The sequence below is a fragment of the Candidatus Poriferisocius sp. genome (genome assembly GCF_965204145.1).
Lineage (GTDB): Bacteria > Actinomycetota > Acidimicrobiia > Acidimicrobiales > Bin134 > Poriferisocius.
Map to the genome: position 1 here is coordinate 1,483,385 of NZ_OZ241977.1, position 227,649 is coordinate 1,711,033.

The window sequence follows — 227,649 nt, forward strand, 5'->3', positions numbered from 1 at the left end:
AACCGGCATCATTCCCACCCGAAGGGCCGCGGTGGCGATCTCCGATGTCCGAGACATGGCCTCGCTCCTCGTGGCGCTGCTCGAACCGGGCCATGGGCCCCGCCGAATCATGTGCGGCGGTCATTTGGTTGACATGAACGACTTTGCCCGCATCCACCGCGACATCACGGGTCGAAGATTCCCCATGATGCCGCTTCCTCCGTCGGCGCTCCGAGGGATTGGCCGAATGGCTGATTCGATCCGGCGTGTCGTGCCGATCAATGCGGCCATGAATCGATTCAGCATGAGCGTGCTCACCCAATGGGAAGGATCAGAAGACAGCGATCTCACCGTGTACGGGGTTGAGTTCCGTAATATTGAAGAGACGTTCGCCGACAGCCTGGCTGCTTGGCACAAAGCCGGCCTCCTCTCCAACCGCCAGATCGGCAAAGCACTCCCCTCTCCTGACCCCAGCAAAGCGCCGACACCGCCCAAGGGGTTCCGGATGCCGCCCCGCGTGGTGCTGTCGCGGCCCTTCAGGACCCTCGGCCCCCTCGTCGTCCCGCGGGTCCACCGTGCGATCAACCGGCTCACCCGAGGCCGCACTCTGCTCGATTCCGCCGCTCAGCCGATGCTCATGCTCTTCTCAACTGGCGCCAAATCTGGCCTGACCAGGGAGACGCCGCTCGGCGCGGTTCCCCTAGAGGAAGGTCGCTTCTTGGTGGTAGGCAGCAACTTCGCCCGCGGAGATCATCCCGCGTGGACGGCAAACTTGTTGGCCAACCCCGATGCCCAGATCCTGTTCCGCGGCCAGCGGATACCCGTGAGGGCTCGGCTCCTCACCGGCGCCGAGCGTGACTCGAGATGGGAAACCGCGGTGGCCTGGTATCCGCTTTGGACCGAGTACGACGCCGTGACCGAACGCGAGTTGCGCCTGTTCGAGCTTGAACCCGTCACCGACAACGGGGGCTGAAGGGCTCATCGAACCTTCTGGAACCGTCACCGGTGTAGTTCTCTAGCGACCGGTCGGGGTGAAGGTAAGCGGCATGGTCTTGGGTGCCCGGGTGAACACGCCTTGGGGCTTGGGCGGCATTCCGTCGAATGCAACGTCTTCCATGGCATCGAGCAGTTGATTGGTGGCGATGTCCACCTCAGTCTTGGCCAGCATCGCTCCGATGCAGAAGTGCCGGCCCAGGCAGAATCCGGTGTGGTTGGCCGCCCCGGAGAATGCCTTGGACACGTCTAGGTCTTCGCGGAAAATATCGAAGGTGTCGGGATCGGCGTAATGGCGGGGATCGCGGTTGGCCCCGGCGATGAGACACGTCACCGTGGAGCCGGCCGGGATGGTCACCCCGTGCATCTCTACGTCTACCTCGGGCTGGCGCATGATCATCTGCACCGGCGGCGAGTGCCGCAGCGTCTCGGCGAAGGCGTTGTCGATGAGGCTGCGATCTTCACGAACGGCCTGGAGCTGATCCGGGTTGGCGATCAGGTTCATCATCATGTTGGCCATGGCCTTGTCGGTGGTCTCTCCCCCGGCCACCAACAGCAGCGACACGAACGCCTTGATCTCCAGGTCGGTCATCTGCTCGCCGTCGATGATGGCAGTACACAGGGTGCTGAGCAGGTCGTCGCCGGGGTTGGCCCGACGCTCGGCGATGATCGGCATCATGTAGGCCTCGAGCTCATCTTTGGTCTGGAGCCCCTGGGCCATGACCTCCTCGTCCCCGGTGAGGTTGCTCAGGAACATCATGATCGAGTGGTACCACTTCTGGAAGCGCTCGTGATCCGACTTGTCGAGGCCAAGCATGTCGACGATCACGTTGATCGGGAAGCGGATGGAGAACTGGTCGACGAGGTCGACCTTGCCGTCGTGGCGGAAGCCGTCGATGAGTTCGCGGGCGTTGGCCTCGATGACCGGGACGAACTTGGCCGTCAACTCGCTGCCCCGGAACGCGGGCGCGATCAGATTCCGGTGCGCTGAGTGATCGCGGCCCTCCATCTGGAGGATTGTCCGGCCGTGAACGGGCTCCAGTTGCCACTCATAGTTTTTGGAGGTGAACGCCTTGTCCTTGAAGGCCCGTTCGACGTCGTCATAGCGCGAGATCAGCCAGGCTTCAGTCGCCTCGTGGTACACCACCGGGTATTCCTCCCGCATGACCTCCAGCACCACATTGGGGTCCTCAAAAAACGTCGGCGACAAGATGTCGGGTTCGATGGCAGCCACAGGTCCTCCTTCAACGCCGGTACCTGTTGGATGCGCCCGAAGGGTAGTGGCTTGGCCCAACTGCCTCAATCGGCGCCCGAGGTGAGACTGGATCGTTGTCCATGTGGAATCATCACGGTCGGCGAGTGGGTGGGCCGGGCTCGTTGCTGGAGGGGCCCGCCGGTCAGGAGGCCAGATGAACGACGAGGTGTTCGCCGGAGTCAAGGTCGTGGAATTGGCCCAGTGGGTGTTCGTGCCAGTGGCGGGAGCGATTCTGGCCGACTGGGGCGCCGATGTGGTGCGGGTCGAGCGGCTTGAGGGCGATGCCTATCGGGGCCTGGCCACACAGGGAATCGGAACCGAGCGAGCCGGAGTAAACCTGTCGATGGCACTGGCCAACCGGGGGAAGCGCTCCGTTGCCATCGATTTACAACGAACAGAAGGCATGGCCGTCTTTCTCGAGCTTCTTGAATACGCCGACGTCTTCATCACCAACCTCCGGCCCGGGGCGCTGGAACGTCTCGGGCTTGATGCCGGTACCGTGAGGGAGCGGTTTCCCCACCTGGTTTACGCCCGCGGCCACGGCTTCGGCGTAAGGGGTCCCGACGCCGATCAGCCCGGCTACGACTCTTCCGCCTACTTTGCCCGAGGCGGACTCGCCCACGTCTTGTCGCCACCCGATCTGGACTATCCAGTCACCCAGCGAGGCGCAATGGGCGACCGCAGCGGCGCTATGGCGCTCGCCTTCGGCATCGCTGGCGCTCTGCTGCGCCGCCACCGCACCGGAGAAGGATCGGTGGTCGACGTGAGCCTTCTTGCCACTGCAATGTGGACGCTGTCGTCGGATTTGTTGGCGGCCCTGAACGGCGGTGAGATATCTCGAGGGGCCAGCCGCGGCACCTTCTTCAACCCGCTGACCGAAACCTACCGAACCAAAGACAACCGCCACGTGTCGCTGGTGTTCCTTCAGCCCGACCGCTATTGGGCCGATCTATGCCATGCCCTCGACCGCCTCGACCTTGCCGAGGATCCCCGTTTCGCCGACATAACCGTCCGGGCCGAGAATCGCGAAGCGTGCCTGGCCGAACTCGACGCCGAGTTCGGCAAGCGGAGCTTCGAGGAGTGCAAAGCGCTCCTCAGCCGCATTAATGCGCCCTGGGCCCCGGTCCAGTCAGTGGAGGAGTTGGTCGACGATCCACAGGTCTTGGCCAACGACTACATCGGCGAGGTCCAGGTTGACAGCGGTGAGTTTTACGTGCTGCCCTCCGTACCGGTGCAGTTCGACGAGCAGCCCCCACCTTTGCGGCGGGCGCCAGAACATGGGGAGCACACCGAAGCCGTCTTGTTGGAGTTGGGCCGCAGCTGGGACGACATCCAGACACTGAAGACCGCGGGAGTCATCCCCTGAATTCCGATCGTGGGCTGCGCCTATTCCTGCTGGAACCCGTCACAGACGGAGGCGGCCAAGTAACTCTAAAGGGCAGTCGATCAGGCCGGATTGTTCAGCACCAGGCGCCGGATGCCGTCTTGCCATTTCACCATGCGGTCGGGGCGCAGGGCCTCGATGCGGCTCGTGTCCATGACGGTGCTGGGGATGGCGTTTTCCGACTCGACAATTTGGGGCGGATCGCAGCCGTCGATCTCGGCCATGAACTCGCACCATTCGGCAACCGACACTAAGCCGGGGCTGGCCCAGTTGAGCGTGGTGGCCGGCACCGAGGCCTGATCCAGCAGCACGGGGATGTCGGCGGCGATGTCCTCGTCGTGGTTGAGGTTGTAGCGGGCCCCGTCGGTATGAACTTCGATGGCCATGCCAGCTCGCATCATCAGCAGATGGAACAGCGGCCAGCCATTGGTGTCGCCGTAAGGCACATTCAGCCGGGCGATCACCGTGGGCAGATTGAACTCTCTGGCTGCGAACCGGGCCACCGACTCCGAGGCGATCTTGGAGATCGAATAGGTCGGCATCATGTGGGCGTGATGGTTGCCATGGGGACTGTCCTCGGTGAACGGCTCACCGCCACTGGGCTGATAAACCGCCCCCGAAGAGCAGTGCAGGAACGCCTGTGCGTCACGGAAGTGGCTCATCAGGTGGCCGGTGGCCTCCGAGCACACTGCCAAGTCGGTCTTCCAGTCGCCGGTCTTGATGACCGCCAGGTTCACCACCGCATCCACCTCGCGGGGAACCGCCGAGAAGTCTGCGTTCACAAAGTCGACCGCGATGCACTCCACTCCCCCGGCCTCTAGATCAGCCCGGGCATCAGGGTCTGAGAACCGGGCCAACGCGATCACCCGATTGTCGGCGGCCAGGGTCTTGCACAGCGGCGGCCCCACCATCCCCGTCGGCCCCGTCACCACAATGGTTTTGTTCCGCAACTCCACAATGGGCTCCTTTACAGCTTGATGCGCTCAAACTAATCCCCGACCCTTCGAGGCGACACTCTTAGAAGCAAAGCACCCCAAGCAGCTAAGGAATCTGACCTTTCGCGGTCCGTACGGATCAGGGTCAGCGTCGGGCGTCGATGATTTCTATGTCGTAGGAACCCAGAGACTGGTCGGCAGTCACGAGTGCCAGCGCTTCGAGTTGGGCCTGGGCAATGAGCATCCGGTCGAAGGGATCTTGGTGGTGGGTGGGAAGCGCCGGGGCATGTTCGGCGTGGTCAGTTGAGATGGCTAGGGGAACGAACCCCCCTGACTGGAGCGCAGCGACCAGACCATCGGGCATGGTCAGCTTGCCCAACGCTCGCTTGATCCCAAGCTCCCACGGAGTGACTGCCGAGAAGTAGACCTCATCGGCGTTTTCGATCAATTGGCGGCACTGCGAGCCCAGGGATTCGCTGCCTTCGAGCCACCACAGGGCAACGTGGCTATCCACCAAGATCCTCACGACATATCTGCCTCAACCGACTTATCGAACATGGCCACGATCTCAGCATCGGAGCCGACCACATCGCCGCGGTAGCCAACCCGCCCAGCCCATGCTCCAGCAACCCGTGCCGGACGATCGGGGCGCCATGCAACGATCTTGGCAACCGGATTCCCATTGCGGGCCACGATCACCTCGACACCCGCCTCGGCCTCACGGATCAACTCCGATAGCCGCGACTTCGCCTCATGAGTGTTAACCACCCGAGTAGTCATAGTCTTAGCTTAGCTAAGAGCATCACCTACTTCAACCATGGTTGTGCTGGCGTACTGCTCTGCTCTAAGTCAATCGATCCCCAGGACGGTCAATCTCCATGTCAACAGGCATGTATCGGCAAGGTTGGCCCACACGCTAGATTTTGGGGCTATGGCCACGATGAACGTGCCACTGCCCGACGGTCACCGTGGCCGACTTCGACAGGCACTCCTTGAAGGCGCCCACTCCCCCATTGCGGCAAAAACCGACACTGCATACTTTGAATCGCTCCGAGACCAAGCCCAGGCAACACCTGAGCTGTGCTTGCCGGCCCACGCTGCCACCGCGGCAGTCGGCGGGTGGTCGCTGGTCGACCATCACAGGCTGAGAGCGTTTCGCAGGATCTCGTCTATCGCTCGCAGGTACATGGGATCGAGCCGACCTAGCCGTTCCACGAAACGATGAGTCGATACCGCCCGAACCTGTTCGACCTGGAACGCAGTGGCGGCAACAAGGCCGGTGCCTACATCAGGTTCAACCACGACATGAAGCGGCACCGAGCGAATGGTGGACGTGCCCGGTACCACGATCACCATCTTCAGATTCGGATGGTGTAAGCGGTCGTCGGAGACAATCAGCGCCGGACGACGAAAAGCCTGCTCGGGATGCTCGTGGTCGGCACCAAAATCCACCGACCACACATCACCCCGAGCGAACCGCCCCTCAGTGTTCATCCAAACCGTCTACTGCGGCAGCATCCAACCGCCTGCTCTCCATCTGGTAGGCGTCAACCTCCGACGGGGCCAGATCATCGAGCGCATCCCGCACCGACGACCACCACTCGTCACGGCCGAGCTGATGTACCGCGTCGGCCACAACGTCAACCATGGACGTTCCTCGCTGTTCAGCGATCCACGCGATTTCGTCCCGCAACTCGCTCGGGACCCGCAAAGTTGTCGTCTTCGAAGGCGCTATAAAAGTAGACTACCACGGCTACCCCACAATGCACAGTGGTTTCGATCAGCGTCAGCGTCAAAAGAGGGCATGGGCACAACTGATTGGTGCTATGTCATGCGGCGCCACGAAGGGCCCGAGCTTTCGGTGTCGGAGGGGGGACTTGAACCCCCACGCCCGTATTGGGCACTAGCCCCTCAAGCTAGCGCGTCTGCCAATTCCGCCACTCCGACGTGGACGCCGGGAAACCGGCGCAGAGGGCACCCTATCGCGGCGGGTGCCCGGGACTCTATGAGATTGCCAACGGGCCTATACGGCTGCCGGCCAGCGGGAGAGGGGGGATCCCGCTGGCCGGCTGGCCGTGGCTGGGCTCAGGTCAGGTCGAACCGATCCAGGTTCATGACCTTGGCCCAGGCTGAGGCGAAATCACTGGCGAACTTCTCCTCGCCGTCGTCGCAGCCGTACACCTCGGCTATGGCCCTGAGCTGCGAGTTGGAGCCAAACACCAGGTCGGCCGCGGTGGCCGTCCAGCGGAGCTCGCCGGCTGCGGAGTCCCGGCCCTCGTAGACGCCGGGCTGGTCGACTGAGGCCTGCCACTCGGTGTCCATGGTGAGGAGACGGGGGAGCTTTCCACGTCGGTCTGCTCGGCGACATCCCCGTCGCGTCGGACGCTCGGACCGCAGCAGGCGAACCCGACGCCGATCACCCGAAGCCAAGGTATGAAGGCACCGGAGCTACGACATCGGCAGTCTCCGCGACCACCATCCACGGTCCGAAGAACCCCACGAACGCGGCGGTTGGGGCGTACCCGATCGCCGCGAACAAGCGAGCCGGCTGCTGCAGGCCCGCGGGCAGCCGGGCTGCCCCGCGCTCGATGAACGACCGGCCTGCCCCGTTCACCTCCTCAGAGTGCAGGACCAAGGTGTAGAAACTCGCGTAGGTCGCGACGAACACCATCTCGAATAACGGGAATTGGTACTGGCTGCCGGCATTGAGCGTCAGCACCTCCCAGCTGCGCGGATAGGAGTAGATCTCGAGCCCGATGAACGACCACTCCACAACGAGGTCAATGAGACACAAGACGGCGAAGGTCGGAGCCATCGCCCGAGCGAACGACCATGAGGGATTCCGGCGCCGCAGCCATCGAATACCGGCGAGCTGTAACGATCCGAGACCGATGCCGAGGTACAGGTATTGCGACGGCGCCCAGAACAGGCCCTCTGCAAATCGGGTCGGCCCGTTGTGGCCGGGAACGTATTCGGCCCACGCCCCGAGGTTGATGGCGTGGTGGCTCCACGCAAACGCGTACTCCGAGTAGTTGATCATGGTGTCGATCGGGTACGCCAGCAACCCGCCGACCACCAACATGCCGGACAGGGTCAGTCGACCCGCTTCTCGCCACGGCAGATACAAGTAGCGATAGAACGTCCAGACGATCAGGACGACGCTGACGAACTCGATTAGCCGGAGCGCCGCCACCTTGTAGGGGCTGATCTCGTCGGGTCCCGCGATCGGCATCGGCGAAAACGCTTCACTGTCAGCGACCCACCGTCCGAGCACATATACGACGAGCGCCATCCAGACCAGGCCGAGCATCGACCAGGCCAGCGACCCCGAGCTGGCAGATTCCGTCTGGCCCCTGCCGGTTGGGCCGCGCTCACTCGTGGCCGTCGCGGGCGTCATGGCGTCATCTCCGTGCAGCCAGGCTCAGTCCGGGGGTCTTTCACCCACGCGAGACTAGCCGAGTCGCGTTCCGCAATCTAGCGACGTTTGGTTCGGGACGAGCTGATGTCCATGGCACCCGCCGGCACTGCGGCAACTCTGGCGAAGAGTAATCGATCAGTGTTAGTTTGACGCTGTCGCTGAATGCCGAGGAGGTCGCCATGGACATCAACTCGTTCCCTCAGCCACCCGTGGGCATGGAGATGGACACCACCTGGCAGGCGGTATTCACCATCGGTCAGGCGATTCCGGCCACGATCATGATCATCATCGCGGTGCGGATGCTGCGCCGGTACAGCACTCCGATCCCGCTGCTGTGCCTGGTGGGCGGCGCCGTGGCGATCCTCATCGAACCCATCGTCGATGTGCTCGGCCTGGTGTGGTTTCCCCGCGAGGGTCAGTGGGTGCTCCTCGAGGTCTTCGGACGACCCCTCCCGGTCTTCCTGATCGTCTACGTGTGGTTCGTCGGCGGACAGACGTTCCTGGTCTGGCACCGGATGGAACGAGGCGTCTCGACGCGAGAGATATGGCTGATGTACCTCGCCTTCACCATCATCAATATCCCGACCGAGACACCAGGTCTCTACATGGACCTCTACACCTACTACGGAGCGCAACCGTTCACTCCCTTCCGCCTACCCCTGATGTGGCCCATCGTGAATGCGCTGATGCCGCTCGCCGCCGCGACCGCCATCTACCGGTTGCGGCCGTACCTACACGGCTGGCGGGTCGTGGGCGTGGTCGCACTCGTGCCGATGGCCGACGGCACCGTCAACTTGGCGACAGCGTTCCCGCTGTACATCACGCTGAACACGAACCTCGGCTTCAAGGCGACCTACCCCGCCTTCTTCGTCATGCTCGCGCTCGCATTGTTTGTGGTGAAGATCATCACCATCGCCGCAGCGACCGACACCGAGCAACCAGAGCGCTCCTCAGTCACCCACGACCGCCAGGCCGCGGTAGGCGCCGGATAGGCGCCGCCGGACCCTCAGCCATCGCGCTCACGGTCCACCCACGAAAGGGGATCGTGGACTCGTGGGACTGCCTCATTGATCGCGATCAGTGCTGCGTTGACGATGCTTCCCGCGACAATTCCGACCAGTTCGTACAGGTCTGCGATCGTTCCCGACTCACCGAATCGATCCACCCCAAGGGCGAGTTGGGGGCTTCCGAGGGCCGACCCGATCCAGGCGAGGCTGTGGCTGGCCGCGTCGTGGACGCTCACGATCGGCCGCAAACGCTCGCCGGAGGGCACGAGCCGATGCAGATGGCTCGGTTCGCGAACCGTTGAGACGTCACGGACCATACCGGCATAGGTCCCCCGCCAGCTTCGGTACACGCGATCTGGACTCGTCAGGTGGACGACCGTGGCGGTGACGCCCTCCTCATCGAGTTCGGCCGCGGCCGCGATCGTTTCTGTCACTACGGCGCCGGTGCTGACCAAGGTGACCGCGGGCCGGTCGTCTGGCTCCGGGTCGATGAGTCGGTAGCCCCCCGCGAGGACGCTCCGGCGCAGCTGCTCCTCGCCAATGCGGTCCAGGGCGGCAGCGAAGGGTCCCTGGTCGATGGGACGGGTGGAGAGGCGGAGGTAGGTGCTCGACCCGTCTGCTCTCCAAAGCTGGTCGAGCGCGTCACACAACAGCCAATCGACCTCGGTTGCAAACGCAGGCTCAGCGTAGTGGAGCCCGGGCAACTCCGCGCCGACCGACGCAGTGATAGTGGACTGGTGGGCTCCCCCTTCGGGGGCCAGCGTGACGCCCGACGGAGTACCAGTGACGATGAAGCGAGCATCGTTGTAAATCCCGTAGATGAGGGCGTCGAGCCCTCGTAGCACGAATGGGTCATACACGGTCCCGATCGGAAAGAGCCGTTCTCCGTGGTGCTCATGACTCAGGCCGAGTTGGCCCAACAGCATGAAGAGGTTCATCTCGCTGATGCCCAACTCGATGTGGCGACCGCCGGGCGTCGGCGCCCACTTCAACAGGCGGTCACCGCCGCCGTGGTCGTCGCGGACGGTGGGTGCATAAACGCCGGTCTTGTTGATCCATCCGCCGAGGTTCGTCGAAATCGACACATCGGGCGAGGTCGTCACGATCCTGGGACCCAGCTCCTCGACCTCGGCAAGCGACGCAAGGACACGACCGAAGGCCTCTTGGGTCGATACCTCACCATTCGTAACCACAGGACGACTTTTTTGGGGCACGTCGTACTTGCACCGGCGACGGTCTCGCGAGTTCCTGAGCGCTCGTCCGATGCGGTCACACAGTTCGGCCGGGCCCGATCCATGTGGGAATGGATCCCACTCGTTTGTCGGCTCGAGACCTACTGTGGCCCTGAGGGCGTCGATTTGATCTGCGGTGAGCAGGCTCGCGTGATTCAGCGGGTCGCCCGCGATGGGCAAGCCCCACCCCTTGATGGTGTAGGCGAACAGCACTGCAGGCTTGTCGCGGACACCGTCACACTCGCGCAGCTTTCGCGAGAGCAGTTCGAGGTCGTGACCACCGAGGTCGGTGACCAACGTCGCCAGCTCCTCATCGCTGTGTCGGTCGGCAAGTCTGAACACCGCCGTGTCTGCCTCACTGCACAGCTTTGCCCGGACCTCAGCCGGGCGCAGCGTGAAGAGTGCTTGGTATGCCTCGTTCGACATGGCATCGATGTGGGCGCGGAGAGCGTCTCCGTCGGGTTCCGCGAACGCCGCGGTCAGCCGAGAGCCGTACTTTGCTTCGGCGACATACCACCCGGCATCGGCGAAGAACCGCTTCAGCCGCTGCGCGGCGATGTCGGGTACGACCCGATCCAAGCTCTGCCGGTTGAGGTCGACGATCATGGTGAAATCGGCCAGGCCCTCGGTGGCAGGATCGGCGATCGCCTCCCACACGTTGCCCTCGTCGAGCTCGGCATCGCCGACGAGCGCGAAGAACCGCGACCGTTCGCGCTCACCGAAGTGTGAGTTGACGTAGCGCCGCGTGAGTGCCGAGAACAACGGGGCAACGGCGCCGAGCCCCACCGAGCCGGTCGAGTAGTCGGTGACATCGGGATCCTTGGTCCTCGACGGGTAGGCCTGGAGGCCGCCGCGCTGTCGCAGGGTCGGCAGGTAGGACCGATCGAGCTCCCCGATCAGGTACTGGATGGCGTGGAACACCGGCGACGCATGCGGTTTGACGGCGACCTTGTCGGCGCTGTGGAGGTGGTCGAACCACAGCGCCGTCATGATCGAGACCATCGATGCGCACGAAGCTTGGTGACCTCCGACCTTGATTTGCCCGCCGCCGCGTCGGTTCGCCACATCAACGATTCGGGTGGCGAGCCAGAGCACGCGCTGCTCGATCTGCCGCAGTGTTTCGAGTCGTGCGACCGCCTCGTTCGGCTGCGCTGCGCCGGGCTCAACGGTCATGTTGCGGATCGAAGCCACGGCGCCTCGTTCAGGGTCTTCAACGACACTTGGCCAGAACGACTGACCATGACGCGTGCGAGCGCGGTGTAGTCCGCCGCGACCGCGCTTGCCACCTGCGGGGCGCCCACCAGATGGGCGATGGCATGCATGACCACGCCGCCGTGACAGACCGCAGCGACTCGTTGCCCGGGGTGGTTGGCCACGAGTGCATCGGTGCACTCGACGACCTGGCTGATGAACCCTGGGTCCTCCAGCTTCGACTGGACGTGGTCTCGGTACTCCGCTGTCATGCGGCCGCGATCTGGCGGCATATAGGACGGGTCGTCACGGTCGAACTCTGCCAGCCGATCATCGGTCTTCGGGGCGACACCGATGGTGGCCGAGAGCGCTTCGGCGGTCTGCCAAGCTCTCTTCATCGGGCTGGACCACAGCGCATCGATCTGTTCGCGGGCGAGGTAGTCCGCCATGGCTGCAGCCTGGGCCCGACCTAGTTCACTCAGGTCAGGGTCTGCTCCCGTCGGATCGAACTCGATCGGGGAGGCTTCCCCATGACGGATGAGTATCAGCTCCACTACTCGCCCTCCGCGGCGTCGGACTCTGTGTCGGACAGGTAGCCGGCGCGGTGACCCGATAGGAAGTCGCCTCGGCGTTCTGCGGCCTCGCCGAGCAGATTGAGCTCGTAGGTGTAGCTGAGTTCGGCGCGGTACCGAGTTAGGATCTCGGCCAACCCGGCTGATCCGTTCAGCGCCCGCTTGAGGTGCCGCACCACAATGGGCGATTTGTTCGCGATCGTCTGGGCCAGGCCCATCGCCTCCTCGCGCAGCGACGACTCCTCGACCAGCCGGTAGACGCTCCCGTATGCCTGAAGCTCCTCGGCGCTGAAGGGTTCAGCAGTCAGCATTGCGGCGCGCAATCGCTTCTCCGGCAACAAGGCCGCTGCCTGAACCCCGCCGCTGGTGGCGCCGTTGTCCACCTCGGCCAGGACGAAGCGTGTGCCGTAGGCGGCAACGATGATGTCGCACATCGCAACGATCAAGACACCGACGCCGATGCAGTACCCATGGACCGCGGCGATGACCGGGACGGCGCATTCGGCTGCCGCGAAGCTAGCTTCTTGTGACCCGCTGGCTTGGCCAAGGATGCCGTCGTGGCCCGACAACGCCTGTACTTCCTTTACATCGCCGCCACCGCAGAACCCCTTCCCCTCTGCACGCAGCAGCACGGCGCAGACATCGGGTCGGCGTTCGACCTCAGCGAGCCGATCGGCGAGATCGTGCAGATCGGCGATGCAGAGTGCGTTGACGGGTGGGTGCTCGATCACGAGCTCGAGTACGCCGTCGGGATGGTGGTGTGCTGTGATCGTCATGGGTACCTCGCAGCGGAACCGAACAGTGGCGGGCACGGTTGGGAGTCGTTTGCCAAAGGCAACACACGGCTCCCGCTGGTGACTCTGGCAAGAGACTAGTCAGCTCGACATTGCAAAACCAAACATCGTTTGTTAAATTGTCGCCAGACCGGTTCGACACGCGGCCGGCGAGACGTTCGGGAGCCGGACATGAAGCTCAGCCTGATGACCCTCGGTGATCGTCTGCCAGACCCAGTCACCGGCACGACGATGACGCCGAAAGAGCGCTACGACATGTTGCTCGACTCGGCTGTCCTCGCCGATGCACTCGGCTTTCACAGCATCAACCTCGGAGAGCACCATGGCCTGGGCTACGAACTCTCGGCCCCACCTGTCGTGCTCGGCGCGATTGCAACCCAGACCACCCAGCTCCGCCTGTCGACGGCCGTCGCGCTGCTCGCCAACCTCGATGCCTTTCGCTTGGCCGAGGACTATGCCACCGTTGACGTGATCTCGAACGGCCGGGTCGACATCGTCGTCGGGCGTGGCAACTTCTTCGCTTCCACATATGAGCTCTTCGGCCAGAGCGTCGACGAGTCTCGGGCTCGCTTCGACGAGAACCTCGACCTGCTCTGCCGACTGTGGAGCGGCGAGGAGACCCACTGGCAGGGCGAGTTCCGGCCGCCGATCAACGGCGAGCCGCTGATGCCCAAGCCGCTTCAGCAGGGCACCCCACCGATCTGGGTCGGAGGCGGCAGCTCGGAGGATACGGCCCGCATCACCGGCCAGCTCGGCCTCAAAATCATGCTGCCCAGCGCGTTCGGGCCCCCAGAGAAGTTCCGCGGGGCCGTCGACGTCTACCTCGAGGCCTTCTCCGACGCTGGTCACCACCACGAGCCCGAGATCGGCGCGAGCTGGCATCTCAACGTCGCCAAGACGAGCCAGGAAGCGCGTGCGCGCTGGGAGCCGCGCTATCGCGGCTACCACGCGTGGACTCAAGACCTCCTGAAGAAGGTGAACCCCAACGTTCCGGAGTTCCTGTTGAAGGGGTTCGACTACGAGTGGCTCTGTGCCAGCGGCCCTGCCGTGGTCGGAAGCCCCGCAGAGGTCGCTGAGAGGCTCCACAAGCTCGGCGACATGCTTGGCGCATCGCTCCACCTCTGCTATGTCGACATGGGTGGGCTGCCCGCTGGCGAATACCTCGAGATGGTGCAGCTGCTGGGCGACGAGGTCCTGCCAGCTCTCGCTGACAAGTAACGGGCAAGTCAAACGGGCCAGAGGGGGCCACATGGGGGCAATCGACAACTGGGAGACGCTGGATCCCGGCGGGCTTCACTGGGAACGCGAGGACGTGCACTGGCCCGGCAGGCTCTCGCGGTGGTGCAGCCGCATCATGGTGCACGACTACGCGCGAGGTATCGAAGAGCTCGCTCGAGACCGGGGCTGGCTCATCCAAGGCGTCGGGATACGTGAGATCGACGGGTGCGTGTACTTCGGTGTCATCCCGATCGGCGGGCGAAACCTGCCCCAGCCGCCGCGATGGCTCGCGCGGATCGTAATGCCGCTTGCGCTCAAGGTCATTCCCGAATTCCGCCGGCGGGTGAAGGCCCTCGATTGGGACTACGACACGAACTACTGGGCAGGCGTCATCGACGACTGGATCACCGAAGGAGAGTCGGCCCTGCTCGCGGAAGCAGACCGACTGCTCTCCGCGGACCTCCCCGGCCTCAGCGATGCCGACCTCGCAAGCCTCGCCGTCGAAGCGATGGACCACGCAGGCGCTTGCATGAAGGTGCACTTCCACCTGCATGGCGCGGGCATCCACGCCATCTCCATCCTTGGGCGAGAGCTCACGGCGGACCACGGGTTCAGTACGGCGGAGTTCGCCGGGCTCTTCGTCGGCTTGAGTGATGCGACGACGGGCCCCGCCGCTGCACAGCAGAACATCGTGGATCACGTACGTGCTGCGGCCGCAGAGGACCTGCTCCGCCACGCGACGACGCTCGACGATGTGCGAGACATCGACCCCGCCGTGGGCGATGCCCTCGAGGAGTACCTCTCCTTCTGGGGCCGGCGAGCGATCCGCTACCAGGTCGCCTTCCCGACCGTCGGCGAGCGACCGGACTGGATCCTGTCGGCGCTGCAAACCCAGCTCGACAGCCCGTCCGGCACGCCGGATCACCGGAAGCAACAGACACGACAGCGAGAGGCGGCCGAGACCCGTGTCCTCGATGCCCTCGGCGACACGGCTTCCACACGGGCACGAATCGCTCTCGCACAGAAGGCGGCCCCAATCCGTGAGGGCAACGAAACCGCGACAGTCGCGCTTCCCGCGGCCGCCGCTCGCTTCATTGGCCTCGAGTTGGGCAGCCGTCTGGTCGCCCGAGGACATCTCGAAACAGCTGAACACGCCTTCGACCTCGAGGTCGAAGAAGTCGCCGCCTTGTTGACCGCCGGCCCAGAGAGCCCCGCCGTCCCGGACAACCCTCGTGAGCTGGCTGCGACCCGCTATGAGCACCGCACCTCGGACACACCCGAGCCGCCGCGCGAGTTCGGCAAACCCGCTAAGCCGCCTGACGTTGCACTCTTCCCGCCGAGGGTGGCAGAAACGATGGGCGCTCTGCTTTGGTTGGTCGAGAAGGGCGGTGCCGGCGCGGACGCGTCAGACGACGGCGATGCCGCAGCCGCCGCAGCGACCGCGGCGGTGGAGACCGAGCCGGGCGCGCTCCGGTTCGATGGCGTCGCTGCGTCCACCGGCGTCTACGAGGGTCCGGCCCGGATCATCGGCGGCGAGCATGACTTCAACAAGCTGGAGGACGGCGACGTGATGGTGTGCCCGATCACCTCGCCGATCTGGTCGATGCTATTCCCCAAGATCGGGGCATTGGTGTGTGATGCGGGCGGCCCTATGAGCCACCCCGCGATCATCGCTCGGGAGTTCGGAATTCCTGCCGTGCTGAACGTACAGAAGGCCACCGAGACCATCAAGGACGGACAGGTTCTGCGAGTGGATGGCGACCGTGGCATCGTGCTCGCGGTCGCCTGAAGCCGGCCGCGTGTTACTTCGGGTCGGTGGGTTCACCGACCGATGTTGCATCCGCAACGGCCCGAGGGCGTCGATGAGCTCAGCTCGGCGAGTCTCGTGCACGTGCACGTGCTCACGCCGATGCTTCCCGAGTCCGGAAGCCGCGATCACTCATCCACGAGCCGATCTCGCCAAGGGCTTCTGCGAGGTGGGCGCGTCCGTCGGGGCCGGCGAAGTAGTGGTCGGCGTGAGCCACTGTGTAACTCGAGAAGTCCGAGGAGGCGATGGCGGCTTCGATCTGCGCTGTGTGTTCCACTGGGCACGCATCGTCGGCACCGGCGGTGATGAGCAACGTCGGGATGTGGATCCGTGGCCCCGCGTCCACGATGTCTACCTGCGCGTCGTCATAGCTCCACTGGCTGAGCCAACTCCGGAGCGACGTGAAACGCCCCAGCCCGGCCGGTGAGTTGTTGACCACGCCAGGTTCGCCCATATAGGTCATGTTGGGCTTGCGGTCATTCGGATCCACGGTGACATCGAGCCAACGAGGGTCCGCCATGGTGCCATGGACCACGAAGCTTCGCTCCTCAGCGAAGCGCTCTTCGGCGACCAACGCAGCGAGTTGCTCCTTGACCCAGAACGTGATCCGACGGTTCCTTTCCAGCTGCGCTTCGCGATACTCGCTCAAAAACCCATCGCTGTATGGCGGTTGAGCCGCGTTGTCCGGATCGTAGAGATCGAACTCTGGTCGACGTCCCACATCGGGACGCTGCTCATCTGTGATCGAGGCGTCGAGCTGGCCGGTGAGGAGATGGTGGCGGCTTCGATGCGTGGCCATGAGTAGAAGACCGTCTACCGGCAGGAGCTCGGCGTCGACCAACGGGGTCCGCTCGCCGGAGGCGGTTGTGGTGATAACCCGTTGCGTGCTCTCTGCGACGTACCCCGCCATCACCGCGCCACCACCGCTCCAGCCGGCAAGGACGACCTTCTCGTACCCGAGGCGCTCCCGCGTATCGCGCACACAGGCCCCGAGATCGGCCAACACACTCTCCATCTGCAGAGAAGCGTCACCGGTCGAAAACCGTGTCGCGCATGCGACCACGTCGAAGCCCGAGCGACCCAGCTGCGAAAACATCGGCAGGTAGCCCGGAGCTCCGATCGGATGCATGCCGATGATGGCCGTGTCGGCCTGGGTCTCCCCTCGAAGGTGCTGCGCCTGCAGGACCACGTTGCTCCCGATCGCGCCGTAGACGTCCTTTCGTTGCGATTGCTCGGTGTGGACGATCAGATAAGGCTCCCGTTTGTAGTGCGACACGATGCCCTTTTCCTGTCTCGACACTTTCAAGAACTTACCATACACTGTTAGATTAATGGGAGTACACGACGGGCTACGCAAGATCGGAAAGGTGCTGTCGCGCGGGGGCAAGCCCACACCGATTCATCACCCGTTCGCTGAGCCGCCTGAAGTCGACCGACAGGAACGCCACGCGCTCCTCGGAGGGAAGGGTGCCAGTCTCGCGGAAATGACCCAGCGCGGCCTTCCGGTACCGCCGGGCTTCACCCTAACCACCGAGGCATGCCGTGCCTACCGTGCCTCAGGTTGGTCCGGTGCACTTGAGGACGCGGTGAGCGCCGGGCTCCGCGACCTCGAGGATCGGTCCTCGCGGAGACTCGGCTCCATCGATCGACCGTTGCTCGTGAGCGTTCGCTCCGGGGCAGCGGTTTCCATGCCAGGAATGATGGACACCGTGCTCAACGTCGGCATGAACGACGAGGTCGAGGCCGCCCTGGCCGCCGAGACGGGCGATCGCGAGTTCGCCGCCGATGCCCATCGGCGTTTCGTGCTGGCCTACGCAGAAATCGTCGAAGGTGTGCCGGACGGAACTCTTGGACCGGCAGCCGGCTCCGAGCCCGCCCCAACCGCTCAGGAGCTCCGCGACGCACTCACCAATGCCGACTACGTGGTCCCGACGGACCCCGCCCGCCAACTCATCGAGGCCGTCAAGGCAGTCTTCGGTTCCTGGACCGCACCGAGAGCCGTCGCCTACCGCCAGCACGAAGGCATTGCCGAGGATCTCGGTACGGCCTGCTCGATCCAACGGATGGTCTTTGGCAACCTCGGCCCCGACTCCGGCACCGGAGTCGCCTTCACTCGCCACCCGTCCACCGGCGAATCCGGCATCACCGGAGACTTCCTCGTCGGTGCCCAAGGCGAGGACGTCGTCTCGGGCACCTACCGGACCGAGGCTCTCGACGCGATGGCAATGATCTGGCCCCATGCCTACGAGCAACTCGTCGAGCTCGCCAGCGAGCTCGAGTATGAGTATCGCGACATGGTGGACCTGGAGTTCACTGTGGAGGAGGGCAAGCTCTGGCTCCTTCAAGCTCGGGTCGGCAAGCGCAGCCCAGCTGCAGTCTTCAGAACCGCATTGGACATGGCGGAGGATCCGAGCTTCCCGCTCGAGCGGCACGAAGCCGTGGAGCGGTGTCGCCCTCTGTTCGACAACCCGCCAATGCGCGCATCGATGCCCACCGCGGCTGGTTGGGCACCCGAGGTGCTCGCGACCGGACTCCCCGCGTCGCCCGGCCGTGTTACCGGGGTACTCCACACCGACATCGATCGGGCAATCCGCGAGGCCGAGGGAGGCACAGCCGTCATCCTCGCTCGACCGGAAACCTCTCCGCGAGACGTCCACGGCATGGCAATCGCCACCGGCCTGTTGACCTCACTCGGAGGCATGGTCAGCCACGCGGCCGTCGTCGCCCGCGCCTGGGGACTGCCAGCCGTCGTCGGGGCCGACGACGTCGACGTCACCGCCACCGGCATCATCTGTGCCGGTCGACACGTCGAGATCGGCACGACGGTGACCATCGACGGGTCCTCCGGCGAGCTCCTGCTCGGAGCACACGCTGGCGACCTCTCTCCCCTCCCAGAGGTCGCGATCATCAAGCGATGGGCCCAGGAGGGCGCAACCCCAGGCGCCGACGAGGCCGAGCTGATCGACGGTGAACAACCCGAGCTCGAGTCGCTCCTTCGCCTCCTCTCGATCAAGGGCGCGGCAACGGCCGCGGTCCTCGCCGACGCCCTCGCCGCCACCGAGGCCGCGACGGCGGCCGTCTTGGGTCAGGCCGAAGCGAACGGTCTGGTAACCGAAGGTGCAGGAGTGTGGAAGCCGACCGAGCACGCCGCCAGCGCCACCGCGTCGATGGCCGGATCGCCCAGCCCCGCCGAACGAGCAGCACTCGGAGCCATCGTCGACCGGTTCCATGTTCCCAACCTCGAATTCAAAGAACTCGTGACCCGCTGGCAGATGCGCACGATCGGGGGCGAAACCGTGGTCAACGACCACGCAGACACCGCCTATGACCAGTCGTTGATCCGCACGCTTCGTGACGATGTCCACCCGGCCGTGAGCGCCATCGTCGAGGAAACCGCTGCGCTCGCCGAGCACATGGCGGACTACACGAGACGGTTCACCCGCGCCCTCTCGCGGCTCGAGGGAGGCGACCGCAACTACATGGCACACCCGCTTCTCGACTCCTATCACACCGTCTGGTTCGAGTTCCATGAAGAGCTCATCCGTCTGGCCGGGCGAACCCGCCGCGACGAAGTCGAAGCCGGTCGTGCCTGAGGAGTCCAACACGACGGGCGGAGCGCTCCCCGGGCTGCGCATCCTCGAGGTTGGCCACATCATCGCCGGTTCGTTCTGTGGCAACCTGTTCGCCGACCATGGCCCGGAGGCAGAACTGGAGGCAGCGGTTTGACCTCAGACACGATCGCCCATGACTGGGTCGACCATCACGCGAGTCGCACTCCTGACAACGTCGCCCTCGTCGACGCCGACAGCGGAGAGAAGTGGACTTGGGAGCGACTGAACGACCGCGTCGGACGCCTCGCCACCGCGCTGGGACAGGCTGGAGTGCAACGTGGAGAACGCGTCGCCGTGCTTGCCGAGACCCACCCCAGCATCTTCGAGATCCAGTTCGCCTGCTTCCGTCTCGGCGCGATCTTCGTGCCGCTCAACTGGAGGCTCCAAGTCGACGAACTCGTCACCATCTGCGCGGACGCCGCGCCGGTGGCGATGATCCATGACCAGGTCTGGGCGGCGCGCACCCACCAGATCCTCACCCGCTCCCCCGCAGACCTCGTCTTCGACACCACTGGACTGGACGAGCTTCTCGCGGCCCACCAGCCGATGCCGCCTGGGACGGACAACACCATGGCAACCCCGTGCCAGCTGCTGTACACCTCGGGAACGACAGGCCTCCCGAAGGGTGTGATCTGCACTTTCGGCACGCTGACGTGGAACATGGCGAACGGTGTCCAACCCAAGGGGCTGACAGCCGCTGGAGTCAACGTCTACAACCCGCTCCCGCTCTTCCATGCTGGCGGGCTCAACTCCACGGCGAACCCCGCACTGATGAACGGCGCCCGGGTCACGACGGCCGCTCGCTTCGACCCCGCAGCGGCGCTAGCCGCCATGACCGATCCCGCCAACCCCGCCACCCACATCGCCGCCGTGCCGGTCATGTACCAAGAGATCGCCGCCTTGCCGGAGTTCCGCGATGCCGACCTCTCCGCGGTCCGCATCGCGGTCGTCGGTGGCGGGGCGGCGTCGGCCGACCTCGTCAAGACCTTCCTCGCCAAGGGCATCAAGCTCGAAGCCCACTACGGCAGCACCGAGCTCGGCCCCGCAACCTTGGCGATATCACCCCCTGACCCCGAACTAATGCTCGCGGGCTCGGTCGGCCGTCCCGTACTGCACCAGGCCGTCCGCCTCGTCGACGACTGCGGGAACGACGTGGAGAACGGTGCCATCGGCGAGATCTGGGTGAAGGGGCCCAGCGTCACACCCGGCTACTGGGGTCTCGACAACGCCGAGTTCTTCTCTGACGGCTGGTTCAAGACCGGCGACATGGCATGGAAAGACGAAGCGGGCAACTACTTCCTTGCCGACCGCGCCAAGGACATGTACAAATCGGGCGGCGAGAACATCTACCCCTCGGAGGTCGAGCGACTCGTTCTCGACTCCCCAGCGGTGGCAGAAGTCGCCATCATCGGGATCCCCGACGAGAAATGGGGTGAGGTCGGTCTTGCCATCGTGGTCGCGGCACCCGGCGCGGCACCCACACTGGAAGACATCCACGAGGCCATCGGCGACCGAGTCGCTCGATACAAACTGCCGCACGCGCTCGAGATCGTCGATGAGCTGCCTCGCAACGTCACCGGCAAGGTGGCCAAGGTCGAGCTTCGGGAGCGCTATGGGAGCGCTGATCGGTAGGGCTATGCGCCGGCCGGCGTCGGTTCTCCGTTCGTCGCGTCGATGAGCGCCGCAAAGCCCGCGATGATCGATCGCGCCACGAGGTCGAACGTCTCGTCGTGGTCCATGCTCGCCTGACGGGCGAGCGCGAAGAGATGCGGGTAGTCCTCTTGCCAGTCGGGGGCATCGTCGGTGTCTTCGGCAGCATCGATTGGGCTGGCATACATGACGGTGCCAATCGCCAACGCCTCGAGGCTTTCGAGCAACGGGAGAACAAGCTCGCGGGTGACACCTTGGACCGCGAGGAGCGCGGCTGTCGCGTTGTGTTCACGGAGGCCGATACGCATCGCGTGGCGTCGTACGAGCAACGGCATCAGATTCGGGTGCGCCAACAAGGCACGACGGAACTCGAGTAGGTTCTGCAGCAGCCACTCCTGCCAATCGGCAGCGGGATCTGTGGGCGTGCGCACTCCCTCGAGGGCGAGCGTCGCGACGCCGACAAGAATCTCGTCCTTGTTCCGGAAGTGGTGGTAGAGCGAGGCACCGTTGATGCCCAACTCCTCCGCCAAGCGGCGGATCGTCAGCGCTTCCAACCCTTCGCGGTCTGCGATCGCCAGTGCGACATCCAGCGTCTTTCGCTGCGAGACCAGCGAAACTTTCGGTCGGGCCACAGGCTGCTCCTCGTCGTGGTACGTTTGGTTACGAGGGTTCACGGTACCACGCAGATCACCCAAGATGCCTGCATTAGCCCACATCCAGATTATCCATCGTTGTTTGATACGGTAGGGCGCGTGGTGAGGCCCCGCTTCGTCTGAGTCAGCTGCTGGCGCGGGCAGCGTCTTTCACCGCGGAACGGGTCACGATGCCCTCGTAGTCGGGCTCGGTTGCCGGGGAGTCGTCCCCGAGGAGACGCTCAGCCTCGCTGCGATCATCGGGGCCGAGCACTCGTGTCGGCAACGCCCACTCGACCAGCGAACCGTCGGGATCACGGGTGTAGATACTGACGATGAAGTCGTGGTCGACCTCGACGACATGGTGGCCATGATCGAGCCAGCGTTGCTTCTTGGCATCGAGCTCGGCTCGGCTGTCGACCTGAAACGCAACGTGGTTCACCCACCAGGGCAGGCCCGCGCCTGTGGAGATGCCTCCGGACCAATCGTCTGCCTCCAGCTGCTCCCCCTCGAGCCCACGGAGATCCCAGATGGCAAAGAGTGTGCCGTCGCCGATGTTATAGAAGATGTGCTTCGTCCAGCCCCCGCCTAGGGCTTCGCGCTTCACGACCTTCACCAACTCGAAGCCCATCGCCTCGGTGTAGAATCGGTGCACGTCCTCGAGGTTCTTTGCGGCGACGGCCAAGTGGTGTACGGGCATCCTCCAACCTCCAAAGACAGAATCTAACAATGCTTGGTTACGCTGCGCCAACCCACCTCAAGACAGCGTCAGAAATCAAAGGTCACGACGGAGCGAGCATGGGTCCCCGCGCGTAGGCGCTCGTATCCCGCGTTGACGTCATCCAATGCGATGTGCTCCTCGATCAATGCGTCGAGCTCGAGGCGACCCTGCAGGTACAAGCGGGCCAACATCGGGATGTCGTCGGTGAACCGACTCGACCCCATGATCAACCCTCTGATCGCCTTCTGGCGGAAGACCATCGGGCCGCCGGGTATCTCAATCGTAGCATCGGCCGCGGGAACACCGATGATGTATGCGGTACGCCCGGGCGCGGCAATGTCGACCGCCTGGGCGATCGTCGCCGGCAAACCGACCACCTCGAATGCATGGTCGACACCGCCTCCCGACGCCTCGAGAACCGCCTCGGCGCCAGGTCCGGCGCTGGCATCGACGACGTCGGTCGCACCGAACCGACGAGCCAGCTCGAGCTTGGCCGGCTCGGTGTCGACAGCGAAGATGCGCTCCGCACCAGCGAGCCGCGCCCCTTGGACCACGTTCAAGCCCACACCGCCGCACCCGATGACGGCAACCGTCTCACCCACACGAACACGCGCACCGTTGATCACCGATCCCACGCCGGTGAGTACGGCGCAGCCCAACAACGCAGCGCGATCGAGCGGCACCTCCTTCGGGACAGCAACGACAGCGTTGCGGTGAACCAACATCTGCTCGGCGAGGCCGCCGAGGGAACCAAGCGGGTAGAGCGGTTGGTCCGACCAGCTCAGGGGCGGGTCACCCGCGCCGCGCCCGATGGCTCGGCGGCGAGCACACAACCAAGTCTCGCCATCGCGGCAGCGAGGACACGATCCACAGAACTGGGAGGTACATGTGACCACGTGATCGCCGACCCCGACGTTGGTGACCTCACTACCCACGGCTTCCACGATCCCGGCGCACTCGTGGCCGATCACGGCCGGCAACGCCGCTGGCAGGTGGCCGTCGAGCACGTGGACATCGCTGTGACAGAGCCCACACGCCGCCACGCGGACGAGCACCTCGTCTGGGCGCGGCGCGGCGATCTCGACATCCTCGATCCGCAATTCGCCCGGGGTCTGGGTGAGTACCGCTGCTCTAATGGATCCTCGCTCACTCATTGGTCTCTCCTCATCTGGCCCGGCATGTCGCCGCTCAACTCGGGCGCAGGAGTTCGCCACCGTCGATGACGACGACTTCGCCTGTCATGTAGGAAGCGCGATCGCTCACGAGGTAGACCACCAGGTCGGCGATCTCGTCTGGTTGAGCGATCCGGCCGAGCGGGTTGAGCGCCAGGTCGTTCCGCTCGATGTACGAAACGATCGGTTCGACCAAGACGGTGTCGACCTTTCCAGGAGCCACCCCGACCACGCGGATCCCGTAGCTAGCCCACTCCAACGCCAACGTCCGTGTCAACATCGTAAGCCCCGCCTTCGAAGCGTTGTAGGCAGCGAAGCCGACCGACGGATACATCGAGGCGGTGCTGGTCATGTTCACGATGACACCGCCCCCACCGGTTCGCATCACCTCGCTGCAACGACAGGCCAGGTACCAGGGTGCGGTCACATTCAGGTCGAACGTACGGCGCCACACATCGAGATCGATCTGCTCGGCGCGCGAGGGTGGCGGCAGGACTCCGGCGTTGTTGACGAGCACGCCAACGGCCCCGTAGGCATCCATCGCCACATCCACGAGCCGGTCGAGCGCACGATGGTCCGTCGCATCGGTGGGGACCGCGAGCGCCTCGCCGCCGGCATCGGCGATGTCGGCAGCTAACTCTTGGAGCGCCTCGCCGCTTCGCGCCGCCAGGACCACGGGTTGGTGTTGGGCGACCGCGAGGGCGCGAGCGACTGCGGCACCGATCCCGCGGCTCGCTCCGGTGACGATTGCGGCGCTCACGTAGCCATACCGCCGTCGACGGGCAGGACCGCACCGGTGATATAGGCGGCCTCGTCGGAAGCGAGGAAGCCGACCGCCGGAGCGATCTCGGCTGGGTCAGCGAACCGTCCCAACGGGATGTCTGCGGCCAGCCTGGCTCGTGCGTCTTCGGGCACCGCTTCCACCATCGGCGTCAATGCGTTCGGCGAAACCGCGTTCGCGGTTATGCCGAATCTTGCGACTTCGCGGGCTACCGTCTTGGTGAAACCGACGATTCCCGCCTTCGCTGCCGCATAGTTGGCTTGGCCGATGTTGCCCCGCAACCCAGTGTAGCTGGTGACGTTGATCACTCGGCCGCTGCCGCGTCGCCGCATCGATGGGATAACCGCGCGTGTGACGTTGAACGTGCCGGTGAGGTGCACGTCGAGCACCGACGACCATTGCTCATCCTCCATTCGCCAAACCACCGCATCCCGCGTGATCCCAGCGTTGTTGATCGCGACGGAGACCTCTCCGGCCCAGTCGATGGTCGCATCGATGGCCGCGGCAGTGGCTGCTGCATCGGTGATGTCCACCTGGAACACTTTCACGCATTCGTTGCTCGACCAGGCCTCTTCCAGCATCGAGGCGTTCCGGTCGATCGCAGCCACAGAGGCATTGGCGTCGACGAACAGCTCGGTGATCGCGGCACCGATCCCCTGCGCTGCTCCGGTCACGACGACGACGTGGCCGGTGAAATCGAAGGCGGTCGTCATTGCGCTGCTCCCGTGGTCTCAACCGGGACCGCGACCGGTCCGCGGACATGGCCGGGCGTCCACTCGACCTCCTCAGGGTTCGGCACGTGGAACGTAGGGAACGCCCCGATGAACTCCTCGAGCGCGACCCGCAACTCCAGGCGGGCGAGGTGGGAGCCCAGGCAACGGTGGATCCCCAGGCCAAACGTTGCGTGGCGGTTGGCCGCACGGTCGATGACGAATTCATCCGCCCGGTCGAACGCTGATGGATCCCGGTTGGCGGAGACAAAGGGCAACAGGAGGCGTTCGCCGGCCCGAATCGGACAGCCGGCGAAGTCGACATCGTTGGCGGCGATCCGTCCGACGGCGACAGGGGCGTAGAACCGCAGCACCTCCTCGACCGCACCGGGGATCAGCTCTGGCTCAGCGACCAGCCGAGCGAGATCTGCCGGGTGGCTGCCGAGATGCCAGAGCGCGGTGCCCAAGGCGCTCCACGTCGTGTCGATACCGGCCACGACGAGGAGGTACGCCATACCGACCGCCATCTCGTCGGACAGCGGCTCGCCGTCGATCTGCTCGCTTGCGACGATCGTCAAGACATCTGTGCCGTCGCCTCCTCGGCGGTTTTCGAGCAGGGGGCGGAGGTACTGCTGCAGCGCAGCAATGGCATCGTGTCGTGCCCCTGGATCGGCATGTCCCTGTACCATGATCGCCCGTACCCATCCGCGGAACGTCGCGGCATCGGCGGAGGGCAAGTCGAGCAACATCGCCACCGCTTGAGTCGGAATGTGCTGGGCGAAGCGCCCGGCTGCGTCGAAACGGCCGTTCGCCGGCAAAGCTGCGATCAGACTCTTGCAATATCGGCGAAGCTCGTCCTCGAGTCCTGCGATATAGCGTGGCGCGAAGCTCGGCAACAGGACACGCCGATGCTCACCGTGGTCGGGCGGATCGCTGGTGATTGGAGGTGATTTCTTGGTATTCGTACCTGGCGGGCGGACGCCGGTCTCGCGCGAGCTGAAGGCCTCGTGATCCCGTACCACTGCGCTGATCAGTTCGTGGGTCGTAACCAACCAGGCCCCTCCGTAGCGCTCGGTGCGCGCCACCGGACAGGTGTCGCGCAGCGTGGCCGTGATTGAGAACGGGTCCCGCGCCCAAGCCGGATCGGCGTGGTCCCAATCGGTCAACCAGTCCTGCACTGGATCCGTCATTCAGCGGCCTCCTCCAACCGAGTGCAACTGCAAATCTATCACTGTTTGATTAGTGAGGCCAGGCGGTGACGTAGGCGCGTGCGAGCGACGGAAGTCCGGTCACGATGCGTCCGCAACGACGCCAGCGTCGATCCAGGCCTTGATCTCCTCGCTCGACGCGCCGAGCTCTGCGAGCACCTGGGCGGCGTTGACTCCACGAGGCTCGATAGACGAGGTGGTGTCGACGTGTGCGGAGAGCCTTGGGGCCGGTCCACTATGAAGCCGATCGCCGTGCCGGTGCACGGTCCGTCGCTCGACCAGATGCTCGTTGTCGTCTAGTTCGTCGATACCGAGAACCGGAGCAACGCAGGCGTCGACCCCCGCAAACGCGGCGTCCCACTCGGGTCGAGTCCGGTTGAGAAACTCAACAGCGAACCGCCTGCGCAACGCTGGCCAGCGAGTGGTGTCCCACTGTGCGGTGGGGTCCTCGCCTGGAGCGACTACGTGGATCAACGCCGCGTAGAACTGCGGCTCGATCGCACCGACGGAGTACCAGTTGCCGTCACCGCATTCGTAGACACCGTAGAACGGGACAGTCCCCGACAACAGGTGGGTGCCGCGGCGTCCGTCCCACATGCCACTCGCCCGCTCGCCGAACGCGGCTGATAACAGCAACGTCGCGCCGTCGACGATCGATGCATCGACGACTTGGCCCTCGCCTGTCTGTTGCCGCTCGAACAGAGCCAGGATCGTCCCGATCACGGCCATGAACGAACCCGAAGCAAGGTCGCCGAGAAAGGCGAGTGGCACGACAGGCTCGTCGGTTCCGATCGCCCCGAGCAGGCCGGAAGTCGCCAGATAGTTGATATCGTGTCCCGCACGCTGGGCGTAGGGACCCTGCTGGCCCCAGCCCGTGAGGCGGGTGTAGACCAGCCCGGGATTGCGGGCGAGCAACACGTCCGGGCCCAGCCCACGTCGCTCCATCGCGCCCGGCCGATTCCCCTCGAGCAGCACGTCGCATTCGTCAGCAAGGCGGCGGATCACGTGGGGCCCGTCGGGCGCGCGAATGTCGACCACCAACTCGGACTTCCCCCGGCGGAGAAACGCCGCAGGATCGGGCCCGGACGCGTCCGGCCGAAGCACGTGGATCACTTCGGCGCCGTAGTCGGCGAGCATCATTGTCGCGAACGGACCCGGACCGAGTGCGCTCATGTCGAGTACCCGGATACCATCCAGCGGCCCAGCGTTGAACTCACCCATCACCGGTCACCGTATTCCGTTCGATTCACCACGATCCCTCATTGTTGGGATACTCGAGGAGATCGGAGGCGGGCCACAGCGGGCCTTCACCGGGCCAGGCGGCCGGCGGCAAGCTCGCCTGAGGTGACTGCGGCGTTGACGCTCGAGCGGGCAAAGTAGTCGCCGGCAAGTTGGATCGACGAGCGCTCGCCCGTCGCCTCCCGAAGGTGCACCAAATCCCGATAGGTCCCCACCCGAGAGGCGACGAGCGCGGGATCCCATCGCGTCACGACCGCCGTTTGCAGCGAGTCGAGGGGCCAGGCGGGGAAGCGGAGCCGCAGGGTGTCGACGAAACCGTCGACCAATCTGTTGTCTTCGTCGGCCCAATGCTCGTTGCTCCAGTCGGTCATGAAGAACGCCGTCAGGATTCCCCCACCCGGGGGCGTGCGACCGTCGGCCATGTTGTGAGTCAGGCCGACCACCGGGAGGGATGGATCGATCTCGCGGGGGATCAGCACCATCGAGGACGTCTCGTCAGGGGCGGTTGCCAGCCCGAGACTGACGACGATCGTCCTGGAGTGCGACAACGCATACAAGTACTGACGCGCCGCGGGTGTGAGGCATTCGACGAGGTCGGGCACCCGAGACGCAGGCGTGGCCACCACGACCCCGTCGACCGTCTCCGATCGCGGGAGGCTGCCGGAGGTCCACTCCACTTTCGCTCCCCCACCTGCGGGTGACACCCGGTTGACCTCGGCACAGACCTCCACGTCGAGTCGCTGCGCGATTCGATCAAGAAAGAAGCCGACGCCATCGGAGTGCGTGAGCAGACGACCGGCCAGCAGCACCGACTTCATGGCTCCGAACAGGTCCACGATCGACGTTTCGGCAGGCTCGACCAGGAACAGGGCCCGGCACAGGGGGCGGATGAACATGGTCACCACCTGCTCGTCAACGCCTCGCCGGCGGCACCAGTGGTCGACGGATTCGACGTCGAATGGCGCCGCACTCGCGAGGTCGGAGTCGTTCACCGATCGATAGATCCGAAGGAACGGACCGAGCAGCGTCGTGATCCGCAGCTTCGCCCCCGCACTGAGGTGACCCGCCGACAGAAACGTCCACGGACGCGCGCGGTCGATACGGTGAACGGCCCCATCGTGCAGCGTGCCTATGACTGGCGGCAAGCGGTCCACCTGGGCGCCGACGCTCGCGTCGGCCAGTAGGCGCTCCACAGCGTCGTAGGTGTCCGGCAGCGCCCCGGCGCCCACATCGAATCGATAGCCATCCGCCTCAATCGTGCGACAGCGTCCACCAACGCGCTCAGAGGCCTCGAGCACCCGGACCGACCAACCAGCCTGATGAAGACGGAACGCTGCCGAGATGCCCGCGGCACCGGCGCCGACGACTATCGCTCGAGGCACTCGATTTCCCGGAATTTATCCATCACTGATTGGATTATGTCAGACTATCTCGACACTGTCAGCCGGACGGATGAGGAGAGCGCAGATCGATGACCGACGCGCCGCACGCGATCATCATCGGAGCGGGGATCACCGGGCTCAGCGCGGGGTTCCGGCTGCATGAAGCCGGATGGCGGGTCACGGTCCTGGAGGCGGGTGACCACGTCGGCGGTCGCATGAGCAGTGTGGAAGTCGACGGGTTCATCTGCAACCGGGCCGCGAACATCTTGCCCGGCTCGTACGACGCCATCCGGCAGCTCGCCGCCGATGTCGGCATCGGCGACCAGCTCGGCGTGACGGACGGCATCATCGCGACGCTGCGCGACGGACACGTCCATCGACTGCGGTCAGACAAGCTCGTTCGTGACGTCCTCCGGACGCGGCTGGTGCCGTGGCGGACGAAAGTCCGAGCAATCCCGATCCTGATCGACGCCTTACGCATGCGCGGCAGCCTGAGCTACGAGAACCTCGGCTCGGCCGCCGACTTCGACGTTGAAACTGTCGCCGAATACTGTGCCCGGCGGCTCACCCCCGAGCTTCGCGAGTACGTCGTCGAGCCAGTGGTCCGGGCCCTCTTCGTCTCGGAGGCGGAGCGGCTGTCGGTGGTCGACTTCTTCTTCGCAGCAGTGAACTTCATCGGCTCCGGGTTCATGCAGTACCCGGGTGGCATCGGGTTCTTGGCCGAAGCGCTCGCCGCGACGCTGAATGTTCGCCTTGAATGTCGCGTCGAGAACGTGAGCCGCACCGGCGAGGGCGCGCAGGTGACCTGGGAACACAACGGCACGCAGGAGGTCGCGGTAGCCGATGCTGCCGTCATCGCCACCGTCGGAGCCGTCGTCCCCGAGTTGTACCCCGACTTGGACCCACGAGCGTCGGAGATACTGCGCAGGGACCTCGAGTATGCGTCGGTGTTCAACGCCCACTTCGGACTCGACGGACGACCCGAGGAGCCAGCATCGATCATCCAGGTGCCCCGGGCCGAGGACGAGGCGCTCTGCGTGGTGACCCTCGACCACAACGCCAGCCCGTCGATCGTTCCCCCGGGCAAGGGGAAGCTCGCGACCTACTGGCACCACCACTGGTGTTCAAGCCGCATGGATCGCGAAGACGGGGATCTTCTCGCCGAGATGCTTCCGTCCGTTCGGAAGGTAGTGCCCGATGTCGAGGCGTTGACCGTCACCTCGCGTATCGATCGCTGGCCGCGCGGCGTCGTCCGAAGTCGCCCGGGCACGTATGCGCTCATGCGAGAACTCGGCTCTCGCATCGACGCCCGGTCGCCGATCCAACTGGCTGGCGACTACTTCTCAGCTTCCTCGACCAACGGGTGCGCTGTGTCGGGGAAACTCGCTGCCGAGCGACTCCTCGGGATCCGATCCGACTTGCAGCCCGCATGAGTTTACCATACAATGTTTGATTACCGGTAGTGAGAGGATTCTGTGAATGGGCATGTTCCGAGACGCCGAGGAGCTGTACGCCGTCCAAGGCGGCTTCTTCGACCTCATCACCGTCGATTCAAGTCTCGGTCCCAAGTTCGCGGCCTCCGACACCTCGTTTCTCGTGAAGTACACCGACCCCGAGGCCTTCATCCTCGTGGACTGCACGGGTGACGAGAACCGGGTCATTTACCCGGCCAGCCCCGACACGGATGCGGAGATCACCCTCACCATGGAGGCCGATGCGGGGCACCGGTTCTGGCTCGGCGACCTCAACCTCACCGGAGCGATCGCTCGGCGAAAAGTCACGATCCATGGCTCGATGAAGGACGCGCTCCGTCTGCTTCCTGCCATGAAGCCTGCCTTCCCGAAGTACCGCACCTACTGCATTGAGAGCGGGCACGCAGACAAGACCTGAGGAGACCAATGACCGAGCTCGCGAAGACGGCGAATCCGCAGACCGACGACACCGTCGATCGACTACTCGATGACTTCGATCACCAATCCGCGGACTTCGCCCTCCACTGGGCCGAGGTGTACGGCAAGGCCCGGGCCAACCAATGCCCGGTGATCCACTCCGACGAGCATGGAGGGTTCGACGCCATCCTCGGCTATGACGATGTGGTCGCGGCGTTTCGCGACTGGAAGACCTTCGCCTCCGAGCGGCTGCTCGACGAAAATGGGATCGAGATGGAGGGCGGGGTGGGCATTCCCGCCCATGTGTTCCGGATCGGGTTCCTCGAGATGGACCCGCCCCAGTCACTCAATCTGCGCCGGCTCTGCAATCCCTGGTTCAACCGGAACACCATCGATGCAGCTCGGCCCCGCCTGAGCGAGATCATGCACTGGGCCTTCGACAACGTGGCGGAGAAGGGCCAGTGTGATGTCGTCACCGATCTCGTGACCCCGTTCCAGTGCGTCTCGATCATGGACCTCCTGGGGATTCCTCTGGAGAAGTGGCCGCGCTACAAGGAAGTGGTCGACCAGGAGGTCGCCCAGGAAGAGTCGAGCCTCGAAGGGATGCAGTGGCTTCTCGCCGACATCTTCGATGAGATCGAGCGGCAGACTACCGAAGGGGGCCACGGGCTGCTGGCCGTCCTCGCGTCGAGTGAGCTCGAAGGTGAACGATTGGACCCCGAGCTCGTGACCGAGCTGATTCTCATGTTTTTGCTCGGAGGGATGGACACCACCATCGCGACGGTCGGGCTCGCGGTTCGGCATCTCCACGACACACCAGAGGATCGAGCGCGCCTGCAGGAGAGTCCCGACCTCATCGAGTCGTTCGTCGAAGAGGTGCTGCGCTTCTACACGCCGGCGACCGGAATGGGTCGTACCATACGTACGCCGACCACGTTCGCGGACCAATGCTACGAGCGTGGCGACCGCGTCTACCTCGCGATCGCCTCCGCGAATCGCGACGAGCGGGCCTTCGACCGGGCCGACGAGTTCGTGATCGACCGCTCGCCCAACCCACACATGAGCTTCGGCACCGGCACCCATCACTGCATCGGCTCCGAGTTCGCACGAAGCAACACCCAACTCTTCCTCACGACGTTGCTCAGCAGGATGCCCGACTTCGAGGTGGACGTTGCCGCCGCCCACATGGTGACCAGCATCCCGCACGCCCGCTCGTACCTCACGCTCCCGATCAGCTACGGTCCCGGCCGATCATTCGGCTCCGGCGACCACGCATGGCCCGAGTTCAAGACCGACCCCATCCGGCCTGTCTAGACAGACGGCGAGCTTCGCGGCTATCGCGTCGGCGCTGTCACGCATGCACGCCGAGCAGCTGATAGACGTACAACCCGACCATCATGGCGGTGGCGAACGCCGCATGTGGCAGGGCCACCCCGATCAACAGGATCGCCGTCCGAGTGCGTGGTGGGTGTTTGCGATCATCGTCGGCGACGTCAAGGTCGTCCCAGCCGAGCTGATCGAGAATGTGTCGAGCTTGCGAGATCATGAACAGGGTGACCACGAGCATCAGGCCCGTCGTCACGAAGTGCAGCCACGGGATGTTGAAGAAGAGCCACTTGTCATCGAGCCCGTAGACGTTAGCCTCGGTCAGCTCGATCATCACACCCTCGACGATGACGTTGGCGACGTAGACCCCGACCATGGCGACGCCATAGCGCCATACGCCGAGACGATCCCGAAGCGGCTCCTCGAGGTACTTGAGCCAGACCAGGGTCAAGATGCCGAAGAAGGCACCATAGGAGAGCGGTGCCCAGAGCGCTTCGCCGCGGCCGCCCCATGTCGCAATCCATACGGAGTCCGGCTGGAACTCCATATTCCACATCTCCGACCCGGCGTAGACCCAGTCGTGTTGCCAGCTCAGGAAAGCGCCGAAGTAGACGCCGAGTATGAGCCCGCGCCTGGTCTGGGTCCAGACGAGCCAGAGCCCCGCCAGGAAGGCCAGAAGAAACCCAGCCTCCACCACCCTCACACCTACCGTAGCGATCATCACGCGTCTCCCCTAAGCAGCCGGACGCACAATGGCCTAACAGTGTTTAATCACCCGGTCAAGCAATCGACCCTGACCATCCGCCGTCCACCTCCGTCGTGTCAACGTCGCCTGCGATCGCCTGCCACCACCTCCAGCTCGATTGACACGGATAACCTAACGCCGTACGGTTTCACCGAGTCGACGGCAAGCCGACGACCGCCCGAACAAGGCAGGATTTGAATGGAAGTTCACGGAGGGGGCACGGCGCCCGAGCTCGGGCCCGAGGACGAAGGGCACCACCCAATCGGGGACGACGAGACCTGGCAGGAGAGCGTGGTTCTCGTCTGGTGGGACCTCGCTGCCGAGGTCGGGGGAATGCACCGCATCGGCTACGAGCCGAACTGGCGCGACGGCGGGCAAGTCTCACTGTGGAACAACATCTTCTCTGCCGATGCAGTCTTCAAGCGTTCGGCGACGATCCCCCTCACGGACGTCAACCCGACCGGCACGGTCTTTTCTTCGGGCGATGGCACCTGCCAGTTCGAATACACCGACCACGCGATCTGGACGATCTCAGAGAAGGAGGTCCAGGCCGAGCTGCACGTGACCGATGCGCACACGCCGGTCGACATCTATCCCAAGCAGTCCACCCTCGGCCGGGACTTCGCGCCGAATCACATGGAGGTCGGCGGAACGGTACGGGGAACGTGCACCATCGATGGGCACCGCTGCGACATCGATGGACTGGCCTTTCGCGACCATGGCTGGGGGACGCGTCAGTGGGATACGATGCTGAGCCATCGCTGGGTCGCTGGCGCATTGGCGCCCGACTTCAGCTTCTTCGCGGTGTCGTTCCACACCACCGATGATGAAATCGTCGGTTTCGGCTGCGTGATACGGGAGGGCGTCCTTTTCTACGCCCAGGTCGACATCGTGGCGTACCTCGAAGTCGACGGTCTCACCCACCGAGGTGGTCGAGTGACGATGTCCCTGACGACAGGCGAGACGCTCGTGCTCGAGTGCGACGCCCTGCAGAAGGGAACCGTTTCCTGGATTCATGGCATCGCCTGCGTCGACACGATGTGCAGGGTGACGCTCGGCGACCGCGTCGGAATGTGTGACTTCGAGATGACCAACAACGCACTTCGAGGGTCCCATCAACCGCGGAGGGCAATCGGCGGCTACATCGAGAACGGACTGCACCGAATCCGATGAGAAACGGAGGAGACGAGATGGACCTCGACAGTAGCCCCGTACACACCCGATCGCACCCAACCACAAGATGGTCGCGGGCGAACTTCGCCGAAGCGGTCCAAGGAGTCCAGACTCCCCTGGGCTGGACATTTTGGGATCACGTCGCCGAGACCTCGGTGCGCCAGTGCTTTGCCGATATCGGGGGTATCGCGGCCAAGGACGCCCCGCCGCCGGCCGACCCGAACCTCAAGTTCAATGCGTCGTTCTTCGGTCTCCCGGCCGGCAACGTCACCTTCTTCCACTCGATCGGCGAGTCACTCCCGGGAACCTCGGGCGACGTCGTCATCAAGCAGATGTTCGGGGAGGAGCCCGGGGTCGTCACCCCCAGCGCCCGCGGGAGCCTGCTCCGACCGGTCATAGCGGGACTTAAGATGCCGGCAGCTGCGATCCGCTCGACTCGGCGGGTCGTCACCGTCCACGACCAAGTCGCAGACTGGTGGCGTCGAAGGGTGCTCGAGCAACCGCCGGACGACTTGGCCGGAGCCCAGCGGCTGTTGGCCGAGGCGGCCGAGTGGTTCATCCGCGTTGGACGGCATCACGCGACGGTGTCGCTGATCGGTCAAGCCCTCGTCGAACAAGTCGAGCTCGTCGTCGAGCAAGCGTTCGGTGACCGAACTCGAACCTCCGATGTCCTCACCGGCCTCGGGGGCATGGAGGAGACAAGACTCATGACCGCTATCTGGGAGGCAGCGCAGGGGCAAAGCGACATCGCCTCGATCATCGCCGCCTTCGGCTTCCACGGACCCGACGAGGGAAACGTGACGAGCGTCTCGTGGCGAGAGGACGACGGCCCGGTTCGCGACCTCGTCGCCAACTATGAGGATGCAGAGGTCCGAGACCCACGGGAGCGGGAACGCGAGCGGACCACCAAGCGCGAGGTCGTCGAGCGGGAGCTGCTCGATGCGCTCGACCCTTTCAGACGCCAGCGCGCCAAGATCGTGCTCCGCCTCGCGCGCACGCTCGTCCCCCGCCGTGAAGTCGGCAAGGCCGGCTTCCTGATGGCGATCGATGGCGCACGCTGCGCCACACGGTGCGCCGGTAGTGAGATGGCGCGGGCCCGAACGCTCGACGAACCCGACGACATCTTCTTCGTTACCTTCGACGAACTGGCGAGCGGGGGTCAGATCGACCCCGCAACGATCGAGTCCCGCAAACGACACCATCGCCACTTCGAAGGGCTGACCGTTGCCCAGGCATGGACTGGGAACCCGGACCCGATCGAAGACCCTGACGCGGGCGAGGCCGGCGCGCCGCGAACCAAGCCGCCGGGGAACGGCGTCCAAGGGATCGGCGTCGTGGGTGGGACAGTCCGGGGGCGCGCTCGAGTCTTGGATGACCCGACCTCGGGCCCACTGGCGCCAGGCGAGATACTCGTTTGCCGGACGACCGATCCGAGCTGGACTCCGCTCTTCCTGATCGCTGACGCTCTGGTGATCGACACTGGAGGATCGATGAGCCACGGTGCGATCGTGGCGCGGGAACTCGGCGTGACGTGCGTGATCAACACGATCGATGGCACGGCCGCGATTCCCGACGGCGCCATGATCGAAGTCAACGGCAACGACGGCACCGCCGTCATCGTCGACGGCTGAAAGAAGCGCCAGCGACCGCTTGGGATCCGGCCACGCGGCATGGCGTCACCCCGCGATGCCGATGTCGGCACCGCCTCCATCGCGCCGTTCTTCGAGGCGCTGCTTGATACGCGCCGGCAAGCTCGTGAGGCCGTCGGGCATGAGGGTGAGGGTCAACAACACCAGGAGGCCGCTTGCCAGATCGATGACATCGGGGGAAGCGCCGAGTTCACTGGCGAGATACATGAGCAGTCCACCGGAGACCAGCAACCCAGCGACGACCCCGCCCCCAGCGGCGCCAACACCACCGATCACGACCACGACGAGCAGGAACACCGACTGGAGCGAGACGAAGGAGGCGGCCGACACTCGGCCTGATCGATAGCCCAGCAGAGTGCCGCCGGCGGCCGCCATCGACGCTGAGATCGAGAAGGCAAGCAATTTTACTCGAGGGACCGAGATGCCGACGCCCTCGGCCCCTCGCTCGTTGATCCGTACCGCGAGGAACGACTGGCCGGCCGGCCTGCTCCGGATCAACTGAACGACGAGGCAGGCCAACGCGAGTGCGATCACCACCACCACGCCGAATCGCCGTGGATGCTCGAAGCTGTCGAGGCTCCAACCGGCGAGGCTCGGTCGCGGAAACTCGATCCCTTCGGGGAAACGATCACGGTCGCTGAAGAACATCTCGTCGAACATCACGGCAACACCGAGCGTCACGATGGCGAGGTTCACTCCGCGGACCCGAATCGACGGTGCGCCTAGGACGAGACCGATCGGGAACACGAGCACGACCGCAACGAGGACCGGGAGCGGAAAAGGGAGGTTAAGACTGATCGCCGCCCATGACCCGAATGCCGCGCCCAGCCCGGCGAAGGTCATCTGGGCGAGCGAGAGCTGCCCCACGAAACCCACGACGAGCACGAGCGACACGGCGACGATCGCGAGAATGGCGCTTCGAGTCAGCGGATCGATGATTGCGGACGGGCCCAGAACCATGGCCGCACCCCCCACCGCCGCGACGGCCGCCGGCAACCAGGTCGGTTTCTTGACCGGTGGTGCGGCCGGGAGACCGCTCTCGAAAGAGACCCCACGAGTCGGAACCGCGGTACCCGTGGCGACAATGACGATGATCAGGACGATGAAGGGTACGGCTTCGGGCCACCCGGGCAAGCCGGTGAACTCGGAGATGTCGGTGATCCGGCCGCTGACCACCGACTGGACTGCTGCGACGGCGAGGCTCGCAAAGAGGGCCGCAACAACCGATCGGAAGCCGGCGATCGCCGCGGTGGCGAGCGCCACGACAACGAGCAGGGTCAGGCCCAAGACCGAAACGGTCGTGATGCTCGAGAGCAGGACCCCGGCGAATCCCGACAGCGCTCCACCGAGCATCCAGTTCGACGTCGAGGCTACGTCGGGGCTGCGACCGCTCAGCGAGACCCCCGCCTCGCCGTCTGCCATGGCGCGACTCGCAAGGCCGAAGGGCGTGTAGCGATAGACCGCGGCGACGACGAGCACGACGACCGTCGCCGTCACCAGAATGAAGAGACGGTCTCTCGTGAGGACATAGTCCCCGGGGAGTGTGAACGTCCCACGCTCGAAGAGCCGAACCTGGGGGGTGCTACCGTCGACGAGGAACAGGTTCACGACGGCTCGCACGACGACGAGCAACCCGAGCGTTGCCGTCACTCGGACGAACATGGCCGCTGACCGCAGCCGACGCATGACGAGCCAGCCGAAGAGACCGGCAGCGAGCGCTGCGGCAACTGTGCCAACGATCGCCGCCGGCACGGCGCCGAGGCGATCCCCGTCCTCGTGAACCCACGCCGCGACATAGGCGCCGAGCGCAGCTAGCGCCCCAGTCCCCAGATTGAGTGTCTTCGATCCTCGGTGGATGACGATGAGGGCGAGAGCCAACAGCCCGTAGGCCGCACCAGCACCCACGCTCGCCAACGCGATCTGAAGATCGAACCTCATGAGGACCCTCCGAGGTAGCTGGCTTCCAAGGCGGCACGGTTGGCCAACAGCGACTGCGCCGTCTCCTCCATGGTGACCCTTCCCAGCGAGAGCACGTAGGCCCGGTTGGCGGTGTGGAGCGCTTGCCGGACATGTTGTTCGACGAGCACGACGGCGAGGTCGCGATCTGCTGCTGCTTCCCGAAGCCGCTCAAGCAATCGATCGACGACCCGCGGCGCCAACCCGAGCGAGAGCTCGTCGACGAAGAGCAGGCGAGGGCGCGTCGCCAGGGCTCTCGCCAGCGCCACCATCTGTTGCTCGCCACCCGACAAGAGTCCGGCCCGTCGGTTGAGCTTGTCGTGGAGTTCGGGGAACAGGTCGACGATCGAGCGGTCGCCTCGACGAACGAGCCGCAGGTTGTCCGCGACGGCCAACCCCGACACGATGCCCCGTCCCTCGGGCACTAGGGCCATCCCTGCCCTGATCCGCCGATGCGGCGGAGTGTCACGGAGGTCATGGCCATCGAAGCGGACCGAGCCCACCATCGGGCGTATGAAGCCCATGATGGTCGAGAGCAACGTCGTCTTTCCTGCGCCGTTCGGCCCGAGGATCGCCACGATCTCTCCGGCCTCGACATCGATGTCGACCTCGTGGACCGCGGCGTTGTTCCCGTAGCCCGCCACGAGACCGGTTACTTCGAGCAGGCTCATGCGTCCGATCCCAAGTACGCCTCGACGACCCGGGGATCGGCCACAACCTCTGTGGGATTTCCCGAGGCGATGAGCTCGCCGAAGTCGAGAACGAACAGATCGTCGCAGACCTCGAGGACGAGGGACATGTCGTGATCGATCAGCAAGATCCCTACCCCTGTCGAGGCGATCGTTCGCAGCACCTCACTCAGGGCTGCCGTCTCATCGTGATCGAGACCCGCCGCGGGCTCGTCGACCAAAAGACACGAGGGCTGGCACATCAGAGCCCGAGCGAGGGCCACTCGCCGGAGATCACCAGCTGACAGGTCAGCAGCGGGCGTGTCCGCGAGGTGCGAGACCCCCAGGAGGTTCAACACCGTAGTAGGCTCGAACGAGCCATCGCGCCGAGACCCCGCACCCGCGACCGTTAGGTTCTCGCCAACCGTCAGATCATCGAACAGCTCGAGGTTCTGGAATGTCCGGACGAGGCCTGCTCGCACTCGCCGGCTCGGCTTCATCGCACCCAGCGACTCTTCACCGAGCAAGACTTCGCCCGCGCGCACCGGAGTGAAGCCCGTGACCGCGTCGATGAGGGTGGTCTTGCCCGCTCCGTTGGCACCGACCAGCCCCACGACTCGGCCCGGTTCTACGACAAGGGTCACATCGTGGACCACGAGTGTCGACCCATAGGCGACATCCAGGTTCCGGATGGTGAGCGCGCGGCGGCGGTCAAGCTCCAGTACCTCCCAGATGCCGCTCATCTCCCCCCTGTCTCACCGCCTCGACCTTCGCCGGCGGGGTCGGCTTATCCTAACGCCAGTTGATTTCGGACGCCAGACCTCGCCAAGAGACGCGACCGCAGGCGAGCAAACCTTCCCAGTGGCTGCCGTGCTGCGTGTTCTAAAAGCTACTTGATAATCTAGCGGTGTTAGGTAACTATGGTCTCATCGTCGGAGGTGAGAGTCGCCTTGACGAGCATCTAGGGAGAAGACCATGTTCCAGTGGAAGGCCATGTTCAAGTGGACGAGACTCGCTATCGCCGTCATGATGCTGTTAGCACTTGTCGCCGCGTCGTGCGGTTCCGACGATGACGACGCCGTGGTGTCGGATGGCGACACCGCAGATGGTCCTGCGATCGAAGAACAAGAGGCAACGGAAGCCGAAGAAGCGGACCCAGCCGAAGAAGACTCAGCCGAAGAAGCGGACCCAGCCGAAGAAGAGCCAGCCGAAGAAGAGCCAGCCGAAGAAGAGCCAGCCGAAGAAGAGCCAGCCGAAGAAGAGCCTGAAGCACCTGTACCTTCCGGCGAGCCGATTCGGGTTGCCAACATCTTCTCCCAGACAGGCCCGCTCGATCTTCACTTCACACCGGCAGGATTCGACGCCTGGGTCGCGGACGTCAACAGTCGAGGCGGCATCCACGGGCGCCCGGTCGAAGTCATGAGCTGCAACGACGAACTCGATCCCGCGTTGAACGAGGAGTGCGCCCGTTCGATCGTCGGCGACGACACGATCATCGCCGTAGCAGGCGGACTCGCACCGCTCGAAACCTGGATCCCGATCCTCACCGAAGGCGGGGTCGGCGCAATCACGAGCATTCCCACCACGCTTGGCGAGTTCAGCGCTCCGAACTTCCTCGCAATCGGAGGTGGTGCAATCGGCGGCTACGCAAACCTCCTGGCCGACGCGGTCGCGAGCGGCAACCAACGAATCGCCTTCATCCGAACGGATCTCGCGACCGGCGACCAAGCCGCCGGCATCTTCACCATCTTCCAAGCCCAGATCCCCGGGTGGGAGTTCATCGACGTTCCGGTCAACGAACAGGCCGCCGACTTCCTGCCGGCCGTGCAGAACGCACTGTCGCAGGACCCCGACTACATCGCCACAGGCCTCCAAGGCGCTGCCGCGGCGAGGGTCGCTCTCGATGCGCAGTCACTCGGCTTCGACGGGACCGTCTCACTCATCGGAGGCGGGTTCGACCCAGCGCTGCTCGAGGTCGACGGCTTCGTCCTGACCGCTGACTTCCCCGATCCCAGTGGCAGCTCCGCGGTCATCGAGGCTTATCGCGCCAACCTGGCCAATCCCGACGACATCGGCGACGCATCGCTCGGTGGGTACTTCGCCGGACTGACCCTCGAAGAGATCCTCGTCGCACTCGGCCCTGACAATCTGACCCGCGAGGCTGTCCTCGCCCGCATCCAAGATCCGACACCCCTCACGGTGCCTGAACTCGGTGACCTCGAGACTGGGTTCTTCCCGCTGGCCCCGCGTCTCGCACGGTCGGATTCGTGGATCGTGACGGTCCAGGACGGCGCGCTCGTCTACGGCAGTCACGTCGACGCCCTCAACGCCGCTGGCTGAGTTCAGCTTGGAACTGCTCCGTGTGCTTGAGCTCGGCGGTGCCGTGACGTACATCACGGCACTCGCCGTGGCTCTGCGCACTCGGAAGCCCTACTTCGTAGGGATTTTCGTTGCCTGCAACCTGATGGTCTTCTGGGACTGGGTGTTCAACTCCGCCTGGTTCTTCAACGTGTCCTACGACGAACGGTTGCTGGCCCTATGGCGGGTCGGTGATGTCGAACAACCCTTGTTCGCTGTACTGGCGTACGTGGGGTTCTATTCGTTCGTGTTCTACGCGCTCGCCCACTTCGCGCCCAAACTCGATGACCGCTTCGGGGCCCGCCAATGGCCGATTCTCTACGTCGTTGCCGCCGTCTACGTGTTGATCTTCGAGTCGATCTTCGTGTCACAGGGTGTCTGGGAATACCACCAGCGGGACGCGTTCAAGCTCAACGGGGTCGCATGGTCGAACGCCTGGTACAACGCCCATCTCATCCTGCTGAGCTACGCGATGATGCGACTCCTCCGCCGGTGGGCGATCCCGAGTTTGGCGAGTCGTCTTGACGTCGGCACAGAACGGTTCTGGAGAGACACAACGATCGCGATCGCCGCGATCTCGACTGGCTTCTTCCTCGCCTTCTGCGGGCAGCTGATCTGGTACGTCCTTGCCGAGCCGTGGGTAGTCGACAGCCCTCGGCCGTTCTAGTCGACCGGGAATCTGCCCACGCAGGGGGCGCCCTATCGCGCCCGATGCCCGGGGCTCTATGAGATTGCCAGCGAGCCTACGGAGCTGCCGGCCAGCGGGAGAGGGGGATCCCGCTGGCCGGCTGGCCGTGGCTGGGCTTAGGTCAGGTCGAACCGATCCAGGTTCATGACCTTGGCCCAGGTTGAGGCGAAATCGTTGACGAACTTCTCCTCGCCGTCGTCGCAGCCGTACACCTCGGCGATGGCCCGGAGTTGCGAGTTGGAGCCGAACACCAGGTCGGCCGCGGTGGCCGTCCAGCGGAGCTCGCCGGTGGCGCTGTCCCGGCCCTCGTAAACGCCGGGCTGGTCGATTGAGGCCTGCCACTCGGTGTCCATGGTGAGGAGGTTGGTGAAGAAGTCGTTGGTGAGGGTGCCCGACCGGTCGGTGAGCACACCGTGCTGGGATTGGCCGGCGTTGGCGTCGAGCGCCCGCATCCCACCCACCAGCACCGTCATTTCCGGTGCGGTGAGGTTGAGCAAGAACGCCTTGTCCACCAGCAGCTCCTCGGCGGGTCGCTTGTGGAAGTCGGCCAGGTAGTTGCGGAAGCCGTCGGCGGTGGGCTCGAGCACGGCGAAGCTCTCCACGTCGGTCTGCTCGGCGGTGGCGTCGGTGCGCCCCGGCGAGAACGGAACCGTTATGTCGTGGCCGGCATCACCGGCCGCCTTCTCCACTGCGGCACAACCGCCCAGCACGATCACATCGGCCAGCGATGCCTGCTTGCCGCCTTGCGCGTTGAAGTCGGCCTGCACCTGCTCTAGCGCGGCTACCACCTCGGCCGTGCCGGACTGGACGTTGACGTCCCAGCCGCTTTGCGGTGCGAGCCGAATGCGAGCCCCGTTGGCCCCGCCACGCATGTCGGTGCCTCGGAACGTTGAGGCCGAGGCCCAAGCGGTGGACACCAGTTGGGACACCGACAGCCCCGAGCCCAGGACCCGGGCCTTGAGGTCGGCGATCTCGTCGGCGCCTATGGGCTCGCCCTGAGAGGCAGGCACTGGGTCTTGCCAGATCAGCTCCTCGTCGGGAACCTCGGGCCCGAGGTAGCGGGACACCGGGCCCATGTCGCGGTGGGTCAGCTTGAACCAGGCCCGGGCGAAGGCATCGGCCAACTCGTCGGGGTTCTCATGGAACCGCCGCGAGATCGGCTCGTAGATGGGGTCGAACCGCAGCGCCAAATCCGTCGTCAGCATCATCGGTGCCACCCGCTTGGCCGGATCATGGGCGTCGGGCACGGTGTTATCAGCGGCCCGATCGGTTGGGCGCCACTGGTGCGCGCCCGCAGGGCTCTGCGTTAGCTCCCACTCATAGCCGAACAGATTGTCGAAAAAGCCGTTGTCCCAGGTGGCGGGGTCGTTGGTCCATGCCCCCTCCAGGCCGCTGGTGATGGCGTCACCGCCCACGCCAGTGCCGAAGGTGTTCTTCCACCCCAGGCCCTGCTCTTCAAGACTGGCACCCTCGGGATCAGCCCCGACGTAGGTGTCGGGGGCCGCGCCGTGAGCCTTGCCGAAAGTGTGGCCGCCCGCAATCAGCGCCACGGTCTCCTCGTCGTCCATGGCCATGCGGCCGAACGTTTCCCGGATGTCGATGCCGGCCGCGATCGGGTCGGGATTGGCGTTGGGACCCTCGGGATTGACGTAGATGAGGCCCATCTGCACTGCCCCAAGCGGGGTCTCCAGCTCGCGCTCGCCGGTGTAGCGCTCGTCGCCAAGCCACTCATTCTCCGAGCCCCAGTAGATGTCTTCTTCGGGGGCCCAGATGTCGGGACGGCCGCCGCCGAAGCCGAATGTTTTGAAGCCCATCGACTCCAGGGCCACGTTGCCGGCCAGAATCAACAGATCGGCCCACGACAGCTTGCGGCCGTACTTCTGCTTGACGGGCCACAGCAGACGGCGGGCCTTGTCCAGACTGGCGTTGTCGGGCCAGCTGTTCAGCGGGGCGAACCGCTGCGCCCCGGTGCCTCCCCCGCCGCGGCCGTCGCCAATCCGGTAGGTGCCGGCGGCGTGCCAGGTAAGGCGGATCATCAGCGGGCCGTAGTGGCCGTAGTCGGCAGGCCACCAGTCTTTGGAGTCGACCAGCACATCGGCGATGTCCTGTTTGACCGCGACCAGGTCAAGCGACTCGAACTCGGCGGCGTAGTCGAAGCTCTCCCCCATCGGGTCGGCATCCGGTGAGTGCTGATGCAGGATCTTGAGGTTCAGCTGCTCGGGCCACCACTGCTCGGTGGCCGAGGTTCCTTTGGCGGTATTGGCCCCAGAAAACGGGCACTGGCTCGCGCTCTCGGTCATTGGAATCTCCTTTGAGTTGTGTGGATTGTTGGTTGGTTCATTGGGCCACTGGCTCCTTGTCAGCGGCAAGGCACTCGGGGCAGCGGCCCCAGTAGATGACTTCGGCCTCGTCGATCTCGTACCCGGAGTCGTCGGCCGCGGTCAGACAGGGGGTGTAGCCCACCGCGCAGTCAACATCGACCATCTGATTGCAGCTGCGACAGATCAGGTGGTGGTGGTTGTCGCCGACCCGGTCCTCGTAGCGGGCTGGCGATCCAGCGGGCTGGATCCGGCGGATCAGTCCCTTCTCGGCGAGCATCCCCAACGAGTCGTAAACCGCCTGGCGAGAGATAGCGCCAATCTCATTGTGGACCGCCTCGGCCACATCCTCAACGGTACCGTGAGGCCAGGCCGAAACGGCACGGATGACGGCAATTCGCTGAGCCGTTACCTGCAAGCCGTGCTGCCGCAACAGATCGGCGGGGGCCGGAGTCTCGCTTGACGCCATGGAGCCACCGTAACATGACTCTGGACTTATTCCAAAATTGTGTTAATCAAAATCTAAGAATTCATATGTTTAAACAGCACAGTTCGTTTTGCGGCTAAGGGGTCCGATGTATGCGGGACTATAAGAATTTCTCGCCAGCCAGCTCGGCCTTCATCTCCTCATAGCTGATCTCTCCGCGGAGCATGCGGCGAGCGGGCTCGTTTAGGGAACTCCTTGGCCACCGTTCTTCGCCCACCAGGTGTGCTTCGCTTGTGATCGAGCCGTCTTCGGAGAATTCGTAGGTGCGGTATCCGGGCGGGAGCGTGGTGTACTCCTTCATGTTCAAGTTGACCGAGAGAGACGGGCACTGGTGGATGGGGCGTCCCGCACATTCCAGAATCGTGTTGGTGTGGGTGTGGCCAGCTCCTACCCCGCGGATGGTGGGGGCCTTGTCGATCAGATGAGCGAATTCGGCATCTTGAGCTTCGCTCTTGAAGAAGCCGGCAACCCCTGGTGGGTGATGGGTCCAAACGAAAGCGTGGTCGGCATCACTCCGACCGACGGTCTCTGCCATCCACACAACCTCGGGGTCTCCGAAGAGACCGTGCTGCATGGTCCGATCCTCGGTGTCTACCAGAGAGCCATCTGGGCGACGCTCTCGCCCAGCTGCATTGGAGTCGGCGAAAAGGAACAGCCAGTTCTCGACCCTCCAAGTGCGCCCGTTGCTCAGCCCCGGCCGGGGCAAAATGGCGTCGAAGGGTACCTGCCGGTCGTGATTTCCCGGACACACCACGGCGGGAACCGGGATGCGGTCGAACTTTTCAGCAATCTTCATGTACTCGGCTTCAGTGCCATCGTTTGCGATGTCGCCGGTGATCACCACCAGATCAGGAAGCGGCCGAGCCTCATCGAATGCGTCGGCAAACACGGCATCCCAGGTGTCGTCGGTATTGCGCGATTCCCCCTCTGGGTTGGTGCTGAAGTGCGTATCTGAAAACTGGGTGACGCGAAACACATCCTGAGTATTCCAGAACTGCGCCCCACAGGTCGTGGATCAGCAGCCTTCAGCCGACTAACGCGTCGGTCTGAGAAAAGTCGTCGCCCACAAACACCAGGGGTTGGCCCAGGCGGCGGGCGAGGGCGTAGGAGAAGACATCTCCGTAGTTGAGGGCCGCGGGATGCCGTCCCTTGCCGAAGCGCCGCCAGCAGGCCAGCGCCTCTTCGGCCAGACCGGCATCCACCGGTTCAATCTGGATCTCGATGCGCGACAAGAGCTCTTCGAGGAGCAATACGCCAGCCGCCCCAGTCTTGGCCTCCACCACGATTCCAAGCTCAACTTGAGTGGCGGCCGACATCACGCACGGAGCACCCATCAGCTTGCGCTCGATGTCTTCGCTGCCCGGCTCACCGAAAAGCACCGCAACAATCGCTGAGGTGTCGACCACGTTCATGCGGGAAGACCGTGTTCGCCATAGCCGATGATCTCGTCGGGCGAACGCTCGTCGAGAACGGGCAATTCACGAAACCTCTCAACAATGTCCCCCAGTGCCGGTCGACGCCGACGCCGACGCTCCAGTTCCAACTGGGCTTCCAGCGACGCAGTAACTGCATCGGTGATTGATGTTCCCGTCAACTCGGCCAAATCGCGGGCCAGTTGATCGGCTCTCTCACTCTTGATACTCAGCACCATAGGTACCAATATATCAAATTAGGTAGAAAGATACTACCGCTCAAGACCCCCGGGTGAAGAACAGCTGGAGTTCGATGATGCCGTGGTCTTCGGCTGACAACACGATGGGGACCTGGGGCACGGTCACGTCGTAGTCGGCAAAGACCACCTCGGCGGTGCCGACTACGACAACGGTGTCATCGACTAGTTGGGCCTCCAATGCAATCTCGACGGTGCGGGTGATGTCCTTTACGGTGAGCTCGCCGACTGCGGTGGTATTGACGGGGCCGCCGGAGCCGGGATCGGTGCCCAAGTCGATGGGCTCGGTGAGCGTGAAGAGCGCCGTGGGGAAGCTGCCGGTGCTGAGCGCCGATTGGATAGCGCGATCACGGCGGCTGTCGTCGGTGATGATGCCGGTCATGTCAGCCTCAACCGTGACCGAAGTCACGGTTTCGCCGTCAATGGTCAATGAGCCGCTAACGAGGGGCGTGCGTCCCACCGCTGTTGTCGACCCGATGCTGGCCAGCTCTTCCTCGACTCGAAATCCGACAAATGTGCCTGCGGACTCGTCGTAGTCGAACTCGGCGATGGACGTGTCGACAATCCATTGGCCATCGACTCCCCCGCTGACCATTTCCTCATTGGGCTGGGCCTCAGGCTCGGCGGGAGTTGACGCCGCTGCGGAGGGCGTCGTGGTGGGATCCGGCACCGCGGCTGGTTCTGCGCCAGCCTCTGGAGTGGTTGGCATTGCCGTGGGAGCCGCAGCGGGTGTGGCGGTTGATTCGACTACGTCATCTTCCAGCGTGGAAACAGCCGTTCCAAGGTCGACTCTGGCTGGAGCGTCGTCCCTCAACCACCACCACAGGCCGATGGCCAGCAATACCACCAGCACGAGAGCGATAGCCACCACCGACCATAGGACCGGACGCCGCTTGATCCGCTGGAGCATACGGCAATTATGTGCTCCGGCCTTGTGCCCTCGTACAGTCGTAAACGAGTGGGCCACCTCTTATGACTCAGTATTACGACGAGTACACGCCTTCCTATCCAGATCGGGCGTCGTGGAGCTCTCCCCGGGTGCTTCGGGACCGCGCCGCTCGGCATCCGCACCGCACTTATCTCGACGTGCCGTGGTCCGGCGAGTCTTACACGTTCGCCGAAACCCTCGATCTGGCCGAGCGTGTCGGCTCGGGAATGCTGGCTGCTGGGGCCCAGCCGGGTGACCGGGTCCTGATCATGATCCCGAACTGCTCCGCGTACATTCTCGCTTGGCTGGGGTCGTCGGTCGCCGGCCTCGTGGAGGTACCGATCAATACGGCCTATCGAGGATCGTTCTTGGCCCATCAGGTCCGCACTACAGAGCCAGTGCTGGCCGTTATCGCGCCCGAGTTCGTGGAGCGCATCGTTGATGTTCCCGACGCGGTGACGTCCATCCGCCACTACTTCGTCGTCGGAGACGATGCTGCGGTTGCCGCCGCAATCTCCCAGCTGGCGGCCGCCGGCTACGAGGCCAGCCTGTGGAACTCGCTTCTCACCGCCGCACGAGCCGAGTTGCCCGATGTTGAGGCTCGCGACCTTGCGTCGGTCTTCTTCACGTCGGGCACGACCGGGCTGTCGAAGGGCGTCATGATGCCGCACGCCCACATGTACTTGTTCGCAGACGAGTGCGTGTCGTTGACCCGGTTGACGGAAGCCGACACCTACATGTCGGTGGGCCCGCTGTTCCATGGGAACTCCCAGTTCCTGGCGGCCTACCCGGCGCTGATCGCCGGTGCCCGCTACGTGTTGCACGAGCGCTTCAGCGCTTCGGAGTGGATCGACCAGATCCGAGCAGCAAACGCGACGGTCACTAACTTCGTCGGCGTGATGATGGACTTCGTCTGGCAGCAGGAGCCTCGGCCTGACGATGCCGACAACCATTTGCGCTGCATCTTCGCGGCGCCCACGGCCAGTTCCATCCTCGATCAGTTCAAGGAGCGTTTCGGCGTCGAGGCCTTCGTGGAGGTATTCGGACTCACTGAGACCTGTATGCCGATTCTCACGCCCTATGGCGTCGACCGCCCACCGGGCGCCGCCGGGCTTCTCAACGCCGACTGGTTCGATATCCGATTGGTGGACTCCGACACCGACGAAGAGGTGCCGGTCGGCGAGGTGGGAGAGCTCGTCGTCCGAGGCCGCTATCCGTGGACCACCTGCCAGGGGTATTTCGGCATGCCCGACAAAACCACCGAAGCCTTCAGAAACCTGTGGTTCCACACCGGCGACGGACTCCGCCGCGACGCCGACGGCTGGTACTACTTCGTGGATCGCCTGAAGGACGCAATCCGGCGGCGGGGCGAGAACATCTCGTCGTACGAGGTTGAACAGGGTCTGGTTTCCCATCCAGCCCTTGCCGAGGTAGCCGCCATCGGCGTCCCCGCCGACCAGGAGGCCGGAGAAGACGAGGTAATGGTCTTTTTGGTACCCGAACCGGGCGCCGAGATCAGCGCCGAAGAGGTCTGGGCATACGCCGACAAGCAGCTACCGGCATTCGCGGTGCCCCGCTATCTCCGCGTGGTCGATGAACTGCCGAAGACGCCGTCGGAAAAGGTCCGCAAGATGGTGCTGCGCGAGCAAGGAGTGGACGCCGAAACCCACGACCGCGGCCCCCCGCGCCGTCGTAGAAGGAGCACAACGAGCTAATGCCGAATTCCAGTCGGTAGTGAGGAATTCAGCGGGGCTCTCGGGGCAGGCCTAGGACGCGCTCGCCGAGGATGTTGCGCATAACGTTGGAGGTGCCGCCGGCGATGGTGTACGAGGGGGCGTAGCAGATCGCCTTACTCCAGGGGTCGTCGAGCAAGGCCGCAGGCCCGAGGGAAGCGGCGGCGAACTGGGCCACTCGCTGCTCGTGCTCGGTGCAGAATGCCTTGGTGGCCGCGCTGAAACCGGCGGGGGCCTGGCCCAAGGCCTCTCGGTACACCAGCAGGCGGCCCACCCGGTACTCGCTCTCCAGTTGGGCGATCTCCTGGCGAACCCGGGGGTCGTCGCGGTCGGCCTTTGACTGAGCGTGGAGGAACAGCGCTCGGTTGGACACCAAGCGGTCGATCCCGCCCCGCTCGTGGGCCAACTGCGCCATGGTCTGCTTGAAGGCGTCGCCCTCGGCACCCACCAGGTTCTCGGCCGGCACCCGCACGTCGGTGAAATAGATCTCGCAGAAGTGCCGGTTGGCGATCATGTCGGTGATGGGGCGCACCTCGATACCGGGGGTGTCCATCGCCACAATGATCTCACTGACCCCCCGGTGGGGCGGACCATCGTCGCTGGTGCGGCAAATCAGATAGCAGAAGTCGGCCAAATTGCCGAAGCTGGTCCAGATCTTCTGGCCGTCGATCACGAAGTGGTCGCCGTCGCGGACCGCCCGAGTGCCAATAGAGGCTAGATCGGAGCCCGCGTCGGGCTCGCTCATCCCGATGCACCAGGTGCTCTCCCCCGCCAGCATCTGAGGCAGGAACTCGGCTTTCTGCTGCTCGGTGCCGTAGGCGATAAGTGTCGGCCCCATTTGGCGGTCGGCGAACCACATCGCCGCCACCGGAGCACCGGCGCTGATCATCTCCTCGGCCACGATCAACCGCTCGATGTGCGGTCGGGCCCGCCCTCCGTACTCTTTCGGCCACCCCATGCCGATCCAACCCTCGTCGGCCATAACCCGGGCGAACTCCTTGGAGTAGCCGTTGATCCACGAGTCGTTGTGCCGCCCGAATTGGGCCACCCCCTCTGCGGCCACGATCCGCGCCCGGTCGCGAAGTTCCAGCAACTCGGGGCTGAGCGCGAAGTCCAACCTACGGAAAGAGGTCAGCTGCTAGCTGGAATCCAGCAGCAGGGCCAGCGCCAGAGTGGAGAAGGAGAAGATCAAAGCAGCCACAATGGTGAGCCGGTCGAGGTTCTTCTCGATGACGGTCGACCCGGCGGCCTGAGTGCCGAGGCCACCGCCGAACATGTCGGAGAGACCGCCGCCTCGGCCGCTGTGCAGTAGCACTAGGAACAGCAGCGCCAACGCGGAAAACACGTCGATCACCACAAGCGCAATAGTCACAGCGGCTCATTCTACCCTCTGACTTCCCCCGCTGACCCACCCGACACCCGGATGATGGCGGGGTCCGCAAAACCTGCTTCTCTACCCATTACCCTGCTGAAACACCGGCTGGTTTGCATGAACGTGCTGGGTCAGGAGATTCCGGCACCAGGAGAGATCACTTGTCCGCAGCTTTGATTGCCGCACGGAAACGGGCATGAAGCCGCTTCGGAGTGCAGCAGCGGCCGTCCGCTGGTGTGGAAGAACGTCCGCCCGGAGCCTGAAGAGCCTCGGACGCGGAGTCAGAGCGGCCATAGGCTGGTTGGGGAAATGGGCTGGCAAGATCCTAAGCAGCCTCAAGTCAGGCCGAGTCCTGCTTTCGATTGCTGCCTTGGCGGTGGCCTTCGTGATCGGAATCGTGGTTGCCCAGGTATGGTCATCGGACGGTTCTGACGACAGCCCGGCGTCATCGGCCGGCCCTTCCGAGGCTGACTCCGAGCCGGCTTCCTCTGCCTCAGGGACCGGTGACGAGCCATCATCCACCGATCCGGCGACGACACCGGAAGCAACTCCTGCTTCAAACCCGGACGACGGTTCATCGCTCGGCAACCCGCCTGACAATGCCGATGCCGACCCCGTGCCCACCCCCACCCCGGTTTTCCTGGTGCTTGACCAAGAGCCGCAGACGTACCAAGAAGCGCTAGAAGACGCCGCCCGCTTGTCGCTTGACATTGTCTGGCCCAGCGGCTGCATGTCGCCCCTTCCCTACCCCGACCTGATGCCCAACGCACCCCGGGCCTACCGTTCGGGAATACACCAGGGCGTTGACTTCCAGTGCTTTGCCCGGGGACACCCCGCCGTAGCCGCGCTGGACGGGCGGGCAGTGCTGGTGGTTGGCAACTACGAGGACCCGGATTCCGACAAACGGGATCTCTTGTTGGATGTCGCCGCCCAGCTCGACGCCACGCCCCCCTACACCCTGTTAACGCTGTACGGGAACTATGTGGTCATCGACCACGGCGTCGTCCCCGATGTCGGCCATGTGATCACCGTCTACGCCCACCTGGAAAGTGTCGACCCCGACATCCGGGTCGGCGAAGCAGTTCAAGCCGGACAGAGGGTGGGAGAAATCGGCAATCGAGGAACCCACGCGGCCGCTAACGGCGACTTCTACACCGACCCCCATCTGCATTGGGAGTTGCACATCGACAACCAGTATTTGGGTGCTGGCCTATCAGCGGAAGAAACGCGCTACGTCTACACCACCCTGTTCGCCGAGACTTCCTAGCGATCCGCAGGCAATCCCGGCTAGAACGTCGCCATGAGTTCGATCGACTACAACCCGTTCGACTACGACATCGATATTCGAGCCCATGATGTTTGGCGGCGGATGCGCGACGAGGCCCCTCTCTATCACAACGACGTGCACAACTTCTGGGCGTTGACCCGGTACGACGACGTACTTGCCGGGCTGCTCGACACCGAGACCTACTCTTCTCGTTACGCCACATCGCTCGACCTCATGGGCGATGAGGAGTGGACCGGACCGTTGTTCATCTTCCGAGATCCACCGGAGCAGACGCTGTTGCGCAAACTGGTGAGCCGGGCCTTCACCCCCAAGGCCATCAACGGCTTGGAGAGCCGGATCGAATCCATCTGCGACAACTTGCTGGATCCTCTAGAGGGTCTGACTGTTTTCGACTTCGTCGACCGCTTCTCCGCGCTCATGCCTCCCACCGTGATCTTGGCCCTGCTGGGATTTCCCGAAGGGCTCGAACAGGACTTGCGCCAATCGATGGACAAAGGGCTGCACATCGAAGAATCGGCCACCGCGGGCAGCAGTCGAGACCTGGTCGACCAGACCGGCAACCTCTCCCACGAGGTGTATGCCCTGGTTCCCGAGTTGTGCGAGCAGAAGCGGAAGGAGCCGGCCGACGACCTGCTGACCATCCTGGCCACTCACGAGCGAGAGCTGCTGGACGGATCCACTCGCCCCCTCACCCTGGACGAGATCACCTCCTACGTCGCCTTGATCGGCGGAGCCGGGGCCGAGACAGTGGCCCGCTTCCTGGCCTGGGCGGTGGTGCTGCTGGCTGAGCATCCCGATCAGCACGCCGAGCTTCGCGATGACCTCTCGCTGGTGCCCGATGCCCTAGAGGAGATACTTCGCTACGAGGCCCCCTCCCCAGTGCAGGGACGGCGGGTCATGCAAGACGTGGAGTTGCACGGCCAAGTGGTGCCCACCGGGGCCAACATTCTGCTGATCAACGGCAGCGGCAACCGCGACGAGCGCCACTTCCCCGATGCCGACCGATTCGACATCCACCGCAACATCGACCGCCATCTGTCGTTCGGCTACGGCGCCCACTTCTGCATCGGCGCCGCGCTGGCCCGCCTGGAAGGCCGCATCGGCCTCGAGCAGATGCTCCGGCGCTACCGCGACTGGGAGGTCGACGACAACCACCTGGAGTGGATCCACACCTCCACCGTTCGGGGCTACAAGTCAGTACCCCTCACCGTCGATCCGGCTGCCTGAGTCAGGCAGGCTCGTTTCGGCGAGGTGCCGCCAGGACTCAGCACTACCCCGCCGATTCTGAGAACCTTTAGGACGTGACTGTGGAATCTTCCCCTGAGACGACCGCGGAGCCGGTGGGCCCAGAATTCATCCGCCGCGCCGTGGAGTTGGCCGATTTGGACGCCGTGCGGGTGGCGCTGTTCCACCACACCGACGATCCGGAGATCGAGGCACTGCCGCGGATGCTGGAGCTCGACGACGACCAACGCGAGCTGCTGGTGTCCAAGACGGTGGCGTGGCTTCTAGAAAACGCTGCTCCGGGGATGCCCGAGGAACCGCCCCAGCCCCGACTGCGCCAGCTGATGAATTTCGCCACCAAAGAGGAGATGGGCGACCTGGAGTTTGAGTCGCGGCGCGAGCTGATGGCCTTCAAGCCATTCCCCTGGACAGTGGACTGGACCGACGGCAAGCCCGAGCTGCCCGAAGGGTTCCAAGTGGCGATCATCGGCAGCGGGTTCAGCGGACTGGCCGCGGGCATCCAGATGGAGCTGCTGGGGATCCCCTATGTGATCTTGGAGCGTCGATCCGAGCCCGGCGGCACGTGGAGCCGGCACCGCTACCCGGATATCCGGGTGGACACCATCTCGATCACTTACGAGTTCGCCTTCGAGAAGAACTACCCGTGGCCCGAGTACTTCGGGAAGGGCCAGTTGGTTCGGGAGTACTTGCTCCACATCTCGCGCAAGTACGGCATGTACGACAACACCCGATTCGACCACGATCTGAAGCGGGCCACCTACGACGAGGGCCGTGATGTCTGGGTGCTCGAGGCCGGCACTCCCGACGGCATCGAGACCATCGAGGCCAACGTGGTGATCAACGCGGTCGGCGCCTTCGCCAATCAGAGAACCCCCAATTTCGAGGGCTTCGAGGACTTCCCCGGTCGGACCATCCACCCGTCGCAATGGCCCGAGGACTACGACTACCGCGGCGAGCGGATCGCCGTGGTCGGCAACGGCTCGACCGGGGTGCAGCTGCTCTCCCCCATCGCCGAAGAGGCCGAGCAGGTGTACGTCTTCCAGCGCTCCAAGCAGTGGATCAGCCCTCGGCCCAAGTACGGCCAGCCCATCGAGCCGGAAGTGCGCTGGCTGCTCGACAACTTCCCGGGCTATTGGAACTGGTGGCGATACATGGCCATCGCCGCGCTGTTCAAGACCCACGACCAGCTGATTCCCGACGAGGAATGGCAGGCCCAAGGGGGCTATTGGAACGAGGTGAACGACCAGCTTCGCTCCTTCCTCACCAACTACATCCACGAGCAGACCGACAACGACCCTGACCTCGTCGACCGGCTGATACCCGACTACGCGCCCTTCTCCCGGCGCCCTGTGGTGGACAACGGCTGGTATCGGGCCCTCACCCGCGACAACGTGGAGCTGATCACCGACCCGATCGTCCGGTTCACCCCCGAGGGCATCGAGACCGAGGATGGAACCGTTTACGAGGTGGACACCGCCATTACCGCCATCGGCTTCGAGATCGTCCAATTCCTGTACCCGGCCGACTACATCGGCCGAGACGGCCTCAACGTGCACGACTTCTGGGCCAAGGACGGCCCCCGGGCCTACATCAGCATGATGGTGCCTAACTTCCCCAACATGTTCATGCTCTACGGCCCCAATTCCCAGCCGCTTTCGGGCGGCACGGGCCTTCCCATCTGGTATCAGGTGTGGTCGGGCTACGCGGGCCAGTTGATCGTGCGGATGCTGGAGGAGGGCAAGTCCAGCGTCGAGGTGACCATGGACGCCTACGAGCGCTACAACGAGGCCCTGGACAAGGAGGCCTCCAAGCTCCTGCTCATGCACGAGATGGGGTCACCGGGCAACAACTACTACGTCAACTCAACCCACAACCGGCTTCAGATGAGCGCCCCCTGGTACGGCCCCGAATACCACCGCCTCTGCACCGAAGTCGAGTGGGACGACCTAGAGATCACCTGACCACCCTCAAAGGCTTGGCCCGCCGGGCCTAGCCTCGACTGGCGAGGGTCCCGCTTCTGCCTATTGGAGTCGGAAACGGACGATGCGGGAGAAGCTCTCGGCTTCTAGGGAGGCGCCGCCGACGAGGGCACCGTCGATGTCGGGCTGGGCCATGAGCTCGGCGACGTTGATGGGTTTGACCGAGCCGCCGTATTGGACTCGGACGCTTGCGGCGGCGTCGGCGCCAAAGTTGGCCCGGACTCGGTCGCGGATGAGGGAGCAGCCCGCCTGGGCGTCAGCGGGAGTAGCGGTGTGGCCGGTGCCGATGGCCCACACCGGCTCGTAGGCGATCACCATGGCCCCTACTTGGTCCCGCTTGAGCCCGGCCAAGCCAGCTTCTACTTGGGTGGTGATGCGGGCCTCGGTCTGGTCGGCTTCCCGTTCCTCCAGGGTCTCTCCGCAGCACATGATCGGGGTCATCCCAGCCGCCAGAATCGCTTTAAGCCGGCGGTTCACGTTCTCGTCGGTCTCGCCGAAGAGCTGCCGGCGCTCGGAGTGGCCGGCGATCACATAGCTCACCGCCAGCTTGGCCAACATGGCGGGCGACACTTCTCCGGTGAACGCCCCGCTCTCCTCCCAGTGGCAGTGCTGGGCCCCCAGGGCGATAGGGATGTTGTCGGCGTCGAGCACCGTCTGGGCCGACCGCAGGTTGGTGAACGGGGGGTGGATGGACACGTCGGCCGACCCGTAATCGGCATGGTCAAGTGCATATGAGAGTTTCTGGATGAGCTGAATGGCCTCCAGATGGTTCATGTGCATCTTCCAGTTGCCGCTGATCAGCGGCTTGCGCTCAGCCATCGTGTCCCTCCTCGGGAGTCCCAACTGATTCTCTCAGTGCCATTAGCCCGGGCAGGTCGCCCTGCTCGATCAACTCCAACGACGCCCCGCCGCCGGTGGACACGTGGTCCATCTCTCGATCCAAGCCGAATTGGCGGACCGCGGCGGCGCTGTCGCCCCCACCCACCACGGTGAAGGCGCGGCTGTCGGCCAGCGCCTGGGCCACGACTTTCGTGCCCGCTGCGAATCTCGGGTCTTCGAAGAGCCCCATGGGGCCGTTCCACAGCACGGTGCCGGCCTCGGCGATGAGGTCGCTGAACTCGGCCGCGGTGCCCGGGCCGATGTCCAGTCCCTTCCAGTCGGGGTGCAGATCCACCCCCGCCTGCACTACCCGCTCCCCCGGGGCCAGCGCGGTGATGTCGGATGGGAGCCGAATGGGCGCGCCTGAACTCAACAAACGGCCGCACGCTTCTATCTGGTCGGGCTGGAGCAACGAGTCACCCACGCTGTGGCCTTGGGCGGCCAGGAACGTAAAGCACATGCCGCCCCCGATCACCACCTCGTCGGCGGTCTCCAGCAGGGCGTCGATCACCCCCAGCTTGTCGCTCACCTTGGCCCCGCCCAACATGGCGACAAACGGCCGCTTGGGCTTGGCCCGCAGCCCCAACAGCACCTCGGCTTCTTGGGCCAGCAGGCGACCCGCCGCGCTGGGCACATAGCGGGGAGGTCCCACAATGGAGGCATGGGCTCGATGAGACGCTCCGAAGGCGTCGTTCACGTAGCCGTGACAGCCTTCCACCAACCGCTGCACGAAATCATCGTCATCGCCGGTCTCGCCCGGGTCGAAGCGCAGGTTCTCCAGCAGTTCGACTCCGGGGGCCAGTTCCCCCAGCCGGACCTGCACCGGAGCCAGCGAATACTGGGGGTCGGGCCTGCCGTCGGGTCGTCCCAAGTGGCTGCACGCCACAACCGCGGCCCCCTGGCCGGTGAGCCAGCGGATGGTGGGCAGCGCGGCCTTTATGCGGAAGTCGTCGGCAATCTGGCCGTCAGCGTCAAGCGGAACGTTGAAATCGGCCCGCAGCAGGATCCTGCGGCCGTCCAGGCCGCCGAGAGCCTCGCCTAGCGTTTCGAGTGTGGGAAGCACCCCGGTGCTCAGCCGCCCGCCGCGCCCACGATCGAGACCAGATCCACCAGCCGGTTGGAGTAGCCCCACTCGTTGTCGTACCAACCGGACACCTTGACCAGATTTCCCAGGGCCATTGTCAATCCGGAGTCGAGCGTGCAGGAAGCGGGCGAGCCGCAGATGTCAGCCGACACCAGCGGGGCTTCGCTGTAGTCAAGTACTCCCGACAGCGGCCCATCAGCAGCCGCAGCGGCAAAGGCGGCGTTGACGTCGTCGGTCGAAGGCTCACCCTGCACCACGGCGGTGAAATCGGTGAGGGAGCCGTTGGGAATCGGCACCCGCAGAGCAATGCCGTCGAGCAGGCCGTTCATGGCCTGAAGCACCAGACCAGTGGCTCGGGCGGCCCCGGTGGATGTGGGCACGATGTTCACCGCGGCAGCTCGGGCCCGACGCAGGTCGGAATGGGGCCCGTCCACTAGCGCCTGGTCGCCGGTGTAGGCGTGGACGGTGGTCATGAGGCCCCGCTCCACCCCGAAGGCATCGTCGAGCACCTTCACCATCGGCACGAAGCAGTTGGTAGTACACGAGGCGTTGGACACCACCAGATGGTTGTCGGGGTCGAAGTCGCCGTCGTTCACCCCCACCACGAAGGTGGCGTCGGCCCCCGACGCCGGCGCGGACACGATGACCCTCGGAGCCCCAGCTTCAAGGTGGGCCGCCGCCTTGTCCCGAGCAGTGAAGAACCCGGTGGACTCCACCACCACGTCCACACCCAAGTCTCCCCAGGGAAGGTCGGCCGGGTTGCGCTCCGACAGCACTTGCAGAGTGCTGCCCCCGATCTCGAGTGCCCCGTCCACCACGGCAACCGGGTCGGCGAACCGGCCCATCACCGAGTCGTACTGCAACAAATGGGCCATGGTTTCCAAGCTGCCCAAGTCGTTTACGGCCACAAATTCCAGGTCGGCGCCAGCCTGCCGGGCCGCTCTGAAGAAGTTCCGCCCGATGCGGCCGAACCCATTGATTCCCACGCGAATGCTCATGCGGCTGAGACTAACTTAGGCCCGTTGTGGCTATGCGCACCTAGCCCCAAAACTCCTGAGCAAAGGGGAGCTCAATCCGATGGACTTCAATCGCTTTGACTGGCTGGCCCAACGGGTCGAGGAGGCTATCGATCCCCATAGGGAGATCGTGGATCCCCATCACCACTTCTACGACGGGGGGTTTCTCACCTATCTCGCCGCCGATCACCTGGACAACATCACGGGCTCGCACAACATCACAAAAACGGTGTTTGTTGAGACGGCGGCGTGCTACGACATGGCGCTTCCCGAGCACATGCAGCCGGTCGGCGAGACCGCCTTCGCCGTGTCGCAGGCCGACGCCATCGATGCGGCCGACGGACCGCCCCTAGCCGGCATTGTCGCCTTCGCCGACTTGACGCTTGGCGACGCCCTCGAAGAGGTGCTCGACGCCCACGATGCGACCAGCAGCGGTCGCTTGCGCGGCATCCGCCACACAACGGGTATAGATCCCAGCCCCGAAGTCCCCCAAGGCCACGGCAACCCCTCCCACCAGATGATGGGAACAAACCAGTTCCGGGCCGGGCTGCGCACGCTCGTCGAGCGGGATTTGTCCTTCGACGCCTGGCTCTACCATCCGCAGTTGCTTGAGGTGGCCGAATTGGCGGCAGCCATGCCAGAGCTGAGGGTGGTGGTCGGCCACCTCGGCGCTCCCCTAGGTGTGGGACCCTACCGCGACATTCGCGATCAGGTGTGGGCCGACTGGCGGTCATCGATGCAGGCTGTGGCCGCCCAACCGAATGCCGTGGTCAAAGTGGGCGGGATCGGAATGGACTTCATGTTTGGGATGGGGTGGGCCGACCTGCTCGTGCCCCCCGGCTCCGAGGAAGTGGCCGCCTATTGGTCCGACGCGGTGCGCTTCTGCATCGACGCCTTCGGTCCGGACCGATGCATGTTCGAGTCGAACTACCCAGTCGACCGCGAGACACTCACCTATCCGGTCTTGTGGAACGCATTCCAGATCATGGCCGACGCCTACTCCAACGCCGAGCAGGACGATCTGTTCTCAGGCACTGCAACCCGCGTCTACCGCCTGGACTAGCGCACGTTCCCCTGGCCTCCATCGACGGGGATGAGCTGGCCGGTGATGAATCGCGACGCATCCGAGGCCAGAAACACCATCACCGGCCCCAGGTCCCGATCCGGGTCGCCGTAGTCCTGGCCCAGCGCGATGCTGTGGATGTTCCGCCAGAACTTCTCGGTGCGCTCCTCATCGGTAGCCCGATCCCAGGATGCTTGGAACATAGGAGTTCTGATGGCCGGTAGAACAGCGTTGACCCGAACGCCGTCGGCCCCCCAAGCCCCGGCCGCAGTGCGCGTCCAGGCATGTACCGCTCCTTTGGACGCCGAATAGGCCGCCGCTCCCGGCTCAGCCCGCTGGCCGGAAATCGACCCGAAATTGATGATGGCACCTCCCCCGCCAGCCTTGAGCCGCTGGTACGCGGCCTGATTGGTCAGCACCGTGCCCCGCACATTCACTGCGAACATCCGGTCCCACTCACCTATGGTCACGTCTTCCGCTGCGGACGGTGCGTGAATAGCCGCTGGGTGCGCCAGCGCATCTAGCCCGCCCAAAGCGTTGTCTGCCTCCGCAAACGCCGCATCCACTTGCTCTTCTTCAGCAACATCAACCGACACGTACATGACTTCGTCAGGCCCATCTGCCCCCGCCTCAGCGTAAACCGCCCGCCCCGCGTCATCGGCAATGTCCATCCCCACTACCCGAGCCCCAGCCTTCACATAAGCCCGCACCGTCGCCGCCCCCATCCCACTCGCACACCCTGTGACGATGATCCTCTTGCCGTTCAACTCCACAGTGTCCTCCCTATGGCTCGCAGCGCAGTTTACACATTGCTGTGTATGATGGTGTTGTGAGTCGGACCAACATCGATATCGACGATGAACTCATCGAGCGCGCCATGCAGACATTCGGGCTTCGCACCAAGCGCCAGGCGGTGAATCTTGCCTTGGAGCGCCTTCTGGGTGGCGGGCCGATGACCATTGAAGAGCAACTGGAAATGGAAGGGGTCGGCTGGGACGGCGACCTCGACACCATGCGCGCCAGCCGGTTCGCCGATTGGGGCAGCAGTGCTGATAGCTGATACTTCCGCCTGGGTCGACTTCTTGTCTGCGACTGGCTCGCCTCAGGCCCAGAGAATGCGCCGGGCGATATCCGATCAAGAAGTGGTCACCCTCGACCCGATCCTGCTGGAGGTCATGGCCGGTGCCCGCCAAGATGCCGTTGCCCGAACCCAACGGTTGCTGGAGGCCCAGCAACACGAGGCGCTCTCCCCCAAGCTCGACTGGCTCGACGCTGCAACGATCTATCGGGAACTCAGGTGGCGGGGAATCACCGTTCGCTCGCAGACCGATGCCCTCATTGCAGCCGTCGCCATCCGCCTCAACGTGCCCGTGCTCCACCACGACCGCGACTACGGCCACATCGCCGAGCACACCCCCCTACAACTGGTGGAAGTCTGACCCATACCCTCTTGCCTTCTGACGAACTTGGCTTGATGGATACAGGCCGCATAGGTGTCGCACGGCGTGCTACGGTGAGACTGTGAGCCGTGAGATCAGCCAGCGGGAGCTGCGGAACAACAGCGGGAAAATCATGCTCGAACTCGACGAGGGCAGGACGTTCACGGTGACTCGCAATGGCGTGCCGGTAGGCGAGCTGGGTCCGCTGCGCCGCCACCGCTTCATTTCCGCTGAAGCTGCGGTGGAGCTCTTCCGGACTGCCCCCAGTGTTGACTATTGGGATCTTCGGGCCGACCTTGACGCCGTTGCCGACCAAGATCCATCTCCTCGTGCCTGAGACGCCAAGACCGCCCCGTGGGCTGCTGGATACTTCGGTGATCATCGATCTTGAACACATCGAGGCATCGGCCCTCCCGTACGAGGTCGCCATCAGCGCCATGACTTTGGCTGAGCTGGCAGCTGGCCCGCATGCCGCAAACGACGGAGTGGAGCGAGGCCGGAGGCAAGATCGTCTCCAGCGGACAGAGGCTGCATTCGATCCATTGCCATTCGATGTCGATGCCGCCCGGGCCTATGGACGAGTCTTCTCCGCGGTCCTCAGCGCCGAGCGGAAACCCCGCGGGGCAAGGGCAGTCGATCTGATGATCGCTGCGACCGCCCTCGCCGCCAACTTGCCCCTCTACACTCGCAACCCCAACGACTTTGCAGGCTTGAATGAGATTGTCGACATCGTGCCCGTCTGATGGCAACCTGAATCTCGCATAATGCGGATCGTTGACTTGTTGGAGCGGGATGCGGCGCTCTACCCCGAGCGGACTGCGGTAGCGGTTGCCGGAGGACCATCTGCTTCCTTTGGGGAGCTGCACGACCGAGTTCTCCGGCTGGCCAGCGGACTGGAGGATGCGGGGGTGGGGACTGGCGACCGGGTGGCGCTCATGGCCGACAACGGGCTGGTCTTTTTCGACGTCTACCTGGCGGTGGCCTACCTGGGCGCGGCGGCAGTGCCCCTGAACACCCAGCTCACCGATCCCGAATTGTCCTTCATCCTCTCCAATGCCGAGCCTGCCCTTACCGTGGCAACCCCTCCCTACGCCGAACGACTGAAGGCCATCGGAGCTACCGGCCCAGTGATCGATGCCGACGGCGATTTTTACGCAAGCTTGCTGGCGTCGGAGCCCTTCGCCGATTTGGACCGCTCTACCGAACACGACACCGCGTTGATCATCTACACCAGCGGGACCACTGGACAGCCGAAAGGGGTGTGCCTCACGCAGAGGGGCTTGGCCTTCAACGGGCTGACCATGGCCCTGGTGCAGCGGTTCCGGCCCGACGATGTGTTCTTGTCCACCACGCCGCTGTACCACGCGGCCACCGGCACCCGGGTGTGCTCCATGCTGGCCGACGGCCAGACCCACGTGGTGCTGCGCTCCTTCTCGCCGGAGTCGTTCTTCGCCGCGGTGGCCGAGCACCGGGTGACCATCTCGATACTGGTTCCCGCGCAGCTGCGCCGCATTCTCGACCATCCCGGCTTTGCGGAGGCCGATCTGTCCAGCCTGCGGCTCATCGTCTACGGCGCAGCCCCCACTGCCGGGCCCCTCATCAAACAGGCCTATGAGCGCTTCGGGTGCGGGCTGTACCAGGGCTACGGCATCTCCGAGTGCGTCACCAACCTCACCGGGCTGCTGCCCGAAGACCACGACCTCGCCATGGCCGGACGCCCCGAACTGCTCGATTCGTGCGGGCGCGTCGTTCCCGGGGTCCGGATCGAACTCCACGACGACAATGGCGTCTTGGCCGCTCCCGGAGAGGTGGGCGAGATCTGGGTGAAGAGCGAGAAGGTGATGGCCGGCTACTGGCGCAACCCCGACCAGACGGCTGAAGCTCTGGTCGACGGGTGGCTGCGAACCGGGGATCTGGGCCGCATGGACGCCCATGGCTACCTCTACATCGTCGGCCGGTCCAAAGACATGCTCATCAGCGGCGGCGTCAACATCTACCCCAGCGAGATAGAAGCAGTGCTTTACGACCACCCGGCCGTCGCCGAAGCAGCGGTGGTCGCGCGCCCCGACCCCGAATGGGGCGAGCGCCCGGTGGCCTTCGTCGAGCTCCGACCCGAAGAGTCGCTCGACGGACTAGCGGATTGGTGCCGCCAGCGCCTGGCCAAGATCAAGGTCCCCGACGAATTCATCGCCGTCGACAGCTTTCCCCGCACCGTCACGGGCAAAATCCGCAAGGTAGAACTCCGAGAACACCTAGCCGCCGGCTGACGGGACAAGTCCAGCGGCCGGGGCTTCTAGCCGAGCCGGGGTTTGATCTCCTCGTCGGCGTCGATGTCGATTTCTAGGATTAGGGATTGATAGGACTTGCCGTGGGGGTCGGTTCGGAGGCTCATGGATACTCCTCCGCCGAGGGCTTCGGTCATCACGAAGTTCAGGCCCTTGGTGCCGGGTAGCTCGTAGCGTGTGATCTCGCCCTTGACGAGGCTGCCGAATTTGTCCCGCACTTTCTCCACGGTGAGCTCGCGCCGCAGCACATCCCAGTTGTCGTCGTCGTACACGAACACGCACAGGTTCACGATGTCGCCCTTGTCGCCGGAGCGGCTGTAGGCGAACTCCCGCAGCTTCATGCCTCGATGACCTCGGTGATCAGCTTCACATCCTCGCGGGGCAACAGTGCCGGGGTGACCCCGATGGCCGGCGCCATCTGTGTGGTGACCCCACCACCCCCGGCCGGTCCCATCCACAGGAATTGCCCCTCGAAAGCCACCGCGTCGGCGGTCTCCCGATCGTCGCAGCGAGCCGCGATGCGAAGCCGCACCTCAGCTGGGTCGCCGCCGGGAAGCTGGCCGTCGAACAGTGCGCTCATACCGTGAAGGTCGTAGCGGATCTCGTCGATGCCCGACTGGTACGGCTCCAGGCGCTTGGCCACCACCTCCGCGGCCAGATGGGCCCGTTCCACGCAGCCCGCGCCGCCGTAGGAGATCTCGGTCACCACCTTCCACCCCTGATCCACCCCCACCAGCACCTTGAGGGAGTCAGGACGGGGGCGGCCCGAGGCACCACCGACCCGCACCCGGTTTGGGCCCGCTTCCTCCACCCACACATGGGAGAAGTCCGCGGTGCTGTCGGGGGTGAGATAGGCCGCCGGGTCGTGGATCTCGTAAGCCAGTTGCGTCTTCATGGTGCCGATGTCCACCGCCCCGCCGGTGCCCTCCAGCTTCGTGATGATCAGCTCGTCCTCGCTCACGTGGGCCAGGGGAAAGCCGAGGTGGACGATGTCGTCCAGCACCCGGTAGGGCGGATCGACGTAGTTGCCCCCGGTGGCGTGGGTGCCGCACTCCAGAAGATGGGCCACCAGGGTTGCGATGCCCATCTTCTCCCAGTCGTCCAGCGCCCAGCCCATCTCATACGCGATCGGCCCCACATAGAGAGAAGGGTCGGCGATGCGGCCGCCGAGGATGAACTGCGCCCCCTCGTCTAGGAGCTCCACAATGGGATCTGCGCCGATGTAGGCGTTGGCCGATACCACTTGGTCGGCGATGGCCTGGGCGGTCACCCCCATTTCGGGAAGCTCCAGATCCTGGTCGAGCACATGGTCGAGCACGTCGTCGCCGTGGATCACCCCGACCCTCACCCCGGCGACGCCGTTGAGCTTCATCCCCCGCAGCACGTCGTCGGCCGCGGCGGCCGGATTGGCGGCGCCGAAATTGCCCACCATCTTTCCGCCGCGGCGCAGAAAGCCGGCGAAACGGCGCATGAGCTCGGGGATGCGCTGATCGTGGCCCGCGGTCTCGTCATCGAGGCGGCGCACTTGGGCCAGCGCCATGGTTCGCTCGGCCAGGCAGTCGAAGCCCATGTAATCCACCAGGCCGCTGTCGGCCAGCTCCTGGGCCCAGTCCAGCCGATCGGTGGAATACGCCGACCCGCTGCCGATGGAAATGCTCTTGGGGGTCATCGGGCCAAGTAGCCGCCGTCAACCGGGAGTGCGACACCGGTCACGAAACTGCTGGCATCGCTGGCCAAGAACAGCGCGACTTCGGCGATCTCCTCGGGCTGCGATGGGCGCTGCAAAGGCACCGAAGTCTCCAGAAAGTCCTTCATCAGGGGTTTGACGTCGGTGCCGGGCTCCCGTCCGAAGAACAGTGGAAGCATGGGTGTGTCCACTGGGCCGGGGCAGATGACGTTGGCCCGTACCTTGGGGGCTAGGGCCAGAGCCAGCGACTTGCCGAACGTCACGATTGCTCCCTTGGTCATCGAGTACAGCGGCGAGAACGGCGAGCCCACCACCCCAGATGTGGAAGCGGTGAGGATGATTGACGCGTTGCCCGACGCCTCCAACAAGGGCACCGCCCGGGCAACGGTGAAGAAGGCCGATTTCATGTTGATGGCCGCGGTCTCGTCGTAGTCGGCCTCGCTCATGTCGAGTCCGGCCGGACCGGGTATGCCGGCGTGGGCGTAGAGCACGTCGATTTTGCCGTGAGTGGAACCAACCTCGGCCATCAACCCTTCGATCTGGGCCACATCGCTGACATCAACGGTGAAGGCGCTGGCCGCGCCCCCGGCTGCGGCGATCAAATCCACGGTCTCAGCGGCGGCATCGGCGCGAAGATCGGCCACCACCACATGAGCGCCCTCGGAGGCCATGCGCCTGGCCGCGGCCCGACCCATTCCTGAACCGGAAGCGGTTATGACCGCTACTCTTCCATCGAGCACTCCCATTGAAACCCCCGTGAGCAAGAACTCTTACATTTGCGATGACCGATTTAGCCGTCGCAGCAAAGAAAGAACGCCATGAACGCACATGACCCGCTTGACGGCCTGAAGATTATCGACTGCGATTCCCACTTCACCGAGCCGCCCGAGCTGTGGACGGCCCGGGTCCCCGCCGCCATGCACAACCGAGTGCCCGTGCAGAAGACGGTCGACGGCATCACCGCGTGGTATCTGGACGGCGAGTTGTGGTCCAGCACCGGCGGGAACACCATCCAAACCGGGCACGAGAAGATTCTGGGCAGCCACGTGGTCCAGCCCTTCGATGTCATCGACACCAGCGCCTGGGCTGTGAAGGAACGTCTCGAGTTGTGCGACGAGATCGGGGTCCACGCCCAGATCCTCTACCCCAATGGCGTCGGCTTCTCCTCCAACCACGTCTTCGCCATCGAGGATCTGGCCCAGCGGCGGATGGTGCTGGAGATCTACAACGACTTCTTCGTAGACGTGCAGCACGAGTCCAACGGCCGGCTGTTCCCCCAGGCCATGCTCCCGATCTGGGATATGGAGTTCACCGTGGCCGAGATGAACCGGCTGCTGGACAAGGGCATAACCGGGTTCACCCTCTCCGACAAGCCCGAGATGGTGGGCCTACCCGAGCTCTGGGAGCCCTACTTCGCCCCCATGTGGGATCTGTTCAACCAGTCGGGAGCGGTGGCCAACTTCCACATCGGCGCCGGCATGAGCCGCGCCGAGATGGAGAGCATCCGAGGCGCCCGCTTCCAGCAGGCCCGGGTGGGCGGCGAGGCCGGCCCCGACGACCTGCCCCGGCCCATTCCCGTGTCCCCCAGCACCTGGTGGGGGCAGTTCGACCACCAGCGTCGCCTCGCCATCCACGCCACCCAGATGTACATGAGCAACGTGCGCATCATCGTCAACCTGTGCATGAGCAACCTGTTCGACCGCTACCCCAACCTCAAGATCGTCTCGGCCGAAAGCGGCATCGGCTGGGTCCCCTTCATCCTCGAAGCCCTCGAGTACCAATACGACGAGATGGTCACCGAAGCCCACGAGCTGGCCCTCAACTCCCGCCGCCCCCGGGAGTATTTCAGCGACCACATATGGGTCATGTTCTGGTTCGAGAAGTCGGCCCCGGCCAAGCTCATCGAAGACGTCGGGGTCAACAACGTGCTGGTGGAGACCGATGTCCCCCATCCGACATGCCTGTTCCCGGGCGCCCGAGAGCACTTCGCCCGGGTACTGGCCGGCGTCGATCCCCACATCCGCCGCCGAGTGCTCCAGGACAACGCCGCCGAGCTCTACGGCATCAACGTCTAAGGGCGCCCATGCAGTTCGGCATGATCATCAGCGACGTGCCGCGGGACGTGGACCCCATCGAGCAGTTCGACGGCATCCTGCGCCAAGTAGAGGCTGGACAGCGCAACGGCCTAAGCCATTTCGTCATCGGCCAGCACTTCTTGTACGGCGACCTGCGCTGGCTCCAGCCGGTACCCCTGCTCGCCCGCCTGGCCGCCGAGATCGACGACCACGTGCGGCTGGCCACCACCGTGCTGCTGGCCCCCAAGTACCACCCGGTGATCCTGGCCGAGGAGCTTGCCACCCTCGACATCGTCACCCGGGGCCGCCTCGACGTCGGTCTCGGGCTCGGATATCGGAGCGAAGAGTTCGACCTGATGAATATCCCGATCGACAAGCGGGTCAGCCTGTTCGACGAGTGCCTCGACATCATGAAGCTGTGCTGGGCCATGGAGGACTTCGACTACCACGGCCAGCACTGGCAGATTCGCGGAGCCACCCCCCACATCCGATGCGTGCAGCAGCCCCATCCCCCCATCTGGTTGGGAGCGCACTCCCGCAAGGGTGCACGACGGGCGGGCCGAGTGGGCGACCGGTTCATCATCCCGCCGGAGTACGACATCCATGAGATGCGGGTCCGCTTGGGCATCATGGCCGCCGGATTTGCCGAGCGGGGCAAGCCGATGGGCCACCAGCCTCTGCGGCGCAACGCCTTCGTCGGCGCCACCAACGAGGAGGCACGAGCCAGATTCGTCGATGTCAGCAAGGAGCGCTACCTCGCGTATGCCCGAAAAGAGCTCGACGTATTGGACGAGGAGGCGCTCATGGGCAACTTCTTCGAGGAGGTTAAGGACTCGGTGGCGGTGGGCACGGCCCAGCAGGTGATCGACCACTTCACCGAAGTGGCCCGCGAGCTCCCGATAGACCCGTTCGTGGTGAAGCCCCAATGGCCCGAGATGCACATCGACGAGGTGATCGACTACCTCGACACAATGGGGCGAGAGGTCATCCCCGCGCTGGCCGAAGTCCCACCCATGCCCGTCGAGGACATCCCCGCCTCATTGGCCCCCGTGGCCGACGAGGTGGCCGAAGCACTGGAGGCCATGTGACCGCAGCATCATTCGACGAGGCCATCGCCCACACGCCGTTGGGCGACGGGCGCTATCGAGCCTCCACTCCCCCGTCGTGGATGGCCTCGGGCCGCGTTCCCGCCGGGCTGGTGGAGGCACAGTTGATGGCCGGACTAGCCGCCACGGTCACCGACCCCCAGTACCGACCGCTGTCGTTCACCGCTCATCTGCTGCGAGCGCCGGGCGAAGGCGACTACGAGGTGCAGACCGATGTGCTCCGCACGGGCCGAACGCTGGTGAGCACTGCGGCCCGAGTTGTGCAAGACGACAAGCTGATCGCCACCGCGCTGGCCAGCTTCGCCACCGACCGGCCCAGCCCTGAGTTCGACGAACTGCCCATGCCCGAGGTGGCCCCGCCCACTCCGGGACGGGAGAACGACGGCTATGTGCCCGAGTTCGCATTCCCCTACGGCGACAACGTGGTCATGCAAGACCGCCTCGGACCGAAACCGTTCACCGCGCCGGATGGCCCTATGGAGCGGGTGGGATGGGCCGGCTTCGCCCAGGCCCGCCCCATCGACGCCCCCGGTCTGCTGATGATCGGCGATATCGGGATGATGGGGTGGTGGGTGCGCCTCGACCGCATGTACACCACCGCCACCCTGGACCACACCACCTATTTCCGAGCCGACCTGTCCCAGGCAAAGGCCGACGACATGGTGCTGCTGCGGTCCCGCACCGGGCTGGTCCGCGGCGGCTACCTGGATTGGGACCTCGACATCTGGGCCCCAGACGGCGCTCTGTTGTGCCAGTCCCGCCAGATACTGGCCATTCTGGGGTGACCGGACAATGACCCAGCCGGCGCCAATCCGCATCGTGGACTTCTCCACCCACATGTCGGGGCCGCTGGCCTCGCACCTGCTGGTGGAAATGGGCGCCGACGTCATCAAGGTCGAACATCCCACCCAGGGCGACGGCAACCGGGGCAACGAGCCCAAAATCGCCGGGATCAGCGACCTGCACCTGGCCCTCAACCCCGGCACCCGCAGCATCGCGGTCAGCACCCGCTCGCCCCACTGGGCCGACGTAGTGGCCGGGGTCACCGCCTGGGCCGACGCCGTGATCGTTGGCGCCCGCCCCAAAGACGCCGTTCGCCGAGGCCTCGACTTCCACACCCTCCTCGAGGCCAACCCGCAGCTGGTGTACTGCGTGATCTCGGGCTACGGGCTGGCCGGACCGTGGGCCGAGTACAAGGCCCACGGTCAGAACATGGACGCGCTGGCCGGCCGGGTCGAGGTGGAGTGGAACGACGGCCAGCCCCAGACCAGAGTCGGGTGGCGCTCGGCCGGGGTGCTGCTGGCCGGGGTCTTCGGCGCCATGGGAGTGCTGGCCGCCATCGTCAAGCGAGACCGAGGCGGCGGACCCCAGTTCGTACACACCTCCATTTGGAACACCGCACTGTGGTGGAACTGGCGCGATGTGAATACCTGGGTGAACAACGACGAGCCCTGGCACGAGTACCGCTCGTTGGGATCCCGCTATGCCATGTACGCCACCTCCGACCACCGCGCCCTGCTCATCTGCCCTCTGGAGAAGGTGGCCTGGGAGCGGTTCTGCGACCTCACCAACCTGCACCAGCTCAGGGCGCGGGGAGAGTGGACCCACAGCATGGACTTCGGATACGACGACGAGTTCCCGCTGATCGCCGAGGCCATCAGCCGGCGCACCTTCGACGATTGGAACCGCCTCCTCGACGAAGCCGAGATACCGTTCGCCCCCATACTCACCCTCGACGAGGCGGTCAGCAGCGACCACGCCGCCGTCAACCGGGTGCTCCGGGGTACCGAGCTTCCCGGAGGGCGAGTTCAAATGGCCGCTTCGCCGGTGCATCTCTCATCGAGCCCGGATGAGGCGGCCCAGCCCGACCTGTCCGACTTGCCGTCGCCTCCCGACCTGGGCGCCGACACCGCCGAGATCCTCGCCGAAATCGGATTGGACAAGCTGATCGGAGAAGACCTGTCGGGAGGCCGGGCATGACCAAGCCCCTCGATGGAATCCGCGTGCTCGACTTCACCCGCCACATGGCCGGTCCCTACGGCACCATGATTCTGGGCGACTACGGGGCCGACATCATCAAGGTGGAGAGCCTCCCCTATGGCGACGGCGCCCGCGGCGTGGGCACCGCGTTTATCGACGGCGAGAGCGCCCTGTTCCTCATCTGGAATCGAGGCAAGCGCAGCCTCGCATTGGACATGCGCAAACCCGAGGGGCTCGAGGTGGTCCATCGCCTGGCCGCCACGGTCGACGTGGTGGTCACCAGCTACCGGCCCGGCGTGGCCGACGAGATCGGCATCGGCTACGACGCCCTGTCGGCCATCAACGACCAGATCGTGTACATCTCCCTCACTGCCTTCGGACCGGACGGTCCGCTGGCCCCCTATCCGGGAACCGACCCGGTGGTCCAAGCGGTCTCGGGGGTCATGTCGGTGACCGGAGAGCCTGATCGGGGCCCCAACCTGGTGGGGGTCCCGATGGCCGATTTCACCGGCGCCTTGGTCACCGCCCAGGCCGCCATGCTCGGCCTGTTCGCCCGACAGCAAACCGGCAAGGGCCAGCTCATCGACGTCTCGATGCTCTTCGCCCTGATGTCGTCGCTCACCACCCGGCTGGCCTCGCACTGGGTAGACGGTGAGGATCCCGAGCGCCATGGCAGCGCCCACAGCGTGGTGGTGCCCTATGAGGCGTTCCAGACCGCCGACGGACACGTGGTGACTGGCGTGTGGGGCGGCGCCGACGGGTGGGAGCGGTTCTGCCGGGCCATCGGAGAGCCGGAGTTGGCCACCGACAAGCGCTATCTGACCAATCAGCAGCGGGTGGATGCCCGTGCCGAGCTCACCGAATATCTGCAAGGCATTTTCATCACCCGGACCAGCGCGGAGTGGGAGGAGTCGTTCAACCAGCACCGGGCGCTGTTCGGACCGGTCCACACCTTCTCGCAGATCCTCAACCACCCCCAGGTGAAGCAGGCCGGATTGGTGCAGTCGGTGGAGCACGCCACTTTGGGCGAGATCCCCCAGATGGGTCCGGTGATCGGGCTGCACGACACCCCCGGCGGGATTGCCGGACCTCCCCCGGTGCTGGGCCAGCACAGCGAGGAGATCCTGGCCGAAGCGGGCTACAGCCCCGAGGAGATCGCCGCCATGATCAAGGCCGGGGTGGCGGGCACGGCCTGAGAGCCCCTATAGAGCTGAATGGCAGTGCTGGCCCAGGGCCAGGGCCGCCTCTAGGGTCTCGCCAGGGTCATAGGAGCCGACGACCACGTTGACGACATCGGCCCCTGCCTCCCCCAGAGCCGTCAGCGTGCTCCGCGTGGTATCGCCATCGGTGAGGTCGAGCACTCCTGGAGGGCCGGCGCCCACTGCGGCCGGGCAGGTGGTGGCCACGGTGAAGGGTTGATCAGCCCGCGGCGACCGCTTTCGCTCCTCTTGTAGAAAGGCCACGTATTGCTGCAGGTTGTCCGGAGTCATCCGGGAGGCCGACCAACCGTCGCCCACCGCGGCGGCCCGGCGGAGCGCAGGGCGAGAGTGACCACCCACAAAGATGGGCACCGGCGACTGGACCGGTTTGGGCCGCATGTTCAGGGGCAAGAACGAATGGGTCTCCCCCCCATAGGAGGGCTGGTCTTGCTCCCACAGGGCACGCAGGATCTCGATGCCGTCCTCAAGGAGTTCCCTTCGGCGGCCGAAGTCGGCACCGAGGGCGTCGAACTCCTCGCGAAGCCATCCGAGGGTCACCCCGAAGATCACCCTTCCCCCCGACAGGTAGTCGAGCGTGGCCACGGCTTTGCCCACAACCACCGGATTTCGCTGGGGAAGCACGCAGGCGTTGACAGCCAGCCTGATGGTGGACGTCGCCCCGGCCACAAAGGCCAAGGTAGTCAGGGCCTCGAGGCGGGGGTTGTCGGTGGGATAGGGGTACTTCCCGTCAGCCATCGTCGGGTTCTGCGAGGTGAACTCCACCGGAAAGGCGATGTGGTCGCCCACCCACACCGAGTCCAAACCGGCCGACTCGGCCGCTTGAGCCACATCCACGATGTCCTGAGCAGTGGCCGAGCCCTCGTAGGGCAAGCAGAGACCGATCTTTGGGCCGCGGTAGGGCATGTTGTCCGATCCCATAGATCCTGCCTTCGGTGGTAGAGGCTCTCGGTGTCAGCCGGACAATAGCGGGATCACCTCGGAACCGAACCGCTCGAGCTGCGCGAGGGCGTGGGCATGGTCGTATCCGGGCCACTGCGGCTTGTAGACGAAGTGGGAATGCTCCACCTGAGCCATGAGCTGGGTGAGCCCCTCCGCAACATCGGACGGGGTGCCGAGCACGAAACGGTTGTCCAGCCAATCGCTGCGCCCGAGGCCGTCGTCGATGTCGAGACCCCACGAGCGATACGTGCCATAGCGCGACGACGCTCCCGCGGCAACAGCTGCTTCGGCCTCGGCGGGGCTGTCGGCGATGTATACCTCCCGGCGGACCGGGATGGCAGCCCGCGCTCGGTTGCCGTGGGCCGCACGCTCCTCCAGATAGGCCTGGTAGAGGTCGATGAGCTCTCGGTGGGTGGGGAACGGCGCGGCATACCAGGCCTCGCCCACTCGGGCGGCCCGCCGCACCGATGCCTCCACCTGGGCCCCGACCCAGATCGGGGGATGAGGCCGCTGGACGGGCAGCGTGGACACCTCCACGCTGTCGAGCTGGAAGAACCGGCCCTGGTGGGTTACAGGCTGGCCGGTCCACAGTGCTCGGATGATCTCCACCGCCTCCTCGAACCGCTCGGTCCGGGTGGTGCGGTCGATGCCGAAGGCGTCGAACTCGTCTTGGCTATAGCCGATGCCCACGCCCATAATCGCCCGCCCACCGGTCACCGCGTCCATGGTGGCCATCTCCTCGGCGATGGTCAGGGGATGGTGCAGGGGCAGCAGCAGGATGCCGGTGGCGACGCTGACCGAGGGGAAGCGCATGGCGATCGAGGTCAGATACGGGATGGGCTGGAGGTAGCGCAGGGTCGGGGCCGCGAAGTGCTGGCCCGCCACCACCAGGTCTAACCCGTGATCCACGGCCACGGAGATCAGCTCGTGGTGCTCGGCGATCTGCTGGTGGGCGGGCACCGACCGGCCGTGAACCGAGGTCAGGAGCAGGCCGAATCTCACCGGTCCATCATGGTTCAACGGGGTGGCTGAGTGCCGGACCCATGTTGCCGTCGAGCCGAGGCCGTCACTAGACATTCGCCATGCGACGGCTTGCCATTCGAGTGCTCGGTGCCTTTCGACGGATATCCCTTCTGATCCGGAAGATGCGAGGCAAGACGCTCGATGATGTGGCCGAACAGCGGGTGGTGAGTGGCAAGGCGTGGGAGGAGTTCTGCGATTCCTTGAAAGCGGCCGGAGCGGCGATGAACTTCCCCGGCGCGCCGCGCGATCCCTTTAACCAAGCCGAGGGCTACCGGCACCTGAGCCGCCTCGCCCGGGCCGGTCTGATGGCATTCATCGAACACGCCGACCCCAAGGCGCCGGTGATGCACCGGGTGGCCAACGAGACCACCAAGCTGGGTGCCGACAACCCCGACAACTACTACTACACCGCGGCGCTGGACGGCAGCTACGACTACAAGATCGCCGGGCGGCGCAACAACATCGCCTACCTGAGCATCGGCACCCAATCGGGCAACTACGGCCAGGGCGGCGGCCTGCCCCCCACGGGGCACATCGAAGCCGATCAGATCGAGATGGACGCTGACGGGTGCTTCGAGCTGATCCTGAGCAGCACGCCCCAAGAGGGCAACTGGCTGCCGATGACCCCCGAGACCGGCACGCTGGTGGTGCGTCAGACCTTTGCCGACCGCAGTACGGAGATCCCCGCCGAGCTGAGCATCGAACGCATCAACTGCGCCCCCGAAGAGCGCCAGCCCTCACACCTGACGCCAAAGGCCTTGGATGACGGGTTGAAAAACGTGGGAGCGCTGGTGATGGGCGCGCCGTTGCTGTTCACCAAGTGGGCCCGCGATTTCTCCAAGCACAGCAACGAGCTTCCCCAGTTCGACCCAGACGTGTCTCTGAACGCGGGCGGCGATCCCAACATCACCTACTACCACAGCCACTGGGCGCTCGGACCCGACGAGGCGCTGGTGATCGAAGCCACACCCCCGGAATGCGAGTACTGGAACTTCCAGCTCAGCAACTACTGGATGGAATCGCTGGACTACCGCCACTTCACCATCCACACCAACAGCCATCTGGCCCACTACGAAGCCAATGGGTCGGTGCGCCTGATCGTGGCCCATGAGAATCCCGGCCTGCCCAACTGGATCGAAACCGCAGGCCACTCGCTCGGCACTATGTCGTTTCGCTGGGTGCGAGCCTCCGAACACCCTCAGCCCCAGTGTCGTGTCGTGCCGTTGAGCAGCCTGCGGGGTTAGCGGTTTGACGTCCACGGACTACGAGAATCCCCATCGGCCGATCCCGATCCGGGCCTTCAATCGGCTCGGTCGCGCTGGCCAGCGCCTCGGACTCCCAGGCCACCTAGAGGTCAACAGACTTGTCAAGTACGCGAAGCGCAAGACCGGGCTCTCCGATTTCGGTGACAACGGGCACTTGGAGGCCTTGCAAGTGCTCGTGGATTCGATCAACGACGAGGCTCAACTGACTCCCACCGGCCTGCTGGTTCAGAAGTCCAGGCTGGCCGGCGCGCTGGTTCAGCGACTTCGGATCCAAGACCTGCTCAAGCGGCATCCTGAGATCGACGACATCGACCTCGGCGCCGTCGTCATGATCACTGGCTTGCAGCGCACCGGGACGACGCTGCTGCACCGCCTGCTGTATTCCCACCCGGAGATCCGGGGCGTCTCCGGCAACGAAGCGCTGTTGCCAGTGACAGCGGCCGAAACAGCCGAACGCGCCGAGCGATCTCGCAAACGGCGGGCGGTGCTGGCCGAGCGGACCATCTCCTACCTGGCTCCCGACTTCATGGCGGTCCATCCCATCGACCGAGAGCAGCCCGAAGAAGACGTACTGCTCCTCGATCTCAATTTCATGAGCCAGTCAGCCGAGGCCATCTTGCACGTGCCCAGCTATTCCCGCTGGCTAATGGAGCAGGACCATACAGCCACCTACGAGTACTTCCGCCGGGTCCTGAAAGTACTGACCTGGCAGCGGCCAGCACACGCCTGGGTGCTCAAGACCCCGCACCACCTGGAGTACCTCGACGTGTTCCTCCAGGTGTTCGCTGGGGCAACGGTGGTGCAGACCCATCGCGATCCCCGGGTAGCCGTGCCCTCCTTTTGCAGCATGGTCGCCCACGGCCGGGGCATGTTCAGCGATCACGTGGACCCGACCGAAATCGGCCAGCACTGGCACTACAAGACGCACCGGATGGTTGAGTGGGCCATGAAGACCCGATCCGAAGCGCCGGAGGGTCGATTCGTCGACGTCTCGTACTACGACCTGATCAGCAACCCGATCGGCCAGCTTCGGCGAATCTACGACATGGCAGGAATCCACTTCGACGACGAAGCCACCGCGCTGGCCGAGCAGTACTTGGCCGCAAACCCCCAGAACCGGTTCGGAAGGCACCACTATCGACTCGAGCACTTCGGGCTGAGCGAACAGGTCATGGACGAGACCTTCGCGGCGTATAGGGATACCTATGCCATTCCATTCGAATAGGCCCCCTCGAATAGGCCCAACAGGGCTCACCGAGCGCCAATTCATCCACGATCAACGAGGTACCTTTTGCCATGACACAAGCACCGAAGAAGCGCACCGTGGTCAATTCGATCGCTGGGGCTGTTCGGGACTTCCGCAACTTGAAGACCCCCGATGTCGAACCGGTTCCCGATGATGTGAGGATCGACGGCAAGACGTGCCTGGTGTCCGGGGCCAACAGCGGATTGGGCCGAGCAGCTGCCATCGAACTGGCTCGGCGGGGAGGCAACATGATCCTGGCCTGCCGACCCGGCCACGACCAGACCCGCGATGAGATCAAGGAGGCGTCTGGATCCGAGACCGTTGAGATGGTCGAGGTGGACCTGGCCGATGTCCGCTCGGTGCATAGCTGCTGCGACGAGCTCCGGCGAAGAGGCGTCAGGATCGACATTGCGCTCATGAACGCCGGCCTGATGACCCCCACCGCGAGGGAGACCCCTCAGGGGTACGACACCATGTTCGCGGTCCACTTCTTGTCCAAACGGGTGATGATCGACCGATGGCTGAAAGATGGCGTCATCCGCCCCGCGGGGCCTGGCGAAGAGCCACCGAGGATCGTGTTCGTGTCATCGGAATCGCACCGGTCGGCCGACACCATCGAGTTCGATCGCCTCGGCGAATACACCGAATTCGGGATCAAGGAGAGCATGCGGCACTACGGCCACAGCAAGCTGGTGTTGAGTACCTATGCCACCGAGTTGTCGCGCCGCGTGAACCCGAGTGAAACGACCGCCGTAGCCGTACACGGGTTGTGTCCTGGAGGCGTGTCCACGAGAATCGCCCGAGATGCGCCGGCGCTGCTGAAGCCGATCGTCAACCCGGCCCTGCGGCTGTTCTTCCGGTCCCCTGAGAAGGCAATCGCACCGATCATCTATCTCTGCTGTGCTCCTGAGGCAGGAACGTCCACCGGGATGTACCTCCACTTGATGAATCGCAAGGCGGTGTCGGACAGCGCCGCCGACCCCGAAAACGGGGCCAGGCTGTGGGAGGCCAGCGAAGCAATGGTGGCGAAACATGGGAACGGGGACGCCACCTGAACCCGGTGCTGCTGCCTCTCCGGGCTATTTGTCGATGTCTCGGTGGACGACGAGGGGGCGGACGCCGAGATCTGCGTTCTCGATGAGTCGGCGGTTGATGTCTTCGGCCACGAATACTGAGCGGTGGTGGCCCCCGGTGCAGCCGAAAGCGATAGTGAGATACGACTTGCCCTCCCGCACATAGGCCGGTACCAACATTGTCAACAGGTCCTCGGTCTTTTGCAGGAAGGTCTCAGCCATGGGCTGGCCGTTGAGCAGGAAGTCCCTCACCGCCTCGTCTTGACCGGTGAGCGGGCGCAGCTCCTCCACCCAGTGGGGATTGGGCAGGAAACGGCAATCCAACACCAAGTCGGCGTCGAGCGGGATGCCGTGCTTGAAGCCGAAAGACATAATCCGGGTGGTCATCGATTCCGGTCCGGCGTCCAGTTCGAACACCTCGTCGATGAAGTGGTTGAGCTGGTAGATGCTGTATTCGGAGGTGTCCACCACCACGTCGGCCTGGCTGCGCAAGTTGACCAGAGCCTCCCGCTCGGCCTCGATGGCGTCGGACACTCCCATCGGCGGGACGCTGGAGAACGGATGCCGACGCTTGGTGCTCTCGAATCTTTTCACCAGCTCCGGAGTTGAAGCGTCGAGGAAGAGTATGCGCACCGATCCTTGAGCTGATTCCTTGAGCTCGACCAGTGCGGGGGCAACATCCTCGTAGTAGAGGTTCAACCCCAGCACGAGGCCCACTCGGGAGATGCCGCTGTCGGGGGCATCGGCAAACTCCTGGACCTTGGGCACCAGGGCGGGGGGCAGGTTGTCCACCACATACCAGCCCAAGTCTTCAAAGTGGTTGGCGGCCTGCGACCGGCCCGCTCCCGACATCCCGGTGATCACCACGAACTCGGCCACGACCTCAGGCTACCGATCCGCTCGTGGGCCGTGGAGCTTCTCGTAGATCGAATGAGCCACCGCATCAGGGAGCCAGCTCAGGGCCAGCAGGTCGTCGAGCGAGGCCCGCTCCACCGCCCGCACCCCTCCCATCTCCTTCACCAGTCGGGCTCGGCGGGTGGGGCCGAGGCCGGCAATACCGTCTAGCGATGATTTCGTCATCCGCTTGCCCCTGAGCTGGCGGTGGTAGTCGTTGGCGAAGCGGTGGCTCTCGTCGCGGATGCGCTGGAGCAGGTACAGGCTCTCCGAAGGCCTCGGGATCTCCACCGGAGCGGCCCGGCCGGGCACATAGACCTGCTCGAACTCCTTGGCCAGCCCCGCGGGGAAGATCTCCCCGTCGAGGCCCAACTCGGCGAGCACCCGCTCGGCCACGCCGAGCTGCCCCTTGCCGCCGTCCACCACCAGGAGTTGCGGCGGGTAGGCGAACTTGCCCTTCTCCTCCACCGGGCGGTCCCGCTCGTCCAGGTAGTTGGTGAGCCGCCGGGTGAGCACCTCTTCCATGGCGGCGTAGTCGTCGTTGCCCCCCACGGTTCGCACCTTGAACCGGCGGTACTCCGACTTGCGGGGCAAGCCGTCCTCCATCACCACCATCGAGCCCACGTAATCGGACCCCTGAAGGTGGCTCATGTCGTAGCACTCGATCCGCAGAGGGGCCTCGGGCAGGCCCAGGCATTCCTGGAGATCGTTGAGGGCCCGGGCCCGGCTGTTGTGGTCAGTGCTCCGCTTGAGCCGGTGGCGGGCAAAGGCGTCAGCCGCATTGCGGGCCACCGTCTCCTGAAGCTTGCGCTTGGTCCCTCGCTGGGGCACGGCGATGGCCACCCTGGACCCCCGCTGCTCCCGCAGCCACTCCTCGTACAGCTCCTGATTATGGGGCAGATCGGGAACTAGCACCTGTTTGGGGCTGCCCAGCGGGTTCTCCTCGAAATACAGCCGCTCCAGCACCCGGCTCACCAACTCGTCGCGGTCCAGGTCACCGGCTTTGTCCACGATGAAGCCCCGGCGGCCCATCACCCGGCCCTTGCGGACGTAGAACACCTGGCAGGCCGCCTCCAGCTCGTCGTCCACCAGGCCGACCACGTCGTAGTCCTCTGAGCGGCCCCCCACCATTTCTTGGCCCTCAATCGCCTTGCGCACGGTGGCCAGCCGGTCCCGGCAGCGGGCGGCCTGCTCGAACTCCAAAGCGGCCGAGGCCTGGGCCATGTCGTCTTCCAGCCGCTTCACCACTTCGTCGGTGTCACCGCCCAAGAACGAGAGCAGGTCGTCCACCATCTCGTCGTAGCGCCCTCGCTCCACCTCGCCCACGCACGGCCCGGCGCACTTCTCAATGTGGTACAGCAGGCACGGCCGGCCGAGACGGGCGTGGTGATTGAATTTGTTGTCGCTGCATGTGCGGATGGGGAAGGTGCGCAGCAGCTGGTCGAGGGTCTCCCGAATGGCGTAGGCGTGGCCGTAGGGGCCGAAATAGCGGTTGCCCTTGCGCTTACGACCCCGGATGACCATGGCCCGGGGCCACTCGTCCACCATGGTCACGCACAGGAACGGATAGCTCTTGTCGTCGCGGTAGCGGACGTTGTACCGGGGCTGATGCTGCTGGATGAGGCTGTACTCCAGCATCAGCGCCTCTACTTCGGTGTCCACCTGAATCCACTCCACCGATTCGGCCTCGGCCACCATCTGAGCGGTGCGAGGCGGCAGGTAGGCCGGGTTCTGGAAGTAGCTGCCCAGCCGGGACCGCAGGCTCTTGGCCTTGCCCACGTAAATGAGCCGTCCGTGGCGGTCTTTGAACTGGTACGACCCCGCGGCGTCGGGAATGGTGCCAGGAGGCGGGCGGTTCAACATGCCCTTCCCATCCTACGAGTCGGACAGCGGCCGGATTGCCTCCCTTCAAGACACTCAATCCACCTCTTTTCATTGCCCGATCAAGGCGGTTATGATTTCAATTCACGCTGGCCGGGTATCCAGCGACATATCGAACTCCAAGGCCGACATCCCCGTGGCGAGGCGACCCGGCTGTCCCCACCGGCTGCTAATTGGAGTTCCCGTACCTCACGGAGGTTCCCAAAACATGTTGCGCGTTCAGCGACCGCTCCCCGAGCGGTACACAACGGCATCGCCCCCGCAGTTGGCGGAATGGATTGGCGACGCCAAGAGAACCCTGGGCGACCGGCTGTTCATTCTCGGGCATCACTACCAACGCGACGAGGTGATGGCGTGGGCCGATGCCCGGGGCGACTCCTTCCGGCTGTCGGTGCTGGCCCAGCAGCGCCCCGAGGCCGAGTACATCGTGTTCTGCGGCGTTCACTTCATGGCCGAGTCGGCCGACATCTTGACCGGCGACCACCAGCAGGTGGTGCTGCCCGACCTGAACGCGGGCTGCTCAATGGCCGACATGGCCGACATCGACCAGGTAGAAGAGGCCTGGGACGAGCTGGCCCGGGTGACCGACATCGACCGGGTGGTGCCCATCACCTATATGAACTCGGCCGCAAACCTGAAGGCGTTCGTGGCCCGCCACGGCGGGGCGGTTTGCACTTCGTCTAATGCCCGGGCGGTTTTGACGTGGGCGCTGGAGCGGGGCGATCAGGTGCTGTTCTTCCCCGATCAGCACTTGGGGCGCAACACCGGGTTTGACATGGGCTACGACGAGAGTCACATGGCGGTGTGGAATCCCCGCTTCGAGCTGGGCGGGCTGACCGAGGCCGAGTGCAAGGAATCGGTGCTGTTGCTGTGGCGGGGGCACTGCTCGGTACACCAGCGGTTCCAACCCGACCACGTTTCTGCGTTTCGGGCGGAGCACCCCGACGGGATCGTAGTGGTCCACCCCGAGTGCAGCCGAGAGGTGTGCGCGGTGGCCGATCAGGTGGGCTCCACCGACTACATCATCAAAGCGGTGACCGCCGCCCCGGCCGGCTCGGTGATCGGGGTGGGCACTGAGATCCATCTAGTTAACCGGCTGAACGACGAGACCCCGGACAAGACGGTGGTGTCGCTCGACCCGCTGATCTGTCCGTGCTCGACCATGTTCCGCATCGACGCCGCCCATCTGGCCTGGACGCTTGAGAGTCTGGTTGAGGGCAAGGTCCGCAACCGCATCACTGTGGAGCCGGACATTGCGGCTGACGCCCGTATCGCCCTTGACCGAATGCTGAGCATTACCTAGCTGGTTGTTGGGCAGCGGGGGTTAGCTACCCGGCACGCTTAGCCCTCTCGGTCCACGCTCAGTTCGGCGTAGCGCTCCACCGCGTGGTGGTAGTGCTGCAAGCTGGGCTCGTTGCGCCCGAACAGCACCTCGGCGGTGGCCCCGCTCTTGAGGGCGTTCTGGATCTGGAAACCCACCCAGTAGTCCTCGTCTCGCACTGCTTGAAGCACTAGGGCGCTGAACTGCTCGGCTGTTTCGCGCTCCTCATCGGTGGACGGTTCGTGGCGGCACAGCACCGTCTGGATGGTGAGGCTGGTATCGACGGTTGAGCCGGGGAAGAGCTGGCTCACCAGGCAGTAGTCGCCCAGTATCCCGGAGATCGACAGGTTGGGGAAGATCGAGTGGATTAGGCGTATGTGCTCGTCGAGATCCCACTCATCCTCGGGCTGGTTCACCAGCTTGGGCAGCGACTTGCGGCCAAACACGATGCGCTGGTGGGGCCCCCAGGTGTCGTGGGCCATGAGGTTGCCGATGGTGTTCAGCCCCACAGTCTTGGGATGGAGCCGCTCCTGGTGGTAGCCCTCCAAATAGCCGTCCCATGCCACCTTCCAGCCGGGTCCGTCGAGGGTGCGCTGCTCGAAGATGTGCCACTGGTCGAGGTCGAGGGCGGCGACGTAGGGGGTGAAGTCGCCCAGAAAGGCGTCGATGTCGAAGGTGATGCCGGGGGTGAGGCTGGCGAACACGAAACCGGCCTTCTCGGCGCAGACCAGCGGGGTGAGCGAGAGGTGGTCTCGGTCGACGTCGCCGAAGGTGTGGGCGCCGAACATGCCCACCAGGTCGCCGGCGGTGTCGTACGACCAGGCGTGGTAGGGGCAGCTCAGCCGTTGTGCCGACCCCGCCGATCCGGCCTCGCACAGCGGCGACCCCCGGTGGCGGCAGACATTGAGGAACGCTCGGGCCGCGCCGTCGGCCCCCCGGGTGAGCAGCACCGGCACCCCCATGACGTCCATGGCCTTATAGGTGTCGGGGGCAGGAAGCTCGGAGCTGAGGGCTAGTGCCAGGGGCAGGTGCTTGAAGATCCGCTCCACCTCGTACTCGAAGCGCTCCTGGTCGAGGTAGGCGTCAACCGACTGGCGCATCACGTCGGGGGCCAAGTCGGTGGTGTTGTCCTGCCACAGCTCGAAGACCCGGCGGGTCAAGTCCCGGATCGCGTCGTCGGTGTAGGCCATCTGCCTACTCTAACTTTCGGGGTAATTCCGGCTGGAACTGGGAGTGTTGCGGTGGGAGGGGCCGGGCAGCTACTGCTGGCGGGCCAGGTATTCCTCGCGCAGGGGCTTCTTGTAGAGCTTGCCGGTGGGCAGCCGGGGGAACTCGGCCCGGAAGTCCACTACTCGGGGCACCTTGAAGCCGGCCAAGTTCTGGCGGGCGAAGGCCCGCAACTCCTCGGCCAGCTCGTCGGAAGGCTCGATCCCCTCTTCCAACTGCACCACCGCGTGTACGTACTCCCCCATCTCGTGGTCAGGAAGGCCGAACACCGCCACATCGGCCACCTGGGGGTGCAGGGCGAAGCAGGCCTCGATCTCCTGGGGGTAGATGTTGACCCCGCCGCTGATGATCATGAACGTCGCCCGGTCGGTGAGGTAGAGGTAGCCGTCGGCGTCTAGGTAGCCCACGTCGCCCACCGTGGACCAGTTGTCGTGCTGGGGGTGACGGGATTCCCTTGTCTTCTCAGGGTCGTCGTGATATTCGAAAGTTGGGGTTTCCTGCTCGAAATAGACCACCCCCGGCTCCCCGGTGCCGAGCTCGCGGCCTTCGTCGTCGCAGATGTGGGGGACTCCCATCATCGCCTTGCCCACCGACCCCTTGTGCTCAAGCCAGTCTTCGGCACCGATGAAGCACAGCCCGTTGCCCTCGGTGGCGGCGTAGTACTCCTGAATGATCGGACCCCACCACTCGATCATCTGCTCCTTGACTGGCACCGGGCAGGGCGCGGCAGCGTGGACCGCCATCTTCAACGATGAGAGGTCGTAGCGGTTGCGGACCTCCTCGGGCAGCTTGAGCAGGCGGATGAACATGGTGGGCACCATCTGGGTGTCGGTCACCGAGTACTGCTCGACATAGGCCAAGAAGCGCTCGGCATCGAACCGGTCCATGATCACGAGCGTGCCGCCCAGTTCGTGAACTCCGGCGCTGTACATCAGCGGGGCGGAGTGATAGAGCGGCGCCGGGCTCAGGTACACCGAGTTCTCGTCCATGCCAAGCAGGTGGTGCTCAAGCATGCCGATGCCCGACAGGCTGGCATCATGTACCTCCACGCCGGTCAGGGGGCGCTTGATTCCCTTGGGCCTGCCGGTGGTGCCCGACGAGTACAGCATCACCTCGCCTTTGGGCAGCCGGGACAGCGGCTCAGACGACATGGGGGCAACGGCATCTTCATACGACTCAAAGCCGTCCACGGCACCGTCCATCATCAGCTTGTGCCGGCAGTCGGGAATGAGGTCGAGCATCTGCGATGCAGTATTGGCCATCGCCTGCGTGGTTATCAGCGCGGTCGACCCGCTGTCGTTCACCACATAAGCCGCCTCCTCGGGCGACAGATAGCGGTTGATGGTGGTGAAGTACAGCCCCGACGTCATCGCCGCCCAGAACACCTCGTAGTAGCGGCGGTGGTTCTCCGCCAAGATGCAGATGTGGTCGCCCTCCCGCAACCCCCCGTCATACAGCAGCAGCGCCAGCCGGTTGGCCGCCTCATCCAGCTCCCGATAAGTAGTGACCTCCCCCGTACCAGCCATAATCTGCGCCGCCTTGTCCGGCGTGGTGCGAGCGTGCTGTCCCGGATACATGCGTGGCTTGCTCCTCGGCAGTTCAATCTGACTGAGTGAGATTACGCCCAGATCAATAGCCAATCTGGAATGGAGGGGCACCCTTAGCCGTTTTGTCCCCGTTTTCCCCGCCGCTGCTCACGTACCCAGGCGGCAGGATCATCGTCCCATTCATGCCCAATGTCGGAGATCGACCCCAATGACGCCTCGATCTCATCCCAACGCTATTCAAATTCAAGCCGTTGCTCCGACCGCATGTGCCTAAATCTACCCACTTGCCAGTTCTGAGCTTCCTCCATTTGCCGCATCAGGTCGCCAATCCAAGTCCTCACAGTTCATTGCAACCTCGGAAGCCCGGGTCGGGGCCGGAGCGCCGGGGCGGAGCGAAGAAGTCGTTCTCGTCGTCGTCGAGCCGGTTGCACTTGCGCAGCATCGCCCGCCGCTCCGCCTCCAAGAACAGGTAGCGGGCCACGTCATCCGGAGTGTCGTCGCTAGCGAACAAATCAGACGCCACCGGATCGCGCATGAGCTCATGCCGAATGTCGTCTTTGGTGACCGCCGTCCCATCAGGCCCAACAACCCGCACTTTCTTCAGCTTCCGCCGGTACCACTTGTTCCTCAGAACCGGGAAATACAACCCCAGGTTGAGCATCATCAACCCAAAAGAACTGACCACCACCGCCGTCAAGACCGCACCCATAACGAATCTTCCTTGTTGTGCGATTTGCCTGGGCGCCCTGTTGACCGGGTGCGATAGTCTTTGATATATAGTGATATTACAGGTAACTTTGTATAAGTCAATAGCGCAGCCGGGAGAACGGAATGCTTGATGAGCAGATTGAGTCCGTGAATTGTCTCACGGGTGATACAGTATGGCCTATGGCATACGTCACGATTCGGGAACTGCGCAATCAAGGAGGCGGCGTCATCGATCGCGTACAGAAGGGCGAGCGCATCATAGTGACCAGATCTGGGCGACCAGTGGCGGAACTTCAGCCTCTGCGTCGCAAGGGCCCAGACCCGGCAACTCTGCTTGACCGCTGGCGCCATCTGCCCCCGGTAGACCCCGACAGAATGCGCCGGGACATCGACGAGATCATCGACCCCTCACTATGACCGCTGAACTAGAGGGCCGAGGCATCCTTGACACGAATGTCGTGCTGTTGCTTCCGCAGCTGACCGATCCTGACCTGTTACCCCAAGACTCTTCGATCACCGCGGTTACGCTGGCTGAGCTGTCCGTTGGGCCGCTTGTGGCATCCACCGACACTGAGCGAGCCCGCCGCCAAGCCCACCTACAGCAAGCTGAAGCGGACTTCGATGTTGTGCCCTTTGACGCCACCGCAGCCCGCGTATTCGGCAGAGTCGCCTCTGACCTCCGAAGCGCTGGCCGCAAACCCGCCGCACGGGCTTACGATGCCCTCATCGCCGCCACCGCCATCGCCAAACAACTCCCCCTTTACACCGCCAACCCCGACGACTACACGGCCATCTCCGGTCTAGAACTGGTGCCAATACCCCACCCCGGAAGTCCTTGAGCTGCTCAGGGGATTGATCATGACCAGGAGGCTCTCCTCAGTCCTTTGCCCTGAGTTTTCTTGGCAAGAGGCCATGCTACGGCGAATCAAGTCAAGGGAAGTGTTGCCTGAACCGAGATCTGTTTGGACTTGTGTCTGGTGCGGCATCCGTGTTTTGGCGGGTGGCGAGAGGGTAGAGGATCTGTAATCCTGAGATCATGTCGACGCTCCCACGAAGACACCGGGGCCGAAGCCTCACAGTGTCCCGCTCCTGCCTCAGCGCGTCATGTAGAGAGATGCCGAGGCGAGAACTCCCTTCAGGAAGACGTACCTGCGAGAAGGCGATTGAGACTGGCGTTGGCCTCAACAATGAATGAAACCCTGACGCAGGAGAGCATTGCTGTAGAGGCATTAGAGAGCCACTACAGGAGGGTCGAAGATGGCATTGCTTTTGACGCGGCGGAGGACTACGCGAAACTTGTAACTCCCAACTCGAACTCGTCTGAGCCATTCCACCGGTGGTTTCACATGAAGGAGGCTTACTCCGCGGGGCTCCTCCAACAGGTTGTGAAGGACTGCGGGCTCGATGATGTACACCGAGGCTTGAGAATCCTCGATCCCTTCGCAGGGTCCGGCACCACTGCGGTCTCTGCGGCAAAACTTGAGCCCACTCCCGCAGTGTGGGGTGTGGAATGCAATCCGTTCTTGCATCTACTTGCGTCGGTCAAGCACGAAGCCATGCAGGTGCGGCCCAGCGGGCTGGTTTCATTGGCAGAGGAGGTCACGATACGTGCTGACTCGCGTACCACGACACCCGAGCGGTTCTCGCGACCAGCTCTGTCTACCTTCAAGAACAAGAAGTACTTTCCCCAAGACGAGCTCCGCAGACTGCTTGCGCTGGTGGATGAGCTGGATTCGCTTGCGAAGATCGGCGACGATCTGAAGGTTGATCTCCTGCGGCTCGCCGCGGCAGCTTCGGTGGAGCCGGTAAGCAATCTCCGGCGAGACGGACGAGCGCTCCGCTATTGGCCGAGAAAAGATCGCGCACACGCGTATAGGGAGTTCCTTCGACGAGCACAGGAAATGGCTGACGACATTGACTTATGCAGCGCTGCAGCGAACGGACGCCAACTTCTCGGTGATGGGCGGCGGATGTCATGCATCCCCGAGGACTTGTCCTTTGACCTAGCGATTTTCTCGCCGCCTTACCCGAACAACATCGACTACACCGAGGTTTACAAACTAGAGGCCTGGCTGCTGGGGATGATCTCCAACCGTGATGAGTTCCGGTTACAGAGATTGCGCACGGTCCACAGCCATCCGAGCATCCGCCGACCGGTTCCTACCGACAGTTGCATCGCAATTGACGGGATCGTTGCACCCATTCTTGCTTGTATCGAACCTGGCCGTTACGCGGCTGGGCTGGCTGACATGATTCAGGGATACGTGTTGGATCTAGTTGAGCTCTTCGAATCATTGGCATGCAGACTGCGTGATGGGGGCTACATTGCGTGCGCCGTCGGCAATTCTGTACACGGGGCCCCTGGGACTGGCGTTGTTGTCGCTGCCGACGTTCTAGTACTGGCAGCCGCCCGTATTGCTGGGTTCGAGCCCCAGAGGATTGCTGTGGCTCGCAATCTGACACGCAGAAAGCACGGTTCGGCTTATCTGCGAGAGAGTGTCTGCTTCATCACGCGAGAAGGGCGCTAGGGCATGGGGGCGCGTGGGATTAGTCTACCTAGACCGGTATGGGCGCGTATTCGCAGCTTCTCTCTCTACGATCATGCCCAGGAGATCAGAGCTGACTTCGGTACCGGTGTATTTTGCCTCGCGGGTGCGAATGGCCTTGGAAAGTCCACGTTCCTAGCTGCTGTCGGCTTTGCAGTGACTGGAGTGGTGGCCGAGCCCGGACGTGCGTTCAACTCGGCCGATGAGTACCTCAAGAATTGTCGCTCGTACTCCGCCTCAGCATTCGAGGGGCGCATATCCGAGGAGGACCGCGAGACCGCAGAAGTCGAACTGCTGATGCTCGCCGGAGGTGCCGAATACCGGATCGTTAGGAACATGTTTGAGCCAATGGCGCTACGCGCCTTGGAGGTCAAACGTGGCGACCCTGAGACAGTGACTGCCTTCGACAAGGGAAGTGACGAAGAGCGGCACGAACAGTACGAGGAGATGATCCTGCAAGATGTGGGTGTCTCAAGCTTCTCACAGCTCGTGATGCTTCATCATCTCGTCCAGACCTTTGACGAGCGGCGACACTTGCTGTTCTGGGATGACAAGGTGTCGCAAGCTGCTCTGTTCCTTGCTTTCGGGTTGGATCCAGACGACTCGAAAAAGGCAGACAACCTCCGCCGACAAGCCGAACGCGCTGATTCGCGGGCTCGCAATCATCAGTTTGCCGCCACTACAGCAGAAAAAAACCTAGCGGACCTGACCGAACGATTGGAGAGCCTCGCGGATGGTGAGACCGACGCAAACGAGAAGCTCTTGGCACTACAGGAACAAGAGGACGAAGCAAGTAAGAGAGTCAAGGCTGCATCAGCACGGCACCAAGATGCAGAACTGCACCGTGCCGAGGTAGCTGCGGAGTTAAGGTCAATACGCGCTGCGTATGAGCAGGCCTATGACAGAGCCATGTTCGGTCGACGAGACCCTAAGGTTCATCCTGTAGTGCAATCGATCCTTGATGCTTCCCAGTGCCCTGTGTGTGGATGCGCTGAAGAAGATGTTGCTGCCCATGTCGTGGCCAGTCTTCAGGGGGGAATATGTCCAGTTTGCATCAAGCCGATCGCTGCCGCAGACGGCTCCTCTGAGGCATTGTCCCAACTGGATGCTTCAATGCAAGCTCTTGCTCAGGAGCTTGAGCACGCTGACCAAAAAGTTCAGCGCCTCCTAGCAGAACTTGAAGCTGAGCAGGACTCGCTCAATGCAATTAGAGACGGCCTGCGGGAGAATGAGGACGATGTAGCTGCGGCGATGGCGCTGGAGAGCGAACCCGGCGAGTCGCTGGAGCAAGTGATCCAGAGCTACCAGCGCGACATCGAAGATCGGATGCGCCGTAAGAAGGACGAGCGACGGAAGCGTGACGCCTACCGGAGTGATCTGCGCACCCTTCAGAACTCCCTCGCAGTGAGCTACCAGGAGGCAGAGTCTGAGTTCGTGCCGAAATTCACTGATCTCGCACGGGAGTTTCTGGGCCTGGACCTAGCCCTCAACTTCGAAATCAGTGTGGATGTCTCTCGGCTGGTGCTCTCGGTTGATGGAGCGCCGCGTCGAGGGTCCATTAATCTGTCGGAAAGTCAGCGGTTCTTCGTGGACATTGCTCTTCGCATGGCTCTGACGCGTCAACTCTCGGCAGACGACTCCTTGCCTGTCTTGTATGTCGACACTCCAGAAGGCTCACTCGACATCGCCTACGAGCGACGGGCCGGGTCGATGTTTGGGCAGTTCGTTGAGGAGGGAGGACAACTTCTCATGACTGCCAATATCAACACGTCGGAGCTCTTGCTTAACTTGGCGCGTACATGCACCTCTTCGCACATGCGGCTACAACGCATGACGGAGTGGGCAACACTGAGCGACGTTCAAGTCAATGAGAGGGATGCGTTCGATCAGGCGTTCCACCAGATAGAGGAACGACTGAACGAGCCGCGATGAGCCTGGTCACCACGTCCACATTTGATGTGCTACATCTCACCTGGCGGATTGCTAATTCATCAATGCACGCGAAGACCGAAGAAGTACACGCTTTGGCGTATCTCGCGTGCATCCTTAGCGTCTTCTGCGAGCAACCGGCTGAAATGTGGGGCTACAGGTTTGCCGTGACGGGATCCGGCGCGCCTTACGCCGAGAGCATCGATACGGCCATCGAACGTCTTGCCGCATCAGGAATGATCGAGTCCGCTGCCGGCACCCATCGCTTGTCGACGGTCGGAAAGACCATGCGAGACAGCACAGCTACTCATAGCGACCCGTCATCGAGGCTGCCATACCTCGACGCGGCCGCCAACACGACACTTGCGCTTGCTCTGCCGGTGGCTACCGCAGCGGTCATGAAAGAGCCACAACTTCGGACAGCGGTTGAACTCGCGCAGCGCCGGACGCTGCTTGATGCAGCGGGGCTGGCAGTTCTCGAGCCGCATTTCGATGGTCTGCGCTCACTAGCCGTTGAACAGCACGGAGAAGCCGGAGATACCAGTCTCTTCGCAACCGCCGTTTTGTGGCTCAGGTATCTACGAGCGGAGACGCTTCAAGAGTAGTCTCGTGCGCGCCTTTAACTTTGAGTTGATGCAACAACTCGCCGACTCCGATTTCGTACCTCGTCTAGTTGTCCGTTACGGCGATGAGAAGGTGCAAATTCTTCTCGCGTCTATACGAGAAGTCTTCACATACCTAGCGCCTGAGACTCTGACCACCGGCATTACGATCTTTCTCCCCCTCACCGATGCAGCACCCCCACTAGGACAAGGAAGGACAATCCCGAAGAGCGAGCTCGCTTCCCTTGACCCTCCACCTCAAGCTATAGCCACGACCAATGCATCATCTGTGACCTGCTGGTTCGATTCAGTAGATGCAGAAGAACTCGCCAGCTCTGCCATTGTGTACAGATTTGATGGGTCTGACCACTTCGTGACGCCAGATGGTGTGATCGACCTCCCAGCCTCGCCAGCATTCGGGTCCATATTCGCCACACCTACATTCGTTGACCTTCAAACTGCGCTCGAACACTACAAGGTTCATCTTGCGTTGCGCTCGCGATGCCAGATTCTCCGTTCATGTTGGGACGACGACAAACGCCTGGTACTGCGCAACCGACCTGAGTCTACTATGCGGGCCTCTTTGGAGAATTTCCTCGTAGGCACGCTCCGCGGTCGAGACGAAATAGAAGTCCGAACCGAGCAGGCAGTCGATCACAGTCATCCAGTCGATCTCAAGATCACATGGTCCTTCACGAACCGGATCGCATACATCGAGCTTAAGTGGCTAGGCGATTCTCTTAACCGTACCGGGACGCGTCTAACTTCGTACCGAGACCAGCGGGCGCGAGACGGAGCGGAACAACTCGCGGAGTATCTTGACCTCGACAAGCCAAGTTCGCCTTCACATGTGGTCATGGGATATCTCGTAGTGCTTGACGCACGCCGACTCGGCCTCAATGCAAACCGCAGAAGCATCACAAGGGACCAGGCACTCCACTTCCGCAACCAAGACATCAAATTCAGGGTGCGATACGAGCAAATACGGTCAGACTTCGCCAAACCAATACGTATGTTCCTCGAACCTGCTCTATAGTCAAACATGGGGGATTAGCCATAGCGGGTGTAGTGGCCGATCCGCAGTAAAAGACTTGGCCTATCGTCCAATGCTGGAGTCGACCTCGAAAAGCCAGTTGCGCATCTCGTCGGGAATCTCGGATGGGCGCAGTTGGCGAGCGAGGTGCTTGGTCGACACGGTCGCGCCCCCGGCTTGCTGGAGGGACTTGTTCAGTGCGTTCAGAATTACTTTGGCCGGATATCTGTGGAGGCGCCACACGGGGTCCATAGCTTGTGGCCTTAATTCCTCGTTGGTCTCTTTGAAAGTGCGAGCGAAGTCCCTCTCGCTAGACGGGCCATAGAAATGACGCTCCTTTGCGAACTGCCCCAGGATGTCCTCAGTCATGTCGTCCGTGATCGACTCCAGTAGAGACGAGATGTCATTAGCCGATGAGTTTGACACGCGGGCCAGTGCATTCGGGTTGAGCAAATAGCTCTCGAGTTCCTTCCGCTGCCAGATGTGAGCGCGGACATCGATTGCCTCAAGAGTCGAGCGCACCTCGCGAACATCCGCATCGGCTCGATAGTCGCGATCCAACAGCACAAATACATCAACGGCACCATCGAGGAAGTCTGAGAGGAACCACTTGAACGGCTCGACCCTGACCCAGTTGCTGAAGCCCTTGATCTCAATCACTGCACAATTGCGCTCGCCAGCCAGGTGATCGGCACCGATGGTCTTCGCCAGCTCCCGGATGATGGACATATCGTCCCCTTCCACAAAGACCACGGTTCGGGCACGGAGCGCTGCTGCGAGCCGCAAGTTGAAGTTTGAGCCGATCTGAGTCGACAGGTCTTCGAGCGTTGCCGGCTTGGGCCGGCGAACGGCTCTTCGGCGGGACTTATCCACCCACACCACCGAATCGGAAGGAGCCTCCGCGAGCATCTCCGACGAGTGGGTTGCAGTGATCGTCTGCGCCGTTGTTGAGTCGAGCAATCTCACTAGACGCCGCTGGAGGTCAGCATGCAAATAGAGATCAGGTTCGTCAAGGATCACTACATCTGCCTCCCTAAGTCGCCAGAGATGGGCGAGGATCTGCACGAAGATCTGCATTCCGTCGCCGACCCAAAAGAGTTCCTTCTCCGTGCTGTCACCACGCTCTCGCACATGCACGTCGAGTTCCCATTCGCCCATATCTCTGCCTGGACGTTTCGTGACCGAGAGTTCCTCAATTTCCGGGAGCCAGTGGGTCACAAAGTCATGGAACTCCCCAAACTCCCCACTTCCCTGAATCAAGTGCAGCTGGTTTCGGGCATGCTGGCTGGACCTCCTGCTCTGGAAGTTGGACCTTAGATATGACTCCCCTAGGACCGTTTCGGAGTGGTTCATCGGGTAGAGGCCTGGGATGATCCCAATCTGGCCGGTCAGTTCTCTAACCTTGCTTGGCTGCGAGACCGATCGTTCGTCGGAGCGGCGCAGGTAGAAAAACGGCTCCGGGTTGTCGTCCTCGTCAGTGGGCCAAACCCCAGTGAGAATCAGATCGGTGTCCGTGCGAACCGATACCGCCGACTCTAGGGAGCGAAACTGATGACGAAGATTCTCAGTCACCAAACCATACTGATCAGCGCGGAGCGAATGCGTTCGCGGTCGCCGTTTGCCGTGTGCCCGATGTCCGGTCGCCTGCCTTCTGGTTGCGTGTTCCAACATTCCTGCAGCTGCTCTTGCGGCTGCAACGAGGGTTGACTTCCCGGCATTGTTTGGTCCTACCAAGAAGGCCTTGCTCCCAAGAGTCATCGTAAACCTCTCGAAGGCCTTGAAGTTCCATAGGTCGAGTTGTCTGATGTGCATGGTCTCCGCCGACTGCCGCTCTCCGTAGTTGTCTTGGCCCGCCCGATACCGGTTCGGCCAATATTGACCGCAGCCGTTCCGCAGTGGAGTTATCCACAGGCCATTTAGGAGACGCAGACTAGCCACCGGGTGCGACAACATCCCTTCCTATTCCACGCTCGAACACATCCGACCAAGCCGCTGGCCGGTCTCTTGAAGGATCGGGGGCTGTGCCGGTCGAAGGCTATCCAGGAGTGGGCTTCTTGTCAGACAGAGCCGAAGAGTCTCAAACCGTCGCCTGACAGTTCCTAGGCTGAGCTAGTGCGACTACATCCACCCGAGTTTGAGGCTGACCCCGAGGACCCGTTCGCAAACGACCGACTGAGCCGACAGCAGCAAGTCGAAGGCTTCTGCCGAATGCTCTTGGGAATCGAAGGGCACGCGGGAGTGCTGCTCGACGGACCTTGGGGTTCCGGCAAGACAGCATTTGTCAAGATGAGCGCGGCGCACTTGCGCGCCCAAGAGGTTCGTGTAGTCGATTTCAACGCCTGGCGGCAGGGCCATACCGGCGTCCCGCTAGTTGACTTGGTATCGGCCATTTCCAGCGAACTCGGCAACAACACCAAAAAGGAGTTGATCAAGGCAGCAGGTAAGATAATGGCGCACGTGGCTGTCCAGACGGTCAGAGCAGGCACCAGCGGACTAGTTGACCTGGAAAAAGTTGGGAGTGATGAGAATCGCGACCTAACTGCTTCCTGGGAAGAGTCCGAGCGAGAGACAGGGCGCTTCAAAGCTCAGCTAGCAAAGGTTGCAGCTGAGCAGGAAGAGCCGTTGGTGGTCGTCATCGATGAGCTGGATCGATGTCAGCCGACCTATGCCCTGGAAGTCCTCGCGACCGTGAGGCACTTGTTCGATGTGGACGGTGTCATCGTCGTTCTGGCCATCAACCGCGGCGAACTCATTCATAGCATCCATTCAATTTTCGGACCTGAGTTCAGTGCAGACCGGTATCTGCACCGGTTCGCCGACCTACACACGCAACTTCTTTCGCCTAGTGAGCCGGATCTCACCAACTTCCTCAGCGAGCTTCTGCAATCGACCGGAGTTTGGATTCAGGCCAGGGGGTCAGTCAGGAAGATGTTGTGGTTGGTATCCGCGGCTCCAGGCTGCGGATTGCGTGATATCCAGCAGGTAGCTCACCACACTGCTGCCATTGCCGCCTCGCTCAGTTCTGAGCGCAACCTGGTTATCCGGGAGAGCTACTTGGAGGTTTTTGTGGCCCTGATCGTGCTCAGAACCCTTGATCGGTCCGCCTACCGCAACATAGCGGCAGGCCGAATTGATGGATTTGAGGCCATCGCTGCGGCGCGCAAAGCGCTCACACCAGAAGGGTCAGGCCGTGCAGCAGTCAACAGTAAAGACCTAATCATGCTGGAGGTGGTACTACTTACCGTTGCCTCGGCGGTTCAATTGCGTACGGGATCTTGGGAAGGCCCAACGACTGACGTAGAAGTATTCACTAGCGAGTACCAGAAAGTCGTATATGACGAGATCAGCGACCCCCCTGAAGTATTTCGGTTGTTCCACCAATGGAACGGGCTCTCATGGCTAACCGACGAGACCGTGCAATGGATAACTGACCTCATTGACATGATTGACCCGCGCTAGCTCCATCTCACTGAACATCCACCTCGAAGGGTTTACCGCTACCTGAAAGGCTCTCTGCGAGGGCTTGGATTTCGGTTAGGGCGGATTGGAGGTCTTCGGCGATCTCGGCGGCTAGGACGGCGGGGGCGGGGAGGTTGTCGATGTCTTCCAGCGATTCGTCGCGGAGCCAAAAGAGGTCGAGGCTGACTTTGTCTCGGGCAACGAGCTCATCGTAGGTGTAGCGCTTGAAGCGCTCGGACTCTTGGCGCTGGTGACGGTCGCCGGGGTTGTAGCAGGAAACGAAATCGTCGAGGTCGGTTCTGGTCAGGGGGTTCTGCTTGAGGGTGAAGTGCTTGTTGGTGCGGAGGTCGTAGACCCACAGTTCCTTCGTCCAGGCTTGCTCGGCACCTTCTCGGCGGCGGAAGAAGAGAACGTTGGCCTTGACGCCCTGGGCATAGAAGATGCCGGTGGGGAGTCGGAGTAAGGTGTGAACGTCGCAGTCGTGCAGCAGCCGGCGGCGGATGGTCTCACCAGCACCGGCTTCAAACAACACGTTATCGGGGACGACCACCGCGGCGGAGCCGCCAATCTTGAGCAGGCTGACTACGTGCTGTACGAAGTTGAGCTGCTTGTTCTTGGTGGTGGCCCAGAAGTCCTCTCGCTCGTAGCTGTCGGATGACGACCGGCCAAACGGCGGGTTCGTGAGCACCATGTCGAAGCGCTCGCCGGGGTCGTCGCGAAGGGCGTCATCCACGTTGATGGGTGAATCGGACTCGGGGCTCTCGATACCGTGGAGCAGCAGGTTCATGGCGCACAGGCGGGCGGGCAGGTCAGCGATCTCCCAGCCGGTGAATGCCCCAGACCGCAGGTGTGCGGCCTGGTCGGGACTCAAGTTCGGGAAACGCTCGACAATCGACTGATATGCACCCAGGAAGAACCCGCCGGTGCCGCAGGCGGGGTCGCAGATGCGGTTGCCGGTCTCGGGGAGCATCGCATCGACAATTGCGGAGATGAGTGCCCGAGGAGTGAAGTACTGCCCCGCTCCCTTGGCTCCTTCTTGGGCAGTCTTCTCAATCAAGCCTTCGTAGGCGTCACCCTTCAGGTCGGCGTCGTAGCTCATCCACTCGTGCTGATCGATGAATTCCTTGATGAGCTGTTCCAGCTTGGCTGGGTTTTGAATCCGGTTGCGGGCCTTGCGGAATACCACGCCGAGCATGTCGTCGGCTGATCCGAGTTCGGCAAGGGTCTTGTTGTACTGGGCCTCCAGCTGCTCTCCCGATCGATTCAACAACGTCGGCCAATCCAAGCCGATTGGTACGACCCGCGCCCCCAACAGTTCGTGCTGTTCATCGGCCATCTTGAGGAACAGCAGATAGGTGAGCTGTTCCAGGTAGTCGCCGTACGACAAGCCGTCGTCTCGGAGCACATCGCAGAAGTCCCACAGCTTCTGCACCATGGCCTTGGGATCAGCGCTCATCAGCCCCTCACCATCTCAGAGCAAAGAGATTGTTTCCAACCACACGAAAGGTGTGTCGCAAGTCGACGATTGTCTAGGCCAACGCGGCCATTTGCATCGCCGAAGCTCACTCGCCCAGGCGTTGCAGCGCGTCGGCATGGCGCTGCTTGACATGTTCGGTGGCCGCCGCGACTCGGTCGCGATGTTCGGCCTTGGCGATGTACTCACGTACTGCCTGCCGCGCTGCCTCTTGCATCGACATGCCGTCGAGCACCGCTCGCTCACGCAGGGCGTCCTGCTCCTCCTTCGTCAACCGCAGCGTCATAGCCATCGATTCATGGTATTGCCCAGATGCCATAGCGGTCAGCTAGCAATAGCCCCCCCCCCCCGGAGTGGACGGCGCTCTCAAGCCGACCTTCACTCACCCACCCGAGGCGAAAGCATGGGGACCAACTCTCCGAAACTGTCACACCGCCATGGAAGACTTGGCCCGTGACCGATTTCGAACTGTTTCGCGCCAAGCTCAATTCCGGCTTCCGTGAGCCCCTCGCGCACGGCCGATTTGTCGGGCGGGAACGAGAGCTAGACAAACTCGAAGAGATTCTCACTGAGCGGGATTCCGCGACCGTTCTCTTGGCCGGGTTTCGTGGTGCCGGCAAGACAGCTTTGATGAACGAGGCGATTCGACGGGCCGAGGCGGGCTCGAAGCAACTCGTGGTGCGCATCGCTCCTCCGCACCTGGATGAAGGAACAGATCCCCCCAAGATCCGATCGCAAGTGCTCCGTTCGCTGGCGCGAGGACTCTACTTCAAGGCTCTGGAGGCCAAGGGACTCTCCAAGGGTGCGCTCTCCCTCCTCAGTGCGACATATGAGAAGACCTACTTGACCGAGCTTGAGAAGCACAGCGTGGTAGAGAGCGTCGCTTCGTCGGCGGTGGCTGAACGGCAAAGCACGATTGTCCGCACATTGATCGATGTTTCGGCGTCTGTTCGGTTGCTAATGGGTGGACTGGTAATGGGCCTCGTCGGAACCCTGGGCGTCGGAGCGGCAGTGCTGGCTGGCGATCGTCTCGGGAACGGCTGGGACATCGCCGCCGCGGCACTTGTCGTGGCGATGGCGGTGGCTGGCTGCTTTGCGTTCGAGCGGACAAGAAAGGACGAAACAGACATCTCCACGGAACTTGTGAAGAAGGACGGGAGGACGGAGCTCGGAAAGTTCGACCTGTCAGACGAGACTCTTGAGTTCGAGCTACGGCGTTCGCTGGCCGAGTTGGCGGACGATGGTCGCCGGGTCATTTTCGTGCTAGATGAGTTGGACAAACTTAACTTGGATGGCGATGAGCCTTCTCACATCGAGAACTCGCCAGTCTTTGCAATTCTGACGTCTCTGAAGAATTTCTTCATGCTCGGCAACGCCGTTTATGTCTTCATCACCGACGACGAGTTCTTCGAACGAGCATCGCTTGAACAGCGGGGCGGAAGCTATCCGCTATCACACACCATCTTCAGCGATCGCATATACCTCGGACCGCTCCACTATTCCGAGCTCGAAGAATTGATCGATCAGTCGATCCAGGAGAGACCGGATGTGGAGGACTACGACCGGTTCCAGAACTTCGTGTGCTGGGAGTCGAAAAACCATGCATTCGACGCCATTCAGGTTTTGGGCGCGTTCGTAGAGAACCACAACGGAGTAGCAGTGCTCGCTCCTACACGGAGCGGCGAAGTTGACGGCGTGTGGAAGGAAGGAAACCTCCCAACCGACTGGCTCACAAAAGCAGCCCTCCAAAAGCATGTCGGTGTCGCGTACGACGAAGCACGACGCTCCGGGCAAGGAGAAGCCCTCTACAACAGAGCTCTGTGGGAGTCCCTTCACGCTGTGGCAGTCGCCCTGCTGGAGGGCCACGAGGTCGTCGTAACTGAGGACGGCGTGTACGACTTGCCCGGACGCTTCGTCAAGTCGTTGTCAGATGAGGATGAAGCCGGTGTTGGAGACGCCGTCCAGCGAATGCTGCTCCGAATGGAACGTCATCGTGCTGTTCAGGAGGAAGCCGGGGAAGTTGAGATCGAATCCGAAGAGGCTGGGGACGACGCTGGTACAGCGGTCTCCGAGTCCGTGCCAGCGCAGTTCTACTTGTTGTCACAAGACGTGGCCTATCCGCCGTCGACGATCGCAAGCGAGTCGGTGCTCCTTCCCGTCGAGGAGACGTTGGTCGAATCGGTGAACCGCCTAGAGGCCGCCGTAGAGCGATCCCGTGGCATCGCACCCCTGTCGGAAGGACAGATGCAGATACTGAACCGGCTTCAGGCGGTATCGAAGGGTGTTGAACAAACCGGTCCAAGGAGGACACAGAAACGGTTTGTCGTCGTAGAAGCAATTGCCGATGCCGGCAACCTTGCTGAAACTGTCGTTCGTAACGCAATTTCCGGAGCCGTTGAGGGATGGGCGACCTCGTTGAGCGGTGTCTTCGGCGTGGGACTTCAGTCGGCCTTCCCGCGTTCGGGTCAGTCCTGGCTTGAGGTTCTCGCCCAGGATTTCTCGCCGTTCATCACGGCACTCGAAGAGCTGAATATCGAGCCGCTTCTCGTGTGTGGCGACGCCAACGAGAATGGACTTGTGGTGCTACCGCTAGTCGATGATGAACACGCCGTCGTGCTCCAGAAGGCCTACGGCCAGTGCCTTGCATCTGATCAAAACACGCGCGCCGAGCGTAAGCAGCGCTTGCCGGTGGTCCATGTGGGCATCGATACGGGAGGAGGTGCCCGGCTTCCTACCGAGATGATCGAAGTCATCTCGGAAGTCCAGCCGACTGGATGGTGGGCACGATTCCTATTTGGGTCGTCTTCAATAGAGAACCGGCAATCGGCGGAGCTTGCAGGGTGGTCACACTTCGATCTCCATGGGACTCTCGACAACATCGACGAACTTCCAAGACTGCTCGGTAGTGTCTCGTACATAAGATCCCAATAGTGCTCTCGACGAAGACCGGCCAACCGACCGCAGTTCGTGGCAACACGGGCGAAGGGTTCGGAAATGTAGCTGCAGTCCCCAGCGGTGGAAAAGGGTGAATCGGCCTGCCGCCGCAACTTGGAACCGACACCGCCAGGTTCCTGAAACGTAGCAGCAAGCGAGCTACTTGGCGGCTGGCGCTCTAGGCCGAAACGTTTTTGCACATTCTCGACCTCTGCCAATTGGGCGGATTGTCAAGGGGACGAGATGCGCTCCAGCAGGGCTAAAGCTGGTTCGGACTCTATATCTTGAGGTACGAGACGGCCTGAGAAGGCTTCGGCAAGAACGGCCTTTCGGAGCGCAACGCATCGCTCTTGGGCACGCTGCACTTCCGCTCGCGCATGATCTACCGCTCCCCCAGCACGCCCAAGCTCCCTGACCAGTCGAGTTTGCTCCTTGAGCGGGGGAAGTGGAATTGCGAGTTCTTGCACCCGAGCTTTGTTCAGAGCCAGCTGATTATTTCCAGACCCAACACTTCGATTTGCGTCATATTGGGCGCGAAATACATGGAAAAGCCATTCTGGGATGAGCTTTGATCGATCGACCCTAATCGCAGCAGAATTCTGATTATGAGCAGCAGCAATGTCAAGGATCGCCGCCTGGCCTCTCGTTCTTCCCTCTCCGATCATTCCCAGGAGCACAGTGCCTGGTGGATGGATTCGATCAGCCTTAACTGCGCCAACTGAGATGGACTCTCTTGTTTCTCTGATGCGGCAAAACTGCACTTCACCGCTGGAAACCCAGGGAACTGGACCCTTCCACAATTCGGACCTGCTCCGACTTGGTGTCGAACCGACGAAGACCTCCGCTACCCTTCCAAGCTCCTCAGACGCCCAACCTCGAGTAGCTGCATTGGCCAGTATTGAAGGCAAAGCGCGGAGCTTGCCCTCCGCAGCAAGCAGAGACCGATTTGCAGCATCGAGGCGGGAGAAGTGTTCTTCGATGGCTTCCACAATCCGCTCCTGCTCTCTAACAGGAGCGATATCGATTCGAGTCTCTTCCAAATCCGGTCTACGTAGACTCGGAATTGTGGTCGAGGAATCCTTCTGTACGAGATCTCTGCTACCAAGCTGAAGAGCAAGGAACCTGTGTGACAGCCCATCCGGAGGCCGAAGAAAAAAGGTCGTATCGATAGGCCAAGATGGACCGTCGCTCAGCCAGACACTGCCGGCATTCCCTTTTCTCCCGACAATGATCACCGGCTCCTCTACGAGCGCACAATCGTGACGGCCGACCCTCCCGGCAGATCCATAGACATAAACCGATCCGGCCTCAACACGCTGCTTCTTTGAGAGCCCCTTTCCGTACTCCACTCTGCAGATATCTCCTAGCCTCACGGATTCCCATCCTGAAGGCAGTTCCCTCGTCATGCTGCCAAGACCTCAACCAGTTCACTCAGCAGGGAGTCCAGGTCGGTCCCGAACAATTGGCGGGCCTTGCCAAGGCCGCCGTGGGCGCTGAAGGGCGGGTGTTGGAGATCGGCAGGGGTGATACTGAGGCTGGAAGCGATGCGGCCCTTGACGAGATCGAGAAAGGCGATCTGATCATCGGTGAACTCGGTGCCAGCCGTTTGCTGCTGGTTCAACCAAATCTCGAAGCGTTCGTTTACTAGGTCGGGGTAGGCCACAAGCTCATTGGTCTCGCCAAGTGCGTAACGGACCAGGCTTACGAGGTCGGTACTTACGCGGTGGCCGGAACCCCGGACTTTGGACTTGTCGAGGGTTTCGTAGGCTTGCCAGAGGATGTCGGGGGTCCAGCGGTGTGGTGGGCGGTTGATGGCGCTGACGAGCTCTTTGACATCGTCGTAGGTGAGGCCGCCGCCGTAGGGCTGGCTGTACAGCACCTCCAATGCAGTGACCTCGTCCCGGTGGTCCTCAATGAACTGCTTCCATGACTCCACTTGGGTGTGGGCCCGGGCAGTGGCATCAACAGAGAACTCGCCGGAGATCACCTGGTCGGCAGAGGCAGTGTCGATCACTTGCTCGTAGCTGCGGCGGATGTCTACCAGCTTCTCCCGAAGTTCGGGGTTGCCGGCTAGGGGCTGTACTGCCTCGGCGATTAGCCGTTGGGTGGCCGCCGTCAGTTGCTCGGGGGTTGGGTCATCGGTGCCGGTCTCGGCTGTGGCTGCTTCGTGTTGGCGGTCGGGGTCTAGGGCATCGGTGATTTGGCGGACAAGTTCGTTCAGCTCGATCCCGGCTACGGACTCCACCTCGGTGCGGTGTTCTGAGGTGATTCGGCGGTTGAGGCGGGCTAGGCGGGATGCCACTGATGACACTACGTCGGGGTCTCTTGAGCCGAGGCCGATCTGATTGAGCAGCTTGTCGAAGCTCACGTGGCGCTGGCGCTCTAGCGGGACGGTGTCGTGCAGGTCGGCCTCGGTCACCCCTACGGCGTCCACAATCACAAATCGGTCTTTGGCCTGGGCATCGGGGGTGACAGTGCGCAGCTGGTCGCTGTCGATCACACGCACTCCCCGGCCCTTCATCTGCTCGAAGAAGTTGCGGCTTCTCACCATGCGCATGAACACCACGCACTCGATGGGCTTCACGTCGGTGCCGGTGGCGATCATGTCCACGGTCACTGCGATGCGAGTGGGATAGTCGGTGCGGAACTTCTGGAGCAGTTGCTCGGCGCTCTCGCCCGACTGGCCGGAGCGGTAGGTGATCTTCACCGCTCCCTGGTTGCCGAGGCCGAACTCCTCTCGCACGATCTGGACGATGTCGTCGGCGTGGCTGTCGTCTTTGGCAAAGATCAGGGTTTTGGGGATGTTGACCAAGAGGCCGTCGTCGTCTCGTTCCCGGTCTTCGAACATCGCGGGCAGGGAATCGCGAAAAGTGCGAACGATCGTGCGGATCTGATCGGGGGCCACTACCCGGCGGTCGAGTTCGGCCGAGTCGTAGGGGATGTCGGTTTCGGCCTGTTCGAGACGAGTGCTGCGGGTCTCCCGGTCGCGGAACTCGGTGACGAAGCCGGCGGGGACGGTTCCGCCAGTCTCGGTGATCTCGGTGCGGATGCGAAAGATGTCGAAGTCCACGTTCACTCGGTCGGCCACTGCTTGGGTGTGGCCGTACTCCATCACCAGATTCTGGTCAAAGAAGCCGAACGTCTGGAGGCCGGGCGTGGCGGTGAGGCCGACCAGGAAGGCGTCGAAGTACTCCAGCACCTGGCGCCACACGCCGTAGATCGAGCGGTGGCACTCGTCGATGATGATCAGGTCGTACGACTCAATCGGCACTTTCGGGTTGTAGGCCACCTCAACCGGCTGTTCGAGAGGGATTTCGAAGACTGAATGCTCATCAAGGTCGTCGTCGAGCTCCTCGCCCCGCAGGACGGAGTAGAGGCGCTGGATGGTGCTTACGTGGACTTTGGCGGCGGCCTCATTAGCCATATCCAGCTGGGAAGAGGTGAGGCGGCGGACGTTGTACAACTCGGTGAACTTGCGTCGGTCGCCGGGTACCTCGAAGCCCTCGAACTCCCGGACTGCTTGACGGCCCAGGTTGGCCCGATCAACCAGGAACAAGATGCGGTTGGCTCGGGCGTGGCGCAGCAGGCGATAGCTGGCGTTGACGGCAGTGAACGTCTTGCCGGACCCGGTGGCCATCTGAATCAGCGCCTTGGTGCGGTTCGCCTTGAACGACGCCTCCAGGTTGCGGATGGCCTCGGCCTGGGCCGGCCATAGCCCGGCCGGATCGATGCCCAAATCGGGCAGCTCGTTGAAGCCGGAGCGCAGAGTGGCGTTGCCGTCGAATTCGTTGTAGTCGTCCCGCCAGCGGGCCAGCGTCTCGGGGCGGTGGAAGGCGAACACGGGACGAGAAGTCGGAGTCGGGTCGAGTCCGCAGGTGAAGCGGGTAACCGTGCCGGTTGCCTCATAGCCGAACGGCAGCGAGCCATCCACGAGGAAGGCAGGCAGTTGCTCGGGATAGGCGGCCTGGTACTTGCGGGTCTGAGGCTCAACCCCGGTAAGCGTGATGTCTTCCTTCTTGGCCTCGATTACCCCCACCGCCTGCGAATCGACATACAGCACATAGTCGGCCGGGCCCGCCTCGGTGGGAACTTCCCGCACTGCCACTCCCCTGGTGGCGGCTACTGCGGCGTGCTGATAGTCCTGAACCACCCAACCACACTCCACCAGTTGCTCATCGATGGCCATACGAGCGCGGGCCTCAGGATTGAGGTAGTCGGACTGTGCGTTCACTGCGTAAAGGAATAGCAGCCAGAGACGCTGCGAGCAGATTGCAAGCCAGTGCGCCGTAGGCTTCACGATGGACTGGACGAAGGAGGACAACCATGTTGATGGCGGGGATTGACCCTGTCGCGACGGGTCGGGGCTGGTTACTCGGCGGGGCGCCTTCTTCGGATCGCCACTAGGGCGCCGGCTGCTACGGCTGCGGCGGCTACGCCTATGCCTACGAAGACTCCGGTGTTTCCGCCTCCGCCGCCATTGCCACCGGTGCTAGCTGCGGCGGCGATGGTTTCGGTTGGTGCGGGGGTGGCTGCCCTGGTTGGTGCGGCCGTGGGGGCCGGGGTTGGTGCCGGGGTGGGCGCTGCTGTGGGGGCCGGGGTGGGCGCGGGAGTCGGAGCGGCTGTCGGGGTTGGGGTTGTAACGACGGTTGGAGCTGCGGTGGGGGTTGGCTCGGGCTCATCGGGCACGATGCCGCGGAAGGGTCCGGTTACCTCGTAGGTGATGCCGGTGAAGTTCCCGGTGATCTCAGATTCGGGGAGGACGTCTTCGGCATTGTTGGGGGCTTGGCCGCGCTGGCTGGAGAAGTAGAGGCGATCGCGCCGGGGATTGAAGACCGGCCCGGTTATCTCCGACCCGTCCTGGTTCAGAACGCGCAAGAACGGGGCGACCTCGCCCTCGGGCGTGATGATGACGATCTCCATGTTGCCGCCGTCTTCAGCCACATACACGTCGCCGGTGCCCGCGTCCACGGTGAGGTTGTCGACCCCCGAGAGGATCGCGGTTCCCTCCGACACCATGGCGGGGTCGGCCTCGTAGATCCGGCTGTAGGTCTGGTCGGCGGTATTGATCGCATGGATGATGTTGTCGTACTTGGTCGACCAGAACACGACGTCGTTGTGATACCAGATGCCCTCGCCGCCCAAGAAGGCCGTCGCCTCTCCGGGCAACTGCTGGCGGGTAAGCGTCTCGGCGGCCGACGGGTCGGGAACTTCTACCCAGGTGACGCTCCCGTCGTCCTCGACGCGGGCGGCCTCGAGCAAGCCCTCGCTCAAATCCGGGTAGTTGGTGGGGGTGAACCGGTAGAACAGCCCGTCGAACTGGTCCTCGGTCATGTACACCTGCTGGCGGTCGGGATCGACCGCGGCTGCCTCGTGGGTGAAGATCCCCATCGCGGGATGGGACACCGACGGCTTGGCGCCGGTCGGGTCGCACTCCCAGATCACTCCGTAGCCGGTGAAGTCCTCCTCGCCGGACAAGAAGGTGCCCCACGGGGTTGGACCGCCGCCGCAATTGGCGTTGCTGTCGCCTAGCAGCCGGTAGGCATCGAGGATCTCGCCGTCGGGGCCGTAGTGAATGGCCGAGACTCCCGCGAAGCCGGGTCGGAACACCTCGCTGTTGACCGTGTGGTACCAGCCGCCCTCGCCGTCGTCGAACACGGCGGCCCCGTCGGGGTAGACAAGCCACCGGTAGTCGGAATTCCCCACCGGCTCACCAGCCATCGCCACTATTCGAGACGTGAACCCGGGCGGCAAGAGGATGCCGTTCTCATCAGGCTCTATGCCGTCGAGAGCCCCGTAGGGCCCGGAGCCGGGTTGGGCACCCACTGCATTGCCGACCAGGGGAACGGTGACGGCGCCCCCGGTGGCGACAACAGCGGCCCGCAAAAAGTCACGCCTATCCATGGGCGGAGCCTAATGACTCGGCTAGCAAGCCGCTCGTGGGCTAGGTGAAACAGGGGGCGGTGGGGCAATCAGACGCCCAGCACCGGGCGGAGGAATTTGCCGGTGTAGCTGTGGTCGGAGCGGGCTACCAGCTCGGGAGGTCCCTCGGCCACGACGGTGCCGCCGTTGTCGCCGCCTTCGGGGCCGAGGTCCACGATCCAGTCGGCGGTCTTGACCACGTCGAGGTTGTGCTCGATCACCAGCACGGTGTTGCCCTGGTCCACCAGGCGGCTGAGCACCGCCAGCAGCTTGCGGACGTCGTCGAAATGGAGGCCGGTGGTGGGCTCGTCGAGAATGTAGATGGTGTGGCCGGTGGGGCGCTTGGCCAGTTCGGAGGCCAGCTTCACCCGCTGGGCCTCACCGCCCGACAGGGTGGGGGCGGGCTGGCCGAGGCGGATGTATCCCAGGCCCACGTCCACCAGGGTCTGCATGTGGCGAGTGATGGCTGGCTGGTTGCCGAAGAACTCCAGGGCGTCGGCGCACGACATGTCGAGCACCTCGGAGATGGTCTTGCCCTTGAACTCGATGTCGAGGGTGTCTCGGTTGTAGCGGGCCCCCTTGCACACCTCGCACGGCACGTACACGTCGGGCAGAAAGTGCATCTCGATCTTGATGGTGCCGTCGCCCGAGCAAGCCTCGCAGCGGCCGCCCTTCACGTTGAAAGAGAACCGGCCCGGCATGTAGCCCCGCACCCGGGACTCGGGGGTCTGGGCGAACAGCTTGCGGATGTGGTCGAACACACTGGTGTAGGTGGCCGGGTTCGACCGGGGGGTGCGGCCGATGGGCTGCTGGTCGATGTTGATCACCTTGTCGAGAGCCTCGGTGCCGTCGATGCCCTTGTGCAGGCCGGGCGGGATCTTGGACTTGTAGATGCGCTGCATCAGAGACCGGTACAAGATGTCGTTGACCAGGGTGGACTTGCCCGAGCCCGACACCCCGGTCACGGTCACGAAGCAGCCCAGCGGGATGTCGATATCGATGTCGGCCAGGTTGTGCTCCCGGGCGCCCCGGATGGTGAGCCAGTCGTCTCCCGGATTCCGCCGCTGCTCGGGAATCGGGATCGACTTCTTCCCTGACAAATACTGGCCGGTGAGCGACCCCTTGTTCTTCATCAGGCCGGCCACCGTCCCGGAGTGGACCACGGTGCCGCCGTGCTCACCGGCGCCGGGGCCGATATCCACCACGTGATCGGCCACCCGTACCGTCTCCTCGTCGTGCTCCACCACCAGCACGGTGTTGCCCAGATCCCGCATCCGCTCCAGGGTGTCGATGAGGCGGCGGTTGTCCCGCTGGTGCAGGCCGATGGAGGGCTCGTCCAGCACGTAAAGCACGCCCACGAGGCCGCTGCCGATCTGCGACGCCAGCCGGATGCGCTGGGCCTCTCCCCCACTCAGAGTTCCCGCCGAGCGGCCCAGAGTCAGATACTCCAGCCCCACGTCGAGCAGGAACTTGAGTCGGGCGTTGATCTCCTTGAGCACCTGTCCGGCGATGGCCTGGTCGCGCTCAGACAACTCCAGCGTGGCCAAGGCGGCCGCCGAGTCCCGTATCGACAACCCGCACACCTCATCGATGGTGCGGCCGTCCACGGTCACCGCCAGCGCCAGCGGATTTAGCCGGGCACCCTGGCATGTCGAGCAGGCCACCTCCCGCATGTACCCCTCGATCTGGGTCCGCACCGCGTCGGAGTCCGACTCGCTGTGGCGGCGCTGGAGATAGGGGATCACGCCTTCGTAACGGGCGTTGTAGCGACGGACCCGCCCATAGCGGTTGCGGAAACGCACCTCAGTGCGCTGGCCGGAGATGCCCTTGCCGTACAGCAGCAGATCGTGGTGCTGGCGATCCAGGCTTCCCCACGGCTGGTCCATGGGGATGTCCCGATCTTCGGCCACCGATTCCACCAGGCGCTTGAAGTACTGGTTGTGGCCCTTGGCCCACGGGGCGATGGCGCCGTCTTCCAGGCTCAAGTCGGGGTCGGGAATCACCAGCTGGGGATCCACTTCGAACACCGACCCCAGTCCGTCGCACGACGTGCACGCCCCGTAGGGCGAGTTGAAGGAGAAGTTGCGGGGGGCCAGCTCCTCGAACGACTTGCCGTCGGAAGGTCGGGACAGGTGCTGGGAAAACGTGATCGTCTGGGGCTCCTCGTCGGAGTCGGCATCCTTGGGCATGACCATCAGCTCGGCCACACCCTCAGCCAGGCCCAGGGCGGTCTCCATCGACTCGGTGAGCCGGCGCTCGATGCCCTCCCGCATCACCAGCCGGTCGACCACCACCGAGATGCTGTGCATCTCATAACGGGCCAGATCTAGGTCGTCGATGCCGTTGTCCAGCTCGATCAGATCACCGTCGACGATGGCCCGGGCGAACCCATCGGAGGCCAACTCGGCCAACAGCGTGTCGTAGGTGCCCTTGCGCCCCCTTACCACCGGGGCCAGCACCTGGAATCGGACGCCCTCGTCCATCTCCATCACCCGATCCACGATCTGCTGGGGGGTCTGGCGCACCAGGCGTTCGCCGGTCTCGGGATCGTGGGGGATGCCGATGCGGGCGAACAGCAGCCGCAGGTAGTCGTACACCTCGGTGATGGTCCCCACCGTGGAGCGAGGGTTGCGGGAGGCGCTCTTCTGATCGATAGAGATGGCCGGCGACAGGCCGTCGATGAAGTCCACATCGGGCTTGTCCATCTGGCCCAGGAACTGCCGGGCGTAGGCCGACAGCGACTCCACGTAGCGGCGCTGCCCCTCGGCGTAGATGGTGTCGAAGGCCAACGACGACTTGCCCGACCCGGATATGCCGGTGAATACGATGAGCTTGTCGCGGGGTATCGTCAGATGGACGTCGCGCAGGTTGTGCTCACGCGCACCATGGATGACGATCTCGTCGGCCACGCAGTGAACTTATCGGCCCGCGCTGACAATTGAGACAGGAGAGATGGAAAGAGTCGGAGAAAAGGGACCCGAATAGCCCCATGCCCTACCCCAACGTGTTCCAGCCGCTCGACATCGGCGGCTGCACGCTGCCCAACCGAATCGTCCGGGCCGCCCACAGCACCGGCGCGGTCGGCGAGGACCTGATCGCCTACCACGAGGCCCGGGCCCAAGGTGGCGCGGCGCTCACCATTCTCCAGATCGCCGGGGTCCATCCCTCATCGCCCACCGACATCCCTGTGTTCACCGACAAAGTGCTCCCGTTCTACGAGGAGATGGCCACCCGCCTGCACGCCGCCGGCTGCAAGGTTTTCCAGCAGCTTTGGCACGGGGGTGCGGCCATCGAGCAGCGGTCGCTACAGAACTTCCAGCAGCCCTTGGCCCCCAGCGCCATACCCAGCCCGATGGTGGGGGTAGTCCCCCAGGAGCTGACCCAGGCCATGATCGACGAGTTGGTGGAGGCGTTCGCCACCGCGGCCCGTCGGTGCGAACAGGGCGGACTCGACGGGGTAGAGCTCCATGGCGCCCACGGCTACCTGATCGGCCAATTCCTGTCCCCTGCCACCAACCTGCGAGACGACGACTACGGGGGCAACTCGGAGAACCGCACCCGATTCCTGCGGGAGATTTTGGCCGCTATCCGCAACGAGACCAGCCCAGGCTTCCCCATCGGAATCCGCATCTCGGCTGACGACCAGATCGAGGGCGGGGTCGAGCCGGAAGAAGCCGCCGCCATCGCCAAGCTGGTGGAACCCGACCTCGACTTCCTGGATGTGTCGCTGTCGTCGTACTGGCGGTTCCACCGGCTGCTGTCCACGCTGGACGAGGGTCTGGGCTATGAGGTTCCTACCAGCGAGGTGGTGACCAAGGCAGTGGATGTGCCCACCATCGTCACCGGCCGTATCACCACCCTCGACCACGCCGAGCACCTGATCAAGAGCGGTGTGGCCGATTTGGTGTCGATCGTGCGGGGGATGATCGCCGACCCCGACCTGGTGGCCAAGGCCCGCGACGGCCGGGAGAGCGAGATCCGCCCCTGCATCGGCACGTCGGTGGGCTGCGTGGCCCGCTTCATGGTGGCCGGAAAGATGCGCTGCGTGGTCAATACTGCCGCCGGCCAGGAGACCAAGGTGCCGTTCGACCCGCTCGACCGGGTGGCCGAGCCCAAGCGAGTGCTGGTGGCCGGGGGCGGCCCAGCCGGCCTCGAGGCGGCCCGCACCGCGGCCCTGCGAGGCCACGATGTGATCCTCTACGAGATGACCGGCGAACTGGGCGGCCAAGTGCGCATGGCGGCCTCGGCCCCTCCCCGGTCCGACCTAGGGGCGATCACCGCCTTCTTGGCCGACGAGCTCGACCGCCTCGGCGTGACCGTGAAGCTCCGCTCCCCCGTCGATCCCGACGTCGTAGCTGAAGAGAAACCCGACGAGCTGATCATCGCCACCGGCACCACCCCCCGCCTGGGCTTCCAGATCTCCGCGCCGTCCAAACCGGTCCCCGGTGCCGACCTTCCCCACGTGTTCACCAGCTGGGATGTGCTGGGCTTCGGTGGCCGGGCCACTATCGGCCAAAAGGCAGTCGTGTTCGACGACACCGGCACGTTCGAGGCCATTTCGGTGTGCGATGCGCTAGTGGCCGCAGGTGCGGAGGTGATCTTTCTCAGCCGCCACGAACAGCTGGGGGCGACGATCCTGTACCCGGCCGCCACCGTTGAGGCCAGCCGGGAGCGGCTGTTCAGCGGGCCGTTCTCCTTCACCCCCGCGGTGGCGCTCCGAGAGATCACACCCGAGGCCGTTGTGGCCCGCGACCTGGGCACCTACACCGAGAGGAGCTTCGAGGCCGACACCGTGGTGATCGTGAGCTACCACGACTGCAACCGCGACCTGGCCGACTACTTGCGCGCTGAAATGGACGAGCGATCCGGCACACCCCGCTTCAACATGCACTTGGTGGGCGACGTCAACGGCACCAACAGCATCATGGCCGCCATCCACGCCGGCGCCCGAGTAGGCCGGGAAATCTAAGCAAAATCCCCTTCAGGCCATTTCCCTCCATAAAAGCCCTGAGCGAGTCAGGAGTTGGAGGCTGGATGAATCTCCAGGTCGGTGTGACGGGCAAGTGCCGCAAAATCCCGGTCGCAGCACAGCAGGGGAAGGTCCGCCTTGATCGCCAGTGCGGCGATCAGGCAATCGGTGATTTTGCGAACGGTCTCGCCGCGACGTCGGCATGTTCGATAAAGCAGGGCAGCATGGTCGTAGTCGGCGGGTTCTGTCGGGACCACGGAGGCCCGGGCGAGCATGCCGCGCAACATCGCCAGATGGCGTTCGTCGCGGGCGCCGGCCAGCACCTCCATGCTGATTGCGTCACAGATGGCAGCGTCAGTTTCCAGCGCGGCGGCAACGGTATCGGCAGGTTCGCCGGGGGTATCCCGCAAGAACTCGACCCATGCAGACGTATCGATCAGGATCATGGAATCCGGCTGGCGCGCATCTCCTCCAGATCGCCGTCCCACCCGCTGCCGCGCAACGAAAGCGCCTCATCGAGATCAAGAGGCTCAGCGGCCAGTCGACGAAGAGCCAGGTTGACGGCCTCTCGCTTGGTTTTCAGCCCGTAGCGAGCCATGACGGCGGTACAGGCCTTGGCGTCGATCTCTATGTTGGTGCGTACCATACACCAAGCATACACCTCTTGGACTGCACCGATGACGCCGACACAGCAACAGACGCGGTGGTGGGATCGGTAGCATCGATTCGGTGAGCAGTTCGGGGGACGCAGCCTTTCGGATGGTGTCGTCGTTCGAGCCTGCGGGGGATCAGCCCAAGGCCATCGCTGCGCTTTCAGAGGGGTTGGAGCGGGGCGACCGGTTCCAGACGCTGTTGGGCATCACGGGATCGGGCAAGAGCGCCACGGTGGCGTGGACCATCGAGCAGGTGCAGCGGCCGACTCTGGTGCTAGCCCCCAATAAATCGCTGGCCGCGCAGCTTGCCAACGAGATGCGGGAGTTCTTCCCCGACAACCGGGTGGAGTACTTCGTGTCGTACTACGACTACTACCAGCCCGAGGCCTACATGCCGGCCTCCGACACCTACATCGAGAAGGACTCGTCGGTGAACGACGAGATCGACCGGCTGCGCCACTCCACCACCGAGGCGCTTTTGACTCGGCGAGACGTGATCGTGGTGGCGTCAGTGTCGTGCATCTACGGGCTGGGCGGCCCCGACGAGTACAAGAACCTGCTGTGCATTGCCAAGACAGGCCAGAGCTACGACCAGCGAGACCTGCTGCGCCGGCTGGTGGACATGCAGTACGAGCGCAACGACACCAATCTGGTGCGGGGCCGGTTCCGGGTACGGGGCGATGTCATCGAAGTCCACCCGGCCTACGAGGAATACATCGTTCGCATCCAGCTGTTCGGCGACGAGGTTGAGCAGATCACCACCATCGACCCGGTAACCGGGGAGCGGCTCCACACCCTGAGCGAGGTGGTGGTGTTCCCGGCCACCCACTATGTGGCGGGGGACGAGCGGATGCGCCAGGCCATCGAGGGCATCGAAGCCGAACTCCAGGAGCGGCTGGCCTATTTCGAGAAAGAAGGGCAGCTGCTGGAGGCCCAGCGGCTGCGGATGCGCACCACCTACGACCTGGAGATGATGCAGGAGATCGGCTTCTGCAACGGCATCGAGAACTACTCCCGCCACATCGACGGGCGGGCTCCAGGCGAGCGGCCCTACACGCTGCTGGACTACTTCCCCGACGACTTCGTCACCGTGATCGACGAATCCCACGTGGCTGTGCCTCAGCTCCACGGGCAATTCGAGGGCGACCGCAGTCGCAAAAATACCCTGGTGGACCACGGCTTCCGGCTGCCCTCCGCGGTGGACAACCGCCCGCTGAGGTTCGAGGAGGTCATGGAGCGAGTGGGGCAAGTTGTGTTTCTGTCGGCCACCCCCAGCGACTACGAGATCAACGTGTCCGATCAAGTGGTGGAGCAGATCGTGCGTCCTACTGGGCTGGTGGACCCCGAGGTGCAGGTACGCCCCACCAAGGGCCAGATTGACGACTTGATGAAGCTGATCGAGGACCGCACTGAGGCGAGCCAGCGGGTGCTGGTTACCACCTTGACCAAGAAGATGGCCGAGGATCTCACCGAGTACCTGTTGGAGCTTGGGGTGCGGGTTCGCTACCTGCACAGCGAGGTGGACACCATCGAGCGGATCGAGATTCTGCGCGACCTGCGGCTCGGCGAGTTCGACGTGCTGGTAGGCATCAACCTTTTGCGGGAGGGCTTGGACCTGCCCGAGGTGTCGCTGGTGGCCATACTCGACGCCGACAAGGAGGGGTTCCTGCGCAGCGAGACCTCGCTGATCCAGACCATCGGCAGGGCAGCGCGCAACGTGGACGGCCAGGTGGTCATGTATGCCGACATGGTGACCGATTCCATGAGACGGGCGATCTCAGAAACCCACCGGCGGCGGGGACTGCAGCAGGCGTTCAACGAGCAGCACGGCATCAACCCCCAGACCATCCGCAAGGCAGTCAGCGACATCCTGGCCGAGCTGCGACCGGCCGAAGACGGCGTGCCCATTCCCGGTGGGGCCCAGCGCTCCCGCTCAATGGATCAGTCTCGGCGCCGACCGGAGGTGATCGACTTGGATACCGGCGGCATCGAGCGCCTCATCCACACTCTCACTGAGGAGATGAACGACGCCGCCGCCGAGTTGAAGTTCGAGTACGCCGCCCGCCTGCGAGACGAGATCAAAGACTTGCAGCGCGACCTGCGGGCAATGGTCTGAGATCAGCCCGCATCGACGGCGGGCACTGACGTCGGTACCCACAGCTCGGCGAACTCACGCGCGGTCAGGGATTCCAGATCCTGGAGAAGAGCCGCGCCCTCCGCCCAGCTGCGCTCACTGAGCACTTCGCCAGACTCAATCATGAGCACCTGGAACTTGTGGCTTGACGGGTGCCAGCCCGTGTCCCCCTGCGCCAACAGTCCGAGTACGAGAGACCAGAACACCCGCAAGGCGTTGCGAAAGCCAGGAAGTCGAACCTTCTTGATCTCGAAGACCGAGCTCGCGGGGGCGTAAGAGCTGAAAGTCACAGCCTCACCCTATTCCGCCTGCAACCCAGCCTTTGGGCCCTTAACCAAATGCTCATAATTCCGTGGGAGCATGGGCGGCTGTGACGGGCTCAGAGGATCCAGTGGTCGTGTTGGTGGAGGACGATCCCAATATCGCCAGCTTGGTGGATATGTACCTGCGGCAAGAGGGCTACCGGGTGTACCAAGCGGCCGATGGCAAAACCGGACTGGACCGCCTCAAGCAGCACCGGCCCAAGGCGGTGATCCTCGACATCGGACTGGCCGGCGATCTCGACGGCATCCAGATTTGCCGGGAGTTGCGGGCCACCTCCGACATCCCGATCATCATGCTCACCGCCCGCGACAGCGAGGTCGACCGGGTCCTCGGGCTGGAACTCGGCGCCGACGACTATGTGACCAAGCCCTTCTCCCCCCGGGAGCTCGTCGCCAGAATCCGAGCCGTGCTGCGGCGCACCGACGGCGCGCCCCAAGCCGCGCTGCCCGCAGTGTTGGAGGTGGGAGACGTCGAGGTGGATATCGCCCGCCGCGAAGTACGGCTGGGCGGCAACCCGGTGCCGATCACTGCTCGGGAGTTCGACCTGCTCCAGTACCTGGCCGAGAACCTCGGACTGGCTCTCAGCCGCCGCCAGCTATTGGACGGCGTATGGGGATACGACTGGGTGGGCGACGAGCGCACCGTGGACGTCCACGTGCTCCAGCTCCGCAAGAAGCTGGGCGACGCCCTGAATATCACCACGGTGCGCGGCGTGGGCTACCGGCTGGACTGAGGGGAGCAGACGTGCAGCGGCGCCTGACCTTTGCCGTCGTGGGGACCGTGGCGGTGGCCCTGCTGCTGGCCAGCATCGTCACCCTTGTGCTGGTGCGGCGGGCCGATCACCAAGCCACCCGACAGGTGCTGGAACAAGAGGCCGATGTGCTGGCCAGCTTGATGGCCACGGTCCACTTCGACGAGGACGGCGACCGCTCGCATCTCAACTCCCACCTGGTCCAAGCAGCCGAAAACCTCGACCGAAAAGACGTTGTCGTCCTACTCCTCGACAACGGAGTATTCACGGGCAGGCTGCCGGAGCACGTACAAACCGAAGACCTCCTGCCTTTGGCCTCGGGCACAGAAGAGTCGATCAGCGGAATCCGGGGATCCACCGCGTGGGCGGCTGCCGCCGAGCAAACTGGTTCGCTGACCATCGCCGTCGTGCTAACCGACACCGCCGATCAGCTCTTGGGTGCTGTTCTGCGCTGGCTCGGGGTGTCGGCGGCGATATCACTTGCTCTGGGAGCAGGGGTGGCGGTAGTGCTGAGCCGTCGACTGGCCGGGCCTCTCAGCCAGGCCCGCGACGCCACCCAACAAATCGCCGGCGGTGATCTCAGCACCCGGGTTCCGGTGGACGAGAGCCGCCAAGACGAGATCAAAGACCTGTCGACCTCCATCAACGAGATGGCCGCATCGCTGGAGCGCTCCCAGAACCTGGAGCGCCAGTTCCTGATGTCCATATCCCATGACCTGCGAACTCCGCTCACCTCCATCAGGGGCTACGGAGAAGCCATCTCCGACGGCACTGCCGACAATCAGGTGCAGGCTGCCGAAGTCATCGTCTCTGAGGCCATCCGCCTCGAGCGGTTGGTAGGCGATCTGCTGGACCTGGCCCGACTGGATGCAAAGGAGTTCCCGCTGGAATACCGCCAGACCGACGTGGGTGTCGTGGGACAAGAGGTCTGCGCGGGATTCGCCCAGAGCGCGGCCGACCGTGACATCAACTTGCAGGTGATCAACGACGAGCCGGTCGCAGCCTGGTGCGACCCCGGACGGGTAGCCCAAGTGATTGCCAATCTGGTTCAGAATGCGCTCAAGTTTGCTGACTCTCACGTGAAAGTTGAATCCCGGCTGGAGAACCGGGGCGACGAGTCCTGGGCCGTCATCACGGTGGAAGACGATGGACCGGGCATCAGCGAGGAAGACCGCCCCCACGTGTTCGAACGCCTGTACGTGGCCCGGCACACTCCCCAGCCCAAAGAGGCGGGCTCAGGATTGGGCTTGGCCATCGTGGCCGAGCTGACCGAGGCCATGGGAGGCGAGGTGGGCGTGGCCGCCCGTCAGCCTTCGGGCACTCGATTCACCGTGGAGATTCCTGTCTTGCCATAGCGCGACGCTGACCGGGGCCTAACCGTCTGCTCACACTCGTTCGAGATTCTGGCAGCGCTCAGATATCGACAACCCCCGGAAAGGCGGAACAAATGAGCGCTGAACAGAAACGGAACCACCCGGAAGACGCGGGTCAGATCAGCACCAGACCGGAGCCCAGCGGCCCGCGCAAGTGGCTTGCGATCATTGCCGCTACCGGAGTTATGGCTGCGGTGTCGCTGGCCGTAGCCCTTCTCCTGCCGGTCGGCCTGGCCAGTGGACAAGATGCCGGGACTCCGGCAACTCCGACGCCAGACCCTGAGACAGAAGCGCATGACGACCATGCCGACAGCGAGGAAGGTCCAGAGCACGAAGCTGACTGTGAGGAAAACCACCGCACCGAAGACTCAGACCACGCCGACTGCGGCACCAGCCACGCGGCCGAAGGCCCAGAGCACGAAGCACATGCCAACAGCGCAGCAGGCCCTGAACACGACGCTGATTGCGCAGAAAACCACAGCACCGAAAGCTCAGACCACGCCAGCTGCGGCATCAGCCACGCCGACCACGCCGATCACGAAGACGACAACCACGTCGACGATCACCCCTTCAACCACGACGACCACACTCACTGATCAAAGCCCCGAACAGTGCCAGCCATCGCTGTGGTCGTTTGTCTCGTGTTCTTCGCAGCGTGCGGGATCAATATTGACGATCCGGCATCAACTCGGATGACACGCGAAGACGCGGTGGGGGCTCCTCCGCCGAAGGCCTTGCCCACCGCGGTGACGGCACCATTTCCCCCCGAAGAAGAGGAGGCACCGCCGGCGGGCGCCCATAGCGGCGTTCCGTCGGCGGTGCTCACCGCGTTGGGAATCCCGGTGGCAGTCCTAAGACAGACTGATGCCGGTTACGTGGTGCGGACCCCGTGCGGCAGGACCGCTGAAATTTCTACGGGCGTGCCAATCGAGAGGCCGCGGGTAGTCATCGACCCCGGCCATGGCGGGAAGTGGGACACCGGTGCCGTCGCTCCCAACGGCCTGATTGAGCGCGACCTGAACCTGACGCTCAGCCGCGCCGTGCTTGAAGAGCTCTCCCAACGCGGGATCCCAGCCGCAACCACGCGGGCGGGCGACTACGGCATCTTGCTCTCGGTCCGGGCTGCATTCGCCGATGCCCTTCGAACCGAAGCGCTGATATCGATCCACCACAACGCCCCCACCTGGAGCCGCAGCAATGTTCCCGGCACAGAGGTGTTCGTGCAGTCAGCTACGACCCAGCAGACCCGCCCCGACTCCGCTCGCCTCGGCGGTCTGCTCTATGAGGAGATCACCACCGCGCTATCAGCCTTCGACAACGTCTCTTGGAGCCGCCTGCCCGACGCCGGCGTGCTGCGAGTACTGCTCCCCAGCGGCGAAGACACCTACGGGATGTTGCGCCACCCCGCTGTCCCCGCTGCCCTCGTCGAATACGGGTATCTCTCCAATCCTTCAGAGGCCGCACTGTTCGCCACCGACGAGTACATCCGCATCGCGGCCCAAGCCACCGCCGATGCCATCAGCGCCTACCTGCAAACCGATCGCTCCGGCTCCGGGTTCATCCAAAAGCCGCGCACGTTCAACCCGCACTCAGGCTCAATCCCCTGCGTCGATCCCCCCCTGGAATAGAGCCGCTCTGGGCTCACTCCTCGCAGAACGCCAGGTCGAGTAGCTCTAGATCGCTGCCTTTGAGGTCGGCTGACTCCCAGGCGGCGGGTAGGCAGCCGGTGAGCTGGTTGCCGCTGATGAACAGATTTACAAGCTTGCCAAGAGCGCCCAGCTGGGCGGGAACCTGCCCGGTGAGCTGGTTGTCGCCAATGTACACATGCGTCAAGTTGCTGAGATTGCCCAACTCGGCGGGGATCCCACCCATCAGCTGATTGTCGCCGATATACAAGTACGCCAGCTCGCTGAGATTGCCCAGCTCGCCGGGAATCCCGCCCGTCAACTGATTGCCGTTCAGCCACAGGCGCGTGAGGCTGCTGAGATTGCCCAGCTCGCCGGGAATCTTCCCGGTCAACTCATTGCCGTCGAGGAACAGCCGCCTCAAGTTGATCAAGTTGCCCAATTCAGCGGGAATCTCTCCCGTCAACTGATTGCCGTTCAGCCACAGCTCCCGCAGCTTGACGAGGTTGCCGAGTTCGGCGGGAATCTCTCCCGAAAGCTCGTTGTCGTCGAGGTCCAGTCTTGTGAGGTTGGCGATCTGGCCCAACTCGGCGGGAATCTCCCCCGAGAGCTGATTGGCCCACAGGTTGAGCCGCTCCAGATCGGCCAACTGGCCGAATTCAGCGGGGATCTCCCCCTCCAACTGGTTGCGGCGGATCATCAGGTGCTTCAGATTCGACAGCTCGCCCAACTCAGGGGGCAGCTCGCCAGTGAGCCGGTTGTAGCTCAGATACAGCGCCTGGAGGTCGGCAAGCTGCCCCAGTTCAGCGGGGATCTCCCCCGACAAGAAGTTGATGCTCAGATCGAGCCACTGGAGTTTCTCAAGTCCTCCGAGGGAAGGGGGAATCTCCCCCGACAGCTGGTTGTCCCGAAGCAGCAGGTGGGTCAGCGACCAGAGATGGGCGAAGCCTTCCGGCACATTGCCGGAAAGCCGGTTGCTCCGCAGGTCCAGGTACTCCAAGCGATTCAGCCCTCCCAAATCTTCCGGAATCTCCCCGGTGAGCCGGTTGTTGGACAGATCCAACACGGTGAGCCGGGTCCAGCCGCCGATCCTCGCCGGAATATCCCCCGACAATCGATTATTGGAGAGATCCAACACCTCCAACCGGCCCAAACCGCCGATGTCCGAAGGAATCTCCCCCGACAACACGTTGTCGTGCAGCAACAGGCTTTCCAGCCCGGTCATCGTGGCGATGCCCTCAGGAATCGGGCCCGACAACCAGTTGTTGCTGAGGTCGACATCCTCCAAGGCCACCAGGTTGCCCAGTTCGGCAGGAATGCCCCCCGACAGCTGATTGCCATGCAGATCCAGCTGCCTCAGCTTTGTCAGGTTGCCTAATTCAGCAGGAATGCCCCCCGACAGCTGATTGCCTTGCAGATCCAGCTGCCTCAACCCGACCAGATTGCCCAATCGAGCGGGAATCTCCCCTGACAGGTCGTTGTCCTCCAGCCACAGCTGGCGAAGGCCTCCCAATCTGCCCAGTTCGGGTGGGATCCGGCCCGTGAGATTGTTGTGGCCGAGCCGCAGCTCTTGAAGGTTCTCGAGCCGGCCCAGCCGGTAGGAAATCCCCCCTGACAATTGGTTGGCCGACAACGACAGGTGCCTCAGCTCGGTGAGGCGACTGAGCGCAGCCGGAATCGCCCCCGACAACCCGTTGGCCGTCAAGCTCAGATGCCGTAGTCGGGAGAGGTCGGCAAGCTCACCCGGGATCGACCCCGACAGCTTGTTGTTGCTGAGATCCAGCCACTCCAGCCGACCCAAGTCGCCCAACTCCCCGGGAATCTCCCCCGACAACCGGTTGTTGCTGAGATCCAGCCACTCCAGCCGACCCAAGTCGCCCAACTCCCCGGGAATCTCCCCCGACAGTCCGTTGAACCGCATCATCAGGTGGGTGAGCTCGGAGAGATCGCCGAACTCGGCGGGGATCTCGCCCGACAACACGTTGCCCCGCAAGTCCAGGATGCGAAGCTCGCTCAATTGACCGAGTTCTGCCGGGAGCGGCCCCCAAAGTCCGTTGTACTTGAGGTCGAGCACCGTGAGCTGGGAAAGCTCGCCCAACTCAGCGGGAATGTTGCGCTCTAGACGGTTGTTCTGAAGATCCAGTTCGACGAGGTTGGAAAGGCCACCGAGCTCGGAAGGCAGCTCGCCTACCAGTTCGTTGTTCCCCAAGTCGAGTGATTCAAGGTACTCGAGGCTGCCGAGCCCAGCCGGAAGCTCCCCCACCAATCCATTGGACGCCAACGACAGGCCGGTGACCCGATCGTCTTCGTCGACGGTGACGCCGTACCAGCCGCCCAGCGGCCCGTCGTCGAGCCAGCCGCTCGAGTCGCTCCAGTCGTCTCCGCCGGTGGCCTCGTAGAGGGCGACCAGCGCCTCGCGGTCGTTCGCGGAGTCCGCCTCGTTCTCATGTTCCTCGGCGCTGGCCTGCAATGCGCAGAGTGAGGCAACCAGCGTGGCGGCAGCGAGCAGGGCAACGGCGAAACGACCGATTTGCGGCATTCGTTCAGGCTAGGCAACAGCCCCACAGACTTTGGGGATGCTGCGGCGTGGATGCTGGCGCCCAAAACCCCCTGGACAGGGGATGCCCTTCGACGCCTGAAACTAGACCGGGTCTTCTACCGGTTCTCCTACCAGTTCTTCTACCGGCCCTTCGAGAACCTCTGAGCCTGCTTCGGCGGTCTCGTACTCGACGGGAGATGCTTCGACGCCCTCACCCTCGGCGGGAGCGGCTTCTAGGCCTTCGCCAGTCTCGGAGTAGTACTGGGCCCAGGCCTCGTCTTGGTCGGCGGCCACATCCTCGTTGACGGCGCCGATGTAGTTGCCCTCGGCGTCGTAGGCGTGCTCGCCGAAGTGCTCCTGGAACTCAGCGGCCACCACACCGCCCTCGGCAGCCTGCTTGATCGACAGGCTGATGCGGCGGCGGTTGATGTCGAGGTCGATGATCTTCACCCACAGCTCCTCGCCGGGGGTAACCACCTGCTCGGGCAAGTCGATGTGGTGGGAGGAGATCTCCGAGATGTGCACCAAGCCCTCGATGCTCTCGCCCACCTGCACGAAGGCCCCGAACGGCACCAGCTTGGTAACCCGGCCGTACACCAGCTCGCCCACTTGGTGGCTGGTGGCGAACTCCTGCCAGGGATCCTGCTGGGTGGCCTTAAGCGAGAGGCTGATGCGCTCCCGGTCGAGGTCCACTTCCAGCACCTGCACCTCGATCTCGTCGCCCACCTGCACCACCGCGCTGGGATGATCGACGTGCTTCCACGACAGCTCGGACACGTGCACCAGGCCGTCCATGCCGCCCAAATCCACGAATGCGCCGAAGTTCACCACCGACGACACCACGCCGCTGCGGCGCTCGCCTGGCTTGAGGTTGTCCAGGAAGGCCTCGCGCTGTTCCTTCTCGGTCTCCTCCAGCCACGCCCGGCGGGACAGCACCACGTTGTTGCGGTTCTTGTCGAGCTCGATGATCTTGGCCTCCAGGGTCTGTCCGATATAGGGCTGGAGGTCGCGCACCCGGCGCAGCTCCACCAGCGAGGCAGGCAGAAAGCCCCGCAGACCGATGTCCACGATCAGGCCGCCCTTGACCACTTCGATAACGGGGCCCGAGACGGTTCCTTCCTTCTCCTTGACCTCTTCGATGTTGCCCCATGCCCGCTCATACTGGGCCCGCTTCTTCGACAGGATCAGATGGCCGTCCTTGTCCTCCTTCTGGAGCACCAGGGCCTCGATCTCCTCGCCGAGGGTGACGATCTCGCCGGGGTCCACCACGTTGCGGATGGACAGCTCCCGAGTGGGGATGATCCCCTCAGACTTGTAGCCGATGTCCAGCAGCACCTCGTCGCGGTCAACCTTCACCACCTTGCCGGAGACGATCTGGCCGTCTTCCACCTGGACCATGGTGGCGGTGTATGCGTCGTCCAAGAACTGGTCTTCGATGTCCTGGTCGGTGATCTGACGGGGGATGTAGTTGCCCTCAGCGTCAAAGGTTCCCACACCGTCGGGGGCGTCGATCACAGCCGTGGCGGCTGGCGGTGCGGGTTGGGTGGATGGGGCGGTATCGAGGTCGGACACGTTGAGTTGAGCCTCACAGGAGGAAATGGATAGGACAATGGGCGCGGCGCAGCAGCCTGAACCGGCCCGTTGATGCTAACAGCACGCCTTGTACTGGGCTACTTGGCGTCGGCCCAAGTGTGCCCCGAGGAGAGGTGCACTTCGAGGGGAACCCTCAAGTTGTAGGCCTCGGCCATGGTTGCCACGGTGAGCTCGGCCACGCCGTCGTGCTCGCCCTCTGGAACTTCCAGAATCACCTCGTCGTGTACTTGGAGGATGATGCGGCTGGCGAACCCCCGGTCTTGGAGCGCGTGGTCGATCCTCACCAGGGCCACCTTGAAGATGTCGGCGGCCAAGCCCTGGATGCCGGCGTTCATGGCCTGACGCTCGGCTGCTTGGCGAAGCCGGAAATTGGAGGAGTTGATCTCGGGAATCCGAAGCCGCCGCCCGAACAGGGTCTCGGTGTAGCCCCGGGTCCGGGCCTCGGCCACCGCTCGATCCATGTACTCCCGCAGCGTGGGGAAGGCCCCGAAGTAGGCGTCGAGGATCACCGCGGCCTCTCCGGTGGGGATGTTCAGCCGCGATCCCAAGCCGTAGGCCTCCATGCCGTAGGCCAGACCGTAGGACACCATCTTGGCGGTGGACCGCTCCTCGATCCCCACCGCGCCGGGTTCGATGCCGAACACCTGGGAGGCCACAGAGGTGTGTACGTCCTGGCCCGACTCGAACGCGTGGATCAACCCGGGATCCTCGGCCAGGTGGGCAATGCAGCGCAGCTCGATCTGGTTGTAGTCGGCCACCAGCAGCTCGCAGCCCTCGGCGGCCACAAACACCTCCCTGAACACCCGCCCGGTCTCGGTGCGCACCGGGATGTTGTGCAGGTTGGGGGCGTCGGAGCTGAGCCTCCCGGTGCGGGCCACCGTCTGGTTGAACGTGGCCCGGATGCGGTTGTCGGGCTCGAGCCCCACGGCGGCCACCAAGCCCTCCCCGTAGGTGGAGCGCAGCTTCTCCACCTCCCGGTAGTCCAGCAGCGCATCCACCACCGGATGCTCGCCCCGCAGCTTCTCCAGGGTGCCGGCGTCGGTGGAGTAGGCCCCAGTCTTGGTCTTCTTCTGAGGGGGAAGGCCCAGCTTGTCGAACAGCAACTCGCCCACCTGCTTGGAGGAGTTCACGTTGAAGCTCCCCTCGCCCGCGGCATCGATCACCAGCGCCCGAAGCCGCTCGGCGTCGGCCACCAGCCGGTCGCGCAAGCCGGTCAATCCCTCCACGTCCACCCCGATGCCCACGTGCTCCATGCGGGCCAGCACCCGAACCAGGGGCACCTCCATATCATCGTTGAGGCCTCTCAGGCCTTGGGCGTCCAAGGCGTCCAGGAGTGGAGCAGCCAGATGGGACACGGCCAGGGCCTGAAGGCCGGCCTGCATAGCCGGCTCCACCGATTCGCCGGATTCGTCGTCGAACAGCCGGCCCTCGTCGGGCTGGTCGATCCCCGGCAACTCCATCGACGTGTGCGTCCGCATCAGATCGTCGAGCCCGAATCGCCCGCTGGCCGGGTCCAGGAGATAGGCGGCGATCTGGGCGTCCAGGGTCAGCCCAGCGGCATCGATGCCCTGCGACACAAGCCACAAGACAAACGGCTTGATGTCGTGGCCCATGAACGGGGTCCCGGCGCTGAAGAATGCGGCCAGGGCGTCGTGGCCCGAGGATTCCAACAGCTCGGAGGGCAGCCACACCGTTTGGCCGGCGTCGCAGTCGGCAACCAGGGCCAGGCCCAGCAGGCGGCGCCGATGGGGCTGGCTCTGGTCGAACGGGTCGCCCCAGCCTGCGGCCAGGGCCACCGGCTCGCCGCTGTCGGCCAGCCGATTCAGCGCTTCGGTGGCGGCATCTGCGGTTGCGATGGTCTCGACCTCGGCCTCCAACACCCCACCAACGTCGCCGTCATCGCCCAGATCCACATCCAGCACTTCGGTCACGAAGTCGCGGAGGCTCCTGAACTCCAAAAAGTCGAACAGCTCCTCGATCTCGGCGGTCTTCGGCGGGGCCAAGCCCAGATCCTCCACCCCCAGGTCGAGCGGGACGTTTCGCACCAGCTCCATCAGCTCCAAATTGAGCTTCACCCGTTCTTGAGCCTCGTCCAGGTTCTGCTGGAGCTTCGGGGTCTGATCGCCCACGTGCTGATACAGCTCGTTGATGGAGCCATAGGCGTTGATGAGCTTGGCCGCGGTCTTCTCCCCCACCCCGGTCACACCGGGCAGGTTGTCGGAGGGGTCGCCTCGCAGGGCGGCGTAGGCCACGTAGTCCGACGGCTTCACCCCGGTGCGCTCCTCAATGCCGGCCTCGTCGTAGAGGGCGTAGTCGGAAACCCCCCGCTTGTTGTAGAGCACCCGAACGTGGGGGTCCTCCACCAATTGATAGGCATCCCGGTCGCCGGTCACCACGATCACGTTCTCGCCCCGGTCGCGGGCTTGGGTGGCCAGCGTGGCGATCACATCGTCAGCCTCCACCCCGACGTGGTCCACCGCGGCAATCCCCAGCGTGTCCACTAGCTGGCGGACAATGCCCATCTGCTGGCGCAGCGCTTCGGGAGTCTCCTCGCGGTTGGCCTTATAGCTGGGCTCCCGCTCGTGGCGGAAGGTCGGCTCGCGCCGGTCGAAGGCCACCCCTACCCGGTCGGGACCGTGGTCGCGCAGCAGGGTCAACAGCATCCTGGTGAAGCCGTACACCGCGTTGGTCACCTGCCCGCTGGCGGTGGTCATGTCCTCGGGTACGGCGAAAAACGCCCGATAGACCAGGGAGTTCCCGTCCACCAGCATGACGGTTCCCGGCTCCTGGCCCGCGGCACCCCCCTCAGCCATCGGCGCGAACTCCGCTCAATGCTCTCAGCTCGTCGTCACCCATCTCGACGATCTCGGCAGCCACCTCGGCCATGGGACGGCGCTCGCTCATGGCCTGGTGCTGAATGTGGCTGTAGGCGTCGGACTCCGACATGGCGACCACGTCCATGAGCCGCCCCTTGGCCCGGTCGATGGCCTTGCGGGCCTCCAACCGGGCTTCAGCCCGTTCCACCTGGTGGTTGAGCGCCACCAGCTCTCGGAACCGCACCAGGGCCACCTCCACCGCGGGCACCAGCTCAGCCCGCTCGAAGGGCTTCACCAGATAGGCCAGCGCCCCGGCGTCGGCGGCCCGGGCAATCAGGTCCCGCTGGCTGAAAGCGGTCAGCAGCAGCACCGCGCACAGCCGCTCGTCGCGGATCTGACCGGCGGCGGTGATCCCGTCGGTCCCCGGCATCTTCACGTCCAAGATGGCCACATCGGGGCGTTTCTCCCGCACCAGGTCGAGCACCTGATCGCCCCGGCTGGTCTCCCCCACCACCACGTAGCCCTCCTCCTCCAGGGTCTCCCGCAAGTCGAGGCGGATGATGGCCTCGTCCTCGGCCAACACGATCCGCACCGGATCGGTCGATGGGGTGGGGGCAGCCTGGGCCGACGGATCGGCCGCCGAGGTGGAGTCGGTCTGGGCCGACGGGTCAGACATCGGAATAGAACCTGTCCAGCAGATCGTCTTGCTGCTCCTCCAAGCTGCCGATCTCCTCCCGGAGCCGGGCCCGATGCCGAGCCATGGTCTCGGCCTGGCGGGCGGCGTCGCGGTGTTGGCGTTCAGCGGCGGGGGTCTCCGATACCAGGGCCCGCAGCCGGGCATCTTCGGCCAGATCCTCAAAGTGGAGGCATTGCTCCTCGGCCACTTCCAAGTCGCCTCGCAGCCGCTTCAACCGGTCGGCCAACTCGGCCAATCTCCGCTCGGCCCTGCTCTGGGTCACGAGCCGATGCTATCCACCAATCGCGGCGACACACTGCTTCAGCTACAGGCCAAATCTAGGAGCGCCACTAGCCTTTTGGCGCACAGCGAGGGCAGGAGGAGAACACCGATGAGCGATGAGATCCAGGAGAACGCAGTCAACGGAAAGGTCTGGGCCGACTTCTGCGACAACTTGAAGGAGGCCGGCCAGATCATCCTCGACAACAGCACCGACGACCTCGACCGGCTGGAGGGCTTCCGCTATCTGAGCCGTCTGACCCGAGGTGGCCTCGGGCGCCTTGAGAACCACGGGCCCGGCTATGCCCAGATCCTGCCGATAGCCCACAACCTGAAGATCGGCTGCGACAACCCCGATGCCCTCTACCAGAGCGTCGGCATCAAAGGCGCCTTCGACTACCGCATCCATGGACCGCGAGGCACCGTCAACTACCTGAGCCTGAACTCTTTCTCCGGCGGCTTCTGGCAAGGGGCGCCACCCCCCGGCCGACAGGGCGCCCTTGCGTTCAACCATCCCCAGCCGAACGAGTACGTGGACGTGATCGCCAGCATCAACGAGCCCGAACTGGAGCCCGGTCAGCGGTGGCTGCCGACAGGGCCGGAGACCAACCAGATCGCCATTCGCAACTTCTATCTCGATCGGACCACCGAACGGCCCTCCGAGCTTCAAATCGAGTGCCTCAACGGCCCCAGCGATCCTGTGCCCCCGTTGTCGGCGCAGAAGCTGACCATGGGCCTGGCCCGGGCCGCGTTGGAGGTTCACGGCATCGCCAGGCGGTTCGTCGAGTGGCTGGACATGTTCCAGGAGCGGCCCAACACGCTTGAGTTCCTACCCACTCACGACAAGCCGGGCGGTTGGGGCGACCCCACCCAGTTGTTCCGCCACGGCTACTGGACGCTCGAACCGGGCCAGGCCATGGTGATAGACGTCCCGCCCATCGAGGCGTACTACTGGAACTTCCAGCTCAACAACATTTGGGAGGAGTCGCTTGACTACGAGTGGCTCCAAGTGACCGTCAACAAGCACAGCGCGGTGTACGAGCCCGACGGCACCGCCCGCATCATCGTGGCCGACGAGGACCCCGGCTTCGCCAACTGGATCGACACCGCCCACCATCGCCACGGCACCATGGGCCTGCGCTACAACCAAGTGGTCGAAGACATCCCCCCTACCCTCCGAGTGATGAACGTCGCCGACCTGGAGAGCTTGCGCTAGACGAATTCGGTCTCAGGCTATTTCTCAGCGACCAAATCGATAATTCCGATCGACGGGCGGACGCCAAAACGCACCTGGGGGGCGTTGCCCCGCTCTCGTCCTACTCCGGTGGACACATAGGTCGGGGTGCCGTGGAGTTCGTGTAAACCCCCGGCCGCGATATGTCTGGGCACGCTGGACGCGGTGATAGGAGGGCCGAAGAATGGAATCGCAACCTGCCCGCCGTGAGTATGGCCCGAGACGAGCAGGTCCACGGTGCTTCCCTCCAGCAACTTGATTACGTCTGGTTCGTGGGCCAGCAGGATCCGCACGCCGGGTAGGTCGTCATTGGAAAGCCGGTCAACAGCCAGTTGAGCGGCAGGTTCATAATCGCGGCCGAGTAGCGACACTCCCGCGATATGGACGACATTCCCTTTCAACTCCAACGTGGCAATCTCGTTGTCGAGCACTTGGGCCCCTGTCCCATGGGTGATCTGGTGAAGTTCAGCAACGGTGTCGGAGTGCCCGTTGACCAAGTAGACAACAGGCACTGCGTCGACGAGCCGTTGAACGAGCTGCGTGAATTGCGGCGCTCGCTCTTCGAACTGGCCCGCTTCGATCTGATGCAAGTCTCCGGGGAACATCACAATGTCGGGCGCAAAGGAGATCAACCGGTCGATTGCCTCATTCTCGTAGTTGCCGATTGAGGTGGTCTGAAGATCTGCAATCACACCGATGCGGATATCCTCGCTGATGCCTTCAACGGCCAGCGTCGCTGCATCCACTCGCAGCCAGAACGGTTCGATATGGGTGGCGTAGACGCCAACCGGAATCGCCGTGAACGAGACGAGGCAGAGGGTGGTGATGACCAGGGGGCAGGGGCGGCCAAACGCCAACACAATCGCCCCGGCCAACGGGAGGCCGACAACGCATACCAGATATACGACATGGACGACCATGAAGTGATCTAGACCGGTGAAGAGCAAAGCCACCGCGGCAAAAGCCATGGTGCCGCCAACCCCGACGCTCGCCGCACCGAGGACTATCCATCCGGTGCCGACTCCCCGGTGTATCCAATAGACCGAAGCGGCTCCCGTCGCCGTTCCCACCACAACGGCGGCGGCTATCACGTAGTAATTCAAGGTTTGCGATCCTCCGAAGACTCTTGATGCCCCCGACGGACCCACCCGCGACCGGGATATTACGACCCGGTCTCTTGAATTACTGGTCGGGTCCACCGCTGCGGCTCGAATCCGACCAATTGACCCTATTGTCGGAAAATAGTGCCGGAACTACCCTCAGGACATGAGTCCAGAACCTGAGCACGATGTTCTGGGAATCGCCGGAGCGGATGCCCCAAGGCCTGAGCCGCGCCCGAGGATCAAGAAGAAGGACTACGAGCAGGAGCTGTCTCGACTCCAAGAGGAGTTGGTGCGGTTGCAGCGCTGGATCCGCCACAAGGGGCTCAAGGTGGTGGTGATCTTCGAGGGGCGCGACGCCGCTGGCAAGGGCGGGGTGATCAAGCGCATCGCCGAGCGGACGAATCCCAGGGTGGTTCGGGTGGTGGCACTGGGCACCCCCAGCGACCGGGAGAAGACCCAGTGGTGGTTCCAGCGCTATGTGGCCGAGCTGCCCGCCGCCGGGGAGATGATCCTTTTCGACCGCAGTTGGTACAACCGGGGGGTGGTGGAGCCGGTGATGGGGTTCTGCACCGAGGAGGAATACCGGGAGTTTCTGCGGTCGTGTCCGGAGTTCGAGCGGATGCTGGTGCGTTCGGGGATCATCTTGATCAAGTACTGGTTCTCGGTGAGCGACGAAGAACAGGAGCGCCGGTTCCACAACCGGATCAACGATCCGATGCGGCGCTGGAAGCTCTCCCCGATCGACATCGAGGGCCGAACCCGGTGGGTGGAGTTCTCCAAGGCCAAAGACACCCTGTTTGCCCACACCGACATCAAGCAGGCCCCCTGGTATGTGGTCAACGCCGACTCCAAGAAGGCGGCCCGGCTGAACTGCATCTCGCACCTTTTGTCGATGATCCCCTACGAGGAAGTGCCCTGGGAGGAGGTCGAGCTCCCCGAGCGCCAAGACAGAACCGGCTACGTGCGCCCTCCCATGTCCGACCAGACCTTCGTGCCCGAGGTCTACTGAGAGTCCCCCCGGCCGGTTGGCCGCCACATGGACCTCTCCTTTTGGAGCGGGTCGGAAGCCAGAGTTGGAGTGGCGTCGAGGATCATGGCCGTGCGCTGGTCGAGGTCGTAGCCGGGCCAGGGGCCGAGCTCGGCGGTTGACGGGTCGCCGGTGCGGGCAAATGCCGCCCATGCCGTGCGGATGCCCCGGCCCAGCGCCTCGGCGGCATGGTCGGCGCCGATGAACTCGCGCCAGCCGTCGACGTGGAAGCTGTCGAGCACGAAGGGCAAGTCGATGGCGTGGAATGCCCCTTTGTCCGGGTCGGCCTGCGAGCACCACCGGAAGTCGTAGAGGTAGGTGCTCGCTCCGGCGGCGGCCCGCAAGTCGGCGATGCGCTGGATGGGCTCCCTCATAGAGACATCGGTGTTGATGGCGGTCAGGATGTCGGAGTCGGAGGTCCAGGCAGTGCCCCCGGCAGCCCGGCGGTACTCCCCCACCACTGCTGCCACTTCACCGGCCAAGGGCTCGGCGCCGGTTCTGTCGGCGATGTGGCCGCTCACCGTGTGATGCAGGATCTGCCCGGAGCTCTCTTCAGGGAGTTCCTGGTGGAACAGGCGCAGCTCATGGGCAGTCGCGCCGATCAGCACACCGACGTCGGTCGCTATTCCCGATTGGAGCAGCTCCGACGGCTTTGCCGGGATGAGCGATTCGTCGACCACGGGGTGGAACGGCATGGCCCCCGCGGTGGCAAACATGTCCATGATTGTCGGAAGCTGGGCCTCGACTACTGCTTCTGGCTCCAGTTCTCGGAGTCCGGCGACGTCGCCCACCCCGGCATGCTTCATGAAGGTTTGCGTCACTGTGTCAGCCACGTCGGGCGACTGGGTCATATCGACCCCGGGGCTCTGCATGATGGCCCGCCGCAGCACCCCTGAGATGCCCGGACTGCCGAGAAGATGCAGGATCGACCCTGCTCCCGCGGACTCACCGAAAGCGGTCAGCGTCGCCGGGTCGCCGCCGAAGCGGGGCGCATTGGCCGCCACCCATTCGAGGCCGAGCCGGATGTCGTGCAGGCCGCAGTTCGCGGTGGTTCCCTCACCGCCCGGCACCTGGCGAAGGTCCATGAACCCCAGCGCCCCCACCCGGTAGTTCACCGAGGCCACCACCGCCTGCTGCTCGGCCGCCAACCTGGCCCCGTTGTAGAGCGGGAACGAGCTCCCTCCCGTCAGAAACGCCCCACCATAGATCCACACCAACACCGGCAAGTCAGCCGTTTCCCCCACCGGAACCCACACATTGAGCGTCAAGCAATCCTCCGACACCGAGGTTGCATCGGCTCCCGGAATCACCCCGGTGTACGGGCCATCGACTGCCTGGACGGGGTCAGGCCCGAATGAGCTGGCATCCAGCACCCCACCCCACCGCTCTGCTGGCTCCGGAGCGCAAAACCTCCCGTCTCCCACCGGAGGCCTGCCGTAGAGAATCCCCAAGAACTGCCGCACCGCCCCGTATGGCGTGTCAACAACCGCGCCCCGAACCGGTCCATGTGTCGTCTCAACGACAGATCCCAATTCCCTGCGGCTATTCATCCGATGCGCCACCGGCCGGGGGGTTGACGTGGACGGTGACGATCTCGAGTTCGTGGTACTGCTGGTGGAGCACAGAGGTCGCGTAGTGCTGGAGTAGGCGCAGCGAGACATCGCGCTCAACGGGCCGATCTGCCGTCGGCTCGTCGAGCACGGCCAGCCGGTCCTCGATGTTCTCCCCCCGGGCCGCAGCCACGAACTCGAGCACGGCCCGCCCGTCCTGCTTGCTGGCGGTGACGCGCAGCGTTCGGTCCTCTGGAGCGTCTCCGGCCTGCTCGGCGTCGAGCAGCGTGACCATTGTCTCCTCAGCCACCGCGTCCAGCCTCTGCGACATCGATGCCGCCCAGCCGTGGCGCTTTGCGAAGGCGCTCAGGAATTCCTGTATGCGAGGGAGCTCCGGCATTGCCAGATTGGTGCGCAGCCGATGGCGGCGGGATTGGGTGGCCTCGGTGAACAGCGTCAGAACGATGGCCACGAGGCCGCCCGAGGTCATGCCATTCTCCAGGAAGCCACCGGCGAAGCCCTCCAGGTATTCCGGGAAGATCAGGCTGTTCTGGAATCCGACGCCGAGCCAGAAGGCGATGCCCGCGATCAGGCCCTTTCGGTAGTCCGCAGCCTCCTCGGAGACGATCCTCATACCCACCACGAACAGCAGCGAGATCAGAACGGTGACATACGCCGCAACCACCGCATCGGGGATAGCGAGCACCAACGCCAAGAACTTGGGCAAGAATGCGAACACTATGAATACGACGCCGATGGCGACACCCACGCGGCGAGCGGCCACGCCGGTCAACTCGGTAATGGAGACGCTTGATGAGTAGGTGGTATTAGGCACTGTGCCGGCCAGCCCCGACAGCAGATTGCCGGTGCCATCAGCGGCCACTGCTCCCTGCACCACGCGGTAGTCCACCGCTCGCGGCTTTCGCCACGACACGCGCTGGATGGCCACTGAGTCGCCGATGGTCTCGACCGCGCCAATGATCGTGACGATCACGAAAGCGGGCAGAAGGCTCCAGAACGCCGAGTCGAATGAGAAATCGAAACCGGGCCAACCGCTGTCGGGAACACCGACCCAGGCGGCGTCGGACACCTGATCGAAGTCGTACAGTCCGGAGGCGGCGGCCACAATCGAGCCAGCCACCACGCCGATCACTGGCGCCCACAGCCGCAGGCTCCCGGAAGACTTCAGCGCGATGCCAATCACCACGAGAATGGTGACCAGGGCACTCGTCGGCGCGCTCCAGTCGGATTCGCCTTCCGGTGACGCTGTCACCATGTCGAATATGAGCGGCATCACGGTCACAGCAATGAGCATCAGCACGGTGCCGGCCACCACGGGCGTGATCAGTCTCCTGAACAACGAGAGCCTCGAGGCGAGCAAGAACTGGAACAGCGAAGACGCCACCACCAACACGGCCAGCAAGCCGGGGCCTCCCTGCACCAAGGCCGCCACGCACACGGCGATGAACGCCCCCGACGTCCCCATGAGCAGCACGTACCCGGCGCCGATGCGCCCGAACTTGACCGCCTGGAGGATGGTGCTGATGCCGCTGACCACTGCCGCCGCGAACACCGCCCAAGTGAGATACGAGTCGCTTCCACCCGCGGCTCGGATGACGATCGCCGGCGTGAGCACAATGCCCGCGATCGACAGAATCGCAAACTGAAGCCCCATCCCCGCCGTCAGCGCGGTCGGCGGCTTGTCATCAGGCTCAAACCGAATCCGACGCTGATCAGCTAAATCGCCCTGTTCCATGACCCCATGCTTACGAGACCAGACAGCAGATTCAAACCGCTGAAGTCCCTGCACTTCCGTGTTAGGGCTCCAGTCAAGGGCTGGGGAGGTGGCGGCGGGGGAGGGTGGAGTTGATGGTGTCGATGGCGTCGATGACGTGGTGGGCCACCCACACTTGGGATCTGTCGGCGCGGTGTGCGCTGGGTTGGAGCACATCGGCTTCGGCGAGCTGGTGGAGTATTTGCGATGCCCGGCCCGGAGTCACGCCGTAGGTGTCTTGTATGTGGCGGGCAGTGATGGCTGGCGTGTGGATGAGCGAGTCCAGGATGTGCTCGACCGCGGATCCGGCCCGGGTGCGGACCCGGGCTCGGTGGTCTTGGCGCAGGTCGTCGACGCGCCCGACGAGGCGGATGGCGGCGGTTGCGCCGTCGGCCACCGCGGCCGCGAACACGGCCACCCATGCGTCGACGTCTCCGGCCCGGTAGGCACTGAGGCCGTCCACGTAGCCCACCGGGTCGTGCAAAAGGCCGTGGGCCACTGGAACCGGTGCCGGGCCGGCGTCAAGGAGGGGGTGGATCAAGAGGCGGCCGACACGGCCGTTACCGTCGACGTAGGGGTGGATCGTCTCGAACTGGGCGTGAGCTATCGCGGCGTGGACCACGGGGTGCAGGTCCTGTCGGGCGGCGAAGCTGACGAGGTCGTCCATCAGCGCCGCCACCTGGTCATGGGGCGGGCCCTCGAAATCCGCGGTCTGGCGGTTCTCGCCAATCCACACCGCGCAGTCCCTCCACGCTCCCAGGTGCCGCGGCAGTATCTCGGAATCTGCGGCCAGCAAGCTGCGGTGTCGCCGGTGGAACCACTCGGCGTCGATGGGCTCGTCGGACCGAAAGGCGTGAAGCGCGGTGGCCACGTTCGCAGCCACCAGCTCAGTGCCCCGGGGGACCGGGTCGGCCTCCTCTTCCCCCAGATCGGCCAGTGCGACCGCCAACGCCTCGCTCGAGGTGGTGATCTGCTCGATCTGCGACGACGCCACCGCGTCGGCGCGGATCAACACCGCGCTCAGGTGCCCCAGCACCCCAGACCCAAACTCCGACTGTGCCCGCAAGCGGCCGATCTCATCCCTAGCCGCCTCAACCGACTGGGCCGCATCTCGCCCCGGCGGCGGCACCGGCTGGCCCGCAATCCTTGTGGGCACCGTCTGCACGACTGTGATGCGCGGCTCGCTATCGTCAATCCAGGGGCGGTACAGCTCATTGTCGACGACCACCGCCCGGCGATCCGCAGCCGGCCAACCCTCCACTGACACCTCAACACCCCTTCCAGAAGTTTAGGCAACTATACTATTACCTAAACTCTCTGCGTTTGCGTTTAGGCGCAGACCCACACCGCTCCAGCACACTGGTGCCCGGGGAGGGACTCGAACCCTCACTCCCTTGCGGGAACCGGATTTTGAGTCCGGCGCGTCTACCAATTCCACCACCCGGGCGGGGGGCCAGCATGCTGGCTGGGGGAAGGGCAGTTTACCCAGTGCAATAGCAGGGAAGCTTGCTGGATACCTTGGACAGAGGGGCTTGTCTCGTAGAGTGTTGAAACCCCACTGTCGTCTGAGAGGTCTGACACCTGATGATTTGCTTCACCTATCCCGGCCAGGGATCCCAAAAGGCCGGCATGGGTTCGGCCTGGGTCGACCACCCCTCGTGGGAGCTGGTGGCCGAGGCCTCTGAAGCAGCGGGGCGCGATGTGGGCCAGCTCCTGCTCGACGCAGGGGACGACGAGCTGCGCCACACCCGCAACTCCCAACTCGCCACGTTCATGGTGTCGATGATCGCGCTGGACGCGGTAACCCGGGTGGGCATCGAGACTGCCGGGCACGCCGGCCACAGCCTGGGCGAATACTCCGCGCTGGTGGCCGCCGGGGTGGTGGACTTCTACGACGGCGTTCGCCTCGTGTCGGAGCGGGGCGAGGCCATGCAGGTGGCCGCCGAAGAACAAGACGGCACCATGGCCGCGGTCATGGGCCTCGATGACGACTTGGTGGAGCAGGCCTGCGAGCAGGCCGACGGCGGCGTGTGGGTGGCCAACTACAACGCCCCCGGCCAGGTGGTGATTGCCGGCGCCCCCCCGATGGTGGACGCAGCCGGCGCCATCGCCAAAGACCTGGGGGCCAAAAGGGTCATGGCCCTGCCCGTGGGCGGCGCCTTCCACACCCCGTTCATGGCGTCGGCCAAAGACCGGCTCCAAAAGGCGATCGGCAAGACCGAGTTCCGGGTTCCCGACCATCCGGTGTACGCCAACGTGGACGCCGCCGCCCACACCGGCGCCGACGTCTGGGCCGACCTTCTCAACGATCAGCTCACCAGCCCGGTGCGCTGGCGCCAGTCGGTCCACAACATGTGCGACGACGGCTTCACCACCTTCGTAGAGCTGGGGCCGGGCGCGGTGCTCACCGGGACGGTGAAGCGAACCGCCAAGGACTGCCAATCGCTCAAAGTGAACGCCCCCGCCGACATCGACGCGGTGCTGGAGGCTCTGGCCGGGCCCCCAGTAGCCGCTGCCGGCCCCCTGGAGGGCGAGGCCCTGTTCGCCACTGAGCGGCTGGTGGTGAGCCCCGCAGCCGGCGTCTTCCAGCCCACCGACGACAACTTGCTGGGCAACGGAGTGCCCGCCGGACAGCTCCTGGGGCATGTGGGCGACACCGAGGTCCGCACTCCCTGGGCCGGTGTGATCATGGGATTCCTGGCTGTGGAGGGCGAGCGGGTCACCGCCAGCCAGCCCATCGCCTGGCTGAGGACCAACTGAGGAACACAGGCTGATGACGAGAGCGGCTATCACCGGTCTGGGCACCGCGACAGGCCACCGAGTGGTCACCAACCACGACTTGGCCCAAACCCTCGACACCAGCGATGAGTGGATCGTGGAGCGCACCGGCATCCACGAGCGCCGTGTGGGGGGCAGCTGCCTGGAACTGGGCGGTCAAGCGGCCAAAATCGCCCTCAAGCAGGCGGAGATCGACGCCACCGACCTCGACCTGATCATCTGCTCCACCTGCACCCCCGACCAGGTGTTCCCCGCGGTGTCGAATCGCATCCAAAACGAGCTGGGGGCAATGTGCGGGGCGTTCGACCTGAATGCGGCCTGCTCGGGCTTCACCTACGGCGTGTCGCTGGCCCAAGCCCAGATCGCCGCGGGAATGGAGCGGGTGCTGGTGATCGGGGTGGACACCCTCAGCCGGTTCACCGACTGGGACGACCGCTCCACCGCCATCTTGTTCGGCGACGGGGCCGGGGCGGTGGTGCTGGAGCCGGCCATCCGCGACGACCGGGGCGTGCTCAGCACCTACATGGGCTCCGAGGGCCGCTTCGCCGACCTGTTGATCTGCGACTTCGGCGACTACATCAAAATGGACGGCAAAGAGGTGTTCCGCCAAGCGGTGCGGGTCATGGTCTCAGCCAGCCAGAGAGTGCTGGCCGACGCCGGGCTGGAGGCATCGGATGTGGCCGCAGTGATCCCCCACCAGGCCAACTTCCGGATCATCGAAAGCGCCATGAAACGCCTGGACATCCCCTTGGAGAAGGCGGCCACCGTGCTCAAGACCACCGGCAACACCTCATCGGCCTCCATCCCGCTGGCCATGGACGAGGCGGTGTCGAAGGGGGCCATAAACGACGGTGATGTGGTGCTTTTGGTGGGCTTCGGCGCAGGTATGAGCGTCGCCGCCGCGCTGCTACGCTGGGGCCAGTGAGCACATCCAGGGTTGTCCTGGTGACCGGCGGGAACCGGGGCATCGGGCTGGCGACAGCCACTGAGTTCGCCCAAAGCGGCCATCAGGTGGCGGTGACCTACCGCAGCGAGCCCCCGCAAACCAACGGGCAAGTCGATCTGTTGGGAGTGCGCTGCGATGTGACCGACGAGAACCAGATCGAAGCCGCCTTCGCCGAGATCGAAGAGCGGCTCGGCCCGGTCGAAGTGCTGGTGTCCAACGCGGGGATCAACCGCGACAAGCTGCTGATGCGCATGAGCGAGGCCGACTTCACCGACGTGATCGACGCCAACCTGACCGCCGGCTACCGGGTGGCCAAGCGGGCCACCAAGTCGATGATGCGCAACCGCTGGGGCCGCATCGTGTTCGTGTCTTCGGTGGTGGGCGCCGTGGGCCAGGCCGGGCAGGCCAACTACGCCGCTTCCAAGGCCGGCCTGGTGGGGCTGAGCCGATCGCTGGCCAAGGAACTGGCCAGCCGCAACATCACCGTCAACGTGGTGGCACCCGGCCCAGTGGGCACCGACATGTTGAACGAGCTCGACGAGGACCGCCGCTCGGCCATCATCGACGCGGTTCCCCTCGGACGATTGGGCGAACCCTCCGAAATTGCTGCCACCATTTCCTTCTTGGCCTCCGACGCCGCCGGCTACGTCACCGGAGCGGTAATTCCGGTAGACGGTGGCTTGGGCATGGGAGGATGAATGCCCGGATACGCATTGGAAAACCCATCCAAGGACCACCCGTCCACGAATAGGAGAGAACAAGCGTGAGCGACGACAACTTCACTCGCTTCCAGAACTGCACCGTAGAGGTGCTGTCGGTGGAGGCCGACCAGGTCACTTCCGAAGCCACCTTTGCCGACGACTTGGACTCCGACAGCCTCGACTTGGTCGAGCTGGTGATGGCCCTCGAAGAGGAGTTCGACATCACCATCGACGAGGAAGAGCTGGAGGGCATCGAGACCGTGGGCCAAGCCTTCGACTTGGTGACCGTCAAACTGGGATGACCTGGCAGCCCGCTGACGAGACGAAAATCGAGCCCCGGCCGCGGAGCACCAGAACATGACCGCTCCGCGCCGAGTGGCGGTCACCGGCATCGGGGTCTTGGGCTGGCCCGGCCTCGGCCGGGACGCCTTCTGGCAAGGGCTGCTGGAAGCGCCCGCCGAGGGCCGGCGGGTGATGGACCACTTCGACCCCCTCCCCCATTTCGACTCCCCCAAAGACGCCCGCCGCACCGACCGATTCGCCCAAATGGCGCTGGCCGCAGCGGCCGAGGCGCTGGAGCAGTCGGGCGAGCTCAGCGCCGACCCCGACCGCATCGGCGTGTGGGTGGGAACCGGCGTCGGCGGCCTGCGAACCCTGGAAGACCAGATCCAGGTCCGCATCGAGAAAGGCGAGCGCCGGGTGTCGCCGTTCCTGGTGCCGATGCTGATGGCCAACGCGGCCTCGGCGGCCATCTCCATGCGCTACGGCTTCTCCGGGCCGTGTGAGAACACGGTCACCGCCTGCGCGGCGGGCACCCAGTCGATTGCCAACGCGGCCATGCTGATCCGCTCCGGCCGCTGTGATGCGGTCATCACCGGCGGCAGCGAGGCGTCCAACTCCATCACCGGCGAGGCCACCTTCTGGAACATGACCGCCGTCTCCCGATCCCATATCAGCCGCCCCTTCGACCTGGAGCGAGACGGATTCATCCAGGCCGAGGGCGCAGGCGTGCTCGTGCTGGAGGACTTGGAGTCGGCCCAGAACCGGGGAGCGACGGTGCTGGGCGAGATCCTGGGCGGGGCCAGCAACGCCGACGCCTACCACATCACCGCCCCATCGCCGGGGGGAGCAGGGGCCGTGCGGTGCATGGAGCTGGCCCTGGCCGACGCCGGGCTGCAACCCGACGACATCGTCCACATCAACGCCCACGGCACGTCTACCCCGCTGAACGACGCCGCCGAGGCCGAGGCCATCCAGAAGGTGTTCGGCACCCCGGGGCCGCAGGTTACCTCCACCAAGGGGGTGACCGGACACGCCCTGGGCGCGGCCGGGGCCATCGAAGCGGTGGCCGTGCTGCTGGCAATGGAGCACGGGCTGATTCCCCCCACCTACGGGTATGCGACCCCCGACCCCGACATGGCCCCCATCCGCATCGTGGCCCCCGAACCCGCCCCGTGGACCCCGGGACCGTCGCTGTCCAACTCCTTCGGCTTCGGCGGGCACAACGGGGCCATCGTGATCGGTCCCCCTCCGCCCGAATAATCGGGTACTGCCGGCCCGGCGCTGCTAACCGGCGTCGACCACCACGAACAGCAGCTCGCACGAGCAGGCCAGCTCGCCGTCCACCGACGCCCGTCCCGCGCCCCGACCGGCCCGGGCCGACAGGCGGGTCATCTCCACCTCGAGGTCCAAGCGCTCGCCGGGGTTCACCTGGCGGCGGAAGCGGGCGCTGTCGAGGCCGCCGAACAAGGGCAGCTTTCCCGCGAACCGCTCGTCGTGGAGCACGATGTAGGCCCCGAGCTGGGCGATGGCCTCGGCCATCAGCACGCCGGGCAGCGTGGGACGGCCGGGGAAGTGGCCGGCTAAGAACGGCTCATCGCCGGTGAGCTGCCAGTAGCCCTCCGCCCGCTCCCCGGCCACCATGGACGTGACCTCGTCGAGGAACAGGAATGGGGGGCGGTGAGGAAGGACCTCGGCTGGAGGCCTCATGGGAAACGCTATTGCTCCGCTATCCCTCGGGCAGTGCCGCAGCCAGATTGACCGCGGTGTTCTTGGGGCTGATCTTGTACCAGGCGTGCTCTAGGCGACCGCTCTCATCTACCAGAAAGGCCGAGCGGACGATGCCCAAATAGGTGTTGCCGTACATCTTCTTCTCCCGCCAGACCCCGAAAGCCTCGGCAGCCTCATGGTCGGGGTCGGACAGCAGGGAATAGCCCAAGTCGCACTTCTCATCGAACCGCTTCTGGCGGTCGGGCTTGTCTCCGCTGATTCCCACCGCGGCGATACCCCGTTCTGCGGCGATGTCACGAACGCCGATTGCCTGATTGGTTCAACCGGGGGTGAGTGCCTTGGGAAAGAAGAAAATCGCCAGCTTCCGCCCGGCGAAGTCGCCCAGCGACACCTGGTTGCCGTTTTGATCCGCCAGCGTGAAATCCGGCGCCGGATCGCCGGGAGACAGCAGCCAATCAGCCATGCGGTGGACCCTAGCCGATCAGGTCCCCTTGACGGCCGCCTTCAGCCGGGCGCCGGCGCTGACCTTGCAGCCCTTGGCGGCGGCAATCTGGATGGTCTCGCCGGTACGGGGGTTGCGGCCCGTGCGAGCCCCTCGCGAGGTCTGCTCGAAGGACACGAAGCCGGTGATCGACACCTTGTCACCCAAGATGACCTGCTCAGTGACCACCGTCTCCAAACTGTTGATCACGGCCTCGACAGAGCTCTTGCTCTCGCCGGTGCGCTCGCTGATGGTGCTGACCAACTCTGACTTGTTCATGGAATCCTCCTGAATAGTGAATTACGAGAGTGTAATTCAGATGGGATTAGACACAAAGTCACCTGAGTCAAGCAGCCCGCACGGGAAATGCAAAGTTCAAGTAGGGAAAGCTCGAACTCAATCCAGCGCTCGGCGGAACCGCCCGATCAGATCTCCCACCGCGGCCGGGCCGCCGTCCAGCATCCGGCGCACCACCGCGGAGCCCACTACCGCGCCGTCGGCCACTCGGCAGACCTCCTCAGCCTGCTCGGGAGTGCCCACCCCCACCCCGACCAGAACGGGCATGTCGGTCATCTCCTTGAGCCTCCCGGCCATCACCGCCGCCGACGACGCCAGCTCGTCTCGCACGCCGGTCACCCCCAAGAGCCCCACGCCGTAGACGAATCCCCGAGTTCGAGCGCAGATGCGGCCCAGCCGCTCATCAGACGCGGTGGGGGCGGCCAGCAGCACGGTCTCCACTCCGGCGGCGTCGGCCGCCTCGGTCCACGGGCCCGCTTCTTCCAGGGGCAGATCGGGAAGGATGGCGGCGGCCACTCCCCGCTCGGCGAGAACGGAGGCGAACCGCTCCAGCCCGAACCGGAAGGCGATGTTGTAGTAGGTCATCACCGCCAGCGGGACGCCCACGTCGAGGCGTCCGAGGGCGTCGAGAACGGCCAACGGCGTGATCCCGTCGGCCAGCGCCCGGTCGTTGGCCTCCTGGATGACCGGGCCGTCTATCACCGGGTCGGAGAACGGGATGCCCACCTCGATGGCATCGGCCCCCGCGTCGGCGGCCGCGGCCAGCCCAGCCTGCCAGTCGCCCAGCCCCCCGGTCAGGTAGGGAACCAGTGCCTTGCCGCCTTGGGAGCGCCGGGCCCGCAAGGCGGCTTCCAAAGCTCCCGGTTCAGCGCTCACCCAAGACGCCCGTCATCGCCGTTGGAGCTGGCGTCCACCACCAGTCGGCCCATCATCTGGTCGACGTCCTTGTCGCCCCGCCCGCTCAAGTTCAACAGCACCGCCTGGCCGGCCAGCTCCTCGCGGACCCGCGATACCCAGGCCAGGGCATGGGCCGGCTCCAGCGCGGGGATGATCCCCTCGGTGCGCGACAGCAGCTCGAAGGCGGCCACCACCTCATCGTCGGTCACCGACTCATAGCGGGCTCGGCCGATGGCCGCCAGATGGGAGTGCTCGGGACCGATACCGGGATAGTCGAGGCCGGCGGAGATCGACTCGGCCTCCAGCACCTGGCCGTGCTCGTCTTGCATCAGAAACGACTTGGACCCGTGGACAACGCCGGGCACGCCCCGGCCGATAGCCGCGCCGCCGGCCGGCTCGACGCCCACCAGCGCGGCGTCGCCGTCCACGAATCCGCTGAAGATGCCGATGGCGTTGCTGCCGCCGCCCACGCAGGCGGTGACCACATCGGGATCGGTGCCCAGAAGCTGCCGGCACTGCTCGCGGGCCTCGTCGCCGATCACCCGGTGCAGCTCGCGCACCATCCACGGGTAGGGGTGGGGGCCCATCACCGAGCCCAGGCAGTAGTGGGAGCTCTCCACGGTGGCCACCCAGTCGCGCATGGCCTCGTTGATGGCGTCCTTCAGCGTGCGGCTGCCCGAGACCGCCGATCGCACCTCGGCGCCCAGCAGTTTCATCCGGAAGACGTTGAGGGCCTGGCGCTCCATGTCCACCTCGCCCATGTACACCACGCACTCCAGGCCCAACAGGGCTGCCGCCGTGGCGGTGGCCACGCCGTGCTGCCCGGCGCCGGTCTCAGCCACCAGCCGGGTCTTGCCCATGCGGACGGCCAGCAGGGCCTGTCCCAGCACATTGTTGATCTTGTGGGAGCCGGTGTGGTTGAGGTCTTCCCGCTTGAGCAGCAGGCGCAATCCCAGCTCCTCAGACAGGCGGTGGCACTCGGTGAGCGGCGACGGCCGTCCGGCATAGTCGGCCAGCAGCTTGTTCAGTTCGCCTCGGAAGCCGTCGTCGGTCCAGGCGGAGCGGAACGCCGCCTCCAGCTCCTCGCAGGCCGGCACCAGGGGCTCGGGAACGTAGCGCCCGCCGAACTCGCCGAACCGCCCGCCCACGGGCTCGGCCATGGTCACTGGAGCCCCTCCCCCCGCCAGTCGTAGGGGCCATCCTCGTCGGCCCCTGGTTCATCTCGTTCAGGGCGGGCCGGCTGGGCCTCCCGAGCGGCATTGATGAAGGCCCGCATTCTCGCCGGATCCTTTCGACCGGGAGAGAGCTCCACCCCGGTGGCCACGTCCACCCCCCAGGGGCGGACTTTGGCGATGGCCATGGCCACATTCTCGGGAGTCAGCCCCCCGGCCATGAGCAGGCGGATCCCGCCGGGCGCCCCTTCGGCCAGCGACCAGTCGAACACCCGGCCCGATCCAGGGGTGTCGGAGTCCACCATCACTATGTCGGCGCCATACCGGTCGGCGACCGACAAGGCAGGGCTGCCGCCAGGGAAGGCCTTGATCACCGTCGGCACACTCCCTCGAATCAAACGGGTGTCTTCCATGCTCTCCCGACCAGAAAGCTGAGCGGCTTTGAGGCCGCAGCGGTTGACGATCTCGATCACCCTGCTGGGGGCCTCGTCTTTGAACACGCCCACGGTGAGCACGTCGGCGGGAAGCCGCCGGGCGATCTCCTCTACTCGAGGCGGGGCGACCTGCCGGGGTGACGGGGCCATGATGAAGCCCACCGCGTCGGCGCCCAATGCAGTGGCCAACAGGGCGTCATCGGCGTTGGTGATGCCGCAGATCTTGATGAACACTGCTTCCAAAACTACCGGCTGATTCCTTCGGGATTGGGATTGTCAGCGGGGAACAGCGGCGGCATGGGCGGAGCAGCCGGCCACCCGCACCTCGGCGGGCATCTCCACAGCCCGTTTGATGTAGCCCAGGGCCACCGTGGCACCGGCGATAGCGTCCCAGGCTGCGCTGGTGACGGTGCCGATGTCGGCGCCGTCGGCGCCGGTGATCGGCTCGCCGGAGGCCAGGCCAACCCGGCCCTCCATGCTCAGCAGCCGCAGGTACCGGGGGGCCGTGCCTCCCCGGGAGTCCATGCGGGCCACCAGCTCCTGGCCGGTGAAGCACCCCTTGGTGAAGCTCACCGTGAAGGCGACCACCTCGGCCTCGGCGGGGATGGTGCGGTCGTCGATGTCCACCCCCATACGGGGGAATCCGCACCTGATGCGGTGAGCTTCCAGGGTTTCTGAGTCGACTGTGGGCACGTCCTTTGACACCGCAGGGGCCGGGCCGAGCACATCGACCCCGCCGGTGGGAACCGGGCCGATGACCTCTCCAGCAACGGCAGCCTCTGCCGCGCCCGGGCCGCGCAGGGCGATGCACTGCCAATTGAGGGGCTCCAGGGTCACATCGGTGCGGAGCATGAACCGCTGGAGCCGGGCGATGACCTGCTCCAGCGAGCCGTCGGTGTCGAGGACGAACCGGTCGTCCCGTTGGCGGGTGACCCGCACGAAGGCGTCGATGCGCCCTTGGGGCTGCAAGATGAGCGACCAGGCCGACTGGCCGGGGATCAGCGCGGCGACGTCCTGGCTGAGCTGGCCCTGCAAGAACTCCTCGGCGTCGGGACCGGTCACCGCCAGCACGCCACGGTCGGTCGAACCGGCCCCGACGGTGGTCGACAAGTCCACTGAGTCCATCATGATGCGCCGCTCATGATCGACGGCTCCGGTTCATTCGCCGGGCGGCGGGCACGGCCAGCAGCAGGGCCCGGGCCTTGTTGCGGCACTCCAGGTCTTCCTGGTCGGGGACGCTGTCGGCCACGATGCCGGCCCCGGCCTGCACGGAGGCCCGACCTCCCTGGATCACCATTGTGCGGATGGCAATGGCGGTGTCGATGTTCCCCGAGAAATCCAGGTAGCCGACCACGCCGGCATAGGGGCCTCGCTTCACCGGCTCCAATTCGTCGATGATCTCCATAGCCCGCACCTTGGGCGCACCCGACACGGTGCCCGCGGGCAGGGTGGCCCGCAGCACGTCCACCGAGGTGCGCCCCGGTGCCAGATCCCCCGACACCTGCGATGTCAGGTGCATGACGTGGCTGTAGCGCTCCAAGGTCATCATCTCGTCCACCGTCTCGGTGCCGAAGGACACCACCCGGCCCACGTCGTTGCGGGCCAGGTCCAGCAGCATGATGTGCTCGGCGATCTCCTTGGGGTGCTCGGACAGCTCGGCGGCCATCCGACGCTCCTCGGCCTCGGTGCGGCCCCGGCGACGGGTGCCGGCAATGGGGCGGGAGATGACCCTGCCGTCGAGAAGCTGCACCATCGGCTCGGGCGAGCACCCCACCAGCGACACCTCGGGCAGGCGCACGAAGTACATGTAGGGGCTGGGATTCACTTGGCGCAGCGAGCGATACACGTCGAAGGGCTCGGCCTCCAGGTCGAAGTCGTACCGCTGGGCCAGCACCACCTGGAAGATGTCGCCGGCGAGGATGTACTCCTTGGCCGCCTCCACTGCGTCGCAGAAGCTCTGCGAGCCCATGGAGGACACCACCTCGGGCAGCTCCTCGTCTTCTGTGGGGGGCTCCAGCAGCGGCTCGGCCACCGGTCGGGCCCCATCGGCGGCCAGCTGCTCGAGGGCGGCGGTGGCGCGGTCATAGGCGGCGTCTACCTCGGCCGACGACGCACCGGCGGGGATGATCACGTTGTGGATCAAAACGACCCGCTGGCGCCAGTGGTCGAACACGGCCAGCTCCCCGATCACCGACATCACCGCATCGGGCAGTTCCTGGTCGTCGACCGGGATGTCGGGCAGATGCTCCACCTCCCGGACCACGTCGTAGCCCAGATAGCCCACCAGACCGCCGTGCAGCGGGGGCAGCTCGTCGATGGCCGGGGATCGCCACTGCGACAAGATGTGCTCTATCGCGGCCAGAATTCCCTGGTCGAGCGGGGTTCCCTCGGGGAACTCCCCGGTGGTGGACACTTGGCCGCCGCGGGCCACCAGGGTGCCCAGCGGGCGACGCCCGATGAAGGAGAACCGGCTCCAGCGCTCGCCGTGCTCCACCGACTCCAGCAGGAAACCGGGCTCGTCGCCCACGGTGCGGACGAACGCCGCCACCGGGGTGGTGAGGTCGGCCACCAGCTCCCGCCACACCGGCACCACCGTCCACTCGGCCGCCAGCCGGTGGAACTCGCCGCGGTCGGGGCTGATTGCGGTCATGCGGGCCGAATCACTCGGAAGGCGGCAACGGCTCGTCGAACGAGCGGAAGAAACACGAGTACTTCCCGAGGTGGCAGGCACCGCGGCCTTCCTGTTCCACGATAAACAGCAGGGTGTCGCCGTCGCAGTCGTAGAACGCCTCCCGCACGTACTGGCGATCGCCGGAGGTCTCTCCCTTGCACCAGTACTCCTGGCGAGATCGGCTCCAAAACCAGGTGCGCCCGGTTTCCAGAGTGCGCTCCAGTGATTCCCGGTTCATCCACGCCATCATCAGCACCCGGCCCCCGTCATGGTCCTGCACGATGGCCGGAACCAGCCCGTCGCTGTTGTACGTCACCTGGTCCAGCGTTCCCGGGGCAGCTTCTATGGGCGTGATTGCTGGCATAGCCCCATCGTAGGAGCAGACTCCGGCCCGGTTAGAGCCATTTGCGAGCCGGGATCAGAGATGTTGGTTGATCAGAGGTATAGGCCGGTGCTTCCCTCGTCGAGGCGGGGGGCGGCCACCGCATGGATGTCCCGCTCCCGCAGAATGAGGTAGTCGGCGCCCCGCACTTCCACCTCGTAGCGGTCTTCGGGGTTGAACAGCACCTGGTCGCCCGACTCCACCGTGCGGACGTTGGGACCCACCGCGATGGCCTCGGCCCAGGCGAGGCGCTTGCCCACCTGGGCGGTGGCCGGGATGAGGATGCCGCCGGTGGAGCGCCGCTCTCCTTCGGGAATGTCGAGCTGCACCAAGATACGGTCGTTGAGCATCTTGATGGGGAGTTTGTCCTCGGGCGCGACCTTGCTTGCGGAGTTTGCTGCCTTGGCCATGGGGTGCCAACGCTACCGTGACGGGAATATGACCGACGACTTCGGAGCGACCGCCACCACATTGACCACCGCTGACGGCCTCAGCCTCGAGGCCCAGTGGGCGCTGCCCGCTGGACCCCGGAACCGGATAGTGATCGCCCACCCCCATCCCCAGTACGGGGGCAACATGCACTCGCTGGTGGTCTCCACCCTGTTCACCCACCTGGTGGGCTCGGGATGTGCGGTACTGAGGTTCAACTTCCGAGGGGTGGGGGGCTCCGAGGGCGAGCACGACTTCGGCGAGGGCGAACAGCTCGATGTGTGGGCCGCGGTGGAGGCCATGGCCGCGGCCGGCAGCGAGCAGTGCCCACTGGTGCTGGCCGGTTGGTCATTCGGCGCCGACATGGCCCTGACCTGCGATGCCCCGGAGCTGGCGGGCTGGTTCCTGGTGGCCCCGCCGCTGCGGGTGGTCAACGCCGACCGCTTCAAGGCCGCAGCCGATCCCCGGCCCAAGTGGCTGGCCGTGCCCGAGCGGGATCAGTTCAACCCTCCCGATCAGGCCCAGGCCACCACCGCCGACTGGGCCAACGCCGAGATCCATCCTGTCGGCGGTGCCGACCACTTTCTCGTCGGCCGCACCGACCGGCTCAACACCCTGATCGACGGGTTTCTGGCCGATCTCTAGGAGCGGCTCCGCACCCGGTCAGGCGTCGGCGGGGCGGATGGGGATGCCGGCGGCGGCCATGTGCGCTTTGGCCTCGGCCACGGTGTGCTCTCCGAAGTGGAAGATGGAGGCGGCCAACACGGCGTCGGCCTTGCCCTCGATCACGCCTTCTACCAGGTGGTCGAGGGTGCCCACTCCCCCGCTGGCGATCACCGGCACGTTGGTCACCTCCACCACCGCACGGGTCAGCTCGATGTCGAAGCCGTCGCGGGTGCCGTCGCGGTCCATGGAGGTGAGGAGGATCTCCCCCGCGCCGAGCTCGGTCACCTTGATGGCGTACTCGATGGCGTCGATCCCGGTGGGAGTGCGACCGCCGTGGGTGAATATCTCGAAGGGGAAAGAGCCGCCGTTGGTGCGGCGGGCATCAATGGACGCCACCGCGCACTGGCTGCCGAACTCGTCGGCGATCTCGGCCACCAGTTTGGGGCGGTTCACCGCCGCGGTATTCACCGACACCTTGTCGGCCCCGGCCCTTAGCAGGAGGCGGGCGTCGTCGACGGTGCGGATTCCCCCGCCGATGGTGAACGGGATGAACACTTCCTCGGCGGTGCGGTGTACAAGCTCCACGGTGGTCTCCCGCCGGTCCGACGAAGCGGTGATGTCGAGAAACACCACCTCGTCGGCCCCCTGCTGGTCGTAGCGGGCGGCCAGTTCCACCGGGTCGCCGGCGTCGGTGAGGTCCACGAAGTTGACCCCCTTGACCACCCGGCCAGCGTCCACATCCAGGCAGGGGATGATCCGGGCGTTGCTGGGCACGGTCGCCGACGCGCTCATGAGGTCAGCGTCTCCAAAGCCTGCTCCACGGTGAAGCGCCCTTCGTACAGCGCCCGGCCCACGATCACCCCAGCCAAGCGCCGGTGGCCGTCGCAAACCCCTTCCAGTGCCACCAGGTCGTTCAGCGTCGCCACTCCGCCGGAGGCGATGACCGCCAATTGGGTGGCGGCCAACACCGCGGCTAGGCCGTCGGTGTCGGGGCCGCTCATGGTTCCGTCACGGCTGATCTCGGTGACCACCACCGCATCGGCCCCCGAGGACTCGAAGCGGGCGGCCAGCTCCAGCAAGTCTCCCCCGCCGCCTCGCTCCCATCCGTGGGTGGCCACATCTCGCCCCCGGGCGTCCAATCCCACTGCCACTGGCTGACGGGCGGCGATCTGCTCCACCAGGCCGGGGTTCTCCACCGCGGCGGTGCCGACCACCACCCGGGCTACCCCGGCGTCGCCCAGCGCGGCGGCCGCGTCCAGGGTGCGAACCCCGCCGCCGGTCTGCACCGGCACGCCCACGGCTTCGGCGATGGCGGCAATCACCGACAGGTTGACCGCTTCCCCGGTGCGGGCCGCGTCCAGATCCACCACGTGCAGCCACGAGGCCCCCGCGTCGGCGAACTGCCGGGCCTGGTCAACAGGGTCGTCGCTGTAGGCGGTCTCGGCGTCGTACGACCCCTGGTAGAGCCGCACGCAGCGCCCGTCCCGCAGATCGATGGCCGGGTAGAGCTGCATCTCACGCTCCCACGGTCGCGACTCGGGCCTGGTTCACGAAGTTCTTCAAAAGCCGGAGGCCGGGGCGGGCCGATTTTTCGGGGTGGAACTGGGTCGCTGCCACGTTGCCGTCGGCCACCACCGCCGCCACCGGACCGCCGTATTCGCAGGTGGCGACCACGTTGTCGTCCATCGGCGCGGCATAGGAGTGGACGAAGTACACCCAGGCGTCGTCCAGTCCCTCCAGCAGGGGGCCGGGGGTTCGCACCTCCAAGCGGTTCCACTGCATCTGGGGTCGCTTCACGTTGCCAGGCAGCAGGCGTACCGTGCCGGGCAGAATGCCCAGCCCGGCCACGCCCGGCGCTTCCTCGGAGCCCTCGTAGAGAAGCTGCAAGCCGATGCAGATGCCCAGAAACGGCCGGCCATCGGCCGCCGCCGCCTGGGCCTGCTCGTCGAGTCCGGTGTCGCGCAGCGCGGCCATGCAGGGTCCGAACGCCCCCACGCCGGGCAGCACTACCCCGGCCGCGTCAGCGATCAGCCCGGTATCCGCGGTCAGCCGGGCGTCGGCTCCCATGCGCTCCAGGCTCTTCTGGGCCGAGCGGAGGTTGCCGATGCCGTAGTCCAATACCGCGATGAGCGGCCTGGTCACCGAACTCCTCTGCTCACAGAACCCCTTTGGTGGAAGGGATGCCAGTGCCCTCCACCCGCACGGCGTCGCGCAGCGCCCGAGCCACCGCCTTGAAGCTGGCCTCGATGATGTGGTGGGTGTTTTTCCCCCGCACCATGGTGATGTGCAGGGTCAGAGCGGCGGAAGTGGCGAACGCCCGCCAGAACTCCTCGCAGAGCTGGGGGTCGAACGGCGGATCGCCCAGGATCTTCTGGCCCGGAGGGCTCACGTCGTAGTGCAGGAACGGGCGGCCCGACAGGTCGACCACGGCCTCCACCAAAGCCTCGTCCAGCGGCACCGCGATCGACGCGAACCGGCGAACCCCGGCCTTGTCGCCCAGCGCCTCGGCAAAGCACGAGCCCAGCAGAATGCCCACGTCTTCCACGGTGTGGTGGGCGTCGATCTCCAAGTCGCCGGAGGCGTCCACCCGCAACTCGAAGCCGCCGTGGCGGCCGAGCTGGCTCAGCATGTGGTCGAAGAACGGCAATCCGGTGGTTGCGGTGCCCTGGCCACTGCCGTCGATGGCGATGGCGATGTCGATGCTTGTCTCGGCGGTGCTCCGAGAGGCAGAGGCGGTTCGAGATGAGATTGTCATGTCAGCACCTCACGGAGAGCAGACAGGAAGGCATCGTTTTCGGCCGGGGTTCCCACGGTAACCCGCAGACAGCCCGACAGCCGGGGCCAAGAAGAACAGTTTCTCACGAGCACCGACTGATCCACGAGACCCTGCCAAACGGCGTCGCCGTCTCCGGAATCAGGGCGGAGCAATATGAAGTTGGCCCCCGATTCCCAGTGACGAACCGGGAGTTGGTCGAGTCCGGCGGCGATCCGCTCCCGCTCGGTCACCAGCATGCCCACCCGCTCATTCATCTCGTCCTCGTAGTCGAGGGCCAGGCGTCCGGCGATCTGCTTCATGGTGTCGAGGTGATAGGGCAACGCCGATTTCTCCAGTTCGGCCACCACCCAGGATGGGGCCACCAGATAGCCAAGCCGGGCTGCGGCCATCGACCATGTCTTGGAATAGGTGCGGGCCACCGCCAGCGGGCGGCTCTCGTCCACCAGGTCCACCGCGGTGTGGGGATCGAACTGGCCGTAGGCCTCGTCCATCAACAACAGCCCGGGCAGCGCCGACACGTCGGCCAGCAGCCTCTCCACCAGCTCAGGGGGCTCGACCATACCGGTGGGATTGTTGGGCGAGCACAAAAAGGTCACGGCCGGTCGGTGCTCGGCCACCATGGCCGAGGCGTAGTCGGCGTCCAGCGAGAAATCCTCCTCCCGCTCGCCGGTGACCACCTCGGTGGCCGCCAGTCGGGAGATGTGGGAGTGAAGCGCATAGGTGGGCTCGAACGTGAGCGCGGCCCGGCCCGGCCCTCCGAACGCCAGCATCAGGCACTGGAGCACCTCATTGGAGCCGTTGGCGGCGAACACTTGCTCGGGAGCGACCCCCTCGTGCTTGGCCAAAGCGGCGCGGAGCTCGTGGGCCCCCCTGTCCGGATAGCGGTGCCAATCGATGTCGGTCTGGGCAGCCCGCAGTGCCTCGGCCCACCCTTCGGGAGGCGGCACCGGCGACTCATTGGTGTTGAGCCGCACGGCCACGTCGAGCTGCGGCGAGTGGTAGCCCGACATCATGGCCAGGTTCTCTCTCACCGCCAGGCGGTCGGGGCTACTCATCATCAGATCCTTCCTGAACCTTGTCGCCGATGCCGCGAAGGCGGACCGACTGGGCATGGGCATCCAGCCCCTCAGCCTCGGCAATTGCCGCCACATGGGGACCGACCGCGGCCAATCCTTCGGAGTCCACCGTTATCTCGTGCATGGGCTTGGTGAAGTCCCGCACGCTGAGCGCGCCAGCAAAGCGGGCGGTGCCGTTGGTGGGCAGCACATGGGAAGGTCCAGCCACATAGTCGCCAATGGACGCAGGGGCCAGCGGGCCGCGGAAGATAGCCCCGGCGTTGCGGACCCGGCTGATCACTGCCCCGGGTGCCTGGGTCATGACTTGCAGGTGCTCGGGAGCGATGAAGTCCACCACCTCGGCCGCGGCCTGAGGTCCGTCGACCAGAACGATGTGCCCGCTGCGGTCGAACGTTGCCGCGATGTCATCCCGGCGTGCGGCATCTGACAGCAATTCGGCCACGGCCTTCTCCACAGAATCGGCGGCGTCGGGATCCCAGGTGATCAGCCAAGCCAGGCCATCAGGGCCGTGCTCAGCCTGCACGATGAGGTCGATGGCGGCGTATTCCACCGGAACGGTGCCGTCGGCCACTACTACCACCTCCGACGGTCCGGCAAACGCGGCCGGCACGCCGACAACCCCGGCCACAAGCTGTTTGGCGATGGCCACGTACACGTTGCCCGGCCCCACGATCACGTCCACCGCGCCAATCGACTCAGTGCCATAAGCCATGGCGGCAACGGCCTGGGCGCCACCCACCGCGTACACCTCGTCCACTCCAGCGATGGCAGCGGCGGCCAGAGTGACGTCGGCCACCCGGCCATCCGAATCCGGGGGCATGCATAGCACCACCTCGTCCACTCCAGCGGCTCGGGCGGGCAGCGCGGTCATCAGCACAGTGGACGGGTAGACCGCTCGCCCGCCGGGCACATAGCAGCCCGCCCGGCCCACCGGCTGGTCCCAGCTGCGAATGGTGATGCCCTGGCGATTGTGGACCTGCTCCTGTGACACATGGCCTTGGTGGAACTCGGCGATCGAATCAGCAGCCGTCTCAAGGGCGGAGCGCAGATCAGAGTCGATTCGACCACGAGCAGCGGCCACCTCGGTCGAAGGCACCTGCCAAGCAGCAGGAATGACCCCGTCGAACTGCTCGGTATAGCGGGCCAGTGCGGCATCGCCTTCAGACCGCACCGCATCGATGATCTCGCGGACCGCGACCACCGAGCCCTCAGAAACGGGCTCAGGCCGGGGCAGGCGGCCAGAGATGTCGGCCACACCCCGCAGATCCACTCGGCTTAGCACGACCCCCAAAACTACAGGCCGATATGTCCGAACTACGAAGGGTTTGCCCGGTCCTCAAAGAAACCCACCGCCTGATTATGCGGTAGAACCTCTTTGTGGACGACAGGTCTTTGGCGGCGGATGGGGCGGAGCTCAGTTCGCTGAGCAGTGTGATGCGGGATCTCGGGGAGCGGGTGGCGGAGGTGGCCCGGCGCTATGAGGGCACCGACCGGGAGGACGTGGCCTTTGAGCTGTACGAGGTGGAGCGGGGTCTGCGGGGGGCGACCCGCCGTCTCGACCGCCTGACCCGAAGTCTGTAAATCTACCTGTACCCATCGAGCCCACCGGGAGAAGAAATGTTCAATCTGCGCTTTGATCTGCGGACCCCTCCGTTCACCGAGGTCACCCACGCCGACCAGTACCGCGCCATGCTGGAGATGGTGAAGTGGGCCGACACCCGGGGGTTCGCCGGGGCCATCACCAGCGAGCACCACGGCACCGAGGACGGCTTCATGTCGGCGCCGCTGGCCATCTCGGCCGCCATCCTGGGGGCAACCGACAACCTGATGTGTACGCTGTCGGCTCTTCTGGTGCCCTATCACGATCCGCTGCGACTGGCCGAGGACATCGCCACCATCGATCTGATGGCGCCGGGCCGGCTCATCACCATCGCCGGGCTGGGCTACCGGGAGTCGGAGTTCGAGATGTTCGGCAGAGACCGCACCCGGCGGGGCCGCGACACCGAGGAAGCCCTGAAGGTCATGCAGCAGGCCTGGACCGGGGAGCCGTTCGAGTACCAGGGCCGCACCGTGTGGGTGACCCCCAAGCCGGTGACCCAGCCCCACCCCATTGTGATGGTGGGTGGCTCGGTGCCGGCGTCGGCCAAGCGGGCCGCCCGGCTGCGGCTGCCCTACATGCCGCCCATCGGCGATCAAGAACTGGTGGACCTCTACTACGCCGAAGCCGCCGAGATCGGCTTCGAGGGGGCGTTCGCCATGGCCCCCGACGGCCCCGGCTTAGTGCTGGTGACCGAGGACCCCGATGCGCTGTGGGCCCAGATCGGCCCCAACATGCTGTACGACGCGGCGGCCTACGCCAGCTGGCAGTACCCCGACCAGCGCTCCGGCTGGCATGTGGAGGCCGAGGACATCGCCGGACTCAAAGCCTCCGGCCAATTCGAGGTGCTCACCCCCGACGAGTGCGTGGAGCTGGTGCGCACCAAGGGCGCGGCCACCCTCCACCCCCTGTGCGGCGGCATCGACCCCGCCATCGGCTGGGAGACGCTGGAGCTGGTGGTGAACAAGGTCATGCCCGCCCTCGCCGAGGGGGCATAATCCCGCAATCAGAACGGCGCTAACCGGCCAGGTTGTTGATCACGGCCCGGCCGACGTACTTGCCCGACTGGAGCTCCTCGAAGATGTCGTCGAGCTCCGACAGGGCGCCGGTGCGCCCGACGTGGGTTTTGACCTGCCCGGCGGCGGCCATGTCCACCAGCTCGCGCATGTCCTGCACGGTGCCCACCGCGGAGTAGATGAGGGTGGCATCCCTCATGAAGAACTCGAACGGGTTCAACTCGATATTGCCCTCGCTGGTGGGGGGCAGCCCCACGGCCACGAACAGCCCCTTGGGGCGCAGCAGCCGGAATCCGAGGGTGAAGCCGGCCATCGCCGCGGAGAACACGATGCTGGCATCCACCCCGCCGCGTCCGATCTCCCTTGGCACTGCCTCCAAGGCGTCGTCGGCGCTCACCACCACGTCGGCCCCGAGCGACTCGACGAACCCCAGCCGGTCGGCGCCGACGTCGACGCCCACCACCTTGTAGCCCAGCGCTTTGGCGATCTGCACCGCGTAGTGGCCCAGCCCGCCGGCCGCGCCGATGATGGCCACCCAGCGGCCGGGGGGCACCTGGTTGCGGAACAGCTTCTTCACCGCCCCATAGGCGGTGAGCCCGCCGCAGGCCAGGGCGGCCTCCTCGTCGCCCACTGAGTCGGGCAGCAACACCAGCGACTTGGCCCACACGCAGAACTGCTCGGCGAAGGTGCCCATGATCCCTTGGGTCTGCGCGCAGTGCCGGGGCTCGCCCTGCAAGCAGAACTCGCAGGCACCGCACCAGTAGCCGCCGCCGGTGCCCCCTAGCCCGAGGATCACCCGGTCGCCCACCTGGCTGTAGCGCTCCGCCCCCGGCCCCAGCGCCTCGACCACGCCAATGGCCTCATGGCCCAGCACCTCGATGCCGGAGACCCCCATCCAGTCGCCTCGGGCCAAGTGCAGGTCGGAGTGGCACACCCCCGATGAGCTGATGCGGATCAGTGCCTCCTCAAACCCCGGTTCAGGTGCCGGTACGTCCAAAATCTGAAGAGTTCCTTCTACCAATCGTGCCGCTTGCATGCTGACATCTCCTGTCCTTCAATTCTGGGTGCGAAACCAAACTCTAATGGTCGGACCTGGGCGGCTGCCCCTCAGTCCCCGGCCGAGGGGCAGAACGAGGCCAGCACGCACTCGTGGCAGCGAGGGCGGCGGGCGATGCACACCCGGCGGCCGTGAAGGATGAGCCGCAGGGAGAACTCGCCCCGCTCGGCGGCGGGCACCATGGGGTTCAGCTCCAACTCGATCTTCACAGGATCCTTGTGCTCAGTGATGCCCAGCAGGCCGGTGATGCGGGCCACATGGGTGTCCACCGGCAGGCCGGGCAAGCCGAGAGCCACGCTGCGAATCACGTTGGCGGTCTTGCGGCCCACGCCGGGAAGGCTCACCAGATCGGACATCTTGCCCGGCACCTGGCTGTCGAAGTGGTTCACCAGGTCTTGGGCCATGCCCACGATGTTGCGAGCCTTGGTGGCATAGAAACCGGTGGACCGAACTAGCTCTTCCACATGGGCCAAGGGCGCTTCGGCCAGGTCTTCAGGGGTGGGATAGGCGGCAAAGAGGTCGGGGGTCACCATGTTCACCCGCTTGTCGGTGCACTGGGCCGACAAGATGGTGGCCACCAGAAGCTGGAACGGGTTCTCGTGGTCCAACTCGCACACCGCCTCGGGGTATTCCTCGGCCAGCAGCTCGTGGGTGCGCCTGGCCCGGCCCTTGGGTGTGCGCGGCTTCGCCATCGACGGGATGGTAGCGACCCCGGCGTGGGAAGTTGGGGCCGCTACCGTGGTTCCCGTGACGCTCACGGTTGTCCGCCCCGACCAGGGAGAGTTTGCTTGGTCGATCACCGCAGGCCCCGACCAGCCCCGAAACGACGACACAGCCAGCCAGATCAAGGCAGTCCTCGGCCAAGCCGAGGCCGGGAAATCGGTGCAACTGTGGATTGAGCAGGCCAGCGATACCGACGATCAATTCGCCGCTGATCTCGGCTTTGCCCCCTATCGGGATCTCTGGCGAATGCAGCGCCCTCTGCCCACCGACCGCTCCTCCATCGCCACTCGGGCCTTCGCCCCCGGCACCGACGACCAGGATTTTCTGCGGGTGAACAATCGAGCCTTCCACTGGCACCCCGAACAAGGGGGTTTGACTCCCGACGACTTGGCCCAGCGCATGGCGGAGGAGTGGTTCGAGGCCGAGGGGTTCCGGCTCCACGAGCGCGATGGCCGTCTGGCCGGCTTCTGCTGGACCAAAGTCCACCCCCACGAAACCCCGCCAGGGGGCGAGATCTACGCCATCGCGGTAGACCCCGACTTCCACGGTCAAGGACTGGGCAAACCCATGACCCTGGCCGGACTCGATCACTTGGCCGACCAGGGCCTCACCGTGGGGTTCCTCTACGTGGAGTCGGACAACGACCCCGCGGTGGCCACATATCGCAGCCTGGGATTCAACCACCACTCCACCAACCGGGCCTACCGGCTCACCGCCCCATGAGCACTGATCCCTCGCTCCCCCAGGGTCAAGACAAAGTAGCGGCGGTGCGTTCGATGTTCGATGCCATCGCCCCCCGCTACGACTTGCTCAATCGCCTGCTGACCTTCGGCATGGACTGTCGATGGCGGCGGCGGTCGGTGCGAGAGCTGCGTCTGCCGCCGGGATCGCTGGTGTTCGACCTGGCTTGCGGAACCGGGGACCTGTGCCGAGACCTAGAAGCCGCCGAATTCAATCCGGTGGGCTTCGACCTGTCGGCCGGAATGCTCCAAGTCGCCCACAAATACCGGGCTTCGGCCAAGCTGCACGCCCCGCTGGTGCTGGGCGACGCCCTCTGCCTCCCGGTTCCGGCCCAGAGCGCCGACGGGATCACCTGCGGATTCGCCCTGCGCAACGTGGTGGACCTAGACGGGCTGTTCGCCGAGCTGGCCCGGGTAGTGCGCCCGGGCGGGCGGATCTCTCTGTTGGAGGTGTCCGAGCCGTCCAACCCGATCATGCGGGCCGGGCACTGGCTGTATTTCGGCAAGGTCATTCCCCTAATCGGCGGCCTGTTGTCGAATCGGTCCGCCTACGAGTACCTCCCCAAATCGGTGGCCTACCTGCCCCCCGTACCCGAGGTGCTCGAGCTGTTGGCCGGCCACGGGTTCGACGCCGTGAACCACACGGCGCTCTCCGGCGGCATCGCCCAGTTGATAACCGCAACTCGAAGGCCCTAGAACCGACACCCCATGTCCCTGCTGGCCCAGCACATACCCGCTGACGACCCCGACCAGATGGCGCTCACCGATCAGCAGACCACTTTGGGCTGGGCCGAGCTCGACTTGGTGATGAACCGGGCCGCCAACCTGCTGCACTCGCTCGAACTGGGCCCGGAGCGGCGGCTGGCGGTGTTCGCCGAGAACTCCACCGAAACGGTGATCGTCTACGTGGCCGCTGCTTTGGCCGGAGTTTCCGCCGTGCCGGTGAACTTCCACCTCACCCCCGACGAGCTGGCCTACATCGTGGAGGACTCCGCCTCAGCCCTGCTGCTGGTGGGCCCCGAGACCGCCCAGCGGGGCCTGCTGGCCACCGAGGCGACGTCGAATACCACCGGCAGGCCGCCCATTGCAGTGATGGGATGGCGCTGCTCCGACCACCCCAAGGTGTCCTCCTGGGAAAAGGGCCTAGCCCTAGCCTCCGCTGAGCCCCCGCCCACCGACACCCCGCCGGCCCCCCACCTGTTCTACACCTCGGGCACCACCGGTCGGCCCAAAGGGGTGGACGCGCCCCCCGCTCTGTTCCGGGGCGGGGAAACGGTGGCCGAGTATTTCGCCACCTGCGCCACCCCCAACGCGGCCATCGGCACCCATCTGGTTGTGGGACCGATGTACCACGCCGGGCCATTCTCGGCCACCCGCAACCTCATGGGGGGCGCCCCGGTGGTGGTGATGGGCCGCTTCGATGCCGAGGCCACCCTGGCGGCCATCGAGCGCTACCAGGTGAACGGGGTATTCATGGTGCCCACCCACTTCAGCCGACTGCTGGCACTGCCCGCCGAGGTTCGGGAGCGCTACTCCACCGACAGCCTGGTGTCGATAACCCATAGCGGCGCGCCGTGCCCGGTATCGGTGAAGCGGGCCATGATCAACTGGCTCGGTCCCATCATCTCCGAGGGATACGGCTCCACCGAGGTGGGCGGTTCGTGCCACATCAACTCCGAAGACTGGCTGGCCCACCCCGGCTCGGTGGGGCAGCCGGTGCCTCCGTTTGAAGTGCTCATCGTGGACGACCACGGCAACGAGCTGCCGCCAGGACAAGAGGGGCGGGTGTATTTCATCGACACCAGCGGACGGGGCATCAGCTACCGCAACGCCCCGGAGAAGACGGCGGCCGCCCACCTGCGACCGGGGGTGTTCACACTGGGCGAGATCGGCTATGTGGACGACGAGGGGTTCCTGTACCTGACCGACCGGTTCTCCGACATGGTGGTGTCGGGCGGGGTGAACATCTACCCCGCCGAAACCGAGCAGGTACTGGTGGAGCACCCCGCCGTGGCCGACACAGCCTGCATCGGCGTGCCCGACGAGGAAATGGGCGAACAGCTCAAAGCCCTGGTGGTGCCTGTTGACCCCGGGAAGCCACCCACCGAGGCGGAGTTAATCGCCTTCTGCCGCGACCGCATCGCCCACTACAAGTGCCCCCGCACAGTGGACTTCATCAGCGAGGAGCTTCTAGGCCGCTCCGCTATGGGCAAGGTCAACAAGCAGGCCCTGCGCGCCCCCTTCTGGAAGGCCTAGGCCGAGACAGCCAGAGCCACCGTCAACAACGTCCCGAACAGCAGATGCAGCCGGGCAGTGTGGTTGAGCAGGGGGGCTTTGGGTCCCGCGGACAGCGCAAGCCCTACGGCGGGAACAGCCAGTGGCAGCGAAGCCAGCGTCAGAGGCGACCACGGAACAGCCACCGACATGGTGAGGCCCACCGCCAGGGCCGCCGCCACCAGGGCAACGTAGAGCCAGGCGGCCCGCCGGTCTCCCAGGCGCACGGCCAGGGTCGCCTTGCCCGATTCCCGGTCCTGGGGGATGTCTCGAAGGTTGTTGGCCACCAACAGCGCCGAGGCCATGAGCCCGACCGGCACCGCGGCAACGACAGCCAGCGCGGTGAGTTCCTCGGTCTGCACGAAGGCCGTGCCCGCGGTGGCCACCAATCCGAAGAACACGAACACGAAAACCTCGCCGAAGCCGGCGTAGCCGTAGGGCCGTCGCCCGCCGGTGTAGTACCAACCCGCAGCGATGCAGGCCAGCCCCACCGCCACCAACCACAGAGCCACCGCCACTGCCAAGGCCAAACCGGCCCCCGCCGCCACCGCGAAGGCCCCGAACGCGGCCCGCTTCACCAGTGCGGGCGCCACCACGCCGCCGCCCACCAATCGGGCCGGGCCCACCCGGTTGGCGTCGGTGCCCCGAATCCCGTCAGAGTAGTCGTTGGCGTAGTTCACCCCCACTTGGAGGGCCACCGCCACCACCAGCGCCACCGCGGCCCGCCACCACACCACATCGGGCGCCACCGCCGCAGTGCCCACCGCCACCGGCACCACCGCGGCAGGAAGCGTCCGAGGCCGCGCCCCCTGGACCCAGAGCTTCATCGAAGCATCACTCCACAAGTCTTGCCCATCGCCGGAGTTCGTTAGTGTCGGAGGCATGAACCGACTGGGCGCTGAGACCAGCCCCTATCTGCGCCAGCACGCCGACAACCCGGTGGACTGGTACCCGTGGGGCACCGAGGCGTTTGCCGCGGCTCGGGACGACGACAAGCCCATCTTGTTGTCGGTGGGCTACTCGGCCTGCCACTGGTGCCACGTCATGGCCCACGAGTCGTTCGAGGACCCCGAGACGGCCAAGGTCATGAACGAGCTGTTCGTGAACGTCAAGGTGGACCGGGAAGAGCGCCCCGATGTGGACACCATCTACATGGAGGCCGTCCAGGCCCTCACCGGGCGGGGGGGATGGCCCATGACCGTGTTCATGACCCCCGACGGCCGCCCGTTCCACGGCGGCACCTATTATCCCAAGGTCAGCCGGGGCCAGATGCCGTCGTTCACCGACATCATGCACCGCATCCAAGACGTGTGGGTCAACCGCCGCGACGACGTACACAACCAGGCCGACCAGCTCACCCAGTCGCTGAACCGCACCGCGCTGATCCAGCCCGACCCCGGCCGAGCTCCCGACGGCGACGGCTCCGAGGCTCTGAGCCAGGCGACCGCCGCCCTGCGCCAGCAGTACGACGCCGCCTGGGGCGGCTTCGGCGGGGCCCCCAAGTTCCCCCAGACCATGAGCCAAGAGGTGCTGCTGCGCTCGTACCTCCACAGCGGCGACCAGGACGTTCTCAACATGGTGATCAACTCGTTGGACGCCATGGCCTCGGGGGGCATCTACGACCACCTCGGCGGCGGCTTCAGCCGCTACTCGGTGGACGCCCAGTGGATCGTGCCCCACTTCGAGAAGATGCTGTACGACAACGCCCTGTTCGCCCGCTTGTACCTGCACGCCTGGCAAGTGACCGGCCGGCCCCGCTTCCGGCAGGTGCTCAACGAGACCATCGGCTTCGTGCTGCGAGACCTGCGCCACGACAGCGGCGGCTTCTACTCGGCGCTCGACGCCGACTCCGAGGGCGAGGAGGGCAGGTTCTACGTGTGGACCCCCGATCAGATCACCTCGGTGCTGGGCGACGACGCCGCGGAGTTCATGGCATGGTTCGGGGTGACCGAGGGCGGCAACTTCGAGGGCCACAACATCCTGTGGCGACCGGTGCGGGGCGACCTGCTGCGCCCGGCCAATGTGGAGCTGAGCCGGGAGCGGCTCCTGTCGGCCCGCGACATGCGCATCCCGCCGGGGTTGGACGACAAGGTGCTGCTGGAGTGGAACGGCCTCATGCTGGCGGCCCTGGCCGAGGCCGCGGCGGCCACCGGCAACCAGCAGTGGATGGAGGCGGCCGTCAAGAACGGGGGGTTCCTGCTCGACCGGCTGCGCCGGCCCGACGGCCGCTGGCTGCGCTCTTGGCAGGCCGGCGACGGCGACCGCCCCGCCCAGGCCCGCCACCTGGCCTATGCCGCCGACTACGCCGCGGTGGCCGACGCCTTCACCCGCCTGGGCGAGGCCTCCGGCCAGGCCCGCTGGATCGACGAGGCCACCCAGGCGGCCGACGGGCTGCTGGAGCTGTTCTGGGATCACGAGCGGGGCGGGGTGTTCACCACCGGGTCGGATGCCGAGGAGCTCATCTGCCGGCCCAAGGAGATCACCGACAACGCCGTCCCCTCGGCCAACAGCGCCGCGGCGGTGGCGCTGTTGCGGCTGGGCGCCCTCACCGGGCAGAACCACTACCTCGACCGGGCCGAGGACATCTTGGCGCTGTTGGGCGAGGTGGCCGCCAACCACCCCAGCGGCTTCGGCCATCTGCTCGAAGCGGTGGACATGCACGCCACCGGGCTCACCGAAGTGGTGATCGGCGGCGACCGCCCCGATCTGGTGGACGCCGTGCGGGAGGACTACCGGCCCAACACCGTGCTGGCCTGGGGAGAGCCCTACGATTCCCCCCTCTGGGAGGGCCGCACCGAGGGTCTGGCCTACATCTGTCATAACTACACTTGCGAGGCCCCTGCTGCCACCAAAGAAGAGCTTCTGTCTCGTCTGTAGTGAAAATGGGCTGGTTAGGGCTTGGGGTTCACCAGATGCCTCCCAGCCTGGGATAAACTTCGGGGCCGCGTATTGATTGGCGCGCCGAATGTGAAATTGGAGGGCAGCATGTCCAACGGCACGAGCAAACCCAGGCGGGCAATGCAGTTGGGCGGAGCACTTGTTGCGGTTGTCGCGCTCATGGCCAGCATCACCGCGTTCGCGTCAGCTCAAACCGGCAACCTGGAGCAGAGCACACCCCGTGCCATCACCGAAGAGTTCTGCTTGAGCCTCAGCCTCGGCGGCCCGGTTACCTACCCGTTCGACTCCACTGGCGACGGCGTGGCCAACATCTGCTCGCTCAACACAACCCGCCGCGCCACCGCGGCCCGTCAGAACGCGCTGGAACAGCTCGGCAGCGAATTCCCCCTGTATTTCGGCCAGTTGTGGGCTGATGAGTGCCTCCGGGTCAATGAGTCATACGGGGAGCCCGATCATGAGCCGAGAGACGAATGCGCACAGCCGCGGGCGGCTCGGGCCAGCGACCGAGCAATCCCGCCGGTGCCCCGTCCCAGTTTCGTGGTGGAGACGACCAATCCCTTCTTCTTCTCCGGTCCGGTCATCACCGGCCCCTCGTTCTGTTTGAACCTGAGTTTCGGGGGCCCGGTCACCTACCCGTTCGACACCAACAACGATGGTGTGGCCGATATCTGCTCGCTGCCCACCACCCGCCGAGCCACGGTGGCCCGGCAGAAGGCCTTTGAGCGCCTGGCTGTGGAGCAAGACGGCCTCTACGAGGTGTTCTTCTCCATCGAGTGCCGCAGAGTGCCCGCGAGCTTCGGCAACCCCGATGCGGAAAAAGAAGACGAATGTGCCCCGCACCGCGACGGCACAGGCATCCCCGGCGGAACCGGTGGAACGGGCGGTACTGGTGGCACCGGCGGCACTGGGGGTACCGGCGGCACAGGCGGAACTGGTGGCAGACCCTTCGTTGCGCCGACGGTGCCGACGGCCTCGAGTCCGGCCACCTACCATGCGGGCGCCCCGCAGAATGTTCTCCTGGAGACCGGGAACAAGCAGATCACCGTGAAGTGGAGCCGGCCGCTGGCCGACCGAACCAACGTGTTCCGGTACCACGTGGAGTGGAGCACCAGCGCTTCGAGCTTCCCCTCCACCCAGAGGATCATCGTGACGGCAGGCTCGCCCACTGCGCCGTGCGCCACCTCGGCTGACACGGACGCCGACTTCGAGTGCGTGATTACCGGCCTGACCAACTTCGACACCTACTACGTCCGTGTTCAGGCGGTGCGGGGTACCAACAACCGCTACTCCCCCTCCGGCAACTCCAGAACGACCCCGTCGATCACCCCCGGTCTCGCCGGGCCGCCCATCTGGGCATCAGACGACCCCCGGGTCGCCGACGATGTCGCCGCGCTGGCGAGCACGGAGTTCGGCACGATCAGAGCCACATGGAACGCGCCGCTCGGCAGCTCGTTGACCCCCGCCTACTACCACCTGCAATGGAGCACCAGCGCCAGCAGTTGGTCGAACAGCCAGCAACTGCGGGTTGACGCTTCCAGTCTGCCCGAAGGCTGTGCCGCAAGCACGGCAACCGGCGATGACTTCTACTGCGACATCACCGGCCTGGCCAACAACCGCACCTACTACATGAGGATCCAAGGAGTGCCGCCCGGATCAGGACCCGGCACCTGGTCGCTCACTGAGTCCCTGCGCGTGGCCAGCGATCTTCAGAACCCGGGAGTGCCCACCAATGTGAAGTTGGTCGCCGCGGGAGCAACCGGCAAGGAAATCACCGTGAACTGGGACGCGCCGGCCGTCGTTCCCGGCAGAGATCCGGTCCCCACCCACTACCTCGTGCAATGGCGCTCGTGCGGCTCAACCGGCAGAAACTGCGAGGGCTGGTCGGCCATCAGCCGCCAGCAGCGGGTGCCGACTACCGGTGCCGGCAGCCCCCCGGCGACAACGGCAACCATTACCGGCCTCAAATACGAGGTCTACGAAGTGCAGGTCCAAGCGGTGAACAGCACCGTGGGAAGCGGATGGTCGCGCTTGGCTCGAATCACGCTCGGCCGGTCGCAACCACCGACCAACATCAACTGGGACACGGACCCGGGGGTCACCCAAATCGATCTGACCTGGACCGCTCCCACCATCGTGCCGGGAGTGAGGCACTACTTCATCCAGGTGAGCACCACCAGCAGCTTCCCCTCTCCCGACAGCACCACCAGCACGACGGCCACTCACAGCATTACCGACTACTTCGGCAGCCCGCTGGTCATCGACGACACGTACTACGTGCGAATCCGGACGGTGAACACCAACGACGATCCCAGCTCTTGGTCGCCGACCGTCTCGATGATCCCCGGTGCTATCGACGCCCCCGGTGACCTCGCCGCTGCAGAGGTCACCGGACACCCGAGGAACCTCGCCCTCACGTGGAGCGTGACTGATGCTTCAAAGGCCAACAGGCCGGTTCAGAGCGGCTTCAGAGTGCGGTGGCGCCCCACTGAGACCACCAATGCAAGCTGGAGTTCTCGCACCCTGACGCTGACCCAAGCGGGCGGCGGCGACGACTCCTGCACCGACTACTGCTACACGCTGACCGGACTGACCGGCGGCACCGAGTACGAAGTGCAGGTCTCGGCCAGGAACGCCTACGGCTACGGCCCATGGTCGGCAACCACCGCCACCAGCACGGCAACACCGGGTGATGGCTTCAAACCCACCGGCGTGAGCGCAGCCGAGAGCACCGCCAACCCGAGGGCGCTGACCGTGGAGTGGACCCGGGACACCTGGGGCGTCGACGCAGATAGCGTTGCCCTGCCGGTGACCGGCTTCGTTGTTCAATCCAGGGTCAGCGGCGCCACCAATTGGGGCTCGTCCCGCACCCTGTCGCTCTCCTCGTCTGGGCTCGACACCACCAGTCCTCCGAGCTACACCTACCTGCTCACCGGACTGACCGCCGGGACCGCCTACGAGGTCCGGGTGCGAGCCAGCAACAGGAATGGCCAGGGCGCATGGTCTGACGCGTCTACGGCGGCAACCCCTGGTACGAGCTTCACTCCCACCGGCGTCGCTGCCGCAAACACCGACGAGGATCCGCGAGTCCTAGACATCACCTGGACAAATTCGGGAATCACCCCGACCGGGTTCACGATCCAGTGGCGGGCGACCGAGACAACCAGATGGAGTTCACGGGGCGTGAGTCTGGCGCAAGCCACGGTCGATAGTTGCGCCTATTGCTACAGACTGACCGGGCTGACCGCTGGCACCTCCTACGAAGTGCGAGTGCAGGCCAGGAACGCCGGCGGCACCGGGCCATGGTCGGAAGCCTCTACCGCGGCTACCCCCGGTGCATCGTTGACACCAACGGGACTTGACCCGACGACCATCACCGGCTCCAGCACCGCAACGGCGAGCTGGAGCGGCGTTTCGCCTGGAACTGGCTTGACGCTGACCAGCTACACGGTGCAGTGGCGCTCGTGCGGCCCCGAAGGCATCACCTGTGAAAGCTGGTCATCGAGCCGCCAGCACACCACGGCAAGGAACACTGTGGACAACCCCACCCCGACCTCGTACGAGATAACGAGGCTGCTCGACTACTACACCTATAAGTGGCGGGTGCGGGCGAACTTCAACAAGGGCAGCAGCCCCTGGGCTGACAGCAACCCGTAAAACTGTGGGGATCCCCGCTACCCGCGGGGATCCTCAATGGTTACTGCGCTGACCTCGGTGAGCCGGGTGCTCACCATGTCGAGGGCGATCTGCTCGAGGAACTCTTTGGGCATGACGCACTCGCGGCACTCGGCCCCCTCCAAGATGAGCCGCAAGGCCACGGTGCCCTCGAGGGCTGATACGAATTCCACGTCGCCGCCGTCGAGGGCCACCAGGGCCCGCAACTCACCGACAGCCTCGTCCAACAGGGCTTGGTCCATGGCGACGGATTCTAACCGGCGTCTTGTCCGAGGTTCGGGGGCCGAGTCCGCGACAAGAACGCGCCAGCATCGGCCAGGATGAGCTGGCCGGTGGTGCAGCGGGCCAGGTCGGAGGCCAAATACACCGAGAGGCGGCCCAATTCCTCGGGCAGGGTTTCCCGGCGCAGCGGCGTGGCGGCCACGATGGCCTCGTAGTGGTCGGGAGGGAACGCTTCCCTCACCAATTCGGTGGGGGTGGTGCCGGGGGCGATGGCGTTGACCCGGATGTTGTGGGGGCCGAGCTCCACCGCCATCGACCACGTCAGGTGGTTGATGGCCGCCTTGGCCGCGGCATAGCTCGACATCATGGGCGACGGCCGGGTGGTCTCCCCCGAGCTGACGTTGATGATCACCCCGCCGCCCTGTTCCATCATCACCAGCGCCTCAGCCCGCCCGCACAACGCGGTCAGCACCAGATTCTGATCGACAAGATCCCGCCAGAACTCTCCGTCCATGTCCACAAACCGAGTTGGGGACCGCCCCGCCATCATGCCGACGTTGTTGACGGCAATGTCCAAGCTCCCGCCCCAAGCGACCACATCAGCCACTAGTTGATCCACCGCCGCGTCATCGCGCAGATCAGCCGCGAACGCCAGGGCCGTGCCCCCTTCATCGGCAATGAGGGCCACGGTCTCGTCGGCCTGTTCGGCCCGGACATCGTTCACCGCCACCGAGGCACCAGCACGGGCCATCCACCGGGCGATCTCCCGGCCGATGCCCGCTCCCGACCCGGTGACCAGCGCCACCTTGCCAGAGTGGTCGATCTCGACGCTCATCCTCGCGTGGCGCTAGCTGTGCCGGAGCCCGACTCGCACCGCGTCGTGATCGGCGGTGCGCTGGAGCAGGGCCATGGCCTCGTCGATCTGGTCGAGTCCGAACACCTCGCCCAGCAGCGGCCCGGTGGGGAACTCCCCGCTGTTCAAGATGGCCACTGCTTCTTTCATCGAGTTCGGAGTGGAACCGCTGCCCCCCAGGACCGTTAGACCCTTGAGCACGATCAGGTCGGTGATCATCTCCACTGGCGCCAAGTTCTTCAATCCGGCCAGTTGCACCTTGCCCCCTTGGCGAACCAGGCTCAGACATAGGGGCACAGTGGCGGTGGTATCAGCCAGGTCTACGGCCATGTCGGCCATGGCCCCACCGGTGATCTCAGCCACAAATGCCACCAAGTCAGTAGCGGTGACGTCGACGGTCACATCGGCGCCCACCTCACGGGCCACCTCCAGGCGCAGGGCGTCGGCATCGGTGCCGGTGACGATCACCGTCTCCGCGCCCCGGCGCTTGGCCTCCGCGGCGTACACCAGCCCCATGTGGCCCGGCCCCTGCACCACCACGGTTTCACCCTCGCCCACGGGCATCCGACTGAGCCAGTTGCACACGTTGGCCAGCGGCTCGAACAGGGTCAACTCGGCGGCATCAACATCGTCGGTCAGCTTCACCAGATGGGTGTTGGGCAACACGCCCATGTATTCCCCGTAGCCGCCCCACAGCCCGTGGCCGTCTTCTAGGCCCATCGTGTATCCGTACACCTCGCCCAGGCCAAACGGGTTGTTCTCCGAAACCGGGGCCCGCACAACCAGATCGACCGCCACCCGGTCGCCCACCGCCACGCCCAGGTTGGCGTCGTCGGCCAGGGCATGAACCCGGCCGACGATCTCATGGCCGGGCACCAGCGGCGCCTTCTCTCCGGGGACGTGCTTGTGGCCGTGGAGCTGGGCCACGTCGCTGCCGCACATGCCCACGGCCTCCACCTTGAGCACGCCGCCACCGGGCGGCGGCTCGGGCACCGGGAAGTCGTCCCGCATCTGGAAGGTGCCGTCGCCGTTGAAGACCACGCCCCGACAAGTGCTGCTCATGGTCGCCGCCTCTCTCTCGGGGGCTTCGGGTTGCTAGATCCCGCTCTTCTCCAAAATGTGGACGCCGCAGCTCGAGCCGAGGCCGATCACGTGGGCCAACCCCACGTTGGCCCCCTCGATCTGGCGGTCGCCGGCCTCGCCCCGCAAATGGGTGGCCACCTCGTAGACGTTGGCCACGCCGGTGGCCCCGATGGGATGGCCCTTGGAGATGAGGCCGCCCGACACGTTCACCGGGGTGTCGCCGTCGCGCCACGGGGCGCCCCGGTCGATGAAGTCGCCCGCGCCCCCCGGCTCGCACAGCCCTAAGTTGTCGTAGTGGATGAGCTCGGCGGTGGCGAAGCAGTCGTGCAGCTCCACCAGGCTGAGGTCTTCGGGGCCCACCCCGGCCTGCTCGTAGGCGGCTTGGGCGGCGTTGCGGGTGAGGGTGTTCACATCGGGCTGCATGGCGCCGGATTCCACGTAGGGATCGGTGGTGAGCACCGAGGCGGAGATCTTCACCGCCCGGGACTGCTGCTCGCGGCTGAGCGTGGCGAAGCGCTCCTCGCCCACCAGCACGCAGGCCGCGGCCCCGTCGCCGGTGGGGCAGCACATCAGCAAGGTGTTGGGGTACGACTGCATCGGCGAGCCCATGACCTCTTCGAGGCTGAACTCCTTCTGGTACTGAGCCAGGGGGTTGAGCGTGGAGTGGGCGTGGTTCTTCTGGGCCACCTTGGCGAACTGCTCGAAGCCCACCCCGTCGTTGTCGTTGGCGTACTCCATGCCGGCCTGGGCGAACACGCCGGGCATGGTGTCGGTGCCCAAGATGCCGTCGATGGGCATGACCGCGCCGTAGCGGCCCGACGGCTCGTACACGTTCTTCTCTTTGCGGGCGCCGCCGGCCAACAGGCCCATCTTGCCCATCTGCTCCACGCCGATGGCCAGGCCCATGTCGGCCTCGCCCGCCCGGATGGCCATGATCACCGTGCGCAGGGCGGTGGCCCCGGTGGCACAGGCGTTGGACACGTTGTACACCGGGATGCCGGTCTGGCCGATCTGCTTCTGCACCTGCTGGCCCATGCCGGCGTTCGCCTGGAACAGGGTCCCGCAGGCCAAGAGATCCATATCGGAGATGGCCACGCCGCCGTCGTCGAGCGCGCCCAAGGCGGCGGTGGAGGCCAGATCCACCGCATCCTGGTCGGGGTAGCGGCCGAACGCCGTCATGTGCGTTCCCAGAACCCAGATATCTTGCGCCATTTTCGGCCTCCTGTTGATTGGGTTTGATCAGCTTGTCATGCCGGGGCGTAGCCGAAGGCGACCGCCTCTTGGCCGTCGTCGTCGGTGCCCACCACATAGGTGTCGAGCTTTACCTTCATGCCGAGCGAGATCTTGGTGGGATCGGGCTCGATGTTGATGAGATTGGAGCGGACCGAGGTGCCGTCGTCGGTAAGCACGATGGCCGAGACGTAGGGCGTGGGGATGGTGGGGGCAGCCCGGTAGACGATGCTGAAGGTGCGCAGCGTGCCGGTGTCGCTCACCCGCACCGGTTTGAACTCCCGGTGGCCGCAATGGGAGCAGGCGTTGCGCCGGCCGAAGAAGCGGGCACCGCAATTGGTGCACTCGTTGGCTTGCAGATGGGGCTCATCGCCCAAGACGAGATAGTCCACCAGTGGGATTTGCACGACGGGCAGATTACCTCAGCGGCTGTTGCCGCGGCCCAACTGCGCTGGCCGGGCGAGGCGATAAACGGCTACTGGGGAATGTCGAAGCCGTCAGGAAACCCGCCCTCCATGTAGCCCCCGATTTCCACCTTCTTGACGATGCGGAAGCCGTCGGGGGTCCGGGAGACAGTGTCGTGGTACCAGCCGCCCACGAAGAACAAGTGCAACTGCGATCCGCTGGGATCGAACTTCTTGTCGTCGTCGACGGGCATTCCCATGGGGTTGTGGAAGAGCGTCGTACATTGGGCGGTGTCGCCGTCCCAGGAGCGGATGTAGGTCTTGCCCACCATGTGCTGGGTCATGGGAAAGATGGACAGGGCGGCCTGGAGCCACCGCTTGACCGTGGGGTAGTCGGCGTTGGCGTCGTCCACGCCGGGGGCCGACGAGGAGTAGTCCAGATGGGCGTCGGGGGTGAAGACCGTGTCGAGGAGGTCCCAGTCCTTCTCATCGATGGCAATCGTGTAGCGGACGATGACGTCTTCAATGGCCAGGCGGTCGACGGGATCAGGCATGTTCATAGCGGGTCACCGTAGTAGACAACCTCGTCCAGAGGCCTACGGGGGCGGGCGGCGGAGGAACTGGGGCGACCGGCTGCGGGGTAGCCCAGGGCCACGATGCCGACAACTCGCCGGTCGCTGGGAATGCCGAGGCCCTTGACCACGGCGGCTTCGTGCTCGAAGGCGCCGAAAAAACACGATCCCAAACCGGCCGCGCTGGCCCCCAACAGCAGACTGTGTACCGCCATGCCGGCATCGACCCACCAGTAGGGAACAGGCCAGGAGTCGGGGCCATCGCCGAGGCCGGTGTGGGCCTTGTCGGGCTCGGCGTAGCGCTGGACGTAGCGCTCGGGATCGGTAAGCACCACCAAAAGGACGGGAGCAACCAGCAGACCGGGCCAAGGGAACTCGGCTCGGCGTTCAGGGGTGAGGGTCAGCCGCCAGTAATCCTCGGGGTGGGTGACGACGCAGAACTCAACAGCCTGGGCGTTGCCCGCCGACGGGGCCCGGCGAGCCTGGTCGAGCAATTCGGGTACCAGCCCGTCGGGAAGCGGATCGGGGAGAAAGTTGCGGCACATCGGCCGCCGAATGGGCGGTGTGTCGCTCAGGCGTACTTGAGCAGGTCTTCGGCCATGATCCAGCCGAAGGCGATCATGGTGTCGCCGCCGGCGCGGTCCACCTTGTCGAACAGGGCCTCCACATCGGGGTCGATGCTCTCGGGCTTGGTGGTCTCGTAGTCCAGCAGGCAGGCCTGACCGTCGTCTCCCACCACCCGGAAGTCCCGGTCGAGATATCGGGAGGCGCTGATGCTGAACCGCTTCGCCAATCGGCGGCCCCACGCCCGCTCCTCCCCGGAGGCCTTGTGTCCGGGACGGGGAACGATTTCGACCAGGGGCTTGAAGGCATCGAACCCGCCGGCGTTGTCGAACTGGGTGCCCATGAGCACGTCCTCATCGGGGAAGGCCATGAGCGCCCGATGGAGCTGCGCCTCGGTGAGCTGGCGGAGAACGGTGCTGCGCTTTGAGGTGCGAGCCACCGAGGCCAGGCCCACCAGCACGCTCGGCGTGCCGCCGATGCGCTCCAGGGTGGAGAAGGAGAACCCCCGGAGCTTCCCGTTTTCCCGAGCGGTGGAGATGAGCACCCACTCCTCGGTCTGCTTGGAGAGCAGCCCCACCGAAAACGGGTTGGGGCCGTCAGCACACATGTCGGCCATTTCGGCCAGTTCAGCGTCGGTGACCGCTGTGCAGTCCTTGGTTTCGACGTCGATTGCCATGCGCCGCTCGCCCTCCTTGCTCACTGATCCCCCACAGATATCCGCCCGTGGGCACCCCTATAGTCCATCAATCGCCCCGGTAGGCGCGCAAACCCGCAGGAACACAAGGGTTTTTGGGGATTGAATTCCCCCGGCAAAACGCCAGCTAGTCGGGCTACACCGCTACCGCGTGCTCTCCCAGCATTTCTCGCAACTCGCCGATTAGCCCACTCCCCGCGTCCACTCCATAGGCCGAGGAGAGCTTGATCCCCTTGCCTTCTCCGAGCATCAAGATCACCTCGGACTTGCCTGGATGGCAGGCAAAAATCGACTTCAGAGAGTCGATTCGCTCAGGAGACAGGCCGTTGGATCCAAGATTCAGTTTCAGAGCAGCTTGCCCGTTTGCTGAGGCCGGATCGATCGGCTCCACTGCAAAGCAGATCAGGCCGGGCTCGTCGTCGCGCCGGTCCAGGCGCCCTTCGAGCACCACCACCAGATCGTCGACCAGCTTGTGGCCGTGCTCTTCCATGGCTCGGGGGAACAGGGTCACCTCCATGCTCCCGTACATGTCCTCGAGATCACACGACGCCATCTGGTCGCCTTTGCGGGTCCATCGCTTGCGCATATTGCTGACCACCCCGCCCACTTTGACCGATGTTCCTTCCTCCACTTCGGCCAACTGGTCGATCCGATGGGTGGTCTTTCGGGCCAGCACCCCCTCCATGCCCATGATGGGATGGTCGGACACATAGAGCCCGAGCATCTCCTTCTCGGCGGCCAGCCTGCGGACTTTGTCGAACTCGACGTCGGGGACATCGATGCGCTCCTCGAAGCTCTCCTCGCTGTCCCCGCCGAACAAGCTCATGATGCCCTGGCTGCGCTCCCGCTGCTGTTGGATACTGCGGCGGACGATGTCTTCCGACACGTTGAGCAGCCCTTGTCGGGGATGGCCGAACGAGTCGAAGCAGCCTGCCTTGATGAGGGCTTCCACGACGCCCTTGTTGAGCACTATCGGATCGACCCGCGAGCAGAAGTCGTGGAAGTCGCCGAACGGTCCGTTCTCCCTCCTCTCGTCGAGGACCATCTGGGCGGTGCCCGTGCCCATGTGGCGGATGGCCGACAGCCCGAAGGAGATGGCCTTCTCCCCGTCTGGGGCACCGATGGCGGCGAAGTCCGACTCGGAGAGGTTCACGTCGGGCAGCGCCACCGTGATCCCCATCTGGCGGCACTCGGCCAAGTACACGGCGGCCTTCTCCAGCTTGTTCTTGACGCTGGTCAACAGGGCGGCCATGTACTCCACCGAGTAGTTGGCCTTGAGGTAGGCGCACTGATAGGCGATGAGCCCGTAGCCATAGGAGTGGCTCTTGTTGAAGGCATAGTCGGCAAACTGCTCGATGATGTCGAAGAGCTGGGTGCCCAAGTCCGAGCCGTACCCGCTCTTCTCGCAACCGGCCACGAAGGAGTCGCGCTCTTTGGCCATGAGCACCCGGTCCTTCTTGCCGCAGGCCTTGCGGAGGTTGTCGGCATCGGCCAGGGAATAGCCGGCGAATCGCTGGGCCACCCGCATCACACTCTCCTGGTAGATCATCAGCCCGTAGGTATCGCCCAGGATGTCGGCGGCGTCCTCGTGGAACACCTGTACCGGTTTGCGGTCGTTCTTGCGGTCGGCGTAGTCGTTGTGCATGTTGGCCGCCATCGGGCCGGGCCGGTAGAGAGCCACCAGGGCGGCCACGTCGTCGAAGCAGGTGGGCTTCAGCGATCGGATCAACGAGCGCATCGGACCGCTCTCCAGCTGGAACACCCCGATGGTGTCTCCGCGGGCCAGCAGCTCATAGGTGGCCGCATCGTCCAGCGGCACGTTGTCGATATCGAAGTCCACGCCGTGGGACTGCTTGATAAGTCCGGCGGTGTCCTCGATCACGTCGAGGTTCCGCAGGCCCAAGAAGTCCATCTTGAGCAGCCCCAGGTCCTCCACCGCGTGCATCTCGTACTGGGTGACGATGGGGGCCTCTTCGAGGGTTTGCCCCGGCGAGGCCTTGCGCTGGATGGGGAGGTGCTCGGTGAGTGGGTCCTTGGTGATCACCACGGCGGCGGCGTGAATGCTGTCCTGGCGGCGCAGACCCTCCAAGCCCCGGGCCACATCGACCACCTTGCGGGCGTCCTCGTCGCTGTCGCACATCGCCCGCAGCTCGGCGGCCGCGGTGTAGCCGTCGGCGTACTCATCGGTCTTCTCCAGGCAGGCCCACAGCGGGGTGTCGCGGCCCAGCACCAGGGGGGGCATGGCCTTGGCCAGCTTGTCGCCCAGCGCGTAGGGGTAGTTCAGCACCCGGGCGCTGTCGCGCACCGCGGCCCGGGCCTTGATCGTGGAGAAGGTGATGATCTGGGCCACATGGTCCTCGCCGTACTTGTGGGAGGCGTAGCGGATGATCTCGTCCCGGTAGCGGGAGTCGAAGTCCATGTCGATGTCGGGCATGGAGATCCGGGACGGGTTGAGGAAGCGCTCGAACAGCAGGTCGTATCGGATTGGATCCAAGTCGGTGATCCGCAGGGAGTAGGCCACCGCGCACCCCGCCGCGCTGCCTCGGCCCGGGCCCACTCGGATGCCCCGCTCCCGGGCATAGCGGATCAGGTCCCAGGTGATCAGGAAATACGACGAGAAGCCCATGTCGGAGATGACCTTGAGCTCATAGGCCAGGCGGTCGGCCACCTCGTCGGTGAGGGGACTCCCCCACCGGGCTTCGGCCCCGGCCAAGGTCAGGGCTTGGAGGTAGTCGTCGGCGTTCTCGTATTCGTCGGGGATGGGGAAGTCGGGGAGCTGCGGCTTGCCGAACTCGATCTCCACATTGGCCCGCTCCGCGATCAGCAGCGTGTTGTCGCAGGCCGGGATGAGGTCGGAGAACACATGGCGCATCTCCGCCGCCGTCTTGAGGTAGTGCTCGCTGCCGTCGAACTTCAAGCGGTCGGTGTCGCTCACCAGCGAGCCGGTTTGCACGCACAACAGGGCATCGTGGGCTTCGGCATCGTGCCGATGGGTGTAGTGGCTGTCGTTGGTGGCCAACAGGGGGGCATTGATCTGGCGGGCCAGCTTGATCAATTCGGGGTTGGTGCGGATCTGCGCGTCGATGCCGTGGTCTTGGATCTCCACGAACAGGTTGTCCTTCCCGAAGATGTCCTGGAGGCGGGCCGCTTTGGCCACGGCGTCGTCGTAGTCGTCGCGCAGCAGGGCCTGGAGCACGTGGCCGCCCAGACAGCCGGTGGAGCAGATCAGCCCCTCACTGTGCTCGGCCAGCAGCTCCCAGTCGAGCCGGGGCTTGTAGTAGTAGCCCTCGAGGAACGCCCGACTGGACAGTTGGATGAGGTTCTTGTAGCCAGCGTTGTTCTCGGCCAACAGTGTGAGGTGGTAGTAGAGCTTCTGGCCTCCCTCAGTGCTGCCCCCGCTGTCGTCGAGCTTGCCCCGCCGGGCGGGCCGCTCGCTCCGGGTTTCGTGGGCCATGTAGGCCTCGGTGCCGATGACCGGCTTGATCCCCTCGGCGTGGCAAGTCCGGTAGAAGTCGACGACCCCGTACATGTTGCCGTGGTCGGTCATTCCCAGCGCAGGCTGCCCGTCGGCGGCGGCGGCCTGGACGAGCTCGCTCACCCGGGAGGCGCCGTCTAGGATGGAGTACTCGGTGTGGACGTGGAGATGGGTAAAGGAACTGGACACGGTTCTCCTGTGGACAGTCTGTGGCCTGCGTGTGGATAACTTACAGGCTTGTGGTTTGGCCTCGTATTGACCATACCAAGACTGGGAGACACATGCTGTCCCTCGCCGAATTGGCGCCTTTCCCCTGGTTGGCGGGCTCTTACAGATAAGTTCCCGGCTCGCGCTCGGTTTGAGTGTGAGCACCGGGAGGGAGTTCGGCGCGGATGTTGGCCAGTTGCTGCTGGGCCGAGACCTGTTGAGCGAACAGGGCGGCCTGGATGCCCTGGATGAGGCCTTCCAGCCAGCCCACCAGCTGGCCTTTCGCCACCTGAAGCTCGGCTTGGCTGGGAGGGTGGTCCTCGGGGAAGGGCAGTATCAGGCGGTCGAGCTCGTCGCGCAGGTCGGGGGACAGCGCCGAGCCCAGCTCCTCGATAGATGTGGCGTAGATCTCCCGCAGCCGGTCGCGGCTCGACTCGTCGAGGGAGGCCTGGCGGACCTCCTCCAAGAGCTGCTTCATCATCGTGCCGACCCTCATGACCTTGGCCGGCTGCTCAATCGCCTCGCGGGCCGACGGCAGGTCAGCGGGATCGCCGTCGGGCTGCGGCCCCTCGTGGACAACCTCAACGGTTTCGGCCGGTGGCGGATGAGGAGTTTCTGCCATGGCTGGAAATCTACCGGCTAGCCGCCAGAGTCAGGCAACGCCCTCACGTTCTGGTGCCGAACGCGCCCAGGCAGGGAACCAGCATCTCGGCCGACGTCAGCGATCCATGCCGGGCCAGCAGCTCAAACGGCGGCCGGCCTCCTCCGCCGCCGATGCCCCGGGACGCGGGCTTGGGTTCGACAAAGGCCACCGGGTCGCAGGGCACCAGGGCCACGTCGCCCATCCGAGAGCGGGCCTCCGATCCCACGTGGGGGCCGAACCACCCCTCGTCCAGTACCTGTTGCCGGTCGACCACCAGACCATGGCGGCTGTAGTGCTCGGCGGCCGCTTCGAGGAGCTCGCCGGCTCGGCCAGGACGGGCGTGGAGCCAGCGGAATCGGGCCTCCCCCGAAGTCACCGCCGTCAGACCCAGCACGTCGCGGGCCAGCTCCACCTTGTTGTCGCCCACCATGACCTGGCCGTGGTCAGACACCACCAGCAGGGCCGCCTCGGGGGGCAGCACAGCCAGGATCTGGGCCACCAACCGGTCTACCTCCGCGAACTCGGCGTCCAAGTAGGGGCCGAATCCGTATTCGTGGGCGATCCGGTCGGGCCCGTCGTAGTAGGCGTACACCAGGGGCTCACCCCCGTCCACCAGCTTCTGCACCTCCACCGCGATGGAGCTGGTCAGCTTGTACCCCTTGTGGTCCACTCCGTCGAGGTGGGCCCGGGTGAAGCCGGTTCCCTCGAACTCGCTCCGGCCCACCGCCGGCACCCGTCGTCCGAAGAATGCCGGTCGGGTTTGGAACTGCTCGGGAACGATTGTCTTGCGGGCATCCGACGGCTTGGGACCCGCGGTCCACCGCAAGGCATTGAGCACCTGCCCTTGGGTGTAGATCTGGTAGCCGATCAGGCCGTGCTCGCCCGGCGACGCTCCGGTTACCAGGGAGGTCAACGCGGTGGTGGTCGTGGTTGGGGCCACCGTGGTGATCGGGCCTCCCTCCATGGCCGACAGCACCGGGGTCAGCTCGGTCCGATCCTGGAGCTGCTCCCAGCCCATCCCGTCCACCAACAGCAAGACCACCGCTTTGGCCTCTTGGATCGGGGCGGGCAGCCATTGGGCGGCATCGGGTGGACCCAGCAGGGCTGGCACCACATTGCTCAGACAAGACCCCCGGTAGTCGGGCAGCATCGGAAAGCCGGTGGTTGGACCGCTGGCTGTTGAGGTGTCGGGCTGGCTGGGACTTCCCATTCAGCACTCAAACTATCGGCTCAACCATGCGGAGAAGATTGAGAAGTAGTGTGATGGCTCGTGAGGGTGTCGACTCGAGGGGACTACGCCAGCCGGGCGCTGCTGTCTTTGGCCCTGCACGCCGACGAGTCCGGTCCCACCTCGGCGCGGGATATCGCCGAGCGCACCGGACTCCCCCAGCCCTATCTGGAGCAGATCCTCCAAGCGCTGAAGGGCGCCGGGCTGGTGCGCTCCAAGCGGGGAGCGGGGGGCGGCTACGCCCTGGCTCGACCGGCCTCCGAGATCAAGCTGAGCGAGATAGTGAGCGCGGTGGACGGGCCCATTGTGCTGGGCGACTTTGGCGAGCCCCATAGAGACGGCGCCTGCGATCACGAGGGCCAATGCGTGCTTTTGGCCATCTGGACCCATGTGGGCGACATCATGCACGACCTGCTGAGCGACTACACCCTGGATGACATAGCCAAAACCTCACGCGGCCTCCTCCCCTGGCCAGGATCAGATTGACGCGCATCGGACTGACGCGTATCGCCTCTACCCCCTGAGGAGCCGGTAGAGGAGGGAGAAGTCTTCGGGTATCTCTGCTTCGAATCGGAGCGGCTGGCCGCTCTCCGGGTGTTCGAAGCCCAAGGTGTGGGCATGGAGGGCAGGGCGGCTGATGCCGGGAGCACTGGGGCCTCCGTAGAGACCGTCACCCAACACCGGGTGGCCGATGGCCGCCAGATGGACCCGAATCTGATGGGTGCGCCCGGTTTCCAGCCGCAGCTCCAGACGAGCCGAGTCGAATGGCACCGGCTCGTCTTGGGACTCGGTGCGGGCCGGCATGCGGTCGGTCACCTCGTAGTGGGTGCGGGCTGGGCGGCCGTCGGCTTTCACCGCCATTTTGGTGGGGTGGCGGGTGGACCGGCCCACTGGGGCGTCGATCACCCCCCGGTCGTCGCCCGGCATCCCCTGTACCAGGGCGACATAGCCCCGGTGTACCTCGCGTCGGCCCAGCGCCGCGGTTAGAGCCTGGTAGCCGGCCTGGGTGCGGGCCACCATCAGCAGCCCCGATGTGCCCCGGTCGAGGCGGTGGACGATGCCGGGGCGCTCTGTGTCTCCCACGCCGGCGATCTCGGGATAGCGGGCCAGCAGGCCGTTCACCATGGTCCCGGCGGCATTGCCCGACCCGGGGTGGACCACCAGATCGGCCGGCTTGTTCACCACGATCACGTGTTCGTCGGCATGGACCACATCCAACTCCACCGAGAGATCAGGCTCCAGCGCCGCTGAGCCGACCGCAGGCTCCTCGGACAGGGAGATGCGATCACCGGCGGCCAGCCTCTGGGACCGGGAGCCGGCGGGAACGGCATTGACCGCCACCTTCTCCTGGTCGATCAGCCTGGCCGCCTCGGCCCGGCTGCACTCCCACACCAGCGCCACCACCCGATCGAGGCGCTCGCCGGCCAATGCCTCGGGGACTACCCCATCAGGACTCATCAGATGCCCAGACGCTCAGGGCTCGTCGACCAGTTCATCAGGCTCGTCAACCGGCAGCGGTTGGCGGTAGCGGGGGGCGGTCAACACCAGGATGACTCCGGCCACCACGATGACGGAGTCGGCGGCGTTGAACACCGGCCACCATTGGAGATCGATGAAGTCGACCACAGCCCCGCCGAGAAACCCGTCACCGGCCCGCACGGCCCGATCGGCCAGATTGCCGATTGCGCCGCCCAGGATCATGCCCAGAAGCACCGGCGGCAGGGACAATCGGCGGCCACCCCAGCTGGCCCACGCCACCACAATCACGAACAGCAGGGCCACTATCGCGATGACAACCTCTAGGCCTTGTCCCAGCCCGAAGGCCGCACCGGTGTTGTGGACCAAATGCAGCCGCAGAGTCCAAAACAGATCGATGTCCTGGTCGTCAAGCGCTTCGAGCGCCCACCATTTGGTCAGCTGGTCAACGGCCACCACGAAGGCGGCCACCCCCAGCAAGACCAGATTGTGGCGGCGAGATCGGAGCTCTGCCTCGGAGGCCTTAGAACCCACCGGCTTTGTGCTCAACCCGCTCCGCCGCCCATGGGATGGCGTTGAGCCGTTGCCGGGGAATCGGCTTGCCCGAGACCAGGCAGATGCCATAGGTGCCGTTGTCGATCCGGGCCAGGGCGGCGTCGATCTGATCGACCGCGGCGCGGGCATGGGCGCTGAGGGCCAAGTCCCGCTCGCGCTCCACAGCCAGGGTGTCGCCCTCACCCGATTCCTCGTCGAACTGGACATCCCCCGGCTCTCGTTCCTCCACTAAGGAGTCGGCCTCAGCTTTGAGGCGGGTAGCCGAGGTGACGTAGCGGCTGCGCTCCTCCATGAGCAGCCGCCGCTGCTTGTCGAGGTACTTCTTGTCGAACAGCGGCTTTTTGGCCGCGGACTTGCCGGCAGTCGACTTGCTGGCGGTGGACTTCGGCTTGCTGGCCTTCTTCTGGGTCGACCCTTTTGAAGCCGTCGTTTTTTGAGCCGTCTTTTTTGGGGCCGACTGTTTCGGTGCGGTCTTCTTTGCAGCCATTGCAGGCGGGAGTGTAGCCGCCGCCGCCGCGAATTACTCCCATATGGCCCATCAAGGGCTGAGAGAGGCTTAACGATGTCTGAACCAGATTGGGGACGGGTTATTTTGTGATTTCCCAGTTTCTTCTGGAGGCCCGTTGTCTGATCCGTCCACCCCCTATCCCGAGGTCGACCCCAAGCCCTTCTTCCCCGAGATCGAGCGCCGGGTGCTGGAGTCGTGGGCTGCCGATGAGACCTTTGCCCGATCGGTGCAGGGACGGCCGGCGGGAACCGACGGCGACAACGAGTACGTGTTCTACGACGGGCCCCCGTTCGCCAACGGACTCCCCCACCACGGCCACCTCCTCACCGGCTATGTGAAGGACGTGATCCCCCGCTTCCACACCATGCGAGGCCGCCGGGTGGAACGCCGGTTCGGGTGGGACTGCCATGGCCTGCCGGCCGAGATGGAGGCCGAAAAGGAGCTGTCGGTTTCGGGAAGGGCGGCCATCACCGGCTACGGCATCGACCGCTTCAACGACTATTGCCGCCAATCGGTGCTGCGCTACACCCAGGAGTGGGAGACCACGGTGACCCGCCAGGCCCGCTGGGTGGACTTCGCCGACGACTACAAGACCATGGACCTGCCCTACATGGAGTCGGTCATGTGGGCCTTCAAGTCGCTGTGGGACAAGGGCCTGGTCTATGAGGCCTATCGGGTGATGCCCTACTCCTGGGCCGCTGAAACCCCGCTGTCCAACTTCGAGATCCGCCTCGACGACGCCACCCGCCCCCGCCAAGACCCGGCCATCACCGTGGCCTTCGATCTGGTCCCCGAAGCGGGCGACCCGGGGGCGATGCGCATCCTGGCCTGGACCACCACGCCGTGGACCCTCCCGTCCAACCTGATGCTGATCGTGGGACCGGAGATCGAATACGCCATCGTGGACCACGACGGCGGCCACCTCGTGCTGGCCGCGGCCACGCTGGAGGCCTATGGCGCCGAACTGGGCCAGAGCCGGGTGGTGGGCACCGTGGCCGGTGCCGAGCTGATCGGCCGGCGCTACCGGCCTCTGTTCGACTACTTCGCCTCCCTGGACGCCGACGGTGCCTTCCAAGTGGTGGGCGCCGACTTCGTGGACACCGCCGAGGGCACCGGCGTGGTCCACGCCGCCCCCGGCTTCGGAGAGGACGACCAGCAAGCCGCCGAGGCCCACGGTGTGCCCGTGGTGGTGCCGGTGGACGACCAGGGCCGCTTCACCGACGAGGTGGCCGACTGGGCCGGGGTCAATGTGTTCGAGGCCAACAGCGGCATCATCTCCCGGCTCAAGGAGCAGGGGCGGATCCTGCGCCACGCCACCTACGAGCACAACTACCCGCACTGCTGGCGCACCGACGAGCCGATCATCTACCGGGCGCTCAGCTCCTGGTTCGTGAGGGTGACCGAGATCCGGGACAAGATGCTGGCGCTGAACCAGCAGATCAACTGGGTGCCGGGCCACGTGCGCGACGGCCGCTTCGGCACCTGGCTGGAGGGGGCCCGAGACTGGTCGATCAGCCGGAACAGATTCTGGGGCTCGCCCATCCCGGTGTGGCGCAGCGACAACCCCGACTATCCCCGAGTGGACGTGTACGGCAGCCTGGACGAGATCGAGCGGGACTTCGGCGTGCGGCCGGTGGACCTGCACCGGCCGTTCATCGACGAGCTGACCCGGCCCAATCCCGACGACCCCACCGGGGCCTCGGTCATGCGCCGGGTGCCCGAGGTGCTGGATTGCTGGTTCGAGTCGGGATCGATGCCCTTCGCCCAGGTCCACTACCCATTCGAGAACAAGGAGTGGTTCGAGCACCATTTCCCGGCCGACTTCATCGTGGAGTACATCAACCAGACCCGGGGCTGGTTCTACACCCTTCACGTTCTGGCCTCCGCCCTGTTCGACCGGCCGGCGTTCAACAACGTGATCTGCCACGGCATCCTGCTCGACTCCCAGGGCCGGAAGCTGTCCAAGAAGCTGAGGAACTACACCGAGCCCGAGGAGATCTTCGCCACCAAGGGGTCCGACGCCCTGCGGTGGTACTTGATGGGCTCGCCCATTGTGCGGGGCGGCGACCTCCGCCTGGACGACTCGGGCATCGACGACGTGCTGCGCCAGGTGATCATCCCCATCTGGAACGCCTATTACTTCTTCGCCCTGTACGCCAACGCCGACGGGATCCAGGCCAAGCCCCGGGCCGACTCCGAGGAGCTGTTGGACCGCTACATCTTGGCCAAGACCCGCCAGCTCACCGAAGCGGTCACCCAGCGCATGGAGGCCTACGACTTGCCCGGCGCCACCGCTGAGCTGGAGGGGTTCATCGACTCCCTCAACAACTGGTACATCCGCCGCAGCCGCGACCGGTTCTGGGCGCCGTCGCGCCCGTCCTCTGCGGACGACAAGCAAGATGCCTACGACACGTTGTTCACGGTGCTGACCACCCTGGCCCGATTGCTGGCGCCGTTTCTGCCCCTGGTGTCCGAAGAGATCTACCGGGGCCTCACCGGGGAGTCCAGCGTCCACCTGTGCGGTTGGCCCGACCCCGCGGAGCTGTCGGCCGACCCCCAACTGGTGGCCGCCATGGACCGGGTGCGCGACGTGTGCTCAACCGGGCTGCGGGTTCGAGAGGACGAGGGACTCCGAGTGCGCCAGCCCCTGCCATCGCTCACGGTGGCCGGCAGGGGGGTGGACGACTTGGCGCCGTTCATCTATCTGATCGCCGACGAGGTGAACGTGAAGGAGGTTCTCCTCAGCGACGACCTCACGGCCTACGGGCAGTTCGTGCTCCGTCCCAACGGCCAAGCACTGGGCCCTCGCCTGGGCAAGGACGTGCAGGGGGTGTTCGCCGCCGCCCGGGAGAACCGGTGGGAGCGAAACCCCGACGGCACCGTCACCGCCGCCGGCCACACATTGGCCGACAGCGAGTTCGAGTTGGCCTTGAACCCGGTCGAGGGAACCACTGCGGCGGCGTTGCGCACCAACGATGCCCTGGTGGCGCTGGACACCGCCGTTGGCCCTGAGTTGGCCGCCGAGGGAATTGCCCGAGACGTGGTTCGAGCGATCCAAGCCGAGCGCAAGAATCAGGATCTAGACGTCACTGACCGGATCGCGCTGACCATCACCGCCGGGACCGAGATCATCGACGCGGTTCAAGCGCACATCACCTATGTCTGCGAGCAAGTGCTGGCTGTCGGCGAACCTCAGCTCGTCGAGTTTGATGCTGAAGCCGAAGCGGCCGACGAAGTCTCTATTGACGCCGGTCGTCTGACGGTCACTTTGGCCAAGGCCGACTAGGCGCGGGTCAGGAGTTCTGGTAGTCGGCCTGCTCCATGCGGCGCCGCTCCTCGGCGGACACCTCCACATTGGTGGGGGTCAGCAAGTACACATGGTCGGCCACCCGCTCCATGCGGCCATCGAGCCCGTAGCAAAGACCGCTGGCGAAGTCGATGAGGCGGCGAGCCACCTCGCGGCTGCTGTGCTGCAAATTCACGATGACCGCCTGACCACCCCGGAAGCAGTCCCCCACATCCTTGGCATCGTCGAACGACATCGGAGAGACCACGGACGGCTTCGACGACGCAGAGGGAATGGGGCGGACGAAGCTGGTCCGAGGCTGTTCAGCCGTCGCATCGGCATCGGGCGAGTCGGTGGGAGGAATGGGCCGGACCGAGCCCATCTCGGCACCCGCTGCATACCCTTCATCAGGCGCCTGTGAAACGAGCCGCATGTCGGAGTCCTGCTCCGCATGGCCCCCGGGAGCGAACTCTTCTTCGGTACCGAACCCGAGCCAGAACTTGGTTTTCTGCCACACGGACGACATTTGCTCATCCCCCTCTCGGCAGTGATTCACTTGCTGTCGCTGATGGTACCCGAACCAGCCCCCCAATCGGGGACAGGTCTTCTCCTGGGGGCTGTAGTCAGCGGGACAGGTCTTGTCCTGAGGGCTGTAGTCAGCCGGGGCGGGGGCCGAACAGGGCGGTGCCCACCCTCACCATGGTGGCGCCCTCCTCCACTGCAACCTCGATGTCGGCGGTCATCCCCATCGACAGCTCGGCCAGGCCGATGTCTGCGGCCTGGGAGGCCAGCAGGCGAAACCCAGGGCGGGCGAGTTCCGCAGGCCCAGGCGGGCCGACGGCCATCAAACCGGCAACGTGCAGGCCGGCGTCGCGGCAGTGCTGCACCAGCGAGGCGGTCTGGTTCGGGGGACAGCCCCCGCGGCCTTCCATGCCGGCGATGTCAACCTGCACCAGCACACCCGCACCCGGTGCCCGCCGTGCGATCTCGTCGGCCAGCGCCGAGCGGTCCACGCTCTGCCAGAGGTGTACGAGACCAGCAATCTTGCGGATCTTGTTGCGCTGGAGCTTGCCGATGAAGTGCCAGCGGGGCTGAACGGCGCCGCCAGGCTCAGCAGTGAGATCGCCAGCCTTGGAGAGCAGCTCTTGGGCGTAGTTCTCGCCGACGTCGGCCAGGCCTGCAGTCAGCGAAGCGGCCACCGCATCGGCGCCAAAGCCCTTGGTGACGGCCACCACCTTGACCTGGTCGCCCCCAGCCTGGGACAGCCGCTCCCGCAAGGCGCCAAAGCGGTCAGCTACCTCCGCGGGGCTGATCACTGTCTGCTGGCGTGCTACCGGAGGAAGGAGGGGATGTCGAACTCGTCTTCGACCTCAGATGACATGAAGTCGTCTTCGCCTTCTCCGAACACATCGGGAACGTCCGACGAGCCCATCGAGTCGGTGGCCGACATCCTGGTCGCCCGCTCGCCCTCCCACCGGTCGAATCCGGCCGCGATCACCGTGACCCGGATGTGGTCGCCCATCGAGTCGTCTACCACGGTGCCGAAGATGATGTTGGCATCGGGGTGAGCCACGCCCTGGACGATCTCGGCGGCCTCGTTCACCTCGAAGATCCCGAGTCCGGGGCCGCCGGAGATGCTCAGCAGTATCCCGCGAGCTCCTTCGATAGAGGCCTCGAGCAGCGGGCTGGCGATGGCTTTGCGAGCCGCGCTGACCGCCTTGCCCTCACCGGAGGAGATGCCGACGCCCATGAGCGCAGACCCGGCGTCTTGCATCACCATGCGCACGTCGGCGAAGTCGGTGTTGATGAGCCCGGGAGTGGTGATCAAGTCGGTGATGCCCTGCACGCCGTGCAGCAGCACCTCGTCGGCCTTCTGGAACGCCTCAACCACCGAGGTGTGATCGTCGGAGATGCTGAGGAGGCGGTCGTTGGGAATGACGATCTGGGTGTCCACCTTGTCCCTCAGAGCCTGGATGCCGCTCTCCGCCTGAACGGAGCGGCGGCGGCCCTCGAAGCCGAACGGACGGGTCACCACCGCGATGGTGAGTGCGCCGATCCCCTTGGAGATCTCGGCGATGACCGGAGCTGCTCCGGTGCCGGTGCCACCGCCCTCGCCCGCGGTGATGAACACCATGTCGGCACCGCTGAGGGCTTCTTCAATGTCCTTGCGGTGATCGGTGGCGGCCTGGGCGCCGACTTCGGGGTCGCTGCCCGCGCCCAGCCCTCGGGTCAGCTCTCGACCAATGTCAAGCTTTACCTCAGCTGAACTCATGAGCAGAGCCTGGGCATCGGTGTTCACTGCCACAAACTCAACGCCGCGCAAGCCAGCTTCGATCATGCGGTCAACCGCGTTGACACCGCCGCCGCCCACGCCGATTACCTTGATCACTGCTAGATAGTTCTGGGGGTCAACCATGGGGATTCCTCGCTCCAATAGTTCAAAACTTCACTCTCTACTTTTGGTTTATATGAATAAAAGGTTGAGGCTTTAGAGCCTCTTCCTCTAGTAGAGGTCCATTCAGCTTACGGGCAATCGTCGATTGGGGTCAAGGCGGGAAGTTCCGGAATGCTCAAATCAATCAACTCGAAGCAGTGCAAGTCGACTCTGGCCAGGAAGGTAGCGAGCACAATCGCCTTTCCCCGGGGGTCGTCCTGGCCTCCCCAGTAGGCCCGCACATCCCCGGGCAGGTCCACCATCATCCGCCCGTCGTCCCAGGAGATCGCCTCAATGCCATCGCCTTGGAGGGGAATGAGGGCTTCGCTGACCTTCAAAAGAGGCAGTGCCGCACCCGCCAGCCAATCCCCCGGCTCGGGAACCGGGCCGAACAAGACCACTGGTAGTTCCCAAGAGGTCGAATTGATCTGGAGCACCCTCCCCTGAAGATCAATCACTGCCCACTGCCCGCCAACGGGAATCTGGGCAACCGCTGACCGCTCGGTGACGTCGAACGTGACCTTCCCGCCCCATGTCCGACTGGCTCGGACTTGATCCACCCACGGCAACGCGGCGACGGATTTCCGGGGACCGGACAAGTCCAGCCCCAAGAGAGGAACGCCGGGGTCGACTCCGGCCACTTCCAACACCTTGTCGGCGCCGGTGCGCTGAGCGCCGATGACTTCCACCTCGTCCACATCCAAAAGAGGGCTCTGGGTGATCCAGAAGCCGATGGCGAACAAGACGGCGACGATGCCGAGGGTGATCCACACCCGAAGCCGCCGCCGGGATCGGACCTCATTGCGCCGGGCTTCGATCCGAGGTTCGACCGGGGGCTGGGGACCCTGCGGCTGCTCGGGGGACCGACCCTCCGGCGTCTCCTCTGAGGGCATGTCAACCCGCCCGACCGGCCCACGGGCCCGCCTCAAACCCGACAAGGCGGGTCTCTGGCAATAAGGCAAGATCGAACTCAGCCTGCACTCGGGTGAACACCTCGGCCATCAGGGCGTGCAGATCGTCGGCCGAACCGCCCCGGTCGGCGACGAAGAAGTTGGCGTGCTTGGCGGAGACCGAGGCGGTGCCCACCCGGAGTCCCTTGAGGCCGGCGGCATCGATGAGCCGTCCCGCGCTGTCTCCTTCGGGATTGGTGAACACCGAACCGGCATTCTGCCCTCCCGGCTGGTTGTCGCGCCTCCAGGCCACGATCTCGGCGATCAGGGCCTGCGATGCCGACACATCCCCGGCAGCCAGTCCCACCTCAGCCCCCAGCACCAGATGATGGTCGGACAGCGCTGAACTCCGGTAGCCAAGCCTCAGCCGCTCACGGTCCCATCGCTCGATGCCGCCGCCCCGCAGATCGACAACCTCGGCATGGGTGAGCGATGCGGCGATGTCGGACCCATGGCCGCCGGCGTTCATGCGCACCGCACCCCCCAGCGACCCCGGAACCCCAACCGCCCATTCAAAGCCGGCCAGCCCGGCCGCGGCGCTCTGCCGGGCCAGAACCGGAAGCCCCGCGGCGGCCCCGGCCCGTACCTTGGCCCCGTCGATTTCCACCCAGTCGTGTCCCGCGCCCAGCCAGAGGGCCACGCCCTCGAAACCGGCGTCGGCCACCAGCAGGTTGGAGCCCTTGCCCACCACCAGCACATCGGCGCCGCCCGCGGCCACCACCTCGGCAACCGCGGCCATATCGGCGTCGGCCGCGAGGGTTGCCCCCACTCTCGCCGCGCCACCGACCCGGTAGGTGGTCTCGGGGCCGATCGGGCGCTCTCGGACAACCGCTTCTGTCCCCAGCACTCGGGCCAGTCGTCGAGCCAGGCGATCCCAGTCGATTGAGCTCATCGTCTGTTGGAAAGCCTCGAGATCACCCAGTCGGGAACCTGGGTGAGGTCGCCCGCGCCCAAGGTCAGGCACACATCTCCGGGACGGAGCCTGTCAACCAGATAGTCGGCCGCGTCTTCCAATCGGGGCACATAGACGACCTCCCGATCTGGATGGGCCTCGCTCACCGCCTGCCAAATCAGCTCTCCGGACACCCCGGGGATGGCGGGTTCGCCCGCGGAGTAGACGTCGGTGATGATCACCTCGTCGGCTGCCTCGAAGCAGTGCGCGAACGTCGTCCAGAGATGCGAAGTCCGGGTGTAGCGGTGAGGCTGGAACACGCAGACCACTCGATTCCACCCACCTTCCGAAGCGGTCTTCAGCGCGTAGGCCACCTCGGTGGGCAGGTGGGCGTAGTCGTCAATGAAGTCGACCCCGCCGGCCTCGCCCCGTCGCTCAAACCGCCGGGTCACGCCCCCGAAATCGGCCAAGGCTTCCGCGGCTTGGGATCCCTCCACCCCCAATTCGCAGGCCATGGCCAAAGCACCCAGCGCATTCAGCGCATTGTGATCTCCCGGCATTGGCACCGTCACCCGGCCCAAAAGGTCGCCGCGGCGGGTGACCTCGCCTACCGCTGACTGCCGGCTGCGGCTCAAGAGCCGCCAGCGGTAGTCGGCCTCGGCACCGGTTCCGTACAGGATTCGGCGGCAGCCCTCAGAGGCCTGCATGGCCCCGGGGTCGTCGGCGCACACCACCAACCCGTCAGCGGCGCCCGCGCAGAACCGGGCGAACTCGGCCTCCAGCTCCCCGACCGGGCGATCCCGGCGAAGGTGATCGGGCTCCACGTTGGTCAGCACCGCCCGGCTGACCGCCAACTCCCCGAAAGTGCCGTCGCTCTCGTCGGCTTCCACCACGAACCAGGGGCCCTCCGACCATCGAGCCCCGATGCTGCCGTCGGCCAAAACTGCGCCCACGATGAATCCCGGGTCAGCGCTCGCCGCCATGAGGACGTGGGACAGCATGGCCGCGGTTGTGGTTTTGCCGTGGGTTCCGGCCACCGCCACGGTGGAGCGCAATTCGGTGATGGCCGCCAGCATCTCGGCTCGGCGATAAACGGGGATGCCGGCCTGGCGGGCGGCGACCACTTCGGGATTGTCGTCGCCCACGGCGGTGGAATGGGCAACGAGGTCGGCCCCCGAAACCTGGGAGGCGTCGTGTCCGACGAACACGTCGACCCCGATCTCCCGCAGGCGGTCGAGCACCGAGGTGTCAGCCGAGTCGCTGCCGCTTACCCGACAGCCCAGCGCGTGCAAGACGACGGCGATTGCCGACATGCCTGCCCCGCCCACCCCCAACAGGTGAACCCGAGTCGCCGAGCACAAGTCGACCATGGTCTCTATTGTTGGTCGTGGAGAGGATCGCGAGCGTGCTTCTGGCCCATGAATCGGCCAAGCAGCGCTTGTTGATCGTGGTGAGGATCGCGAGCGTGCTTCTCGAGAAGATCGGCCACTCGATTGTCAGCGTCGCGGCGACCGAGGTTGGCCGCCTCTCGACCCATGGCATTGAGAAGGCCGGGAACCTTGAGCAAATTGTCCACCTCGGCAACCATCCGGTCGCCGTCCATCTCGCCGTCGGGCACCAGCACCGCCCCTCCGAGGGCCGCGAGCTGAGAGGCGTTGGCCGTCTGATGATCCCCGGGCGCGCCCGGCAATGGAACCAGCACCGATGCCAGTCCGACGACGGCCAGCTCGGCCACGCTCGACGCACCGGCTCGGCCCACCATCAGATCGGCGGCGGCATACACGCGGGGCATGTCGTTTTCGTACGCCACCGCCCGGTAGTCCAGCGCGGCCTCAGACAGGTCAGGTCGGAGATGGGCCAGCTCCTGCCAATCCCTTCGCCCCACCACATGGTGTACCGCCAGATCGTCGCGATCGGCCCAGCGCTGGGCAGCCTCGAAGGCGGCCCGGTTGATGCGGGCCGCACCCAACGACCCGCTGACCACGGCGACAAGACGGCGCCCCTCCTCCACTCCGAGAGCGGCTCGGGCCGCAGACCGGCCGCTTTCCCGGCTGACCCCCTGGACCTCGTCGCGCACCGGATTGCCGGTGAGGACCGAGCGGGGAAGCCGGGTTCTCGGAAACGACACGGCCGACGCCCGGGCCCAGCGGCCGGCAAGGCGATTGGCCAAGCCCGGCACGGCGTTCTGCTCGGCCACGACGAGCGGGATCCTGAGCAGCCGAGCGGCCAGCGCGCAGGGCACGCTGGCGTATCCGCCCAAGCCCAAAACCACTGCCGGCTGAAGTCGCCGCAACAGGCGAACGGCCTGAACCACCGCCTGGGCCAGGCCCCAGGCCGATGACAGGTTTTGCCACGTCAACCGGCGCCGGATACCCCGACCGGGCAGCAGGGTCAGCTCAAACCCCGCGGCGGGAACCAGATCTTGCTCCACCCCTCGGGCCGAGCCCACAAAATGGATGGTCTCGGGCTCATGGCCGCGCCGAACCAGGGCGCGGGCCACCGCCAGACCCGGGTGGATGTGGCCGGCGGTCCCTCCCCCGGCAATCACCGCCCACACCGGTTGTCGGTCGGAATTCGAGCCCTGCCCTTGCGATTCTTCGGGCCGGGCGCGGCGGGTCACGGCTTGACCCGGATCTGGCGCGCGATGTTCAAGAGCATCCCGGTGGCCACCATGCTGGTCAGCAAGGCAGAGCCCCCTACCGACAAGAACGGCAGGGGAACCCCGGTGATGGGCAGCACACCGACCACCGCGGCGATGTTGACGAACGCCTGGGCCCCCACCCACACGGTGATGCCGGTGGCCAAGACTTGCCCGAAGCGATCAGGGGCGTTCAGGGCCACCCAGATCCCGCAGATCACGAATCCGGCGAACAACCCGATGACGAACATGGCGCCCAGCCAGCCCATCTCCTCGGCCAAAACGGCGAAGATGAAATCGGTCTGGGCCTCGGGGAGAAAACCCCACTTGATGCGGCTCTCCCCCAGCCCCACGCCGGAGGGTCCCCCCGAAGCGATGCCCACCCGCGACTGGATGGTCTGCCAGCCGGTGTCAAGCGGGTCGGACCACGGGTCGAGCATCGAGGTCACTCGGTCGCGGCGATAGCCCGACCCCCATGCGGCCAGCGCGGCTGCTCCGCCGCTCAACAGCGACCAGCCGGTCAGCGGAAGGAGAGGCACACCGGCCATGAACAGGGCGGCAAACGCGATCACCACGATGACGACTGCGGTACCCAGATTGGGCTGGAGCAGGATGAACCCGCACATGATGCAGCAGATGACCAGCACCGGGCGGATGGTGGTTCGGGCATTGCGCTCCTCGCCCGCTTTGTTGGCCAGCCACGCGGCCGCGAACAGAACCATGGCCAGCTTGGCCAACTCCGAGGGTTGGAAGCTGATCGGGCCGAAGTAGATCCAGCGGGTGGCGCCATTGGCCGTGGTGCCGATCCCCGGCACCAGCACGGCCACCAGCAACAGCATGGTGAGGGCCACTGCCGCGTTGGCGTACTTCTTCCACTGCCGGTAGTCCGTCCGCATCACAAAGACCAGGGCCACAAGCCCTCCCATGCACCAGACGAGTTGGCGCTGGAAGGTGAACCAGGTGGACTGGCCGACGTACAGGCTGGTGACCGAGGAGACCGAGAGCACCATGACCAGGCCGATGGCATTGAGGGTCAGGATCGTCCCGAACAGCAGGTAGAAGGGGATCGTGGCCTGGCCCGCCGGCGCCGACCGAAGGGCCGCGACCCACGGCCGTCGATTAACCCGAGGAGCTATTGCGGTCATGGCGATCCTCCGATCAGTTCGCGTACCAGCAAGGAGAAGTGATCGCCTCGCTCGGCGTAGGAGCCGTACCAGTCAAACGAGGCGCAACCCGGCGACAACAGCACCGCATCGCCGCTTCGGGCCCCTTCGGCGGCAGTTCTCACCGCCTCCTCCATCGACCCGGCGATGGTCACCGGGCATCGTCCGGCGAAGGCCCGCTGCACCTCCTCCGCAGCCTCCCCGATGGCCACCACCGAGCGAAGCTGGTCGGCCACCTCGGCCATCGGCCCCAGGTCCAGTCCCTTGTTGCGTCCGCCGGCAATGAGAACCGCCCGTCCCACAGACCGCACCGCGGCACAGGCCGCGTGGGGGGTGGTGGCTTTGGAGTCGTCAAAGAAGCGAACCCCGTCGTGCTCGGCGACCAGGGCCACCCGATGGGGCAGCCCGGTCCACGACAACAAGGCCGCTCGCACACCTTGGGCGTGGGCGCCTCCGGCCATGGCCACCGCGGCCGCCGCGAGGTGGTTGGACAGCTCGTGGGGCTGCGACCGGTGCAGCTCAAAGGTGTCGGCCAACTTCTCCGACCAAGCCCACAAGGCGCCCTCGCTCACTCGGAAATCGCCGTCATCGAGCCCGAAGGTCACAACCCGACCCTCGTCGGGGGCATGGGCGACGACCACGGGATCATCTCGGTTCACCACCGAGGTAGTGTGCTCGTCGGCCCTGTTCCACAAGGCGGCCTTCGCGGCGCGATAGCTCGTCAGCGACTCATGGACGTCGAGATGATCGGGGGCGAAGTTCAACCATGCCCCCACCGTGGGGCGATAACACTGGCTGTGGCCCAGCCGAAACGAGGATGCCTCAACCACAAACGCTTCGGGGCGGTCGGCCCGGATGGCCTCCACCAGCGGCGTCTCTGTGTTTCCGGCCACGCTCACCGGGATTCCGGAGGCCTCGAGCATGGCAGCGGCGAGAAGCGTCACCGTTGTCTTGCCGTTGGTCCCGGTGACCGCCAGCGTGGGACGGGCATCCCACTGCTGGGCCAAGTCGAACTCCGAGATGACGGGCGTGCCCGCGTCCGCCGCGGCACCAAGGCAGGGATGGGACTCGGGCAGCCCAGGGGTGGGCACGATTGCCCGGGCGTCGGCCGCCAAGGCGGGCCAATCATCGGGGTCGGGCTGCTCGAGGAGGCCGACCCCGAGTTCTTCGGCGTAGAGGCGGGCGTGGTCATCGGGAGCATCGTCAACGGGCACTACCAGATGGCCGCGCTCGACCAACTGGGCGCACACCGCCCGGTTGGTCACGGCAAAGCCCACGAGCAGCACGGGCGCCCGGCTCAATCTGCTCCTCCGATGGACACGAAATCGGCGTAGAAGAGACCGAGGGCCACGGCGGTGGCGAACCCGGTCATGATCCACAGCCGGATGATCACCGTGGTCTCCGGCCAGCCGCCGAGCTCGAAGTGATGGTGGATGGGGGCCATGCGGAATACCCGGGTGCCGAACACCCGGAAACTGAACACCTGGATGATCACCGACAGGGTCTCCATCACGAACAGGCCGCCGATGATGGGCAGCAGCAGGTGGGTGTTGGTGGCCAACGCCAGTGCGGCCATACCCGTTCCCAGGGCCAGCGATCCGGTGTCGCCCATGAAGATGCGGGCCGGCGCGGCGTTCCACCACATGAACCCAGCGCTGGCCCCCACCATGGCCGCGGCCAAGATGGCCAAGTCCAAGGCGTGGGGTATGCCATAGATTTCCTCGTTGCGGAAGGCCCAGAAGCCGATGACCACGAAGGCGGCGAAGGCGAACACCGAGGAGCCGGCGGCCAGGCTGTCGAGCCCGTCAGTCAGGTTCACCGCGTTGCTCGTGGCCAATATCAAAAGCACTGCCCAGAGTCCCCAGCCCCATGGCCCCAAGTCGATGTTCAGGGAGTCGTAGCGGGTGAAGGAGAGCTCGGTGCGGACATCGGTCAGGTGGATCATGAGGAGTGCGTATCCCACCGCCACTGCGAGCAGGCCCAGAATCTTGGTCCCCTTGCCCAGGCCCAGGTTGCGCGCCCGGGACACCTTGAGCCAGTCGTCGATGAAGCCGACGACACCGGCGCCGAAGATGGCGAGCATCACGATCAGGCCAGTTCGGGTGAAGATGCCGTTGTAGAGGTCGCTGATGACGTATCCGGCCAGCGCGCCGACCACGATGGCCACTCCCCCCATGGTGGGCGTTCCCGCCTTGCTGACGTGGCCCTGGGGTCCGTCCAAGCGGATGGGCTGGCCGATGGAGTGCTTGCGCAAGAAGCTGATCAAGAAGCGGGTGCCGATCACCGAGACCACCCCGGCAATGGCCACGGCGAACAAGAGCCGGATCATCGGGCTGACTCCACGGCGAACAAGAGCCGGATCATCGGGCTGTCTCCATGGCGGCCAGAAGCTCTCGGGCCACGACGCGATCGTCGAAGGGGATCACCTGATCGCCCACCGTCTGGGTGGTCTCGTGGCCCTTCCCCGCCACCACCACCACGTCGCCGTCCTCGGCCTCGGCCAGGCTCCGGGCGATGGCCGCCCGGCGGTCTGCCAGGATCATCACGTCCCGGGAGTGGTGGGGCACCCCGGCCAGAATCTCAGCAATGATGGCATCGGGGTCCTCTGAACGAGGGTTGTCGGAGGTGACGATGACTTGGTCGGCCACCTCGGCCGCCACCTGGCCCATCATCGGGCGTTTGCCGGCATCGCGGTCGCCGCCGCAGCCGAAAACCACCCGCAGGCGTCCAGCGTCGGCCACCAGTTCTCGGGCGGCGGCCAGCACCTGAGCCAATCCGTCGGGAGTGTGGGCATAGTCCACGATCACGGTGAACGGGTGTTCGGACTCGATGGCCTCGAATCGGCCCGGCACGGGCGCGGCCGACTCCAGACCAGTGACTATCTCAGGCACGCTGGCGCCCAGCAGCAGAGCGGTCTCCGCCGCGGCCAAGGCGTTGGCCGCATTGAACCGGCCAACCAGGGGCAGGCGAACATCTTGGCCTCTCCATCGCAGGGCCGTGCCTTGCGGTCCCACTCGAACCGGCAGACTCTCGGGGTCATAGCCCACGGTGGGGATGCGGGGCTCGGCGGCCAACCGCAGGCCGTGCTCATCGCCTCGGTTGACCACGGCTCGGTCGGCCAGTTCGGGGGTGAACAGACGGGCTTTGGCTGTGAAGTACTCCTCGGCGGTGCCGTGGTAGTCGAGGTGGTCGATGGTGAGGTTGGTGAAGACCGCGGCGTCGTAGCGGATGCCGTCCACCCGGTGCTGGTGCAAGGCGTGGCTGGATACCTCCATGGCCACCGCCTCCACCCCGGCCGACCGCCAGCAGGCCAGTTGGTGCTGCAAGTGGAGGGACTCCGGAGTGGTCCTGGTTCCGGTGAGCGTGCCGAGCACCTCGGTGTGCAGGCCCGCGGCCGTCAGCACCGAACCCATCAGGGTGCACACCGTGGTCTTGCCGTTGGTGCCGGTTACTCCGATGACGGCCATGGATTGGGAGGGGTGGCCGTAAAAGGTCGAGCTCATCGGCCCCATTGCCCGGCGTACCGAATCGGTCTGCACCTGGGGACAGGCCACGTTGAGCGGGCGCTCCACCACCAGGCCGACGGCCCCCTGATCCACCGCGTCGGATGCGAAATCGTGGCCATCGTGGTTGGCGCCCGGCACACAGAAGAACAGGTCGCCGGCATTCACGTCCCGGGAATCGTGGGCCAACCCGGTGATCTCGGCATCCCCGTTCCGCTCGACGAGCCCAGGTGCGTCCGCAGCCAAGTGCCGCAACGCCATCGACGAGGTGCTCACGGCCCCTCCTCCGGCGAGGACGGCTCGCCATCGAGCTGTTCCGGCGCCTCTGCTCCCTGGGGTTCAGTTCCCGGAGAGGGGCCCTCCGACCCCGGCTGGGAAACCGGCTCGGGGGTGATCTCAATGGTCGGGGTGGGCTCCGCAGCGCTGGTGGCAGTGGGGGCCGGCTGCGGCGTGGCCGTGGGCTCGAGGGTTGGAGCGGGCTGCGCGGTGGGGGCCGGGCCCAGCTTCGGCTGGACGGTGACGAAGTCGACCGGAGGGGCGATGCGGAGGCGTTGCAGAGCGTAGTTCGCCAATTCGGCAAACAGCGGTGCGGCTGCCTGGCTGGCGTAGAAGTTGGTCACCGGCTCGTCGATCACCACAATCATCGAGAGCTGGGGATCCTCGGCGGGAAAGAACCCAGCGAAGGTGGCCGTGTAGCGACGCAGCCCTTCCTCGTCTTCGTAGTTGCCGTCTGACAGCACCTTCTGACCGGTCCCGGTCTTGCCGGCAACGGTGTAGCCGTCAACCTGGGCGTTGCGTCCTGTTCCCTCCCGCACCACCGTGACCAGCATGTCGGTCATCTGCGAGGCGGTGCTGTAGGAGACAACCCTGACCGGCTCGGCCCGCTCCACGGGTATCTCTCGGCCATCCGCGCCAACCGCCGAGTACACCAGCGTGGGCGCGACCCGCAATCCGCCAGTGGCCAGGGTGTTGTACACCATCAGTACCTGCAAGGGCGTGGCCAATATGCCCTGGCCCAGGGCGAAGCTGGCCACATCGGTACCGTTCCAGCTCAACAGATCCGGAACCAAGCCAGACGACTCGCCCTTGAATCCCAGTCCGGTGACCGACCCCAGACCGTACCGGGACATGTAGGCAGCCAAGCGAGTGGAGCCCAGCACGAGAGCCCACTCGACGGTGCCGGTGTTGGACGAACGGGCCAGGATCTCCTCCATGCTGTAGAGCGCGGTTCCGTACTCGGTGTGGTCGGTGAATTCCTGATCGTAGAGGTGAAGCCAGTGGTTGACTTCGCGCACATGGCTGGGAGCTCCCAGCCCCTCTTCGATCACTCCGGACAGCACCACGCTCTTCATGACCGACCCGGGCTCATAGGCCCAGGTGACGGCCCGATTCTCGCTGAGCGAGACCGGGTTGCCCTCCGCGTCTCGCCCCACCGAGGCCATGGCCAGAATCTCGCCGGTATCGGGCACCATGATGATGACGGAGCCGCTGGACGCCTCGACTTCTTCTATTTGGCGCATCAGCGCGCGCTCGGCCTCGAACTGCAAAGAGCGGTCGATCGTCGAGTACAGATCGGCGCCTGGCTGTGCGGGCTTGATGTGGCGGGCACCGGTGGGGATGGTGCGACCGTCATGGCTGCTCTCCAACACCAACTCGCCGGGTATGCCGCCGAGGAGCCCGTCATATTGGTATTCGAGGCCGCTGATGCCCACTTGATCCACATCCACTACTCCGACGACGGCCCGGCCCAATCGGTCGCCGGCGGGATTGAATCGAGCCGACTCCTCAAGCTGGTACACCCCCTCCAAGTCGAGCTCGGCCACCGCCCGTGAGATGGCGTCGGGCACTTGGCGGGCCAGATAGGCGTGCTGGTCGGGCTCGCTCAGCAGTTCGAGCAGCAGGCCCTCGTCCCTTTTCAGCACCGGGGCGAGAGCGGCCGCGGCGGCGGCCGGGTCGTCCACTTGGCTGGGGTCGGCCCATACCGTCCATTGCGGCACCGATACCGAGAGCTCCACTCCGTTGCGGTCGAGGATCCGCCCCCGGTCGGCGGTCAGCTTGACCGTCTTGGTTCGCTGCTGCTGGCCGTATTCCACGTAGGCGTCGGAGCGGAAGAGCTGGAGGTCGGCCAGCCGAACGCCCAACACCACCGCGACCATGGCGAATGCCACCGCCAACGCGGTGCCCCGTCGCCGACGCGACTGGGTTCCCTTAACCTCCTCGGAGGAATTCATCGTCATCCAATTCCACGGGAGACAGGTACACGCGCCGGTCGGGCTCCACCATTCCCAATCGGTAGAGGGCCTCGGCCACGATGCGCTCGGGCGCCTCGGCGCGGGCCACATTGAACCGCAACCTGTCGTTGGCGGCCTGAACTTCTTCGAGCTCCTGGTTGAGGTTGTCGAGAGTGGTTTGCCGGTCGACGATCATGGCGTGGAGCAGCGCCAGCACGAACAGGGCAATCACGACGGTGATGGCGGCAGCCCAGCCCACTATGGGCATCAGCCTGCGGGTGGGCCGTGGTGCCGCACGAAGGTGCGGGCGGGGGCGGGTGGCAGTCTTCGCCGGGGATGGGCTCGGATGGCGCTGCGGAGAAGCCACTACGCAGCTCCTTCGGTCTGATCATTCCCCAGCTTGCAGAACCCCCGAAAGCGGGCGCTGGAGGCCCGGGGGTTGTCGGCCAACTCTGCTGAGCTGGGCCGGCGACTGCCCCGGGGAACCAACTCGATGGCGGGTGGGGGCTGGGACGCCGACGGGGGCAGGCCCCGAAAGCGGGATTCGTCATTGAGCCCGGCCTGGCGGCGCAGAACCCGCTTGACAATGCGGTCCTCTCCGCTGTGGTAGCTGAGCACCACTCCCCGACCTCCAGGCGCCATTCGGTCGATGACCGCTTCCAATGCAGGCTCGATCTGGCTCAGCTCGTCGTTGACCGCGATGCGGACGGCCTGGAAGGTTCGCTTGGCGGGATGGCCGCCCCGTCGGCGAGCGGGGGCGGGGATGGCCTCGCGCACCACTTCGGCCAATGCCGTGGTAGAGGCAATAGGCCGGGCCGCCACAATGGCGTCGGCAATGCGATTGGCGTAGCGCTCATCGCCGTAGGCCCGCAGGATTCTGGCCAGCTCCGAGGCCGGCCACTTGTTCACCACCTCGTCAGCCGAGAGCTGTTGGCTGCAATCCATCCTCATGTCCAGAGGACCGTCTTGGCGGTAGCTGAAACCCCGCTGCGGCTGGTCGAGCTGTGGAGAGCTCACTCCGAAGTCGAACAGTGATCCCACGAGGCGAGGCACCCCCAGGGCATCCAACACGTCGTCCAACTGGGCAAAGCTGGCATGGCGGATCGTGGCGCCGCGACCGGCCAAGGCAGTGGTGGCGGCCTCGACCGCGGAGGGGTCACGGTCGAGGCCTATCAGTGAGAGGTCAGGGCGGGCGTTCAATAGAGCCCGAGCATGTCCTCCCCCACCCACGGTGGCATCGAGAAAAGCCCCCGACGGCACCGTGGACAGATGTTCCACCACTTCTGCGACCATGACGGGATGATGGACATATCGACTGTCGATGGCTGTCGTTGTCCCCCCGTTCATGTTCATTCACCTCCTGGGCGCCTCTGTGGCCTGTCAGTTGAAGGAGCTGTTTTTGCGTCCGACCGGGTCGGGCGATAAAAATGGCGCCCATCGGCAGTCCTCCGCCTGGCGACCGCACTCCGGGATTTCTCCCCGGCAGTGTCAGATGGCAAGCGGGCGGAGTAGGGGCCTTCCATCTCGTCAGACGGAGGACTGCCCATGAGCCCTTTTTCTTTCCCCTTACATTGCGCTTCCCAGTGGTTTCCTCCTTCCGTCCGGCCTCATCACAGCCAGCGATCCACGTCGGCTTCGCCGTGTTCGGCTTGAAGCGACTCCCATTCCCCCGCCTCCCAGACCTCGCCGCGGTTGAACACACCGACCAAAACCACGTTCTTGTCGAGACCCAGCGCCTCTCGCTTGGAGGAAGGCAAGCTCAACCGACCCTGGGCGTCGACGGTCGCCGGTTCAAGGCTGGAGGAGAAACGACGCAGTTCGTCGCCGTCGGCCTCCCCGGCCCGCACCGCGGTTTCAAGCCGCTCCAGCGCGCTGCGGGCCTCATCCGCCGTCCAGATGCCCAAGCACTGCTTGTAGATCGCCACATAGGCCCCTTCGGCCAGCACCGAGCGAAAGACCGGCGGCAACGAAAGCCGGCCCTTGTCGTCCAAGGAACGAGCGTGCTCACCGGTGAGCATGTCCCCCTCCAATGGGTCCCGAGAAAATCCCCTTATGTCCCACTTCGTCCCACCCTATCCCCCACAGCCCCACCAGCGCAACCCAATCGAGGTATTTCGAGACAAGGGGTACCACCGCGCCTGAATTGGCAGCGTCATCCGGTGGCGGCGGAAAGCCGAGGCTCTACCGCGGCAGGGAACTCAAGAAAGCGGCGATGATCTTCTCGGCCGGAGCATTCAGCGGATAGGCCGACCCGGCCAGGGTGTTCCGAAGGTTGTCGATCTGGCCGGTTGGCACCACAAGACGAGACATCAACTCCTCGGGGGCCCATCGGCGGTACACCAGCGTCTGGAAGCGGGCCGTGGTGCGGGTTCGGCGCTGAGTAATGCCGACCGCCTTGGCCTGTCCGACGAGCACCTCACCCGGCCCCCGGCTGGCGAAGCACGCCAACCTGCCCCATGCACCGGGTTCATAGCGTTTGGATATCTCCGCTGAGTCGATATCCAGAGAAGCCAAAGCGGTAGCCCACACTCGGCCCAGCCACAGGGGCGCCCGGTTCACATCGTGGTCCCAAAGTGGGTTTTCCTGCCCGATCACCACGTCGATCCACACCGAATCACCCGGCACCACCAGCACCGCGCCACCGCCGCTGCGGCGGCGTACGACCCCGGTCCCTTCAGTGCCCGCTTCTTTGGCGACATCGACAGGCTGGGCCGACCCCAGCACCAGCGCAGTGTCGAGGGGCGACATCAGCCAAACCTCCCGATCAGTGCCGGGATCGGGACTGAGCGCGTGCAACTCCCCCACGGTTCCGCTCAGCCGATACGCCCTCCACCCTCCTTGGATTGACAGTGGCTCAGTCTTGGCGTTCACCGGCCTATGCCGTCGGGCATCCCGCGACAGGCTCAAGCAGTTTGGGCGACGGACTCGGCAGATGGGTCGAGATAGGGCAGCCAGTCGGAGGGGACATGGCCGACCGCCGAGGCCACCCAGGCCGAGCGGGGAGGCTCGGCCGGCGGACGCATCAGCCGCATCGGGGTCTCCGAGAGCAGCCGATCCCGCTTGGCCATGTTGCACCGTCGACAGGCGGCAACCACGTTCTCCCAGGAGTGGGTGCCGCCTCGGCTCCGGGGTCGGACGTGGTCGATGGAGTCGGCGTGACGGCCGCAGTACTGGCAGCGGTATCCGTCGCGGGCAAAGACCCCCCGGCGGCTGAGCCCGCCGGTGCGGAAGAACGGCACTTTGACGTAATAGCGCAGTCGAACCACCGACGGCACCGGCAGGTCGAGCCGCTCGGAGCGGATCCGCTCGCCCGACTCCAGTACCACCTCGGCCTTCTCCGCCATCACCAGCACGAGGGCGCGCCGGGGCGACACCACACTCAACGGCTCGAAGGAGGCGTTCAGCACCAGCGCCCGGCTCATGGTGGAAACCATAGTGAACCCGCCGGGTTGCTTTGTGTGGATTACCGAGAACACTCCCCCGGTTTGACGGATCGCAAGGGGCGATTCAACGCCGCTTTACCTGGTAGTGCGCTCCCAGGATCTACACCATCGCAGATAGGTGACCAGATCATCGGCGCGGGGCTGGGCTTCGGCATCCCCGTACATGGTGACCATCCGGAACTTCAAATACGCCGGATCGGGGAGCATTTTTAACCGCCATCCGAGCCGGATCGCTGTCATCCAAAGACTGGGATATGCGAGCAGCTTGGCCAGCGATTGAACCACGGTTCCAGGCTACGCCTTCGCGGTCCTTCCCTCGTGATCTTCCTCCGGCGGCCAGTACGATGGGCGGATGGGAACACTTGCCGTCACCGGCGACCACGACGCCGACCAACTCCTCCTCAATGATCCGTTCGCCCTGCTGCTGGCCATGATGCTCGACCAGCAGATCCCCATGGAGTGGGCCTTCAAATCGCCCCTGCGGTTAAAGGAGCGCATCCCCGACGATTTTTCCGCTGCTGGCCTGGCGGAAATGAACCCCGACAAGGCCGAGGCCGCCTTCAAGGAGAAGCCCGCCCTGCATCGGTTCCCCGGCTCGATGGCCCGCCGGGCCCAAGACCTCGCCCGCCACATCGTGGACAACTATGACGGCGACGCCGCCAAGCTGTGGGTCGAAGCCGACACCGGCCAAGAGCTGCTCAAGCGCCTCAAAGCCCTCCCCGGCTACGGCGACGAAAAGGCCAAGATCTTCCTCGCCGTCCTAGCCAAACGCTTCAACGTAACCCCCGAAGGCTGGGAAGCCGCCGCCGGCCCCTTCTCCGACCCCACCCCCCGAACCGTCGCCGACATAGACAGCCCCGAAGCCCTAGCCGAAGTAAGAGCCTGGAAAAAAGCCCAAAAAGCCAAAGGCAAAACCAAACAAGACTGACCGTAACCGGCTGATTCAGTACGGTTACCCCCGCATGACCAACCCAGCCGACGCGATCCTCCAATGGATTCCCCGCGTCAGGGGATGAGGGTGATTTGGGAGTCGAGCCAGCCTAGGAGGATGGCGATGCAGCGGGGGTCGGAGTGGAGGCGGTGGCCGGCGCCGCTGATTATGCGCAGGCCGGCGTCGCCGTGGGCGTCGGCGATGGCCCTGGCATCGAGGGGTGACACTTCCCGATCATCGGAGCCGTGCAACACCAGCATGGGACGGGGGGCTATCTGATCGGCGCATCGGTCCACTCGAATCGATTGGGCAGCCTTGGCCCAGGAATCGACCGATTGGGGGAAGTCGGGCGTAGAGATGACGCCCAGCGAGCGGGCGTACTCCACTACCCCGGAGGCATCCAGGCCCCAGTGGGCGAAGTCAACCGGCGCACCCATGGTGGCCACTCCCCGGACCCGTAGGTCTTCTTGAGCAACAAGCGCCACCAACGCGCCTCCGATGCCGAACCCCGCCAGCCAGACCCCTTCCACCTGATCGAGTCCGTCGAGGTGGTCCACCGCGCTGCGGACGTCGTCGGTCCACCCTTCTAGCGAGAAGTCGCCCTCGCTGTCGCCGCAGCCCCGGTAGTTGAGCACCAGGGCGGCCCACTCCATGTTCTGGGCGATTCGGTCGGCCAGAGGGTAGAGCCGCTCAGCGGCCCTCGAACCGCCATTGGCCGCCGACGGAAATGCCGAGCACAGCACCACGCCGGGCAGCGCCCGCATCCGGCGGCTCTCGGGCAGCGCCAGATATCCGGCAAGCTTGAGCCCGTCAGATGTCTGCCAGTGAGTCACACTGCCCGGGGCCGATAGCCGCGATTGCGGGCTTCGGCCAGGGTGTCAGGCCCGAACACCAAGAACTGCTCCGATGCAACCAGTTCCTCGATGACCGACTCGTCGCTCACCTCATCCAAGTCGTACACCAACTGGGACCGCTTGTCCCCCACGTAACGGAAGCCCTCCAACGACCTCGGCCTGTCCATTCCCCAACCGTACCGTTTCGCTAGGGGGATTCCTCGGCTGGAGGACCGAGCGCTCCGATGGCCTTGAGATACTGGCTCTCGAGGTCGAGCACCACCACCACATCAAGGGCGTCGATGTCCCGGCCCGACTTGGTGGCCTTGGCCAGCACGTAGTCCACCGAGTCATCGTCGCTGGTGACAACCTCGTCTTCCTGGCTCTCTGCCTCGGCGGCGGTCACGTCGCCCCGCCCATAAGTGGCCGATCCCTGCAGCCGCAGATGATCCAGCCGCCAGAGCAGAATGTCCTGCACGTCGTCGTAGCTCAGTTTGGCGGAAAGCGCGTCGGGCAGGCGCTCGGCCACAAAGTCCACCGCTTCGAACAGGTCGTACACCGTCCGGGCCCGGGTGTGGGCCAAGCGAGAAGACACCCGCATTACCGCATAGGCGGCCAGCCCGACCACCAAGACTGCGGCGAGGATGATTAGAAGGGTCAGATCCCGATGCGCTGAGCGAGCAGCTCGCGGTGATACGTCGGGTCGCCGAACAGAAGCTCCGACGACTTGGCCCGCTTGAAGTAGAGGTGGGCGGGGTGCTCCCAGGTGAAGCCGATCCCGCCGTGGATCTGGATGTTCTCCGCCGAGGCATGGAAATAGGCCTCCGAGCAGTAGGCCTTGGCCAAGCTGGCCACCGAGGGCAGCTCATCGTTCAGCTCTGAGGCACACCAGCCGGCGTAGTAGGCGGCCGACTTGGCCGACTCCACTTCCAGCAGCATGTCGGCGCACTTGTGCTTGATGGCCTGGAACGACCCGATGGGCCGTCCGAACTGCACCCGGTCTTTGGCGTACTGCACCGACATGTCCAAGCACATCTGGGCGCCGCCCACCTGTTCGGCGGCCAGGGCCACCGCAGCCAGGTCGAGCACCCGCTCCAACACGGCCCAGCCCCCGCCCTCGACGCCGATCAGCGTGACCGGGGTGTTGTCGAAGTCCAAGCGGGCCTGCTTGCGGGTCTGGTCCATGGTCGACAGCGCAGTGCTGGTCAATCCGTCAGCGTCGCTCGGGCACCAGAACAGGCTCACCCCGCCGGCGGTGCGGGCGGCCACCAGCACCACATCGGCGGTGTGCCCGTCGATCACGAACATCTTGGTGCCGCTGATCCGCCAGCCGTCGCCGTCGGCGGTCGCCTCGGTGGTGATGCCCGACTCGTCCCAGCGGCCGTTCTCCTCGGTGAAGGCCAGTGCGGCCACCGCCTCACCGGCGGCGATCCCGGGCAGCAGCGCCGTCTTGGCCTCCTCATCACCGCTGTGGATGAGAGCGTTGGCCGCTAGCACCACGCTGGAGAAGAACGGAGCGCACAACAGCGCCCGGCCCATCTCCTCCAGCACCACGATCAGCTCGATATAGCTGAAGCCGCTGCCCCCGTATTCCTCGGGGATGATGAGGCCCTGCAATCCGAGCTGCTCGGCCATCTGGTTCCAGACGGCGTCGTCGTAGCCCTTTTCGGTGTCCATCTGCTCGCGGACCGCCGATTCGGGGGATTTGTCCTCCAAGAACTGCCGCACGAAGCGCCGCAGCTCCTCCTGTTCCTCGCTGAAGGCAAAGTTCACGGCCTTGTTTTTACTAGACCGAACCCGCAGTAGCCACGCCCGAACACTCCGCTCGCCGATTGGCCTGCTGCCCTCTGCGCTGATGACCTGTCATCGACCCGATAGATGGTGCACAATCGTGGGGCCAACCAGTCTTCCCTGAGTCTCAGGAATCCCTGAGTCGGAGAGCGAGAAGAGCCCGCCATGACTTTGCACTGGCAAGACACCCAGGCCGAGATCCACAAAGTGGTCGTCGGGCCGATGGACAACAACGTCTACGTCGTCCGCTGCCGCCAAACCGGCGATGCGGTGCTGATCGACGCAGCCAACGAGCACGATCTTCTGCTGGAGATGTGCTCCGCTCTCGGGGTCCGCACCGTTCTGGAGACCCACGGGCACTGGGACCACATTCAGGCCATCCCGGCGGTGCGCGACGCCGGCTACGACGTGGGGGTCACCGCCGAGGACGCCGCCATGCTCGACGCCTACGACTACCTCCTCGAGGACGAGTCGGTGATCGAGGTGGGCCGGCTCCGCCTGCACTGCATCCACACGCCGGGCCACACGCCGGGGTCGATGTCGTTCCGCATGGAAGGCTCGCCCATCCTGTTCTCCGGCGACACCCTCTTCCCCGGCGGACCGGGCGCCACCGGATTCGAGGGCGGCGACTTCAACACCATCATCGAATCCATTGAAGGACGGCTGTTCTCCCCGCTTCCCTCCGACACCATGGTTCTCCCCGGCCACGGCGATCAGACCACCATCGGCACCGAGACCCCCCACCTCCAGGAGTGGATCGACCGGGGCTGGTAGGCCCGCTCATCGGTGCGCCTCACAGCTTTCCGGTGATAGGGATAACGTCCCCTCCGACGTAGACTGGTCAGGTGAGCCAGCCCGAGGCCCCTCTCTTCGAGGTCGAGAACCTGCACGTGGCCACAGCCGACGACGGCATCCCGATCCTGTCGGGCATCGACCTCACCGTCCGGGCGGGCGAGGTACACGCCCTCATGGGGCCCAACGGCTCGGGCAAGTCAACCCTGGCCAGCGCACTGTTGGCCAGCCCCGAGTACGAGGTGACCGGGGGGCGGATCCGCTTCAAGGGCGACGACATCACCGACTGGCCCGCCGACGTTCGGGGCAAGGCCGGGCTGTTCTTGGCCTTCCAATACCCCCAGGAGTTCCCCGGCGTGTCGGTGATGAACTTCCTGCGCCAGGCCCTGTCGGCTCGCAAGGGCATCGACCTGTCGGTGCTGGAACTGCGCCTGGCGGTGATCGAGTGGATGGAGCGGTTCGACATGGACCCCTCGTTTGCCGACCGCTACCTCAATGACGGGTTCTCCGGGGGCGAGAAGAAGCGCAACGAGGTTCTCCAGCTGGCCATTTTGGAACCGGAGATGGCCGTGTTGGACGAGACCGACTCCGGATTGGACATCGACGCCCTCAAGATCGTGGCCAGCGGGGTGCAGGAGGTCATGACCTCCCGGCCGGAGATGGGGGTGCTGGCCATTACCCACTTCCGCCGCCTGCTCGACCATCTGAAGCCCGACCACGTTCACATCCTCATGAACGGCAAGATCGCAGCTAGCGGAGGCTTCGAGCTCGCCGCGCAACTGGACGCTGAAGGGTACGAGGCATGGCGCTAGACCCAGGGGCCATCCGGGCCGACTTCCCCATCATGTGCCGGCAGGTACACGGTCGCCCCCTGGTGTACCTCGACTCGGCCGCCACCTCTCACAAGCCGAGGCCGGTGATCGACGCGGTGACCGACTACTACGAGCGGTTCAACTCCAACGTCCACCGGGGCTCATACCAGCTGGCGGTGGAAGCCACCGAGGCACTGGAAGAGGCTCGGAGGAAGGTCGCCGATTTCATCGGGGCCTCTCGGGACTCAGAGATCATTTTCGCCAAGAACGCCACCGAGGCCATCAATCTGGTGGCCCGAACCTGGGGTCGGGCCAATCTGGGACCGGGCGACCCGGTGGTGATCACCGAGTTGGAACACCACGCCAACATCGTCCCCTGGCACATGCTGGCCGCCGAGCAGGGCATCGAACTGCGCTGGATCCCCATTCGCAGCGACGGCCACCTGGATCTGACCGACCTCGACCGTCTGCTCGACGGCGCCCGGCTGTTGAGTGTGGCCGCGGTTTCCAACGTGCTGGGCACCATCAATCCCATCCGGCAACTGGCCGACGCCGCCCACGATGCCGGCGCGCTGATGATGGTGGACGCCAGCCAGTACACCCCGCACCTGCCCACTGATGTGGCGGAGATGGGGGCCGACTTCGTGGCCTTCACCGGCCACAAGATGTGCGGCCCCACCGGAATCGGGGTGCTGTGGGCCAAGTCTGAGCTGCTGGAGGCTATGCCGCCGTTCTTGGGCGGGGGGGAGATGATCCTCAACGTGACCAAGGAGGGGTTCAGCACCGCGGCGGTGCCGTGGAAGTTCGAGGCCGGAACCCCGCCCATCGCCGAGGCGGTCGGGCTGGGAGCGGCGGTGGACTATCTCACCGGCCTGGGCATGGAGCAGGTTCGAGAGCACGAGGTGGCCCTCACCGGCTATGCCCTGCGGACCCTGAACCAGCGCTACGGCGACGACATCACCATCCACGGGCCGACCGAGCCGGCCGAGCGGGGCGGGGTGCTGTCATTCGAGTACAAGGGGATCCATCCCCATGATGTGGCCCAGGTGCTGGACCGCTCCGCGGTGTGCGTGCGGGCCGGCCACCATTGCGCCAAGCCGCTGATGCGGGTGCTGGGTTGCGCCGCCACCAGTCGGGCCTCCATGTACGTGTACAACGATGAGTCAGACGTGGACGCCCTGGCCGATGCCCTGGGCGAAGCCGACGTGTTCTTCATCGAGTGAAGTCTTGAATGAAGAAAGACTGCATATCGCTGAGCCCTCGCCCGTAGACTGTTGAACCGTCGCCATGCCTGATCTTGAAGATCTCTATCGCGAGATCATCCTCGACCACTACCGCAACCCCCGCAATCGGGGGGAGCTGGATACCCCGCCCGCCGTCCGGGCCGAGGGCTTCAACCCCCTGTGCGGCGACGAGGTGATCATCTATGTGCAATTGGCCGACGGGGTGATCGAAGACATCAAGTTCGGCGGCCAGGGCTGCTCGATCAGCCAGGCCTCTTCGTCGATGATGTCGGCCGCCGTCAAGGGCCGCACTGTCGAGGAGCTACAACAGTTCAACCATGCCTTCAGGTCGATGATGTCCATCGAGCCCGACCCCGACGACCCCGCCCCCACCAACGGCAACAGCGCAGACGTCAAGCTCGGCGACCTGGAAGCCCTCAAAGGCGTGGTCAAGTTCCCAGTTCGCATCAAGTGCGCCACCCTGTCGTGGCACACCCTCACCCAAGCCGTCGAAGAGGCCATAGCCGACTCCTAAAGGCAGTACTGCGACCCCCGACTCACTTGGGTCAGCAACCCGCAACCATCGTTGGTTACCATCGCCAGATGCCCAGCCGCGGAGAGGTGGTAATCGTGTCAGGCCCACCGGGCTCGGGGAAGACGACCGTGAGCGCCGCTCTCGCTTTGAGTTACGAGCGAGGCGTCCATCTGGAGTCGGACTGGTTCTTTAGATCCATCAAGTCGGGGTTTGTTGCACCATGGCTACCGGAGGCGCACGGCCAGAATGCTGCCGTAATGGTGGCCGTCGCGGACGCTGCGGCTGCATATGCCGATGCCGGCTACACGGTCGTGTGGGATGGAATTGTCGGGCCGTGGTTCCTAGGTCTGGTTGCCCGACGCCTTGGCGATCGTGAGATCCGTGTGCAGTACCTCGTGCTGCGACCCCGGCGCGTCACGGCGTCGCAACGAGTGCAGGGGCGTGGCGACACGCCCGAGACCTCTGGCGCCGAAACCATGTACGACCAGTTCTCCGACCTGGAAGAATTCGAGTCTCATGTCATCTCGTCAGACGCACCGGCCGAACAGGTCATCGAGGCATGCAAAGCCGCCCTCCTCAATGGCAGCCTGCAAGTAGAACCCGACTCTTGAGCCAGCAAATTGGGGTCTGCAAGTAATATTATACTGACTAGTGTTATGACTAGTTAGTAATGGCCAGTGATTGGAGAGGCATGGAAAAGGTCTGGCAGGTGCAGGAGGCGAAGGCTCGATTCAGCGAGTTGCTGGAAACCAGCCTTGCTGAAGGTCCTCAGGTTGTGACTAAGCGGGGGGTAGAGACGGCGGTGGTGGTCCCTATCGACCAGTGGCGTCGTCTGGTTGGCAGGGCAAAGCCGAACCTGAAAGAACTGCTTCTGGACCCGGATGCCCGCACTGAATCGTTGACCCCGCCGCGACGGGAACTCCGTCAACGAGCACCGCTGGCCTTCGACTAGTCCTTGCCCATGTACCTCCTCGACACCAATGTGGTCTCTGAACTGCGTCGCCTTCGTCCCCACCAATCGGTGGTGAACTGGATACAGGACATCCCTGCCGACCAGCTTCATCTCTCATCGGTCACAATCGGCGAGATTCAAGCCGGTATCGAGATCACCCGCGAGCAGGACCCGGACAAGGCCGAAGAGATTGAGACCTGGCTGGAACGGGTGATAGATGCCTACGAAGTTCTGCCAGTAGACGCGGCCGCATTTCGCGAATGGGCCCGGCTGATGCACCGGCAAGCCGACAACCTGCTACAAGATGCCCTGATCGCTGCCGTCGCCATCGTCCACCGGCTCACTGTGGTCACAAGAAACATCCGTGACTTCGAACATCTCAAAGTCCCAGTGCTCAACCCATTCACCGGAACAGCTTGATCAGGCAGAACACCTGGTCTAAGTCCCTGTTTCAGACCAGGGCGTTGACGCGGCGGGCGAATTCTAGGTCTAGCTCGGTGAGGCCGCCGGCGGCGTGGTTGGTTATGGCGATCTCTACGGTGGACCAGACGTTGGACCACTCGGGGTGGTGGAAGAGGCGCTCGGAGATCAGCGCTACCCGGGACATGAAGCCGAAGGCCTCCGAGAAGTCCGAGAAGTTGAAGGTGGCGGCGAGCTTGTCTCCTTGGCGCTCCCATCCGGGCAGGTCTTCCAAGGCGGCGGCGACCTCTTCGTCGCTGAGCAGTCTCTTGGCGTCGGCGTCTACGGCCATGGGTCACTCTCCAAATTCATTTCTAGATGTGAGTGGATCTCAACCGGTGATTCGGCGCGGGTGTCGATCCAGGGATCGTAACCAGTCTCCTCCAGTTGGGCAGCCAACTCAGGGCCTCCGGTTTCCGCGATTACCCCGTCGATGAGGATGTGGACCACGTCGGCGTGGAGCACAGTCAACAAACGGCTGAAGTGGGTGATGGCCAATACGCCGAGGTTGTCCTCATGGGTGGCCTGCTCGATGCGATGGCTCACCGCGGCCAATGCGTCCACGTCGAGGCCGCTGTCCAGCTCGTCCAGGATGGCGATCCGGGGGCGGAGCACGCCGAGTTGCACCGCCTCGCTTCGCTTCATCTCACCGCCGGACAGGTCTACATTCAGCGAGCGGTACAAGAGATCAGGGTCGAAGTCGACCAGCTCGGCCTCGTCGGCAACCTGCGCTTCCACTGCGCTCCGGTCCCCTCCCGCGGCTTCCACTGCTTCTTCCAGCATGTTCTCCAAGCCCACACCCGGGACCTCGGTGGGGTATTGCTGGGTGGAAAACAACCCGGCGTGGGCTCGCTCCCACGGGGACAGGTCCACCAAGTCGACACTGTTGGAATCATCATCGATAAGAGTGATCGACCCCGCGGTGACCTCGTAGCCGGGACGTCCCATGATGGCGTAGGCCAGGGTTGACTTTCCCGAACCGTTGGGTCCCATGACAGCGTGGACTTCACCGGACGCGACCCGCAGGTTCACGCCATTCAGCACCATTTGCCCGCCGACTTGGACATGCAAATCCGAGACGACCAGCTCGCTTTTGGCTGCCTTACTCATCGTGGCCGACCTCTAGCCAGATCTGGCCGTCTTCCACACCCACGTCATAGACGGGCACCGGGCGGGTGGCGGGGAGAGTCTCAGCCTCCCCAGTGGCCAAAGAGAACAGACTGCCGTGCTTCCAGCATTCGATGGTGCCCTCCTCGGCATCTACTTCGCCCTCGGCCAAGGAGTAATCAGCATGGCTGCACGTGTCGCCCAGGGCATACAAGTCATCTCCCAAGCGAATGACTGCAATCTGGTGGACCAGACCGCCGACGTCGACGTCGAACCGCCGGGCCTCGCCGTCGCCTATCTCATCGAGCGAGCAGAGAGTCACTCGTTCTGGGTTCATGACCCCGACCCGCCATCGACACCGCGATGGCCCAACCCCTCGATTTTGGATTGGAGCCGATCTCGCACCGCAGGCACGGCCTCGCGGACAGGAAATTGATCCAGCACCTCGTCGAAGAACCCGGCAACAATCAGGCGCTCGGCGGTCTCGGTAGGCACTCCCCGGCTTTCCAGGTAGAACAGCTGGTCGCTGTTGATGGGGCCCACCGCGGAGGCGTGGCTGCAGTGGACCTCGTTGTTCTCGATCTCCAGGTTGGGCACCGACTCGGCCCAGGCATCTTCCGACAGCTTGATATTGCGGTTGGTCTGGTAGGCGTTGGTACCCCGGGCGTCGGGCCGCACCCTGATCAGGCCGGTGTACACCGACCGGGAGGAGTCGTCCACCGCACCCTTGAACAACAGGGTGCTCGTGGTGTCGGGAGCGGCGTGATCTTGGAACGTGCGAAAGTCCAGGGTCTGCTCGCCGTCCCCGAAGTACAGCGAGATCAGATCGCCGGTGGCCCCTCGGCCGGAAAGATGGGTGTCCAGCCGCGTCCGGGCGTATTCGCCGCCCAACGCCGCCGATGACGAACGCAGGTGGGCCTGCGCGCCGATGTGGCTGACCTGCGAGCCGATGTGCCACACCTTGGGCCCCAAGTCCTGCATAGACAGATAGCCGACCCGGGAGGCGGCAGCCGCCCTGATCTCAATCACCGGGCTTACAAACGCAGCAACGCCAGCCGAGCCGTAGTGCTCCAGCACCTCGACTGAGGAATCGGCACCAGCGTCCACGATCAGCCGGGGAAAGACTGCTGCCCCATCAGCATCGAGCCAATGGCGCACCACGATGGGCCCCTCCACATTCACTCCCGAGGGCACCCGCACCAGCAGCGGCTCAACCGAGAACGCGGCATTCATGAGGGCGAACAGGTCCACGTCTACCGAGGCGGCCAGCTCAGCGTCGCCTTCGCCCAGTGGCCGGACCTCTACCCCTTGGGCTGCCGCCTCGGCGCGCAGCTCAACGCCGCAAAGACGGCCATTGCTGGTATCGGCCATCGCGCTGTATTTGGGAACAGAAGCCGTCGAAGTGCCGCCACCATCGTGGGCCAGCTGATAGCGGCTGAGATCCAACTGCCCGATAGGCGTGTACCGCCACACCTCTTCTTCCACCGAGGGCATCGGTGCAGCAGCCATCTGCTCGGCGGCCGCCACTCGACGGCGGGCCAGCCAATCGGGGCCGGGAATGGCTCCGGCCGCATCGGGGGTGAATTGGGTTTCGATCACGAACGCCGACGGCGCTTTCGCCGCTTGGCCTTTCCGCCGCCGCCCGCTCTTGACCGCCGCCGGGACTTCTCCCTCTCCAGTTCGGCCAGCACCCGGGGGCCGGCCTCGTTCACGATGTCTTCGGCCGCATCCAGCAGGGCGCCGATGCTCTCATCGCTGCCCACGCTGGCCGGCGCCTCGGGAGTGGGCGGTGTGACCAGCGTGCCGTGCGACCAATTCACGTCCACCATGCGGCGCTCATAGGCCGAGCATTCGTCGGGACAGCGCCACGGGGCCTCGGGGGCCAGGTCCAAATCGCACTTCCGCACGGTCTCGCCATTGGGGTATGACCGGCTCTCGAAGTACTTGCAATCCTGCCGCATGGGCATCAGCCGACAGATCCCTCCATCTGCAACTCGATCAGCCGGCTCCACTCCACGGCGTACTCCATCGGCAGGGTGCGGGTAATGGGCTCGATGAAGCCGTTAACGATCATGCCCATGGCCTGCTCCTGGGTCAACCCTCGGCTCATCAGGTAGAAGAGCTGTTCATCGGCCACCTTGGAAACGGTGGCCTCATGGCCGATCTCGGCGTCCCGGGTGCCCACCTCCATGTAGGGGTAGGTGTCAGAAACGCTGTCCTCATCCAGGATCAGGGCGTCGCACTGCACATGGCTGCGACATCCGTAGGCGTCGTCCTCCACCCGGACCAAGCCCCGGTAGCTGGTGCGGCCACCGCCATTGGAGATCGACTTGGACACGATCTTGGAAGTGGTCTCCGGCGCGGCGTGGGTCATCTTGGCCCCGGCGTCTTGATGCTGGTCGGGTCCGGCATAGGCCACCGACAGAACCTCGCCCGAGGCCTTGGGGCCGACCATCACCACCGCGGGGTACTTCATGGTCAGCCGGGAGCCGATGTTGCCGTCGATCCACTCCATGTGGCCCTCGGCCTCGACCTTGGCCCGCTTGGTGACCAGGTTGTACACGTTGTTGGACCAGTTCTGGATGGTGGTGTAGGTGACCCGGGCCGACTTCTTGACCAGGATCTCCACCACCGCGGAGTGCAGCGAATCGCTGGTGTACACCGGGGCTGAGCACCCTTCGATGTAGTGAACCTGTGAGCCCTCGTCGGCGATGATGAGGGTCCGCTCGAACTGCCCCATGTTCTCGGCGTTGATGCGGAAGTAGGCCTGAAGCGGCATCTCCACCGACACACCGGGGGGCACATAGATGAAGCTTCCCCCCGACCAGACTGCGGAGTTCAGAGCGGAGAACTTGTTGTCGCCCGGCGGGATGATGGTGCCGAAGTGCTCCTTGACCAGCTCGGGATACTCCTTGAGCGCGGTGTCCATGTCGCAGAACAGCACCCCTTGGCGCTCCAAGTCCTCCCGGTTGCGGTGGAACACCACCTCGGACTCGTACTGGGCGGTCACCCCGGCCAGGTATTTGCGCTCGGCCTCGGGGATGCCCAGCTTCTCGTAGGTGTCCTTGATGGCGTCGGGAAGGTCTTCCCAGGCGTCGACCTGCTCCTCGGTGGGCTTGATGTAGTAGTAGATGTTGTCGAAGTCGATGCCCGACATGTCGCCGCCCCAGGTGGGCATGGGCCGCTTCTCGAACCGGGAGAGCGACTTCAGGCGGAAGTTCCGCATCCAGTCGGGCTCGCTCTTCATCCACGACATCTCCTGCACGATGTCGGTGTTCAGCCCTTTCTTGGGCTTGAAGACATAATCTTCCTCGTCGCTCCAGCCGAGCTTGTACCGACCGAGATCTAAGGCGAGGGCTTCCGACGACATATCCAAATCCTAGCGACAGGGGTGGCGTGGTTGACCTGAATACTACCGGCGGTCAGCCCAATAGGCGCATCTCAGCCCGATATCGGTGGCACCGGTCCACATAGCCCTGGGCGTCCTCCCGGTTCTGACCCTCGGACATGTGGCCCTCGCGGATCTTGGCCGGCACGCCGATGGCCAGGGCCAGCGGTGGGATCTTCATGTGGTTGGTGACCACCGCACTGGCCCCCACCAATGCCCCTCGGCCCACAACCGCCTCATGCAGCACCACGGAAGCCACGCCGATCAGCGCTTCGTCTTCGATGGTGCAGCCCTCCAAATGGGCCAGATGCCCGACGGTGACGTCGTTGCCCACCACCGTGGACAGCTCATCGGTGTTGTGGATCACGGCATTGTCCTGAATCGAGGTGCGGTCGCCGATGGTGATCCCCGCTCCATCGCCTCGAAGAACTGCGCCCGGCCAAATCGTGGACTCCGCACCCACGCTCACCCGACCGATGACCACCGCGAGCGGATGGACAAAAGCCTCTGGGTGGATGTCGGGCTCGATGTCTCCCAGCGCATAGATGGGCATGGCACCTCAGCCCAGAGGGTCGAACGAGCCGTACTTGCCGGCCAAGAAAACCAGCGGGCCCACATCGTCTCGCTGGACTCCCAGGTCCAATACCCGGCCCAGAACGATCCAGTGGTCGCCGCCCTCCACTACCTGGTCGATCTCGCAGTCGATCCAGGCCAGGGAAGTCTCGAAGATGGGGGCGCCGGTGACTTTGGTGGTCCACTGCAATCCGGCGAACTTGTCCTCGGCCTTGGAGGCGAAGAGGTTGGACATGTCCACTTGATCCTCAGCCAAGATGTTCACCCCGAAATGGCCTGCGGCCTCGATAGCCGGCCAACTGGTAGACGACTTGCCCGGCATGAACATGACCAGCGGCGGGTCGAGCGACACTGAGCCAAAAGAGCCGATGGCCAGCCCGGCGGGCCCGTCGGGTCCCGCGGCGGTGACCACGGTCACGCCGGTGGGGAACTGTCCGAGCACTTGGCGGAAAAAGGCCGAGTCGAACGGCAGGCTGTCAGACACTAGGACTCCTCAGGAGGAACAGGCTTCGTCCCTCAACAGCAGGAAGGTTAGTGGCTGCCCTCTTACGACCCCGCGTTGGGCGGTGTTGCCGCCTACGGCGGCCCCGCGACCACCACGTCCACGCCGTAGCTGCGAAGTGTGGTCGTGGTCCGGGCCAACGACTGCTCAAGCTGTCTGGTGAGCTCGGGGAAGGAATCGGCGACCAGCGCGGCACCCGCATCGACAATGGTGAAGGTTCGCCGGTCGACCCAGGTCGGCACCGCGCTGATGGCAACGACTTCCATGGTGCCGGACTCGCCTTCCATCAGATCAACCTGCACGATGACGCCGTCGGTGCTTTCCGGCGGGCACGACCGACAGGACTGGGGTGATTGGTTGGACAAGAAGTTCCCGAGGCCATAGATCACCAAGTTGCCGCCGAGTCGCTCCACCGGCTGAATCACATGGGCGTGCGTGCCGACGATGAGGTCGATCTCGTCGCCGGCGAGAAGCTCTTTGGCCAAAGCCCGCTGTTGCGCTGTGGGGGCAACCTGATACTCCGCGCCCCAATGGATGCTCAGCACCACAAACTCGGCCCCGAGCTCGATGGCCGCCCGAGCCTCGTCCAGAATGTCCTGGGCAGAGTTGACATCCACGGCCCACGTTCGATTGTCCGGGAGGATGAACCCGTTGAGGCCGTAGGTGTAGGACAAATGGCCGATGGTGACGCCGTTTACCTGGTACAGGGTCGGAATGGCGGCTTCCAACGGAGTGCGGGCCATGCCGGCATGGCCCAAGCCTGCCCGGTCGAACAAATCGAGAGTGACCTCAATCCCGGCAATCCCCTTGTCCATGGAGTGATTCGAAGCAGTGGAGCAGCCGTCATAGCCCACCTGGGCAATGGCGGCGGCCAAGTCGCCAGGAGCGTTGAACACCGGGTAGCCGGCAAGGTCGCGGTTGTCGGGCGACAGCGGGGTCTCGAGGTGGCAGATGGCTAAATCCGCATCGCTCACCGACTCCTTCACCAGTTCGAACATGGGGCGATAGTCGAAAGCCAGCTCATCGCCCCCGTAGGCCTGCGCCTGCCTGAAAACCGCAGTGTGCGACAGCAAATCACCCGTGAAGGCCAGCCGGATATGCCGGGGTTCCGCCTCCGAGGCAGGAGTTGGCGCGGAAGGGGTGGAAGCCGGACTCGGCGTCGATGTGATCTCTGGCAAAGCCGCAGTCGGTGCTGCGGTGGGCGCAGCAGTGGGTGTTGGAGCAGGACTCAGCTCTTTTGAAGGGGTCGGAGCGGGAGAAGCAGCAGGAGCCGCCTCTTCCGGCTCGGCCAGGGCCGAGGCTTGCGTGGGAGCTGCGGGCGAGGCCGTGGGTTCTTGGCCGCCGCATCCGCCCAACCAGACAACCAGGCAAATCAACATCGCGAGCACAGCCGCTTTGGGGCGGCGAGCTTGCCAACGGTGCAGACGCGTATCGGTCAAATGGCCGAGCAGAACAACTCGGGCGCCACTGGACAGTCGGTGCTCGATACTGCCTCGGCTACCGAGACCAGCCCGTCGGGACCGGCGACTCGATCCACCAACGCGAGCGGCACGACCTCCTCGTCTGCGTCCCACGCCTCCACCATCCCCAATGCCCTCTCGACCAGCGAGTCCCACATGGGACCGGGAAGGACCGTGCCCTTGCCGGCCGTCAGCCATACCGGCACGCCGGCAGCATGGGCGACCGCCGCGGCCGCCCGAGACCCGGCAACAGCAAGAAATCCATCCGGACCGACTGCGGCCGTCTCCAACAGCACCACGTCTGCCGACGCGGCCGCCGCACCCAGCCCGCTCTCGGTCACCTCATCCACCCAACCGTCCTGCTCCGACAATCGCCGTACCAGATGATGGCCCTCCCCCAGCACGTCCACCACCAGCACTCGGAGATCGCCCCGCAGCCGAAGGGCGCGGCCGACCATGTCGGGCCATCCCAACACGCAGACAGTGGCCTCAACGGGAAGTTCGCGCGACAGCAGACGGGCGGTTCTGTCCTCGGAGATCGCCTCCATGCATGCCCGGACTTCAGATCGGGGATCGGCCGCGGTAAGGGCCCGTGAGGCCAGCCACATGAGCGGTCCTGAGGAGGGCTGACGGGCGAGCATCCGCCGACAGGTGGTGACCAGCCCGGCCGGATCGTGGCCGAAGCTCAACAGCGCCCCGGCTGTCTCCCGCACCAACGATTCCTGGCCCACCCCAGACGAACGGGCCACATAGCGCAGATGCTCAATCGGGTGCACCGCTCAAGCGTACGCGACTGCGATCTGATCATCAGCCACGACACCGAGTTCAGGCCCTTGGCTGGGCTAATTTCAGGAGCGATGCCCACCACGCTCGACGCCGATGTGAACCTGACCCCGCTGAACGGCGATCCCCGCCCAATTGGCGATTGGGTCACCGTCTTTCATCTGGTCATCGTCGTTCTCGACCCGTATACCTACGAAAGCTCGTGGATGATCGATACCGCCGGCCGCATTCTGCGCAACTTCGTCGGCGCCGACTGCCGGGTGGCCTTCTTGGTCACCGCCTCGACTCAAGAGGCAGAGGAGTTTCTCGGGCCGTGGACCGAGGAGATCCTGACGTTCGCCGATGAGGACCGCTCTGTGGTGCGGGCCCTGGGTCTGGAGTCGCTGCCGGCCATCGTCCATCTCGACCACCAGCTCAACCTGCGGGCCTCCGCCGAGGGTTGGAATCCCCCGGACTGGCGGGACTTCGCCACCCAGCTCGGCCAGGCGATGAGCTGGCATCCCCCCGTGATTCCCGACTCCGGAGACCCATCGCCGTTCGCCGGGACCCCGGCGCTAGGCTGAGATGAGCCGACAGAGCCGGACCGATGGCCGAATTCGCCTACACCGAACTGCTCCCCAAGGGGCCTGATACCGCCACCGAATACCGGCTGCTGACCACGGACTACGTCTCCACTGTCACGCTGGGCGATCGCCAGTTCCTCCAGGTCGACCCCGAAGCCCTCCGACTGCTCACCAGCGAAGCCATGAGAGACATCGCCCACCTGCTGCGCTCCGGGCACTTGGCGCAGTTGGCCGCCATCTTGGACGACCCCGAGGCGTCGGAAAATGACCGTTTCGTGGCCACCGAACTGCTCCGCAACGCCAACATCGCCGCGGGCGGAGTGCTGCCCAGCTGCCAGGACACCGGGACGGCGGTGGTGGTGGGCCACAAGGGCGAGCGAGTGCTCACCGACGCCGACGACGAACGGGCCATCGCCCGAGGAGTGTTCGACACCTTCCAGACCTCGAACCTGCGCTATTCCCAGCTGGCTCCGCTGACCATGTTCGAGGAGCGCAACACCGGCAACAACCTGCCCGCCCAGATCGAGATCTACGCCGCGCCGGGAGACGCCTATTCGTTCTTGTTCATGGCCAAGGGTGGCGGCTCGGCCAACAAGTCGTACTTGTTCCAGGAGACCAAGGCGCTGCTCAACCCCGAATCGCTCACCCGCTTCATGGATGAGCAGCTCCGCACCCTGGGCACCGCGGCATGCCCGCCCTACCACCTGGCCGTGGTCATCGGCGGCACCTCCGCGGAATACACGCTGAAGGTGGCGAAGTACGCCTCGGCCCACTACCTCGACACATTGCCCACGCAGGGATCGGAGACCGGCCATGCCTACCGGGACCTGGAGTGGGAAGACCGCATTCTGGAGCTGACCCGGCAATTCGGCATCGGAGCGCAGTTCGGCGGCAAGTACTTCTGCCATGACGTCCGGGTGATCCGGCTGCCCCGTCACGGCGCCTCCTGCCCGGTAGGGGTGGCGGTGTCGTGTTCGGCCGACCGCCAGGCCTTGGGCAAGATCACTGCTGAGGGGATCTTCCTGGAGCAGTTGGAAACCGACCCGGCCCGGTTCCTGCCTGAGATCACCGACGAGGAGCTGAGCGGCCAGGTGGTGCGCATCGACCTGGATCAGCCCATGGACCACATCCGAGCCGAACTGTCGAAGTACCCGGTGAAGACCCGGCTATCGCTCACCGGCACCCTGGTGGTGGGCCGTGACCTGGCCCACGCCAAGATCAAGGAGCGGCTGGACGCCGGGGAGCCCATGCCGGACTATCTGCGCGACCACCCGGTGTACTACGCCGGCCCGGCCAAGACTCCCGAGGGCTACGCCTCCGGATCATTCGGCCCTACTACCGCGGGGCGGATGGACCCCTATGTGGACCAATTCCAAGCGGCCGGGGGCAGCATGGTGATGCTGGCCAAGGGGAACCGGTCCCGCCCGGTGGTCGAAGCCTGCGCCCGCCACGGCGGTTTCTACCTGGGATCGATCGGCGGTCCCGCCGCCCGCCTCGCCAAGGACTCGATCCGCAAGGTGGAGGTGCTGGAATACCCCGAACTGGGCATGGAAGCGGTGTTCCGCATCGAGGTGGAGGACTTCCCCGCCTTCATCGTTACCGACGACAAGGGCAACGACTTCTTCACCGAGGTCTCCACCCCGGTGGCCATCAGCTAACTGACTGACTATCGAGTCAGTTGATTCGCCGGTCGCGGTCGGCCCAGTAGGGCTCGCGCAGGCGGTACTTCTGGAGTTTGCCGGTGGCGGTGCGGGCCAGCTCGTCGCGGAACTCCACCGTCGTGGGGCACTTGTAGTGGGCCAAGCGGTCGCGGCAATGCCCAATCAGCTCGGCCTCGGATGCCGACGCCCCCGGTGCCAGCACCACTAGGGCTTTCACCGTCTCGCCCCACTTCTCATCGGGCACCCCGATGACCGCCACCTCGGCCACCGCCTCATGGGCGAACAGCGCGTCCTCCACTTCGATGGAAGACACGTTTTCACCGCCGGAGATGATCACGTCCTTCTTGCGGTCCGACAACGAGAGGTAGCCCTCCTCGTCGATGTGCCCGCCGTCGCCAGTGTGGAACCAGCCCCCGGCCAGGGCTTCGGCCGAGGCGTCGGGCTGCTCCCAATATCCCTCCAAGACGTGGTTGCCCCGGGCCAGCACCTCGCCCGATTCGTCCACGTCCAGCGAGATGCCCAGAGCGGGAACGCCCTGGCGGGACAGCTTGACCGCCCGCTCGGCCGGGCTCAGATGGTCCCATTCCGCCCGACGGCGGTTCATGGTCAGATAGGGCGCAGTCTCGGTGAGGCCATAGAGCTGCATGAACTCCCAGCCCAACTCGGTCTCCATCCGCTCGATGGTCCTGGTGGGCGGAGGTGCTCCGGCCACCGTCATCCGCACCCGGCCCGAGCCGGGAATCTCCCCCTCCCAGTCTTGAGCTGCATCCAAGACGGCGGCAACCACCGCCGGCGCCCCGCACAGGTACGTAACGCCGTGGTGCTCCACCCGGCGCAGGATCTCGGCGCCGTCCACTTTGCGCAGCACGATGTGGCAGGCCCCCGCGCCGCTGACGGCATAGGGCATGCCCCATCCGTTGCAGTGGAACATGGGCAGGGTGTGGAGGTACACGTCCCGGTCGCTCACCCCGGCAGCCCAGCCAAAGGTGGTGGCGTTCAACCACAGCGAGCGATGGCTCATCTGCACGCCTTTGGGGCGGGCGGTCGTGCCCGAGGTGTAGTTGATGGTGGCGGTGGCGTCCTCGTCTGGAGTCCATGCTTCGGGCTCCACACCGAATCGGTAGAGGGATTCATCGGCCTCAGCGCCCAGTACATAGCGGTGGCGGCAGTCCACCCCGTCCAGCGTTTCGACCAGCTCCGGGTCGATCAGCAGCATCGTCGCCCCGCAGTGGTCCACGATGTAGCTGATCTCCTCCCGGTTGAGCCGGAAGTTGATGGGCACGCACACCCGGCCGTACCCGCTCACCCCGAACAACGAGACCATCAGCCGGGCGGCGTTGTGGGACACGATGGCCACCCGCTCGCCGAATCCGATCCCGCGCTCGTCCAACCCAGCGGCCTGGGCCCGGGCCAACTCGGCCATCCGCGAGTAGGTCAGCTCACCCCATCCCTCTGCCGGCTGATCCGGCTCATCCACGATGCCCACCCGGTCGCCATACACCGTCTCGGCGCGGTCCAAGAAGTCCCGCACACTCAGCGCTACCTTCATCGCCCCACCGTATCTACCCCGCTGCTCTCAACGCCTGCTGTGGGTTCGCCATCGCCTACTCGTACAATTTCGCCGTGACGGTTGCGCGTGTTCTGGGGGCGTTTGGCAAGACCGTCATCGCGCTCGGGCTCATCATTCTGCTGTTTGCGATATTCCAGCTATGGGGAACCGGCGTCTTCGAAGCCAGGGCCCAGCAGAGCTTGGACAGCGAGTTCACCGATCTGCTGGAGGCTTCCAGCGCCCTGGGACCGGCCCCCTCCGAACCCGGCACCGCGCCCACTGCTGCTCCCCCCACGCCTGAGCCCCCACCGACTGCGACGGCCGCGACAGCGCCGACTGCGACAGCGCCGACGGCTGAACCGACAATCCAAGAATCCGGTGCAGCCTCGACAACCCCAAGCGAGACACCGAGCCCAACGCCAACTGCTACCCCTGAGCCTACCAGCGGCCCCCCCGAACCCGACCCCGCCTGGCTGGCCATGCTCTACCGCGATGAGGGTTCGGCGATCGCCCGCATACAGATCCCCGCCATCGGCGTGGACAAGACCGTCGTCGAAGGCGTTCGGGTTGGCGACCTCCGCAAGGGTCCCGGCCACTACCCAACCACTCCCATCCCCGGACAAGCCGGAAACGCGGCCATCGCCGGGCACCGCACAACGTACGGCGCCCCCTTCGGCGACATCGACGAGCTGGAACCCGGAGATCAGATCATCGTCACCACCATCCAGGGCCAATTCACTTACGAGGTGGCGGTCCAGGGCGAGGGCCATGGACACTTCATCGTGGCCCCCCACCAAGTAGAGGTCCTCGACCAGGATTTCCGCGACCATCCCAACCGCCTCACGCTCACGGCCTGCCACCCGAAGGGTTCAGCCCGCCAACGGATCATTGTGGTAGCCGCACTGGTGGGCGACCCCGCTCCCACCTACTCCCGGCCCGGACAGGAGGATCTGGCCGCTCCTGAACTGGCCTCCGAGAACTTGGACGAGACCACCGACACCGAACAGACGGTCACGGCGACCCCCGTTCCCGCGCCCACCAAAGAGGCGACTCCTGCCCCTGTGCCCACCGAACAACCGGAGAATCCGACGTCTGACGCTGCACCGACCGAGGCCGCCCCGACCGAGGCCGCCCCGACTCCGGCAGCAACCCCAGCGGCCAATGAGCCACAACCCGCTGAACCAGTGCCCGATCCAACCCCGGCACCCGAAGAGCAAGAAGAGCAAGAGGAAGAAGGGGTCGCCGGATCCTTTGGCGAGGGTCTCGACGGCGACTCTGACGGGATGGTCCCGGCCATCTTGTGGGGTTTGGCCGCGCTGGCGATCTGGTTATTCGCCCTCTTCCTCGGGCAGCGGTGGAAGAAGCTTCCGGCCTACGCTTTATCGGCATTGCCCTTCTTGGTGGTCATGTTCATGGCCTTCTGGCACATCGACCGGGTCCTCCCCTCCTATTGATCTGATGTCGAGTTGATCTGATGTCGAGGCAACGATGCTGGCTTTGAGGCGAATCGGGCTCTGTCTGGCTTTGGCACTGGCCATAGCCGCGGCCGGATGCGGCGGCGGCGAGTCGGAGAAATCCCGGTTGGAAGAAGAAGTGTTCGTCGAGCCCACTGCCGAACCCGACCTCCTGCCCACTGAAGAGGACCTGCGAGACCGGTTCGAGGGGACCGTCACCGATCCCTACGACCTCTTGGTGGGAACCTGCTTCAACCAGTACACCTACTTGGACCGCAACGATCTGCCCGCCCAGCTGACCACGGCGATCGGTTGTATGCGGCCCCACAACGGCCAGGTGTACGCGGTGTTTATCCACGACGCCCCGCTCGGAGCCCCCTACCCCGGAGAGGAGGCCGTCAACCGCTGGGGCCAGGAGCAGTGCTACGAGCAATTCGAGCCATTTGTGGGCCTCGTCTATGAGAAATCCGAGCTCCAGATCGGCATGATCACCCCCAGTCGCACCGACTGGGAGGGCGAGGACAACCGCCGGCGCATCTCCTGCTTCGTACACAGCTACCGGGGACTGCTCATCATCGGGACGATGGAGGACATCGGCCTCTGAGCCGATCAAACCATCAGCGCAGCCAAAGCCGTCCACGATTGAGGCGCGGCCCCGCCACCGGTGCCGTCGTCGGGGTCCCAATACTCGGAAAAGCCGCTCCGCATCGCCCCTCGCACCGTGGTGGAGGCGACCTGTGCGGCCGCTTCTTGCCGGCCTTGGCGTCGCAGCCCCAACCAGACGAGGTAGTTGAGCTGCGGCCAGGCAGGTCCCCGCCAGTACGAGCGGGGATCGAATCCGGGCTCCCCCCGATGAACACCGGCGGGGCCGCACCATCCGCCGTAGGCGGAGGGATCGGTGAGGTCGGCAGCCACCGCTTCGACTCGCTCTGGCTCGGCGGCAACCAGCAGTGGCAGCAGTCCGTCCAACGTGCGAGCCCTCCCCGAGCCTGACTCCGCTGCCCCGGCATCGGTCCAGGTTCGGCGGGATTCATCCCACTGATCGGCCAGGCAGCCGGCCAACACGTCGGCTCGGTCGGTGATCTCTGATCGACCGGTCACGGTGGCCAACTCCCAGGCGTTGAACACAACAAGGGCGTTGAACCCCGCGGAAGCGGATTCGAAGGCCGGATTGGCCAGCGGAGAGCCGGTTGGGCTGCGCACGATCGACGTCACCAACCGGTTCTTGATCGGCCGCCAGGACTCCAGTGAGAAACCTCCGGGGCAGAAGTCGTCCCAGCGAGGACTGTCGTCGGCACCGCTCTCCCATGGATGGCACAGCGCCACCAGACCGCTGGGAAGGCGATGGCGGTCGAACAGCAGGAACCGCAGACCGCGTTCGGCTCTTGCCACGGTCTCCTCGTCGACGTCCACGCCTCGGCGCACCAACTCGGCTACCGCATGTCCGTACATAGGGGGCTGGGTGATGGACGAGGCGTTGTCCCGGCCCCACAGGTCAGCGGCCACACCAGGATTGCGGACATAGTTCATGTGAGGGACGAATCCGTCTTCGTCCTGAACCGAAAGTGCGGTCTGGAGCTCGATCAGGCTGCGCTCGTCACCCAGTTCGGCCCAGCACACTGCGTGAAAGCACGAATCCCACAGCCAGAGCCAGGGATAAGTCGCAGGATTCGGGACGGTATAGCCCTCTGAAACCCAATGGGCCTCCAACACCCCCCGAGCTGCCTCCCGCACTGACGAGCGGTCGAATTCCGCGGGCGCATCCATATCTTCAAAGTCTCACATTTCGGGTAGATCTGATTACCTCATGGGATGGCTCGAGGCGCGATCGTCTCATTTCGACTGGGGTTGAGCGACGGGGTGTCCGTTGTCGCCCGCCTATGGCAGCAGATGCTGGCCGACATCGGCTTCGAAATGGTGACTGTGGCCGCAGAGGGTCTGGTTGACCGGCTGGTTCCCGGTCTGGGCATCAACGAAGCTGACGGCCCTGATCCCGACGAATTCTCCGCCGCGGTGGCCGACGTCGACTTGGCGGTGGTGGAGAACCTCTGCACAATCCCGTTGAACCTCCCGGCAGCTCGCACCGTTGCCCGGACGCTGGCCGGCCGCCCCGCCATCCTCCACCACCACGATCCACCGTGGCAGAGGGCGCGATTCGCCTCGGTGACCGAGCTGCCCCCCCACGACCCCGCTTGGCGCCATGTGGTCATCAATCGACTGACCGCCGAGCAGTTCGCCCAGCGGGGAATCGAATCCACGGTGATTTACAACGGCTTCGACACCCTGGGCCCAGACGGCGACCGGACGAGGATGCGGACGAAGCTGGGGGTGACCGACGACACCCTGCTCGCGGTACACCCCGTGCGGGCCATACCCCGCAAGAACATTCCCGCAGCCATCGCCATCGCAGAGGAACTGGAGGCCACCTACTGGCTGATGGGACAAGCCGAAGAGGGCTACGACGACACCTTGGCGCAGCTCTTGGGGGAGGCTCGGTGTCCGGTGATCCATCAGCCGGTCGCCCGAACCCCCGACATCTACGCGGCCGCCGACCTGGTGGTGTTCCCGTCGGTGTGGGAGGGATTCGGCAATCCCCCAGTGGAGGCGGCCATCTGGCGCCGGCCCTGTGTGGTGGGCAGCTATCCCGTGGCCGAGGAGTTGGCCGAGTTCGGTTTCCGGTGGTTCTCTCCTGACCGCCTCGACGAGGTGCGAGCGTTCTTGGACTGCCCCGACCTGGGTCTGTTGGACCAGAATCAAGCAATCGCCCGGCAGCACTTCTCCCTGGAACGGGTCCGAGCAGACCTCGTCGCGCTGTTGGACGGGGCGGGATGGCTCCCTTGAGCACTGACGACCTGGCCGCCCGCCGCCGCCGCATCGCCCAGATGACCACCATCGGCCAGCGGTTGGGCTACCTGCTGTATTTGGCCGCCGCCGCTCTGTTCTTCAGCGGCTTCGCCACCAGCTTCCGCGGCCCACTCGTCACCGCCGTGATCGCCTGCCTCGTCGTCGGCTCCCTCGTGCTGGCCCCCGCCATCATCTTCTCCTACGCCGTGAGAGCCGCCGATCGGGAAGAGCCCCTGGCCTAGGGGCTTATGTCGATCGGCTCCTCGGGCAGCCGACCGGCCACCACATCGGGCAGGAATTCCCGCAGTCGCTCCGGCAACACCTGCTCATCAGAGGCGAGCAGCTCTTCCAACGTCCACCAGCGGGCATCCTCGAACGCCGCCGCCTCCAGCGCTTCGAGGTGCTGGGGGTTCCACTCACCGCCGTCCAGGCTCCAGGCCACGTGAATCCGCTCGTCGGAATCGAAGTGGATGCCTGCGAAGTCGAACTCCACATGCTGGGTCCAGATGCACGGACCCACCTCCACGTCGGAGAAACCGGCCTCTTCCCACAGCTCGCGGCGAGCGCCTGCGGCCGAGTCCTCCCCCGGTCCCAAGCCACCGCCGGGAATCTCCCACCACGGCCCCTTGTGCGGATCGATGGGATCGCTGGCCTGCATCATGAAGATGCGCCCATGCCGATCCAAGAGCACTACTCGGGCTGCGGGGCGACGCAGCGTCCATGCCATGGGCGCCGACCCTACCCGCCCCCCAACGCAGCAGACGGTTCCTGTCCCAGGTGATGCCGGAATAGATGACCGGGAGCGAGCGCCGGTACAGTCCCGACCGACAGTTCAACATTCGGGGGTTGCCCAAGATGGAGTTCGGATATTTCGCCCAGTGCTTCGTGCCTGATTTCGGCTACGAGGACAATCCCGACTGGGAGGCCCAGCGCATCCGCGACAACCTGGAGATCTCCCAGCTTTGCGACCGCCACGGGTTCAAGTACATCTGGGCCTCAGAGCACCACTTCTTGCGGGAGTACTCCCACATGTCCTCACCCGAGGTGTTCTTGTCGGCGGTGGCATCCACCACCGAGAACGTGCACCTGGGCTCGGCCATCTTCAACATCACCGCCCCGGTGAACCATCCGGTGCGCTCCGCCGAGCGGGCCGCCATGATCGATGTGCTGTCCAACGGGCGCTTCGAACTGGGCACCGGCCGGGGCTCCTCTTCCACCGAGGTGATGGGATTCGGAATGCCGGGCACGCCCCGCGACCCGGCCACCGGATTGGCCGATACCGAGGTCACCCGCGGGCTGTGGGACGAGGCCATTCGCCAAATCCCCCACATGTGGCGCGAGGGGGCGTACAGCTACGAGGGCGACAGCTTCTCGATGCCGGCCCGGGAGATCTTCCCCAAGCCGGTGACCAAGCCCCATCCCCCGCTGTGGGTGGCGTGCGGCAGCCCGGGCACCTTCGAGAAGGCCGGCAAGCTGGGCATCGGGGTGCTGTGCTTCACCATCGGCACTCCCGACGAGATCGCCCCGCTGATCGAGATCTACAAGAACGAGGTGGCCAGCTGCAAGAACCCGGTGGGCGACTACGTCCACGACAACGTCATGTGCGTGGGGTTCGGCATTTGCCTGGACGACCGGGAGGCGGCCATCGACTGGGCCACCCGAGGCCACATGTACTACTACCAGTGCCTCGTCTACCGCTGGCTGGACACCTTCCCCAAGCCCGAGGGCATTCCCGAGTGGCCGGCCGTCATCCCCGAGCCGACCCACGACGATGTCAAGATGGCCATCGAGGGCGGTTCGCTGTGCGTGGGCAACGCCGAGGACTGCATCCACGTCTCCCGCCAGTACGAGCGGGTGGGCGCCGACCAGTACGTGATCAGCCCGCTCACGTCCACGCTGCCCATGGACGTGGTGCGTGAGACCATCGTGAACTTCGGCAAGCACGTCATCCCGGTGATCGACACCGACCCGGTGCATCGCTCCACCCGCCAGCGCCAGGCTGCTCTGGCCACCGCGTAACGCGACTTATCGTCCGCAAATAGCTTCTGGAATTTTCCCATTACTTTTCTTGGTGGGGTCTAGTCAGACTATTTTCCAGCCGCTAGCGTCTTATCCGTCCCCTGAGTCCAACGTTGGGAGCAAAACCATGCAGAAATCCGTTCACCGCTTGCTGGCCCTACTCGGGTTGGTGCTGGCCTTCTCGCTGATCGCCGCGTCGTGCGGCAACGACGACGATGGCGCCGCCCCAGCGGCCCCCGAAGCCACTGCGGCCAGCACCGAGGCCCCAGAGGTCACTGAACCAGAAGAGACCGTCACCGTCGTTCCTCAACAAGCCGGCGGAACCTTGCAGGCTGTGAAGGATCGCGGCCATGTGCTGTGCGGCTCCCGAGACGACGTACCCGGCTTCGCGCTGCTGAACGAAGACGGCCAATACGAGGGCTTCGACATCGACATGTGCCGGGTGGTGGCAGCCGCCATCTTCGGCGATGCCGATGCCGTGGAGATCGTGCCGGTCACCAGTGCCGAGCGCTTCACCGCACTGGCCTCGGGCCAGTTCGAGGTGATGAACCGCAACACCACCTGGACGGCCACTCGTGACGGCACCGAGGGCGCCAACTTCTTGTTCACCACCTACTACGACGGCCAGGGCCTCATGGTGCCGGCCTCCACCGGCTTCACCACGCTGGACGACCTCGCCGACGCCAACATCTGCGTGAGCACCGGTACTACCACCGAGCTGAACCTCACCGCGGTATTCGCCGCCCGGGGCATCCCCTTCAACCCGGTCACGTTCGAGGGCTTCGACACCTTGGTGCCGGCCTACCAGGAGGGCCAGTGCGAGGCGATGACTGCTGACAGCAGCGTGCTCGGCGTGTTCAAGTTCGAGATCGAGGGGGATGACGGTCCCGAGCAGCACATCATGGCTGAGCTCATCTCCAAGGAGCCCCTCGGCACCGTGGTGCGCGACGGCGACACCGAGTGGGCGCAGGTTGTGAACTGGGCCACCATGGCCACCGTTCAGGCCTGGGAGTTCGGACTCGACTCCAACAACATCGGCAGCTACGACGGCACCGATCCCAACATCTTGAACTTCCTAGGCCGCGACGGCTTCGACCCCGGCCTCGGCCTGCCCCCCGACTTCGCCATCAATGTGGTAGAGCAAGTGGGCAACTACGAGGAGATCTTCAACCGCTATCCGCAGTTGGGAACCCTCGCAGGCAGCGTCAACGACCTCTGGTCCAACGGCGGGCTCATGTACGTCCCGCCCTACCGCTAGGGAAAACCCCGCTCGTCTCGTGACGAGCAATCAATAAACGATGAGCGGCCCACCGGTCACCAGCCGGTGGGCCGCTCTCGTCTAGAGTTCAAGGTCACACTGCTATGAGCAGCACGGCTGATTTCGCCAGCACTCAAGCTGATCTCACCGCGGTACCTTCCGCGCCTCCCAGCCGTAGACTGCTGGCGCTTCTGGCCGACCTGCTAATCCTGGCCTTCGTAGGAGTCGTCTCCGTTTGGCAACTGGGATTGCGGCTGCTCGACAACTACAGCGATATCCCAGAGTTGGCCCTCGCCTGGCTGTTCATGACAGCGGTGCCCGCGGCGATCGTTGCGATCGTTGTGATCGACGCAATACGCGTCGGCCAGACGCCAGGCATGGCCGCCGCCGGCATTCGCACCATTCACGACGGCACGAAGAAGCGGGTTCTCCCCACCGATGACCCGAGAGTCCCTGAGCCCGGTATCCCTGCTCTGTGGCGCGACGTGCGAATTCTGCGAATAGCTGGACAGGCACTGGCCCTAATCGTGGTGGTAGCCCTCATTCGATGGATGTTCCACAACCTCATCGTGAGGATGGACAATGTCGGTCTCCCCAAAGAGTTCGACTTCCTCAACAAGCCATACGGCGTGGGCATAACCGATGCGTTCGGCTTCAACGTGCGAGACCCGGTTTGGAAGGCCCTATTCATCGGTTTCAAGAACACCATTGCGGCTTCTGTGGTTGGAATTTTGATCGCAACCGTAGTGGGAGTGTTCGTGGGCATTGCCCGACTCTCTTCAAATTGGCTGGTGGCCAAGGGAGCCAGCCTCTATGTGGAGAGTCTGCGCAACCTCCCGCCGCTGGTGGTCATCGCCTTCTTCGGCTTCGCCATATTCACTTACGGCCCACTCCCCCTCTTCAATCCAACCAATCCGCCCTGGCAAGGCACGTTCTTCGGTTCAGACAGCAACTGGATCATCATCAGCAAAGACCGTTGGGCCATTCCTTCATTGGCGGCTGAGAACCATGTGGGTGTGTTCTGGCTGCTCGTGCTGGTAGGGGCCCTCATCGCCATGACCGTCTGGATATGGCGGACCCGGTATAGCAATAGCACTGGGAACCCCCACCACCGCGTGCTGTGGTCATTGGGCACCTTCGCAGTGATTGTGGTGTTGTGCTTTGTGGCCTTGGGCCAGCCCTACTCGTGGTCGTGGCCCGCGGTCTCCGACAGTGGCCGGCGAGTAGTTGGGGGATTCAGCGCCCACTGGGGCTACATGTCGCTAACCCTCGGCCTGGGTCTTTACACGGCTAGCTTCGTAGCAGAAATAATCCGAGGATCCATCCTGGCCGTCCACAAAGGCCAGACCGAAGCAGCGATGGCAGTGGGATTGAAGTCTGGCCAGCGCTACCGCCATGTGGTGCTGCCCCAGGCGCAGCGGATCGCCATACCCCCGTATATCAGCGAGTGCGCCAACCTCATCAAGAACACCTCGTTGGGCATCGTCGTCGCCTACCCCGATTTAGCGCAAATCACCAACACTGCTTGGGGCATCAACTTCCCCGCTCCGCAACTTCTTCTCATCCTGATGACCGTATATCTGGTCATCAACCTCATCGTGTCTGCGCTGTTGAACCTGTACAACCGATCCCTCCAGCTCAAAGAACGATGAGCTGATGACTGCTACCGTGCCGCCCACCGAGACCAACCCGCAAGGCAGCTCATCGGTCCTGCCTCCTGATATGCGGGTCGCGCCCCGCGTTTGGGTGCGCCAGAACCTGTTCAACACCTGGTACAACGGCCTTGCTACTTTGATCGCGGCGGTAGTAGGAGCGATCCTCATCTACTACGGCGGGCGCTTTGTCTTCGTCACCGGTCAGTGGGAGGCGGTGCGAAAGTACCTCACGCTCCTCATGGTGGGTATCTTTCCTCGCGACCAGTTGTGGCGGCTTGTGGCCCAGATGTACATCGTGGCCTCGGCCCTAGGGTTGACCTGGGGAACGGTCACCGCCAGAAGCCAGGATCGATCCGAAGACACCGGAACCGTCGCTCGCCGGCCCAGTCCCTTCGACCTGCTGCGGCGCTACTGGCCCATTCTCTTGCTCTTGACGGTCATCCTGGTGCTCACTCGTACCATCTGGCCGACGCTGTTCACGCTCTCCACTATCGCGGTGGGACTCTGCGCGCGAGCCGGTGCCATGCGACTGCCCCGATCCGCCCGGCGACCTTGCTGGTACGTAGCCGGCTTCATGGCCATTGCATCCTTCCAAGTGGTCTCGGGAACGAGTGGGAACGCATGGTGGTGGACAAGCGGCTTATTCGCATTCGCCGCCTTCCAAATCAGCAGCGCGCGGGACTTCACCAAGCTCTTGGGCACTTCAATGGTCTGGCCGGTTTCTGGGCGCTCGCGGCTAGTCACTGCCAAAGATCTGGTGTGGCTGAAGCGATCGGTCCAGATCTTGGCCGTCGCGACCGCAGTAGTCGTGGTCCGCCTCGCCTACTGGCTTATTGGCGATACATCTGGCGTGAGCTGGGACAAATGGTCGGGTCTTTACCTCACTCTGGTGGCCTCCGGAGCAGCCATCATCTTGTCGTTTCCCCTGAGTTTGCTGCTGGCGGTGGGCCGCCGCTCTTCACTTCCCGTGGTGCGCTGGCTCTGCGTGGGCTACATCGAGATCTTCCGGGGCGTTCCTTTCATTGCGCTGCTGCTTGTCGCCAAGACCTTCATCGACTTCTTTCTCAATGTCGACACACCCCTTTCTCTGATAACCCGAACCATCATCGCCTTCACCATCTTCAGTTCGGCGTACCTAGCCGAGGTGGTGCGCGGCGGGCTTCAGGCCGTGCCCAAAGGGCAGATCGAAGCAGGCCAAGCGGTGGGCCTTCAGCCGTTCGGAGTCACGCGCCTCATCGTGCTACCCCAAGCATTGCGGGCGGTTATTCCGGCCATGGTGGGCCAGTTCATTAGCTTGTTCAAGGACAGCTCGCTTTTCGCCATCATCAGCGTAAGGGACTTCTATAGAGCCCGTGAGCTGATCCACGTGCCTGTGGAATACTCAACCACCGCTATTGCCGAAACCCTCGTCTTTGTGGCCTTCGCTTACTGGGCCCTCAGCTACACCATGTCCAAAGAAAGCCAACGCCTTGAGCGCCACCTCGGAGTCGGAGAACGATGACAGACACCACTGCAATCACCCCCAACGTCAACCGCGACGCTACCCAAATCGGGCGGCGGGAACTCATGATTCAAATGGACGGCGTAGACAAGTTCTTCGGATCGTTCCAAGCGCTCTCCGGCATCGATATGAAAGTGGGCGCGGGCGAGGTCGTGGTAGTAATCGGGCCATCGGGATCTGGCAAGTCCACCCTCATTCGCTGCATCAACCGCCTCGAACACCACGACCGAGGCCGCATCATGGTCGATGGCGTTGAGCTCACTGACGACGTGCGCAACATCGCCCTAATCCGCCGGGAAACAGGCATGGTGTTCCAGCAGTTCAACCTGTTCCCCCACATCACCGTCATCGACAACATCACCCTGGGACCGCGCCAAGTGCTCAAGATGCCTAAGAAGCAGGCAGAAGACCGGGCGATGGAGCTCCTAGAGCGGGTCAAGATCCCCGAGCAGGCCCGCAAGTTCCCCGGCCAGCTCTCCGGTGGCCAGCAGCAGCGGGTGGCCATCGCCCGCTCCCTGGCCATGCAGCCCAAGATAATGCTGTTCGATGAACCGACTTCAGCCCTCGACCCCGAGATGATCTCTGAAGTGCTCGAAGTGATCCTCGAGCTATCCCGAACCGGCATGACTCTCATCGTGGTCACCCACGAGATGGGCTTCGCCCGTGAGGCCGCCGACCGGGTGATCTTCATGGCCGACGGCGAGATCGTCGAAGTCGGCGAGCCCGAGCACTTCTTTACCAACCCCCAAGAAGAACGCACCCAGCTCTTCCTCTCCCAGATCCTCTAGCAACTGAGTGGGTAGTTGTCTTGGGTTTTGAGGTATTGGGCTGCGGGTGTGTGGTGGGCGGCGAGGTGTTTGATGTAGTGCCTGGCCATTGCCTCTGATGTCCATCGGCATGCTTGCATGAGGCCGGGCAGGTCGATGCCGTGGGCGGCGAGGTCTTGGGCCATGCCGATGCGCGGTGAGTGGCTGCTGATGTTTGCGGGGTTGTTGCCGGCGGCTTGGGCTGCGGCTTTCATGCGGCGGGTGACGGTGCTGGGGGAGATGTCGAATATGGGGTCGTCGGGGCGGGCGCTGTGGGGTCTGATGCGGATGAGTGGCTGGGTGGTGAATTCGGAGATGGGCAGGGCCGCTCCTTGGCCGTTTTGGTCGGTTTTCGACCGGCGGATCGACACTGTGCCGGGTTCGCTGTCTGCTGGGAGGTCGATGTCGGCCCAGGTGAGGGCGAGCAGTTCGCTACAGCGCAGGGCGGCGTCGTGGGCGAGGGCGATCATGGCGATGTCGAACTCGGCGCGCCGGGCGGCTTGTTCGGGGGTCTCTGCTCGTCCGCCGGGCTGGTTGCGCCGGGGTTTGTGGGCGGAGTCGATGATCTCCAGGATGTGGCGCCAGCGCAGCGGAGCGGCTTGGCTCGGTGTGTTG

General features: G+C 64.8%; 217 protein-coding genes, 2 tRNA genes and 1 pseudogene (2 of these 220 only partly in view). 84 read left to right on the forward strand and 136 right to left on the reverse strand.

Annotated elements, in window-relative coordinates; genetic code table 11:
- Positions 1-952: the 3' portion of a nitroreductase family deazaflavin-dependent oxidoreductase gene (locus ACOGI7_RS06790; RefSeq protein ID WP_419851475.1), read on the forward strand. It extends 563 nt beyond the left edge of the window; only the last 952 of its 1,515 coding nucleotides appear in the window; its start codon lies beyond the left edge, outside the window; it ends in the stop codon at positions 950-952.
- A 42-nt stretch (positions 953-994) separates the two neighbouring features.
- Here the strand turns inward: ACOGI7_RS06790 and ACOGI7_RS06795 are convergent, their stop codons facing one another.
- On the reverse strand, positions 995-2,206 hold the full coding sequence (locus ACOGI7_RS06795; protein WP_419851158.1) for a cytochrome P450: 1,212 nt from the start codon (positions 2,204-2,206) through the stop codon (positions 995-997).
- Between the two features lie 175 nt (positions 2,207-2,381).
- Between ACOGI7_RS06795 and ACOGI7_RS06800 the strand changes: the two genes are divergently transcribed.
- Positions 2,382-3,593 carry a CaiB/BaiF CoA transferase family protein gene (locus ACOGI7_RS06800; RefSeq protein WP_419851159.1) on the forward strand — a complete coding sequence of 404 codons (1,212 nt, stop codon included), beginning with the start codon at positions 2,382-2,384 and terminating at the stop codon, positions 3,591-3,593.
- An 80-nt stretch (positions 3,594-3,673) separates the two neighbouring features.
- On the opposite strand, the gene ACOGI7_RS06805 is transcribed toward ACOGI7_RS06800, so the two are convergent.
- The 8 genes and pseudogenes from ACOGI7_RS06805 to ACOGI7_RS06840 form a co-directional block, all read right to left on the reverse strand.
- Positions 3,674-4,567: an NAD-dependent epimerase/dehydratase family protein gene (locus ACOGI7_RS06805; protein ID WP_419851160.1), complete on the reverse strand. Its 894-nt coding sequence runs from the start codon at positions 4,565-4,567 to the stop codon at positions 3,674-3,676.
- Between the two features lie 124 nt (positions 4,568-4,691).
- Complete coding sequence (locus tag ACOGI7_RS06810) at positions 4,692-5,060, reverse strand: type II toxin-antitoxin system VapC family toxin (protein ID WP_419851161.1); 369 nt, start codon at positions 5,058-5,060, stop codon at positions 4,692-4,694.
- Between the two features lie 8 nt (positions 5,061-5,068).
- Entirely contained in the window at positions 5,069-5,326 is a 258-nt protein-coding gene (locus ACOGI7_RS06815; RefSeq protein ID WP_419851162.1) for a type II toxin-antitoxin system Phd/YefM family antitoxin, read from the reverse strand.
- 357 nt (positions 5,327-5,683) lie between these two features.
- A complete protein-coding gene (locus tag ACOGI7_RS06820) occupies positions 5,684-6,040 on the reverse strand; it encodes a type II toxin-antitoxin system PemK/MazF family toxin (protein WP_419851163.1) in 357 nt (118 codons plus the stop codon).
- The gene (locus ACOGI7_RS06825; protein ID WP_419851164.1) at positions 6,030-6,194 is read right to left on the reverse strand and encodes a hypothetical protein; all 165 of its coding nucleotides are present in this window, start codon (positions 6,192-6,194) and stop codon (positions 6,030-6,032) included. The genes ACOGI7_RS06820 and ACOGI7_RS06825 overlap by 11 nt, the downstream gene beginning before the upstream one ends.
- Before the next feature lie 214 nt (positions 6,195-6,408).
- Positions 6,409-6,493, reverse strand: a tRNA-Leu gene (locus ACOGI7_RS06830).
- Between the two features lie 138 nt (positions 6,494-6,631).
- A pseudogene (locus tag ACOGI7_RS06835) lies at positions 6,632-6,877 on the reverse strand (catalase-peroxidase); the annotation flags it as partial.
- An 85-nt stretch (positions 6,878-6,962) separates the two neighbouring features.
- Entirely contained in the window at positions 6,963-7,943 is a 981-nt protein-coding gene (locus ACOGI7_RS06840; RefSeq protein WP_419851165.1) for a spirocyclase AveC family protein, read from the reverse strand.
- A gap of 167 nt (positions 7,944-8,110) precedes the next feature.
- On the opposite strand from ACOGI7_RS06840, the gene ACOGI7_RS06845 reads away from it, so the two are divergent.
- The gene (locus tag ACOGI7_RS06845; RefSeq protein WP_419851166.1) at positions 8,111-8,956 is read left to right on the forward strand and encodes a hypothetical protein; all 846 of its coding nucleotides are present in this window, start codon (positions 8,111-8,113) and stop codon (positions 8,954-8,956) included.
- Positions 8,957-8,970: 14 nt separating this feature from the next.
- Here ACOGI7_RS06845 and ACOGI7_RS06850 read toward each other — a convergent pair whose 3' ends face one another.
- Genes ACOGI7_RS06850 through ACOGI7_RS06860 form a run of 3 tightly spaced genes read right to left on the reverse strand, consistent with a single transcriptional unit; the run spans position 8,971 to position 12,742 of the window.
- Entirely contained in the window at positions 8,971-11,376 is a 2,406-nt protein-coding gene (locus ACOGI7_RS06850) for a transketolase-like TK C-terminal-containing protein (RefSeq protein WP_419851476.1), read from the reverse strand.
- Positions 11,373-11,948, reverse strand: coding sequence for a histidine phosphatase family protein (locus ACOGI7_RS06855; protein WP_419851167.1), 576 nt, complete (start codon positions 11,946-11,948; stop codon positions 11,373-11,375). The genes ACOGI7_RS06850 and ACOGI7_RS06855 overlap by 4 nt, the downstream gene beginning before the upstream one ends.
- Complete coding sequence (locus tag ACOGI7_RS06860) at positions 11,948-12,742, reverse strand: enoyl-CoA hydratase-related protein (RefSeq protein WP_419851168.1); 795 nt, start codon at positions 12,740-12,742, stop codon at positions 11,948-11,950. The genes ACOGI7_RS06855 and ACOGI7_RS06860 overlap by 1 nt, the downstream gene beginning before the upstream one ends.
- A 189-nt stretch (positions 12,743-12,931) precedes the next feature.
- Here ACOGI7_RS06860 and ACOGI7_RS06865 point away from each other — a divergent pair, with 189 nt between their 5' ends.
- Positions 12,932-13,978, forward strand: a complete 1,047-nt coding sequence (locus ACOGI7_RS06865; RefSeq protein WP_419851169.1) for an LLM class flavin-dependent oxidoreductase — start codon at positions 12,932-12,934, stop codon at positions 13,976-13,978.
- A gap of 31 nt (positions 13,979-14,009) precedes the next feature.
- Positions 14,010-15,767, forward strand: a complete 1,758-nt coding sequence (locus tag ACOGI7_RS06870; protein ID WP_419851170.1) for a PEP-utilizing enzyme — start codon at positions 14,010-14,012, stop codon at positions 15,765-15,767.
- A gap of 112 nt (positions 15,768-15,879) precedes the next feature.
- On the opposite strand, the gene ACOGI7_RS06875 is transcribed toward ACOGI7_RS06870, so the two are convergent.
- The gene (locus tag ACOGI7_RS06875) at positions 15,880-17,091 is read right to left on the reverse strand and encodes an alpha/beta hydrolase (protein ID WP_419851171.1); all 1,212 of its coding nucleotides are present in this window, start codon (positions 17,089-17,091) and stop codon (positions 15,880-15,882) included.
- Between the two features lie 25 nt (positions 17,092-17,116).
- Here ACOGI7_RS06875 and ACOGI7_RS06880 point away from each other — a divergent pair, with 25 nt between their 5' ends.
- From ACOGI7_RS06880 to ACOGI7_RS06890, 3 genes are read left to right on the forward strand one after another with little or no spacing between them, the layout of a single operon-like run.
- Entirely contained in the window at positions 17,117-19,378 is a 2,262-nt protein-coding gene (locus tag ACOGI7_RS06880) for a pyruvate, phosphate dikinase (RefSeq protein ID WP_419851172.1), read from the forward strand.
- Positions 19,371-19,511 (forward strand): hypothetical protein, encoded by a 141-nt coding sequence (locus tag ACOGI7_RS06885; protein ID WP_419851173.1) that lies wholly within the window; start codon positions 19,371-19,373, stop codon positions 19,509-19,511. Before ACOGI7_RS06880 ends, ACOGI7_RS06885 begins: the two co-directional genes overlap by 8 nt.
- Positions 19,508-21,028 (forward strand): class I adenylate-forming enzyme family protein, encoded by a 1,521-nt coding sequence (locus ACOGI7_RS06890; RefSeq protein ID WP_419851174.1) that lies wholly within the window; start codon positions 19,508-19,510, stop codon positions 21,026-21,028. The genes ACOGI7_RS06885 and ACOGI7_RS06890 overlap by 4 nt, the downstream gene beginning before the upstream one ends.
- Positions 21,029-21,030: 2 nt before the next feature.
- On the opposite strand, the gene ACOGI7_RS06895 is transcribed toward ACOGI7_RS06890, so the two are convergent.
- From ACOGI7_RS06895 to ACOGI7_RS06930, 8 genes are all read right to left on the reverse strand, one after another.
- Entirely contained in the window at positions 21,031-21,678 is a 648-nt protein-coding gene (locus ACOGI7_RS06895) for a TetR family transcriptional regulator (RefSeq protein ID WP_419851175.1), read from the reverse strand.
- Between the two features lie 145 nt (positions 21,679-21,823).
- Positions 21,824-22,363, reverse strand: coding sequence for a VOC family protein (locus ACOGI7_RS06900; RefSeq protein ID WP_419851176.1), 540 nt, complete (start codon positions 22,361-22,363; stop codon positions 21,824-21,826).
- Between the two features lie 83 nt (positions 22,364-22,446).
- A complete protein-coding gene (locus ACOGI7_RS06905) occupies positions 22,447-23,553 on the reverse strand; it encodes a Zn-dependent alcohol dehydrogenase (RefSeq protein ID WP_419851177.1) in 1,107 nt (368 codons plus the stop codon).
- A 34-nt stretch (positions 23,554-23,587) separates the two neighbouring features.
- Entirely contained in the window at positions 23,588-24,331 is a 744-nt protein-coding gene (locus ACOGI7_RS06910) for an SDR family NAD(P)-dependent oxidoreductase (RefSeq protein ID WP_419851178.1), read from the reverse strand.
- Positions 24,328-25,065, reverse strand: a complete 738-nt coding sequence (gene fabG / locus ACOGI7_RS06915; protein WP_419851179.1) for a 3-oxoacyl-ACP reductase FabG — start codon at positions 25,063-25,065, stop codon at positions 24,328-24,330. The genes ACOGI7_RS06910 and fabG (ACOGI7_RS06915) overlap by 4 nt, the downstream gene beginning before the upstream one ends.
- On the reverse strand, positions 25,062-26,252 hold the full coding sequence (locus ACOGI7_RS06920; protein WP_419851180.1) for a cytochrome P450: 1,191 nt from the start codon (positions 26,250-26,252) through the stop codon (positions 25,062-25,064). Before ACOGI7_RS06920 ends, fabG (ACOGI7_RS06915) begins: the two co-directional genes overlap by 4 nt.
- Positions 26,253-26,351: 99 nt before the next feature.
- Positions 26,352-27,491 (reverse strand): CaiB/BaiF CoA transferase family protein, encoded by a 1,140-nt coding sequence (locus ACOGI7_RS06925; protein ID WP_419851181.1) that lies wholly within the window; start codon positions 27,489-27,491, stop codon positions 26,352-26,354.
- A gap of 86 nt (positions 27,492-27,577) precedes the next feature.
- Complete coding sequence (locus tag ACOGI7_RS06930; protein WP_419851182.1) at positions 27,578-28,891, reverse strand: protoporphyrinogen/coproporphyrinogen oxidase; 1,314 nt, start codon at positions 28,889-28,891, stop codon at positions 27,578-27,580.
- Positions 28,892-28,980: 89 nt separating this feature from the next.
- On the opposite strand from ACOGI7_RS06930, the gene ACOGI7_RS06935 reads away from it, so the two are divergent.
- Genes ACOGI7_RS06935 through ACOGI7_RS06945 form a run of 3 tightly spaced genes read left to right on the forward strand, consistent with a single transcriptional unit; the run spans position 28,981 to position 32,094 of the window.
- Positions 28,981-30,324: a protoporphyrinogen/coproporphyrinogen oxidase gene (locus ACOGI7_RS06935; protein WP_419851183.1), complete on the forward strand. Its 1,344-nt coding sequence runs from the start codon at positions 28,981-28,983 to the stop codon at positions 30,322-30,324.
- A gap of 46 nt (positions 30,325-30,370) precedes the next feature.
- The gene (locus ACOGI7_RS06940) at positions 30,371-30,781 is read left to right on the forward strand and encodes an SCP2 sterol-binding domain-containing protein (RefSeq protein WP_419851184.1); all 411 of its coding nucleotides are present in this window, start codon (positions 30,371-30,373) and stop codon (positions 30,779-30,781) included.
- Positions 30,782-30,789: 8 nt separating this feature from the next.
- Entirely contained in the window at positions 30,790-32,094 is a 1,305-nt protein-coding gene (locus ACOGI7_RS06945; RefSeq protein ID WP_419851185.1) for a cytochrome P450, read from the forward strand.
- A gap of 37 nt (positions 32,095-32,131) precedes the next feature.
- On the opposite strand, the gene ACOGI7_RS06950 is transcribed toward ACOGI7_RS06945, so the two are convergent.
- A complete protein-coding gene (locus ACOGI7_RS06950; RefSeq protein ID WP_419851186.1) occupies positions 32,132-32,827 on the reverse strand; it encodes a hypothetical protein in 696 nt (231 codons plus the stop codon).
- Positions 32,828-33,049: 222 nt separating this feature from the next.
- Between ACOGI7_RS06950 and ACOGI7_RS06955 the strand changes: the two genes are divergently transcribed.
- Together ACOGI7_RS06955 and ACOGI7_RS06960 are read left to right on the forward strand one after the other, a co-directional pair.
- Complete coding sequence (locus tag ACOGI7_RS06955; RefSeq protein WP_419851187.1) at positions 33,050-34,024, forward strand: DUF7065 domain-containing protein; 975 nt, start codon at positions 33,050-33,052, stop codon at positions 34,022-34,024.
- 17 nt (positions 34,025-34,041) lie between these two features.
- Positions 34,042-35,655, forward strand: coding sequence for a PEP-utilizing enzyme (locus ACOGI7_RS06960; RefSeq protein ID WP_419851188.1), 1,614 nt, complete (start codon positions 34,042-34,044; stop codon positions 35,653-35,655).
- 45 nt (positions 35,656-35,700) lie between these two features.
- On the opposite strand, the gene ACOGI7_RS06965 is transcribed toward ACOGI7_RS06960, so the two are convergent.
- From ACOGI7_RS06965 to ACOGI7_RS06975, 3 genes are read right to left on the reverse strand one after another with little or no spacing between them, the layout of a single operon-like run.
- A complete protein-coding gene (locus ACOGI7_RS06965) occupies positions 35,701-37,611 on the reverse strand; it encodes an ABC transporter permease subunit (protein ID WP_419851189.1) in 1,911 nt (636 codons plus the stop codon).
- Positions 37,608-38,300: an ABC transporter ATP-binding protein gene (locus ACOGI7_RS06970; protein WP_419851190.1), complete on the reverse strand. Its 693-nt coding sequence runs from the start codon at positions 38,298-38,300 to the stop codon at positions 37,608-37,610. The genes ACOGI7_RS06965 and ACOGI7_RS06970 overlap by 4 nt, the downstream gene beginning before the upstream one ends.
- Entirely contained in the window at positions 38,297-39,040 is a 744-nt protein-coding gene (locus ACOGI7_RS06975; RefSeq protein ID WP_419851191.1) for an ABC transporter ATP-binding protein, read from the reverse strand. Before ACOGI7_RS06975 ends, ACOGI7_RS06970 begins: the two co-directional genes overlap by 4 nt.
- Before the next feature lie 232 nt (positions 39,041-39,272).
- Between ACOGI7_RS06975 and ACOGI7_RS06980 the strand changes: the two genes are divergently transcribed.
- On the forward strand, positions 39,273-40,637 hold the full coding sequence (locus ACOGI7_RS06980; protein WP_419851192.1) for an ABC transporter substrate-binding protein: 1,365 nt from the start codon (positions 39,273-39,275) through the stop codon (positions 40,635-40,637).
- Positions 40,638-40,659: 22 nt separating this feature from the next.
- Positions 40,660-41,322 carry a hypothetical protein gene (locus ACOGI7_RS06985; RefSeq protein ID WP_419851193.1) on the forward strand — a complete coding sequence of 221 codons (663 nt, stop codon included), beginning with the start codon at positions 40,660-40,662 and terminating at the stop codon, positions 41,320-41,322.
- Between the two features lie 137 nt (positions 41,323-41,459).
- Here ACOGI7_RS06985 and katG read toward each other — a convergent pair whose 3' ends face one another.
- The 6 genes from katG to ACOGI7_RS07015 form a co-directional block, all read right to left on the reverse strand.
- Complete coding sequence (gene katG / locus ACOGI7_RS06990) at positions 41,460-43,643, reverse strand: catalase/peroxidase HPI (protein WP_419851194.1); 2,184 nt, start codon at positions 43,641-43,643, stop codon at positions 41,460-41,462.
- A 37-nt stretch (positions 43,644-43,680) separates the two neighbouring features.
- Positions 43,681-44,130: a Fur family transcriptional regulator gene (locus tag ACOGI7_RS06995; RefSeq protein WP_419851195.1), complete on the reverse strand. Its 450-nt coding sequence runs from the start codon at positions 44,128-44,130 to the stop codon at positions 43,681-43,683.
- A 118-nt stretch (positions 44,131-44,248) separates the two neighbouring features.
- Complete coding sequence (locus tag ACOGI7_RS07000) at positions 44,249-45,124, reverse strand: metallophosphoesterase family protein (RefSeq protein ID WP_419851196.1); 876 nt, start codon at positions 45,122-45,124, stop codon at positions 44,249-44,251.
- 49 nt (positions 45,125-45,173) lie between these two features.
- Positions 45,174-45,560 (reverse strand): type II toxin-antitoxin system VapC family toxin, encoded by a 387-nt coding sequence (locus ACOGI7_RS07005; RefSeq protein WP_419851197.1) that lies wholly within the window; start codon positions 45,558-45,560, stop codon positions 45,174-45,176.
- Positions 45,557-45,799 carry a type II toxin-antitoxin system VapB family antitoxin gene (locus ACOGI7_RS07010; RefSeq protein ID WP_419851198.1) on the reverse strand — a complete coding sequence of 81 codons (243 nt, stop codon included), beginning with the start codon at positions 45,797-45,799 and terminating at the stop codon, positions 45,557-45,559. The genes ACOGI7_RS07005 and ACOGI7_RS07010 overlap by 4 nt, the downstream gene beginning before the upstream one ends.
- Positions 45,800-45,839: 40 nt before the next feature.
- Positions 45,840-46,727, reverse strand: a complete 888-nt coding sequence (locus tag ACOGI7_RS07015) for a YceI family protein (RefSeq protein ID WP_419851199.1) — start codon at positions 46,725-46,727, stop codon at positions 45,840-45,842.
- A 62-nt stretch (positions 46,728-46,789) separates the two neighbouring features.
- On the opposite strand from ACOGI7_RS07015, the gene ACOGI7_RS07020 reads away from it, so the two are divergent.
- A complete protein-coding gene (locus ACOGI7_RS07020) occupies positions 46,790-48,460 on the forward strand; it encodes an AMP-binding protein (protein ID WP_419851200.1) in 1,671 nt (556 codons plus the stop codon).
- Between the two features lie 28 nt (positions 48,461-48,488).
- Here ACOGI7_RS07020 and ACOGI7_RS07025 read toward each other — a convergent pair whose 3' ends face one another.
- Together ACOGI7_RS07025 and secG are read right to left on the reverse strand one after the other, a co-directional pair.
- Complete coding sequence (locus ACOGI7_RS07025; protein ID WP_419851201.1) at positions 48,489-49,595, reverse strand: acyl-CoA dehydrogenase family protein; 1,107 nt, start codon at positions 49,593-49,595, stop codon at positions 48,489-48,491.
- A gap of 21 nt (positions 49,596-49,616) precedes the next feature.
- A complete protein-coding gene (gene secG / locus ACOGI7_RS07030) occupies positions 49,617-49,850 on the reverse strand; it encodes a preprotein translocase subunit SecG (protein WP_419851202.1) in 234 nt (77 codons plus the stop codon).
- A gap of 376 nt (positions 49,851-50,226) precedes the next feature.
- Here secG and ACOGI7_RS07035 point away from each other — a divergent pair, with 376 nt between their 5' ends.
- The 3 genes from ACOGI7_RS07035 (at position 50,227) to ACOGI7_RS07045 (ending at position 54,344) form a co-directional block, all read left to right on the forward strand.
- Positions 50,227-51,117 carry a peptidoglycan DD-metalloendopeptidase family protein gene (locus ACOGI7_RS07035; RefSeq protein ID WP_419851477.1) on the forward strand — a complete coding sequence of 297 codons (891 nt, stop codon included), beginning with the start codon at positions 50,227-50,229 and terminating at the stop codon, positions 51,115-51,117.
- Between the two features lie 33 nt (positions 51,118-51,150).
- Positions 51,151-52,365 carry a cytochrome P450 gene (locus tag ACOGI7_RS07040; protein ID WP_419851203.1) on the forward strand — a complete coding sequence of 405 codons (1,215 nt, stop codon included), beginning with the start codon at positions 51,151-51,153 and terminating at the stop codon, positions 52,363-52,365.
- Between the two features lie 80 nt (positions 52,366-52,445).
- The gene (locus ACOGI7_RS07045; RefSeq protein WP_419851204.1) at positions 52,446-54,344 is read left to right on the forward strand and encodes a flavin-containing monooxygenase; all 1,899 of its coding nucleotides are present in this window, start codon (positions 52,446-52,448) and stop codon (positions 54,342-54,344) included.
- 60 nt (positions 54,345-54,404) lie between these two features.
- Here ACOGI7_RS07045 and tpiA read toward each other — a convergent pair whose 3' ends face one another.
- The 3 genes from tpiA to gap are packed head-to-tail and all read right to left on the reverse strand — an operon-like array spanning position 54,405 to position 57,323.
- Complete coding sequence (tpiA, locus tag ACOGI7_RS07050) at positions 54,405-55,181, reverse strand: triose-phosphate isomerase (protein WP_419851205.1); 777 nt, start codon at positions 55,179-55,181, stop codon at positions 54,405-54,407.
- On the reverse strand, positions 55,174-56,304 hold the full coding sequence (locus ACOGI7_RS07055; protein ID WP_419851206.1) for a phosphoglycerate kinase: 1,131 nt from the start codon (positions 56,302-56,304) through the stop codon (positions 55,174-55,176). Before ACOGI7_RS07055 ends, tpiA begins: the two co-directional genes overlap by 8 nt.
- 8 nt (positions 56,305-56,312) lie before the next feature.
- Positions 56,313-57,323 carry a type I glyceraldehyde-3-phosphate dehydrogenase gene (gene gap, locus ACOGI7_RS07060; protein WP_419851207.1) on the reverse strand — a complete coding sequence of 337 codons (1,011 nt, stop codon included), beginning with the start codon at positions 57,321-57,323 and terminating at the stop codon, positions 56,313-56,315.
- 79 nt (positions 57,324-57,402) lie between these two features.
- Between gap and ACOGI7_RS07065 the strand changes: the two genes are divergently transcribed.
- Positions 57,403-58,404 (forward strand): amidohydrolase family protein, encoded by a 1,002-nt coding sequence (locus ACOGI7_RS07065; RefSeq protein WP_419851208.1) that lies wholly within the window; start codon positions 57,403-57,405, stop codon positions 58,402-58,404.
- Here the strand turns inward: ACOGI7_RS07065 and ACOGI7_RS07070 are convergent.
- Entirely contained in the window at positions 58,401-59,177 is a 777-nt protein-coding gene (locus ACOGI7_RS07070; RefSeq protein ID WP_419851209.1) for an SDR family NAD(P)-dependent oxidoreductase, read from the reverse strand. The two genes, ACOGI7_RS07065 and ACOGI7_RS07070, sit on opposite strands and share 4 nt — an antisense overlap.
- A gap of 56 nt (positions 59,178-59,233) precedes the next feature.
- On the opposite strand from ACOGI7_RS07070, the gene ACOGI7_RS07075 reads away from it, so the two are divergent.
- The 5 genes from ACOGI7_RS07075 to ACOGI7_RS07095 all read left to right on the forward strand — a co-directional run bounded on the left by ACOGI7_RS07075 (position 59,234) and on the right by ACOGI7_RS07095 (position 62,110).
- Complete coding sequence (locus tag ACOGI7_RS07075) at positions 59,234-59,464, forward strand: type II toxin-antitoxin system VapB family antitoxin (protein ID WP_419851210.1); 231 nt, start codon at positions 59,234-59,236, stop codon at positions 59,462-59,464.
- Between the two features lie 55 nt (positions 59,465-59,519).
- The gene (locus tag ACOGI7_RS07080) at positions 59,520-59,843 is read left to right on the forward strand and encodes a PIN domain-containing protein (RefSeq protein ID WP_419851211.1); all 324 of its coding nucleotides are present in this window, start codon (positions 59,520-59,522) and stop codon (positions 59,841-59,843) included.
- An 82-nt stretch (positions 59,844-59,925) separates the two neighbouring features.
- Positions 59,926-60,180, forward strand: a complete 255-nt coding sequence (locus ACOGI7_RS07085; RefSeq protein ID WP_419851212.1) for a type II toxin-antitoxin system Phd/YefM family antitoxin — start codon at positions 59,926-59,928, stop codon at positions 60,178-60,180.
- Complete coding sequence (locus ACOGI7_RS07090) at positions 60,173-60,586, forward strand: type II toxin-antitoxin system VapC family toxin (protein ID WP_419851213.1); 414 nt, start codon at positions 60,173-60,175, stop codon at positions 60,584-60,586. Before ACOGI7_RS07085 ends, ACOGI7_RS07090 begins: the two co-directional genes overlap by 8 nt.
- Before the next feature lie 21 nt (positions 60,587-60,607).
- Positions 60,608-62,110, forward strand: coding sequence for a class I adenylate-forming enzyme family protein (locus ACOGI7_RS07095; RefSeq protein ID WP_419851214.1), 1,503 nt, complete (start codon positions 60,608-60,610; stop codon positions 62,108-62,110).
- Between the two features lie 26 nt (positions 62,111-62,136).
- Here ACOGI7_RS07095 and ACOGI7_RS07100 read toward each other — a convergent pair whose 3' ends face one another.
- Genes ACOGI7_RS07100 through ACOGI7_RS07110 form a run of 3 tightly spaced genes read right to left on the reverse strand, consistent with a single transcriptional unit; the run spans position 62,137 to position 64,561 of the window.
- Positions 62,137-62,469: an AtuA-related protein gene (locus ACOGI7_RS07100; RefSeq protein ID WP_419851215.1), complete on the reverse strand. Its 333-nt coding sequence runs from the start codon at positions 62,467-62,469 to the stop codon at positions 62,137-62,139.
- Positions 62,466-63,797 (reverse strand): acyclic terpene utilization AtuA family protein, encoded by a 1,332-nt coding sequence (locus ACOGI7_RS07105; protein WP_419851216.1) that lies wholly within the window; start codon positions 63,795-63,797, stop codon positions 62,466-62,468. Before ACOGI7_RS07105 ends, ACOGI7_RS07100 begins: the two co-directional genes overlap by 4 nt.
- Positions 63,794-64,561, reverse strand: coding sequence for an SDR family NAD(P)-dependent oxidoreductase (locus ACOGI7_RS07110; protein ID WP_419851217.1), 768 nt, complete (start codon positions 64,559-64,561; stop codon positions 63,794-63,796). Before ACOGI7_RS07110 ends, ACOGI7_RS07105 begins: the two co-directional genes overlap by 4 nt.
- A 72-nt stretch (positions 64,562-64,633) precedes the next feature.
- Between ACOGI7_RS07110 and ACOGI7_RS07115 the strand changes: the two genes are divergently transcribed.
- Genes ACOGI7_RS07115 through ACOGI7_RS07135 form a run of 5 tightly spaced genes read left to right on the forward strand, consistent with a single transcriptional unit; the run spans position 64,634 to position 70,172 of the window.
- Positions 64,634-65,890 carry an amidohydrolase family protein gene (locus tag ACOGI7_RS07115; RefSeq protein ID WP_419851218.1) on the forward strand — a complete coding sequence of 419 codons (1,257 nt, stop codon included), beginning with the start codon at positions 64,634-64,636 and terminating at the stop codon, positions 65,888-65,890.
- Between the two features lie 8 nt (positions 65,891-65,898).
- The gene (locus ACOGI7_RS07120) at positions 65,899-66,978 is read left to right on the forward strand and encodes an LLM class flavin-dependent oxidoreductase (protein ID WP_419851219.1); all 1,080 of its coding nucleotides are present in this window, start codon (positions 65,899-65,901) and stop codon (positions 66,976-66,978) included.
- Positions 66,975-67,781 carry an acyl-CoA thioesterase gene (locus tag ACOGI7_RS07125; protein ID WP_419851220.1) on the forward strand — a complete coding sequence of 269 codons (807 nt, stop codon included), beginning with the start codon at positions 66,975-66,977 and terminating at the stop codon, positions 67,779-67,781. Before ACOGI7_RS07120 ends, ACOGI7_RS07125 begins: the two co-directional genes overlap by 4 nt.
- Before the next feature lie 7 nt (positions 67,782-67,788).
- Positions 67,789-68,976, forward strand: a complete 1,188-nt coding sequence (locus tag ACOGI7_RS07130) for a CaiB/BaiF CoA transferase family protein (RefSeq protein WP_419851221.1) — start codon at positions 67,789-67,791, stop codon at positions 68,974-68,976.
- Entirely contained in the window at positions 68,973-70,172 is a 1,200-nt protein-coding gene (locus ACOGI7_RS07135; protein WP_419851222.1) for a CaiB/BaiF CoA transferase family protein, read from the forward strand. The genes ACOGI7_RS07130 and ACOGI7_RS07135 overlap by 4 nt, the downstream gene beginning before the upstream one ends.
- 6 nt (positions 70,173-70,178) lie before the next feature.
- Here ACOGI7_RS07135 and ACOGI7_RS07140 read toward each other — a convergent pair whose 3' ends face one another.
- Together ACOGI7_RS07140 and ACOGI7_RS07145 are read right to left on the reverse strand one after the other, a co-directional pair.
- A complete protein-coding gene (locus tag ACOGI7_RS07140; protein WP_419851223.1) occupies positions 70,179-71,114 on the reverse strand; it encodes an LLM class F420-dependent oxidoreductase in 936 nt (311 codons plus the stop codon).
- A 33-nt stretch (positions 71,115-71,147) separates the two neighbouring features.
- Complete coding sequence (locus ACOGI7_RS07145; RefSeq protein ID WP_419851224.1) at positions 71,148-72,137, reverse strand: LLM class flavin-dependent oxidoreductase; 990 nt, start codon at positions 72,135-72,137, stop codon at positions 71,148-71,150.
- A gap of 80 nt (positions 72,138-72,217) precedes the next feature.
- On the opposite strand from ACOGI7_RS07145, the gene ACOGI7_RS07150 reads away from it, so the two are divergent.
- From ACOGI7_RS07150 to ACOGI7_RS07160, 3 genes are all read left to right on the forward strand, one after another.
- Positions 72,218-73,402: a hypothetical protein gene (locus ACOGI7_RS07150; protein WP_419851225.1), complete on the forward strand. Its 1,185-nt coding sequence runs from the start codon at positions 72,218-72,220 to the stop codon at positions 73,400-73,402.
- Positions 73,403-73,406: 4 nt separating this feature from the next.
- Positions 73,407-74,648 carry a sulfotransferase gene (locus ACOGI7_RS07155; protein ID WP_419851226.1) on the forward strand — a complete coding sequence of 414 codons (1,242 nt, stop codon included), beginning with the start codon at positions 73,407-73,409 and terminating at the stop codon, positions 74,646-74,648.
- A gap of 71 nt (positions 74,649-74,719) precedes the next feature.
- Positions 74,720-75,724: an SDR family NAD(P)-dependent oxidoreductase gene (locus tag ACOGI7_RS07160; RefSeq protein WP_419851227.1), complete on the forward strand. Its 1,005-nt coding sequence runs from the start codon at positions 74,720-74,722 to the stop codon at positions 75,722-75,724.
- A gap of 24 nt (positions 75,725-75,748) precedes the next feature.
- On the opposite strand, the gene rapZ is transcribed toward ACOGI7_RS07160, so the two are convergent.
- Together rapZ and uvrC are read right to left on the reverse strand one after the other, a co-directional pair.
- Positions 75,749-76,621: an RNase adapter RapZ gene (gene rapZ, locus ACOGI7_RS07165; RefSeq protein WP_419851228.1), complete on the reverse strand. Its 873-nt coding sequence runs from the start codon at positions 76,619-76,621 to the stop codon at positions 75,749-75,751.
- A gap of 9 nt (positions 76,622-76,630) precedes the next feature.
- Positions 76,631-78,499, reverse strand: coding sequence for an excinuclease ABC subunit UvrC (gene uvrC, locus ACOGI7_RS07170; RefSeq protein WP_419851229.1), 1,869 nt, complete (start codon positions 78,497-78,499; stop codon positions 76,631-76,633).
- A 226-nt stretch (positions 78,500-78,725) separates the two neighbouring features.
- On the opposite strand from uvrC, the gene nadA reads away from it, so the two are divergent.
- On the forward strand, positions 78,726-79,820 hold the full coding sequence (nadA, locus tag ACOGI7_RS07175; protein ID WP_419851230.1) for a quinolinate synthase NadA: 1,095 nt from the start codon (positions 78,726-78,728) through the stop codon (positions 79,818-79,820).
- Between the two features lie 38 nt (positions 79,821-79,858).
- Here the strand turns inward: nadA and ACOGI7_RS07180 are convergent, their stop codons facing one another.
- From ACOGI7_RS07180 to ACOGI7_RS07190, 3 genes are all read right to left on the reverse strand, one after another.
- Positions 79,859-81,028 carry an aromatic ring-hydroxylating oxygenase subunit alpha gene (locus ACOGI7_RS07180; RefSeq protein ID WP_419851231.1) on the reverse strand — a complete coding sequence of 390 codons (1,170 nt, stop codon included), beginning with the start codon at positions 81,026-81,028 and terminating at the stop codon, positions 79,859-79,861.
- Between the two features lie 69 nt (positions 81,029-81,097).
- Entirely contained in the window at positions 81,098-82,642 is a 1,545-nt protein-coding gene (locus ACOGI7_RS07185) for an AMP-binding protein (protein ID WP_419851232.1), read from the reverse strand.
- A 307-nt stretch (positions 82,643-82,949) separates the two neighbouring features.
- Positions 82,950-83,321: a hypothetical protein gene (locus ACOGI7_RS07190; protein WP_419851233.1), complete on the reverse strand. Its 372-nt coding sequence runs from the start codon at positions 83,319-83,321 to the stop codon at positions 82,950-82,952.
- Between the two features lie 179 nt (positions 83,322-83,500).
- Here ACOGI7_RS07190 and ACOGI7_RS07195 point away from each other — a divergent pair, with 179 nt between their 5' ends.
- The 6 genes from ACOGI7_RS07195 (at position 83,501) to ACOGI7_RS07220 (ending at position 89,433) form a co-directional block, all read left to right on the forward strand.
- A complete protein-coding gene (locus ACOGI7_RS07195; RefSeq protein ID WP_419851234.1) occupies positions 83,501-83,737 on the forward strand; it encodes a type II toxin-antitoxin system Phd/YefM family antitoxin in 237 nt (78 codons plus the stop codon).
- A complete protein-coding gene (locus tag ACOGI7_RS07200; RefSeq protein WP_419851235.1) occupies positions 83,734-84,159 on the forward strand; it encodes a type II toxin-antitoxin system VapC family toxin in 426 nt (141 codons plus the stop codon). The genes ACOGI7_RS07195 and ACOGI7_RS07200 overlap by 4 nt, the downstream gene beginning before the upstream one ends.
- 348 nt (positions 84,160-84,507) lie before the next feature.
- Positions 84,508-85,848, forward strand: a complete 1,341-nt coding sequence (locus tag ACOGI7_RS07205; protein ID WP_419851236.1) for a hypothetical protein — start codon at positions 84,508-84,510, stop codon at positions 85,846-85,848.
- Positions 85,849-85,851: 3 nt separating this feature from the next.
- On the forward strand, positions 85,852-87,798 hold the full coding sequence (locus ACOGI7_RS07210) for an AAA family ATPase (RefSeq protein WP_419851237.1): 1,947 nt from the start codon (positions 85,852-85,854) through the stop codon (positions 87,796-87,798).
- A complete protein-coding gene (locus ACOGI7_RS07215) occupies positions 87,795-88,400 on the forward strand; it encodes a hypothetical protein (protein ID WP_419851238.1) in 606 nt (201 codons plus the stop codon). The genes ACOGI7_RS07210 and ACOGI7_RS07215 overlap by 4 nt, the downstream gene beginning before the upstream one ends.
- A gap of 28 nt (positions 88,401-88,428) precedes the next feature.
- Positions 88,429-89,433, forward strand: coding sequence for a hypothetical protein (locus tag ACOGI7_RS07220; protein ID WP_419851239.1), 1,005 nt, complete (start codon positions 88,429-88,431; stop codon positions 89,431-89,433).
- Positions 89,434-89,493: 60 nt separating this feature from the next.
- On the opposite strand, the gene ACOGI7_RS07225 is transcribed toward ACOGI7_RS07220, so the two are convergent.
- On the reverse strand, positions 89,494-91,383 hold the full coding sequence (locus tag ACOGI7_RS07225) for an ATP-dependent nuclease (RefSeq protein ID WP_419851240.1): 1,890 nt from the start codon (positions 91,381-91,383) through the stop codon (positions 89,494-89,496).
- 255 nt (positions 91,384-91,638) lie between these two features.
- On the opposite strand from ACOGI7_RS07225, the gene ACOGI7_RS07230 reads away from it, so the two are divergent.
- Positions 91,639-92,889 carry a KAP family P-loop NTPase fold protein gene (locus ACOGI7_RS07230; RefSeq protein ID WP_419851241.1) on the forward strand — a complete coding sequence of 417 codons (1,251 nt, stop codon included), beginning with the start codon at positions 91,639-91,641 and terminating at the stop codon, positions 92,887-92,889.
- Positions 92,890-92,896: 7 nt separating this feature from the next.
- Here ACOGI7_RS07230 and ACOGI7_RS07235 read toward each other — a convergent pair whose 3' ends face one another.
- Both ACOGI7_RS07235 and ACOGI7_RS07240 read right to left on the reverse strand, forming a co-directional pair.
- Complete coding sequence (locus ACOGI7_RS07235) at positions 92,897-94,345, reverse strand: type I restriction-modification system subunit M (RefSeq protein ID WP_419851242.1); 1,449 nt, start codon at positions 94,343-94,345, stop codon at positions 92,897-92,899.
- A 106-nt stretch (positions 94,346-94,451) separates the two neighbouring features.
- Complete coding sequence (locus ACOGI7_RS07240) at positions 94,452-94,655, reverse strand: DUF6290 family protein (RefSeq protein ID WP_419851243.1); 204 nt, start codon at positions 94,653-94,655, stop codon at positions 94,452-94,454.
- Positions 94,656-94,816: 161 nt separating this feature from the next.
- On the opposite strand from ACOGI7_RS07240, the gene ACOGI7_RS07245 reads away from it, so the two are divergent.
- The gene (locus ACOGI7_RS07245; protein WP_419851244.1) at positions 94,817-97,294 is read left to right on the forward strand and encodes an AAA family ATPase; all 2,478 of its coding nucleotides are present in this window, start codon (positions 94,817-94,819) and stop codon (positions 97,292-97,294) included.
- 233 nt (positions 97,295-97,527) lie between these two features.
- Here ACOGI7_RS07245 and ACOGI7_RS07250 read toward each other — a convergent pair whose 3' ends face one another.
- The 4 genes from ACOGI7_RS07250 to uvrA all read right to left on the reverse strand — a co-directional run bounded on the left by ACOGI7_RS07250 (position 97,528) and on the right by uvrA (position 106,125).
- Positions 97,528-98,703 carry a restriction endonuclease subunit S gene (locus ACOGI7_RS07250; RefSeq protein WP_419851245.1) on the reverse strand — a complete coding sequence of 392 codons (1,176 nt, stop codon included), beginning with the start codon at positions 98,701-98,703 and terminating at the stop codon, positions 97,528-97,530.
- Positions 98,700-101,528 (reverse strand): DEAD/DEAH box helicase family protein, encoded by a 2,829-nt coding sequence (locus tag ACOGI7_RS07255; protein WP_419851246.1) that lies wholly within the window; start codon positions 101,526-101,528, stop codon positions 98,700-98,702. Before ACOGI7_RS07255 ends, ACOGI7_RS07250 begins: the two co-directional genes overlap by 4 nt.
- A gap of 137 nt (positions 101,529-101,665) precedes the next feature.
- Entirely contained in the window at positions 101,666-103,198 is a 1,533-nt protein-coding gene (locus ACOGI7_RS07260; RefSeq protein ID WP_419851247.1) for an alkaline phosphatase PhoX, read from the reverse strand.
- Between the two features lie 68 nt (positions 103,199-103,266).
- Entirely contained in the window at positions 103,267-106,125 is a 2,859-nt protein-coding gene (gene uvrA, locus ACOGI7_RS07265) for an excinuclease ABC subunit UvrA (RefSeq protein ID WP_419851248.1), read from the reverse strand.
- A gap of 80 nt (positions 106,126-106,205) precedes the next feature.
- On the opposite strand from uvrA, the gene ACOGI7_RS07270 reads away from it, so the two are divergent.
- Complete coding sequence (locus ACOGI7_RS07270; RefSeq protein ID WP_419851249.1) at positions 106,206-108,185, forward strand: FAD-dependent oxidoreductase; 1,980 nt, start codon at positions 106,206-106,208, stop codon at positions 108,183-108,185.
- 47 nt (positions 108,186-108,232) lie between these two features.
- Here ACOGI7_RS07270 and ACOGI7_RS07275 read toward each other — a convergent pair whose 3' ends face one another.
- Both ACOGI7_RS07275 and ACOGI7_RS07280 read right to left on the reverse strand, forming a co-directional pair.
- Complete coding sequence (locus tag ACOGI7_RS07275; protein WP_419851250.1) at positions 108,233-108,631, reverse strand: PIN domain nuclease; 399 nt, start codon at positions 108,629-108,631, stop codon at positions 108,233-108,235.
- A complete protein-coding gene (locus ACOGI7_RS07280; RefSeq protein ID WP_419851251.1) occupies positions 108,628-108,831 on the reverse strand; it encodes a type II toxin-antitoxin system VapB family antitoxin in 204 nt (67 codons plus the stop codon). The genes ACOGI7_RS07275 and ACOGI7_RS07280 overlap by 4 nt, the downstream gene beginning before the upstream one ends.
- 113 nt (positions 108,832-108,944) lie before the next feature.
- On the opposite strand from ACOGI7_RS07280, the gene uvrB reads away from it, so the two are divergent.
- A complete protein-coding gene (gene uvrB / locus ACOGI7_RS07285) occupies positions 108,945-110,954 on the forward strand; it encodes an excinuclease ABC subunit UvrB (RefSeq protein ID WP_419851478.1) in 2,010 nt (669 codons plus the stop codon).
- 2 nt (positions 110,955-110,956) lie between these two features.
- On the opposite strand, the gene ACOGI7_RS07290 is transcribed toward uvrB, so the two are convergent.
- Positions 110,957-111,262, reverse strand: a complete 306-nt coding sequence (locus tag ACOGI7_RS07290; protein ID WP_419851252.1) for a hypothetical protein — start codon at positions 111,260-111,262, stop codon at positions 110,957-110,959.
- A gap of 80 nt (positions 111,263-111,342) precedes the next feature.
- Between ACOGI7_RS07290 and ACOGI7_RS07295 the strand changes: the two genes are divergently transcribed.
- The 4 genes from ACOGI7_RS07295 to ACOGI7_RS07310 all read left to right on the forward strand — a co-directional run bounded on the left by ACOGI7_RS07295 (position 111,343) and on the right by ACOGI7_RS07310 (position 115,048).
- A complete protein-coding gene (locus tag ACOGI7_RS07295; RefSeq protein WP_419851253.1) occupies positions 111,343-112,029 on the forward strand; it encodes a response regulator transcription factor in 687 nt (228 codons plus the stop codon).
- A gap of 11 nt (positions 112,030-112,040) precedes the next feature.
- Positions 112,041-113,402 (forward strand): ATP-binding protein, encoded by a 1,362-nt coding sequence (locus ACOGI7_RS07300; RefSeq protein WP_419851254.1) that lies wholly within the window; start codon positions 112,041-112,043, stop codon positions 113,400-113,402.
- Positions 113,403-113,494: 92 nt separating this feature from the next.
- Positions 113,495-114,016: a hypothetical protein gene (locus tag ACOGI7_RS07305; protein ID WP_419851255.1), complete on the forward strand. Its 522-nt coding sequence runs from the start codon at positions 113,495-113,497 to the stop codon at positions 114,014-114,016.
- Positions 114,017-114,112: 96 nt separating this feature from the next.
- On the forward strand, positions 114,113-115,048 hold the full coding sequence (locus tag ACOGI7_RS07310; protein ID WP_419851256.1) for an N-acetylmuramoyl-L-alanine amidase family protein: 936 nt from the start codon (positions 114,113-114,115) through the stop codon (positions 115,046-115,048).
- Between the two features lie 13 nt (positions 115,049-115,061).
- Here the strand turns inward: ACOGI7_RS07310 and ACOGI7_RS07315 are convergent, their stop codons facing one another.
- The 5 genes from ACOGI7_RS07315 to ACOGI7_RS07335 all read right to left on the reverse strand — a co-directional run bounded on the left by ACOGI7_RS07315 (position 115,062) and on the right by ACOGI7_RS07335 (position 122,952).
- The gene (locus tag ACOGI7_RS07315) at positions 115,062-117,584 is read right to left on the reverse strand and encodes a leucine-rich repeat domain-containing protein (RefSeq protein WP_419851257.1); all 2,523 of its coding nucleotides are present in this window, start codon (positions 117,582-117,584) and stop codon (positions 115,062-115,064) included.
- Positions 117,585-117,686: 102 nt separating this feature from the next.
- Complete coding sequence (gene rpsA / locus ACOGI7_RS07320) at positions 117,687-119,048, reverse strand: 30S ribosomal protein S1 (protein WP_419851479.1); 1,362 nt, start codon at positions 119,046-119,048, stop codon at positions 117,687-117,689.
- A 206-nt stretch (positions 119,049-119,254) separates the two neighbouring features.
- Complete coding sequence (gene polA, locus ACOGI7_RS07325) at positions 119,255-121,990, reverse strand: DNA polymerase I (RefSeq protein ID WP_419851258.1); 2,736 nt, start codon at positions 121,988-121,990, stop codon at positions 119,255-119,257.
- On the reverse strand, positions 121,983-122,669 hold the full coding sequence (locus ACOGI7_RS07330) for an ANTAR domain-containing response regulator (RefSeq protein ID WP_419851259.1): 687 nt from the start codon (positions 122,667-122,669) through the stop codon (positions 121,983-121,985). The genes polA and ACOGI7_RS07330 overlap by 8 nt, the downstream gene beginning before the upstream one ends.
- Positions 122,662-122,952, reverse strand: a complete 291-nt coding sequence (locus ACOGI7_RS07335) for a hypothetical protein (RefSeq protein ID WP_419851260.1) — start codon at positions 122,950-122,952, stop codon at positions 122,662-122,664. The genes ACOGI7_RS07330 and ACOGI7_RS07335 overlap by 8 nt, the downstream gene beginning before the upstream one ends.
- A gap of 108 nt (positions 122,953-123,060) precedes the next feature.
- Here ACOGI7_RS07335 and ACOGI7_RS07340 point away from each other — a divergent pair, with 108 nt between their 5' ends.
- On the forward strand, positions 123,061-124,164 hold the full coding sequence (locus ACOGI7_RS07340) for a hypothetical protein (protein WP_419851261.1): 1,104 nt from the start codon (positions 123,061-123,063) through the stop codon (positions 124,162-124,164).
- Positions 124,165-124,181: 17 nt separating this feature from the next.
- On the opposite strand, the gene ACOGI7_RS07345 is transcribed toward ACOGI7_RS07340, so the two are convergent.
- Positions 124,182-125,285 carry a metallophosphoesterase gene (locus ACOGI7_RS07345; protein ID WP_419851262.1) on the reverse strand — a complete coding sequence of 368 codons (1,104 nt, stop codon included), beginning with the start codon at positions 125,283-125,285 and terminating at the stop codon, positions 124,182-124,184.
- A 163-nt stretch (positions 125,286-125,448) separates the two neighbouring features.
- Here ACOGI7_RS07345 and ppk2 point away from each other — a divergent pair, with 163 nt between their 5' ends.
- Positions 125,449-126,294 carry a polyphosphate kinase 2 gene (gene ppk2, locus ACOGI7_RS07350; protein WP_419851263.1) on the forward strand — a complete coding sequence of 282 codons (846 nt, stop codon included), beginning with the start codon at positions 125,449-125,451 and terminating at the stop codon, positions 126,292-126,294.
- On the opposite strand, the gene ACOGI7_RS07355 is transcribed toward ppk2, so the two are convergent.
- From ACOGI7_RS07355 to ACOGI7_RS07370, 4 genes are all read right to left on the reverse strand, one after another.
- Complete coding sequence (locus ACOGI7_RS07355; RefSeq protein ID WP_419851264.1) at positions 126,288-127,844, reverse strand: carboxylesterase/lipase family protein; 1,557 nt, start codon at positions 127,842-127,844, stop codon at positions 126,288-126,290. The two genes, ppk2 and ACOGI7_RS07355, sit on opposite strands and share 7 nt — an antisense overlap.
- Positions 127,845-127,854: 10 nt before the next feature.
- A complete protein-coding gene (locus ACOGI7_RS07360; RefSeq protein WP_419851265.1) occupies positions 127,855-129,618 on the reverse strand; it encodes a uracil-xanthine permease family protein in 1,764 nt (587 codons plus the stop codon).
- Positions 129,619-129,691: 73 nt separating this feature from the next.
- Complete coding sequence (locus tag ACOGI7_RS07365) at positions 129,692-130,903, reverse strand: Fic family protein (protein ID WP_419851266.1); 1,212 nt, start codon at positions 130,901-130,903, stop codon at positions 129,692-129,694.
- A gap of 93 nt (positions 130,904-130,996) precedes the next feature.
- Positions 130,997-131,083: transfer RNA gene (locus tag ACOGI7_RS07370), tRNA-Leu, on the reverse strand.
- Between the two features lie 137 nt (positions 131,084-131,220).
- Between ACOGI7_RS07370 and fabD the strand changes: the two genes are divergently transcribed.
- The 5 genes from fabD to ACOGI7_RS07395 all read left to right on the forward strand — a co-directional run bounded on the left by fabD (position 131,221) and on the right by ACOGI7_RS07395 (position 135,603).
- Positions 131,221-132,396: an ACP S-malonyltransferase gene (gene fabD / locus ACOGI7_RS07375; RefSeq protein WP_419851267.1), complete on the forward strand. Its 1,176-nt coding sequence runs from the start codon at positions 131,221-131,223 to the stop codon at positions 132,394-132,396.
- A gap of 13 nt (positions 132,397-132,409) precedes the next feature.
- Positions 132,410-133,339, forward strand: coding sequence for a beta-ketoacyl-ACP synthase III (locus tag ACOGI7_RS07380; protein ID WP_419851268.1), 930 nt, complete (start codon positions 132,410-132,412; stop codon positions 133,337-133,339).
- Positions 133,336-134,058 carry a 3-oxoacyl-ACP reductase FabG gene (gene fabG / locus ACOGI7_RS07385; RefSeq protein ID WP_419851269.1) on the forward strand — a complete coding sequence of 241 codons (723 nt, stop codon included), beginning with the start codon at positions 133,336-133,338 and terminating at the stop codon, positions 134,056-134,058. Before ACOGI7_RS07380 ends, fabG (ACOGI7_RS07385) begins: the two co-directional genes overlap by 4 nt.
- A 65-nt stretch (positions 134,059-134,123) precedes the next feature.
- A complete protein-coding gene (gene acpP, locus ACOGI7_RS07390) occupies positions 134,124-134,363 on the forward strand; it encodes an acyl carrier protein (protein ID WP_419851270.1) in 240 nt (79 codons plus the stop codon).
- 55 nt (positions 134,364-134,418) lie between these two features.
- On the forward strand, positions 134,419-135,603 hold the full coding sequence (locus ACOGI7_RS07395; RefSeq protein WP_419851271.1) for a beta-ketoacyl-[acyl-carrier-protein] synthase family protein: 1,185 nt from the start codon (positions 134,419-134,421) through the stop codon (positions 135,601-135,603).
- A 24-nt stretch (positions 135,604-135,627) separates the two neighbouring features.
- On the opposite strand, the gene fabZ is transcribed toward ACOGI7_RS07395, so the two are convergent.
- The 10 genes from fabZ to ACOGI7_RS07445 all read right to left on the reverse strand — a co-directional run bounded on the left by fabZ (position 135,628) and on the right by ACOGI7_RS07445 (position 142,815).
- Positions 135,628-136,050: a 3-hydroxyacyl-ACP dehydratase FabZ gene (gene fabZ / locus ACOGI7_RS07400; protein ID WP_419851272.1), complete on the reverse strand. Its 423-nt coding sequence runs from the start codon at positions 136,048-136,050 to the stop codon at positions 135,628-135,630.
- Between the two features lie 19 nt (positions 136,051-136,069).
- Positions 136,070-136,534 carry a thioredoxin-dependent thiol peroxidase gene (gene bcp, locus ACOGI7_RS07405; protein WP_419851273.1) on the reverse strand — a complete coding sequence of 155 codons (465 nt, stop codon included), beginning with the start codon at positions 136,532-136,534 and terminating at the stop codon, positions 136,070-136,072.
- A gap of 18 nt (positions 136,535-136,552) precedes the next feature.
- Positions 136,553-136,831, reverse strand: coding sequence for an HU family DNA-binding protein (locus ACOGI7_RS07410; RefSeq protein ID WP_419851274.1), 279 nt, complete (start codon positions 136,829-136,831; stop codon positions 136,553-136,555).
- A gap of 117 nt (positions 136,832-136,948) precedes the next feature.
- Entirely contained in the window at positions 136,949-137,725 is a 777-nt protein-coding gene (gene trpA / locus ACOGI7_RS07415; protein WP_419851275.1) for a tryptophan synthase subunit alpha, read from the reverse strand.
- Positions 137,722-138,906 (reverse strand): tryptophan synthase subunit beta, encoded by a 1,185-nt coding sequence (trpB, locus tag ACOGI7_RS07420; RefSeq protein ID WP_419851480.1) that lies wholly within the window; start codon positions 138,904-138,906, stop codon positions 137,722-137,724. Before trpB ends, trpA begins: the two co-directional genes overlap by 4 nt.
- A gap of 2 nt (positions 138,907-138,908) precedes the next feature.
- Positions 138,909-139,586 carry a phosphoribosylanthranilate isomerase gene (locus ACOGI7_RS07425; protein ID WP_419851276.1) on the reverse strand — a complete coding sequence of 226 codons (678 nt, stop codon included), beginning with the start codon at positions 139,584-139,586 and terminating at the stop codon, positions 138,909-138,911.
- Positions 139,587-139,628: 42 nt separating this feature from the next.
- A complete protein-coding gene (locus ACOGI7_RS07430; RefSeq protein WP_419851277.1) occupies positions 139,629-140,480 on the reverse strand; it encodes a YgfZ/GcvT domain-containing protein in 852 nt (283 codons plus the stop codon).
- Between the two features lie 10 nt (positions 140,481-140,490).
- Positions 140,491-142,002 carry an anthranilate synthase component I gene (trpE, locus tag ACOGI7_RS07435; protein ID WP_419851278.1) on the reverse strand — a complete coding sequence of 504 codons (1,512 nt, stop codon included), beginning with the start codon at positions 142,000-142,002 and terminating at the stop codon, positions 140,491-140,493.
- A gap of 10 nt (positions 142,003-142,012) precedes the next feature.
- On the reverse strand, positions 142,013-142,387 hold the full coding sequence (gene hisI / locus ACOGI7_RS07440; RefSeq protein ID WP_419851279.1) for a phosphoribosyl-AMP cyclohydrolase: 375 nt from the start codon (positions 142,385-142,387) through the stop codon (positions 142,013-142,015).
- Between the two features lie 71 nt (positions 142,388-142,458).
- A complete protein-coding gene (locus tag ACOGI7_RS07445) occupies positions 142,459-142,815 on the reverse strand; it encodes a GroES family chaperonin (RefSeq protein ID WP_419851280.1) in 357 nt (118 codons plus the stop codon).
- Positions 142,816-142,843: 28 nt separating this feature from the next.
- Here ACOGI7_RS07445 and ACOGI7_RS07450 point away from each other — a divergent pair, with 28 nt between their 5' ends.
- Positions 142,844-143,479, forward strand: coding sequence for an alpha/beta hydrolase (locus ACOGI7_RS07450; RefSeq protein WP_419851281.1), 636 nt, complete (start codon positions 142,844-142,846; stop codon positions 143,477-143,479).
- An 18-nt stretch (positions 143,480-143,497) separates the two neighbouring features.
- On the opposite strand, the gene hisF is transcribed toward ACOGI7_RS07450, so the two are convergent.
- From hisF to hisD, 6 genes are read right to left on the reverse strand one after another with little or no spacing between them, the layout of a single operon-like run.
- Complete coding sequence (hisF, locus tag ACOGI7_RS07455) at positions 143,498-144,292, reverse strand: imidazole glycerol phosphate synthase subunit HisF (RefSeq protein ID WP_419851282.1); 795 nt, start codon at positions 144,290-144,292, stop codon at positions 143,498-143,500.
- A complete protein-coding gene (gene hisA, locus ACOGI7_RS07460) occupies positions 144,289-145,014 on the reverse strand; it encodes a 1-(5-phosphoribosyl)-5-[(5-phosphoribosylamino)methylideneamino]imidazole-4-carboxamide isomerase (protein ID WP_419851283.1) in 726 nt (241 codons plus the stop codon). Before hisA ends, hisF begins: the two co-directional genes overlap by 4 nt.
- 1 nt (position 145,015) lies before the next feature.
- Positions 145,016-145,642 (reverse strand): imidazole glycerol phosphate synthase subunit HisH, encoded by a 627-nt coding sequence (gene hisH, locus ACOGI7_RS07465; RefSeq protein WP_419851284.1) that lies wholly within the window; start codon positions 145,640-145,642, stop codon positions 145,016-145,018.
- 13 nt (positions 145,643-145,655) lie between these two features.
- Entirely contained in the window at positions 145,656-146,255 is a 600-nt protein-coding gene (hisB, locus tag ACOGI7_RS07470; protein WP_419851285.1) for an imidazoleglycerol-phosphate dehydratase HisB, read from the reverse strand.
- Positions 146,252-147,331 carry a histidinol-phosphate transaminase gene (gene hisC / locus ACOGI7_RS07475; protein WP_419851286.1) on the reverse strand — a complete coding sequence of 360 codons (1,080 nt, stop codon included), beginning with the start codon at positions 147,329-147,331 and terminating at the stop codon, positions 146,252-146,254. Before hisC ends, hisB begins: the two co-directional genes overlap by 4 nt.
- Positions 147,324-148,634 (reverse strand): histidinol dehydrogenase, encoded by a 1,311-nt coding sequence (gene hisD, locus ACOGI7_RS07480; protein WP_419851287.1) that lies wholly within the window; start codon positions 148,632-148,634, stop codon positions 147,324-147,326. Before hisD ends, hisC begins: the two co-directional genes overlap by 8 nt.
- 95 nt (positions 148,635-148,729) lie before the next feature.
- Between hisD and ACOGI7_RS07485 the strand changes: the two genes are divergently transcribed.
- A complete protein-coding gene (locus ACOGI7_RS07485) occupies positions 148,730-148,933 on the forward strand; it encodes a hypothetical protein (RefSeq protein ID WP_419851288.1) in 204 nt (67 codons plus the stop codon).
- 36 nt (positions 148,934-148,969) lie between these two features.
- Positions 148,970-149,947, forward strand: coding sequence for an LLM class flavin-dependent oxidoreductase (locus ACOGI7_RS07490; protein WP_419851289.1), 978 nt, complete (start codon positions 148,970-148,972; stop codon positions 149,945-149,947).
- A 19-nt stretch (positions 149,948-149,966) separates the two neighbouring features.
- On the opposite strand, the gene ACOGI7_RS07495 is transcribed toward ACOGI7_RS07490, so the two are convergent.
- Complete coding sequence (locus tag ACOGI7_RS07495) at positions 149,967-151,001, reverse strand: zinc-dependent alcohol dehydrogenase (protein ID WP_419851290.1); 1,035 nt, start codon at positions 150,999-151,001, stop codon at positions 149,967-149,969.
- A 71-nt stretch (positions 151,002-151,072) separates the two neighbouring features.
- Positions 151,073-151,714, reverse strand: a complete 642-nt coding sequence (gene nth / locus ACOGI7_RS07500; protein ID WP_419851291.1) for an endonuclease III — start codon at positions 151,712-151,714, stop codon at positions 151,073-151,075.
- 55 nt (positions 151,715-151,769) lie between these two features.
- Here nth and mshD point away from each other — a divergent pair, with 55 nt between their 5' ends.
- Genes mshD through ACOGI7_RS07515 form a run of 3 tightly spaced genes read left to right on the forward strand, consistent with a single transcriptional unit; the run spans position 151,770 to position 154,741 of the window.
- Positions 151,770-152,468 carry a mycothiol synthase gene (gene mshD, locus ACOGI7_RS07505; protein WP_419851292.1) on the forward strand — a complete coding sequence of 233 codons (699 nt, stop codon included), beginning with the start codon at positions 151,770-151,772 and terminating at the stop codon, positions 152,466-152,468.
- Entirely contained in the window at positions 152,465-153,181 is a 717-nt protein-coding gene (locus ACOGI7_RS07510; RefSeq protein WP_419851293.1) for a ubiquinone/menaquinone biosynthesis methyltransferase, read from the forward strand. Before mshD ends, ACOGI7_RS07510 begins: the two co-directional genes overlap by 4 nt.
- A gap of 12 nt (positions 153,182-153,193) precedes the next feature.
- Complete coding sequence (locus ACOGI7_RS07515; protein ID WP_419851294.1) at positions 153,194-154,741, forward strand: AMP-binding protein; 1,548 nt, start codon at positions 153,194-153,196, stop codon at positions 154,739-154,741.
- Here ACOGI7_RS07515 and ACOGI7_RS07520 read toward each other — a convergent pair.
- The gene (locus ACOGI7_RS07520) at positions 154,738-155,586 is read right to left on the reverse strand and encodes a 1,4-dihydroxy-2-naphthoate polyprenyltransferase (protein ID WP_419851295.1); all 849 of its coding nucleotides are present in this window, start codon (positions 155,584-155,586) and stop codon (positions 154,738-154,740) included. The two genes, ACOGI7_RS07515 and ACOGI7_RS07520, sit on opposite strands and share 4 nt — an antisense overlap.
- A 55-nt stretch (positions 155,587-155,641) precedes the next feature.
- Here ACOGI7_RS07520 and ACOGI7_RS07525 point away from each other — a divergent pair, with 55 nt between their 5' ends.
- Together ACOGI7_RS07525 and ACOGI7_RS07530 are read left to right on the forward strand one after the other, a co-directional pair.
- On the forward strand, positions 155,642-157,636 hold the full coding sequence (locus ACOGI7_RS07525) for a thioredoxin domain-containing protein (RefSeq protein ID WP_419851296.1): 1,995 nt from the start codon (positions 155,642-155,644) through the stop codon (positions 157,634-157,636).
- 141 nt (positions 157,637-157,777) lie between these two features.
- A complete protein-coding gene (locus tag ACOGI7_RS07530) occupies positions 157,778-161,311 on the forward strand; it encodes a fibronectin type III domain-containing protein (protein ID WP_419851297.1) in 3,534 nt (1,177 codons plus the stop codon).
- A 17-nt stretch (positions 161,312-161,328) separates the two neighbouring features.
- Here ACOGI7_RS07530 and ACOGI7_RS07535 read toward each other — a convergent pair whose 3' ends face one another.
- The 11 genes from ACOGI7_RS07535 to ACOGI7_RS07585 all read right to left on the reverse strand — a co-directional run bounded on the left by ACOGI7_RS07535 (position 161,329) and on the right by ACOGI7_RS07585 (position 172,486).
- Entirely contained in the window at positions 161,329-161,571 is a 243-nt protein-coding gene (locus ACOGI7_RS07535; protein ID WP_419851298.1) for a NifU family protein, read from the reverse strand.
- A gap of 11 nt (positions 161,572-161,582) precedes the next feature.
- Positions 161,583-162,386 (reverse strand): SDR family NAD(P)-dependent oxidoreductase, encoded by an 804-nt coding sequence (locus ACOGI7_RS07540; protein WP_419851299.1) that lies wholly within the window; start codon positions 162,384-162,386, stop codon positions 161,583-161,585.
- 12 nt (positions 162,387-162,398) lie between these two features.
- Positions 162,399-163,466 carry a zinc-dependent alcohol dehydrogenase gene (locus tag ACOGI7_RS07545; RefSeq protein WP_419851300.1) on the reverse strand — a complete coding sequence of 356 codons (1,068 nt, stop codon included), beginning with the start codon at positions 163,464-163,466 and terminating at the stop codon, positions 162,399-162,401.
- Positions 163,467-163,499: 33 nt separating this feature from the next.
- Complete coding sequence (locus ACOGI7_RS07550) at positions 163,500-164,699, reverse strand: thiolase family protein (protein ID WP_419851301.1); 1,200 nt, start codon at positions 164,697-164,699, stop codon at positions 163,500-163,502.
- 35 nt (positions 164,700-164,734) lie between these two features.
- Complete coding sequence (locus tag ACOGI7_RS07555) at positions 164,735-165,124, reverse strand: Zn-ribbon domain-containing OB-fold protein (protein ID WP_419851302.1); 390 nt, start codon at positions 165,122-165,124, stop codon at positions 164,735-164,737.
- 68 nt (positions 165,125-165,192) lie between these two features.
- Entirely contained in the window at positions 165,193-165,681 is a 489-nt protein-coding gene (locus tag ACOGI7_RS07560; RefSeq protein ID WP_419851303.1) for a nuclear transport factor 2 family protein, read from the reverse strand.
- On the reverse strand, positions 165,678-166,238 hold the full coding sequence (locus tag ACOGI7_RS07565) for a nitroreductase family protein (RefSeq protein ID WP_419851304.1): 561 nt from the start codon (positions 166,236-166,238) through the stop codon (positions 165,678-165,680). Before ACOGI7_RS07565 ends, ACOGI7_RS07560 begins: the two co-directional genes overlap by 4 nt.
- Before the next feature lie 26 nt (positions 166,239-166,264).
- Positions 166,265-166,957, reverse strand: a complete 693-nt coding sequence (locus tag ACOGI7_RS07570; protein ID WP_419851305.1) for a hypothetical protein — start codon at positions 166,955-166,957, stop codon at positions 166,265-166,267.
- Positions 166,958-167,087: 130 nt separating this feature from the next.
- Positions 167,088-170,615 (reverse strand): DNA polymerase III subunit alpha, encoded by a 3,528-nt coding sequence (gene dnaE / locus ACOGI7_RS07575; protein ID WP_419851306.1) that lies wholly within the window; start codon positions 170,613-170,615, stop codon positions 167,088-167,090.
- A 139-nt stretch (positions 170,616-170,754) separates the two neighbouring features.
- Positions 170,755-171,255 carry a proteasome activator gene (locus ACOGI7_RS07580; protein ID WP_419851307.1) on the reverse strand — a complete coding sequence of 167 codons (501 nt, stop codon included), beginning with the start codon at positions 171,253-171,255 and terminating at the stop codon, positions 170,755-170,757.
- Positions 171,256-171,298: 43 nt separating this feature from the next.
- Positions 171,299-172,486 carry an alkaline phosphatase family protein gene (locus ACOGI7_RS07585; RefSeq protein ID WP_419851308.1) on the reverse strand — a complete coding sequence of 396 codons (1,188 nt, stop codon included), beginning with the start codon at positions 172,484-172,486 and terminating at the stop codon, positions 171,299-171,301.
- A gap of 60 nt (positions 172,487-172,546) precedes the next feature.
- Between ACOGI7_RS07585 and ACOGI7_RS07590 the strand changes: the two genes are divergently transcribed.
- A complete protein-coding gene (locus ACOGI7_RS07590; protein WP_419851309.1) occupies positions 172,547-172,990 on the forward strand; it encodes an RrF2 family transcriptional regulator in 444 nt (147 codons plus the stop codon).
- A 27-nt stretch (positions 172,991-173,017) separates the two neighbouring features.
- Here the strand turns inward: ACOGI7_RS07590 and ACOGI7_RS07595 are convergent, their stop codons facing one another.
- From ACOGI7_RS07595 to ACOGI7_RS07605, 3 genes are read right to left on the reverse strand one after another with little or no spacing between them, the layout of a single operon-like run.
- The gene (locus ACOGI7_RS07595; protein WP_419851310.1) at positions 173,018-173,962 is read right to left on the reverse strand and encodes an RluA family pseudouridine synthase; all 945 of its coding nucleotides are present in this window, start codon (positions 173,960-173,962) and stop codon (positions 173,018-173,020) included.
- 15 nt (positions 173,963-173,977) lie between these two features.
- The gene (gene lspA / locus ACOGI7_RS07600) at positions 173,978-174,514 is read right to left on the reverse strand and encodes a signal peptidase II (protein ID WP_419851311.1); all 537 of its coding nucleotides are present in this window, start codon (positions 174,512-174,514) and stop codon (positions 173,978-173,980) included.
- Entirely contained in the window at positions 174,504-175,022 is a 519-nt protein-coding gene (locus tag ACOGI7_RS07605) for a hypothetical protein (protein ID WP_419851312.1), read from the reverse strand. Before ACOGI7_RS07605 ends, lspA begins: the two co-directional genes overlap by 11 nt.
- 136 nt (positions 175,023-175,158) lie before the next feature.
- Between ACOGI7_RS07605 and ileS the strand changes: the two genes are divergently transcribed.
- On the forward strand, positions 175,159-178,329 hold the full coding sequence (gene ileS, locus ACOGI7_RS07610; protein WP_419851313.1) for an isoleucine--tRNA ligase: 3,171 nt from the start codon (positions 175,159-175,161) through the stop codon (positions 178,327-178,329).
- A gap of 7 nt (positions 178,330-178,336) precedes the next feature.
- Here the strand turns inward: ileS and ACOGI7_RS07615 are convergent, their stop codons facing one another.
- From ACOGI7_RS07615 to ACOGI7_RS07700, 18 genes are all read right to left on the reverse strand, one after another.
- The gene (locus tag ACOGI7_RS07615) at positions 178,337-178,855 is read right to left on the reverse strand and encodes a cell division protein SepF (protein ID WP_419851314.1); all 519 of its coding nucleotides are present in this window, start codon (positions 178,853-178,855) and stop codon (positions 178,337-178,339) included.
- Between the two features lie 130 nt (positions 178,856-178,985).
- A complete protein-coding gene (locus ACOGI7_RS07620; RefSeq protein ID WP_419851315.1) occupies positions 178,986-179,645 on the reverse strand; it encodes a YggS family pyridoxal phosphate-dependent enzyme in 660 nt (219 codons plus the stop codon).
- 14 nt (positions 179,646-179,659) lie between these two features.
- The gene (gene ftsZ / locus ACOGI7_RS07625; protein WP_419851316.1) at positions 179,660-180,745 is read right to left on the reverse strand and encodes a cell division protein FtsZ; all 1,086 of its coding nucleotides are present in this window, start codon (positions 180,743-180,745) and stop codon (positions 179,660-179,662) included.
- Between the two features lie 107 nt (positions 180,746-180,852).
- A complete protein-coding gene (locus tag ACOGI7_RS07630; protein WP_419851317.1) occupies positions 180,853-181,656 on the reverse strand; it encodes a cell division protein FtsQ/DivIB in 804 nt (267 codons plus the stop codon).
- 1 nt (position 181,657) lies between these two features.
- Positions 181,658-182,605: a UDP-N-acetylmuramate dehydrogenase gene (murB, locus tag ACOGI7_RS07635; RefSeq protein ID WP_419851318.1), complete on the reverse strand. Its 948-nt coding sequence runs from the start codon at positions 182,603-182,605 to the stop codon at positions 181,658-181,660.
- Positions 182,602-183,975, reverse strand: a complete 1,374-nt coding sequence (gene murC / locus ACOGI7_RS07640) for a UDP-N-acetylmuramate--L-alanine ligase (RefSeq protein ID WP_419851319.1) — start codon at positions 183,973-183,975, stop codon at positions 182,602-182,604. Before murC ends, murB begins: the two co-directional genes overlap by 4 nt.
- 5 nt (positions 183,976-183,980) lie before the next feature.
- The gene (murG, locus tag ACOGI7_RS07645; protein ID WP_419851320.1) at positions 183,981-185,225 is read right to left on the reverse strand and encodes an undecaprenyldiphospho-muramoylpentapeptide beta-N-acetylglucosaminyltransferase; all 1,245 of its coding nucleotides are present in this window, start codon (positions 185,223-185,225) and stop codon (positions 183,981-183,983) included.
- Complete coding sequence (gene ftsW, locus ACOGI7_RS07650) at positions 185,222-186,388, reverse strand: putative lipid II flippase FtsW (protein ID WP_419851321.1); 1,167 nt, start codon at positions 186,386-186,388, stop codon at positions 185,222-185,224. The genes murG and ftsW overlap by 4 nt, the downstream gene beginning before the upstream one ends.
- Complete coding sequence (murD, locus tag ACOGI7_RS07655) at positions 186,385-187,707, reverse strand: UDP-N-acetylmuramoyl-L-alanine--D-glutamate ligase (protein ID WP_419851322.1); 1,323 nt, start codon at positions 187,705-187,707, stop codon at positions 186,385-186,387. Before murD ends, ftsW begins: the two co-directional genes overlap by 4 nt.
- Positions 187,704-188,735: a phospho-N-acetylmuramoyl-pentapeptide-transferase gene (gene mraY, locus ACOGI7_RS07660; protein ID WP_419851323.1), complete on the reverse strand. Its 1,032-nt coding sequence runs from the start codon at positions 188,733-188,735 to the stop codon at positions 187,704-187,706. Before mraY ends, murD begins: the two co-directional genes overlap by 4 nt.
- A 31-nt stretch (positions 188,736-188,766) precedes the next feature.
- On the reverse strand, positions 188,767-190,185 hold the full coding sequence (locus ACOGI7_RS07665) for a UDP-N-acetylmuramoyl-L-alanyl-D-glutamate--2,6-diaminopimelate ligase (RefSeq protein ID WP_419851324.1): 1,419 nt from the start codon (positions 190,183-190,185) through the stop codon (positions 188,767-188,769).
- A complete protein-coding gene (locus tag ACOGI7_RS07670) occupies positions 190,182-192,146 on the reverse strand; it encodes a penicillin-binding transpeptidase domain-containing protein (RefSeq protein WP_419851325.1) in 1,965 nt (654 codons plus the stop codon). Before ACOGI7_RS07670 ends, ACOGI7_RS07665 begins: the two co-directional genes overlap by 4 nt.
- Complete coding sequence (locus ACOGI7_RS07675) at positions 192,118-192,408, reverse strand: hypothetical protein (RefSeq protein WP_419851326.1); 291 nt, start codon at positions 192,406-192,408, stop codon at positions 192,118-192,120. Before ACOGI7_RS07675 ends, ACOGI7_RS07670 begins: the two co-directional genes overlap by 29 nt.
- Positions 192,409-192,506: 98 nt before the next feature.
- Positions 192,507-193,493 (reverse strand): 16S rRNA (cytosine(1402)-N(4))-methyltransferase RsmH, encoded by a 987-nt coding sequence (rsmH, locus tag ACOGI7_RS07680; RefSeq protein ID WP_419851327.1) that lies wholly within the window; start codon positions 193,491-193,493, stop codon positions 192,507-192,509.
- A 257-nt stretch (positions 193,494-193,750) separates the two neighbouring features.
- Complete coding sequence (locus ACOGI7_RS07685; protein WP_419851328.1) at positions 193,751-194,158, reverse strand: division/cell wall cluster transcriptional repressor MraZ; 408 nt, start codon at positions 194,156-194,158, stop codon at positions 193,751-193,753.
- Between the two features lie 163 nt (positions 194,159-194,321).
- Positions 194,322-195,011 carry a hypothetical protein gene (locus tag ACOGI7_RS07690; RefSeq protein ID WP_419851329.1) on the reverse strand — a complete coding sequence of 230 codons (690 nt, stop codon included), beginning with the start codon at positions 195,009-195,011 and terminating at the stop codon, positions 194,322-194,324.
- Positions 195,012-195,043: 32 nt separating this feature from the next.
- Complete coding sequence (locus ACOGI7_RS07695; RefSeq protein WP_419851330.1) at positions 195,044-195,562, reverse strand: HNH endonuclease; 519 nt, start codon at positions 195,560-195,562, stop codon at positions 195,044-195,046.
- A 96-nt stretch (positions 195,563-195,658) separates the two neighbouring features.
- On the reverse strand, positions 195,659-195,868 hold the full coding sequence (locus ACOGI7_RS07700; RefSeq protein WP_419851331.1) for a hypothetical protein: 210 nt from the start codon (positions 195,866-195,868) through the stop codon (positions 195,659-195,661).
- A gap of 67 nt (positions 195,869-195,935) precedes the next feature.
- Between ACOGI7_RS07700 and ACOGI7_RS07705 the strand changes: the two genes are divergently transcribed.
- Positions 195,936-196,511 (forward strand): HhH-GPD-type base excision DNA repair protein, encoded by a 576-nt coding sequence (locus ACOGI7_RS07705; RefSeq protein WP_419851332.1) that lies wholly within the window; start codon positions 195,936-195,938, stop codon positions 196,509-196,511.
- Between the two features lie 77 nt (positions 196,512-196,588).
- Here the strand turns inward: ACOGI7_RS07705 and ACOGI7_RS07710 are convergent, their stop codons facing one another.
- From ACOGI7_RS07710 to ACOGI7_RS07725, 4 genes are read right to left on the reverse strand one after another with little or no spacing between them, the layout of a single operon-like run.
- Positions 196,589-197,347 carry an alpha/beta hydrolase gene (locus ACOGI7_RS07710; RefSeq protein WP_419851333.1) on the reverse strand — a complete coding sequence of 253 codons (759 nt, stop codon included), beginning with the start codon at positions 197,345-197,347 and terminating at the stop codon, positions 196,589-196,591.
- The gene (locus tag ACOGI7_RS07715; RefSeq protein WP_419851334.1) at positions 197,344-197,535 is read right to left on the reverse strand and encodes a hypothetical protein; all 192 of its coding nucleotides are present in this window, start codon (positions 197,533-197,535) and stop codon (positions 197,344-197,346) included. Before ACOGI7_RS07715 ends, ACOGI7_RS07710 begins: the two co-directional genes overlap by 4 nt.
- A gap of 20 nt (positions 197,536-197,555) precedes the next feature.
- On the reverse strand, positions 197,556-197,978 hold the full coding sequence (locus ACOGI7_RS07720; protein WP_419851335.1) for a hypothetical protein: 423 nt from the start codon (positions 197,976-197,978) through the stop codon (positions 197,556-197,558).
- Between the two features lie 26 nt (positions 197,979-198,004).
- Entirely contained in the window at positions 198,005-199,120 is a 1,116-nt protein-coding gene (locus ACOGI7_RS07725) for an acyl-CoA dehydrogenase family protein (RefSeq protein ID WP_419851336.1), read from the reverse strand.
- Positions 199,121-199,303: 183 nt separating this feature from the next.
- On the opposite strand from ACOGI7_RS07725, the gene ACOGI7_RS07730 reads away from it, so the two are divergent.
- From ACOGI7_RS07730 to ACOGI7_RS07760, 7 genes are all read left to right on the forward strand, one after another.
- A complete protein-coding gene (locus ACOGI7_RS07730) occupies positions 199,304-199,912 on the forward strand; it encodes an MBL fold metallo-hydrolase (protein WP_419851337.1) in 609 nt (202 codons plus the stop codon).
- Positions 199,913-199,983: 71 nt separating this feature from the next.
- Complete coding sequence (gene sufC / locus ACOGI7_RS07735; protein WP_419851338.1) at positions 199,984-200,742, forward strand: Fe-S cluster assembly ATPase SufC; 759 nt, start codon at positions 199,984-199,986, stop codon at positions 200,740-200,742.
- Positions 200,733-201,965 carry a SufS family cysteine desulfurase gene (locus ACOGI7_RS07740; protein ID WP_419851339.1) on the forward strand — a complete coding sequence of 411 codons (1,233 nt, stop codon included), beginning with the start codon at positions 200,733-200,735 and terminating at the stop codon, positions 201,963-201,965. The genes sufC (ACOGI7_RS07735) and ACOGI7_RS07740 overlap by 10 nt, the downstream gene beginning before the upstream one ends.
- A 64-nt stretch (positions 201,966-202,029) precedes the next feature.
- Positions 202,030-202,500 carry a Fe-S cluster assembly sulfur transfer protein SufU gene (gene sufU / locus ACOGI7_RS07745; protein ID WP_419851340.1) on the forward strand — a complete coding sequence of 157 codons (471 nt, stop codon included), beginning with the start codon at positions 202,030-202,032 and terminating at the stop codon, positions 202,498-202,500.
- A 68-nt stretch (positions 202,501-202,568) separates the two neighbouring features.
- A complete protein-coding gene (locus tag ACOGI7_RS07750) occupies positions 202,569-203,111 on the forward strand; it encodes an AAA family ATPase (protein WP_419851341.1) in 543 nt (180 codons plus the stop codon).
- Between the two features lie 80 nt (positions 203,112-203,191).
- Entirely contained in the window at positions 203,192-203,452 is a 261-nt protein-coding gene (locus ACOGI7_RS07755) for a type II toxin-antitoxin system Phd/YefM family antitoxin (protein ID WP_419851342.1), read from the forward strand.
- A 9-nt stretch (positions 203,453-203,461) separates the two neighbouring features.
- Positions 203,462-203,872 carry a type II toxin-antitoxin system VapC family toxin gene (locus tag ACOGI7_RS07760; protein WP_419851343.1) on the forward strand — a complete coding sequence of 137 codons (411 nt, stop codon included), beginning with the start codon at positions 203,462-203,464 and terminating at the stop codon, positions 203,870-203,872.
- A 31-nt stretch (positions 203,873-203,903) separates the two neighbouring features.
- On the opposite strand, the gene ACOGI7_RS07765 is transcribed toward ACOGI7_RS07760, so the two are convergent.
- From ACOGI7_RS07765 to ACOGI7_RS07810, 10 genes are all read right to left on the reverse strand, one after another.
- Positions 203,904-204,203, reverse strand: coding sequence for a 4a-hydroxytetrahydrobiopterin dehydratase (locus tag ACOGI7_RS07765; RefSeq protein ID WP_419851344.1), 300 nt, complete (start codon positions 204,201-204,203; stop codon positions 203,904-203,906).
- Positions 204,194-205,021 carry a Fe-S cluster assembly ATPase SufC gene (gene sufC / locus ACOGI7_RS07770; protein WP_419851345.1) on the reverse strand — a complete coding sequence of 276 codons (828 nt, stop codon included), beginning with the start codon at positions 205,019-205,021 and terminating at the stop codon, positions 204,194-204,196. The genes ACOGI7_RS07765 and sufC (ACOGI7_RS07770) overlap by 10 nt, the downstream gene beginning before the upstream one ends.
- On the reverse strand, positions 205,014-205,355 hold the full coding sequence (locus tag ACOGI7_RS07775; protein WP_419851346.1) for a non-heme iron oxygenase ferredoxin subunit: 342 nt from the start codon (positions 205,353-205,355) through the stop codon (positions 205,014-205,016). Before ACOGI7_RS07775 ends, sufC (ACOGI7_RS07770) begins: the two co-directional genes overlap by 8 nt.
- The gene (gene sufD / locus ACOGI7_RS07780) at positions 205,352-206,617 is read right to left on the reverse strand and encodes a Fe-S cluster assembly protein SufD (RefSeq protein ID WP_419851347.1); all 1,266 of its coding nucleotides are present in this window, start codon (positions 206,615-206,617) and stop codon (positions 205,352-205,354) included. Before sufD ends, ACOGI7_RS07775 begins: the two co-directional genes overlap by 4 nt.
- Entirely contained in the window at positions 206,614-206,985 is a 372-nt protein-coding gene (locus ACOGI7_RS07785; protein ID WP_419851348.1) for a hypothetical protein, read from the reverse strand. The genes sufD and ACOGI7_RS07785 overlap by 4 nt, the downstream gene beginning before the upstream one ends.
- The gene (gene sufB / locus ACOGI7_RS07790) at positions 206,985-208,388 is read right to left on the reverse strand and encodes a Fe-S cluster assembly protein SufB (RefSeq protein ID WP_419851349.1); all 1,404 of its coding nucleotides are present in this window, start codon (positions 208,386-208,388) and stop codon (positions 206,985-206,987) included. Before sufB ends, ACOGI7_RS07785 begins: the two co-directional genes overlap by 1 nt.
- 52 nt (positions 208,389-208,440) lie before the next feature.
- Positions 208,441-208,959, reverse strand: coding sequence for a gamma carbonic anhydrase family protein (locus ACOGI7_RS07795; RefSeq protein WP_419851350.1), 519 nt, complete (start codon positions 208,957-208,959; stop codon positions 208,441-208,443).
- Positions 208,960-208,965: 6 nt separating this feature from the next.
- Positions 208,966-209,463: a flavin reductase family protein gene (locus ACOGI7_RS07800; protein ID WP_419851351.1), complete on the reverse strand. Its 498-nt coding sequence runs from the start codon at positions 209,461-209,463 to the stop codon at positions 208,966-208,968.
- A gap of 92 nt (positions 209,464-209,555) precedes the next feature.
- Complete coding sequence (locus ACOGI7_RS07805; RefSeq protein WP_419851352.1) at positions 209,556-210,860, reverse strand: CapA family protein; 1,305 nt, start codon at positions 210,858-210,860, stop codon at positions 209,556-209,558.
- A gap of 56 nt (positions 210,861-210,916) precedes the next feature.
- Entirely contained in the window at positions 210,917-211,717 is an 801-nt protein-coding gene (locus tag ACOGI7_RS07810) for a hypothetical protein (protein WP_419851353.1), read from the reverse strand.
- 81 nt (positions 211,718-211,798) lie between these two features.
- On the opposite strand from ACOGI7_RS07810, the gene ACOGI7_RS07815 reads away from it, so the two are divergent.
- Together ACOGI7_RS07815 and ACOGI7_RS07820 are read left to right on the forward strand one after the other, a co-directional pair.
- Complete coding sequence (locus ACOGI7_RS07815) at positions 211,799-212,287, forward strand: hypothetical protein (RefSeq protein WP_419851354.1); 489 nt, start codon at positions 211,799-211,801, stop codon at positions 212,285-212,287.
- Between the two features lie 23 nt (positions 212,288-212,310).
- Positions 212,311-213,945: a fumarate hydratase gene (locus ACOGI7_RS07820; RefSeq protein ID WP_419851355.1), complete on the forward strand. Its 1,635-nt coding sequence runs from the start codon at positions 212,311-212,313 to the stop codon at positions 213,943-213,945.
- A gap of 16 nt (positions 213,946-213,961) precedes the next feature.
- Here ACOGI7_RS07820 and ACOGI7_RS07825 read toward each other — a convergent pair whose 3' ends face one another.
- Complete coding sequence (locus ACOGI7_RS07825) at positions 213,962-215,497, reverse strand: AMP-binding protein (RefSeq protein ID WP_419851356.1); 1,536 nt, start codon at positions 215,495-215,497, stop codon at positions 213,962-213,964.
- Positions 215,498-215,571: 74 nt separating this feature from the next.
- On the opposite strand from ACOGI7_RS07825, the gene ACOGI7_RS07830 reads away from it, so the two are divergent.
- Together ACOGI7_RS07830 and ACOGI7_RS07835 are read left to right on the forward strand one after the other, a co-directional pair.
- Positions 215,572-216,951, forward strand: coding sequence for a sortase (locus tag ACOGI7_RS07830; protein WP_419851357.1), 1,380 nt, complete (start codon positions 215,572-215,574; stop codon positions 216,949-216,951).
- Between the two features lie 34 nt (positions 216,952-216,985).
- Positions 216,986-217,555 carry a septum formation family protein gene (locus ACOGI7_RS07835; RefSeq protein WP_419851358.1) on the forward strand — a complete coding sequence of 190 codons (570 nt, stop codon included), beginning with the start codon at positions 216,986-216,988 and terminating at the stop codon, positions 217,553-217,555.
- A 5-nt stretch (positions 217,556-217,560) separates the two neighbouring features.
- Here the strand turns inward: ACOGI7_RS07835 and ACOGI7_RS07840 are convergent, their stop codons facing one another.
- Positions 217,561-218,718, reverse strand: a complete 1,158-nt coding sequence (locus tag ACOGI7_RS07840; RefSeq protein ID WP_419851359.1) for an MGH1-like glycoside hydrolase domain-containing protein — start codon at positions 218,716-218,718, stop codon at positions 217,561-217,563.
- Positions 218,719-218,763: 45 nt separating this feature from the next.
- Here ACOGI7_RS07840 and ACOGI7_RS07845 point away from each other — a divergent pair, with 45 nt between their 5' ends.
- On the forward strand, positions 218,764-219,792 hold the full coding sequence (locus tag ACOGI7_RS07845; RefSeq protein WP_419851360.1) for a glycosyltransferase family 4 protein: 1,029 nt from the start codon (positions 218,764-218,766) through the stop codon (positions 219,790-219,792).
- A complete protein-coding gene (locus ACOGI7_RS07850; protein ID WP_419851361.1) occupies positions 219,789-220,037 on the forward strand; it encodes a hypothetical protein in 249 nt (82 codons plus the stop codon). Before ACOGI7_RS07845 ends, ACOGI7_RS07850 begins: the two co-directional genes overlap by 4 nt.
- Here the strand turns inward: ACOGI7_RS07850 and ACOGI7_RS07855 are convergent.
- The gene (locus ACOGI7_RS07855; RefSeq protein WP_419851362.1) at positions 220,034-220,522 is read right to left on the reverse strand and encodes an NUDIX hydrolase; all 489 of its coding nucleotides are present in this window, start codon (positions 220,520-220,522) and stop codon (positions 220,034-220,036) included. The genes ACOGI7_RS07850 and ACOGI7_RS07855 overlap by 4 nt on opposite strands.
- Positions 220,523-220,650: 128 nt before the next feature.
- Here ACOGI7_RS07855 and ACOGI7_RS07860 point away from each other — a divergent pair, with 128 nt between their 5' ends.
- The 5 genes from ACOGI7_RS07860 (at position 220,651) to ACOGI7_RS07880 (ending at position 227,016) form a co-directional block, all read left to right on the forward strand.
- The gene (locus ACOGI7_RS07860; RefSeq protein ID WP_419851363.1) at positions 220,651-221,814 is read left to right on the forward strand and encodes an LLM class flavin-dependent oxidoreductase; all 1,164 of its coding nucleotides are present in this window, start codon (positions 220,651-220,653) and stop codon (positions 221,812-221,814) included.
- 127 nt (positions 221,815-221,941) lie between these two features.
- Positions 221,942-223,072: an amino acid ABC transporter substrate-binding protein gene (locus tag ACOGI7_RS07865; RefSeq protein WP_419851364.1), complete on the forward strand. Its 1,131-nt coding sequence runs from the start codon at positions 221,942-221,944 to the stop codon at positions 223,070-223,072.
- A 104-nt stretch (positions 223,073-223,176) separates the two neighbouring features.
- Entirely contained in the window at positions 223,177-224,724 is a 1,548-nt protein-coding gene (locus tag ACOGI7_RS07870; protein ID WP_419851365.1) for an amino acid ABC transporter permease, read from the forward strand.
- A 4-nt stretch (positions 224,725-224,728) separates the two neighbouring features.
- Positions 224,729-226,228, forward strand: a complete 1,500-nt coding sequence (locus ACOGI7_RS07875; protein ID WP_419851366.1) for an amino acid ABC transporter permease — start codon at positions 224,729-224,731, stop codon at positions 226,226-226,228.
- Complete coding sequence (locus ACOGI7_RS07880) at positions 226,225-227,016, forward strand: amino acid ABC transporter ATP-binding protein (protein ID WP_419851367.1); 792 nt, start codon at positions 226,225-226,227, stop codon at positions 227,014-227,016. Before ACOGI7_RS07875 ends, ACOGI7_RS07880 begins: the two co-directional genes overlap by 4 nt.
- On the opposite strand, the gene ACOGI7_RS07885 is transcribed toward ACOGI7_RS07880, so the two are convergent.
- Positions 227,013-227,649, reverse strand: partial view of a tyrosine-type recombinase/integrase gene (locus tag ACOGI7_RS07885; RefSeq protein ID WP_419851368.1) — the 3' portion only. 395 nt of this gene lie beyond the right edge of the window; 637 of the gene's 1,032 nt are visible here — the last part of the coding sequence; the start codon falls outside the window, past its right edge; the stop codon is at positions 227,013-227,015. The two genes, ACOGI7_RS07880 and ACOGI7_RS07885, sit on opposite strands and share 4 nt — an antisense overlap.

What these genes read in the sequence shown, in the direction of transcription:
- ACOGI7_RS07450 (WP_419851281.1), top strand. Translation starts at nt 142,844, where the DNA reads ATGACCGACGACTTCGGAGCGACCGCCACCACATTGACCACCGCTGAC.
- ACOGI7_RS06820 (WP_419851163.1), bottom strand. Translation starts at nt 6,040, where the DNA reads ATGAACACTGAGGGGCGGTTCGCTCGGGGTGATGTGTGGTCGGTGGAT.
- ACOGI7_RS07530 (WP_419851297.1), top strand. Translation starts at nt 157,778, where the DNA reads ATGCAGTTGGGCGGAGCACTTGTTGCGGTTGTCGCGCTCATGGCCAGC.
- ACOGI7_RS06840 (WP_419851165.1), bottom strand. Translation starts at nt 7,943, where the DNA reads ATGACGCCCGCGACGGCCACGAGTGAGCGCGGCCCAACCGGCAGGGGC.
- ACOGI7_RS07250 (WP_419851245.1), bottom strand. Translation starts at nt 98,703, where the DNA reads ATGACGAGGGAACTGCCTTCAGGATGGGAATCCGTGAGGCTAGGAGAT.
- ACOGI7_RS07280 (WP_419851251.1), bottom strand. Translation starts at nt 108,831, where the DNA reads ATGGTACGCACCAACATAGAGATCGACGCCAAGGCCTGTACCGCCGTC.
- ACOGI7_RS07775 (WP_419851346.1), bottom strand. Translation starts at nt 205,355, where the DNA reads ATGAACCCAGAACGAGTGACTCTCTGCTCGCTCGATGAGATAGGCGAC.
- ACOGI7_RS07510 (WP_419851293.1), top strand. Translation starts at nt 152,465, where the DNA reads ATGAGCACTGATCCCTCGCTCCCCCAGGGTCAAGACAAAGTAGCGGCG.
- nadA (WP_419851230.1), top strand. Translation starts at nt 78,726, where the DNA reads ATGTTGCGCGTTCAGCGACCGCTCCCCGAGCGGTACACAACGGCATCG.
- fabG (WP_419851179.1), bottom strand. Translation starts at nt 25,065, where the DNA reads ATGACGACCGCCTTCGATTTCACCGGCCACGTCGTCGTCGTGACCGGA.
- tpiA (WP_419851205.1), bottom strand. Translation starts at nt 55,181, where the DNA reads ATGGCTGAGCGCAAGCCGCTGATCAGCGGCAACTGGAAGATGCACATG.
- ACOGI7_RS07785 (WP_419851348.1), bottom strand. Translation starts at nt 206,985, where the DNA reads ATGCCCATGCGGCAGGATTGCAAGTACTTCGAGAGCCGGTCATACCCC.
- ACOGI7_RS06995 (WP_419851195.1), bottom strand. Translation starts at nt 44,130, where the DNA reads ATGGCGTCAAGCGAGACTCCGGCCCCCGCCGATCTGTTGCGGCAGCAC.
- ACOGI7_RS06870 (WP_419851170.1), top strand. Translation starts at nt 14,010, where the DNA reads ATGGGGGCAATCGACAACTGGGAGACGCTGGATCCCGGCGGGCTTCAC.
- ACOGI7_RS07815 (WP_419851354.1), top strand. Translation starts at nt 211,799, where the DNA reads ATGCCCACCACGCTCGACGCCGATGTGAACCTGACCCCGCTGAACGGC.
- ACOGI7_RS07130 (WP_419851221.1), top strand. Translation starts at nt 67,789, where the DNA reads ATGACCCAGCCGGCGCCAATCCGCATCGTGGACTTCTCCACCCACATG.
- ACOGI7_RS07490 (WP_419851289.1), top strand. Translation starts at nt 148,970, where the DNA reads ATGTTCAATCTGCGCTTTGATCTGCGGACCCCTCCGTTCACCGAGGTC.
- ACOGI7_RS07190 (WP_419851233.1), bottom strand. Translation starts at nt 83,321, where the DNA reads ATGGGTGCGGTCTTGACGGCGGTGGTGGTCAGTTCTTTTGGGTTGATG.
- ACOGI7_RS07275 (WP_419851250.1), bottom strand. Translation starts at nt 108,631, where the DNA reads ATGATCCTGATCGATACGTCTGCATGGGTCGAGTTCTTGCGGGATACC.
- ACOGI7_RS07860 (WP_419851363.1), top strand. Translation starts at nt 220,651, where the DNA reads ATGGAGTTCGGATATTTCGCCCAGTGCTTCGTGCCTGATTTCGGCTAC.
- ACOGI7_RS06815 (WP_419851162.1), bottom strand. Translation starts at nt 5,326, where the DNA reads ATGACTACTCGGGTGGTTAACACTCATGAGGCGAAGTCGCGGCTATCG.
- hisI (WP_419851279.1), bottom strand. Translation starts at nt 142,387, where the DNA reads ATGCCAGCAATCACGCCCATAGAAGCTGCCCCGGGAACGCTGGACCAG.
- ACOGI7_RS07565 (WP_419851304.1), bottom strand. Translation starts at nt 166,238, where the DNA reads ATGTGCCGCAACTTTCTCCCCGATCCGCTTCCCGACGGGCTGGTACCC.
- ACOGI7_RS07195 (WP_419851234.1), top strand. Translation starts at nt 83,501, where the DNA reads ATGGCATACGTCACGATTCGGGAACTGCGCAATCAAGGAGGCGGCGTC.
- ACOGI7_RS06970 (WP_419851190.1), bottom strand. Translation starts at nt 38,300, where the DNA reads ATGAGCCTGCTCGAAGTAACCGGTCTCGTGGCGGGCTACGGGAACAAC.
- trpE (WP_419851278.1), bottom strand. Translation starts at nt 142,002, where the DNA reads ATGACCGCAATCAGCCCCGACCGCGGCGAGTTCCACCGGCTGGCGGCC.
- ACOGI7_RS07540 (WP_419851299.1), bottom strand. Translation starts at nt 162,386, where the DNA reads ATGAGCGTCGAGATCGACCACTCTGGCAAGGTGGCGCTGGTCACCGGG.
- ACOGI7_RS07805 (WP_419851352.1), bottom strand. Translation starts at nt 210,860, where the DNA reads ATGTTGATTTGCCTGGTTGTCTGGTTGGGCGGATGCGGCGGCCAAGAA.
- hisA (WP_419851283.1), bottom strand. Translation starts at nt 145,014, where the DNA reads ATGCAGCTCTACCCGGCCATCGATCTGCGGGACGGGCGCTGCGTGCGG.
- ACOGI7_RS06965 (WP_419851189.1), bottom strand. Translation starts at nt 37,611, where the DNA reads ATGAGGTTCGATCTTCAGATCGCGTTGGCGAGCGTGGGTGCTGGTGCG.
- ACOGI7_RS06800 (WP_419851159.1), top strand. Translation starts at nt 2,382, where the DNA reads ATGAACGACGAGGTGTTCGCCGGAGTCAAGGTCGTGGAATTGGCCCAG.
- ACOGI7_RS07180 (WP_419851231.1), bottom strand. Translation starts at nt 81,028, where the DNA reads ATGGCCTACACCGACGACGCGATCCGGGACTTGACCCGCCGGGTCTTC.
- ACOGI7_RS07360 (WP_419851265.1), bottom strand. Translation starts at nt 129,618, where the DNA reads ATGGAACAGGGCGATTTAGCTGATCAGCGTCGGATTCGGTTTGAGCCT.
- trpB (WP_419851480.1), bottom strand. Translation starts at nt 138,906, where the DNA reads ATGGCCGAGCCCGTGGGCGGGCGGTTCGGCGAGTTCGGCGGGCGCTAC.
- ACOGI7_RS07115 (WP_419851218.1), top strand. Translation starts at nt 64,634, where the DNA reads ATGAACGCACATGACCCGCTTGACGGCCTGAAGATTATCGACTGCGAT.
- ACOGI7_RS06980 (WP_419851192.1), top strand. Translation starts at nt 39,273, where the DNA reads ATGTTCCAGTGGAAGGCCATGTTCAAGTGGACGAGACTCGCTATCGCC.
- ACOGI7_RS07230 (WP_419851241.1), top strand. Translation starts at nt 91,639, where the DNA reads ATGCTCTTGGGAATCGAAGGGCACGCGGGAGTGCTGCTCGACGGACCT.
- ACOGI7_RS07140 (WP_419851223.1), bottom strand. Translation starts at nt 71,114, where the DNA reads ATGGGATCGGACAACATGCCCTACCGCGGCCCAAAGATCGGTCTCTGC.
- ACOGI7_RS07595 (WP_419851310.1), bottom strand. Translation starts at nt 173,962, where the DNA reads ATGAGTCCTGATGGGGTAGTCCCCGAGGCATTGGCCGGCGAGCGCCTC.
- ACOGI7_RS07630 (WP_419851317.1), bottom strand. Translation starts at nt 181,656, where the DNA reads ATGCCCTCAGAGGAGACGCCGGAGGGTCGGTCCCCCGAGCAGCCGCAG.
- ACOGI7_RS07580 (WP_419851307.1), bottom strand. Translation starts at nt 171,255, where the DNA reads ATGGCAGAAACTCCTCATCCGCCACCGGCCGAAACCGTTGAGGTTGTC.
- sufC (WP_419851345.1), bottom strand. Translation starts at nt 205,021, where the DNA reads ATGAGTAAGGCAGCCAAAAGCGAGCTGGTCGTCTCGGATTTGCATGTC.
- ACOGI7_RS07730 (WP_419851337.1), top strand. Translation starts at nt 199,304, where the DNA reads ATGACTTTGCACTGGCAAGACACCCAGGCCGAGATCCACAAAGTGGTC.
- ACOGI7_RS07270 (WP_419851249.1), top strand. Translation starts at nt 106,206, where the DNA reads ATGCCCTACCCCAACGTGTTCCAGCCGCTCGACATCGGCGGCTGCACG.
- ACOGI7_RS06955 (WP_419851187.1), top strand. Translation starts at nt 33,050, where the DNA reads ATGGAAGTTCACGGAGGGGGCACGGCGCCCGAGCTCGGGCCCGAGGAC.
- ACOGI7_RS07765 (WP_419851344.1), bottom strand. Translation starts at nt 204,203, where the DNA reads ATGGCCGTAGACGCCGACGCCAAGAGACTGCTCAGCGACGAAGAGGTC.
- ACOGI7_RS07855 (WP_419851362.1), bottom strand. Translation starts at nt 220,522, where the DNA reads ATGGCATGGACGCTGCGTCGCCCCGCAGCCCGAGTAGTGCTCTTGGAT.
- ACOGI7_RS07100 (WP_419851215.1), bottom strand. Translation starts at nt 62,469, where the DNA reads ATGAAGCTGCGGGAGTTCGCCTACAGCCGCTCCGGCGACAAGGGCGAC.
- ACOGI7_RS07880 (WP_419851367.1), top strand. Translation starts at nt 226,225, where the DNA reads ATGACAGACACCACTGCAATCACCCCCAACGTCAACCGCGACGCTACC.
- ACOGI7_RS07260 (WP_419851247.1), bottom strand. Translation starts at nt 103,198, where the DNA reads ATGGATAGGCGTGACTTTTTGCGGGCCGCTGTTGTCGCCACCGGGGGC.
- ACOGI7_RS07795 (WP_419851350.1), bottom strand. Translation starts at nt 208,959, where the DNA reads ATGCCCATCTATGCGCTGGGAGACATCGAGCCCGACATCCACCCAGAG.
- hisF (WP_419851282.1), bottom strand. Translation starts at nt 144,292, where the DNA reads ATGAGCGCGTCGGCGACCGTGCCCAGCAACGCCCGGATCATCCCCTGC.
- ACOGI7_RS07755 (WP_419851342.1), top strand. Translation starts at nt 203,192, where the DNA reads ATGGAAAAGGTCTGGCAGGTGCAGGAGGCGAAGGCTCGATTCAGCGAG.
- ACOGI7_RS06860 (WP_419851168.1), bottom strand. Translation starts at nt 12,742, where the DNA reads ATGACGATCACAGCACACCACCATCCCGACGGCGTACTCGAGCTCGTG.
- ACOGI7_RS06950 (WP_419851186.1), bottom strand. Translation starts at nt 32,827, where the DNA reads ATGATCGCTACGGTAGGTGTGAGGGTGGTGGAGGCTGGGTTTCTTCTG.
- ACOGI7_RS06880 (WP_419851172.1), top strand. Translation starts at nt 17,117, where the DNA reads ATGGGAGTACACGACGGGCTACGCAAGATCGGAAAGGTGCTGTCGCGC.
- ACOGI7_RS06925 (WP_419851181.1), bottom strand. Translation starts at nt 27,491, where the DNA reads ATGGGTGAGTTCAACGCTGGGCCGCTGGATGGTATCCGGGTACTCGAC.
- ACOGI7_RS07020 (WP_419851200.1), top strand. Translation starts at nt 46,790, where the DNA reads ATGACTCAGTATTACGACGAGTACACGCCTTCCTATCCAGATCGGGCG.
- ACOGI7_RS07550 (WP_419851301.1), bottom strand. Translation starts at nt 164,699, where the DNA reads ATGGCGCAAGATATCTGGGTTCTGGGAACGCACATGACGGCGTTCGGC.
- ACOGI7_RS07535 (WP_419851298.1), bottom strand. Translation starts at nt 161,571, where the DNA reads ATGGACCAAGCCCTGTTGGACGAGGCTGTCGGTGAGTTGCGGGCCCTG.
- gap (WP_419851207.1), bottom strand. Translation starts at nt 57,323, where the DNA reads ATGAGCATTCGCGTGGGAATCAATGGGTTCGGCCGCATCGGGCGGAAC.
- hisC (WP_419851286.1), bottom strand. Translation starts at nt 147,331, where the DNA reads ATGAGTAGCCCCGACCGCCTGGCGGTGAGAGAGAACCTGGCCATGATG.
- ACOGI7_RS07305 (WP_419851255.1), top strand. Translation starts at nt 113,495, where the DNA reads ATGAGCGCTGAACAGAAACGGAACCACCCGGAAGACGCGGGTCAGATC.
- ftsW (WP_419851321.1), bottom strand. Translation starts at nt 186,388, where the DNA reads ATGACCGCAATAGCTCCTCGGGTTAATCGACGGCCGTGGGTCGCGGCC.
- ACOGI7_RS07760 (WP_419851343.1), top strand. Translation starts at nt 203,462, where the DNA reads ATGTACCTCCTCGACACCAATGTGGTCTCTGAACTGCGTCGCCTTCGT.
- ACOGI7_RS07205 (WP_419851236.1), top strand. Translation starts at nt 84,508, where the DNA reads ATGAATGAAACCCTGACGCAGGAGAGCATTGCTGTAGAGGCATTAGAG.
- ACOGI7_RS07380 (WP_419851268.1), top strand. Translation starts at nt 132,410, where the DNA reads ATGACGAGAGCGGCTATCACCGGTCTGGGCACCGCGACAGGCCACCGA.
- ACOGI7_RS07515 (WP_419851294.1), top strand. Translation starts at nt 153,194, where the DNA reads ATGTCCCTGCTGGCCCAGCACATACCCGCTGACGACCCCGACCAGATG.
- ACOGI7_RS07010 (WP_419851198.1), bottom strand. Translation starts at nt 45,799, where the DNA reads ATGGTGCTGAGTATCAAGAGTGAGAGAGCCGATCAACTGGCCCGCGAT.
- rsmH (WP_419851327.1), bottom strand. Translation starts at nt 193,493, where the DNA reads ATGAACATGAACGGGGGGACAACGACAGCCATCGACAGTCGATATGTC.
- ACOGI7_RS07545 (WP_419851300.1), bottom strand. Translation starts at nt 163,466, where the DNA reads ATGAGCAGCACTTGTCGGGGCGTGGTCTTCAACGGCGACGGCACCTTC.
- ACOGI7_RS06865 (WP_419851169.1), top strand. Translation starts at nt 12,932, where the DNA reads ATGAAGCTCAGCCTGATGACCCTCGGTGATCGTCTGCCAGACCCAGTC.
- ACOGI7_RS07430 (WP_419851277.1), bottom strand. Translation starts at nt 140,480, where the DNA reads ATGATGGACTCAGTGGACTTGTCGACCACCGTCGGGGCCGGTTCGACC.
- ACOGI7_RS07845 (WP_419851360.1), top strand. Translation starts at nt 218,764, where the DNA reads ATGGCTCGAGGCGCGATCGTCTCATTTCGACTGGGGTTGAGCGACGGG.
- ACOGI7_RS07840 (WP_419851359.1), bottom strand. Translation starts at nt 218,718, where the DNA reads ATGGATGCGCCCGCGGAATTCGACCGCTCGTCAGTGCGGGAGGCAGCT.
- ACOGI7_RS07135 (WP_419851222.1), top strand. Translation starts at nt 68,973, where the DNA reads ATGACCAAGCCCCTCGATGGAATCCGCGTGCTCGACTTCACCCGCCAC.
- hisB (WP_419851285.1), bottom strand. Translation starts at nt 146,255, where the DNA reads ATGACAATCTCATCTCGAACCGCCTCTGCCTCTCGGAGCACCGCCGAG.
- ACOGI7_RS07585 (WP_419851308.1), bottom strand. Translation starts at nt 172,486, where the DNA reads ATGGGAAGTCCCAGCCAGCCCGACACCTCAACAGCCAGCGGTCCAACC.
- ACOGI7_RS07715 (WP_419851334.1), bottom strand. Translation starts at nt 197,535, where the DNA reads ATGGACAGGCCGAGGTCGTTGGAGGGCTTCCGTTACGTGGGGGACAAG.
- ACOGI7_RS07520 (WP_419851295.1), bottom strand. Translation starts at nt 155,586, where the DNA reads ATGAAGCTCTGGGTCCAGGGGGCGCGGCCTCGGACGCTTCCTGCCGCG.
- ACOGI7_RS07225 (WP_419851240.1), bottom strand. Translation starts at nt 91,383, where the DNA reads ATGTTGTCGCACCCGGTGGCTAGTCTGCGTCTCCTAAATGGCCTGTGG.
- ACOGI7_RS07560 (WP_419851303.1), bottom strand. Translation starts at nt 165,681, where the DNA reads ATGAACATGCCTGATCCCGTCGACCGCCTGGCCATTGAAGACGTCATC.
- ACOGI7_RS07095 (WP_419851214.1), top strand. Translation starts at nt 60,608, where the DNA reads ATGCGGATCGTTGACTTGTTGGAGCGGGATGCGGCGCTCTACCCCGAG.
- ACOGI7_RS07040 (WP_419851203.1), top strand. Translation starts at nt 51,151, where the DNA reads ATGAGTTCGATCGACTACAACCCGTTCGACTACGACATCGATATTCGA.
- sufU (WP_419851340.1), top strand. Translation starts at nt 202,030, where the DNA reads ATGCCTGATCTTGAAGATCTCTATCGCGAGATCATCCTCGACCACTAC.
- ACOGI7_RS07705 (WP_419851332.1), top strand. Translation starts at nt 195,936, where the DNA reads ATGGGAACACTTGCCGTCACCGGCGACCACGACGCCGACCAACTCCTC.
- ACOGI7_RS07240 (WP_419851243.1), bottom strand. Translation starts at nt 94,655, where the DNA reads ATGGCTATGACGCTGCGGTTGACGAAGGAGGAGCAGGACGCCCTGCGT.
- ACOGI7_RS07740 (WP_419851339.1), top strand. Translation starts at nt 200,733, where the DNA reads ATGGCGCTAGACCCAGGGGCCATCCGGGCCGACTTCCCCATCATGTGC.
- polA (WP_419851258.1), bottom strand. Translation starts at nt 121,990, where the DNA reads ATGGCTGAGGGGGGTGCCGCGGGCCAGGAGCCGGGAACCGTCATGCTG.
- katG (WP_419851194.1), bottom strand. Translation starts at nt 43,643, where the DNA reads ATGACCGAGAGCGCGAGCCAGTGCCCGTTTTCTGGGGCCAATACCGCC.
- ACOGI7_RS07835 (WP_419851358.1), top strand. Translation starts at nt 216,986, where the DNA reads ATGCTGGCTTTGAGGCGAATCGGGCTCTGTCTGGCTTTGGCACTGGCC.
- ACOGI7_RS07870 (WP_419851365.1), top strand. Translation starts at nt 223,177, where the DNA reads ATGAGCAGCACGGCTGATTTCGCCAGCACTCAAGCTGATCTCACCGCG.
- ACOGI7_RS07750 (WP_419851341.1), top strand. Translation starts at nt 202,569, where the DNA reads ATGCCCAGCCGCGGAGAGGTGGTAATCGTGTCAGGCCCACCGGGCTCG.
- murC (WP_419851319.1), bottom strand. Translation starts at nt 183,975, where the DNA reads ATGGTCGACTTGTGCTCGGCGACTCGGGTTCACCTGTTGGGGGTGGGC.
- ACOGI7_RS07005 (WP_419851197.1), bottom strand. Translation starts at nt 45,560, where the DNA reads ATGAACGTGGTCGACACCTCAGCGATTGTTGCGGTGCTTTTCGGTGAG.
- uvrB (WP_419851478.1), top strand. Translation starts at nt 108,945, where the DNA reads ATGGTGTCGTCGTTCGAGCCTGCGGGGGATCAGCCCAAGGCCATCGCT.
- ACOGI7_RS07310 (WP_419851256.1), top strand. Translation starts at nt 114,113, where the DNA reads ATGACACGCGAAGACGCGGTGGGGGCTCCTCCGCCGAAGGCCTTGCCC.
- ACOGI7_RS06945 (WP_419851185.1), top strand. Translation starts at nt 30,790, where the DNA reads ATGACCGAGCTCGCGAAGACGGCGAATCCGCAGACCGACGACACCGTC.
- ACOGI7_RS07235 (WP_419851242.1), bottom strand. Translation starts at nt 94,345, where the DNA reads ATGAGCGCTGATCCCAAGGCCATGGTGCAGAAGCTGTGGGACTTCTGC.
- ACOGI7_RS07120 (WP_419851219.1), top strand. Translation starts at nt 65,899, where the DNA reads ATGCAGTTCGGCATGATCATCAGCGACGTGCCGCGGGACGTGGACCCC.
- ACOGI7_RS07865 (WP_419851364.1), top strand. Translation starts at nt 221,942, where the DNA reads ATGCAGAAATCCGTTCACCGCTTGCTGGCCCTACTCGGGTTGGTGCTG.
- ACOGI7_RS07445 (WP_419851280.1), bottom strand. Translation starts at nt 142,815, where the DNA reads ATGGCCAAGGCAGCAAACTCCGCAAGCAAGGTCGCGCCCGAGGACAAA.
- ACOGI7_RS07215 (WP_419851238.1), top strand. Translation starts at nt 87,795, where the DNA reads ATGAGCCTGGTCACCACGTCCACATTTGATGTGCTACATCTCACCTGG.
- ACOGI7_RS06825 (WP_419851164.1), bottom strand. Translation starts at nt 6,194, where the DNA reads ATGGTTGACGTTGTGGCCGACGCGGTACATCAGCTCGGCCGTGACGAG.
- ACOGI7_RS07410 (WP_419851274.1), bottom strand. Translation starts at nt 136,831, where the DNA reads ATGAACAAGTCAGAGTTGGTCAGCACCATCAGCGAGCGCACCGGCGAG.
- ACOGI7_RS07675 (WP_419851326.1), bottom strand. Translation starts at nt 192,408, where the DNA reads ATGCCCATAGTGGGCTGGGCTGCCGCCATCACCGTCGTGATTGCCCTG.
- ACOGI7_RS06850 (WP_419851476.1), bottom strand. Translation starts at nt 11,376, where the DNA reads ATGACCGTTGAGCCCGGCGCAGCGCAGCCGAACGAGGCGGTCGCACGA.
- ACOGI7_RS06920 (WP_419851180.1), bottom strand. Translation starts at nt 26,252, where the DNA reads ATGACGGATCCAGTGCAGGACTGGTTGACCGATTGGGACCACGCCGAT.
- ACOGI7_RS07685 (WP_419851328.1), bottom strand. Translation starts at nt 194,158, where the DNA reads ATGCTCACCGGTGAGCACGCTCGTTCCTTGGACGACAAGGGCCGGCTT.
- ACOGI7_RS07185 (WP_419851232.1), bottom strand. Translation starts at nt 82,642, where the DNA reads ATGTATCCGGGACAGCACGCTCGCACCACGCCGGACAAGGCGGCGCAG.
- ACOGI7_RS07395 (WP_419851271.1), top strand. Translation starts at nt 134,419, where the DNA reads ATGACCGCTCCGCGCCGAGTGGCGGTCACCGGCATCGGGGTCTTGGGC.
- ACOGI7_RS07080 (WP_419851211.1), top strand. Translation starts at nt 59,520, where the DNA reads ATGCGCCGGGCGATATCCGATCAAGAAGTGGTCACCCTCGACCCGATC.
- ACOGI7_RS07160 (WP_419851227.1), top strand. Translation starts at nt 74,720, where the DNA reads ATGACACAAGCACCGAAGAAGCGCACCGTGGTCAATTCGATCGCTGGG.
- ACOGI7_RS07670 (WP_419851325.1), bottom strand. Translation starts at nt 192,146, where the DNA reads ATGACGATGAATTCCTCCGAGGAGGTTAAGGGAACCCAGTCGCGTCGG.
- ACOGI7_RS07605 (WP_419851312.1), bottom strand. Translation starts at nt 175,022, where the DNA reads ATGGCTGCAAAGAAGACCGCACCGAAACAGTCGGCCCCAAAAAAGACG.
- ACOGI7_RS07330 (WP_419851259.1), bottom strand. Translation starts at nt 122,669, where the DNA reads ATGTCTGACCCGTCGGCCCAGACCGACTCCACCTCGGCGGCCGATCCG.
- nth (WP_419851291.1), bottom strand. Translation starts at nt 151,714, where the DNA reads ATGGCGAAGCCGCGCACACCCAAGGGCCGGGCCAGGCGCACCCACGAG.
- ACOGI7_RS06940 (WP_419851184.1), top strand. Translation starts at nt 30,371, where the DNA reads ATGGGCATGTTCCGAGACGCCGAGGAGCTGTACGCCGTCCAAGGCGGC.
- ACOGI7_RS07110 (WP_419851217.1), bottom strand. Translation starts at nt 64,561, where the DNA reads ATGGGAGTGCTCGATGGAAGAGTAGCGGTCATAACCGCTTCCGGTTCA.
- ACOGI7_RS07495 (WP_419851290.1), bottom strand. Translation starts at nt 151,001, where the DNA reads ATGCAAGCGGCACGATTGGTAGAAGGAACTCTTCAGATTTTGGACGTA.
- ACOGI7_RS06960 (WP_419851188.1), top strand. Translation starts at nt 34,042, where the DNA reads ATGGACCTCGACAGTAGCCCCGTACACACCCGATCGCACCCAACCACA.
- fabZ (WP_419851272.1), bottom strand. Translation starts at nt 136,050, where the DNA reads ATGAGGCCTCCAGCCGAGGTCCTTCCTCACCGCCCCCCATTCCTGTTC.
- ACOGI7_RS07150 (WP_419851225.1), top strand. Translation starts at nt 72,218, where the DNA reads ATGCGACGGCTTGCCATTCGAGTGCTCGGTGCCTTTCGACGGATATCC.
- ftsZ (WP_419851316.1), bottom strand. Translation starts at nt 180,745, where the DNA reads ATGGTTGACCCCCAGAACTATCTAGCAGTGATCAAGGTAATCGGCGTG.
- ACOGI7_RS06905 (WP_419851177.1), bottom strand. Translation starts at nt 23,553, where the DNA reads ATGAGTGAGCGAGGATCCATTAGAGCAGCGGTACTCACCCAGACCCCG.
- ppk2 (WP_419851263.1), top strand. Translation starts at nt 125,449, where the DNA reads ATGAGTCCAGAACCTGAGCACGATGTTCTGGGAATCGCCGGAGCGGAT.
- ACOGI7_RS07340 (WP_419851261.1), top strand. Translation starts at nt 123,061, where the DNA reads ATGAGCGATGAGATCCAGGAGAACGCAGTCAACGGAAAGGTCTGGGCC.
- ACOGI7_RS07315 (WP_419851257.1), bottom strand. Translation starts at nt 117,584, where the DNA reads ATGCCGCAAATCGGTCGTTTCGCCGTTGCCCTGCTCGCTGCCGCCACG.
- ACOGI7_RS07105 (WP_419851216.1), bottom strand. Translation starts at nt 63,797, where the DNA reads ATGACCCCCAAGAGCATTTCCATCGGCAGCGGGTCGGCGTATTCCACC.
- sufB (WP_419851349.1), bottom strand. Translation starts at nt 208,388, where the DNA reads ATGTCGTCGGAAGCCCTCGCCTTAGATCTCGGTCGGTACAAGCTCGGC.
- uvrC (WP_419851229.1), bottom strand. Translation starts at nt 78,499, where the DNA reads ATGTTGAACCGCCCGCCTCCTGGCACCATTCCCGACGCCGCGGGGTCG.
- ACOGI7_RS06975 (WP_419851191.1), bottom strand. Translation starts at nt 39,040, where the DNA reads ATGAGCGGCATCTGGGAGGTACTGGAGCTTGACCGCCGCCGCGCGCTC.
- ACOGI7_RS07825 (WP_419851356.1), bottom strand. Translation starts at nt 215,497, where the DNA reads ATGAAGGTAGCGCTGAGTGTGCGGGACTTCTTGGACCGCGCCGAGACG.
- ACOGI7_RS07015 (WP_419851199.1), bottom strand. Translation starts at nt 46,727, where the DNA reads ATGCTCCAGCGGATCAAGCGGCGTCCGGTCCTATGGTCGGTGGTGGCT.
- mraY (WP_419851323.1), bottom strand. Translation starts at nt 188,735, where the DNA reads ATGATCCGGCTCTTGTTCGCCGTGGCCATTGCCGGGGTGGTCTCGGTG.
- fabD (WP_419851267.1), top strand. Translation starts at nt 131,221, where the DNA reads ATGATTTGCTTCACCTATCCCGGCCAGGGATCCCAAAAGGCCGGCATG.
- ACOGI7_RS07820 (WP_419851355.1), top strand. Translation starts at nt 212,311, where the DNA reads ATGGCCGAATTCGCCTACACCGAACTGCTCCCCAAGGGGCCTGATACC.
- ACOGI7_RS07875 (WP_419851366.1), top strand. Translation starts at nt 224,729, where the DNA reads ATGACTGCTACCGTGCCGCCCACCGAGACCAACCCGCAAGGCAGCTCA.
- ACOGI7_RS07220 (WP_419851239.1), top strand. Translation starts at nt 88,429, where the DNA reads ATGCAACAACTCGCCGACTCCGATTTCGTACCTCGTCTAGTTGTCCGT.
- ACOGI7_RS07065 (WP_419851208.1), top strand. Translation starts at nt 57,403, where the DNA reads ATGGACTTCAATCGCTTTGACTGGCTGGCCCAACGGGTCGAGGAGGCT.
- ACOGI7_RS07615 (WP_419851314.1), bottom strand. Translation starts at nt 178,855, where the DNA reads ATGTCGTCCGTGTGGCAGAAAACCAAGTTCTGGCTCGGGTTCGGTACC.
- ACOGI7_RS07695 (WP_419851330.1), bottom strand. Translation starts at nt 195,562, where the DNA reads ATGAGCCGGGCGCTGGTGCTGAACGCCTCCTTCGAGCCGTTGAGTGTG.
- ACOGI7_RS07200 (WP_419851235.1), top strand. Translation starts at nt 83,734, where the DNA reads ATGACCGCTGAACTAGAGGGCCGAGGCATCCTTGACACGAATGTCGTG.
- ACOGI7_RS07210 (WP_419851237.1), top strand. Translation starts at nt 85,852, where the DNA reads ATGGGGGCGCGTGGGATTAGTCTACCTAGACCGGTATGGGCGCGTATT.
- murB (WP_419851318.1), bottom strand. Translation starts at nt 182,605, where the DNA reads ATGAGCTCAATCGACTGGGATCGCCTGGCTCGACGACTGGCCCGAGTG.
- ACOGI7_RS07525 (WP_419851296.1), top strand. Translation starts at nt 155,642, where the DNA reads ATGAACCGACTGGGCGCTGAGACCAGCCCCTATCTGCGCCAGCACGCC.
- ACOGI7_RS06935 (WP_419851183.1), top strand. Translation starts at nt 28,981, where the DNA reads ATGACCGACGCGCCGCACGCGATCATCATCGGAGCGGGGATCACCGGG.